This is a genomic window from Azospirillum brasilense, assembly GCF_007827815.1.
Taxonomy (GTDB): Bacteria; Pseudomonadota; Alphaproteobacteria; order Azospirillales; family Azospirillaceae; genus Azospirillum; species Azospirillum brasilense_C.
Map to the genome: position 1 here is coordinate 386,817 of NZ_VITH01000002.1, position 228,336 is coordinate 615,152.

At 69.7% G+C, this 228,336-nt stretch carries 191 protein-coding genes, 2 tRNA genes, 1 other RNA gene and 1 pseudogene (2 of these 195 running past the window's edge); 95 read left to right on the forward strand and 100 right to left on the reverse strand.

Features of this window, described 5'->3' with window-relative positions:
- From FBZ83_RS05760 to FBZ83_RS05775, 4 genes are all read right to left on the reverse strand, one after another.
- Positions 1-456 carry the 5' portion of a DNA-binding protein gene (locus FBZ83_RS05760; protein WP_145681468.1) on the reverse strand. It extends 72 nt beyond the left edge of the window, so only the first 456 of its 528 coding nucleotides appear in the window; the start codon lies at positions 454-456; its stop codon lies off the left edge, out of view.
- Positions 457-473: 17 nt separating this feature from the next.
- The gene (hrpB, locus tag FBZ83_RS05765; RefSeq protein WP_145681469.1) at positions 474-3,014 is read right to left on the reverse strand and encodes an ATP-dependent helicase HrpB; all 2,541 of its coding nucleotides are present in this window, start codon (positions 3,012-3,014) and stop codon (positions 474-476) included.
- Positions 3,015-3,102: 88 nt separating this feature from the next.
- Positions 3,103-4,422, reverse strand: a complete 1,320-nt coding sequence (locus FBZ83_RS05770) for an ABC transporter ATP-binding protein (protein ID WP_145681470.1) — start codon at positions 4,420-4,422, stop codon at positions 3,103-3,105.
- Between the two features lie 13 nt (positions 4,423-4,435).
- Positions 4,436-6,202: an ABC transporter permease gene (locus tag FBZ83_RS05775; protein ID WP_145681471.1), complete on the reverse strand. Its 1,767-nt coding sequence runs from the start codon at positions 6,200-6,202 to the stop codon at positions 4,436-4,438.
- 608 nt (positions 6,203-6,810) lie between these two features.
- Here FBZ83_RS05775 and FBZ83_RS05780 point away from each other — a divergent pair.
- Positions 6,811-7,281: a ferritin-like domain-containing protein gene (locus FBZ83_RS05780; RefSeq protein WP_014241291.1), complete on the forward strand. Its 471-nt coding sequence runs from the start codon at positions 6,811-6,813 to the stop codon at positions 7,279-7,281.
- 59 nt (positions 7,282-7,340) lie between these two features.
- Here FBZ83_RS05780 and FBZ83_RS05785 read toward each other — a convergent pair whose 3' ends face one another.
- The 4 genes from FBZ83_RS05785 to FBZ83_RS05800 form a co-directional block, all read right to left on the reverse strand.
- Positions 7,341-7,553 carry a hypothetical protein gene (locus FBZ83_RS05785; RefSeq protein ID WP_014241290.1) on the reverse strand — a complete coding sequence of 71 codons (213 nt, stop codon included), beginning with the start codon at positions 7,551-7,553 and terminating at the stop codon, positions 7,341-7,343.
- 93 nt (positions 7,554-7,646) lie between these two features.
- Positions 7,647-8,906, reverse strand: coding sequence for a PP2C family protein-serine/threonine phosphatase (locus FBZ83_RS05790; protein ID WP_145681472.1), 1,260 nt, complete (start codon positions 8,904-8,906; stop codon positions 7,647-7,649).
- A 19-nt stretch (positions 8,907-8,925) separates the two neighbouring features.
- On the reverse strand, positions 8,926-9,243 hold the full coding sequence (locus FBZ83_RS05795) for an STAS domain-containing protein (RefSeq protein ID WP_236778167.1): 318 nt from the start codon (positions 9,241-9,243) through the stop codon (positions 8,926-8,928).
- A 155-nt stretch (positions 9,244-9,398) separates the two neighbouring features.
- The gene (locus FBZ83_RS05800; protein WP_145681473.1) at positions 9,399-10,385 is read right to left on the reverse strand and encodes a hypothetical protein; all 987 of its coding nucleotides are present in this window, start codon (positions 10,383-10,385) and stop codon (positions 9,399-9,401) included.
- 266 nt (positions 10,386-10,651) lie between these two features.
- Here FBZ83_RS05800 and FBZ83_RS05805 point away from each other — a divergent pair, with 266 nt between their 5' ends.
- Complete coding sequence (locus tag FBZ83_RS05805; protein ID WP_145681474.1) at positions 10,652-11,068, forward strand: HRDC domain-containing protein; 417 nt, start codon at positions 10,652-10,654, stop codon at positions 11,066-11,068.
- Positions 11,069-11,432: 364 nt separating this feature from the next.
- Here the strand turns inward: FBZ83_RS05805 and FBZ83_RS05810 are convergent, their stop codons facing one another.
- Genes FBZ83_RS05810 through FBZ83_RS05820 form a run of 3 tightly spaced genes read right to left on the reverse strand, consistent with a single transcriptional unit; the run spans position 11,433 to position 14,155 of the window.
- Positions 11,433-11,861 carry an NfeD family protein gene (locus tag FBZ83_RS05810; protein ID WP_145681475.1) on the reverse strand — a complete coding sequence of 143 codons (429 nt, stop codon included), beginning with the start codon at positions 11,859-11,861 and terminating at the stop codon, positions 11,433-11,435.
- Between the two features lie 44 nt (positions 11,862-11,905).
- Positions 11,906-12,982 carry an SPFH domain-containing protein gene (locus FBZ83_RS05815; RefSeq protein WP_145681476.1) on the reverse strand — a complete coding sequence of 359 codons (1,077 nt, stop codon included), beginning with the start codon at positions 12,980-12,982 and terminating at the stop codon, positions 11,906-11,908.
- Between the two features lie 60 nt (positions 12,983-13,042).
- Positions 13,043-14,155, reverse strand: a complete 1,113-nt coding sequence (locus tag FBZ83_RS05820; protein WP_145681477.1) for an AI-2E family transporter — start codon at positions 14,153-14,155, stop codon at positions 13,043-13,045.
- 187 nt (positions 14,156-14,342) lie between these two features.
- Between FBZ83_RS05820 and FBZ83_RS05825 the strand changes: the two genes are divergently transcribed.
- A complete protein-coding gene (locus FBZ83_RS05825; RefSeq protein ID WP_247888157.1) occupies positions 14,343-14,816 on the forward strand; it encodes a CreA family protein in 474 nt (157 codons plus the stop codon).
- 320 nt (positions 14,817-15,136) lie between these two features.
- Here the strand turns inward: FBZ83_RS05825 and FBZ83_RS05830 are convergent, their stop codons facing one another.
- A complete protein-coding gene (locus FBZ83_RS05830; RefSeq protein ID WP_145681479.1) occupies positions 15,137-16,198 on the reverse strand; it encodes an AbrB family transcriptional regulator in 1,062 nt (353 codons plus the stop codon).
- A 19-nt stretch (positions 16,199-16,217) separates the two neighbouring features.
- The gene (locus FBZ83_RS05835) at positions 16,218-17,168 is read right to left on the reverse strand and encodes a succinylglutamate desuccinylase/aspartoacylase domain-containing protein (RefSeq protein ID WP_247888158.1); all 951 of its coding nucleotides are present in this window, start codon (positions 17,166-17,168) and stop codon (positions 16,218-16,220) included.
- Positions 17,169-17,424: 256 nt separating this feature from the next.
- Between FBZ83_RS05835 and FBZ83_RS05840 the strand changes: the two genes are divergently transcribed.
- The gene (locus FBZ83_RS05840) at positions 17,425-18,291 is read left to right on the forward strand and encodes an N-formylglutamate amidohydrolase (protein WP_145681481.1); all 867 of its coding nucleotides are present in this window, start codon (positions 17,425-17,427) and stop codon (positions 18,289-18,291) included.
- 24 nt (positions 18,292-18,315) lie between these two features.
- Here the strand turns inward: FBZ83_RS05840 and FBZ83_RS05845 are convergent, their stop codons facing one another.
- The 3 genes from FBZ83_RS05845 to FBZ83_RS05855 form a co-directional block, all read right to left on the reverse strand.
- A complete protein-coding gene (locus tag FBZ83_RS05845) occupies positions 18,316-19,164 on the reverse strand; it encodes an NAD kinase (protein ID WP_145681482.1) in 849 nt (282 codons plus the stop codon).
- 227 nt (positions 19,165-19,391) lie between these two features.
- Positions 19,392-20,417 carry a GTP 3',8-cyclase MoaA gene (gene moaA / locus FBZ83_RS05850; RefSeq protein ID WP_145681483.1) on the reverse strand — a complete coding sequence of 342 codons (1,026 nt, stop codon included), beginning with the start codon at positions 20,415-20,417 and terminating at the stop codon, positions 19,392-19,394.
- A 198-nt stretch (positions 20,418-20,615) separates the two neighbouring features.
- Positions 20,616-22,685: a 4Fe-4S binding protein gene (locus tag FBZ83_RS05855; RefSeq protein WP_145681484.1), complete on the reverse strand. Its 2,070-nt coding sequence runs from the start codon at positions 22,683-22,685 to the stop codon at positions 20,616-20,618.
- A 159-nt stretch (positions 22,686-22,844) separates the two neighbouring features.
- On the opposite strand from FBZ83_RS05855, the gene FBZ83_RS05860 reads away from it, so the two are divergent.
- Positions 22,845-23,408, forward strand: a complete 564-nt coding sequence (locus FBZ83_RS05860) for a GNAT family N-acetyltransferase (protein WP_145681485.1) — start codon at positions 22,845-22,847, stop codon at positions 23,406-23,408.
- On the opposite strand, the gene FBZ83_RS31810 is transcribed toward FBZ83_RS05860, so the two are convergent.
- The 3 genes from FBZ83_RS31810 to FBZ83_RS05875 form a co-directional block, all read right to left on the reverse strand.
- Positions 23,405-25,264: a response regulator gene (locus tag FBZ83_RS31810; protein ID WP_247888159.1), complete on the reverse strand. Its 1,860-nt coding sequence runs from the start codon at positions 25,262-25,264 to the stop codon at positions 23,405-23,407. The genes FBZ83_RS05860 and FBZ83_RS31810 overlap by 4 nt on opposite strands.
- Before the next feature lie 163 nt (positions 25,265-25,427).
- Positions 25,428-25,910, reverse strand: coding sequence for an MmcB family DNA repair protein (locus FBZ83_RS05870; RefSeq protein WP_145681486.1), 483 nt, complete (start codon positions 25,908-25,910; stop codon positions 25,428-25,430).
- A gap of 94 nt (positions 25,911-26,004) precedes the next feature.
- On the reverse strand, positions 26,005-27,207 hold the full coding sequence (locus FBZ83_RS05875) for a sensor histidine kinase (protein ID WP_247888160.1): 1,203 nt from the start codon (positions 27,205-27,207) through the stop codon (positions 26,005-26,007).
- Positions 27,208-27,592: 385 nt separating this feature from the next.
- Between FBZ83_RS05875 and FBZ83_RS05880 the strand changes: the two genes are divergently transcribed.
- The 4 genes from FBZ83_RS05880 to FBZ83_RS05895 all read left to right on the forward strand — a co-directional run bounded on the left by FBZ83_RS05880 (position 27,593) and on the right by FBZ83_RS05895 (position 34,805).
- On the forward strand, positions 27,593-29,068 hold the full coding sequence (locus FBZ83_RS05880) for a hybrid sensor histidine kinase/response regulator (protein ID WP_145681487.1): 1,476 nt from the start codon (positions 27,593-27,595) through the stop codon (positions 29,066-29,068).
- 242 nt (positions 29,069-29,310) lie between these two features.
- Positions 29,311-31,548: a sensor histidine kinase gene (locus FBZ83_RS05885; RefSeq protein WP_145681488.1), complete on the forward strand. Its 2,238-nt coding sequence runs from the start codon at positions 29,311-29,313 to the stop codon at positions 31,546-31,548.
- Between the two features lie 582 nt (positions 31,549-32,130).
- The gene (locus FBZ83_RS05890; RefSeq protein WP_374191459.1) at positions 32,131-33,582 is read left to right on the forward strand and encodes a bifunctional enoyl-CoA hydratase/phosphate acetyltransferase; all 1,452 of its coding nucleotides are present in this window, start codon (positions 32,131-32,133) and stop codon (positions 33,580-33,582) included.
- A 14-nt stretch (positions 33,583-33,596) separates the two neighbouring features.
- The gene (locus tag FBZ83_RS05895) at positions 33,597-34,805 is read left to right on the forward strand and encodes an acetate/propionate family kinase (RefSeq protein WP_145681489.1); all 1,209 of its coding nucleotides are present in this window, start codon (positions 33,597-33,599) and stop codon (positions 34,803-34,805) included.
- Positions 34,806-34,903: 98 nt separating this feature from the next.
- On the opposite strand, the gene FBZ83_RS05900 is transcribed toward FBZ83_RS05895, so the two are convergent.
- Positions 34,904-35,260, reverse strand: coding sequence for a hypothetical protein (locus tag FBZ83_RS05900; protein ID WP_145681490.1), 357 nt, complete (start codon positions 35,258-35,260; stop codon positions 34,904-34,906).
- A gap of 464 nt (positions 35,261-35,724) precedes the next feature.
- Here FBZ83_RS05900 and FBZ83_RS05905 point away from each other — a divergent pair, with 464 nt between their 5' ends.
- Positions 35,725-36,138 carry a CBS domain-containing protein gene (locus FBZ83_RS05905; RefSeq protein ID WP_247883089.1) on the forward strand — a complete coding sequence of 138 codons (414 nt, stop codon included), beginning with the start codon at positions 35,725-35,727 and terminating at the stop codon, positions 36,136-36,138.
- A 57-nt stretch (positions 36,139-36,195) separates the two neighbouring features.
- Here FBZ83_RS05905 and FBZ83_RS31355 read toward each other — a convergent pair whose 3' ends face one another.
- A complete protein-coding gene (locus FBZ83_RS31355; protein ID WP_186465985.1) occupies positions 36,196-37,473 on the reverse strand; it encodes a hypothetical protein in 1,278 nt (425 codons plus the stop codon).
- A gap of 178 nt (positions 37,474-37,651) precedes the next feature.
- On the opposite strand from FBZ83_RS31355, the gene FBZ83_RS05915 reads away from it, so the two are divergent.
- The gene (locus tag FBZ83_RS05915) at positions 37,652-38,809 is read left to right on the forward strand and encodes a DUF3095 family protein (RefSeq protein ID WP_145681491.1); all 1,158 of its coding nucleotides are present in this window, start codon (positions 37,652-37,654) and stop codon (positions 38,807-38,809) included.
- A gap of 10 nt (positions 38,810-38,819) precedes the next feature.
- Here the strand turns inward: FBZ83_RS05915 and FBZ83_RS05920 are convergent, their stop codons facing one another.
- Entirely contained in the window at positions 38,820-39,269 is a 450-nt protein-coding gene (locus FBZ83_RS05920) for a YccF domain-containing protein (protein WP_035675480.1), read from the reverse strand.
- Between the two features lie 232 nt (positions 39,270-39,501).
- Here FBZ83_RS05920 and FBZ83_RS05925 point away from each other — a divergent pair, with 232 nt between their 5' ends.
- Both FBZ83_RS05925 and FBZ83_RS05930 read left to right on the forward strand, forming a co-directional pair.
- Complete coding sequence (locus tag FBZ83_RS05925; protein WP_145681492.1) at positions 39,502-40,062, forward strand: hypothetical protein; 561 nt, start codon at positions 39,502-39,504, stop codon at positions 40,060-40,062.
- A 245-nt stretch (positions 40,063-40,307) separates the two neighbouring features.
- Complete coding sequence (locus tag FBZ83_RS05930) at positions 40,308-41,075, forward strand: alpha/beta fold hydrolase (protein WP_145681493.1); 768 nt, start codon at positions 40,308-40,310, stop codon at positions 41,073-41,075.
- Between the two features lie 28 nt (positions 41,076-41,103).
- Here the strand turns inward: FBZ83_RS05930 and FBZ83_RS05935 are convergent, their stop codons facing one another.
- Together FBZ83_RS05935 and FBZ83_RS05940 are read right to left on the reverse strand one after the other, a co-directional pair.
- Positions 41,104-41,766, reverse strand: coding sequence for a response regulator transcription factor (locus tag FBZ83_RS05935; protein ID WP_145681681.1), 663 nt, complete (start codon positions 41,764-41,766; stop codon positions 41,104-41,106).
- Between the two features lie 244 nt (positions 41,767-42,010).
- On the reverse strand, positions 42,011-42,700 hold the full coding sequence (locus FBZ83_RS05940; protein ID WP_145681494.1) for a LuxR C-terminal-related transcriptional regulator: 690 nt from the start codon (positions 42,698-42,700) through the stop codon (positions 42,011-42,013).
- Positions 42,701-43,262: 562 nt separating this feature from the next.
- Between FBZ83_RS05940 and FBZ83_RS05945 the strand changes: the two genes are divergently transcribed.
- Positions 43,263-45,617: an ATP-dependent helicase gene (locus FBZ83_RS05945; protein WP_145681495.1), complete on the forward strand. Its 2,355-nt coding sequence runs from the start codon at positions 43,263-43,265 to the stop codon at positions 45,615-45,617.
- Between the two features lie 149 nt (positions 45,618-45,766).
- Complete coding sequence (locus tag FBZ83_RS05950) at positions 45,767-46,963, forward strand: hypothetical protein (RefSeq protein WP_145681496.1); 1,197 nt, start codon at positions 45,767-45,769, stop codon at positions 46,961-46,963.
- 16 nt (positions 46,964-46,979) lie between these two features.
- On the opposite strand, the gene FBZ83_RS05955 is transcribed toward FBZ83_RS05950, so the two are convergent.
- Positions 46,980-48,119, reverse strand: coding sequence for a PDZ domain-containing protein (locus FBZ83_RS05955; protein ID WP_186465986.1), 1,140 nt, complete (start codon positions 48,117-48,119; stop codon positions 46,980-46,982).
- 292 nt (positions 48,120-48,411) lie between these two features.
- Between FBZ83_RS05955 and FBZ83_RS05960 the strand changes: the two genes are divergently transcribed.
- The 9 genes from FBZ83_RS05960 (at position 48,412) to FBZ83_RS31815 (ending at position 59,506) form a co-directional block, all read left to right on the forward strand.
- Positions 48,412-49,326, forward strand: a complete 915-nt coding sequence (locus FBZ83_RS05960; protein ID WP_145681498.1) for a 50S ribosomal protein L11 methyltransferase — start codon at positions 48,412-48,414, stop codon at positions 49,324-49,326.
- 67 nt (positions 49,327-49,393) lie between these two features.
- The gene (locus FBZ83_RS05965; protein ID WP_114859802.1) at positions 49,394-49,855 is read left to right on the forward strand and encodes a TerB family tellurite resistance protein; all 462 of its coding nucleotides are present in this window, start codon (positions 49,394-49,396) and stop codon (positions 49,853-49,855) included.
- Between the two features lie 109 nt (positions 49,856-49,964).
- Complete coding sequence (locus tag FBZ83_RS05970) at positions 49,965-51,995, forward strand: aminopeptidase P family protein (protein ID WP_145681499.1); 2,031 nt, start codon at positions 49,965-49,967, stop codon at positions 51,993-51,995.
- Between the two features lie 315 nt (positions 51,996-52,310).
- Positions 52,311-52,676 (forward strand): chemotaxis response regulator CheY, encoded by a 366-nt coding sequence (locus FBZ83_RS05975; RefSeq protein ID WP_014241240.1) that lies wholly within the window; start codon positions 52,311-52,313, stop codon positions 52,674-52,676.
- A gap of 3 nt (positions 52,677-52,679) precedes the next feature.
- Positions 52,680-53,789, forward strand: a complete 1,110-nt coding sequence (locus FBZ83_RS05980; RefSeq protein ID WP_145681500.1) for a protein phosphatase CheZ — start codon at positions 52,680-52,682, stop codon at positions 53,787-53,789.
- Between the two features lie 200 nt (positions 53,790-53,989).
- Positions 53,990-54,727, forward strand: coding sequence for a protein phosphatase CheZ (locus tag FBZ83_RS05985; protein WP_145681501.1), 738 nt, complete (start codon positions 53,990-53,992; stop codon positions 54,725-54,727).
- Between the two features lie 155 nt (positions 54,728-54,882).
- Positions 54,883-55,701, forward strand: a complete 819-nt coding sequence (locus tag FBZ83_RS05990) for an outer membrane protein assembly factor BamD (RefSeq protein WP_145681502.1) — start codon at positions 54,883-54,885, stop codon at positions 55,699-55,701.
- 8 nt (positions 55,702-55,709) lie between these two features.
- Entirely contained in the window at positions 55,710-57,380 is a 1,671-nt protein-coding gene (recN, locus tag FBZ83_RS05995; protein ID WP_145681503.1) for a DNA repair protein RecN, read from the forward strand.
- A 263-nt stretch (positions 57,381-57,643) separates the two neighbouring features.
- Complete coding sequence (locus FBZ83_RS31815) at positions 57,644-59,506, forward strand: carbohydrate-binding domain-containing protein (protein ID WP_247888162.1); 1,863 nt, start codon at positions 57,644-57,646, stop codon at positions 59,504-59,506.
- Positions 59,507-59,625: 119 nt separating this feature from the next.
- Here the strand turns inward: FBZ83_RS31815 and FBZ83_RS06005 are convergent, their stop codons facing one another.
- The gene (locus FBZ83_RS06005) at positions 59,626-60,972 is read right to left on the reverse strand and encodes a globin-coupled sensor protein (RefSeq protein ID WP_186465987.1); all 1,347 of its coding nucleotides are present in this window, start codon (positions 60,970-60,972) and stop codon (positions 59,626-59,628) included.
- 380 nt (positions 60,973-61,352) lie between these two features.
- The gene (locus tag FBZ83_RS06010; protein ID WP_145681505.1) at positions 61,353-61,895 is read right to left on the reverse strand and encodes a hypothetical protein; all 543 of its coding nucleotides are present in this window, start codon (positions 61,893-61,895) and stop codon (positions 61,353-61,355) included.
- Positions 61,896-62,126: 231 nt separating this feature from the next.
- On the opposite strand from FBZ83_RS06010, the gene ligA reads away from it, so the two are divergent.
- Together ligA and FBZ83_RS06020 are read left to right on the forward strand one after the other, a co-directional pair.
- Entirely contained in the window at positions 62,127-64,514 is a 2,388-nt protein-coding gene (gene ligA, locus FBZ83_RS06015) for an NAD-dependent DNA ligase LigA (protein ID WP_145681506.1), read from the forward strand.
- A gap of 123 nt (positions 64,515-64,637) precedes the next feature.
- Positions 64,638-65,036: a bacteriohemerythrin gene (locus FBZ83_RS06020; RefSeq protein ID WP_145681507.1), complete on the forward strand. Its 399-nt coding sequence runs from the start codon at positions 64,638-64,640 to the stop codon at positions 65,034-65,036.
- A 397-nt stretch (positions 65,037-65,433) separates the two neighbouring features.
- Here the strand turns inward: FBZ83_RS06020 and lpxC are convergent, their stop codons facing one another.
- From lpxC to FBZ83_RS06135, 23 genes are all read right to left on the reverse strand, one after another.
- The gene (gene lpxC / locus FBZ83_RS06025) at positions 65,434-66,378 is read right to left on the reverse strand and encodes a UDP-3-O-acyl-N-acetylglucosamine deacetylase (protein WP_145681508.1); all 945 of its coding nucleotides are present in this window, start codon (positions 66,376-66,378) and stop codon (positions 65,434-65,436) included.
- Positions 66,379-66,737: 359 nt separating this feature from the next.
- Complete coding sequence (ftsZ, locus tag FBZ83_RS06030; RefSeq protein WP_145681509.1) at positions 66,738-68,528, reverse strand: cell division protein FtsZ; 1,791 nt, start codon at positions 68,526-68,528, stop codon at positions 66,738-66,740.
- A 145-nt stretch (positions 68,529-68,673) separates the two neighbouring features.
- Positions 68,674-69,936, reverse strand: coding sequence for a cell division protein FtsA (ftsA, locus tag FBZ83_RS06035; protein ID WP_038530575.1), 1,263 nt, complete (start codon positions 69,934-69,936; stop codon positions 68,674-68,676).
- Between the two features lie 68 nt (positions 69,937-70,004).
- Positions 70,005-70,967, reverse strand: coding sequence for a cell division protein FtsQ/DivIB (locus tag FBZ83_RS06040; RefSeq protein ID WP_145674494.1), 963 nt, complete (start codon positions 70,965-70,967; stop codon positions 70,005-70,007).
- Complete coding sequence (locus FBZ83_RS06045) at positions 70,952-71,902, reverse strand: D-alanine--D-alanine ligase (protein ID WP_137139126.1); 951 nt, start codon at positions 71,900-71,902, stop codon at positions 70,952-70,954. Before FBZ83_RS06045 ends, FBZ83_RS06040 begins: the two co-directional genes overlap by 16 nt.
- The gene (murB, locus tag FBZ83_RS06050; protein ID WP_145681510.1) at positions 71,899-72,825 is read right to left on the reverse strand and encodes a UDP-N-acetylmuramate dehydrogenase; all 927 of its coding nucleotides are present in this window, start codon (positions 72,823-72,825) and stop codon (positions 71,899-71,901) included. The genes FBZ83_RS06045 and murB overlap by 4 nt, the downstream gene beginning before the upstream one ends.
- A gap of 13 nt (positions 72,826-72,838) precedes the next feature.
- Entirely contained in the window at positions 72,839-74,254 is a 1,416-nt protein-coding gene (gene murC / locus FBZ83_RS06055) for a UDP-N-acetylmuramate--L-alanine ligase (RefSeq protein ID WP_014241223.1), read from the reverse strand.
- A gap of 7 nt (positions 74,255-74,261) precedes the next feature.
- Complete coding sequence (locus FBZ83_RS06060) at positions 74,262-74,522, reverse strand: hypothetical protein (protein WP_145681511.1); 261 nt, start codon at positions 74,520-74,522, stop codon at positions 74,262-74,264.
- A complete protein-coding gene (gene murG, locus FBZ83_RS06065; RefSeq protein WP_145681512.1) occupies positions 74,519-75,670 on the reverse strand; it encodes an undecaprenyldiphospho-muramoylpentapeptide beta-N-acetylglucosaminyltransferase in 1,152 nt (383 codons plus the stop codon). Before murG ends, FBZ83_RS06060 begins: the two co-directional genes overlap by 4 nt.
- Positions 75,671-75,675: 5 nt before the next feature.
- On the reverse strand, positions 75,676-76,797 hold the full coding sequence (gene ftsW / locus FBZ83_RS06070) for a putative lipid II flippase FtsW (protein WP_186464788.1): 1,122 nt from the start codon (positions 76,795-76,797) through the stop codon (positions 75,676-75,678).
- On the reverse strand, positions 76,797-78,200 hold the full coding sequence (gene murD, locus FBZ83_RS06075; protein WP_145681513.1) for a UDP-N-acetylmuramoyl-L-alanine--D-glutamate ligase: 1,404 nt from the start codon (positions 78,198-78,200) through the stop codon (positions 76,797-76,799). The genes ftsW and murD overlap by 1 nt, the downstream gene beginning before the upstream one ends.
- A 13-nt stretch (positions 78,201-78,213) precedes the next feature.
- Entirely contained in the window at positions 78,214-79,299 is a 1,086-nt protein-coding gene (mraY, locus tag FBZ83_RS06080) for a phospho-N-acetylmuramoyl-pentapeptide-transferase (RefSeq protein WP_014241218.1), read from the reverse strand.
- A gap of 10 nt (positions 79,300-79,309) precedes the next feature.
- On the reverse strand, positions 79,310-80,806 hold the full coding sequence (locus FBZ83_RS06085; protein ID WP_145681514.1) for a UDP-N-acetylmuramoylalanyl-D-glutamyl-2,6-diaminopimelate--D-alanyl-D-alanine ligase: 1,497 nt from the start codon (positions 80,804-80,806) through the stop codon (positions 79,310-79,312).
- On the reverse strand, positions 80,803-82,272 hold the full coding sequence (locus tag FBZ83_RS06090; protein WP_247888163.1) for a UDP-N-acetylmuramoyl-L-alanyl-D-glutamate--2,6-diaminopimelate ligase: 1,470 nt from the start codon (positions 82,270-82,272) through the stop codon (positions 80,803-80,805). Before FBZ83_RS06090 ends, FBZ83_RS06085 begins: the two co-directional genes overlap by 4 nt.
- Positions 82,235-84,040, reverse strand: a complete 1,806-nt coding sequence (locus FBZ83_RS06095; protein WP_145681515.1) for a peptidoglycan D,D-transpeptidase FtsI family protein — start codon at positions 84,038-84,040, stop codon at positions 82,235-82,237. Before FBZ83_RS06095 ends, FBZ83_RS06090 begins: the two co-directional genes overlap by 38 nt.
- Complete coding sequence (gene ftsL / locus FBZ83_RS06100; protein ID WP_145681516.1) at positions 84,037-84,765, reverse strand: cell division protein FtsL; 729 nt, start codon at positions 84,763-84,765, stop codon at positions 84,037-84,039. The genes FBZ83_RS06095 and ftsL overlap by 4 nt, the downstream gene beginning before the upstream one ends.
- Positions 84,762-85,766 (reverse strand): 16S rRNA (cytosine(1402)-N(4))-methyltransferase RsmH, encoded by a 1,005-nt coding sequence (rsmH, locus tag FBZ83_RS06105; RefSeq protein WP_145681517.1) that lies wholly within the window; start codon positions 85,764-85,766, stop codon positions 84,762-84,764. The genes ftsL and rsmH overlap by 4 nt, the downstream gene beginning before the upstream one ends.
- Complete coding sequence (locus FBZ83_RS06110) at positions 85,763-86,260, reverse strand: division/cell wall cluster transcriptional repressor MraZ (RefSeq protein WP_014241212.1); 498 nt, start codon at positions 86,258-86,260, stop codon at positions 85,763-85,765. The genes rsmH and FBZ83_RS06110 overlap by 4 nt, the downstream gene beginning before the upstream one ends.
- 553 nt (positions 86,261-86,813) lie before the next feature.
- An RNA gene (gene rnpB / locus FBZ83_RS06115) (RNase P RNA component class A) lies at positions 86,814-87,231 on the reverse strand.
- Between the two features lie 75 nt (positions 87,232-87,306).
- On the reverse strand, positions 87,307-88,029 hold the full coding sequence (locus FBZ83_RS06120; protein WP_145681518.1) for an N-acetylmuramoyl-L-alanine amidase: 723 nt from the start codon (positions 88,027-88,029) through the stop codon (positions 87,307-87,309).
- Between the two features lie 22 nt (positions 88,030-88,051).
- Positions 88,052-88,930 carry a DMT family transporter gene (locus tag FBZ83_RS06125; RefSeq protein ID WP_145681519.1) on the reverse strand — a complete coding sequence of 293 codons (879 nt, stop codon included), beginning with the start codon at positions 88,928-88,930 and terminating at the stop codon, positions 88,052-88,054.
- Entirely contained in the window at positions 88,927-90,753 is a 1,827-nt protein-coding gene (locus FBZ83_RS06130) for an ATP-binding cassette domain-containing protein (RefSeq protein WP_145681520.1), read from the reverse strand. The genes FBZ83_RS06125 and FBZ83_RS06130 overlap by 4 nt, the downstream gene beginning before the upstream one ends.
- Before the next feature lie 119 nt (positions 90,754-90,872).
- Positions 90,873-91,610, reverse strand: coding sequence for a TerB family tellurite resistance protein (locus FBZ83_RS06135; protein ID WP_145681521.1), 738 nt, complete (start codon positions 91,608-91,610; stop codon positions 90,873-90,875).
- Between the two features lie 321 nt (positions 91,611-91,931).
- Here FBZ83_RS06135 and FBZ83_RS06140 point away from each other — a divergent pair, with 321 nt between their 5' ends.
- Complete coding sequence (locus FBZ83_RS06140) at positions 91,932-92,489, forward strand: GNAT family N-acetyltransferase (RefSeq protein ID WP_145681522.1); 558 nt, start codon at positions 91,932-91,934, stop codon at positions 92,487-92,489.
- 51 nt (positions 92,490-92,540) lie between these two features.
- Here FBZ83_RS06140 and FBZ83_RS06145 read toward each other — a convergent pair whose 3' ends face one another.
- Positions 92,541-93,092, reverse strand: coding sequence for a hypothetical protein (locus tag FBZ83_RS06145; protein WP_145681523.1), 552 nt, complete (start codon positions 93,090-93,092; stop codon positions 92,541-92,543).
- A gap of 169 nt (positions 93,093-93,261) precedes the next feature.
- Here FBZ83_RS06145 and FBZ83_RS06150 point away from each other — a divergent pair, with 169 nt between their 5' ends.
- Complete coding sequence (locus FBZ83_RS06150) at positions 93,262-96,870, forward strand: hydantoinase B/oxoprolinase family protein (RefSeq protein ID WP_145681524.1); 3,609 nt, start codon at positions 93,262-93,264, stop codon at positions 96,868-96,870.
- A 181-nt stretch (positions 96,871-97,051) separates the two neighbouring features.
- A complete protein-coding gene (locus FBZ83_RS06155; RefSeq protein ID WP_145681525.1) occupies positions 97,052-98,455 on the forward strand; it encodes an FAD-linked oxidase C-terminal domain-containing protein in 1,404 nt (467 codons plus the stop codon).
- Positions 98,456-98,518: 63 nt separating this feature from the next.
- Here the strand turns inward: FBZ83_RS06155 and FBZ83_RS06160 are convergent, their stop codons facing one another.
- Positions 98,519-99,400 carry an NAD(P)-dependent oxidoreductase gene (locus FBZ83_RS06160; protein ID WP_145681526.1) on the reverse strand — a complete coding sequence of 294 codons (882 nt, stop codon included), beginning with the start codon at positions 99,398-99,400 and terminating at the stop codon, positions 98,519-98,521.
- Between the two features lie 381 nt (positions 99,401-99,781).
- On the opposite strand from FBZ83_RS06160, the gene FBZ83_RS06165 reads away from it, so the two are divergent.
- Positions 99,782-100,012, forward strand: coding sequence for an SMc00767 family acetate metabolism repressor (locus FBZ83_RS06165; RefSeq protein ID WP_014241201.1), 231 nt, complete (start codon positions 99,782-99,784; stop codon positions 100,010-100,012).
- 163 nt (positions 100,013-100,175) lie between these two features.
- Positions 100,176-100,376: a hypothetical protein gene (locus FBZ83_RS06170; RefSeq protein ID WP_145681527.1), complete on the forward strand. Its 201-nt coding sequence runs from the start codon at positions 100,176-100,178 to the stop codon at positions 100,374-100,376.
- A 12-nt stretch (positions 100,377-100,388) separates the two neighbouring features.
- Here the strand turns inward: FBZ83_RS06170 and FBZ83_RS06175 are convergent, their stop codons facing one another.
- Entirely contained in the window at positions 100,389-102,479 is a 2,091-nt protein-coding gene (locus FBZ83_RS06175) for a hybrid sensor histidine kinase/response regulator (protein ID WP_247888164.1), read from the reverse strand.
- A 302-nt stretch (positions 102,480-102,781) separates the two neighbouring features.
- Here FBZ83_RS06175 and FBZ83_RS06180 point away from each other — a divergent pair, with 302 nt between their 5' ends.
- Positions 102,782-103,171, forward strand: coding sequence for a carboxymuconolactone decarboxylase family protein (locus FBZ83_RS06180; RefSeq protein ID WP_145681529.1), 390 nt, complete (start codon positions 102,782-102,784; stop codon positions 103,169-103,171).
- Positions 103,172-103,175: 4 nt separating this feature from the next.
- Here FBZ83_RS06180 and FBZ83_RS06185 read toward each other — a convergent pair whose 3' ends face one another.
- The 4 genes from FBZ83_RS06185 to FBZ83_RS06200 form a co-directional block, all read right to left on the reverse strand.
- On the reverse strand, positions 103,176-103,589 hold the full coding sequence (locus tag FBZ83_RS06185) for a hypothetical protein (RefSeq protein WP_119509879.1): 414 nt from the start codon (positions 103,587-103,589) through the stop codon (positions 103,176-103,178).
- A gap of 136 nt (positions 103,590-103,725) precedes the next feature.
- Positions 103,726-103,802: transfer RNA gene (locus FBZ83_RS06190), tRNA-Pro, on the reverse strand.
- Between the two features lie 218 nt (positions 103,803-104,020).
- Positions 104,021-104,097: transfer RNA gene (locus tag FBZ83_RS06195), tRNA-Pro, on the reverse strand.
- 109 nt (positions 104,098-104,206) lie between these two features.
- On the reverse strand, positions 104,207-105,223 hold the full coding sequence (locus tag FBZ83_RS06200; RefSeq protein WP_145681530.1) for a polyprenyl synthetase family protein: 1,017 nt from the start codon (positions 105,221-105,223) through the stop codon (positions 104,207-104,209).
- Positions 105,224-105,333: 110 nt separating this feature from the next.
- On the opposite strand from FBZ83_RS06200, the gene FBZ83_RS06205 reads away from it, so the two are divergent.
- From FBZ83_RS06205 to FBZ83_RS06215, 3 genes are read left to right on the forward strand one after another with little or no spacing between them, the layout of a single operon-like run.
- A complete protein-coding gene (locus FBZ83_RS06205) occupies positions 105,334-105,549 on the forward strand; it encodes a DUF2007 domain-containing protein (RefSeq protein ID WP_014241194.1) in 216 nt (71 codons plus the stop codon).
- Positions 105,550-105,551: 2 nt separating this feature from the next.
- Positions 105,552-106,295 (forward strand): tRNA1(Val) (adenine(37)-N6)-methyltransferase, encoded by a 744-nt coding sequence (locus tag FBZ83_RS06210; RefSeq protein ID WP_186465993.1) that lies wholly within the window; start codon positions 105,552-105,554, stop codon positions 106,293-106,295.
- Between the two features lie 51 nt (positions 106,296-106,346).
- On the forward strand, positions 106,347-107,219 hold the full coding sequence (locus tag FBZ83_RS06215; RefSeq protein WP_307833716.1) for a S49 family peptidase: 873 nt from the start codon (positions 106,347-106,349) through the stop codon (positions 107,217-107,219).
- A gap of 40 nt (positions 107,220-107,259) precedes the next feature.
- Here the strand turns inward: FBZ83_RS06215 and FBZ83_RS06220 are convergent, their stop codons facing one another.
- A complete protein-coding gene (locus tag FBZ83_RS06220) occupies positions 107,260-107,499 on the reverse strand; it encodes a type II toxin-antitoxin system HicB family antitoxin (protein ID WP_145681533.1) in 240 nt (79 codons plus the stop codon).
- 478 nt (positions 107,500-107,977) lie between these two features.
- On the opposite strand from FBZ83_RS06220, the gene FBZ83_RS06225 reads away from it, so the two are divergent.
- The 4 genes from FBZ83_RS06225 (at position 107,978) to glyS (ending at position 113,445) form a co-directional block, all read left to right on the forward strand.
- Entirely contained in the window at positions 107,978-110,002 is a 2,025-nt protein-coding gene (locus tag FBZ83_RS06225; protein ID WP_247888165.1) for a methyl-accepting chemotaxis protein, read from the forward strand.
- A 95-nt stretch (positions 110,003-110,097) separates the two neighbouring features.
- Positions 110,098-110,367, forward strand: a complete 270-nt coding sequence (locus tag FBZ83_RS06230; protein WP_145681535.1) for a hypothetical protein — start codon at positions 110,098-110,100, stop codon at positions 110,365-110,367.
- A gap of 89 nt (positions 110,368-110,456) precedes the next feature.
- A complete protein-coding gene (locus tag FBZ83_RS06235; RefSeq protein ID WP_145626780.1) occupies positions 110,457-111,344 on the forward strand; it encodes a glycine--tRNA ligase subunit alpha in 888 nt (295 codons plus the stop codon).
- A 13-nt stretch (positions 111,345-111,357) separates the two neighbouring features.
- On the forward strand, positions 111,358-113,445 hold the full coding sequence (gene glyS, locus FBZ83_RS06240; RefSeq protein ID WP_145681686.1) for a glycine--tRNA ligase subunit beta: 2,088 nt from the start codon (positions 111,358-111,360) through the stop codon (positions 113,443-113,445).
- 219 nt (positions 113,446-113,664) lie between these two features.
- Here the strand turns inward: glyS and leuA are convergent, their stop codons facing one another.
- The 4 genes from leuA to FBZ83_RS06260 all read right to left on the reverse strand — a co-directional run bounded on the left by leuA (position 113,665) and on the right by FBZ83_RS06260 (position 117,599).
- Positions 113,665-115,374 (reverse strand): 2-isopropylmalate synthase, encoded by a 1,710-nt coding sequence (gene leuA / locus FBZ83_RS06245; protein WP_145681536.1) that lies wholly within the window; start codon positions 115,372-115,374, stop codon positions 113,665-113,667.
- Between the two features lie 390 nt (positions 115,375-115,764).
- Positions 115,765-116,487, reverse strand: a complete 723-nt coding sequence (locus FBZ83_RS06250; protein ID WP_145681537.1) for an LrgB family protein — start codon at positions 116,485-116,487, stop codon at positions 115,765-115,767.
- Positions 116,484-116,864, reverse strand: coding sequence for a CidA/LrgA family protein (locus tag FBZ83_RS06255; protein ID WP_145681538.1), 381 nt, complete (start codon positions 116,862-116,864; stop codon positions 116,484-116,486). The genes FBZ83_RS06250 and FBZ83_RS06255 overlap by 4 nt, the downstream gene beginning before the upstream one ends.
- Positions 116,865-116,939: 75 nt before the next feature.
- Positions 116,940-117,599: an alpha/beta hydrolase gene (locus FBZ83_RS06260; protein WP_145681539.1), complete on the reverse strand. Its 660-nt coding sequence runs from the start codon at positions 117,597-117,599 to the stop codon at positions 116,940-116,942.
- Between the two features lie 218 nt (positions 117,600-117,817).
- Between FBZ83_RS06260 and FBZ83_RS06265 the strand changes: the two genes are divergently transcribed.
- Genes FBZ83_RS06265 through FBZ83_RS06280 form a run of 4 tightly spaced genes read left to right on the forward strand, consistent with a single transcriptional unit; the run spans position 117,818 to position 120,433 of the window.
- Entirely contained in the window at positions 117,818-118,252 is a 435-nt protein-coding gene (locus FBZ83_RS06265; RefSeq protein WP_145674442.1) for a DUF3775 domain-containing protein, read from the forward strand.
- A complete protein-coding gene (locus FBZ83_RS06270) occupies positions 118,249-118,977 on the forward strand; it encodes an SRPBCC family protein (protein ID WP_145681540.1) in 729 nt (242 codons plus the stop codon). Before FBZ83_RS06265 ends, FBZ83_RS06270 begins: the two co-directional genes overlap by 4 nt.
- Entirely contained in the window at positions 118,974-120,164 is a 1,191-nt protein-coding gene (locus FBZ83_RS06275; protein WP_145681541.1) for a zinc-dependent alcohol dehydrogenase, read from the forward strand. The genes FBZ83_RS06270 and FBZ83_RS06275 overlap by 4 nt, the downstream gene beginning before the upstream one ends.
- Positions 120,165-120,178: 14 nt before the next feature.
- Positions 120,179-120,433, forward strand: coding sequence for a hypothetical protein (locus tag FBZ83_RS06280; RefSeq protein WP_145681542.1), 255 nt, complete (start codon positions 120,179-120,181; stop codon positions 120,431-120,433).
- A gap of 19 nt (positions 120,434-120,452) precedes the next feature.
- On the opposite strand, the gene FBZ83_RS06285 is transcribed toward FBZ83_RS06280, so the two are convergent.
- Positions 120,453-121,199 (reverse strand): ThuA domain-containing protein, encoded by a 747-nt coding sequence (locus FBZ83_RS06285; RefSeq protein WP_145681543.1) that lies wholly within the window; start codon positions 121,197-121,199, stop codon positions 120,453-120,455.
- A 113-nt stretch (positions 121,200-121,312) separates the two neighbouring features.
- Between FBZ83_RS06285 and treZ the strand changes: the two genes are divergently transcribed.
- From treZ to FBZ83_RS06310, 5 genes are all read left to right on the forward strand, one after another.
- On the forward strand, positions 121,313-123,286 hold the full coding sequence (treZ, locus tag FBZ83_RS06290; RefSeq protein ID WP_247888166.1) for a malto-oligosyltrehalose trehalohydrolase: 1,974 nt from the start codon (positions 121,313-121,315) through the stop codon (positions 123,284-123,286).
- Positions 123,279-125,339, forward strand: a complete 2,061-nt coding sequence (locus FBZ83_RS06295; protein WP_145681545.1) for an amylo-alpha-1,6-glucosidase — start codon at positions 123,279-123,281, stop codon at positions 125,337-125,339. The genes treZ and FBZ83_RS06295 overlap by 8 nt, the downstream gene beginning before the upstream one ends.
- 260 nt (positions 125,340-125,599) lie before the next feature.
- Entirely contained in the window at positions 125,600-126,796 is a 1,197-nt protein-coding gene (locus FBZ83_RS06300) for a PAS domain-containing sensor histidine kinase (RefSeq protein WP_186465988.1), read from the forward strand.
- Between the two features lie 601 nt (positions 126,797-127,397).
- On the forward strand, positions 127,398-127,637 hold the full coding sequence (locus FBZ83_RS06305; RefSeq protein ID WP_145681547.1) for a hypothetical protein: 240 nt from the start codon (positions 127,398-127,400) through the stop codon (positions 127,635-127,637).
- Between the two features lie 116 nt (positions 127,638-127,753).
- Positions 127,754-128,119: a hypothetical protein gene (locus tag FBZ83_RS06310; RefSeq protein ID WP_145681548.1), complete on the forward strand. Its 366-nt coding sequence runs from the start codon at positions 127,754-127,756 to the stop codon at positions 128,117-128,119.
- Positions 128,120-128,151: 32 nt separating this feature from the next.
- Here FBZ83_RS06310 and FBZ83_RS06315 read toward each other — a convergent pair whose 3' ends face one another.
- Complete coding sequence (locus FBZ83_RS06315) at positions 128,152-129,501, reverse strand: polysaccharide deacetylase family protein (RefSeq protein ID WP_247888167.1); 1,350 nt, start codon at positions 129,499-129,501, stop codon at positions 128,152-128,154.
- A gap of 214 nt (positions 129,502-129,715) precedes the next feature.
- Between FBZ83_RS06315 and FBZ83_RS06320 the strand changes: the two genes are divergently transcribed.
- Both FBZ83_RS06320 and FBZ83_RS06325 read left to right on the forward strand, forming a co-directional pair.
- Positions 129,716-130,009 (forward strand): DUF2934 domain-containing protein, encoded by a 294-nt coding sequence (locus FBZ83_RS06320; protein ID WP_145674429.1) that lies wholly within the window; start codon positions 129,716-129,718, stop codon positions 130,007-130,009.
- Between the two features lie 52 nt (positions 130,010-130,061).
- A complete protein-coding gene (locus tag FBZ83_RS06325) occupies positions 130,062-130,646 on the forward strand; it encodes an HPF/RaiA family ribosome-associated protein (RefSeq protein ID WP_145681549.1) in 585 nt (194 codons plus the stop codon).
- A gap of 61 nt (positions 130,647-130,707) precedes the next feature.
- Here FBZ83_RS06325 and FBZ83_RS06330 read toward each other — a convergent pair whose 3' ends face one another.
- Complete coding sequence (locus FBZ83_RS06330; protein ID WP_145681550.1) at positions 130,708-131,940, reverse strand: L,D-transpeptidase family protein; 1,233 nt, start codon at positions 131,938-131,940, stop codon at positions 130,708-130,710.
- Between the two features lie 332 nt (positions 131,941-132,272).
- Between FBZ83_RS06330 and FBZ83_RS06335 the strand changes: the two genes are divergently transcribed.
- The gene (locus tag FBZ83_RS06335; RefSeq protein WP_145674427.1) at positions 132,273-132,869 is read left to right on the forward strand and encodes a DUF882 domain-containing protein; all 597 of its coding nucleotides are present in this window, start codon (positions 132,273-132,275) and stop codon (positions 132,867-132,869) included.
- A 188-nt stretch (positions 132,870-133,057) separates the two neighbouring features.
- The gene (locus FBZ83_RS06340) at positions 133,058-134,233 is read left to right on the forward strand and encodes a hypothetical protein (protein ID WP_145681551.1); all 1,176 of its coding nucleotides are present in this window, start codon (positions 133,058-133,060) and stop codon (positions 134,231-134,233) included.
- 679 nt (positions 134,234-134,912) lie between these two features.
- Here the strand turns inward: FBZ83_RS06340 and FBZ83_RS06345 are convergent.
- A pseudogene (locus FBZ83_RS06345) lies at positions 134,913-135,176 on the reverse strand (helix-turn-helix domain-containing protein); the annotation flags it as partial.
- A 488-nt stretch (positions 135,177-135,664) separates the two neighbouring features.
- On the opposite strand from FBZ83_RS06345, the gene FBZ83_RS06350 reads away from it, so the two are divergent.
- Entirely contained in the window at positions 135,665-138,103 is a 2,439-nt protein-coding gene (locus FBZ83_RS06350; RefSeq protein ID WP_145681552.1) for a methyl-accepting chemotaxis protein, read from the forward strand.
- A gap of 117 nt (positions 138,104-138,220) precedes the next feature.
- Positions 138,221-138,559 carry a hypothetical protein gene (locus FBZ83_RS06355; RefSeq protein ID WP_145681553.1) on the forward strand — a complete coding sequence of 113 codons (339 nt, stop codon included), beginning with the start codon at positions 138,221-138,223 and terminating at the stop codon, positions 138,557-138,559.
- A 206-nt stretch (positions 138,560-138,765) separates the two neighbouring features.
- Here FBZ83_RS06355 and FBZ83_RS06360 read toward each other — a convergent pair whose 3' ends face one another.
- Together FBZ83_RS06360 and FBZ83_RS06365 are read right to left on the reverse strand one after the other, a co-directional pair.
- A complete protein-coding gene (locus FBZ83_RS06360) occupies positions 138,766-139,317 on the reverse strand; it encodes a hypothetical protein (RefSeq protein ID WP_145681554.1) in 552 nt (183 codons plus the stop codon).
- Positions 139,318-139,384: 67 nt separating this feature from the next.
- Complete coding sequence (locus tag FBZ83_RS06365; RefSeq protein ID WP_145681555.1) at positions 139,385-140,398, reverse strand: cation diffusion facilitator family transporter; 1,014 nt, start codon at positions 140,396-140,398, stop codon at positions 139,385-139,387.
- A gap of 187 nt (positions 140,399-140,585) precedes the next feature.
- Here FBZ83_RS06365 and FBZ83_RS06370 point away from each other — a divergent pair, with 187 nt between their 5' ends.
- From FBZ83_RS06370 to accC, 5 genes are all read left to right on the forward strand, one after another.
- Positions 140,586-142,049, forward strand: a complete 1,464-nt coding sequence (locus FBZ83_RS06370) for a dynamin family protein (protein WP_145681556.1) — start codon at positions 140,586-140,588, stop codon at positions 142,047-142,049.
- Positions 142,050-142,105: 56 nt separating this feature from the next.
- Entirely contained in the window at positions 142,106-142,873 is a 768-nt protein-coding gene (locus FBZ83_RS06375; protein WP_247888168.1) for a substrate-binding periplasmic protein, read from the forward strand.
- A 125-nt stretch (positions 142,874-142,998) separates the two neighbouring features.
- The gene (gene aroQ / locus FBZ83_RS06380; protein WP_014241158.1) at positions 142,999-143,448 is read left to right on the forward strand and encodes a type II 3-dehydroquinate dehydratase; all 450 of its coding nucleotides are present in this window, start codon (positions 142,999-143,001) and stop codon (positions 143,446-143,448) included.
- A gap of 23 nt (positions 143,449-143,471) precedes the next feature.
- Positions 143,472-143,921, forward strand: coding sequence for an acetyl-CoA carboxylase biotin carboxyl carrier protein (gene accB, locus FBZ83_RS06385; protein WP_114859007.1), 450 nt, complete (start codon positions 143,472-143,474; stop codon positions 143,919-143,921).
- Positions 143,922-143,941: 20 nt separating this feature from the next.
- Complete coding sequence (accC, locus tag FBZ83_RS06390; RefSeq protein WP_014241156.1) at positions 143,942-145,285, forward strand: acetyl-CoA carboxylase biotin carboxylase subunit; 1,344 nt, start codon at positions 143,942-143,944, stop codon at positions 145,283-145,285.
- Positions 145,286-145,564: 279 nt separating this feature from the next.
- On the opposite strand, the gene FBZ83_RS06395 is transcribed toward accC, so the two are convergent.
- Positions 145,565-146,218, reverse strand: coding sequence for a ribonuclease T2 family protein (locus tag FBZ83_RS06395; RefSeq protein ID WP_145681558.1), 654 nt, complete (start codon positions 146,216-146,218; stop codon positions 145,565-145,567).
- Positions 146,219-146,343: 125 nt separating this feature from the next.
- Here FBZ83_RS06395 and aat point away from each other — a divergent pair, with 125 nt between their 5' ends.
- The gene (gene aat / locus FBZ83_RS06400) at positions 146,344-146,985 is read left to right on the forward strand and encodes a leucyl/phenylalanyl-tRNA--protein transferase (RefSeq protein ID WP_145681559.1); all 642 of its coding nucleotides are present in this window, start codon (positions 146,344-146,346) and stop codon (positions 146,983-146,985) included.
- Positions 146,986-147,006: 21 nt separating this feature from the next.
- Here the strand turns inward: aat and FBZ83_RS06405 are convergent, their stop codons facing one another.
- The 8 genes from FBZ83_RS06405 to FBZ83_RS06440 form a co-directional block, all read right to left on the reverse strand.
- Complete coding sequence (locus FBZ83_RS06405) at positions 147,007-147,450, reverse strand: DUF2155 domain-containing protein (protein ID WP_247888169.1); 444 nt, start codon at positions 147,448-147,450, stop codon at positions 147,007-147,009.
- A 105-nt stretch (positions 147,451-147,555) separates the two neighbouring features.
- A complete protein-coding gene (locus FBZ83_RS06410) occupies positions 147,556-147,825 on the reverse strand; it encodes a hypothetical protein (RefSeq protein ID WP_137114903.1) in 270 nt (89 codons plus the stop codon).
- Between the two features lie 154 nt (positions 147,826-147,979).
- Positions 147,980-148,465, reverse strand: a complete 486-nt coding sequence (mlaD, locus tag FBZ83_RS06415) for an outer membrane lipid asymmetry maintenance protein MlaD (RefSeq protein ID WP_014241151.1) — start codon at positions 148,463-148,465, stop codon at positions 147,980-147,982.
- A 30-nt stretch (positions 148,466-148,495) separates the two neighbouring features.
- Entirely contained in the window at positions 148,496-148,888 is a 393-nt protein-coding gene (locus tag FBZ83_RS06420; protein ID WP_038526645.1) for an NADH:ubiquinone oxidoreductase subunit NDUFA12, read from the reverse strand.
- A gap of 129 nt (positions 148,889-149,017) precedes the next feature.
- On the reverse strand, positions 149,018-149,689 hold the full coding sequence (locus tag FBZ83_RS06425) for a LysE family translocator (RefSeq protein ID WP_145681560.1): 672 nt from the start codon (positions 149,687-149,689) through the stop codon (positions 149,018-149,020).
- A 13-nt stretch (positions 149,690-149,702) separates the two neighbouring features.
- Positions 149,703-150,611, reverse strand: coding sequence for a lipid A biosynthesis lauroyl acyltransferase (locus FBZ83_RS06430; RefSeq protein ID WP_145681561.1), 909 nt, complete (start codon positions 150,609-150,611; stop codon positions 149,703-149,705).
- A complete protein-coding gene (gene lpxK / locus FBZ83_RS06435) occupies positions 150,604-151,614 on the reverse strand; it encodes a tetraacyldisaccharide 4'-kinase (protein WP_145681562.1) in 1,011 nt (336 codons plus the stop codon). The genes FBZ83_RS06430 and lpxK overlap by 8 nt, the downstream gene beginning before the upstream one ends.
- Positions 151,611-152,894, reverse strand: a complete 1,284-nt coding sequence (locus FBZ83_RS06440) for a 3-deoxy-D-manno-octulosonic acid transferase (protein WP_145681563.1) — start codon at positions 152,892-152,894, stop codon at positions 151,611-151,613. Before FBZ83_RS06440 ends, lpxK begins: the two co-directional genes overlap by 4 nt.
- A 286-nt stretch (positions 152,895-153,180) precedes the next feature.
- Here FBZ83_RS06440 and FBZ83_RS32285 point away from each other — a divergent pair, with 286 nt between their 5' ends.
- Positions 153,181-154,536: a globin-coupled sensor protein gene (locus tag FBZ83_RS32285; RefSeq protein ID WP_145681564.1), complete on the forward strand. Its 1,356-nt coding sequence runs from the start codon at positions 153,181-153,183 to the stop codon at positions 154,534-154,536.
- Positions 154,537-154,584: 48 nt separating this feature from the next.
- On the opposite strand, the gene FBZ83_RS06450 is transcribed toward FBZ83_RS32285, so the two are convergent.
- Complete coding sequence (locus tag FBZ83_RS06450) at positions 154,585-155,583, reverse strand: glycosyltransferase family 4 protein (RefSeq protein ID WP_145681565.1); 999 nt, start codon at positions 155,581-155,583, stop codon at positions 154,585-154,587.
- On the reverse strand, positions 155,580-156,407 hold the full coding sequence (locus tag FBZ83_RS06455; protein WP_145681566.1) for a UDP-2,3-diacylglucosamine diphosphatase: 828 nt from the start codon (positions 156,405-156,407) through the stop codon (positions 155,580-155,582). The genes FBZ83_RS06450 and FBZ83_RS06455 overlap by 4 nt, the downstream gene beginning before the upstream one ends.
- A gap of 195 nt (positions 156,408-156,602) precedes the next feature.
- Here FBZ83_RS06455 and FBZ83_RS06460 point away from each other — a divergent pair, with 195 nt between their 5' ends.
- The 3 genes from FBZ83_RS06460 (at position 156,603) to FBZ83_RS06470 (ending at position 159,890) form a co-directional block, all read left to right on the forward strand.
- Positions 156,603-157,544 carry a diacylglycerol/lipid kinase family protein gene (locus FBZ83_RS06460; RefSeq protein ID WP_247888170.1) on the forward strand — a complete coding sequence of 314 codons (942 nt, stop codon included), beginning with the start codon at positions 156,603-156,605 and terminating at the stop codon, positions 157,542-157,544.
- A 148-nt stretch (positions 157,545-157,692) separates the two neighbouring features.
- Positions 157,693-159,303, forward strand: a complete 1,611-nt coding sequence (locus FBZ83_RS31360; RefSeq protein WP_186465990.1) for a hypothetical protein — start codon at positions 157,693-157,695, stop codon at positions 159,301-159,303.
- A 128-nt stretch (positions 159,304-159,431) separates the two neighbouring features.
- Entirely contained in the window at positions 159,432-159,890 is a 459-nt protein-coding gene (locus FBZ83_RS06470; protein ID WP_200477551.1) for an anti-virulence regulator CigR family protein, read from the forward strand.
- A 55-nt stretch (positions 159,891-159,945) separates the two neighbouring features.
- Here FBZ83_RS06470 and FBZ83_RS06475 read toward each other — a convergent pair whose 3' ends face one another.
- The 6 genes from FBZ83_RS06475 to FBZ83_RS06500 form a co-directional block, all read right to left on the reverse strand.
- On the reverse strand, positions 159,946-161,301 hold the full coding sequence (locus tag FBZ83_RS06475) for a TldD/PmbA family protein (protein ID WP_145681568.1): 1,356 nt from the start codon (positions 161,299-161,301) through the stop codon (positions 159,946-159,948).
- A gap of 161 nt (positions 161,302-161,462) precedes the next feature.
- Entirely contained in the window at positions 161,463-161,912 is a 450-nt protein-coding gene (locus FBZ83_RS06480) for a DoxX family protein (RefSeq protein ID WP_145681569.1), read from the reverse strand.
- 133 nt (positions 161,913-162,045) lie between these two features.
- Complete coding sequence (locus FBZ83_RS06485) at positions 162,046-163,170, reverse strand: DUF3616 domain-containing protein (RefSeq protein ID WP_145681570.1); 1,125 nt, start codon at positions 163,168-163,170, stop codon at positions 162,046-162,048.
- 39 nt (positions 163,171-163,209) lie between these two features.
- A complete protein-coding gene (locus FBZ83_RS06490; protein ID WP_114859023.1) occupies positions 163,210-164,721 on the reverse strand; it encodes a UbiD family decarboxylase in 1,512 nt (503 codons plus the stop codon).
- Positions 164,722-164,815: 94 nt separating this feature from the next.
- Positions 164,816-165,598, reverse strand: coding sequence for a HEAT repeat domain-containing protein (locus tag FBZ83_RS06495; protein WP_145681571.1), 783 nt, complete (start codon positions 165,596-165,598; stop codon positions 164,816-164,818).
- A 3-nt stretch (positions 165,599-165,601) separates the two neighbouring features.
- Positions 165,602-166,261: a class I SAM-dependent methyltransferase gene (locus FBZ83_RS06500; protein ID WP_137103333.1), complete on the reverse strand. Its 660-nt coding sequence runs from the start codon at positions 166,259-166,261 to the stop codon at positions 165,602-165,604.
- Positions 166,262-166,403: 142 nt separating this feature from the next.
- On the opposite strand from FBZ83_RS06500, the gene FBZ83_RS06505 reads away from it, so the two are divergent.
- Positions 166,404-167,237: a CHAP domain-containing protein gene (locus FBZ83_RS06505; RefSeq protein WP_145681572.1), complete on the forward strand. Its 834-nt coding sequence runs from the start codon at positions 166,404-166,406 to the stop codon at positions 167,235-167,237.
- A 13-nt stretch (positions 167,238-167,250) separates the two neighbouring features.
- On the opposite strand, the gene ubiA is transcribed toward FBZ83_RS06505, so the two are convergent.
- A complete protein-coding gene (ubiA, locus tag FBZ83_RS06510; RefSeq protein ID WP_145681573.1) occupies positions 167,251-168,177 on the reverse strand; it encodes a 4-hydroxybenzoate octaprenyltransferase in 927 nt (308 codons plus the stop codon).
- A gap of 133 nt (positions 168,178-168,310) precedes the next feature.
- On the opposite strand from ubiA, the gene FBZ83_RS06515 reads away from it, so the two are divergent.
- Both FBZ83_RS06515 and FBZ83_RS06520 read left to right on the forward strand, forming a co-directional pair.
- Positions 168,311-169,105 (forward strand): 16S rRNA (uracil(1498)-N(3))-methyltransferase, encoded by a 795-nt coding sequence (locus tag FBZ83_RS06515; protein ID WP_145681574.1) that lies wholly within the window; start codon positions 168,311-168,313, stop codon positions 169,103-169,105.
- Between the two features lie 81 nt (positions 169,106-169,186).
- Complete coding sequence (locus FBZ83_RS06520) at positions 169,187-170,551, forward strand: glutamate--cysteine ligase (RefSeq protein ID WP_145681575.1); 1,365 nt, start codon at positions 169,187-169,189, stop codon at positions 170,549-170,551.
- A 93-nt stretch (positions 170,552-170,644) separates the two neighbouring features.
- On the opposite strand, the gene FBZ83_RS06525 is transcribed toward FBZ83_RS06520, so the two are convergent.
- The 3 genes from FBZ83_RS06525 to FBZ83_RS06535 all read right to left on the reverse strand — a co-directional run bounded on the left by FBZ83_RS06525 (position 170,645) and on the right by FBZ83_RS06535 (position 173,662).
- Positions 170,645-170,875, reverse strand: coding sequence for a hypothetical protein (locus FBZ83_RS06525; protein WP_145681576.1), 231 nt, complete (start codon positions 170,873-170,875; stop codon positions 170,645-170,647).
- 203 nt (positions 170,876-171,078) lie between these two features.
- A complete protein-coding gene (locus FBZ83_RS06530; protein WP_145681577.1) occupies positions 171,079-172,233 on the reverse strand; it encodes a pyridoxal phosphate-dependent aminotransferase in 1,155 nt (384 codons plus the stop codon).
- 19 nt (positions 172,234-172,252) lie between these two features.
- A complete protein-coding gene (locus tag FBZ83_RS06535; protein ID WP_247888171.1) occupies positions 172,253-173,662 on the reverse strand; it encodes a gamma-glutamyltransferase in 1,410 nt (469 codons plus the stop codon).
- Here FBZ83_RS06535 and FBZ83_RS06540 point away from each other — a divergent pair.
- The 3 genes from FBZ83_RS06540 (at position 173,631) to FBZ83_RS06550 (ending at position 176,478) form a co-directional block, all read left to right on the forward strand.
- Positions 173,631-174,983, forward strand: coding sequence for a M48 family metalloprotease (locus tag FBZ83_RS06540; protein WP_247883079.1), 1,353 nt, complete (start codon positions 173,631-173,633; stop codon positions 174,981-174,983). The genes FBZ83_RS06535 and FBZ83_RS06540 overlap by 32 nt on opposite strands.
- 107 nt (positions 174,984-175,090) lie before the next feature.
- Positions 175,091-175,846, forward strand: coding sequence for a DsbA family protein (locus tag FBZ83_RS06545; RefSeq protein ID WP_137139051.1), 756 nt, complete (start codon positions 175,091-175,093; stop codon positions 175,844-175,846).
- A 20-nt stretch (positions 175,847-175,866) separates the two neighbouring features.
- Positions 175,867-176,478 (forward strand): HAD family hydrolase, encoded by a 612-nt coding sequence (locus tag FBZ83_RS06550; RefSeq protein ID WP_145681578.1) that lies wholly within the window; start codon positions 175,867-175,869, stop codon positions 176,476-176,478.
- Between the two features lie 12 nt (positions 176,479-176,490).
- On the opposite strand, the gene greB is transcribed toward FBZ83_RS06550, so the two are convergent.
- Together greB and FBZ83_RS06560 are read right to left on the reverse strand one after the other, a co-directional pair.
- Positions 176,491-177,054, reverse strand: coding sequence for a transcription elongation factor GreB (gene greB / locus FBZ83_RS06555; protein WP_145681579.1), 564 nt, complete (start codon positions 177,052-177,054; stop codon positions 176,491-176,493).
- Positions 177,055-177,138: 84 nt separating this feature from the next.
- The gene (locus tag FBZ83_RS06560) at positions 177,139-180,261 is read right to left on the reverse strand and encodes an Rne/Rng family ribonuclease (protein WP_145681580.1); all 3,123 of its coding nucleotides are present in this window, start codon (positions 180,259-180,261) and stop codon (positions 177,139-177,141) included.
- A 590-nt stretch (positions 180,262-180,851) separates the two neighbouring features.
- Between FBZ83_RS06560 and FBZ83_RS06565 the strand changes: the two genes are divergently transcribed.
- Positions 180,852-182,159, forward strand: coding sequence for an N-acetylmuramoyl-L-alanine amidase (locus FBZ83_RS06565; protein ID WP_247888172.1), 1,308 nt, complete (start codon positions 180,852-180,854; stop codon positions 182,157-182,159).
- A 332-nt stretch (positions 182,160-182,491) separates the two neighbouring features.
- Entirely contained in the window at positions 182,492-185,002 is a 2,511-nt protein-coding gene (locus tag FBZ83_RS06570; RefSeq protein WP_145681582.1) for a penicillin-binding protein 1A, read from the forward strand.
- A gap of 72 nt (positions 185,003-185,074) precedes the next feature.
- On the opposite strand, the gene FBZ83_RS06575 is transcribed toward FBZ83_RS06570, so the two are convergent.
- Together FBZ83_RS06575 and FBZ83_RS06580 are read right to left on the reverse strand one after the other, a co-directional pair.
- On the reverse strand, positions 185,075-186,031 hold the full coding sequence (locus FBZ83_RS06575) for a hypothetical protein (protein ID WP_145681583.1): 957 nt from the start codon (positions 186,029-186,031) through the stop codon (positions 185,075-185,077).
- Between the two features lie 13 nt (positions 186,032-186,044).
- Positions 186,045-187,484 carry an MBOAT family O-acyltransferase gene (locus FBZ83_RS06580; protein WP_145681584.1) on the reverse strand — a complete coding sequence of 480 codons (1,440 nt, stop codon included), beginning with the start codon at positions 187,482-187,484 and terminating at the stop codon, positions 186,045-186,047.
- Positions 187,485-187,815: 331 nt separating this feature from the next.
- On the opposite strand from FBZ83_RS06580, the gene prfB reads away from it, so the two are divergent.
- Positions 187,816-188,938 (forward strand): peptide chain release factor 2 gene (prfB, locus tag FBZ83_RS06585; protein WP_104675338.1). Its coding sequence is split into 2 segments (ribosomal slippage): positions 187,816-187,884 and positions 187,886-188,938, totalling 1,122 coding nucleotides; the frame shifts between segments, so codons are not numbered across the junction.
- Between the two features lie 182 nt (positions 188,939-189,120).
- Positions 189,121-189,429, forward strand: a complete 309-nt coding sequence (locus tag FBZ83_RS06590; protein ID WP_038526709.1) for a peptidoglycan-binding domain-containing protein — start codon at positions 189,121-189,123, stop codon at positions 189,427-189,429.
- A gap of 26 nt (positions 189,430-189,455) precedes the next feature.
- On the opposite strand, the gene FBZ83_RS06595 is transcribed toward FBZ83_RS06590, so the two are convergent.
- The 4 genes from FBZ83_RS06595 to FBZ83_RS06610 are packed head-to-tail and all read right to left on the reverse strand — an operon-like array spanning position 189,456 to position 197,518.
- Positions 189,456-190,478, reverse strand: coding sequence for an ABC transporter substrate-binding protein (locus FBZ83_RS06595; RefSeq protein ID WP_114861540.1), 1,023 nt, complete (start codon positions 190,476-190,478; stop codon positions 189,456-189,458).
- Between the two features lie 32 nt (positions 190,479-190,510).
- Positions 190,511-191,344: an ABC transporter permease gene (locus FBZ83_RS06600; RefSeq protein ID WP_145681585.1), complete on the reverse strand. Its 834-nt coding sequence runs from the start codon at positions 191,342-191,344 to the stop codon at positions 190,511-190,513.
- A complete protein-coding gene (locus FBZ83_RS06605) occupies positions 191,337-192,110 on the reverse strand; it encodes an ABC transporter ATP-binding protein (RefSeq protein ID WP_145681586.1) in 774 nt (257 codons plus the stop codon). Before FBZ83_RS06605 ends, FBZ83_RS06600 begins: the two co-directional genes overlap by 8 nt.
- Positions 192,107-197,518, reverse strand: coding sequence for an AMP-binding protein (locus FBZ83_RS06610; RefSeq protein ID WP_145681587.1), 5,412 nt, complete (start codon positions 197,516-197,518; stop codon positions 192,107-192,109). Before FBZ83_RS06610 ends, FBZ83_RS06605 begins: the two co-directional genes overlap by 4 nt.
- A 174-nt stretch (positions 197,519-197,692) precedes the next feature.
- Here FBZ83_RS06610 and FBZ83_RS06615 point away from each other — a divergent pair, with 174 nt between their 5' ends.
- Positions 197,693-198,112: a cupin domain-containing protein gene (locus FBZ83_RS06615; protein WP_145681588.1), complete on the forward strand. Its 420-nt coding sequence runs from the start codon at positions 197,693-197,695 to the stop codon at positions 198,110-198,112.
- Between the two features lie 321 nt (positions 198,113-198,433).
- Entirely contained in the window at positions 198,434-199,048 is a 615-nt protein-coding gene (locus FBZ83_RS06620) for a hypothetical protein (protein WP_145681589.1), read from the forward strand.
- 82 nt (positions 199,049-199,130) lie between these two features.
- On the opposite strand, the gene FBZ83_RS06625 is transcribed toward FBZ83_RS06620, so the two are convergent.
- Complete coding sequence (locus tag FBZ83_RS06625; protein WP_145674365.1) at positions 199,131-199,391, reverse strand: DUF3126 family protein; 261 nt, start codon at positions 199,389-199,391, stop codon at positions 199,131-199,133.
- Positions 199,392-199,651: 260 nt separating this feature from the next.
- Between FBZ83_RS06625 and FBZ83_RS06630 the strand changes: the two genes are divergently transcribed.
- The 17 genes from FBZ83_RS06630 (at position 199,652) to FBZ83_RS06710 (ending at position 223,450) form a co-directional block, all read left to right on the forward strand.
- A complete protein-coding gene (locus FBZ83_RS06630; protein ID WP_145681590.1) occupies positions 199,652-202,411 on the forward strand; it encodes an SUMF1/EgtB/PvdO family nonheme iron enzyme in 2,760 nt (919 codons plus the stop codon).
- 227 nt (positions 202,412-202,638) lie between these two features.
- Positions 202,639-204,960, forward strand: a complete 2,322-nt coding sequence (locus tag FBZ83_RS06635) for an SH3 domain-containing protein (protein ID WP_145681591.1) — start codon at positions 202,639-202,641, stop codon at positions 204,958-204,960.
- A 92-nt stretch (positions 204,961-205,052) separates the two neighbouring features.
- Positions 205,053-205,760: a TetR/AcrR family transcriptional regulator gene (locus tag FBZ83_RS06640; RefSeq protein WP_145681592.1), complete on the forward strand. Its 708-nt coding sequence runs from the start codon at positions 205,053-205,055 to the stop codon at positions 205,758-205,760.
- Positions 205,761-205,917: 157 nt separating this feature from the next.
- Positions 205,918-206,790 carry an ABC transporter permease gene (locus FBZ83_RS06645; protein ID WP_211101626.1) on the forward strand — a complete coding sequence of 291 codons (873 nt, stop codon included), beginning with the start codon at positions 205,918-205,920 and terminating at the stop codon, positions 206,788-206,790.
- A 52-nt stretch (positions 206,791-206,842) separates the two neighbouring features.
- Entirely contained in the window at positions 206,843-207,841 is a 999-nt protein-coding gene (locus FBZ83_RS06650; protein WP_035675146.1) for an ABC transporter substrate-binding protein, read from the forward strand.
- Between the two features lie 26 nt (positions 207,842-207,867).
- Complete coding sequence (locus FBZ83_RS06655) at positions 207,868-208,692, forward strand: ABC transporter ATP-binding protein (RefSeq protein ID WP_035675144.1); 825 nt, start codon at positions 207,868-207,870, stop codon at positions 208,690-208,692.
- Positions 208,693-208,889: 197 nt separating this feature from the next.
- Positions 208,890-210,182 (forward strand): hypothetical protein, encoded by a 1,293-nt coding sequence (locus FBZ83_RS06660; protein WP_145681593.1) that lies wholly within the window; start codon positions 208,890-208,892, stop codon positions 210,180-210,182.
- Between the two features lie 20 nt (positions 210,183-210,202).
- Positions 210,203-211,354, forward strand: coding sequence for a Gfo/Idh/MocA family protein (locus tag FBZ83_RS06665; protein ID WP_145681594.1), 1,152 nt, complete (start codon positions 210,203-210,205; stop codon positions 211,352-211,354).
- Between the two features lie 16 nt (positions 211,355-211,370).
- The gene (locus tag FBZ83_RS06670; protein ID WP_145681595.1) at positions 211,371-212,543 is read left to right on the forward strand and encodes a dihydrodipicolinate synthase family protein; all 1,173 of its coding nucleotides are present in this window, start codon (positions 211,371-211,373) and stop codon (positions 212,541-212,543) included.
- A gap of 156 nt (positions 212,544-212,699) precedes the next feature.
- Positions 212,700-213,563, forward strand: a complete 864-nt coding sequence (locus FBZ83_RS06675; RefSeq protein WP_145681596.1) for a sugar phosphate isomerase/epimerase family protein — start codon at positions 212,700-212,702, stop codon at positions 213,561-213,563.
- A 214-nt stretch (positions 213,564-213,777) separates the two neighbouring features.
- Complete coding sequence (urtA, locus tag FBZ83_RS06680; RefSeq protein ID WP_145681597.1) at positions 213,778-215,097, forward strand: urea ABC transporter substrate-binding protein; 1,320 nt, start codon at positions 213,778-213,780, stop codon at positions 215,095-215,097.
- Positions 215,098-215,285: 188 nt separating this feature from the next.
- A complete protein-coding gene (gene urtB / locus FBZ83_RS06685) occupies positions 215,286-216,890 on the forward strand; it encodes an urea ABC transporter permease subunit UrtB (RefSeq protein WP_145681598.1) in 1,605 nt (534 codons plus the stop codon).
- 4 nt (positions 216,891-216,894) lie between these two features.
- A complete protein-coding gene (gene urtC / locus FBZ83_RS06690) occupies positions 216,895-218,034 on the forward strand; it encodes an urea ABC transporter permease subunit UrtC (RefSeq protein WP_145681600.1) in 1,140 nt (379 codons plus the stop codon).
- A gap of 5 nt (positions 218,035-218,039) precedes the next feature.
- Entirely contained in the window at positions 218,040-218,786 is a 747-nt protein-coding gene (gene urtD, locus FBZ83_RS06695) for an urea ABC transporter ATP-binding protein UrtD (RefSeq protein ID WP_035675131.1), read from the forward strand.
- Positions 218,787-218,947: 161 nt separating this feature from the next.
- Positions 218,948-219,643: an urea ABC transporter ATP-binding subunit UrtE gene (urtE, locus tag FBZ83_RS06700; RefSeq protein ID WP_094306347.1), complete on the forward strand. Its 696-nt coding sequence runs from the start codon at positions 218,948-218,950 to the stop codon at positions 219,641-219,643.
- 195 nt (positions 219,644-219,838) lie between these two features.
- Positions 219,839-221,251, forward strand: a complete 1,413-nt coding sequence (locus FBZ83_RS06705) for a M20/M25/M40 family metallo-hydrolase (RefSeq protein WP_145681602.1) — start codon at positions 219,839-219,841, stop codon at positions 221,249-221,251.
- A 507-nt stretch (positions 221,252-221,758) separates the two neighbouring features.
- On the forward strand, positions 221,759-223,450 hold the full coding sequence (locus tag FBZ83_RS06710; RefSeq protein WP_145681604.1) for a methyl-accepting chemotaxis protein: 1,692 nt from the start codon (positions 221,759-221,761) through the stop codon (positions 223,448-223,450).
- A 98-nt stretch (positions 223,451-223,548) separates the two neighbouring features.
- Here the strand turns inward: FBZ83_RS06710 and FBZ83_RS06715 are convergent, their stop codons facing one another.
- Entirely contained in the window at positions 223,549-225,996 is a 2,448-nt protein-coding gene (locus FBZ83_RS06715) for an ankyrin repeat domain-containing protein (RefSeq protein WP_145681606.1), read from the reverse strand.
- 204 nt (positions 225,997-226,200) lie between these two features.
- On the opposite strand from FBZ83_RS06715, the gene FBZ83_RS06720 reads away from it, so the two are divergent.
- On the forward strand, positions 226,201-227,115 hold the full coding sequence (locus FBZ83_RS06720) for an ROK family protein (protein ID WP_145681608.1): 915 nt from the start codon (positions 226,201-226,203) through the stop codon (positions 227,113-227,115).
- Between the two features lie 93 nt (positions 227,116-227,208).
- A complete protein-coding gene (locus tag FBZ83_RS06725; RefSeq protein ID WP_145681611.1) occupies positions 227,209-227,538 on the forward strand; it encodes a hypothetical protein in 330 nt (109 codons plus the stop codon).
- Between the two features lie 233 nt (positions 227,539-227,771).
- Here FBZ83_RS06725 and nagA read toward each other — a convergent pair whose 3' ends face one another.
- Positions 227,772-228,336: the end of an N-acetylglucosamine-6-phosphate deacetylase gene (nagA, locus tag FBZ83_RS06730; protein WP_145681613.1), read on the reverse strand. The gene runs 623 nt beyond the window's last position; only the last 565 of its 1,188 coding nucleotides appear in the window; the start codon falls outside the window, past its right edge; it ends in the stop codon at positions 227,772-227,774.

Genomic DNA, 228,336 nt, shown 5'->3' on the forward strand with positions numbered 1-228,336 from the left:
GGGCATGGCCTGAAAGTCAAGCTCCGGTCCGAAACCGATCATAGGCTTTCCGAAGCGCAGGGCCAGCCGCACCTCGTCCAGGGTGCCGTGGCGGCCCGGCAGGACGACGATCACGTCGCTGGTCAGAATGTTGACGTGGTTGCGGCTCAGCTCCGTCGGCGGCGCGCCGGCCGGCTTGCGCGCGAAGGGCGTCAGGATCGGCAGGTCGATGTAGGGGTTGGGGTAGCCGGGCAGGGGCGCATGGCCGCGGACCGGATCGGGCTCGGACGGCAGGATGCCGATGGAGCGTCCCCGGCGCCCCGGCGTGCCGTGGAAGGCCCGCGCGGCCGACCGCATCACCCCGCCGCCGCCGCCGGTCAGCAGGTCGTGCCCGGCCCCGGCGATCCACGCGCCGAGCGGCTCGGCGTAATCCGCCCATTCCTCCTGCCCCGACCCCATCACCCCGATGATCGCCATGCTCTTCCGCCTCCCTGTTACCGTCCGCGTGGTTTTGTCCGCGCCGTGGGTTCGGCCTCCAGCGGGTTGTCGGGCCAATAATGCTTGGGATACTGCCCCTTGAGGTCGGCCTTCACCGCCTTGTAGGCGTTGGCCCAGAAGCTGGCGAGGTCGCGCGTCACCTGCACCGGGCGGCGGGCCGGGGACAGCAGGTGCAGCAGCAGCGGCACCCGCCCGCCGGCGATGCGCGGCGTCTCGGCCAGCCCAAACATTTCCTGCAGCCGGACGGCCAGCACCGGTTCCTCCCCGCTGTAATCGATGGGAACGCGAGAGCCGCTGGGTACCTCGACATGGGTTGGCGCCTCCTTGTCCAGCCGCTGCTGCATCGCCCAGGGCAGCAACCCGCGCAGCGCGTTGCCCAGCTCCACCCGGTCGAGATGGGCGCGGCGCGAGGCGCCGTTCAGGAAGGGGGCCAGCCACTCCTCCATCGTCTCCAGCAGGGCGGCGTCGGAGACGTCCGGCCACTCCTCGCCCTCCATGCGGCGCAGGAACAGGACGCGCGTCTGCCACTTGCGCAGCTCGTCGGTCCAGGGCAGGGCGGTCAGCCCCATCTCCCGGACGCCCTCCCGCATGGCGGCGGCGATGGCCTCGGCGGGCGGGTTGGGCAGGCGCTTGTCCTCCAGCGCCAGGGCGAACAGCATGCGGCGGCGGCGGGCCAGCACCGTCTGCTCCCGCCCGTCCCAGGCGACCACGGTCTCGCTGCGGATGTGCTCGGCGAAGGCCTCCTCCAGCTCGGCCAGGGTGAGCGGGGCGGCGAGGAAGATGCGCGACTCGCGGGCGGCTCCGTCGAGGTCGGCGACGGCCAGCCAGTCTTCGGCGCTCAGCGGCTCGGCGTCCTGGAAATAGGCGCCGCGCCCGTTGGACAGCCGGTACTGCGCGGCCGCCCCGCCCGCGCTGCCGCCGGGGCGGCGCTGGCCGATGCGGTCGGGATAGGCGAGGGCGACCAGCAGGCCGGTGGCGCCGAGGTCGCCGCCATTGCCCTTCACGCCCAACTGCCGCTTCCAGTTCCGGGCCTGCTTCAGCGCCTGCTGGGCGCCGCCGCGCTCCACGGTCAGGCCGCGCCCGGCGCCGCGCACCCGGCCCTCATCGTCCAGTCCGCGCAGCAGCTCCACGCGCAGCCGCAGGTCGGCGTCGCGGAAGCCGGGCTGGGCGCGGACGATGTCGCGCTCGCCGAGCAGGGCGGCGACCTCGCAGGCCAGCGCCCCCAGCCCCATCGCCTTGCCCTTCAGCATCATGTGGGCCAGCCGCGGATGCACGCCGAAGCCGGCCATGCGGCGGCCGTGGGCGGTGATGCCGCCATTGGCGTCCAGCGCCCCCAGCTCGCGCAGCAGCTCCCGCGCCTGGGTCATGGCGGCGGCGGGCGGCGGGTCGAGCCAGGCCAGCGACGCCGGGTCCGACACGCCCCACACCGCCAGCTCCAGCGCCAGCGGGGCGAGGTCGGCGTCCATGATCTCCGGCGGGGTGAAAGCGGCCAGCGCCTTGTGCGACGGCTCCGGCCACAGGCGGTAGCAGACGCCGGGCTCCAGCCGGCCGGCGCGGCCCCGCCGCTGCTCCGCCGACGCTTGCGACACCTTGGCGGTGACCAGCCGGGTCATGCCGCTGCGCGGGTCGAAGCGGGGGACGCGCATCAGCCCGCCGTCCACGACGATGCGGATGCCCTCGATGGTCAGGCTCGTCTCGGCGATGGGGGTGGCGAGGACGATCTTGCGCGTGCCCGGCGGGCTGGGCGCGATGGCGCGGTCCTGGGCGTCGGCCGTCAGATCGCCGTAGAGCGGGGCGATCACCGTGCCGGGGCCGAGGTCCGCCGTCTCCAGAAGACTCTGCACCCGCCGGATCTCCCCGGCGCCGGGCAGGAAGACCAGCGCGTTGCCGCTCTCCTCGCGCAGGGCGCGGCGGACGGCGGCGGCCACGGCATCCTCGACGCGGGTACCGGTGCCGGGAGCGTCGAGGTGGCGAGTTTCCACCGGGAAGGCGCGGCCCTGGCTGGTCACCATCGGGGCGTCGCCGAGCAGGGCGGCGACGGGGCCGCCGTCCAGCGTCGCCGACATCACCACCAGCCGCAGGTCGTCGCGCAGCGCGCCGCGCGCCTCCTGCACCAGGGCCAGCGCCAGATCGCTGTCGATGCCGCGCTCGTGGAACTCGTCGAACAGCACGGCACCGACCGCCGGCAGTTCGGGGTCCTCCTGAAGCTGGCGCAGGAACAGGCCGTCGGTGACCACCTCGATCCGGGTCTTCGGCCCGACCTTGGTGTCCAGCCGCACGCGGTAACCGACCGTCTCGCCGACGCTTTCCCCCAGCATCGCGGCCATGCGGCGGGCGGCGGCGCGGGCGGCCAAGCGCCGCGGCTCCAGCACGATCACCTTGCGCCCGGCCAGCCAGGGCCGGTCGAGCAGGGCCAGCGGCACGCGGGTGGTCTTGCCCGCCCCCGGCGGCGCCTGGAGCACCGCCACGCCGCGCCCGTCCAGCGCGGCCAGCAGCTCGGGAAGCACGGGATCGATGGGAAGGGGCGGGATGCTCATGGACACTGCGGGATGGTGGAGAGGGGCGCCGCCCGTGTTCCTGGCAGCGGCGGGCGCGCCGGTCAAGCCTTCCGCCGGGTCCTGGCGGCTATTCGGCCTCCCCCCGGCAGAAGACCCCGGCCTCGCGGTCGTGGGTGAACAGCTCGGCGTAGCGCGCCCAGCCGGTCACCGCGTTGAGCGTCTCCTCGGCGTAGGCCTCGCTCATGAAGGCTTCCAGCTCACGGGCGAACGGGGCGTAGGGAACGCGGTGGTCGGTGCGTTCCGCCAGGGCGGCGTCGATGTGCGCGGCGAGCGGCACGAAATGGACGAGATGCTCGGCGAACAGCGCCTTGCGGTCGTCCATCCCGGCCTCGGCGAACAGGCGGCCCGGCTCGGTCAGCCGGATGTCGCCCTCCGCCACCTCGGCGAACCCGAGCATCTGGAGCGTCTCGGCGATGGGGAAGAGGTCGTCGATCTCGTGCCGCAGCGCCGCCGCGAGGTGCGGCAGGTCCGCCTTGCCCTGGTAGGGCGGGGCGGCCAGCGTCTCCATAAGGCCGGACAGCAGGTTCGTCGAGACCTGCTGGAGCGGTTCGGCGTAGACCGGCCGCGGGCGCCCGGTTGTCCCCACCGGTGTTGTTGGCGGAGCGCTCAGCGGCTTGCGCGCGGTCATCCGGCCGTAGATGTCGTCGACCAGTTCGCGGAAGTCCGGGGCCAGCCGGTTGCGCGGGTGCGGGATGTCCACCCGGATCTCCGCCGCCACGCGGCCCGGGTTGGAGGCGAAGACCAGGATGCGGTCGCACATCAGCACCGCCTCCTCGATGTTGTGGGTCACCATCAGGATCGACCGGGTCGGCAACTTGCGCTCCATCCACAGGTCGAGCAGGTCGGTGCGCAGAGTCTCTGCCGTCAGCACGTCGAGCGCCGAGAAGGGCTCGTCCATCAGCAGGATTTCCGGATGGACGACCAGCGCGCGGGCGAAGCCGACGCGCTGGCGCATCCCGCCGGACAGTTCCTTGGGGTAGGCGCTCTCGAAGCCCGACAGGCCGATCAGATCGATGGCCTCTTCGGCGCGCGCCGCCGCCTCGTTCGCGGGAACGCGCAGCGCCTTCAGCCCGGCCAGCACATTCTCCTCGACGGTCAGCCAGGGGAACAGCGCGAAGGACTGGAACACCATCGCCACCCCGTCGGTCGGCCCGGCCACCGGCGCGCCGTGGTGCAGGACTTGGCCGGAGGTCGGCTGGGCCAGCCCGGCGACGATGCGCAGCAGCGTCGACTTGCCCGAGCCGGAGCGCCCGAGCAGCCCGACGATCTCGCCGTCGCGCAGCGTCAGGTCCACGCCGTCGAGCACGACATACGGCGGGCCGGACGGCTTGCGGTAGGCCTGCCGGACGCCGTGGAGTTCAAAGAGGGGCGAGTTCTGCATCATCATGGTACGGCCTCCGTCAGGCAAGGCGCAGGCGGCGTTCGGCGTAGCCGTAGAGCGGACGCCAGAGCAGCCGGTTGAGCAGGGTGACGAACAGGGACATCACGGCGATGCCGAGCACGATGCGCGGGTAGTCCCCGGCGGCGGTCGCCTGGGCGATGTAGCTGCCCAGCCCGTGCGCGGTGACCTCGGCATCGCCCCAGCGCACCGCCTCGGCGACGATGCTGGCGTTCCACGAACCGCCGGCCGCGGTCACCGCGCCGGTCAGGTAGTAGGGGAAGACGCCGGGCAGCATGACGTCGCGCCACCATTGCCAGCCGCGGATGCGGAAGCTGGAGGCCGCCTCCTTGAGGTCGCCGGGGAAGGCGGACGTCCCGGCGATGACGTTGAACAGGATGTACCACTGCGTGCCCAGGATCATCAGCGGGCTGAGCCAGACGTCCGGGTTCAGGTCGAAGCGCAGGATGGTGACGACGGCGACCGGGAACAGCAGGTTGGCCGGAAAGGCCGCCAGGAACTGCGCCAGCGGTTGGACCATCTCGGCGAGGCGCGGGCGCAGCCCGATCAGCACGCCGAGCGGCACCCAGACGAGCGAGGCGATGGCGATCAACACCATGACGCGCAGCAGCGTCGCCGCCCCGAGCAGCAGCACGGTCCCGACATCGCCCCAGCCGGCGCCGCCGGCAATGAACCGCAACATGGTCCAGCCCAGGGCGAGCGCCGCCGCCGCGACGACCGCGTACCACACCCGGTCGAGCGTGCGTTCGAGCGCGGGGGAGGGCGGGCCGGCAACCCGGCGCTGCAAAGCCGGGGGCAGGGCGGCGGCGAGAGAGGAAAGCGGCGACAGGCGCAGCCACGCCAGCCGGCCGAGCAGGACCTCGACCGGCGCCAGCAGCGCGCGGCAGACGCGGGTGCGCTGGAACAGCCGCAGCACCCAGGACTCGGGCGCCTCCTGCGCGCCGGTCTGCTCGACGCGGAACTTGTCGGCCCAGGCGACCAGCGGGCGGAACAGGAACTGGTCGTAGAGCAGGATGACCGCCAGCATCGCCAGCACCGCCCAGCCGACGGCGCCGAGGTTTTTCTGCGCGATGGCCTCGGCCAGATAGGAGCCGATGCCGGGCAGCGTGACGGTGCGGTCGCCGACGGTGATCGCCTCCGACGCGACGACGAAGAACCAGCCTCCGGACATCGACATCATCATGTTCCAGACCAGCCCCGGCATGGCGAAGGGCGCCTCCAGCCGCCAGAAGCGCTGCCAGCCGGAAAAGCGGAAGCTGGTCGCCGCCTCGTCCAGGTCGCGCGGCACCGAGCGCAGCGACTGGTAGACGCTGAAGGTCATGTTCCAGGCCTGGCTGGTGAAGATGGCGAAGATCGCCGCGCATTCGGCGCCCAGCACGCTGCCGGGGAACAGCGACAGGAAGAAGACCACGGTGAAGGAGATGTAGCCGAGCACCGGCACCGACTGCAGCACGTCCAGCACGGGGATCAGCACCATGCCGGCCCGGCGGCTCTTGGCTGCCAGCGTGGCGTAGGTGAAGGTGAAAAGCAGCGAGGCCGCCATCGCCGCCAGCATGCGCAGCGTCGAGCGCAGCGCGTAGTCCGGCAGGTTCCACGGGTCGAGCGAGACGGCCGGCGCGTCGAGGCTCGCCAGGGGTGCCGCCATCTGGTGACCGCCGACGGCGGCCAGGGCGAGCAGGCCGACGACCAGCGGCAGGGCCACGAGGTCCCAGCGGTTGGGCGTGGCGGCCGCCGTTTTCACGGAAACGCTTGTCTGGGTCCAGACCATGGCCCCTCCATCCTGCGGCCGGATCGGAGTCCGGCCGCGTTCGGCATGCGCAATCGGCGTGTGCAGGCACCCGACCCCGTGTGGCGTCGGGTGGGCGTCAAAGGGGGAGGATGGCGGTCAGCCCGGCGCTGGAGGCGGCAAGGGCGCGCGGAACGGAATCGGAATGGTGAAGGAAGACGTCACCATGGTTCACCTGTGCGGCTGTCGGCATCGTGGCCGGCCGTGGCGAACCTGCGAAAGGTCAACCCAGGATCGGCAGAGTACCGAAGATTGGTCGGGGTCGACGACTGTGGCTGTCCATCTCTTGCTTTCTCGGCGCGGGACCGGACCGCGCGTCCGGACGCCCGCCAATCATGCGGTGACGTTGGTGCTGATCTATTCCTGGAAGTGAAGCCGGTCAAGCGTGTGGCGGCGTTCCTTGGCGATCATTGCAGAGGTTTCATCTTTCCCGTCCCGCGAAGCTGGCGGGGAAGGAGCGCAGCTCCTTGTGGGCGTGTCAAAGTGTCGCAGAGGCCCGCAACCGGCCAGCGATCCGAGAAGCTTTCGCAACAAGGCGTTATGGTTCAAATAACCACAAACCATTTGTTACTTAACGATCCCGGGACCCGATGGCCAACATTCACGACCCCGCCCTGTTCCTCGCCCACGCCTGCGCGCTGGAGGAGGACGCCGCCAACCGTTTCGCCGACCTGTCGGAGGCCATGAAGACCTACGGCAACGCGGACGTCGCGGCCTTCTTCGCCAAGATGGCCGAGTTCTCGCGCCTGCATCTGGCGGACGCCCGCAAGCGCTCCGCCTTCCGCGACGTGCCGGTGCTCGCCCCGGAAGACTTCCAGTGGCCGGACGACGAGAGCCCGGAAGCGGCCTCCATGGAAGGCTCGCACTATCTGATGACGGTGGATTACGCGCTGGAACTGGCGCTCGACAGCGAAAAGCGCGGGCACGCCTTCTACGCCGACGTGGCGGCTTCCACCACGGACCCGGAGGTCCGCATGATGGCCGAGGAATTCGCCTCGGAAGAGGCGGAGCATGTGGCGGAACTGGAGCGCTGGATCGAGCGCTTCCCCAAGAAGGGATAAAGGCCGTTTCCCGCGGTTCCCGCCCTTGCGGGGACCGCGGGAAGGGCGAAGAACGCGCCTTACTTGGACAGGTCGGCGTAGTCGTACTCGTACTTCTTGTCCGCCGGCTTGAAGGTCTTGAAGGCGGCGATGACGTCGTCCACCGACACGCCCGCCGGCACGTTGAGAATCTCGTAGACGACCGAGCTGCCGCTGGTCGGGCCAACGTCGGCGTTGCGGTGAGCCTGGGAAATCAGGCCCTCGCCGGCCTTCTTGATCATGATCGAAGCCATATCCGTTCCGTCTCCTGTTACACGTCGCCCGACGCAGCAATATCCATAACGCGAATAAGGGTATGGGGCCAATGGATAAATTGCTGCGGCGCGTCAGCGGCGGGTGATCCAGAGCGCGGTCACGTCGTCGTTCAAATGCTCGCCATGGATCGCGGCGTGGCGGGCCATCAGGGTGGGCAGGGGGCGGTCGGGGACCTCCGCCGCCGCCCGCTCGGCCAGACGGAGCAGACCGTCCTCGCCCAGCATGGCGCCGCCAGCGTCCCGGGCTTCGCTCAGCCCGTCGGAATAGAGGAACAGGCTGTCGCCGCGCCGCAGCGGAACGCGCCGGTTCGTGTAGGCCGAGTCCGGGAAGGCGCCGAGGAGCGGGCCGGAGGCGTCCAGCGGCTGGATGCCGAAGTTGGTCATCAGGAGGGGGCTGGGCGACGCGGCGGCGGCGTAGAGCAGCGTGTCGTCGGCGCGGTCGATTACCCCGTAGAAGGCGGTGGCGAACTGGCCCAGCGGCAGGATCTCGCACAGCCGCCCGTTCAGTTGGCGCAACAGGCGGGCGGGGTCGCGCAACTCCTCCGGCGGGGTGCGGGTGAGCAGCGTGTGCAGGCGGAAGGCGTTGATCGCCGCGGCGATGCCGTGGCCCGACAGGTCGGCGGCGAAGATCCCGACGCGGCTTCCATCGAACGCGAAGGCCGTCCAGAAGTCGCCGCCGATCTCGTCCGACGCGCGGAAGACCGACTCCACGGCCAGCCCGTTCCGCTCGGCGAGGGCGGCCAGCTCCGCCGCCTCCGGGACCAGGGCGAGCTGCATGGCGCGGGCCTGCCGCAGGTCGCGCTCCACCCGCTCGTGGAAGGCGCGCAGTTCCTGCACCATCGACCGGCGCTCCAGGTGATAGCGCACGCGGGCGATGCATTCGCCGGGGTTGATCGGCTTGGCGATCAGGTCGGTCGCCCCGGCGCTGAAGCAGACCGTCCTCATCTGGTCGGAATGCAGCGCGCTCTGCATCAGGATCGGCAGGTCGCGCCAGCGCGGGTCGCCGCGCAGGCTTCGGCAGACGCCGATCCCGTCCATCCGCGGCATGGCCGCGTCGAGCAGCAGCAGGTCGGGGGCGAAGCTCTCCAGCCGCTCCATCACCTCGTCCGCCGAGGCGGCGAAGGCAACCTGGGTGATGCCGGCCCATTGCAGGAAGCGGCTCAGCGTCCGGCGGTTGAAGGCGCTGTCGTCGGCGATCAGCACCCGGCAGCCGCCGAGCGGGATGCCAAGCTCCATCCCGTAGACCGACGCTCCGGCGCCGGGGCGGGTGGCGGGCGGCGGGAGATCCCCGTCGGCGCCGGAGGGCGCCGCCATGGCGCGGGCGTGGCCCATCGCGTCCGTTCCCGCCGCGTCAGTCGGCGATGTTGAACATGGTGTGGAACTTGGCGATCGTGATCAGGCGCCGCACCTCGTCGCGGGCGCCGCGGATCGCGAAGTCCAGGTTGCGCCGCTGCGCGGTGTCGCGGGCGATGATGAACATGCCGAGGCCGGAGGAATCGACGAAGTCGAGCCGCGACAGGTCGAAGACCACCCGGTGCCCCGCCGGGCGCTCGAAGGTGGCGATGACGTCGCGGAAGGTGTCGTGATCGGCAAAGGTCATGCGCCCGCTCAGCACGATCTCGGTGCTGGCCGGGGCCTCGCGGACGGAGAAATCCATGGCGGCGCTCATCTGTGGTTCACCCGTGGCCGAAGAGAGGCGCAATCCCCTGCCGGCCCGGTGGGCTGGGTCCGGCGGGGACGCGGGCGCATTCTAAGGCCCTGGGAATTGCACTTTGATGACGCTGCCGTGTCGGCACCGGGTCATCCGGCCGGAATGAGCGGACTTTATTGCAGCGCGGCCTCTTCCACCCTTGGATGCGACAGGCGTTCGGCGATTCCGCCGGCCAGCCATGCCGAATAGGCATCGCGGCCCTCGGGCCCCAGCATGCCGTTGCGGCAGAAGGCTGACGCCTTGGCCGGTTTGAGGCGGGCCGAGTCGGGGAAGCGCCACAGCGGCAGGTCGGCCTGCCCGCGCAGCCGGTCGAGCGCCGCCGGCCGGTAGGCGTTGCCGGCGCCGTACAGCCGCTCCTCTACCGCCGCCGGGCGGGGCGGAAGCAGCAGGGCGATCCCGACCCCGGCGGCGCGCGCCTGGTCGGCGAAGCGGCGCACCCGTTCGAAGGCCGGCGAGTCGTCGTTCATGCGGACGGCGGCCTCGTGGACCTCCACCCAGCGGTCGGCGGCGGTGGCGGTCCAGCCCTGCGGGCCGACGGCGTGGCACGGCTTGGCGTATTGCAGGGCGCTCTGGTCGGGCAGGTAGGAGCGGCCGAGCATCGCCACCTCGGTCAGGTGCGCGCCGTAGCGGCGCAGGCCGGCGATGTCGCTGCGCTCCGCGAAGAAAAGGTCGGCGTCCAGCAGGACCAGCGCCGGTTTCAGCTTCAGCACGTCGCCGAGCAGCGGCTCGAAATCCTCGATGCGGGCGTGGTCGTGGACGATGCGCAGGAAATGCAGGCTCTCCACCCCATGCTTCGCCGCCAGCGCGGCCATGCCCGGCTCGTCCAGGGTGGCGTGGCGCAGCGCCGAGTCGCCCAGCGCCACCACCACGGTCGGGGACAGGTCCCGCGCCGCCCGCTCCGCCGTGGCGGCGATGCGGTTGCTGTTGTACCAGGCGAAGGGCCGGTCGTGGAGGCTGTAGCCGGTCCAGAAGGCCCCCGCCGTCCCGGCCGCGAACAGGGCGGGGATCACCGCCAGCAGGGTGATCCACAACCGCCGCGGCTTGGCTTGCGGCCCGGTCCGGTCCGTCCGGTGCTTTTGCGGTTCAACAGGCCCGGTCATGGTCCCTCTGCTCCCTCCCAGCGGTGCGCCCAGCGATGCGCCCAGCGATGCGCCCAGCGATGCGCGGTGTCCGGTGACTCCAACACTTCGGGAGGGGGCTGGGTCCCGCGCGCCGCGCCGCTTTCCACTGTGTTTCCCACTGGCGTGTTTTCCGCTGGCACCTCCTATGACGAAGGGCGCAGCGCTCGGGATCGTGCCGGAGTAGCCGGGTGGCGGCTCTTTCGTGTAGTCTTGCGCAAAAGACGAGGCACGCATCGAGGACTGGGATGAGCACTGAAATCCGCACCTTCATGATCCCCGACGCGAACGCGGACGAGGCGCAGGGGCACCTGTCCTCCTTCCTGCGCACGGTCGAGGTGCAGCGCATCGACACGGCCTACGCCGACGGCGCCTGGCGTGTCCTCGTGCTTTACAAGGACCTGAAGCGCAAGGAGGAATCCCTCCAGATCGAGGCCGCGATCAACGCCGCCCTCAACGGTTGGCGGGACCGCAGGGCGGCCGGCGAAGGGCTGCCGCGCGACGCCATCCTGGCGGACGAGCTGGTGCCGGAAATTGCCCGCTTCGCCCCCACGACGGAGCGCGAGCTGTCCATCATCGTCGGCGCCCGCGACCTCGACGTCAGCCATTACGGCGGAGAGATCGTGCAGGTCGTCCGGGCGACCTTGGACGAGCTGATCGACTGATTCGTCCACTCTGCTGAAGAGCATAGGCGGAGGGACCTAAGGACCGATTCCGCTGTGCCGAAAGAGAAGCCGGACCCGCCGTAAGCCCGATTTCAGACGCGCCCACGCTGTGCCAGCATACCGGTGTAATTTGCGGCAATGCAGCATGGCGGGGGCCATGGACGGGACATCCGGATCGAGAGGCGGCGCTCCCGATTACCGCGCGATGGCGCGGGAACTGGAAGCTTTCAGCCGTCAAGCGGCGGAGCGCGCCGCGGCCACCGGCGACGGCAGCATGGACGCTCTGGCGCGGCGCCTGGAGCGCCACGCCGAGCAAATCCAGCATGATCTGGCCGAAGCCCCGACTCGCCGCTTCGGTTGGCGCCTAGGCCTTCTCCACCTTCAGCAGAGTGCCCTCGGCGCCGACGATGCGGACACGGGTTCCGGCGGGGAGGTCGGGCCCCTCGACGGTCCAAAGCCCGTCGCCGATCTGCGCCCGGCCCCGTCCGTTGACGATGGGCCCGTCCAGCGTGTGCAGCGTCCCGATGTATTGCGCCGTCCGGCGGTTCAGATGCGGCGTGTGCGTCGTATGCGCTGACCCGCGGGACAGGAAGCGGGTGCCCGCCAGCGCGGCGATGGCGAGCAGGGCGAACAGCAGCCCCTGATGCTCCCACGGCAAAGACGGCCAGACCAGAAGCACGAAGCCGACCAGCGCGGCGGCCCCGCCCAGCCAGAGGAAAGCCGCCCCCGGCGCCACCGTCTCCAGCGCACCCAGCAGCACGGCCAGAACCCACCAGTGCCAGAACTCGATCATCGCGGCTCCGCCCTTGGAGTTGCGCCCAATTCCACGACCCCGTCCTACGACCCCGGCGGCACCGGCGCATCGCCCCTGTTGGGCTCGTCCCGATTCCGGTCATCACGATTCCGGTCATCACGATTCCAGGGGCTGCGCGGCGCCGACGCCGACGGCGGTGCGGAAACCGTTCCGGAAGTCTGCGGTCGGTTCGGGAAGGCTTCGCGGGCGATCTCCGCGATGCCGCCGATGGCGCCGATCACGTTGGCGGCCTCCAGCGGCATGAACAGCACCTTCTGGTTCGGGGCGGCGGCCACCGCGGTCAGGGCGTCGACGTAGCGCTGGGCGACGAAGTAGTTGATGGCCTGGACGTTGCCCCCGGCGATGGCGTCGGAAACCAGCCGGGTCGCCTCCGCCTCGGCCTGGGCGGAGCGCTCGCGGGCCTCGGCGTCGCGGAAGGCGGCCTCGCGCCGGCCCTCGGCCTGGAGGATGGCGGCCTGCTTGGCGCCCTCCGCCCGCAGGATGGCCGCCTGGCGCTGGCCCTCCGCCTCCAGGATGGAGGCGCGGCGGTCGCGCTCCGCCTTCATCTGGCGGGCCATGCTGTCCACAAGGTCGCGCGGCGGCTGGATGTCGCGGATCTCGATGCGCGTCACCTTGACGCCCCACGGGCTCGTCGCCTCGTCCACCACGCCGAGCAGGCGGGCGTTGATCTGGTCGCGCTGCGACAACAGCTCGTCCAGGTCCATCGAGCCCATGACCGTGCGGGTGTTGGTCATGGTCAGGTTGAGGATCGCCAGTTCCAGGTTGTTGACCTCGTAGGACGCCTTGGCGGCGTCGATCACCTGGAAGAAGACGACGCCGTCCGCCGTGACCATGGCGTTGTCGCGGGTGATGACCTCCTGCGAGGGCACGTCGAGCACCGTCTCCATCATGCTCTGCTTGCGCCCGATGCGGTCGACCAGCGGCAGCAGCAGGTGCAGGCCGGGCTGGAGCGTGCGGGTGTAGCGGCCGAACCGCTCCACCGTCCATTCCTGGCCCTGCGGCACGGTCCGCACGCCCAGCAGAACCAGCGCCAGAGCGAAGATCAAGAGCGCGATGACGAAGAGCGTCAGGCCGCTGACCACCATCACCCCATCTCCCATCCGGTCGTTTCCTCCTTCCGACCATGCCACGGCCGCGCCGTCCCGGCCAGAGCCGCAGCGTCAGCCCAGCAGGGCGCCGACAGGTTTCAGCGGCTCGTGCGCGTCGAACAGGATCTTCAGAATCGCCAGGATCGGCACCGCCAGCAGGGCGCCGGGGATGCCCCACATCCAGCCCCAGAACAGGATGGACACGAACACCGCGATGGGGTTCAGCGCCAGCCGCCGCCCGACGATCATCGGGGTCAGGAAGTTGCCCTCCATCATCGTCAGCGCCACGAAGGTCAGCGGCGGCCCGAAGATGTGCAGCCCCCCGTCGAAGGTGAGCGCCGAGACCAGGAACAGAACCGCCGTCATCACCGCCGGCCCGATGAAGGGGACGTAGTTGATGAGGCCGGCGAGCGTTCCCCACAGCGCCGCGTTGGGCACCCCCCACAGCCACATCGCCAGCGCCGTCGCCAGGCCGAGCCCGATGTTGATGACCGTGATGGTCGCCAGATAGGCGGCGATGTTCTGCTGCACCGTGGCGGCGACCATGGCGTAATGCACGCGGTCGTCGACGTCGCGCATCGTGCCGATCAGCGCCTCCAGGCTCTGCCGGCCGCGGGCCAGGAAGAAATAGAGAAGCACCAGAAGGATCACCACGTTGGCGATCACCGCCTCCGCCTGGTGCAGCACCTGCTCGGCCAGCGACGGGCCGCGCACCACCACTTCCCGCGCCGCGCCGTTGCGGTCGGAGGCCATCTGCTCGATCTGGCGGGAGGCCTCCCGGGCGCGGTCGATCCCCTCGCGAATGTCGCCCAGCTTGAATTCCAGTTCATGGACCACGCGGGGCATCCGGTTGACCCATTCGGTGGCCGGGGTTGTCAGCGTGTAGATGGCCCCCAGCCCGGCGGACATCACCAGGAGCACCACCACCGCCGCGCCCAGCGCCTCCGGCAGGCCGAGCCGATAGAGGCCGCGCACGCAGGGCCGCAGCAGCAGGCTGAGGATCAACGCCAGCATGATCGGCAGCAGCACGTCGCGCCCGAAATACAGCGTGAACAGCAGCGCGATGACGAACAGACCCACCACGGCCACCCGCACCGGGTCGCGGGGATTCCGGGCCGGGGGCAGGGGCTCGGTCACCGGCTCCGGCGGCGGGGTGAGGGGCGGATCGATCGTGCGGTCGCTCATCGGGGGCAGGCACTCCGGGAGTAGCGGGCCGGGGGACGCTTGACGGCGCCGGACCCCCGCCCGATTTAGGGGTATTCCAGGACCGCGCCCACGCGGCCCCGCTTCGCGATGACCGGAGTTCCACGAGATGCGCAGCCCGTTCCCTTCGATAAACGTTCGCCGCGGCCTGATGGTCCTGGCGCTATCCGTGCTGCCACCGATGGCCGCCTCCACCGCTGCTTTGGCCGAGGACGCCGTCGTCGGGCGTTTCTCCAACGACTGGACCGGCAACGGGCTTCAGGTGCAGGCGATCGAGGATCCGAAGGTAAAGGGAATCACCTGCCATCTGGTGGATTTCGACCGCAGCGTGCTCGACCGGCTGACCAAGGGGAACTGGTTCGAGGACCCGTCCAACGCTTCCATCGCCTGTCGGCGCACCGGGCCGCTGGTGATCGGCGACATCGAGCTGTCGCAGAAGGGCGAGGAGGTCTTTTCCGAGCGCAAGAGCCTGGTCTTCAAGTCCATCGCCATCCGCCGCATCTACGATCGGGTGAACGACACGCTGATCTACGTCGTCTACAGCCGGCAGGTGAAGGACGCCTCGGCGAAGATGGCCATCTCCAGCGTGCCGCTGATCGACACGAACCCCCAGTGGGAAAAGGGTAAACCTCCCGTGAAATGATCGGATGGCTTGCAATCGGGCGGGCGCGGCGCCATCATCAGGCTTGGGAGGCAGGGGCCGTAATCCCCCGCCTCCCGGCCCGATCACTGCCGGTTCAGAAGATCAAGGATCGCCTTGACGATCTGGAGCAGCAGGATCAGGAGACCGAGGATTTCCTTCATCCTCCGAGCCTCCTCGTTGAGCGGCGGGGTGATGGCCACCCATCACCCGTCCGCGCCTCCACCTCGCACGGGGCGCGGGATGGGCACAATGGAAACTCCACACATGCGCGTGCGGCGGATTGGCCGGCCGGGATTGATCGCCGGTTCGGCAGCGACTCGTCAGGCTTGGCCGCGGCGGGACCGCCACTTGCGCCACAGCAGGTAGACACCGGGCGCCAGCGTCACGATCAGGATGATGCGCACCATGTGGTGGGTGGCGACCAGCGCCACGTCGATGTTCAGCGCCAGCGCGACCAGCGTCATCTCGGCCAGCCCGCCCGGCGCGAAGGCGAGGATCAGCGCGGCCAGCCCCAGCCCCGTCGCCTCGTCGACCATCCAGGCCGCCGCCGTGGTGACCAGCAGCATCAGCCCGGTGAGGCCCAGCGCGGTCAGCCCGTCGCGCCCGATGCGGCGGATGTTCAGCCCGGTGAAGCGGCACCCCAGCGACGCGCCGATCACCACCTGGGCGGCGGCGACCAGCACACCCGGCGGCTTGCCCTCGGTCAGGCCGGCGAGGTGGATCGCGGCGGACAGCAGCATTGGCCCGACGATCTGGGCGGCGGGAATCCGCAGCAGCTTCGCCAGGGGGTAGCCCAGCGCGCAGGCGGACAGCAGCGCCACGTCCAGCGGGGCGAGCGACAGCAGGGGCGGGCCGAGCGTGCCGCGCCGCGACGGGTCGTAGAGGCCCAGCGCCTGGAAGGCGAAGGGGATCACCAGGACCACCAGCATCACCCGCAGCGCGTGGGACAGCGCCATGGTCCGGCTGTCGCCGCCCATCTGGGTGCCGACCATCACCATCTCGTTCAGCCCGCCGGGGGTAGCGGTGAAGAAGGATGTGGGCGGGTCCAGCCGGGCCGCGCGGCGCAGGTACTGTACGCCCAGCGTGGTCGCCAGCACGAGATAGACGGCCAGCGCGCTCAGCGACAGGCTCCATTCGCCGAGCCGCCCCAGGATGTCCGGGGTGAAGCCGCTGCCCAGCATCACGCCGAGGATCATGATCATGGCGTTGCGCAGCGGCTTCGGCACATGCAGCGCGACGCCGGCCATGGCGGCGACCGTGGTGGCGGTCATGGCGCCGATCATCCAGGCCAGCGGCAGGTGGAAATAGCTGAACAGCGCGCCCCCCGCCGTTCCCAGCGCGAGGGCGAGCGCGACGGGCCGGAGCCCCGGTCCGATGGTCATGCCGCCCGCTGTGTCCGGTTCACGGAACGATCCGACCCAGCCGGACGGCGGTCTGCCCGGTTTTGGGGCGCCGGGCCGGCATGATCAGCACGCAGTCGTCGTAGGGCGTCACGACCGGACGGTCGCCGTCGCGGCCGAGGACCGTTCCGGCGCGGGGAATGATCTCCATCCCCACATAGGGCTGGTCGAAGAAGAACTCGTCGGTTTCCGCGGTCACCGCTTCGGTCACCTCGACGGTGCGCAGCGGATCGGGGTGGCGGCGGATGTGGCGGTCGGCCAGCGACGGGGCGATCATCTCCTGGGCGAGCAGGAAACGCATGGCGCTTTCCAGGGCCACCAGCGCCGTCTCGTTCCGCCAGTGCTGGCCGCATTCGACCAGGATGGCGGTGCGCCGCCCGTCCGCTGCGGCGAAGTCCGCGTAATCGATCACCCGCCGCCCCGCCGCGTGCCCCTCGTCCGCGACGATCCAGGCCGGATAGCCGAGCCGGAGGGCCAGGGCGCGGGCGCGGTCGGTCCGCCCGCACAGCGTCAGGGGCGGCGTGTCCGCCGTCATGGAATGCAGATCGAGGATGACGTCCGCGGCGTCGAACACCGGGCGGAGCTGCCGGGCGCGGCGCAGTTCCGCGCTGTCGCGTGGGCCGTCCAGAACCTCCGGCGACCAGACGCGGTTCATGTCCTCATCGACGAAGCGGGAAGCGTAGGGGCGCTCGGCGTCGAAGCCTTGGTAGGCGGCGGTGTTGGCGAAGGCCAGGGTCAGCCGTCCGCGGGTGGGGCGGACGCCCAGCCGGAACAGCCGGTCCATCGCCACCGCCCCGCCGATCTCGTTGCCGTGGATCAGCGACACGATGACGGCGTGGGGGCCGGGACGACCGGACTCCAGCGTCGTGACGTGGTCGATGCCGGTGTTGCCGCGGCGGTAGGGGCCGATGTCCGGCGGCGTCAATTCAATCGGTGGCAGGGATTCGGTCAAGCGGATATCGCCTTTGCGGGTCTGGCCGGTGCCGGGCGCTGTCGCTGAATGGTCAGTATGGCGGAGAGTCCGGCGCCGCGCCAGCCCCACCATTTCCCCGGCCGATCATGTCCTTTGCCTTACCGGTGTATGACGGTTTTTGGTCGACGGGCACCCGGCCATCGTCTATACCCGAATCCATCCGCCGCAGCGCCCTGCTATGCCATCCGGGCAGGCACCCTGGCGCGTCGGAGCCGTTGGTACACCGGGGTCAGCCATGAGTTTCGTGATCGAGGACGTGCTCGTCCGCAACGATCCGATCGTCCCGCGCCTGCCGGTGTTCTTCGATTCACCGCACAGCGGCACCGTCTACCCGCGCGATTTCGCCTTCGTCTGCCCGCTGTCCACCCTGCGGCAGGCCGAGGACACCCATGTGGACGAGCTGTTCGCCCACGCGCCGGAGCATGGCGCGACCCTGCTCTGCGCCCTGTTCCCGCGCACCTACATCGACGCGAACCGGGCCATCGACGACATCGACCCGGGGCTTCTCGACGGGCGCTGGCCGGAGCCGTTGCGCCCGACGGAGAAGAGCGCCGCGGGCATGGGGCTGATCCGCACGCTGTGCCGTCCGGGGATGCCGCTCTACGACGGGCGGCTGTCGGTGGCCGAGGTGGCGGAGCGCATCGACCGTTACTACCGGCCCTATCATTTCCAGGTCGCCAGCGTGATGAACGATCTGGCCGCGCGCTTCGGCGCCGTCTGGCACGTCGACTGCCATTCCATGCCCTCAGCGGTCGGGCCGGCGGCGGCGCACAAGCTGGGCATGGATTTCGTACTGGGCGACCGCGACGGCACCACCTGCGAGCCGGGCTTCACCGCCCTGGTGGAGAAGGTTCTGATCGGGCTTGGCTACAAGGTCGCGCGGAACCATCCCTTCAAGGGCGTCGAGCTGGTGTCGCGCCATTCCAATCCGGCGCGGGGCCGCCATTCCCTCCAGCTCGAAATCAACCGGCGTCTCTACATGAACGAGGAGACCTTGGAGCGGAACGAGGGTTTCGCCCAGCTCCAGGCCGACCTGACCACGCTGACCCGGCGCATCTGCGCCCACGCGCAGGCCAGCACCGCTCGCCGCGCTGCCGAGTAACGTCCCAGCCGGGAACGGGCGCGGTTACGGCGAGAACTGCTCCTTGAGGATCCGCTCCTCGAAGTTCAGTTCCGGGTCGAACAGCAGGGTCAGCGCGACATCGCGCGCTTCTTCCACATCGACGCGGATGACCTCGCGCACCTCGGTCGAATCGGCCACGGCGCTGACCGGGCGCTTGACCTCTTCCAGGATGTCCACGGTGATCTTGGAGCTGTGCGGCAGCAGCGCACCGCGCCAGCGCCGCGGCCGGAAGGAGCTGATGGGCGTCAGCGCCAGCACCCCGGCGCCCAGCGGGATGATCGGCCCGTGGGCCGACAGGTTGTATGCGGTGCTTCCGGCGGGGGTGGCGACCAGCACGCCGTCGCAGATCAGCTCCGGCAGGCGGACGACGCCGTCCACGGTGATGCGCAGCTTCGAGGCCTGCCGCGTCTCGCGCAGCATCGACACCTCGTTGATGCCCAGCGCCTCCACCTGATCGCCGTTGCAGCGGGTGGCCCTCATGCGCAGGGGGTGCAGCGTGACGCTCTGGGCGCTGGCCAGCCGCTCGGCCAGCTCGTCCTCGCGGAAGACGTTCAGCAGGAAGCCGACCGAACCGCGGTTCATGCCGTAGACCGGCGGCGGGTTGTGCCCGTCGCGCTTCAGCGCGCGGTGCAGCGTCTCCAACAGGAAGCCGTCGCCGCCCAGCGCCACCACGACGTCGGCGTCCTCCAGCGGCGCGTTGCCGTAGCGGTGGACCAGCCGGGTGCGCGCCCGCATCGCCTCTTCCGTGTTCGCCGCGCAGAAGGCGATGCGGAGGTCGGCGGGCTTGCGGGGATCGGGCGCCAGCGGGTCCAGGGTCGGATCGGCGGGCAGCTTGGCGGCGGTTTCGGTCATGTCACGGGGACCATAGCGCAGAGTGCCCGGTTGCAGAAGGCCGCTTCGGTCGACGGGCGGGGCCGTCGCACTTCATGTCCCTCTCCCGCCCCGGGAGAAGGTCAGGGTGAAGGGGGTGAGCTTTTGCCGAACGCACCACCACGTGCAACCCCTTCACCCACCCCACGCCTGCGGCGTGGGTCCCCTCCCTCTCCCCAGAGGGGCGAGGGCGCTCGGCTGCGGGCGGATCATCCGCCGGTCACGCTCATGTGGCGGGGGACCGCCGGGCCCTGGTGGCGGCGGTCGATGATGAAGTCGTGGCCCTTGGGCTTGCGGGCGATGGCGTCGCGCACCGTCTGGACCAGCAGCCCGTCGTCGTCGCTGAGGCGAAGCGGGGTGCGCAGGTCGGCGGCGTCCTCCTGGCCCAGGCACATGTAGAGGGTGCCGGTGCAGGTCAGCCGCACGCGGTTGCAGCTTTCGCAGAAATTGTGGGTCAGCGGCGTGATGAAGCCGATGCGCCCGCCGGTCTCCGCCACCCGCACATAGCGGGCCGGGCCGCCGGTGCGGTAGTCGATCTCGTCCAGGGTCCAGCGCTTGGCCAGCTCCGCCCGGACGAGGCTGAGCGGCAGATACTGGTCGAGCCGCGCCTCGTCGCCGATCTCGCCCATCGGCATGACCTCGATGAAGGTCAGATCGAAGCCCTGCTCGCCACACCAGCCGACCAGCCGGTGAAACTCGTCGTCATTCACGCCCTTCAGCGCGACCGTGTTGATCTTGACCTGGAGCCCCGCCTCCTTGGCGGCCTGGAGCCCGCCCAGAACCTTGTCCAGCCGGCCCCAGCGGGTGATCGCCTGGAACTTGTGGGGGTCCAGCGTGTCGAGCGACACGTTGATCCGGCGCACGCCGGCCTCCGCCAGATCCCCGGCGTACTTGAACAGCATGTTGCCGTTGGTGGTCAGCGTCAGCTCGTCCAGGTCGCCGGCCTTCACGTGGCGGCCCAGGCTGTGGATCAGCTCGTGGATGCCCTTGCGGACCAGCGGCTCGCCGCCGGTCAGCCGCAGCTTGCGGGTGCCCAGCTTGACGAAGGCCGAGCAGACGCGGTCGATCTCCTCCAGCGTCAGCACCTCCGCCTTGGGCAGGAAGCTCATGTCCTCCGCCATGCAGTAGACGCAGCGGAGGTCGCAGCGGTCGGTGACGGACACGCGCAGATAGCTGACGGTGCGCCCGAACGGATCGACGAGCGGGGCGGCGGCGGTCGGCGGAACGGTCGTCATCGTCAGGCTTCTCCCCAGGGGGGTCCGTGTCATGCGGTCCGGATCGCGATTATGACCCCGAATCCGGTTCTGATATATAGGTTTGCGTTGCGGCTTTTTCGCCACCTGGAATTTCGGGGGCAGGAAACCACGCCACGCGACGCCGGAGCTTGACGGGGATCAAGTCGCGGCGCCGCTCGGTGCGAGGCGTCCGGCCGGTCAGTGGACGCTGCCGCCATCCGGGCCGCCGCCCTTGCCGTTCTGGGCCTGCTCGCGCTCGCGCAGATAGTCCTCGGTGGTGCGCGGCGCCCGGGGCGCGCCCAGGGCGAAGGGCGAGTCGCCCCGCTCGAACTGGTCGACGACGCGACAGTCACCGCACATGCGCATGCGGTCGGCGGCCTCCGGCGTGGCGAACATGGCGTGCCGCCCGGCCAGCACCGCGACGATCTTGTCGATCGAGGACTTGGTGGCGAAGGGCTTGCCGCACTTGACGCAGCAGAAGGGCTCCTCCTCCTTCAGCACCTTGGCGCCGCGGGCGCTGTCGCGGAAGTCGATCTCCGGGACCAGAGCGATGACCTTCTCCGGACAGGTCGTCTTGCACAGGCCGCACTGCACGCAGGCGTCCTGCGAGAAGGACAGCATCGGTTTGTCGGCGTTGTCGAGCAGCGCCCCGGTCGGGCAGGCGCCGACGCAGGACAGGCAGAGCGTGCAGCCCTCCGTCATCACCTGCACCCGCCCAAAGGGCGCGCCCGGCGGCAGCGGCAGCACCTCGATCGGCTCCGGCGCGACCTTGTGCAGATGGCGCAGCGCCAGCATGGTGACGGTGCGCTTGCCGCCCATCGGCAGGAAGGTGCCGGGAGCCGGAGCGCCCTGGCGCGGCAGGTCCCACAGCTCGGCGGCGACCGCGTCGGGGTCCTGGGCGTCGATGATCGACACCCGGCCCGAGCCGTAGCCCAGGCCCGCGATCGCCGTCTCGGCCAGACCGATCTGGCTGGCCAGCCCGGCGGTCTCGCCGGCGTTGCCCGGCCCGACCAGAACGCGCACCCGCGCAGCACCATAGGCCAGCGCCGCCGCGAACACGTCGAAGCCGAGCTGCGTCACCTCGTTCACCGCGAAGGGCAGCACGCGCGCCGGCAGGCCGCGCCCGTGGCGCGCGATCAGCGAGATCATCTCATCGCCGTGCCGTGGGTCGTGGACGAGCAGGACCGGCTCCGTCCCGCCGGCCTTGGCGTAGGAGGAGAGCAGCGTGCGCAGCCGCTCGTAGACCGTCTGGAGCGGCGGCAGGGCGTAGGTGCTGGCCCCGGTCGGGCAGACCGAGGCGCAGGAGCCGCAGCCGGCGCAGATGTGCGGGTCGATCGCCACATGGTCGCCGTTCGGCGTGATGGCGCCGGTCGGGCAGACCTCCAGGCAGCGGGTGCAGCCGGTCTTGCGGCTGCGCGAATGGGCGCAGAGGTCGGCCTTGAAGTCGATGTAGCGCGGCTTCTCAAACTCGCCGATCAGATCGGCGGCCTCGAACACCGCCTTGGCGACGGCGGCCGGGCTGTCCGGGTCGGGGCGCAGGTAGCCGTCGCGCTTGCCGTGCGCGGGGAACAGCGGCGCACCGCCGGTCAGGTCCACGATGACGTCGCAGCGCGAGGCGGCGCCGTGCCGCGGCTGTTCGAAGCCCAGCACGGCGCGCGAGGCCGGAAGAGCCGGGGCGTAGTCGTCCACCACGATCTCGAAATTGCCGAGCCAGCCCTTGGCGGCGCGGATGGTGCCCTTGAAGACCGGCACGTCCATGACGCGCGGCGGGGCGACGTCCTTGGGGGATTTCAGCAGAACGGTGACGTCCAGGCTGCCGGAGAGCTGCCGGGCGACCTCGATGGCGCGCTCGTCGGTGCCGTAGACCAGCGCGGTGCCTTCCGACGCCAGGGTGATGGTGCCGGTCGGCGGGATGTCCATGGCCGCCTCGGCCAGCAGGGCGGCGATCTTCGGTCCCGCCAGCGCGCCCTCGTCCGACCAGCCGGCGCGCTCGCGGATGTTGGTGAAGGCCAAGGTGGCGTCAGGATTGTCCTGGGCGGCGATCTCCGCGAACAGCGGGGCCTCCTGGTTGCAGGCGACGAGCAGCGGGGCGCCCTCCGCCACGCGCGCCTCGAAGCGGTCGAGCTGGGTGCGGCAGAGCTGGGTGGCGACCGACAGCTCGCCCTCCGCCCCCGCCGCGGCCCCGCAGGCCCTGGCCAACGCCTTGCCGTCGAGCGCCATGCTGTGGGCGCAATCGCAGACGAGCACCGTCCGGCCGTTGATCTTCATCGCTTCCAATCCCTTGCCCTGAAAAAACCTGCCCTGAAAAGCCCTGTTGCACACAGCGCGTTCCAGTTCTGTACATATCGGCTGGGTGGCACGGTTGCGACAGCAAAATGCGTGCGGCAGGATGGCCGTCCACCCCTTACCCGTCGGACCCGTCCCGCCATGACCAGCGCCCCCACCGTCCGCGACGCCCGCATCGAGGATGTCCCCGCTTTCCAGCGGATCTACGAGCACCATGTCCTCTATGGCGTCGGCACCTTCGAGGAGGAGCCGCCCGACGCGGCCGAACTGGAGACGCGCTTCCGCGCCATCACCGGCGCCGGGTTGCCTTGGCTGGTCGCCGAGCGCGACGGGGTGGTTCTGGGCTACGCCTACGGCAGCGCCTACCACGTCCGCTCCGCCTACCGCTTCACCATCCAGGATTCCGTCTACATCGCCGAGGAGGCGCGCGGCCGGGGCCTCGGGCGCCTGCTGCTGCAGGCGTTGATCGACCGCTGCGTGGCGCAGGGCTACCGGCAGATGGTGGCGCTGGTCGGCGGATCGGAGAACACCGGCTCCATCGGGCTGCACGCCGCTCTGGGCTTCCGCACCTGCGGCGTCGTCGAGGCCGTGGGGCTGAAGTTCGGGCGCTGGCTGGACGTGGTCATGATGCAGAAGGATCTGGGAGCCGGGCGGTCGGACATTCCGCAGGGCCAGGGGCCGGGCCAGCCGGTGGCGGTGCGTTAGCCGCCGTCGCTCCACCGCTCCAGCGCGGCGAGCGCCGGCGGGACGGCGTCGTCCAGCGCGCGGCGCCGGGCGTCGGGGTCGTCTTCGCCCTCGCGCCCGCCCCCGCCAGCGTCCAGCGTGGCTTCGAGCGCCCTTGCGGCGCTCCGCAGGGCCACGCAGCCGTAAATTCCGGCCACCCCGGCGATCTTGTGGGCCATGGCCCCGGCGGTCGCCCGGTCCCCGGCGTTCCAGGCCTGCTCCAGCGCGGCGTGGTAGCCGCGCAGCGTGACGAGGGTGTTGGCCACCAGCGTGGCCACCCGTTCCGCCGGCAGATGCTCGCGCATCTGGCGGATGGCCTCGTCATCGAACACCGGCGGGCCGGAGTCATGCTCCGACGGCGGGTGTTCGATGACGGTGGGGGGCGTGCCGGTGGCGCCGGACAAGCGGTCCAGCAGGGCCGTCAGGGCGGGCAGGCGCAGCGGCTTCTCCAGGACGGCGTCGGCCCCCGCCGCCCGGCAGCGCTCCGCCGCGCCGGGGACGGCGGAGGCGGTCAAGGCGACGATGCGCAGCCCCGCCGCCCCGGTTCCGGCGCCTTGGGGAAGGGCGCGGATGCGGCGGGTCGCCTCGACCCCGTCCATTTCCGGCATCTGCATGTCCATCAGGACGAGGTCGTAGCGCTCCCGCTCCACCGCCGCCACGGCGGCCCGCCCGTCGCCCGCCAGCGTCACCGCGTGGCCGGCGCGGCGCAGCAGCATGGCCGCGGCCTGCTGGCTGACCGGCTCGTCCTCCGCCAGCAGGATGCGCAGCGTCCGCTTGCCGGGCGACTCGCCGGTCCGTTCCGCCGGGGGATGGGGCGCGCGGGGGGCGCGGGTCCGCGCCACGCCCAGGCCGGTCGCGAGGATCGCCAGTCCGGTGAGCAGCCCGACCCCGACCGGGGCGGCGGCCGACAGCTCCGCCTCCACCCGGCGTGGGGATGCGTTCACTCCCTCCCGCGTTCCGTCCCGCAACCCGTCACGCAGGGCCAGCGCGCCGTGCCCGGTCCGCTGGACGAGGTCCGCGGCGGTGCCGCGCAACAGCGCGGCGATCCCCGCCGCCTTGGCGGTCAGCGCCTCCTGCTCCTGCCGCAGGTCGAAGAGGTTCTGCTCGTCCATGCCCAGCGCAACGAGCTGGCGCGCCGCATCGGCGCGGCGTGGGCTCGCGCCGTCGATCGGCAGATTGGCCAGTGCGTCGAACAGAGCCCCGGCGGCTTTGCGGAAATCGTCCCGCGCGGCCGAGGCCGGAGCCGTCGCCGTCCCAGCGGCGAGCAGCCGGAGGGCCACCGCCTGCCGTGAATCGTCGATCCGGCGCAGGGGGGCGCCGTCCGGCGGCGCGTGCGCGGCGGCGAGCGCCGCGGCCAGAGCCTCGCTGCGCGCCGTCACCTGCTCGGTGAGGTCCTGAAGGTCGCGCTGCACGGTCAGGCGGCGCTCGACGGCGGCGTTCAGCTCGTCCGCTTCGGCGCGGATGGACTGGGTGGCGAAGCGCAGCTCGGCGCGCCACTCCCGCGGCAGGGTGTCCAGCGTGGCGCCGAGCTGCTGGGTGCGCTGGCGCAAGGCGTTGTGGGCGGTCAGCCGGTGCTGGGCGGTGCGCGCCGATTCCAGCTCGGCCGCGTTGGAGGACAGGCCGGCGGCCAACTCCGCGACGCGCATCAGGTCGAGCGCCTCGTCCAGGCTGCGGGTGGCCTGGCCGCGGGCGCGCGCGTCCATCTCGGCCAGGGCGAGCCAGACGGAGCCGCCGGCACCGGCGCCGGCCAGCAGAGCGGCCAGGACGAGCGCGCCGATCCCGCCGGCGCCGATTCCGAAGCCGCTTGCCCAGGCGGTGCCGGTTTTGGGGGATTCCATGCGCGGGCCGCCGTCCCGATGGTGCGTTCGCGCCGCGGCGGCTGGCCCGGCGTCCTGTGCGTGCATGTCCGGCCGCCCGTTCCCGTTCATGGCGCAGAGTACACCGGCTTGGCGAGGCTTTGCCATGGCGCTTCGGTTGGGTGGGGCGGCCGGGCCGGGGGCGTCACACCGGCGAGGTGTCCTGGGTCCAGGACGGGTCCTCGATCCGGTGCAGGCGCCCGGCCCCGGTCAGCGCGGCGCGCAGGGTCAGCGCCTTGCGCCGCGCCGGGGCGAGCCGGTGCTCCGGCGCCGCGCGCAGGATCTCCGCGCCGTAGGCATCGGCGACCATCAGGCCGCAGTCGTCGGGAATCAGCTCGGATGGGAAGGCATCGTCCACGGCGAAGTAGAAGGCGTCGCACCAGTCCCGGTACTCCGGCCATTTCTGGTCGGCCCGGAAATCGGCCACGCAGCTCTTCACCTCGACGATGACGACGGTGCCGGCGCCATCCATCGCCAGGACGTCGGCGCGGCGCCCGCTGGCCAGCCGGAACTCCGCCATGCTGACGAAGCCGCGCGCGGCCAGCGCCCGGCGCACCCCGCGGAAGATCGGGACGGCGCCGCCCGCCGGCATCGGCGGCTCGTCGCCCTGCAACAGGATATCGACCATTTGAAACGGAACAGTTCAGGAACGAAGGGGCACAATGACCCGGCTTGGCGGCTTTGCCAAGGGACTTCTGCCGAACGTGGGCCGCGCGAAAGGGTCAGGCGCGGGCGCCGGTGTGGGTGTGCGGCAGGCTGCGCCGCGGCGGGAACATCAGGATGGCCGTCGTGCCGGCGCCGGGCTCGCTGTAGAGGTCGAGCCGCCCGCCGTGCATCTCCATCAGCCGCTTGACCACGGGCAGGCCGATGCCCGCCCCGGCGGCGCCGCGCGGCACGGCCATGTCGGCGCGGCCGAAGGGTTCCAGGACGCGGGCCAACTCGTCCTCGGCGATGCCGGCGCCGGTGTCGGCCACCATCAGCCCGATCCCGCCGTCCGGCATGGGGCTGGCCGACACCATCACCTGCCCGCCCGAGGGGGTGAACTTCACCGCGTTCGACAGCAGGTTGGTCAGCATCCGCTGAAGCGCCCGCGCGTCGCCGTAGAGCAGGGGCAGCTCGGCGGACAGATCCTCGCCGATGTCGACGCCGCGGGCCGCCGCCTTGTCGCCCATCTGGGCGAGCGCCTGACGGGCGGCGTCGGCCACGTTGATGGCCTCCTCCTGCATGTCCGTCCGGGCGGTCTCGCTCTGCGAGAGGTCCAGGATGCCGTCGATCAGCGACAGGAGATGCGTGCCGCTGGCGTGGATGTCCGCGGCGTAGCTGCGGTAGCGGGGGGAGCCGAGCGGGCCGAAGGTCTCGGCCAGCAGCACCTCGGAGAAGCCCAGCACCGCGTTCAGCGGGGTGCGCAGCTCATGACTCATGTGCGCCAGGAATTCCGCCTTGGCCCGGTGGGCGCGGTGCGATTCCGGAACGACGGGAACCTCGGCGCCAAGCTCCACGAGGGACACGCAGACGGTCGGCGCCGCGCGGCCGGAGCCGACGGAAGCAGGGTCGAGCGGGGTGGCGGCGATCCGCCAGCGCGCGCCGCCGGGGGCGATCACCAGGCGGCGCACGGTCTGCTTTTCCGTCAGGCAATCGGTGAGACCGGCGAACAGGCCGGCCCCTTCGCCGTCCTGGAGATCATCGGCGCGCAGCCGGCGCCCGGCCAGAGGATGCCCGAACAGCCGCTCCGCGGCGCGGTTGGCCGTCAGCCACTCGAAATCACGGATGGCGCCGGTGTCGTCACGGACCGCGGCCAGAACGCCGATGCCGTCGGCGAGCGCCGCCATCGCCGCGCCCAGCAGGGCATCGTCGCCCCGTGCATCGTTCCCCTGTGCACGGTTGGCCGAACCGTTCCCGTCGGGATCGCCGCCGTCCAACAGCACAGCAGAATCCGCGCCAGCCGGCGTTGCCGCCTCCGGTTGTCGGTCGCGGAAAGGGGTTTCGATCACGGCATCCATTGGTCGCATAGTCGAAAAATTTTGAGAAGCATGCAACCGACAAATTGCGACAGATCCCGTCGTTACTACGGTGCCCGGAGTGATGCTCATGGCCTTTTCTTGACTTTTATATAAAAGCACGTTGAATTGTTCGCATGGCCAGCGGCCGCTGAGGCTGTGCCGGGCGCCGTGCCCGAAGCCGGGCCGAATAGTCCTGTCGGTGATCGGACGAACGGTGGGCTTGATCCTTGGCGCCGCATCCGTAGCCTGTTCGCACGGGACCACTTCCGGTCGCCGGCAATCCGCGTGCACGCAGTGGGGGACGCCGCCCGTGACGAGCGATGGAGCTTATCCGCATGGGGCGGGACGGCACGGCGCGGTCCTGGTCTTCGACGCCGACGACCGGCTGACCGGCTGGAACGAGGCGGCGGAGGCGCTGGCCGATGCCGACCGCCTTCTGGTCCAGGGAGCGCTGCCGGAGGCGCTGGCGCCGCTGTTCCGCGGATTGCCCCCCGGCCACACCGTCACCGACTGGCCGCTCAGCGGCGGCGGGTTCGTCCGCCGCGCCACCGGCGACGAAACCGCGGGCGGCGGACCCTCCGGCGGCGGGACCGCGGCGGGCGCCGACCTGTCGGGCCGCCTGTTCGCCGCGGCCAGCCACGACCTGCGCCAGCCGCTGGCCGCCCTGTCGCTGTTGCTGGGGGCCTTGGAGGGGCGGCTCGACGGGGCCGGGGCTCACGGCGGCAAGGGCGCCACGGGACGCGCCGGCGCCCTCAACGATCCGGCGGCGCGCGACCTGCTGAACGCCATGGGCAACGCCGTCCAGTCGCTGCGCGGCATGGTCGACGGGCATTTCGATCTGGTGCGGCTGGAGGCCGGTCTGGTGCAGCCGGACATCGGCGCCCCCGTGGTCAACGGCATCCTGACGCGGATGGCGCTGGACGCAGCACCCCGCCTCGACGGGCGGGGTCTGCGCTTCTCGGTGCTGCCCTGCTCGGTGCGGGTGGCCACCGACGCCTCGCTTCTGGAGCGGATTCTCCAGGGATTCGTCGCCAGCACCCTGCGCCACACGGAGCGGGGGAGGGTGGTGCTCGGCTGCCGGCGCCGGGGGCCGGATCTGCGGATCGAGCTGTGGTCCACCGGCCGCGGCCTGCAGCCGGACCAGCTTCTCGCCCTGCGGGAGGAGATCCGGCGCCCGGACGGGGCGGGAGACCCGTCGGTGATCGACCTCGGGTTGCGTCTTGCCTGCGGTCTGGCGCGGCGGCTGGGGCACCGGATCGAGGTGGACTCGGCGCCCAGCCGCGGCACCATGCTGGCGGTGCTGGTGCCGCGGGCGGCGGACGGCGCGGACGACCCGCCGGCCGCCGCGGAGCCCCCCGGCCCGGCCGGGGTCATCGTCACGGAGCCCGGCGAGGATGTTAGCCGCGCCCGCGTGCTGGTCATCGAGGACGATCCGATGGTGCTGGAGGCGCTGGGCGCGCTGCTCGGCCAATGGGGCTGCGCGGTCGTCGCCGCGGACTCGGTGGATGCCGCGCTGGAGCGGCTGGGCCCCGGCCCGCAGCCGCCCGACCTCGTCATCTCCGACCTGCGGTTGAAGGGGGCGATGAACGGGATCGTCGCCATCCGTCAGATCGGCAAGGCGCTCGACGCCACGCTGCCCGGCCTGATCCTGACCGGCGACACCGACCCGATGCGCCTGCGCGAGGCGCGGCTGTCCGGCTATCCGCTGCTGCACAAGCCGGTGGCGCCGATGGCCCTGCGGGGGGCGGTCGCCCGGCTTCTCGGACGCGAGCGGCTGAAATCCTGAAAAGGTTTCGGGTCGCTCTCAAGCGGCGATCCCCAGCGTGCGTCCTGTATTGCAAGATTGACATCGAAATGAGCGCGCAATGACCTTGCAAACGACAATCAATAGTCGGCCGCCCGCATGTTCTCGTCGGAACATACTATCCATTTGGGAGGATAATGGCTTTTCCATTATCGAGGCGTGGGGCCGCTTGCTATAGTCGAACGATCCGACGATTTCGGTGATAGCCGTTGGGAACGGGTGGCATGCCGCTGTTGGACAAAAGGAGACGGGTCTCGTTTGCGGTCCCGGTGCTGGTCGCCGCGGGCCTGACGCTGACTCTGGGCGCCTTTTTCCAGATGCGCGCGGCGAACCGCGAGGCGGAGCGCGCGCAGCACGAGCGGCAGTTCACCCAATTCCACGACGCCCTGACGGAGCGGATCGGCAGCCACGCGCTGCTTCTGCGCACGCTGCGCTCGGCCTTCTCGGACGCCCGCCCGGCCACCCGCGACGCCTTCGCGGCGGCGGTCCGGCCGATGATGCCCCTCTATCCCGGCCTGTGGTCGGTCACCTGGGTGCGGCGGGTTCCGCCGGCCGAGGTTCCGGCGCTGGAGGCGGACATGAGGGCCGCCGGACGGAAGGACTTCGTCGTTCAGGATGGGGACGACGGGGGGGAGACCCCGGCGGCGGCCCCGGGCTCGTCCCAGGGGGATCTGTTCGTCAACACGCTGGTGGAGCCGGAGCGCGGCGGGGCCTTCACGCAGGGGGTCAACATCCTGTCGCTGCCCAACCGGGCGGAGGTGCTGGCGCGGGCCTGCGCGTCGGGCGAACTGACGGCGACGGAGGCCCTGCCGCCGCGCCAGCAGGGAGAGACCGGGCGCAGCATCGGCCTGTATCTTCCCGTCTACCGCTATCCCGTGGACGAGATGGACGGCGCCGACCGCTGCGCGGAGGTCGCCGGCTACGTCTCCTCGGTCTTCGGCATCGCCCGCCTGCTGGAGGAGGCGGGCAACCGCGTGAACGGTCTGCACGGCGCCGTGCATTTGCTCGACGGGCCGGCCGGGGACGGCGGGCGGGTCCTGGCGTCCCGCGACCTCGACGCCCTGTCGGCGAGCCGGGAGGGCGTGCCCTTCGGCGAGATCCGCAAAGAGGGCGAGACGGTGGTCGAGCGCGATCTGGCGATCGGCGGGCGGCGCTGGACCCTGGCCCTGGCGATTCCGCCCGAGCCGCGGCTGACGCCGGCCGATTATCCGGCCTGGATCGTCCTGGTGATGGGGCTTCTGCTGACCGGCGCCCTGGCCGGCTACACCCGGCGCGAGGCGCAGGCCAAGCGTTTCCTGGTGACCGAGGCCCGCGCCCGCGCCGCCATGGCCCGCGCGCTGCGCGAGAGCGAGGAGCGCTTCCGGATGGCGCTGCGCCACTCGCGCGTCGCCGTCTTCAGCCTGGACCGCAACCTGCGCTACATGTGGATGTACAACCCGCAGACCGGCCGGGCGGCGGAAAACTTCATCGGGCGGACCAACGCCGGACTCCACGCGCCGGACGACGCGGCCCGGCTGGACGCGGTCAAGCGGGGCGTGCTGGAGAGCGGCACCGGCGCCCGGCAGGAGGTCCGCATCGGGATGGCGCCCGGCCCGGAGCAGGTCTTCGACCTGATCGTCGAACCGCTGCGGGACGAGGCCGGGGCGGTGTCGGGCGTGATCTGCGCCGCCATCGACATTTCCGACGGCGTGCGCATCCGCGAGGCGCTGGCCGAAGCCCACGCCGAGGCGGAGCGGGCCAACCGCGCCAAATCGCGCTTCCTGGCCGCCGCCAGCCACGACCTGCGCCAGCCCTTCCAGGCGATGAGCCTGTTCCACCACATCCTGTCCGCCCGCCTGTCCGACGCCAAGCAGCGGGAGGTGGCGGACAAGCTGGGCGAGGCGATCGCCGCCGGCAACACGCTGCTCAACACGCTGCTCGACACCTCCGCGCTGGAGGCCGGCAACGTCAAGCCGCGCCCCACCGTCTTCCCCTTCCAGGACATCGCCGACCGGCTGAACAGGGAGTTCGCCGAGCAGGCGGCGAGCAAGGGGATGGTGCTGCGGATGGTCCCGACCTCCGCCTATGTGCTCAGCGATCCGGTGCTGCTGGAGCGCATGGTGCGCAACCTGCTGGTCAACGCGCTGCGCTACGCCGGAACCGGGACGATCCTTCTCGGCTGCCGGCGCCGCGACGGGCAGGCGGTGGTCGAGGTGTGGGACACCGGGCCGGGCATTCCCACCGACCAGCTCAAGCTGATCTTCGACGATTTCTACCGCTGCGGCACCGACCAACGGGACAGCGGGCGCGGGCTGGGGCTGGGGCTTTCGATCGTCCGGCGCACCGCGAACATCCTCGGCCATCAGGTCGATGTCCGGTCGCGCGTCGGCAAAGGCACGGTCTTCTCCATCGCCGTCCTGATGGTCGGCGACCGCCATCACCCGTTGCCCGAGGAACCGTCCACCTCGGTGGCGAGCGCCTGAGCCCGCCTGGCGCCACCATGCGCGCGATGGGTGTGTGCGCTGCGAAATCGGCAGGGATGGGCTGATATTTTCGTCACCTTTTCACGAAAACCCCAACGAACCGTCAATCCTGCCCCTCCGCGCGCAAGGTCTTGCCATGCTGCGCCCGCTCAGTGATACAATGCTGCGCGAGCGGTTTGTCGTGCTGGGAAGTAACCGGAATCCGTCGTCCAACCGCTTGACATAGGTCATGGGGTGAGACCTTGGGCCGTCGTAAGACCGTGACGGAACGAGACTTCCGCCAGCCGGCAACGACGGGCGGCGCGGGGTGCGGCGGGGCCGGCGGAACCGGCGGCGACCGGGGGGTGCGACATTGTTGCACCGCAACGGAACCGCGAAATGCGCCACCCTGTCACATCTCTTTCACGGTGCCACGCTATTCAGGGCACCCCGAACCGGCCCTTGCCGGTCGGCCCTTGCCGGGCCGGCCGATCCAGGGGCCCAACAAAAAGGCCGCGGACGACAGGGCGATCCGCAGGCCGGGAGGATTCGGCCCGGGGATCATGCGTTTCCGAGCCGCTATCCGATTGAGGAGCTTCTCCAATGGACCGTGTTACCGCGCCCGCCACCCCCGACTTCGGCAAGAACGGCTCAGCCATGATCGAGAACGTCACCTTCGAGGAAATCCAGATCGGCCAGCAGGCGAGCCTGTCGCGGCGTCTGACCATGTCCGACATCGAGCTGTTCGCCACGGTGTCCGGTGACATCAACCCGGCGCACCTCGACGAGGAGTATGCCGCGGACAGCCAGTTCCACAAGGTGATCGGCCACGGCATGTGGTCGGGCTCGCTGATCTCCGCCGTGCTCGGCACGCTGCTGCCGGGGCCGGGAACGATCTACATGGGCCAGGACCTGCGCTTCAAGCGCCCGGTGGGCTTGGGCGACGTCATCACCGTGACGGTCACCGCCAAGGAGAAGCACGGCGAGAAGAACATCGTCGTCTTCGATTGCGTGGCGCGCAACCAGGACGGCAAGGAGGTCGTCTCCGGCCTCGCCGAGGTGATCGCGCCGACCCGCAAGGTCCGCCGCGCCGCGCACGAGCTGCCGCAGGTCCAGGTCATCCGCCACGACGGCCATGACGAGCTGCTGGGCAAGACGGAGACGCTGCCCCCGGTGCCGACCGCCGTCGTCCATCCCTGCGACGAAAGCTCGCTGAAGGGCGCGGTCGAGGCCGCCGAGGCCAACCTGATCGACCCGGTGCTGATCGGCCCGGCCTCCAAGATCAAGTCGGTCGCCGAGGCCCATGGGCTGGACATCAGCCGCTACCGCATCGTCGACGTGGCGCATTCCCACGCCTCGGCCGAGACCGGCGTCCGGCTGGCCCGCTCCGGCGAGTGCGAGGCGGTGATGAAGGGCAGCCTGCACACCGACGAGCTGATGGCCGAGGTCGTCCGCAAGGAGACCGGCCTGCGCACCGGCCGGCGCCTCAGCCACGTCTTCGTGATGAACGTGCCGACCTACCCGCGCACGCTTCTCATCACCGACGCGGCGATCAACATCTACCCGACGCTGGAAGACAAGGTCGACATCGTCCAGAACGCCATCGACCTCGCCAAGGTCCTGGGCGTCGAGACGCCGCGCGTCGCCATCCTGTCGGCGGTCGAGACGGTGAACCCGAAGATCGCCTCGACGCTGGAGGCGGCGGCGCTGTGCAAGATGGCCGACCGCGGCCAGATCAAGGGCGGCATCCTCGACGGCCCGCTGGCCTTCGACAACGCCATCAGTCTGGAGGCCGCCCGCACCAAGGGCATCGTCTCCGAGGTCGCCGGCCAGGCCGACATCCTGCTGGTTCCCGACCTGGAGGCCGGCAACATGCTGGCCAAGCAGCTCTCCTTCCTGGCGAACTCCGACGCCGCCGGCATCGTGCTCGGCGCCCGGGTGCCGATCATCCTGACCAGCCGCGCCGACAACGTGCGCACCCGTCTGGCGTCCTGCGCCGTGGCCGTCCTGGCCGCCGCCGCCCGCCGCCGTGGCGCCGCCGCCGCGGCCGAGTGAGAGGGGCGACCGTCATGACCAGCCAGAACGCGGGTGGCGGCAACGCCATCCTGGTCATCAACGCCGGTTCCTCCAGCCTGAAATTCTCGGTCTTCCGGGAAAGTGGGGCGGGGGGGCTGCGGGTCACGATCAACGGCCAGATCTCCGGCATCGGCACCGAGCCGAAGTTCGAGGCCAAGGACGCCGCCAAGACTCCGCTGGCCGAGCGGGTCTGGACGGCGGGCGAGCCGTCCGACCGCACCGCCCTTCTGGCCTTCCTGCTGGAATGGATCGAGGGGCGGCTGGACGGGGCGAAGCTGCTGGCCGCCGGCCACCGCGTCGTGCACGGCGGCACCCGCCACGCCGCCCCGGTGCTGCTGACCCCGGCGGTGATGGAGGAGCTGGAGGGCTTCATCCCACTGGCGCCGCTGCACCAGCCGCACAACCTCGCCGCCATCCGCGCGCTGGCCGAGGCCCATCCCGAGCTGCCGCAGGTCGCCTGCTTCGACACCGCCTTCCACCGCGGCCAGCCCTGGCAGGCCCAGATGTTCGCCATCCCGCGGGAGCTGACCGACGAGGGCGTGCGCCGCTACGGCTTCCACGGCCTGTCCTACGAGTACATCGCCCGCCGCCTGCCGGAGCTGGCTCCGGAACTGGCCGATGGCCGGGTGGTGGTCGCCCATCTCGGCAGCGGCGCCAGCATGTGCGCCATCCACGCCGGGCGCAGCGTGGACAGCACCATGGGCTTCACGGCGCTGGACGGGCTGCCCATGGGCACCCGCTGCGGCAACATCGACCCCGGCGTGCTGATCTACCTGATGCGCCAGAAGGGCATGGGCGCCGACGCCATCGAGAAGCTGCTCTACAACAAGTCGGGTCTGCTCGGCGTGTCGGGCCTGTCCAACGACATGCGCGCCCTGCTGGACAGCGAGGACCCGCACGCCGAGGAGGCGGTGGAGCTGTTCTGCTTCCGCATCGCCAAGGAGACGGGCGCGCTCGCCGCCTCCATGGGCGGCATCGACGCGCTGGTCTTCACGGCCGGCATCGGCGAGCGTTCCGCCCCGGTGCGGGCGCGGGTGGGCGACAAGCTGGCCTGGCTCGGCGTGGTCCTCGACCCGGCGGCCAACGAGGCCAACGGCCCGCTGATCTCCGCCCCGACCAGCCGCATCCCCGTCTACGTCATCCCGACCGACGAGGAACAGATGATCGCCCTGCACAGCCGCAAGGCGCTGGAGACCGCCTGATCGGCGGTCCGTCCGGTGCCGTCGCATGACGGCTGAATGAAGAAGGCCCGCCGTCGCAACGGCGGGCCTTCCTTCTGCGGGGGGAACGGTCCGTTTTTTTACAGACCTTTCCAGAGTTTCAGGTACTCGATCAACTTGCGCGTGTGGGCCGGCGGCGGTTGGTGGAAACGGGCGACGAGGCCGGCCTGCTCGTCCATCTTCACGACGACGCCCCGGCAGGCGAAATCCGAATGTTCCTCGCCAAGCCGGAAGAGGATGCGGAAGTCGAACTGCTGCTTGGCGATCAGGTCGCCGTCATAAGGGCGGATGCGGAAAGACCCGAGGACGAACTCCTCCGGCACATATTCGTGGCTGTCGATCCGGATGGTTGGAGGATCGGTAGGGCGTTCCTTGGCGGACGCCGTGGAAGCGGCGGTGGATTTGCCTCGTCCGCTCAATTTCGACAACCACGACATGGCGGCCCAGGCCCCTTCCAGACAACATCGTGACAGAACTGCAATTGTCCGGAGTTTCGGACCTATTTCCTTTAATAATGGTTAAGCTTGATCCGCCAGCGAAAATGGTCTGATTTTCCATGCCACAACCACCGCCGCCAGCCAATGGTGAGTGGTTTTGTCGCATGTTGCGCCGTCATGGCAACCATGACGTTGCTTTGCGGTGGCTTTGCTCGTCAAGGGACGGGAAAGTGATTACCTTTTTCAACACTTGATAAAAAGGTCAGTGGACAGAATTCGCCCGTTTCGGCATTTCGCAGATGCGGTATTCTCTTCGCATCCGCAAATGAACAGCGAAAGGAGGCGGGAGCCGACGACGAGGCGCGGGCGCGGCGGTCCGACCAACGAAAACAGCCGCCGTGGTCTTCCAAAACATCCGCACTTGGAGGAGGAAAGCCATGATGCATCGCAACATCGGAGATCTTATGAATCGCCGCCGCGTGGTCAGCCTTCCGGCGGGCGCGACGGTGCGGGACGCCGCGCGGCAGATGAAGGCCGCCCATGTGGCGTCCGTCGTGGTCACCGCCTCCATCAACGAGCAGATCGAAGGCATCTTCACCGAGCGCGACCTGACCGACCGCGTGGTGGCCGATGGGCTGGACCCGGATCAGACCCCACTGTCGGAGGTGATGACCCCGTGCCCGGTCACCGCACCCCACGACATCACGGTGGGCGAGGCGTTGCGCCGGATGGTCGACCATGGCCTGCGGCATCTGCCGGTCGTCCGTGACGGCCGCGTCATCGGCGTGGTGTCCATGCGCGACTTCCTGGGCGAGGAGCTGACACTGATCGAGCATGAGCGGGAAGTGATGGACAGCCTGACCGAAGTCATGATGTGACGGCGCGCCAGGCCTCCCCCGCCCTCCGGGTGGCGGGGAAGGCCTGGCGCGGCCCTATTACCCCAGCTTCTTCAGGGCGGTCTCGACCTTGTCGATCTTGGTCTCGGCCTTGGTCAGGGCGGCGTGCGATTCCTTCAGCCCGTCCAGGGACACCTTCGCCCCGGCGAGCAGCGGGCCGAAGTCGGGGTCCTTGTCGGAGACCATGGCCGGGAAGGACTTGCGGGTGCCGGTGATCTCGTTGGCGGCGGCGAGGATCTCCTTCTTCGCCTGGGCGGCCTGCTGGCGCACCTGGGTGATGTAGAAGGTCGCCGTCTTGATCGACGCGGCCCTCTTGTCGTCCTCCGTCGCTTCGGCGGCGACCATCTGCTCCTGCTGCGCGCGGTCGGCCTGCCCGCCGACGTCGCGGGCGACGGTGTCGTAGAGGGAGTCGGCGTCCTGCGCCCGCTTGGCCAGCTTGCGGCAGCTCGCCAGATAGGTGGCGCGCAGGTCGAGGGCGCCCTTCAGCGCCTGGGCGGCCTCCTTGACGATGCCGGCGGCCTCGACGGCAGCCTCGGCCGCCTCATCCTTCATCTGGTCCAGCTTCATGACGATGCCGTCGGCCCGGTCGAAAGCCCCCTGGGCCGGGTCGCGCCCGCCATGCTGCTTGGGGTCGAGCTTCATCTTGGCGACGGCGGCCTTGCCCTGGGAGAACAGCTTGGCGGCCTGCGTGGCGGTGGCGGCGATCTTCTTGGCCTGGGTGTCCACCGCCTTGGCGGCGGTCTGGACCGCGGCGGCCTGGGCCTTCGCCTCCTTGGCGTTGCCCGCCCCCTGCGCCTCCAGCACGTTGCGCAGCGCGAGGTCGGCGTTGGCGGCGGCCTGATCGAGCAGCTTGACGTCGGCGTTGGCGGTCTTCAGCAGCCCGTCGATCTGCACCGCGGTCTTGTCGGCGATGGCGCGGGCGGCCTTGCCCTGCTCCTCGACCTCCTTGGCCTTCCCGGCCTCGGCGTCCTCGCGCATTTCGGCGATGCGCTCGTTGACGGCCACGCCGGCGCGGCGCCCGATGTCGTCCAGAGCCTGCCCGAGCTTCTTCAGTTCCGCCGCGATGGTCGCGACGCCCTCGGCCTTGGCCGACTTCTCCAGGGTCGTCTGGTAGGCGGTGGCGCTCTTCACATAGTCGAGCAGCGCCTTCTCCAGCGCCTTGGCGTCGCTCTTGCCCAGCGCGGTGTCGAGCGCCTTGGTCACGTCCTCCAGCCCGGACTTGTGGAAGACGCCCATGAACTTGGCGCTCGGCTTCTTCTTGCCGGTGGCCGTCTCAAACGTCGTCTTGGCGGATTTCCAGTCGCTTGCGAATCCCATGGCGTTCCTCCCCGGATTGGACGGCGGAACGATGGAGCGGACGGGGTGGACCGACAATCCGGGATGGGTCCATTGCGGATGGGTTCGGGGAACGATTCACGGGGGTGATTCACAGGGCGCGGGCCGGGGCGTAGACTGGGGAGGTCCGTCCCCGGAACCTCCTGGCGCGAGGAAGGCGATGTTTCTGCCGTCCATCCACGATTTCACCATCGAAGCCGCCGATCCCGCCCATTACGCGGCGCTGGACGGCGACTGGGCGCTCGCCGTCGCCGACGTGGTGGCGAGCACCCGCCTGGCGGCGGAGGGGCGGCACCGCGACGTGAATTTCGTGGCCGCCGCGGTGGTCGCCGTGCTGTCCGAGGCGGTGCGCGAACCGGATCAGGCCCCCGCCTGCCAGTTCGGCGGCGACGGCGCCATCGCCGCGGTTCCGCCGGGCCGCCGGGCGGCGGCGGAGCAGGCGCTGGCGGCGCTGGCCCATTGGGCGGCGACCGAGATGGACGTGCCGCTGCGCGTCGGTCTCGTGCCGGTGCGGGCGCTTCTCGACGAGGGGTTGGAGGTGCTGGTCGCCCTGCAGGATTTCGGCAACGGCGACGCCTTCGGCCTGTTCCTCGGGCGCGGGGTCGCCGCGGCGGACGCCTGGGTGAAGGCCGACCCGCGCTGGCGGCTGGAGCCGCAGCCCGGCCCGCTGACCGGGCTGGAGGGCGTGTCCTGCCGCTGGAGCCCGGTGAACAGCGCGCGCGGGGTGATCCTGTGCGTGATCGTCGACCCGCTGCCCGGCGGCGGGCCGGGCCTGTCGGTGCTGTCCCGCGTCCAGGCCGACATCGAGCGGATCGTGCCGACCGCTACGGCGGCGCCGCTCGGCATGGGCGAGCGGCTGGCGGTGCGCTGGCCGCCCTCCTGGCGGTCGCTGTGGCTGGAGGCGCGCACCCGCCCGCGCGGGCGGCGTCTGGCCTGCGCCCTGTCGGCGCTCGGGAAATCGGCCCTGCTCGCCGTGATGCTGGGGGGCGGCTGGCGGCTGGCCGGCTTCGATCCGGACCGCTACCGCCGCGGCATGGCCGAACGGTCGGACTTCCGCAAATCGGCCGGCGGGCCGCGCCTCGTCCTCGACGTCACGGAGGAGGAGGCCGGCGCCATCGAGGCCATGCTGGCCGCTCACGCGGCGGCCGGGCGCATCCGCTACGGAACGGCGCGGGCGACGGCGGCCTCCATGACCTGCCTGGTCGGCGACCTCGCCGCCGACCGGCACGTCCATTTCGTGGATGGAGCGGAACTCGGCTTCTGGCGGGCCTCGGTCATGTTGAAGCGGATGGCCGAGCGGGAGCCGTCCGCTCCGTAGGCCGCGCGGCTCAGTAGGCCCCGCGGCCGAGCAGACGGCGGCGGGACTCCGCCTCGTCCACCGTCACGATCTCGGTGCCGACCGGCCACAGGGCCAGCAGGGCGAGCTTCAGATGCGCCCAGGCGAAGGGCAAGCCGATGATGGTGATGGCGAGGCCGACCGCGGCCACCAGATGGCCGAGCGCCAGCCACCAGCCGGCCAGCACGAACCACAGGATGTTGCCCAGCGTGCCGAGCAGGCCGGTGCCGATGTCCTCGCGGCCACGGAACTCATCCCGGCGGACCGCGGTTTGTCCAAAGGGCAACAGGGTGTACCAAGCGATCGTGAAGGCCGACCGCGCCCACGGGATGCCGACGATGGTGATGACCATCAGAATGGCCGCGAAGAGCCATCCGGCGGCCATCCAGATGCCGCCGGTCACCACCCACAGGATGTTGAGAAGAAGGCTGAGGAAGGGCATCGGGTGTTTCTCCTTTTGCCCGCACATGTGGGGATGGTGGGTGGCTTCGCCCAGAGGAGGGGTCGGCGAAAGTGGCGCATCGAAAGATTCACCCCCTCCCGGCTTCCGGTGGCTTGAATGCCCTCCGGAAAGGCCACAGATCGAAAGAGGGACCTTTGAGCAAAAAGCGGTTCCGCAGGGAACCGGGGTCCGCGCCGCACGCCATCCAGGGTATCACCGGATCGGAGGCCGCATGAACGAGGTCCAGAACCACGAAGACACCACCGACGCCGCCGTCATGGGCGACGACGCCGAGAGCATGGCACCGGTGGTCACCGCCATCCTTGGCACCGCCATCGCCGCGGCTCTCAAGCGCGCCGGCACGGCCGACGTCGCCCACGGGGTGATCGCGGGGTTGCGCCTGCTGCGCTCCGCCGCGGAGTCGGAGGCCGGCTACACCATGGGGGCGGCGATCGACACCGCCATCCGCACGCGCCTGCTGGTGGAGAACCTGTCGGCCCTGCGCACCACCGGGTCCGCCCCGGCGCCGGTGCCTCTGCCCGAGCCGGGGCCGGGGGTGGCCATCGCGTCGGCCATCTTCGTCAGCGCCGCCGAATCCTGCCTGACCGTCAACGCCCACGCCGAGGACAACGGGCCGCTGGAGATGGCCGTCTTCGCCTTCTCCACGCAGTTGATCCAGCAGCTCGGCGGGTCGCCGGACTGGCGGGATCTGATGCGCGAACTGCACCGTCCGTCCGAACCGCGCGACGACCGTCCGGTCGAGGCGCTCCCCGACGGCAACACCATCCACTGACCTTCCGGGCCCGCGGAACCTTCCAAGGCCTCGATAGTCCCAATTCTTGTGCGGATTCCGCCGATGTTGGCGGGACTGCACAACAATTGGGGTAAAAACCTGCGATTTTCGGGATTTGTGGCCACCGTTCGCGCCATTTCGGGCCTTTTTATGGTACGGGACAAGGCCGCGAACCCTCCATTACGCTCCCTGGCAATCGGCGGAGACGATCTCCGCACCATGTTCGGGAATCGGGGAGCGGAGCCTTGACCATACACAGCAGCGCCGGGCGGCCCGCGGGAGCCGCGTTCGGCATCGTGCCGTCGTCGCCCGGCGAGGCGCCGACCGCACGCTGCGGCGCATCGCGGGAGGTGGGGTCGGGCTGCCTCGTCGCCGGCGATCCCGCCGGACGGCGGATCATCCTGGTCCACGCGGCGTCGAGCGAGTCCCGGGCCTGGACCCGGTTGCTGCGCGCGGTGCCGGCGGGGCAGGAATGGGTGGCGGTGCCGCGGCCCGATCCGGCGCCGGTCAACAGCGCCTCCCTCCTGCGCGGCGATCCCGGCGTGCCGGCGGCGGCGCTGCGTCCGCTTCTGACGCTTCGCCGTTCGCGCAAGCCGCTGCTGATCGGCTGCGGCAGCGGCGTGCCGGTGGCCTTGCGCGCCGTCGTGGATTTCCCGGAGCTGGTCGGCGGTCTTCTGTTGATCGACCCGATGGCCGAAGAGACGGCCCGGCCCGGCGTGCTGCGCCGGATCGCCGCCCGCATCCTGCCCCCGGTCGCCCGCGACAGCGCGGCGGAGCTTCGCGCCATGGCGCCGGCACTCGACGCGGTCCGCGTGCCGGTCACGCTGGTTCAGGGAAAGGATGTGCCGGACGGCCTTCCGGGCGCGTCCTTTCTGGAGCAGCGCCTGACCGGCTGCCGCACCCTGACCGTGGTCACCGTCCCCGGCCAGCAGGTTCTGCCCGCCAAGCACGAGGCGGCCATCCGCGGCGCGCTGGCCGCGCTGGTCGCCTCGGTGGAGCGGGGAGGGGCCTGAACGGAGCAGGCCCGGAAAGGGCGTCCGGTCAGAAACCGTTTGCGGTGATCGCCGCCTGGGTGCGGTTGCGCACGCCGAGCTGGCGCAGGATCGCCGTCACATGCACCTTCACCGTGCCTTCGGTCAGGCCCAGCTCGTGCGCGATCTGCTTGTTGGACTTGCCGTCGCGCAGGCGGTTCAGCACGTCGCGCTGGCGCGGCGTCAGCTGGTCGCCCGCCCCGTCGGCCAGGGTGCCGAGGGCGTCGGGGTCCGCCGCGCCGTTGCCGGCGTGCGGGGTGCTTTCGGCCATCCGGTCGCCGCGGATCGCCTGTTCCGGCAGATAGACGCCGCCGGCCAGCACCAGCTGCAAGGCACCCATCAGCACCTTGGCGCTGCTCGACTTCGGGATGAAGCCGGCGGCGCCGTTCTCCAGCGCGGCCAGCAGGTCCGACCGCTTCTCCGACCCCGACACCACGACCAGCAAGGCCTTGGGAAGCCGTTGGTGGATGTCGCCGAGCAGGGAAAAGCCATTCCATCCCGGCATCCCCAGATCCAGGAGGATCAGGTCGAAGGCGATGGCGCCGTCGCACAGGCGGCGGACGTCGTCGAACGTCCCGGCCTCGTGGAACACCATGCTGTCATCCGACTGGGCGAGCAGACGCCGCAGCCCGTCCCGGAACAGCAGGTGATCGTCGGCAAGCAGAACGTTCAGGGTCGGCTTTTCCGCGCTGGCTTCCATGGTGCTCATCGTGTCGGGGCTGCGATCCAAACAAATTCGGAGCGTATTGCCGAAATAGCCATCATCATTTCGAGGCGGAAGAGGGCCTTTGGTCCTATGGCGCACCACCTATGGCATGCCGTCGCACCCAAAACGGGTGCCCCGAACGCCGGAACGCCGGCCGCGGGATGGCGCGGCCGGCGTTTCGGGTGCCGGGAAGCAGAACCGCAGGAAGGCGTCAGACCGCGCCGGCGCTGACCCCGGCGGCTTCCGCCGCCTGATCGCCGATGCCGTTGTTGAGCGCCCAGATGGCCGCCTGGGTGCGGTTGGAGGCGTTGATCTTGCGCAGCAGGCTCTTCAGATGGACCTTCACCGTGGCCTCCGTGATGTGGAGGTGGTTGGCGATCATCTTGTTGGAGTTGCCGTTCAGCAGGCAGCGCAGGATCTGGATCTCGCGCTGGGACAGGCCCTTGCGGCGCGCCGGGACCTCGGTCGCCAGCTCTTCGCTGCGGCCGTTGATCAGCAACTCGGCGAGGTGGGTGGGGAACACTTTCTCGCCCATCATCACCAGCTTCAGCGACTGCATCAGCGCTTCGCAGGCGATGTCCTTCATCAGGTAGCCGTGGGCGCCGGCGCCGAGCGCGCCCGACAGGCGGCGGGTGCACAGGTCGGTGGTCAGGATGACGACGCGGATGCCGGGGTGGCCATCGCGCAGGGCGCGGAGCTGGTCGGCCTCGTCCTCGCCGCCGTTGATGAGGTCGATGAGGACCAGGTCGGGCTGGGTGCCCGCCGCCTCGACCGCGGGGACGCCCTCGCGCAGGGTGCCGGCCTCGCCCATCACCTTGAAGGGCGTGTTCTCGAACAGACGCTTCATGCCTTCGCGGAAGAGCTTGTTCGCGTCGATCAGGAAAACGTTCACGGGGTCCATTGTTCCTACCCGCCCTCTGTTTGTTTCAATTCGGTCGTTCGTCTGGCGCCTCCGTGGACATCCGGTCCGGGGGGAGGGCTGCTCTCCGCGGCTGTCCGTTTGGTTCCGGGGTGCCACGATCTGATTGGACATTACCTCGGATTTGCGGAACAGAAAATTTCCCCAAAGGAAAAATTATGTCTCGCAATGGGCATATGCCCTAAGCCGAAATAAGACAAACCGTCCAAGGAACCGTTCATGAATGTTCCAGGTGGAATAATCAATCGGTCCTGAATTCGGTCAAGCCTGTGATTTGTCTGTGACTGCGGGTGATTCTTGGGCTCCTATGGCCGATGTGACTTCGGGCGATTGTGATAAGACAGGCGCTATGGTGTCGGACATAGGGCGGGTCGCCTCTGTCTCGGTCCATGGGCCTAGTCCCATGCCGATCGGCGGAGCCCCCCGGCCGTTCCGTCGAGGGAAGGGGTTCGATGCGCCGGGGGGCGTGCTATATACGGTGTCCTCTTTCGATGAAGGGCGTCTCCCGACCGCGGGGGAGCCCGCCCAGGAACTCCGGTGCCGCATGTCCGATCCCTACGCCTACGACGATCCGCTGGGCCATGATCCCCTCAGCCACGCGGGCGCCCCGGCCCCCGCTCCGGCGCAGCGTTTCGCCTATCTGGACGGGCTGAACCCCGTGCAGCGCGAGGCGGTCGAGGCCATGGACGGTCCGGTTCTGGTGCTGGCCGGCGCCGGCACCGGCAAGACTCGCGTTCTCACCACCCGGCTGGCCCATCTGCTGATGACGCGCCGCGCCGCCGCCTTCCAGATCCTGGCGGTGACCTTCACCAACAAGGCCGCCCGCGAGATGCGCGAGCGCGTCGCCCATCTGGTGGGGATCGAGCCGGAGGGCTGGTGGCTGGGCACCTTTCACGCCCTGGCCGCGCGCATCCTGCGCCGCCACGCCGAGCTGGTGGGGTTGAAGTCCAACTTCACCATCCTCGACACCGACGACCAGATCCGCCTGATCAAGCAGCTTCTGGAGGCGGCGAACGTCGATTCCAAGAAGTGGCCGGCGCGGCAGGTGCTGGGCGTGATCGAGCGCTGGAAGGACCGCGGGCTGACCCCGGACCGACTGAACGAGGGCGACGGCGGCGACGTGGCCGGCGGGCGCGTGGTGGCGCTCTACCGCGCCTACCAGGAGCGGCTGCGCACGCTGAACGCCTGCGACTTCGGCGATCTGCTGCTGCACAACATCACGCTGTTCCAGAAGCACCCCGACGTGCTGGCGGAATACCACCGCAAGTTCAAGTACATCCTGGTCGATGAGTATCAGGACACCAACGTCGCCCAGTATCTATGGCTGCGCATCCTCTCGCAGGCCCACAAGAACATCTGCTGCGTCGGCGACGAGGACCAGTCGATCTACGCCTGGCGCGGCGCCGAGATCGGCAACATCCTGCGCTTCGAGGCGGACTTCCCGGGTGCCACCGTCATCAAGCTGGAGCAGAACTACCGCTCCACCGGGCACATCCTGTCCGCGGCCTCCGGCCTGATCGCCAACAACAAGGGGCGGCTGGGCAAGACGCTGTGGACCCAGGCGGACGGCGGCGAGCCGGTGCGCGTGCGCGGCGTCTGGGACGGCGAAGAGGAGGCCCGCTGGGTCGGCGACGAGATCGAGGCGCTGCAGCGCCAGGGCGTCTCGCTCGCCCAGATCGCCGTGCTGGTCCGCGCCGGCTTCCAGACCCGCGAGTTCGAAGAGCGCTTCATCACGCTGGGCCTGCCCTACCGGGTGATCGGCGGCCCGCGCTTCTACGAGCGGCAGGAGATTCGCGACGCGATGGCCTATCTGCGCGTCGTCAACTCGCCCGACGACGATCTGGCCTTCGAGCGCATCGTCAACGTGCCCAAGCGCGGCGTCGGGCCGGCGGCCCTGCAATGCCTCTATCAGGCGGCGCGCTCGCGCGGGATGCCGCTGACCGAGGCCGGCTGGGCGCTGACCGAGACGGACGAGCTGAAGCCCAAGGTGCGCGGCGTGATGCGCAACCTGCTGCAGGACTTCTTCCGCTGGCGCACCCTGTCGGCGACCATGCCGCACACCGAACTGGCCCGGATGATCCTGGACGAGTCGGGCTACACCCGCATGTGGCAGGAGGACAAGACGCCCGAGGCGCCGGGCCGGCTGGAGAACCTGAAGGAACTCATCACCGCCATGGCGGAGTTCGAGAACCTGCCCGGCTTCCTGGAGCATGTCGCCCTGGTCATGGAGAACGCCGAGGCCGCGGGCGTCGATCAGGTCACGGTGATGACCCTGCACGGCGCCAAGGGGCTGGAGTTCGACATGGTCTTCCTGCCCGGCTGGGAGGAGGGGGTGTTCCCCAACCAGCGCGCGCTGGACGAGACCGGCATCGCCGGGCTGGAGGAGGAGCGCCGCCTCGCCTATGTCGGGCTGACCCGGGCGCGCAAGCGGGCCTACATCAGCCACGCCGCCAACCGGCGCCTCTACGGCAGCTGGGTCAGCGCCATCCCCTCCCGCTTCGTCGAGGAGATTCCCGGCGGCGACGTCGAGGCGGAGGCGGCGAGCGGCCTTTATCCGGGCGGCAATGCTGGGGGCGGTTTCGGTGGGGGCGGTTTCGGTGGGGGCGGGAGCTTCCGTGATTCGTCGAGCTACGCCGCCTTCCGCGCCGGCCAGCAGGCGGCGGGTCGGCAGCAGCCCCCGTCGCCGCGCACCATCACGCTCGACAGCGGGTCCTATCAGGTCGCTCCGCGCGCCCGCCCGAACGCGCCCTTCCCGAAGGGCGCGCGGGTGTTCCACCAGAAATTCGGCTACGGCACCGTCACGGCGGTCGACCAGGACAAGCTGGAGATCGACTTCGACCAAGCCGGCAGCAAGAAGGTGATGGACAGCTTCGTGGTGCCGGCGGAGAAGGCGGGCTGAGGATCAAGGGGGCGCTGAAGGCAGGGTGACCGATTGCCGCAGCGCTCCGCCGCGGTGACGATCGTCACAGGTCGGGCGTCCGGGTTCGGCTACTGGTTGTGCACAGACATCGTGCCCACAGCCGCCCCAACAGCCACGGAACCCGCCCAGTGTTCGGCAAGAGCAGCACCGCGTTCGAGGTCCAGATCCGCCGCGAGGGGCGCTGGACCATCGAAGGGACCTACGACGACGAGCGCCGGGCCTTGGCCTCCGCCCGCAGTTGGCTGGCGGTCAGCGGGGTTGAGGAGGTCAAGGCCATCAAGTTCCGCTCGCTGGCCGGGCTGTCGCTGGAGACGGTGATCTTCCAGAAGGCCGTTCCGGTGGTGAAGGACAAGCCGATGACGCTGGGCGGCACGGCGGAGGGCGCGCCCTACTGCACGGCCCCCGGCGATCTCTACGGTTTCGAGGCTCGGGTGGTCACCGGCCGGCTGCTGCGCGCCTTCCTCGACAAGTTCCGCATCACCCCGACCGAGCTTCTCCATTCCTGGACCTACCTGCGCAAGCTCGACGAGCAGGGCCTGCTGCTGGGCGCGGCGATCCAGGCGGTGGCCCGCCACCACGCGGACCGCCATGGCGTCGCGGTGCCGGCGCGGGCGCGCGAGCTGCGGGGCTTCGCCGACGCGGTGATGGCGCGTGTCCGGGACTTCCAGGCGGAGCGCAAGGCCCTGCCGGCCTTCGACCCCGCCGACCTGTCCCGCTCCAGCCGCGCCCTGGTCATGGCGGTGGGGGAGGAGGGGCACGATTTCGCCTTCCTCAGCCAGCTCACCGTCCATCTGGCCGACCGCAATTCGCTGGCCGGCAAGCTGGAGATGCTGCTCGACCTGATCGGGCCGGAGGTGGAGCCGCGCCATCTCGCCCTGCTCGACGGGGTGATGGCCGACGCGCTGGGCTCCGCCGAGCTGGTGAAGGAGCTTCTCGGTGCGCAGCCGAACCTCGCCCTGGGTCTGTGCGCGCTGGCCGACCTGATCCTGGGCCGCGACCCGCAGCCGAAGAGCGAGCCGGTCAGCCCGCTGCTCGCCCATATCGGGGCGCTGATCGTCCAGGGGCGCGCGCCGTGCTGCCGCGCCGTCCTGCTGGAGCGCATCCAGCACTCGCTGAACGGCACCCAGCCGCTCGACCGCCGCGACCCGAGGAAGGAGGCGCTGCTGGCCGACCACCTCGCCACCCACCTGCGCGATCCGCAGGGGCGCCTGCTCGGCGGCGCCGAGGTGGAGAAGGCGCTGGCCCGCCGCCTCATCCGCCACCGTCAGGCGATCCTGCGCGAGCAGGGGATGCACGACATCGCGGACCGGCTGTCGGGGCGGTGACCCCGCCGGCTTCGCCTCACGACTCCGGCGGCGACCAGGGCAGTTCGGTCCGCGGCCTGTCCCGCCGCAGCGCCTCGTAGATCTCCACGCCCTTCTCGCGGTCCGTCTCGCACAGCATCATCAGCACGTCGGAGTCGGCGCTGGCCGAGGTGCAGATCTTCGAATCCCGGGTGCAGGTCGGCCGCGGGGGCGGCGCCAGCCAGTATCCGGGTTGAGCCTTCCGCGCCGCCTCCCAAAAGGCCGTCGTCAGCTTGGTGCTTTCCGCCTCGCTGCCGTCGTTGCGCACCGTGAACAGCGGCGAGTGCACGCTGCTCGAGAACAGGCCCGAACCGGTCATCTGGGCCACGCAGAAGCGTTCGCGCACCGGCGCGGCCGGCAGGACCGGCGCATCGGCGTACACGGCACCCGGCGGCAGGGCCGGGGTCGTGCTGATGATCGGGCCGACGATCAGCTCGCGCGGCTCGCGGGCGCGCCACAGCTTGACCAGCACGCTCTGCCCGCTGGGCACCACGCCCAGAACGCGGCGCATCTGCATCACATCATCCACCGCGACGCCGCGCACCTCCAGGATCACGTCGCCACCGCGGATGCCCGACAGCTCGGCCGCCTTGCCCGGGACCAGCGCCGTCACCACCAGGCCGCGCGGCGACTCCAGCCCCAAGGCCTGCGTCAGATGGGGTGTCAACGGACCCACAGCCGCTCCCATCGCCCCCTGCGGTTCGCTCGCCGGTGCCGCGGCGGGAGCGACCGTGCCGGCCACCGCTCCGCTGATGCCATTGGGGCCGGTGGTGACGGTCGTCGCCGGTGCGGAGCCCGCACCCGCCACCGTGCCGCCACCCTCCGCGCAACTCTGTTCCGCCATGACCTGACGCACCGCCTTGATGTTGACCACCACAGCCTCGCGGTACACCGGGTCCACCGTGGGCAGTTGGTCAATGTAGCCTTTCTGGAGCGACGCCAGGGCTTGGCAGCCCGTGCCCCGGTAGGAGGGGACCATATCGGCCACCAGCGACGCCTCCGACCGCATGCTCGCCGCGTTCATCGCTCCGATCGCCAGCCCGGCCGGATCGAGCGCGCAGCCCGACACCATCGCCGCCCCGGAAACCGCCACCAGCGCGGGCATCCATGCCCTGGCCGCTTTGCTAACGCGCTGCATCAAGCCCGTCTCCCCCGTGTCGCTCTTGCGGAACCCTCGATCCGCTGATCTCCGGGTGCAGTGTGCCCGCTCAAAAGTGGTAAGAAAAGCGGCGGCAAGCCTGTGCCGTGCTTTCGTCGGCCAAAACGTCGCACCTTGCGGTCGATCCAGCCCGGCGGACCCTTTTCCGGATGCGGCGGCCCTGTGCGGCGATGGAGCCGTGCGTCCGGCCGCAGGAAATCTTTGTGTCGCCGCGTCTCTGTGGTTAAGTCTCCCACCAGACAACGACCACCCCATCATCGGCGACCCTCCCATGTCCTCCTCCAAGCTCTGGCGCATCGCGCTCGTCATTCCCGAAGCCCACGCCCCCGCGTTCGCCGAGGCGATTGGCGATCACGCCGACGCGGTGTCCACCTTCGAGTTGGAGGAGCACGGCGACTGGCTGGTCGAGGCGACGGTCTACGGGCAGCCGGACGAGCCGCGGCTGAACGCCCGCGTCGCCGTGCTGGCCGAGGCCGTGGGCATCCCCGAGCCGAAGCTGATCGTCGAGGAGCTGCCGCTCATCGACTGGGTGTCGCACAGCTACCAGGGCTTCCCGCCGATCCAGGCCGGGCGCTTCTTCGTCCACGGCTCCCACCATGAGGGCATCGTCCCGGCGGGCAGCATCCCGCTGCTGGTCGACGCCGCCACCGCCTTCGGCACGGGCGAGCACGGCTCGACCAAGGGCTGCCTGATGGCGCTGGACCGGCTGGCCCGCCGCATGAGCCTGCCGCACGCCGGTCGGGGCGGGGCGCTCGACATGGGCTGCGGTTCGGGCATCCTGGCGCTGGCGGTGACCAAGCGCTGGCGGGTGCCGGTCACCGCCGTGGACATCGACCCGGAGGCGGTGCGCGTCACCCGCGTCAACGCCGCGCTCAACGGGGTGAAGGCCCGCATCCGCTCGCAGGGCGGCGACGGTTACCACACCGCCATCGTGGGCAAGCACAAGCCCTACCGCCTGATCACCGCCAACATCCTGGCCCGTCCGCTGGCCCGCATGGCGCCGAAGCTCAAGCGCCATCTGCAGCGCGGCGGCGTCGCCATCCTGGCCGGCCTGCTGAACCGGCAGGAGCGCCACGTCATCCAGGCGCACCGCACCCAGGGCCTGCATCTGGTCGCGCGCATCCCGGTCGGCGAATGGACCACCCTTGTGGTGAAGCGCCCGAAGCGGACGGCCGTAAAGGGCTGATGCCCCTGGATTTCGGTCCTCCCGTCGCCATTTCCTTCCGGACGTATGGACGACCCGCGGAGGACCGATGCTGAACCGGATCAGGGCGCTGTTCCAGGAGAACGACCCCGGCGACGACCGCCACAGGCTGGAGGCCGCCGCCGCCGCCCTTCTGGTCGAGGCCGCACGCACCGACAACACCATTTCCCAGGCGGAGCGCGAGCGCATCCTCGACGTCACCCGCCGCCACTTCAAGCTGAGCGAGGAGGAGGCGCAGGACCTGCTGTCCGCCGCCGTGTTCGACACGGAGGGCGCCTCGCCCTACTACCGCTACGTCACGGTGATCAACGACCACTGCCCGCCGGACAAGCGGCTGTGGATCATCGAGATGCTGTGGGAGGTCGCCTACGCCGACGGCGAGCTGAACGACCTGGAATCAAACCTGCTGCGCCGCATCGGCGGCCTGTTGCATGTGCCCGACGTCGACCGCGGTCTCGCGCGCAAGCGCGTGCTGGAACGGCTGGGCCTGCCCGACGATTCGGGGCTGTAAGGCGTCCCGCCGGGGGCTTCGCGCGGCTATGCCCTTTCCCGCGCTTGCGCGGTGGGGCGTCCCTGCCTAGCCTGTCGCGGACGGCTTCACCGGATGAGGATCAGCCCCCGTGTCCAGCGCTTACCGCGGCGACGAAACCCTGGCGCAGCTCTTGGCCCAGGCGGGCCTGCCCCACACCCCCGCGGACATCCGCAGCCTCGTCGCCGGGGTGCTCGCCGCGCCGGAGGGGGAGGACCCCGACGGCTGGATGGTCCTGGTCGGAGCGCGGCTTCCGGAGGACCTCGCCGGGCAGCTCCGCGCCCTGAAGGCCGACCTTGCTGACGGTCGCGTCGCAAGCGCGCCGGATTACGCCGCCCGCATCGCCGCCCTGCGCGGCGTCCTGGCGCGCGCCGACATCGACGGCTTCATCGTGCCGCGCGGCGACGAGCATCAGGGCGAGTATGTGCCGCCGCGCGCCCAGCGCCTCGCCTGGCTGACCGGCTTCACCGGATCGGCCGGCCACGCCGTCGTCGGGCGCCAGCGCGCCGCCGTCTTCGTGGACGGGCGCTACACCCTCCAGGTCCAGACGGAGGTGTCGGGCGATCTCTACGAATACCGGCATCTGGTCGACGACCCGCTGACCGAGTGGGTGGGAGAGGCGCTGCCGCAGGGCGGGCGCCTCGGCTACGACCCGTGGCTGCACACCGCCGGCTGGGTGGAGCGCACCCGCCAGCAGCTGGAGCGCATCGGCCTGTCGCTGGTGCCCTGCCCGGGCAACCCGGTGGACCGCGTGTGGACCGACCAGCCGCCGCCCCCGCTGGCCCCGGTGGTCGCCCAGGACCTCGTCTTCGCCGGGGACAGCGCCGCCGACAAGCGCGCCCGCCTCGCCGGCGACCTGGCGCGCAACGGCATCGGCGCCGTGGTGCTGACCCAGCCCGATTCCATCGCGTGGCTGCTCAACCTGCGCGGCGCGGACGTGCCCTGCACGCCGCTGCCGCTGTCCTTCGCGATCCTGAAGGACGACGCGCAGGTGGACCTGTTCATCGACCGCCGCAAGCTGGCGCCGGGCGTCGAGGCCCATCTCGGCAACCAGGTCGCCGTGCGCGCCCCGGACGAGCTGGGGACCGCGCTCGACGGGCTGGGTCGCGAGGGGCGCAAGGTGATGGCCGACCCGGCCAGCACCTCGGCCTGGATCTTCGACCGGCTGCACATGGCCGGCGCCAAGCTGGAGCGCGACCCCGATCCCTGCGCCCTGCCCAAGGCCTGCAAGAACGAGGCGGAGCTGGCCGGCACCCGCGCCGCCCACGCCCGCGACGGCGCGGCGCTCGTCCGCTTCCTGCACTGGCTGTCGCAGGAGGCGCCGTCGGGCGCGGTGACGGAGATCGCGGCGGCGGACCGGCTGCTGGCCTTCCGCCGCGCCAACGACCGCTTCCGCGGCCTCAGCTTCGACACGATCTCCGGGGCGGGGCCGAACGGCGCCATCGTCCATTACCGGGTGTCGGAGGCGACCGACCGCCGGCTGGAGCCGGGCAGCCTGTTCCTGCTGGACAGCGGGGCCCAGTATCAGGACGGCACCACCGACGTGACGCGCACCATCGCCATCGGTGCGCCGACCCCGGAGATGCGCGAGCGCTTCACGCTGGTCCTCAAGGGCCACATCGCCGTCAGCACGGCGCGATTCCCGCGCGGCACCACCGGGTCGCAGCTCGACACGCTGGCGCGCCTGCCACTGTGGTCGCTGGGACTCGACTACGACCACGGCACCGGCCACGGGGTGGGCAGCTACCTGTCGGTGCACGAGGGGCCGCAGCGGATCTCCAAGGTGCCGAACAGCGTCGCGCTGCAGCCCGGCATGATCCTGTCCAACGAGCCCGGCTACTACAAGACCGGCGCCTACGGCATCCGCATCGAGAACCTGATCGTCGTCCAGCCGCTCGACCTGCCGATGGCGGAGCGGCCCATGCTGGGGTTCGAGGTGCTGACCCTGGCCCCCATCGACCGCAATCTGGTCGAGCCGGCGCTGCTGACCCAGGCGGAGATCGCCTGGCTGAACGCCTACCACAACCAGGTGCGCGAGGCGCTGGAGCCGCGGCTCGCGGGTGAGGGGGATGCCGCCGTGATGCAATGGTTGAGGCAGGCGACGTCCCCGATCATCGTCTGATGGAAATGGCCCGGAGTGGACCATTGGACGCGGGTGGACGGCGTGAAAGGCGAGAATCAGCCCGTGCGTTCGCCTGTGAATTCTGGCAAGGTCCCCACCCGGCGCAGGGGCATGCCTGTTCGGACCGCCGCGAAATTCGGCGGACTTGGTAACCCGATATTTACGGGCGTAGGTCACTGTGGCCGTGAGGGATGACTTTTCGGCAGACTTAAGGCATCACAGTCGGACCAGATCGACCCCGGCGCACGCCATGCCGCGCCGGGCGGCTGAACGCCGGGCCGGTGCCCAGCAACGGAAGAATGCGGAGACGCGTAGATGAAGATCCTTGTCGTCGATGACTACGCCACCATGCGGCGCATCGTGCGGAACCTCCTGACCCAGATCGGCTACACGGACATCGACGAGGCCGGCGACGGCGTCTCGGCCCTGCAGAAGCTGCGCGAGAGCAAGTTCGGCCTCATCATTTCCGACTGGAACATGGAGCCGATGACCGGTCTGCAGCTCCTCAAGGAGATCCGCGCCGACGCCAAGCTCGCTTCGACCCCGTTCATCATGGTCACCGCCGAGAGCAAGACCGAGAACGTGATCGCCGCCAAGCAGGCCGGTGTGAACAACTACATCGTGAAGCCTTTCAACGCCGATACCCTGAAGCAGAAGATCCAGGCCGTCATCGGCGGGTAAGGAGTGGTTGGGTTGGATCAGCTTCCGCAGCTTTCCGAGGAAGAGTTCGACCAGATCGAGGAAGCGATCGCCCGCACGACCAAGGGGCGAGCCTTCCTGCGCCGCTTCCACCGCCGAGCCCATGGGGCCGCGGCGGAGGAGGTGCGCAAGATGCTGCTGGAGTTCCGCAGCTCCTGGCATCAGCAGAGCGAGGTGGTGGAAGCCTCCAAGCACGTCGAGGTGCTGCGGCGCGAGCTGATGGAGATGGCTGCCTCCATCGAGCAGGCGCGGCGCGAGGTCGCGGCCCTGCGTCCGCCCGACGCCGGCGGCGACAAGATCATATCGGCGACCAACGAGCTGGACGCCATCGTCATCTCCACCGAACGCGCGTCCTTCGAGATCCTGAACGCCGCCGAGCGGCTGATGGACCTGTCGGGCAAGCTGAAGGCGGAGGGCGCCGACCCCGGCCTGTGCTCCGAGATCGAGGGGGAGGTGACCAACATCTTCACCGCCTGCTCGTTCCAGGACCTGACCGGCCAGCGCACCAGCAAGGTGGTCAACGCGCTGCGCTACATCGAGCAGCGCGTCAACGCGATGATCAACATCTGGGGCGTCGAGAAGCTCGCCGGCCTCCAGGTCGCGCCCGAGAACACGGACACCCGGCCGGACGCCCATCTGCTGAACGGTCCCCAGCTCGACGGCCTCGGCGTCAGCCAAGCCGACGTGGACAGCATGTTCGACAGCCCGGCGATGGCGGCACCGCCCCCGCCGCCGGCTCCCGAACCGCCGCCCGCTCCGTCTCCTGCCGACGCCCCGGCGGCGGCCCAGGCCGGAGCCAAGGCGAGTCAGGCCGACATCGACAGCCTGTTCGACAGCCCGGCTCCGGCTCCGGCAAAGGCCAGCCAGGCCGACATCGACAGCCTGTTCGACAGTCCGGCCCCCGCTCCGGCCGCGGCTCCGCCGCCACCCGCTCCGGCTGCGGCCCCCGCCGCGAAGAAGCCGGTGCCGAAGCCCGCCTCGGCGGCCAAGCCCGCTCCGAAGCCGGCCGCCAAGCCTGCGGCCGCCCCGCCGCCCGCGGCGGACGAGCCTCCGGCGCCGCTGGATCAGGCGGCCATCGACGCGCTGTTCGGCTGACCTCCCGGTCAACAAGACGGTTCGGCGTCGGATTTGTGAAGAGTTGCCGCCGCGCCAGACGGCCGGCGCATTGGGACCTGAAGTTTGCTATGACAATCGTCGCCCGCCGGGTCGATGCCGGCCTTGGCGGGCAGTCCTGACCAGACGGGCCGGCGTGCGCGGATGCCCCGGACGTCCCTTCGGAAAGAGGCGCAGCCCGCATGAGGAATCTCTCGAAACCCTTCATGGCGGAGCTTCAGAAGGCCCGCCGGACCGGCAACCCCTACCAGGGGGTGGTGGATGACACCGCCGCCCTGGCGCCGGCGCTGGCCTCGCTGCCGTCCGGCCCGGTCACCGTGGACAACAGCGACGTCATCCGCGCCATCAGCGATCTCGGCGCGAAGCTCGACCGCTTCCTGACCATGGACGCCCAGCAGATCGACCAGATCCAGGTCGAGATCGCCGACATCTCGGGCCGCATCAAGGCCACCAAGGTGGAGATGGCGGCGATCCGCCACCCGCTGGCCGGCGACGACAAGTTCGTGCAGGCGTCGCAGGAACTGAACGCCGTCGTCTCGGCGACGGAGGCCGCCACCAACACGATCATGGCCTGCGCCGAGGAGCTGGAGGAGGTCGTTCACGAGCTGAAATCGTCGCTGCCGGAGGGCTACCACGCCGACCGCGTCAACGACATGAACGACGTGATCGTCCGCATCTACGAGGCCTGCAACTTCCAGGACCTGACCGGCCAGCGCATCACCAAGGTCGTCCGCGCCCTGTCCTTCATCGAGGAGCGCGTCGACGCCATGATGAGCCACTGGAACAAGCGCGAGTTCGAGGCGATGCCGTTGCCGCCCACCGTCACCAAGATGGACGAGACGCTGGAGCTGCACGGCCCGGCCGACCATCAGGAGATGGGCAACATCAGCCAGGCCGATATTGACGCCCTGTTCGGCTGATCGGTTCGGCTGACCGGACCCCGCTTCCCGCCTTTCAATCCGGGCGCCCGGCCGCGTCATGGCGGCGAGGTTCGAAATTTGTTCGCCGAAGCGGCTTGCCGCCCCCGCGCCCCGGCGTGCTATATAGGGCCAACTTCGAAAGCATCGCGACGACCATGCCCCGCCGTTTTTCCCGTCTGCCGCTTGCGGCCCTCCTCCTGGCTTCCGCCCTGACCGCCTGCTCCTCGACCAAACCCGAGGACCAGTATGTCGAGCGACCGGCCGAGCAGATCTACCAAGAGGCCGACGCCGCCATGCGGGAGGAGCGGTTCAAGGTGGCCGCCAAGCTCTATGACGAGGTGGAGCGCCAGCACCCCTATTCCGAATGGGCGGGCAAGGCGCAGATCATGGCGGCCTACGCCCATTACCAGGATCTGAAGTACGACGACGCGATCCTGGCGCTCGACCGCTACATCCAGCTCCATCCGGGCAGCCCGGACGTCGCCTACGCCTACTACATGCGGGCGCTGTCCTATTACGAGCAGATCACCGACGTCCGCCGCGACCAGCGCATGACCCGTCTGGCGCTCGATGCGCTGTCGGAGGTCGTGCGCCGCTTCCCGGACAGCCAGTACGCCCGCGACGCCAAGATCAAGATCGACCTGACCAACGACCATCTCGCCGGCAAGGAGATGGAGGTCGGGCGCTTCTATCTGAAGCAGCGCCAGTACACCGCCGCCATCGGCCGGTTCCGCATGGTGATTGAAAACTACCAGACCACCTCCCACGTCCCTGAGGCGCTGCACCGGCTGGTGGAGTGCTATCTGGCGCTGGGAATCACGGACGAGGCGAAGACCGCCGCCGCCGTGCTCGGCCACAACTTCCCCGGCAGCGAATGGTACACGGACAGCTACGCACTGCTGGTGGACGCCAACGTGCGTCCGGAGCGAAACGAGAAGTCCTGGATCAGCAGAGCCTGGAGCTCCCTGTTCTAGGACGATCCATGCTGGCGTCGCTGACGATCCGGGACGTCGTCCTGATCGAACGGCTGGGGCTGGGCTTCCGCAAGGGGCTGTGCGTCCTCACCGGCGAGACCGGCGCGGGCAAGTCGATCCTGCTCGACGCGCTGGGTCTGGCGCTGGGCGCACGGGCCGATTCGGGCCTCGTCCGTCACGGCGCCGATCAGGCGTCGGTGACGGCGGAGTTCGATCTGTCCGGCGACCATCCGGCACTGGCCATCCTCAAGGAGCAGGGACTCGACCCCGAGGAGCGGCTGGTCGTCCGCCGCACCGTCAGCGCCGACGGACGCAGCCGCGCCTGGGTCAACGACCAGGCGGTCGGCGTCGGCCTGCTCAAGCGGCTGGGCGAGGAGCTGGTCGAGGTCCATGGCCAGTTCGACACCCACGGCCTGCTGAATCCGCAGACCCATCGCGGCGTGCTGGACGCCTACGCCGGGCTGGCCGCCGAGGCCGCGCAGGTCGCCGCCACCCACCGCGCCTGGAGGCAGGTCGAGGACGCGCGCGCCAACGCCGCCGCCGAGATCGCCCGCGCCCGCTCGGAAGAGGAATATCTTCGCCACGCCGTGGCCGAGCTGGACGCTCTGGCCCCCAAGGCCGGCGAGGAGGAGGAACTGGCCGAGACCCGGGCCGTGCTGATGCACCGGGAGAAGCTGGTCGACGCCCTCAACGCCGCCTATGCGGAGCTGTCGGGCGACCGTGGGGTGGAGCGCGCCCTGTCCTCGGCCATCCGCACGCTGAGCCGCATCGCCGACAAGGCCGCCGGCAAGCTCGATCCGGTCATCGCCGCCCTGGACCGCGCCGCGACCGAGGCGGGGGAGGCCATCGCCGGTCTCCAGGCCGTGTCCTCCGACGTGGACATGGACCCGCAGGCCTTGGAGAAGCTGGAGGAGCGGCTGTTCGCCCTGCGCGCCGCCGCCCGCAAGCACGGGGTGGACGTGGACGCGCTGGCCCCGCTGCGCAAGGACATGGCCGACCGGCTGCTGCTGATCGAGGACCAGGGCGACCTGCTGGCCCGCCTCGCCCGCGAGGCCGAGGTCGCCCGCGACGCCTACCGCAAGGCCGCCGAGTCGCTGAGCCGGGAGCGCCAGCAGGCCGCCGGCCGTCTGGACGCCGCCGTCGCCACGGAACTCGCCCCGCTGAAGCTGGAAAAGGCGAAGTTCCGCACTCTGGTCGAGCCGCTGGCCGACGAATCGAACTGGACCGCCGCCGGCATGGACCGCGTGGCCTTCCAGGTCGCCACCAACCCCGGCTCGCCGCCGGGCGCGCTGAACAAGATCGCGTCGGGCGGCGAGCTGGCGCGCTTCATGCTGGCGCTGAAGGTGGTGCTGGCCCAGACCTCGACCGTCGGCACGCTGGTGTTCGACGAGGTGGACACCGGCATCGGCGGCGCCGTCGCCGCCGCCGTGGGCGAGCGGCTGAAGACGCTCGGGCAGGGGCTCCAGGTCCTGGTGGTCACCCACAGCCCGCAGGTCGCCGCGCGCGGCTCCATCCACCTCAAGGTCCAGAAGTCGGTGAAGGGCGAGCAGGTGACGACCGGCGTGGTCGAGCTGGACGGCGACGACCGCCGCGAAGAGATCGCCCGCATGCTGTCCGGCGCCACCGTCACCGCCGAAGCCCGCGCCGCCGCCGACAGCCTGATCGCCGGGCGGGGGTAGCGGAACGCCTCTATCCCCTCTCCCCTCTGGGGAGAGGGTTAGGGTGAGGGGGTTGCGCTTTTGCCGGACGAACCGCTGTGCGCACCCCCCTCACCGGCCCTTCGGGCCACCCTCTCCCCTGAGGGTAGAGGGCTAAATCCTCCATCCAGGTCACAGCAATCGCCCGCAGCGGTCATACGGCGGCCACAGCAAAACACGCATAGTCCAGCCTTGCGCGCCCGGCGACGGGCGCCGTTCGCCCAAGAACGAACAAGGTTGGCAAGATGTCGAACAGCTCCGCTTCCGCCGGCAACGTCGTCGTGATCGACAGCGGCCTGTCCTCCGCCTGGAACACGGGCCGGCTGGTCTATCAGTATGACTTCTACGGAAACGACAACGACGTCATGGTCGCCAACGCGAACACGCACGGCGCCCTGGTCACCGCGGAAATCCTGGAGAACGCGCCGGACGTCGGCATCATCGCGCTGAAGGTCATGCCCGACGACGGCAGCGGCGCCAGCGAGGCCAACATCGAGAAGGCCCTGCAGTGGGTCGTCGCCAACGCCGACGCCTACAACATCACGGCGGTGAACCTGTCGCTGGGCGGCGGCGCGCAGACGACCGCGGCCACCACCTCGATTTCCGACGAGCTGGCCGCTCTGGCCGCCAAGCGCGTGCTGACGGTGGCCGCCGCCGGCAACAGCGGCGACGGCGGGGTGTCGCAGAGCGTGTCCAGCTACTCCGCCGACGTGAACCAGATCTGCGTCTCGGCCTCCACCGGCGACGGCGCCTTCCCGTCCTGGGCGCAGCGCAGCCCGACCCTGACCGACGTCTGCGCCGACGGCACCGACGTGCGGATCACCAACCTGTCGGGCGTCACCTACACGGCCAACGGCTCCTCCTTCGCCGCCCCGGCGGTCACCGCGGCGGTGGCGCGGGCGCAGCAGGCCTGGGTGGAGCAGACCGGCACCCGGCTGACCCAGGACGAGTTCCTCGACCTCGCCCGCAGCACCGGCAAGGCCATGGGCACCGCCGGCTATTTCGAGCTGGACACCGACGCCCTGCTGGCCAAGATCGCCCAGTCCGCCCCGGTGGCGACGGCGCAGAGCGCCACGACGATCACCGTCAACGCCTCCGGCGCCCCGGCCGGCGGGGTGAACGCCCATTTCAAGCTGCTGGTCGACGGCAAGACGGTGGGGCAGGCCACGGTGGATTCGGCGGCGAAGGATTTCAGCTTCACCACCAACCTGACCGCCGAGCAGGCGCACAAGGTTCAGGTCCAGTACGACAACGACGGCTTCGTGAACGGCCAGGACCGCAACCTGTTCGTCCACAAGGTCACCATCAACGGCACGGCGCACAGCCCGACCGCCGCCAACGTCACCTATGACAAGGGCGCGCTCGACGGCAAGGACGTGGTCAAAGGCCAGTCGTCCATGTGGTGGGGCGGCACGCTGGTCGTCGATGCCCCGGCGAAGGACTTCCCGGCCCAGAATGTCCCGGTTGGGGCGGCGCCCGCCAACACGACCATCACGGTCAACGCCTCCGGCGCGCCGGCCGGCGGGGTGAACGCCCATTTCAACCTGCTGGTGGATGGCCAGAAGGTCGGCGAGGGCATGGCCGGCACCGCGGCCAAGGATTTCACCTTCGCCACCAACCTGACCGCCGACCACGCCCACAAGGTCCAGGTGCAGTACGACAACGACGCCGTGGTGAACGGGCAGGACCGCTCGCTGTTCGTCAATAAGGTCACCATCAACGGCCACGCCGTCGCCCCCACGGCGTCGAACGTCACCTACGACAAGGGCGCGCTCGACGGGAAGGACGTGGTGAAGGGGCAGGCCGGACTGTGGTGGAACGGCACGCTGGTCGTCGATGCCGACAAGTCCTGGTTCCCCTCCACCATCGGGACGGGCGCCACCGGGACGGGCGCCGTGGCGTCGGCCCTTTCCACCGACCATTCCGCGGCCGGCCAGGACACCGTGTGGCAGCATCTCGTCGCCCAGGGTCTGGAGGCGGCGGCCCCGTCGCACGGGGACCACACGACGGCGCTGTACGAGGCCGTCCCGTCGATGGACGCCTACACCCACGCCGCGGCCCTGGCGGAGCACCATTCCGACCCGCTGCATCCGTTCGACGCGGTTTGAGGGCGGGGCCGGTCTGAGGGCGGCCCCCCGTCACGAAGGACCGTTCCGCCTCGTCCTGTGTGGGGTGCTGTCCGGCCGGTGCGCGGTCTTCGCGCGTGCCGGCCGCCCGCCGGCGCCGGTCACGCCGCCACGCGCAGGGACATCATGTGCGACAGGAACTTGTCGAGCGCGGCGCGCAGTTCCTCCGCCGTCCCGGTCAGCCGCGCGGTGGTGTGGAAGGCGTCCTCGACCGACACCATGACCGACCGCGCGCCGTCGGCGAGGTGTCCGGCCTCCTCGGACATGCGCTCGGCGGAACGGCTGGCCTCATGGATGTTCTCGGCGATCTCCCGGGTCGCGTCGTTCTGCTGGCCCATGATGGACAGCACGTCCTGCGAATGGGTGCGCAGCGCGCCGACCACCGTGCCGATGCTGGCGATCTCGTCGCGGGTCCGGCCCGTTGCGCCGTCGATCTCCTGAAGCAGGCGGGTGATGTCCTCCGTCGCTCCGGCGGTCTGCTTGGCGAGCACCTTCACCTCCGCCGCGACCACGGAGAAGCCGCGCCCGGCCTCGCCGGCGCGGGCCGCCTCGATGGTGGCGTTCAGCGCCAGCAGGTTGGTCTGGTTGGCGATGGCGTTGATCAGCTTCAGCGTCCCGCCGATCCGCCCGGCGATCCCGGCCAGCGCGGTGACCGCCTCGGTCGAGCGCTGGGTGGCGGCCTGCGCGTCGTCGACGATGGAGAAGGCGCTTTCCATGCGCGACACCACGCTGTGGTTGGTGGCGGTCAGCTCCTCGGCGGCGGCGGCGATGGCGCGGGCGTTGCTGGCCGTGCCGGACACCGCGCCGGTCAGATGCTCCGTGCGCACGCCGGTGTCCTGGGCGATGCCGCGCACCGCGCCGGTCGCCGCGTTGACCGCCGCCGCCGAATGGCCGACGGTCTCGATGGCGCCCTGCACCGTGTCCCGGAAATTCTCCGCCAGTTCCACCAGCATCCGGTTGGTCATGGTCATCACGGCGGTGCTGTAGGCGTCGAAGGACAGGTCGAGGTCGAGAAAGATCGCGGTTTCCACCGCCCCCATGATCCTCATGGCGCGCGGCGCGTCGCGGCGGTGGCGCTCGCCGACCAGCGCGCCCAGTCGCCCGAGGACGAGCCGGTAAGCCCCGAAATACCAGCGCGGGTGCAGGCCGATGCGGTAATGCGCCTGGCCCACCGCCTTCACGCGCGTCAGATAGACATCGTCAAAGCTGCCGGAGAACAGGTGCCGCCAGTGGTTGACCTGCGCGTCCTTCAACCGCTCCAGCGACTTCCCGTCCAGGATCTTTCTGAGGTCGGGAATGGCGAGGAGGTGATCGTAGAAGTCCTTGAGGATCACCGGCAGCTGAGGCTCGGCGATGCTCCAGGCTTCCTTCAGAAGCGTCGCCGTTTCACCGCCGATCCGCAGAAAGGAGAGGCGGTCCTGAATGCCGCCTTGAATGCCGCTGTCCATGGTCTTCGTCTCGTTGTTCTTGGTTGGCGTGCGTTGAGCCGCGGCACGTCCGGGGCTCCTCCCGGCGGATCGCCGCTGGGTCATCACCATGAAGAGAGTATGGGCATGACAGTTTTACCAATTGGTTTCGCGCTCTGTTGCAGCATTGAAAAATGCTGGAGCTATCGAACTGCTTGCTGTCATAAGTGAAAAACAAGGAAATAAGATCATTTCCCGTTATCACTCCTTGCCGTGGTCATAGGAAATACGACCAGTTCTCAAGGCGCTGAAAATCTTTGAAAAGATGGTGCGGAGCGCAGGTGTTCCGTCGTCCGGGGATTTGCCGACGGAACGTTCTAATACTCCTGTATGCGACAAGCGGGCGCAGGCTTATGCCGGTCTCAGGCAGCGCGCTTCCAGGGCTGCCAGCCGCCCAGGCGAAGTCCGATGGCGATGCCGGTGAAGGGAATGCGCAACTCCAGATCGCGGGGCTGGAAGAAGGTCAGGCGTTCCGGCGCGCCGGTGGGGCCGTATTCCAGGCGGGCGCCCTTCGGCTCCTCCGCGAACTCGTCGCTCATCACCTGCCAGATCTCCAGATCGTCCCCGTGGTTGGTGATCTTGTACTGGCCGCAGCGCCAGACCGGGGCCTCGCCCACGCCGCCCTCGACCACCTTCTTGTCGCCGTCCATCTTCACGTCGCCCACCCCGGCGGCGCGGCCCGACATGGACGGCCCCTGGCTTTCCGCACGGAAGCCCAGCCGCAGCCAGGCGGAACGGGTGCGCGGGATCATCCGGCGCAGCAGGCGCGCATCCTCCGTCGCGAATTGGTCGGGATCGTCGTACAGGATGCGGTCAAGCGCCGCGGCGATGACGAATCGATCGTCGATGGTCAGGCTGCCGGCGGTCAGGTTGCCGGGGGTCGCACGGCTGGTCGGCTCGGTCATACAGCACATCCGTTCACGGGCGCCGGCTCATCATACACGCAACCTCAGCACCCCCGCAGCTTTCTAGGTCTGCCCGATGGCGGCGGTTTCAAGGGTGGTGCGCGCGGGATCGAATGCCAGTCCGGCTCAAGGCCGGACTCCACGGCGCGTCCCTGCGGCGCTATGCTGCGCCCCCGGCGGCGCCCGCCGATCCAGCGCCGTCCACACGAGAAGGCACCGAAGAGACCCGCCATGAACGACCTGTTCGACACCCCCGCCGCGCTCCGCAGCATCCCCGTGGAGGAGCTGACGGTGGAGCAGGCGCAGGCGGAACTGGCCGCGCTGGCCCAGGAGATCGCCCACCACGACCGGCTTTACCACCAGCAGGACAAGCCGGAGATTTCCGACGCCGACTATGACGCGCTGGTCCGCCGCAACAACGGGATCGAGGCGCGCTACCCGGAGCTGCGCCGGGCCGACTCGCCGTCGCTGCGCGTCGGCGCCGCCCCGTCGGCGGCCTTCCGCAAGGTGCGGCACGCGCTGCCCATGCTGTCGCTCGGCAACGCCTTCGAGCCGGAGGAGGCGCACGAGTTCGTCGCCCGCGTCCGCCGCTTCCTCGGCCTGTCCGACGACGCGCCGCTGGAGTTCGTGGCCGAGCCGAAGATCGACGGGCTGTCCTGCTCGCTGCGCTACGAGAACGGCCGGCTGGTCCTGGCCGCCACCCGCGGCGACGGGACGGAGGGCGAGGACGTGACCGCCAACGTCCGGACCATCAAGGATGTGCCGCAGACCCTGGAGGCGCCGTTCCCCGCCGTCCTGGAGGTGCGCGGCGAGGTCTACATGAACCGCGACGACTTCCTGGCCATGAACCGCGCCTACGCGGAGCGGGGGGAGGACCTGTTCGCCAACCCGCGCAACGCCGCCGCCGGATCGCTGCGCCAGAAGGATTCGACGGTCACCGCGTCGCGGCCGCTCTGCTTCTTCGGCTATGCGTTGGGCGAGCTGTCGGAGCCGATCGCCGACACCCAGTGGGGCATCCGCGAGCGGCTGCGCCATTGGGGCTTCTCGCTGAACCGCCCGGCCAACCTGTGCAACGGCGCCGAGGCGCTGCTGACCCATTACCGCAAGATCGGGGAGGAGCGCTCGGCGCTGCCCTTCGACATCGACGGGGTGGTCTACAAGGTCAACAGCCTGGAGCTTCAGCAGCGGCTGGGCTTCGTCAGCCGGGCGCCGCGCTGGGCCATTGCCCACAAGTTCCCGGCCGAGCAGGCGCAGACCCGGCTGAAGGGCATCACCATCCAGGTCGGCCGCACCGGCGCCCTGACCCCGGTGGCCGAACTGGAGGACATCACCGTCGGCGGCGTGGTGGTCAGCCGCGCCACCCTGCACAACGAGGACGAGATCGCCCGCAAGGACGTCCGCATCGGCGATCTGGTGACCGTCCAGCGGGCCGGCGACGTGATCCCGCAGATCGTCGGGGTGGTGGAGGGGCAGCGCCCCGACGACGCCGTGCCCTACGTCTTCCCCGACCATTGCCCGGTCTGCGGCAGCCTCGCCGTGCGCGAGCCGGACGAGGCGGTGCGCCGCTGCACCGGCGGGCTGATCTGCGCCGCCCAGGCCAAGGAGCGGCTGCGCCATTTCGTGTCGCGCAACGCCTTCGACATCGAAGGGCTGGGCGAGAAGACCATCGAGGAGTTCTGGGAGGACGGGCTGATCCGCTCCCCCGTGGACATCTTCACGCTGGAGCGCCGGGTGGCGGCGGGCGAGATCGCCATCCTCGGCCGTCCCGGCTGGAAGGAGAAGTCGGTCGAGAACCTGTTCGCCGCGATCAACCAGCGGCGCGAGCGCATCGACCTGCACCGCTTCATCTTCGCGCTGGGCATCCGCCACATCGGCGAGGTGACCGCCAAATCGCTGGCCCGCCATTACGGCTCCATCGACGGCTGGCTGGAGGGGATGGAGCGCGCCGTCGCCACCATGCCGGGCGAGGCGTGGCGCGACCTGCACGCGCTGAACGGGCTCGGCCCGGTGAAGGCCGACGCTCTGCTGGCCTGGTTCGCCGATCCGGAGAACCTGCCGAAGCTGGACTTCTACGCCGGTCAGGAGGCGCTGCGGCTGGACAGCGTCATCAAGCTGCTGGGCATCAAGAAGGTGGACAGCCGGGCCGCCCAGGCGCTGGCCGGGCGCTACGGCGCCCTGGCGGAGTGGAAGGCGGCGATGCTCGCCGCGGTCGGCGCGCAGCCCGGTCCCGGCTGGGGCGAACTGGTCGCCATCCCCGACGTGGGCGAGGTCGCCGCGGAGGAGCTGGCCGGCTTCTTCCAGGAGGAGCGCAACCGCGCCATCATCGACGACCTGCGGGCCACCGGCGTGCGGGTGGCCGACGCCGAGCGCCCGAAGGCGGCCAGCGGCTCCCCCGTCGCCGGCAAGACGGTGGTCTTCACCGGCACGCTGGAGACGATGACCCGCACCGAGGCGAAGACCCGCGCCGAGTCGCTGGGGGCCAAGGTCGCCGGCTCGGTTTCGGCCAAGACCGACTACGTCGTCTGCGGGGCGGACGCGGGCAGCAAGGCCGCCAAGGCGCGCGACCTGGGCGTGACCATCCTCAGCGAACAGGAGTGGGCGGAGCTGATCGCCGGCTGAACGCCGTTTGGCCTTGGGGGCGGAAGGGGAGGGTCGGCGCGGCTGAGTGCCGCGTTGACGCTCCTCACCGCTGGTCCCATAAAGGGTCGAAGCCCTAAAAGAAAAACGAGGCGGAGGATCGCTATGGACTCCATTCAATGGTCGCGCTGGATGAGCGTCGGCATCGAAGAACTCGATGAGGATCATCGCGTTCTCGTGGACATCGTCAACAAGCTGGGCACGGACGAGAACCGCGCCTCTCCTGACGTCGTCGAAGCGATCCTCGACGAGCTGATCCATTACACCAAGGATCACTTCGCACGCGAAGAAGCGCACATGGCCCAGGCCAACTACCCGACCTTCGCCGCGCACAAGGCTCTGCACGACAGCCTGACGCGCAATGTCGAATCCTACCGCGAGCGCTTCCACGCCCATCGCGACACCATCACGGGCGACGCGGTGTTCGAGTTCTGCGCCGACTGGCTGGGCCAGCACATCCTGAAGGAAGACACCCGCTTCGGCGCCTACGCCGCGGAGCAGTGAGTGGTCTCATGTCCCCTCTCCCGTCCCGGGAGAGGGAAGGGGCCCACGCTGGTGGCGTGGGACGGGTGAGGGTGGTGGCAAGGATCAGCCCTTGATCCTCGCACGACCCTCGTCCGCCCGTTGCGTGGGCGTCCTCTCCGAAAGCGGGAGAGAGGATTTTGGCGGCGTCAACTCAGGTGAAGTCTTAAAAACACCACATAAAATATTGATATAATTCAATACTTCTACGATTTTGGGAGAGCGGCGCGGACATGAAGTCCTTCCACTCCCGGAAGGGGAGGGGAGTACGCGCGGGACCCCTCAGGCGCGAGCGCGGAAGGGGAGGGGGGTTGAGAAAAACGAAAATGCCCTCCCCGGAAGGGGAGGGCAGGGGCAATCCCGGCGTGTGAGGTGCGTCTTAGGCGACGGCGAGCCGCTCGGTCGCGTGCCAGACGGCGCCCGGCAGAGCCGTGCTCGGCGGGGTCTCGTAGCACCAGGCGCTGGTGTCGGCGAACAGAGCGCGCAGCAGCAGGTTGTTCAGGGCGTGGCCGGAGCGCACGCCGTGGAAATGGCCGACGAACATCGCGCCGGCCAGATAGAGGTCGCCAACCGCGTCCAGGATCTTGTGGCGCACGAACTCGTCGTCGAAGCGCAGGCCGCCCTCGTTCATCACCTCGTCGCCGGAGATGACCACCGCGTTGTCCAGCGAGCCGCCGCGGGCGAGGCCCATCTTGCGCAGGCCCTCGACCTCGTGCAGGAAGCCGAAGGTGCGGGCGGCGCTGATCTCGTCGCGGAAGGTCTCGGCGTCCAGCTCGACCTCGTGGCTCTGCTGGGCGATCGCCTTGCTAGCGAAGTCGATCTCGAAGCTGAAGCCCGTGGTGTGGTCCGGCGTGAAGGTGGCGCTCTTGTTGCCCTCGGTCACGGTGACCGGCTTCAGGATGCGGATGGCGCGGCGCGGCGCGTTCTGCGACACGGTGCCGACGCGCTCGATGGCCTCCACGAAGGGGGCGGCGCTGCCGTCCATGATCGGCACCTCGATGTTGTCCAGCGCGACCACGGCGTTGTCCACGCCGCAGCCGGCCAGCGCCGACATCAGATGCTCGATGGTGCCGATGGTGGTGCCGTGGGCGTTGCCGATGACCGTGCACAGCTTGGTGTCGACCACATGGTCCCAGCGCGCCGGGATCACCGCGGCGGGGCCGCTGAGATCGGTGCGCCGGAAGACGATGCCGCTGTTCGGCTCGGCCGGGGAAATCGTCAGGGTGACCGTCGCGCCCGTATGCAGCCCGACGCCCGAGCAACGCACCGGCTTCGCCAGGGTACGCTGCAGCATGCCTTCGGTCTTGATGCGATTCTGAGCCACGGTGTCTGTCCCGCTACAATCTTGGTCTTTGTGCGATCGGTCCGCGACTTGCCGCCGGTCTCCCTTGGGAGGGGCGGGTCAGCGCTTATGACCACATATGCTAGGTATCACTGCCCCCTGTGGACGACAAATCACTCTTTGTTACCGTTTGTTGCAGGGCGGTAGAGCGTCGTCGCCGGGCGCGAACCGGGGCGCTCCCCAGACACGAAAAGACCGCCCCCGGAGCGTTCTTGCGAAGCTCTGGAGGCGGTTGAAGTCTAACAGGTTGTGGATACCCGCCGATGCCACTTCGAAAGAGGCGGCGGCGACCGGCGGGTTGCTGTTGCCCTCAGATCAATTGGGCCAGCTTCGGTGACGCGTCAGTTGGCCTGACGGCGCAGGAAGGCGGGGATGTCCAGCGCTTCCTCGTCGATCCTCTGGGTGGTGCCGTCGACGCCCGTCGCCTGCGGGCGCGGGGCCTGCATCGGCGGCTGCTGCGCGGCCATCGGCGGCTGCGGCATCACCGGCTGCTGGTGCTGCGGCTGGTGCTGCTGGGGCTGATGGTGGTGCGGCTGATGCTGGGGCTGATGCTGCGGCTGGGGGGCCGGCTGCGGCGCCGGATCAGCCTTGCGGCCGGCCAGACCGGTGACCAGGCCGAACAGGAAGTTCGGCTTGCGGGCCGGCGGCTCCGCCTGGGCGGCGGCGGCGAGCTGGCTCGACATCGGGACCGAGGACTGGCGCGGGCCGGGATCGGCGGCCTTCGGGGCGATGAAGTGGCCGTCGCGGCGCTCGCTGTGCAGCGGACCGGTGGCGACGTTGCGGGCCGGGGCGTTCTCCACCGGCTGCATGCCGTCATGCCCCATCGGCATGTGCGGGTGGGGCGCATGCTGCGGGGCGTGCTGAACCATCGGGTCCATGGGCTGCTGGACCGGCTGCGGCGCCGGCTGCTGCACCGGAACGTGCTGCTGGAACTCCGACGGATGCGGCTGCTGGACCTGGGGCTGCGCGACTCCGCCCATCGGGCGCGGAGCCAGACCGGCGCCGGGGATCGCCGGGGCGACCTGACCGGGGGAGGCGAGCGGGGCCGGGGCGGCCTGGGTCAGGCCGGCGGCACCGGCGGGCTTCTTGGCGCCGCCGTTGCCGCCGTTGCGGTCGGAGACCAGCGACAGGTTGACCGGGTGCAGGGTGCGCGGGTTGGACATGGCCGCGGCGTCGATGCCGGTGGCGACCACCGACACGCGCATCACGCCGTCCAGCGAGCTGTCGAAGGTCGAGCCGAAGATGATGTTGGCGTCCGGATCGACCTCGTCGCGGACGCGGTTCGCCGCCTCGTCGACCTCGAACAGGGTCATGTCGTAGCCGCCGGTGATGTTGATGAGGACGCCGCGGGCACCCTTCATCGACACGTCGTCGAGCAACGGGTTGGAGATGGCGGCCTCGGCGGCCTCGATGGCGCGGCGCTCGCCGCCGGCTTCGCCGGTGCCCATCATCGCCTTGCCCATCTCGGTCATGACCGAGCGGATGTCGGCGAAGTCCAGGTTGATGAGGCCGGGCATCACCATCAGGTCGGTGACGCCGCGCACGCCGGAATGCAGAACGTCGTCGGCCATCTTGAAGGCGTCCGCGAAGGTCGTCTTCTCGTTGGCGATGCGGAACAGGTTCTGGTTCGGGATGATGATCAGCGTGTCGACGTACTGCTGCAGCTCGGCGATGCCCGATTCGGCCAGCCGCATGCGGTGCGCGCCCTCGAAGTGGAAGGGCTTGGTCACCACGCCGACGGTCAGCAGGCCGCGCTCGCGGGCGGCGCGGGCGATGACCGGAGCCGCACCCGTGCCGGTGCCGCCGCCCATGCCGGCGGTGATGAACACCATGTTGGCGCCTTCGAGGTGACCGATGATCTCCTCGAGCTGCTCCTCGGCGGAGGCGCGGCCGACGTCCGGCTTGGAGCCGGCGCCCAGGCCGCGGGTCATGGTGGTGCCGAGCTGGACGCGCTTCTCGCAGAGCGAGCCCTTGAGGGCCTGCGCGTCGGTGTTGCCGACCACGAAGTCAACGCCTTCGAGGTTGGACTTGATCATGTTGTTCACGGCGTTGCCGCCGGCGCCGCCGACACCGAAGACGGTGATGCGGGGCTTCAGCTCGGGTTCGATGCTGGGGATGGTCACGTTGATCATGTTATGGCCTCCACAACCTTTTGATTGGTTCGATGCTTTGCGTCGCGGGTTCTTTGCCCGGTTGGGTCCGGGTGGTGTTTTTAGGCAGGAATGCCGTGGCGCGGCGGGAGCCTTTTTGGGGCCGGGAACCTTTGCCGGTGGATCGTCATAGGTTCTCCCGCAGCCACAGGCCGACGCGCCCGAAGAACCCCGTGCCGGCGCCAGCCTCATGGCCCGCCACGGGAAGTTCCGCCGGATTGCGCACGGCGTGGAGAAGGAGGCCCGCGGCGGTCGAGTAGGACGGACCGCCTTGCGCCTCGTTCAGACCGGTGATCCGCGTCGGTCGCCCGATGCGGACCTGTTTGTCCAGGATCAGCTGCGCCAACTCGCGCATGCCCGGCAACTGGCTGGCGCCGCCCGTCAGGACGACGCGCCGGCCGACCAGCTTCGCGTAGCCGGAATGCTCCAGCCGCGAGCGGACATGCTCGAAGATCTCCTCCAGCCGCGGCTGGATGATGCGCACCAGATAGGATTTCGGCAGGTTGTTGGCGCCGAGGCGCTCCTCCTCGCCGACCTGGGGGACGTCGATCATCTCGCGCTCGTCGGCGGGGCTGGTGATGGCGCTGCCGTGCAGCGTCTTCATGCGCTCCGCATGGACGACCGGCGTGGTCAGCCCGCGCGCGATGTCGTTGGTGACGTGGTTGCCGCCCAGCCGGATGCAGTCCGACCAGACCAGCGTGCCTTCGGAGAAGACCGAGATCGTCGTGGTGCCGCCGCCCATGTCGATGCAGGCGGAGCCCATCTCCATCTCGTCGTCGACCAGACAGGCGAGGCCGGACGCGTAGGGGCTGGCGACCAGACCCTCGATGTCGAGATGGCAGCGGGCCACGCAGGTCTGCAGGTTGCGCACCGCCCCGGCGGGCGAGGTGATGACGTGGGCCTGGACGCCCAGCCGCTCGCCGTACATCCCCTTGGGGTCGCGGATGCCGCGGCTGCCGTCGAGCGCGAAGCCGACGGGGATCGCGTGGACCAGCGCCTGGTCCGGGCCGACCTGAAGGCTGCGGGCGTGGGCAAGCGCGCGGCGGACGTCGCTCTCCGTCACCTCCTGGCCGGAGACGGGGACCTCGGCGTTGAAGCCGTGGGAAATCGGGGAGGACACGTTGACGATCACGTCGCGGATCGTCTCGTTGGCCATCTGCTCGGCGGCGTGGACGGCGGCGCCGATGGACGTCTCCGCCGCCTCCATGTCGATGATGGCGCCGGCGCGCACCCCCGTGGCGATCTGGTGGCCGATCCCCACGATGCGCACGGCCCCCGCATCCTCGACGCGGGCGATGAGGCAGCAGACCTTGGTCGAGCCGACGTCCAGCGCGGCGATGATCCCGCCGCGCGTGGCTCGTTTTGGCTTTTTCGCCCCGTTGAAGCCCATGTTCAGCACAACCCTATGGCCTCGATGCGTCCGGTCGTTCGTGAGTCAGGAAAAGCGGTGAGGAAGGATCACGTCTTCTTGCCCGGCTTCTTCTTGTTCTCCTCCTCCGTCCAGGGCAGGACGGCGGTGGCGGAGGTCTGCAGCACGGCGCGGTCGTTCTGGCGCAGGTCGATGGCCACGATGTCGCGGTCGAGGACCTGACCCGTCGCGTCCATCTCCGCCAACTGGCGCAGCGCGGACGGCATGCGGGCTTCCGGCAGTTTCACCACGACACCGTTCTTCAGCTTGAGATCCCAGCGGCGGTCGCCGACCCAGGAGGCGGCGCTCACCTTTTCGCGCAGCGCCGGCACGTTGTCGAGGGCCGCGAGCAGCTTCGGCACTTGCATCGGCGCGTTGGCGCCGACGACCTGCGGCAGCGTCTCGATCCGCCGGTTGCCGCGCCGCGCCAGCTCGGTGGCGTCGGCCAGCGGGCGGCCTTCACGGTCGATGACGGTGAACTTGCGGTCGTGCTGCCAGATCGCCATCGGCTGCCGTTCCGTCAGGCGGACGAACAGGATGTCGGGCAGGTGCCGCTCGATGGAAGCCGAGGCCACCCAGGGCAGGCTCTCCAGCTTCTCCTTGGCGTCGGCCAGCGTCACGGCGAGGATCGGGTCGCCGCGCTGCACGCCGAGCACGCGCAGGATCGAGGACGGCTCGGTCTCCGTCCGGCCCTCGACCAGCACGTCGGCGATGGCGAATCCGGCCGACGCGCTGGCCTGGATCAGGCTTTCGTGAAGCGCCGCGGTGGTCTCGGCGAAGGTGCCGCGCTGCCACGCCGACGCGGCCATGCCGGCGACGACCAGGACCGGCGTCAGCAGGATCGCCGCCTTGACCGCGGGACGGGTCCAGCGCGGCCAGGCGCGGCGGCGGTTGCCTTTCTGCGCCGACTTCGCCATGGCGCGCGGCGGCACCGGCATGTCGTCGCGGCCCCGGTTCGCAGAGCCCCCGAAACCGGCGCGGAACTGCGGATCGATGCTCAGTCGAGTTGACATGCGGCGTTCTCCACCATCCAAGCGACGAGAGCCCCGTAGGAGAGCCCCACGGCAGCGGCCTGTTCAGGAACCAGCGACAGCGGCGTCATGCCCGGCTGGTTGTTGATTTCCAGGAAAAAGAGTCCGTCGGTCCCACTTTTACGATCATCCCAGCGGAAGTCGCTGCGCGAAACGCCGCGGCATCCCAGGGTCCGGTGGGCCAGGACCGCCAACCTCTTGGCTTCTTCCGCGACATGCTCGGGAATCTGCGCGGGCACAGTATGAACGGCATGACCGGCGCTGTATTTAGCCGTGTAGTCATACACCTGTGCTTCGAAGCGGATCTCCGTCACGGTCAGGGGGCGGCACTCGCCGTCCAGCCCGCCCATAACGCCGACGGTCAGCTCGCGGCCCGGGATGAATTCCTCGACCAGGGCGCGCTCGCCGAAGGTCCAGGCGTCGCCGACCGGGCTGTTCTGCCCCTCGCGCACCAGCGTGACCCCGACGGTCGAACCCTCGTCCACCGGCTTGACGATGTAGGGGGCGGGCATCGGGTGGGCGCCGCCGGTCAGCTCGCCCTTGGTGAGGACGAGGCCCTTGGGCGAGCGCACGCCGACCGGGGCGAGCAGCGCCTTGGTCATCGCCTTGTCCATGGCGACCGCGGCGGCGCGCACGCCGGAATGGGTGTAGGGGATGCCGAGGAATTCCAGCACGCCCTGGATCGTCCCGTCCTCGCCGCCGCGCCCGTGCAGGGCGTTGAACACCGCGTCGGGACGCGGGTCGGTCAGCGCGCGCAGCAACCCCTCCAGGTCGCGCTGCACGTCCACCGCGGTGACGCGGTAGCCTTCCTCCTCCAGCGCCTTGGCGACGCCGGCGCCGCTGACCAGCGACACCTCGCGCTCCGCCGACCAGCCGCCCATCAGGACGGCGACATGCTTCTTGTGGGGGGTGGTCATGCGGACGCTCCTTCGCGGGCCACGCCGACCCGCTTGATTTCCCACTCCAGCGTGACGCCGGAGGCCTCGAACACGCGGCGCCGGACCTCTTCGCCCAGCGCCTCCAGCTCCGCCGCGGTGGCGGCGCCCTGGTTGATGAGGAAGTTGCAGTGCTTCTCCGACACCTGCGCGCCGCCGATGGTCAGCCCGCGGCAGCCGGCCTTGTCGATCAGCTCCCACGCCTTGTGGCCGGGCGGGTTCTTGAAGGTCGAGCCGCCGGTGCGCGAGCGGACCGGCTGGGTGTCGGCGCGCTTGCCGGAAATCTCCGCCATGCGCTGGGCGATCTCCGCCGGGTCGCCGGCCGTGCCGCGCAGGGTGGCGCCGGTGAAGATCACGTCCTCCGGCACCCCTGCGTGGCGGTAGGTGAAGCCCATGCCGGCGTTGTCGTAGGACACGCGTTCGCCGCGGCGGGTCACGCCCTGGGCGGAGACCAGCACGTCCTTGATCTCGTGGCCGTAGGCGCCGCCGTTCATGCGCAGCGCGCCGCCGATGGTGCCGGGGATGCCCGAGAGGAACTCCAGCCCGGCGACGCCGGCGTCGCGCGCCACGGCGGCGACGTTCAGGTCGAGCGCCGCGGCGCCGGCCTCCAGGGTCAGCCCGTCCGCCGCGATGCCGGCGAAGCCACGGCCCAGCCGGATCACCACGCCGGGAACGCCGCCGTCGCGGATCAGCAGGTTGGAGGCGACGCCCAGCACCGTCACCGGCACGTCGTCCGGCAGTCCGGCCAGGAAGCCCGCCAGATCGTCGGCGTCCTCCGGCCGGAACATGACCTCAGCCGGACCGCCGACGCGGAACCACGTCACGTTGGACAGCGGCGCCGCGGCGGTCAGCCGTCCGCGGCAGGCGGGCATCCGGTCGATGAGGGAGACGGTGGTGGTTGTCATCGGAGAAAACCCGTCACGCCTTGCCCGACAGCTTGTCCAGCTCACCCGGCAGGGCGTTGGCCCACTGGGTGATGTTGCCGGCGCCCAGGCAGACCACGAGGTCGCCCGACCGCGCGATCTCGCGGACCAGCTGCGGCAGCTCGTCCGGGCCGTGCAGAGCGAGCACCTGACGGTGGCCGTGCATGCGCAACCCCTCGACGAGGCTGTCGCGGTTGACGTTCTCGATCGGCTGCTCCCCGGCGGCGTAGACGTCGGCCACGATCACCGCGTCGGCGTCGTTGAAGCAGGTGCAGAACTCCTCGAACAGGTTGGCGAGGCGCGAGTAGCGGTGCGGCTGGACGACGGCGATGGTCCGGCCGGTGCCGGCGGTGCGCGCGGCCTTCAGCACGGCGGCGATCTCCACCGGATGGTGGCCGTAATCGTCGATGACGGTGATGCCGTTCGACTCGCCGGTCTTGGTGAAGCGGCGCTTGACGCCCTGGAACTTCGCCATGCTGTCGCGCATCACCACGTCGGGCAGGCCCATCTCGTTGCCCACCGCGAAGCAGGCCAGCGAGTTCTGGACGTTGTGCGGCCCGTACATCGGCAGGCGGACGCCGATGATGGTCCGGCTCTCCCCGGTGTGGCGGTCGTCGATCACCACGTCGTACTCGGCCCCCTCGGTGCCCAGCCGCATGTTCACGGCGCGCACGTCGGCCTGCGGGCTGAAGCCGTAGGTGATGATGCGGCGGTCCGACACGCGCGGGATCATCGCCTGCACCTCGGGATGGTCGATGCAGAGCGCCGCGAAGCCGTAGAAGGGGATGTTCTGGACGAAGCTGTCGAAGGCGGCCCGCATGTTGTCGAAGGTGCCGTAATAGTCGAGATGCTCGGGGTCCATGTTGGTGACCACGGCGATGCAGGCCGGCAGCTTGATGAAGGTGCCGTCGCTCTCATCCGCCTCGACGACCATCCAGTCGCCTGAGCCGAGCCGCGTGTTGGTGCCGTAGGCGTTGATGATGCCGCCGTTGATGACCGTGGGGTCGAGGTTGGCGTGCTCCAGCATGTTGCCGACCATCGAGGTCGTCGTGGTCTTGCCGTGGGTGCCGCCGATGGCGATGGCCCATTTCAGGCGCATCAGCTCGCCCAGCATCTCGGCGCGGCGGACGACCGGGACCAGGGCGGCGCGGGCGGCGACGACCTCAGGGTTGTCGCGCTTGACGGCCGAGGAGACGACGACGACCGCGGCCCCGGCGATGTTCTCCGCGCGGTGGCCGATGCTGATCTGGATGCCCAGCCCGCGCAGCCGCTTGACGTTGGCGCTCTCCGCCAGGTCGGAACCCTGGACGGTGTAGCCGAGGTTGCGCAGCACTTCGGCGATGCCGCTCATGCCGATGCCGCCGATGCCGACGAAATGGATGGTGCCGATCGAGAGGGGGAGGGCGCGCATGTCTGGATTACTTTCCGCGGCGGAGCATCAGGCTGAGGGTGGCGTCCACGGCCATGTCGGACAGGCCGTAGGGAAGGGGCTGGGAACCGATCGTGACGTGCAGGCGGTCGCGCAGGAAACCAGCGCCGGCGCGCGGCAGCAGCGGGCATTCCGGCCGGTTGCTCCAGGCGCCTTCGGTCCGCGTCATGTCCGCCGGCCAGTCGCCCAGGGACCGGGACGGCCGGGACGAGCGGGGGCGTGCGATGGTGCTGCGCGTTGCCTTGATCATTCCGCGGCTTCCTTGGTTCGGGCGTGGTTCGGGTTGGCGATCATGTCGAGCACGGCGTCGGCCAGCCGGCGCGCGGCGTCGGCCATGCCCCAGCCGTGGGCGGCCTGCGCCGCGGCGGTCAGGGCGTCCGGCGATTCCAGCAGGTCCTTCAGGCGGGCCGCGAGCGCGTCGGCGGTGAAGTCCGGCTGCGCCATTACCCAGGCGGCCCCGGCGGCGGCGAGCTGCCGCGCGTTGGCCGTCTGGTGGTCGTCCATGGCATGGGGATATGGCACAAGAATGGCGGGGCGCCCGACGCAGGTCAGTTCGGCGATGGTCGAGGCGCCGGCCCGCGTGACGGCGAGATGGCAGGCGGCCAGCCGGTCCGGCACGTCCCGGAAGAAGCTCTCCAGCTCCAGCCCGCCGAGGCCCATGCCGGCGTAGGCGGCGCGCGCGGCCTCCAGGTCCTCGGGCCGGCACTGCTGCGCCAGATGGATGCGGGCGCGCAACTCGGCGGGCAGCCGGCCCAGCGCCTCGGGGATGACTTCGGAGAAGACGCGCGCCCCCTGGCTGCCGCCCATCACCAGGATGCGGACGGGGCCCCCAGGGGCGGAGGCGGGGGCGGGGACGGCGTAGGCGGCGTCGCGCTGGGCAGCGATGGCGGGGCGGACCGGGTTGCCGGTGCGGACGAGGCGCGGACGGTGCTCCTCCTTCACCGAGGCGACCTCGGGGAAGGCGACGGCGATGCGCCGCGCCGCGGCGGCGAGCATCCGGTTGGCGCGGCCCAGCACGGCGTTCTGCTCGTGCAGCATCACCGGCACGCGCGCTTGCGCGGCGGCGTAGACCGTGGGGACGGAGGGGTAGCCGCCGAAGCCGACGACCGCCGCCGGCTTCAGGTGGCGCATCAGCGCGTTGGCGCCGAGCAGGCCGAGGCCCATCTGCCACGCCGCGTTCATCTTGGCCAGCAGGTTGCCGCCGGGGGCGGCGGAGCGGATGCGGTGGACCGTCACCTCCGGCAGGCTGTCGCCGAAGGCCTGGCCGCGCTTGTCGGTGACCAGCGCCACCGCCTCGCCGCGGGCCAGCAGCTCGCGCGCCAGCGCTTCCGCCGGGAAGAAGTGCCCGCCGGTGCCGCCGGCGGCGAGGATGATGGGGCGTTGGGTGGTGTCGGCCATCGTCGTCACTCCGCCGGGCCGAAGCGCTTGCGGGTCAGCGCCAGCACCATGCCCATGCCGAAGCCCAGCGCCAGCAGCGAGGAGCCGCCGTAGGAGATGAAGGGCAGCGTCATGCCCTTGGTCGGCATCAGATGCAGGGCGGAGCCCATGTTGATCGCCGCCTGGAGGCCGAACTGGATCAGCAGGCCGCTCGCCGCCAGCAGCACGAAGTAGTTGGTGTCGTTGAACACCCGCGCGAAGCCGCGCAGCACGATGAAGGCAAACAGGATGATGATGATCAGGCAGAAGATCAGCCCCATCTCCTCGCCGGCGACGGCGAAGATGAAGTCGGCGTGGCTGTCCGGCAGCGAATACTTCACCGTTCCCTGGCCGGGGCCGGTGCCCATCAGCCCACCGTTGGCGAAGGCCTCCAGCGAACGGCTGACCTGATAGGTGTCGCCGCTCGACGGGTCGAGGAAGCGGTTGATGCGGCTGTGGACGTGCGGCAGCGTGAAGTAGGCGCCGACGAGACCGGCGACGCCCAGCACGCCCAGGCCGCCGACCAGCATGATGTTCAGACCGGCCAGGAAGAACTGCGAGAACCACACCGCCGACACCACCACCGTCATGCCCAGGTCGGGCTGGAGCAGCAGGCCGCCGACGGTGAGGCCGTAGAGCAGGATCGACAGGATCGTGCCGGGAAATCCGGGGTTGGTGCGCGACAGCGAGAACAGCCACGCCCCGACCACCGCGAAGGCCGGCTTCACGAACTCCGACGGCTGGATCGACAGGCCGGGGATATGGATCCAGCGCCGCGCGCCCTTGATCTCCACGCCGACGACCAGCGTCGCGTAGACCATCGCCACCGCGATCAGGAAGACCACCAGCGCCGCCCGCCGTACGCCGCGCGGGCTGAGCAGCGAGACGCCGCACATGATGGCGACGCTGGGGATCAGCATCATCAGGTGGCGTTCGACGAAGTAGAAGGTGTCCTGGATGCCGATGCGCTCCGCCACCGGCGGGCTGGCCGCGGTGATCAGGACCGTGCCGAGCGCCATCAGCACCGCCAGCGCGGCGAGCTGCCAGCGGTCGACCGTCCACCACCAGCGGCCGAAGATGGATTGGTCGGTGCGGTCGAAGGTCATCATCAGGCGCGGTCCCCCGGAACGGCGTTGCCTTCGAGGCGGTTCACGGCGTCGGCGAAGGCCTCGCCGCGCTTCTCGAAATTCGCGAACTGGTCCCAAGAGGCGCAGGCCGGCGACAACAGCACGCAGGCGCCGGGCAGCGCCTCGGCCAGCGCCAGCTCCGCCGCGGCGTTGACCGCCACGTCCAGCGTGCCGCAGCGGGTGTGCGGGACTTTGTTGGCCTCCAGCCACACCGCGAAGCGGTCCGACGCCTCGCCGATCAGGAAGGCGTGGCGGACGCGCGGCGCGTAGGCCTCCAGCCCGTCGAGCCCGGTCTCCTTCGCCTGACCGCCGAGGATCCAGTAGATCGGGTCGAAGGTCGCCAGCGCCTTTTCCGTCGCGTCGGCGTTGGTCGCCTTGCTGTCGTTGACGAAGCGCACGCCGTCGATGGTCCGCACCAGCTGCTGGCGGTGGGCGAGGCCGGGGAAGGTGGTCATGGCGGCGACGATGGCCGGGGCCGGCACGCCCGCCGCCTTGCAGGCGGCATAGGCCGCGGCGGCGTTCTGCCAGTTGTGCGTGCCGAGCAGCGCCGGGAAGGCGGCCAGCTCGGCCACGCGCTCCGCGGCGCCGAAGGTGTCGTCGACCAGCCAGCCGTCCGCGGCGTAGACGCCGCCGGCCACCGGTCCCAGGGCGGAGACCGGCCAGATCACCTGGTCGCCCTTGGCCTTCAGCTCCTCCCAGATCGCCCGGCAGGTCGGGTCATCCACGCCGATCACCGCGGTGCGCGGCTTGGTCTGGCGGTGGAAGATCAGTTTCTTCGCGGCGACGTAGCCGTCCATGCCGCCGTGCCGGGCCAGATGGTCCGGCGTGATGTTGAGCAGCACCGCCACATCGAAGGTGATCGAGTAGGTCAGCTCGAGTTGGTAGCTCGACATCTCCAGCACATAGCTGCCGCCGGCCCCCACGGAGGGGAAGGTCAGCGCCGGGGTGCCCAGGTTGCCGCCGACCGCGATGCGCCGCCCGGCGGCCTCCATCACATGGCCGATCAGGGTGGTGGTGGTGGACTTCCCGTTGGTGCCGGTGATGCCGATGTAGGCCGAATCACGCTCCGACCGGGCCAGCAACTCGATGTCGCAGACCAGCTCGATGTTCGCCGCGCGGGCGCGCAGGGCCACCGGGTGGGGCTTCGGGTGGGTGTGCGGGATGCCCGGCGACCAGACGATGGTGGTCAGCTCGGTCAGGTCCGCCTTGGTCAGGTCCACGACCTTGTAGCCCTTGGCCAGCGCCGCGGCGCGGCTGGACTCGTTGTCGTCCCACACCCACACGTCGGCGCCGCTCTGGACGAGCGCCTCCGCCGTGGCGAGGCCCGACTTGCCCAGCCCCATGACCGCCACCGGCAGTCCTTCCATATAGAACAGGTTGATCATCGGGCGGCGACCCTTACCGGAGCTTCAGCGTGGACAGGCCGACCAGGGCCAGGATGGAGGCGATGATCCAGAAGCGGATGACCACGGTGGACTCCGCCCATCCCTTCTTCTCGAAGTGATGGTGCAGGGGCGCCATGCGGAACACGCGCTTTCCGGTCAGCTTGAACGAGGCGACCTGGACGATCACCGACACGGTCTCCAGCACGAACAGGCCGCCGATGATCGCCAGCACGATCTCGTGCTTGGTGACCACGCTGACGGCTCCCAGCGCGCCGCCGAGGGCCAGCGAGCCGGTGTCGCCCATGAAGACCATGGCGGGGGGCGCGTTGTACCAGAGGAATCCGATCCCCGCACCGACCAGAGCCCCGCAGAAAACGGCAAGCTCACCAGCACCGGGCACATGGTGGATCTGGAGATAGTTGGCGAAGATCGCGTTGCCGGTGAGGTAGGCGATCAGGCCGAAGCAGCCCGCCGCGATCATCGTCGGCACGATGGCCAGCCCATCCAGCCCGTCGGTCAGGTTCACCGCGTTCGAGGCGCCGACCATGACGAAGGCGCCGACGGGGATGAAGAACCAGGAGAGCTGGATCAGGAAATCCTTCACGAAGGGCACGGCCAGACCGCCGGACAGCGGCGGCGCCGACACATACATGATGGCGGCGGCGGCGGAGACCCCGATGATGATCTCCCAGGTCAGGCGGAAGCGGCCCGACAGGCCCTTGGTGTTGCGCTTGGTCAGCTTCAGGTAGTCGTCGCCGAAGCCGATCAGCCCGTAGCCGATCGTCACCAGCAGCACGATCCAGGTGTAGGCGTTGGTCAGGTCGACCCACAGCAGCGTGCTGATCGACACGGCGATCAGGATCATCAGGCCGCCCATGGTGGGCGTGCCCTTCTTCTTCATATGGCTTTCCGGCCCGTCGGAGCGGATCGGCTGGCCCTCGCCCTGCTTGCGCTTCAGCCACGCGATCAGGCGCGGAAAGAACACGAAGCTGATGACGAGCGCCGTCAGCACCGCGCCTCCCGTCCGGAAGGTCAGATACCGGAACAGGTTGAACGGCGTGAAGACGTCCGCCAGGGGAAAGAGCAGGTTGTAGAGCATCGTGGAGCGGTCAGCCTTTGTGGCCCTGCGCCGCGGTCTGATCCGTGTCAGCCGCGGGCGAGGAGCCGTTGTTGTTCTTTTCGGTTTGCTTGCTGTCTTTGGTGTCCAGGGCGGACAGGGCATCCACCACCGTCGCCATGCGGCTGCCAAGGGACCCCTTGATGAGCACCACGTCGCCGCCGCGCACCGCACCGGCCAGGAGGGGGGCCAATTCGGCGCTGGTCTCCGTCCAGGCGCCGCGCATGGCGGCGGGCAGACGGTCGAACAGGGCGCGCATGTGCGGGCCGCAGGCGTAGACCGCGTCCACATGGGCGGCGCGCAGCGGCTCGGCCAGCGCGGCGTGCAGGGCGTCGGCGCGGTCGCCCAGCTCCCGCATGTCGCCCAGCACGGCGAGGCGCCGGCCGCCGGCGCCGGGGTCGATCTTGCCGAGCACCGCAAAGGTTGCGGTCATGGCGGCGGGGCTGGCGTTGTAGCTCTCGTCGATCAGGGTGAAGGCGCCCCGCGCGGCCTGGACGCGCTTGCGCGTGCCGCGGCCCTTGACCGGCGCGATGGTCGACAGGGCGCGGGCCGCCGCGGCGACGTCGGCGCCCAGCGCCTTCACCGCCAGCAGCACGGCGAGGCTGTTCATCACCCAATGCCGGCCGGGCAGGGCCAGGCAGTACTGGATGCGCTCGCCCCGGATGATCGCGGTCACGGCGCTGCAAGTGGCGTGCAGCGAGCACTCCACCAGACGCGCGTCGGCGTCGGCGTGGGAGCCGAAGCTCCAGATGCGGCTCAACCCCTGGGTGCGCGCGGCGGCGAGCAGGCGGGCGAAATGCGGGTTGTCGCGGTTGAGGACGGCGACCCCGTTGGGGTTCATGCCCTCGAAGATCTCGGCCTTGGCGTCGGCGATCGCCTCGACGGACTCGAAGAACTCCAGGTGGGCCGCCTCGACCGTCGTGATGACCGCGACGTCGGGCATCACCTGCCGCGACAGCGGGCCAAGCTCGCCGGCGTGGTTCATGCCCAGCTCGAACACGCCGAACTCGCTGTCCTCCGGCATGCGGGCCAGCGACAGGGGGACGCCCCAATGGTTGTTCAGGCTGCCTTCGGTGGCGAAGGTGCGGCCCTGCGCCGACAGGACGTGGCGCAGCGCCTCCTTGGTGCTGGTCTTGCCGACCGAGCCGGTGACGCCCACCACCCTGGCCTGGGTGCGCAGCCGCGCGACGTGGCCGAGATCGCCCAGCGCGGCCAGCGTGTCCTGCTCCACCGCCAGAAGGGAGGCGTCGCCCGGCACGCCGGGCGGCACGGTGCTGACCAGCGCCGCGGCGGCGCCGGCCTCCAGCGCCTTGGCGACGAAGTCATGCCCGTCGAAGTTCGGCCCCTTGATGGCGACGAACAGGTCGCCCGGAGCCACCTTGCGGCTGTCGATGCTGACCCCGGTCGCCTCCCAGGAGCGCGTCGCCTGACCGCTGGTGGCGGCGGCGGCGTCCTCGGCGGTCCACAGGACGGTCTTGGCCTCGCTCATGCTGCTCCAACCTCTGCCACGGCGGCTCGTGCCTCGGTCGCGTCGTCGAAGGGAAGGACCTCCGTCCCGACGATCTGACCATGCTCATGTCCCTTGCCGGCGATGACCAGGACGTCACCGGGCCGAAGGCTGCGGACGGCTGCGCGGATGGCCTCGCGCCGGTCGCCGATCTCCTCCAGGGCCGGATGGCCCGCCAGGACCTCCTTGCGGATGGCCGCCGGCACCTCGGTGCGCGGGTTGTCGTCGGTGACGATGGCGCGGTCGGCCAAACGGCCGGCCAACTCCCCCATCACCGGCCGCTTCCCGCGGTCGCGGTCGCCGCCGCACCCGAAGACCGCGATCAGGCGGTTCCGGGCGTGCTGCTTCAGCGCCAGCAGCACCGTTTCCAGCGCGTCGGGCGTGTGGGCGAAATCGACATAGACCGCCGCCCCGCAGGGGTGGGTGGCGACGTGCTGCAGGCGTCCCGGCACGCCTTCAAGGCGGGTCAGGGTGGCCAGAGCCTCGTCACGGTCCGCGCCGGAGCCGATCACCAGGCCGAGCGCGCACAGCACGTTCCACGCCTGGAAGCGGCCCGCCAGCGGCAGGTCCACGGTGATGCCGCGGCCCAGGACCGTCAGGTTCAGGCGCTGGCCGTGGGCCAGCGGCTCGACCCCGTTCACCCGGATCTCGCGGCCGGCCAGACCGTATCCGAAGACGCGGTGACCGCGCTGTGAACAAATCCCGGCAAGCTCGGCAAAAGTGCCGCTGTCGGCGTTCAGGACGGCGGTTCCCCCATCGGGCAACACCCGTCCGAACAGCATCGCCTTGGCCTGGAGGTAGGCCTCCATCGTGCCGTGGTAGTCCAGATGGTCGCGGGTCAGGTTGGTGAAGCCCGCGGCCTTGAGGGCCACGCCGTCGAGACGGAACTGCTCCAGCCCGTGGCTGGACGCCTCCATGGCCAGATGCTCGATCCCCTTGTCCTTGACGGCGGCGAGGTCGCGGTGGAGCGACACCGGGTCCGGCGTGGTCATCCCGCCGTAATCGTCCAGCCCCGGCCCGATCAGCCCGAGCGTGCCCAGGCTGGCCGCCTTCAGGCCCATCAGCTCCCACATCTGGCGGGCGAACTGCACGGTGGAGGTCTTGCCGTTGGTCCCCGTCACGGCGACCACGGTGTCCGGCTGCCGCCCGTGGAAGGCGGCGGCGAGGCGCGCGAAGAGGCGGCGCGGCTGCTCGTCGGCGACCAGAGCGGCGGCGCTGCCGGCGGGCAGGGCGGTCCCGACGGGCGCCACCACCGCGACGGCGCCCTTGGCGAGCGCGTCGGCGATGAAGGCGCGCCCGTCCGCCTTCGCGCCCGGCAGGGCGGCAAAGACGAAACCGGGCCTGACCGCGCGGCTGTCCGCGGTCAGCCCGGTCACTTCGACGGCGGGTGCCTCGGTGGCGGACGCCGTGTCAGCGCGGCTTGTTGCCAGCAGGTGGGACAGAAGCAACGGTGCTGCCTTTCGGTTGCGCGGGCGGAGGCGGCGGTGCGGGCGGGGTGGTCTGACCGGCGGTGTTGATGTAGGTGGCGTTGATGACGTCGGGCGACGCCTCATCCACCGGCTGGACGCCCAGCAGCGGTCCGATCTGCTTCACGATCCGACCGACCGCGGGGGCGGCGACCCAGCCGCCGGTGGCGAAGCCGTAGGTCTTCTTGGTGCCCTTCGGCTCGTCGATCAGGACATAGACGATGTAGCGGGGGTCGTGCATCGGGAAGGCGCCGAGGAACGACGACATGCGGGAGTTCCGGGCGTAGCTCCGGCCCTTCTGCTTGTCCGCCGTGCCGGTCTTGCCGCCGACGACGTAGCCCTTGGCGTTGGCCGACTTCGCCGTGCCGTCGGTGACCACGAAGCGGAAGAGGCGACGCATCATCGCCGAGGTCTTCGGGCTGATGACCTGCTCGCCGGGCACCTCGACCGTGGGGTCGCGCTTCAGCAGGGTCGGCGGGTGCAGCACGCCGCCGTTGATGATCGAGGCCGCGGCGTTGACCGTGTGCATCGGGCTGACCGACATGCCGTGGCCGAAGGAGATGGTCATGGTGTTGACCTCCCGCCACGGATTCGGCACCAGCGGCCAGCCGTTCTCCGGCAGTTCCAGCGAAGTCGGGCGGGTCATGCCCAGCTTGGTCAGGAAGGACTTCTGGTGTTGCACGCCGAGCGTCAGCGCCATGCGCACCGACCCGAGGTTCGACGATTCCTGGAACACCTCCGCCACGGTCAGGTTGTGTTTGAACGCGTGGAATTCGCGGATCGTGAAGCGGCCGACCTTGATGTTGTTGATGGTGTCGAAGGTGTCGGACACGCGAATCTTGCCCGAATCCAGCGACATCGCGGTGTTGAAGATCTTGAAGGTGGAGCCCATTTCGTACACGCCGAGCGTCGCGCGGTTGAACAGCGTGTCCGCGTCAAGTCCTGTCGGGTTGTGCGGATCGAAGTCGGGCAGCGAAACCATCGACATGACTTCGCCGTTGCGGACATCGTAAATGATGCCGGCGGCGCCGATGGCGCTGAACTCTTCGATCGTCGCCTGCAATTCCTTCTTCATAATATGCTGAAGGCGCAGGTCGATCGACAGCTGCAGCGGCTTCGGGTCGGTGGTCAGCCGCTTGTTGAACTGCTGCTCCAGCCCGGCGAGGCCGTTGTTGTCCACGCCGGTGAAGCCGACCAGATGCGAGGTCAGGTTGGAGGCCGGGTAGAAGCGGCGCTCCTCCCGTTCGAAATAGACGCCGGGCAGGCCGAGCCGGAACACCGCCGCCTGCTGCTTGGGCGTCAGGTTGCGCTTGATCCAGACGAACCGCTTGTCGCCGCTGAGCTTGGCCAGCAGGTCCTTGTAGTCCAGCTCGGGCAGCGCGGTGGTCAGCTTGCGCGCCACCTCGTCCGGGCGGCTGATCAGCTTCGGGTCGGCGTAGAGCGACTGCGTGGCGAGCGAGGTCGCCAGCAGGTTGCCGTTGCGGTCCACAATGTCGGCGCGGTTGACCGGCGGGGCGTCGACCTCCGCGGCCATGCGCGGGCGCGGTTCCGCCGCGTGGTTGAACAGCGTCGCGTCCACCAGCTTCACGCCGATGGCGGAAAAGACCACGGCGACCATGGCCGCGGTCACCATCAACCGGTTCCGGCTCTGCTCCAGCGCGACCGACAGCGACGTCCGCGGCTTGGAGGCCGGGGGCGGAACGCTGTAGGCGCCGTGCGCGGGATCGATGCCGGGCGGCGGAACGCTCATCGGTTGGCTCCGAGACGGGCGACGAGAAGACCGATGCTGTCATGCTGGGCCGGGGCGGCCGGCGGCGGGGCGGCCTGGAAGCCGGCCTGCTGCGGCTGCGGACGGGCTGCGGGCGGCGGCGCCAGCGTCCGCGCGGTGACCGGCGGCTTGGTGGCGACCTCCGTCGGCCCGGTCGTCACCATGCGCGCCGGGGCCGACTTGGCGGCGGAGGGCAGGGGCGGCGCCTTGGCCGAGGCGGGCACGATGGCCGAGGGCTTGATCGGGGCCGGCTTGATCGGCGAGGCCGAGGCCGGAATGATCACGCCGCCCTGAACGCCACCCTGTACGATGGCGCCGCCGCCCACGACGCTGTCCCCGGTGGAGGCGGTCGCCACGTTCGGCGCCTTGCCCGGCGTCTGGTTGCGGACCATCGGCGGCAGCGGGGCCTCCTCCGGCGCGACGGTCGGCGAGGGGCGCATCGGGACGATGTTCATCGCCACGAACTGGCGCGCCTCGGTCGGCTGCAGCGCCAGATGCTCGCGCGACAGATTCTCGAGACGGGTCGGGTCGTTGAGGAAGCTCCACTCGGCCTTGAGGACCTGGATGGCCTCCTGCTCCACCATGATCTTGCGGTTGAGCGAGCCCAGCTTTTCTTCCAGCTCCTGAACCTCGTAGCTGGTCTCGAACAGGACGAAGCCGGCGGCGGCGATCAGCCCACCCCAGAAAAGTGCGGATTTGTATTTCATGCCGCCTCCTTGCCGGGCGCCGGATAGGCCGGCGCCGCCGTGCGTTCAGCCGCGCGCAGCCGGGCAGAGCGCGCGCGTGGGTTGCTGTGGGCTTCCTGGTCCGTCGGCACGATGGGCTTGCGCGACAGAAGCCGGAAGGATGGGGAGCGCGCGTCTGCCGCAAGGCTCGGCGCGTGTCGGGACGGGGAGGGCGGGGGCGAGGAGCGTTCCTTCAGGAACGTCTTCACTTCCCGGTCCTCCAGCGAATGGAAGGAGACGACGGCGAGACGGCCGCCGGGCTTCAGCAGCGATTCGGCGGCGGCGAGGCCGCGGCGCAGCTCGCCCAGCTCGTCGTTCACATGGATGCGCAGCGCCTGGAAGGTGCGGGTCGCCGGGTCGATGGCGTCGCCCTTCCCCTTCGGCACCACCGACCGTACCACGTCGGCCAGCTGCTTGGTGCGCGCGAACGGGGTGTCCAGACGCGCGGCGACGATGGCGCGGGCCACGCGGCGGGCCATGCGCTCCTCGCCGTAATGGAAGACGATGTCGGCCAGCTCGTCCTGGGTGGCGGTGTTCACCACGTCGGCGGCGGTCGGCCCATCGCGTCCCATCCGCATGTCGAGCGGGCCGTCGAATCGGAAGGAGAAGCCGCGCTCCGGCTCGTCGATCTGCGGGGAGGAGACGCCGATGTCCAGCGCCACGCCGTCCACCGATTCGACGCCGTGCTCGGCGAGCAGCCGGCCCATGTCGCCGAATCGGCCTTCGACGATCGCCAGCCGGCCCGGGTAGGCGAGGGCGAGCTGGCGGCCGCGCTCGATGGCTTCGGGATCGCGGTCGATTCCCCAGACCCGGCAGTCGGCGCGGTCGAGAATCGCGCGGGCATAGCCGCCGGCGCCGAAGGTGCCGTCCACATAGACGCCGCCGTCGCGCGGGGAGAGCGCGTCCACGACCTCGTTCAGCAGGACGGAGATGTGCGGCGAATCCGGAGCGGAGGAGACGGGGGCAGGAGGCTTCACGGTCATGCGCCCTCCCCTGCCCGGCCGGCGGCGGCGCGGGACGCCTTGGCGACGATCTGGCTCAGCGAAATGTCCTTGCGCACGACCTGGTCGCGCAGCGTCTGTTCATGGGCCTTCAGGGCGCCGGGCTCCCAGATCTGGAAGGTCTTGCGGCGGCCGATGAAGGCGGCTTCCTCGTCGATTCCGGCGAATTCGGCGAGTTCCTTGGGCAGGACGATTCGGCCTTCGGTGTCCAGCGAGACGGGGATCAGCTTGCCGAAGATGAAGGTCTCGATCATGTCGCGCTCGTCCGAATCCAGATCGGGGGATTCCAGGCTTTCGGACAGCACGTCGAGATAATCCTGATCGGCGCCTTCCAGCGCCTGATGATTCAGCGAAGGCCAGAGGTAAACGGTGCCGGGAGCCGACGTCTTGGCAAGCGACTGCCGGAACTGCGCCGGGATGGAGCAGCGGCCTTTCCTGTCAACTTTGTTGACGTATGTGGACAGGAAAATGGCCATCGGCCTGACGAACGCCCCCCTTATCCCGTTGCCGGTCTTCGCCGTCGCGAAGCCCTATCCGCTCTTGCCGCTGAACGCGCCCGGTTTGGCTACCTTGGTTGGGTAGTTCCCCCTCCAAACTGGGCTTTCATGGGATAGCATGGGACAGTTTGGGCGTCAACGCCCCCTCCAGTATTCATATGGTGCTGTCAAGACTTTTGGCCCGATGTGTTGCCGGCGTGCAAATAGGTGAGGCGAATCGGCGAGAATCGGCAATATATCAGGGCCGGGATGAGCGATTACGCGGGATTGCGCCACAGAGTTCGCAGGATGTTCCGTGAGTCCCGCGAATGGTTCCCAACATGTGGCTTTCCATAAAGGCGAATCGCATCCTACGAATGGTATAGCCTGCTGGGGTAACCTGCCGTGGTTGGGCATGGGACGGCATGGGAATTTGCCCCACAGTTATCCACCGCCTGTGGATGAAGCTGGGGACATCTGTGGACAAGGGGGCGCCATCCCAGGCCCGCGCTGCGGGAAAGGGGTGCTCCGGTGTCCGGTGGTGGTGGGGATAAACGCCAGATGGCCTGTAAGCCGGGTTTTGTCCTCAGGTTACCCTGATGGATGGCCATTCATCTGGGACGCCGGTTGCCCGGCGCCTCACGCAACCAACCCGGGCGGCGGCGCGGAAACGCGCTTGGCCCCAGACCATCCCGACCGATCAAGGATCAGCGGAGATGGCGGGCCGTGCCGCCCCTATTCGGTCTTGCTCCCGGTGGGGTTTACCATGCCGCCCCTGTTGCCAGGCGCGCGGTGCGCTCTTACCGCACCCTTTCACCCTTACCGCCGGCACGAGGCCGGTGGCGGTTTGCTCTCTGTGGCACTTTCCCTAGGGTCGCCCCCGCCGGCCGTTAGCCGGCACCGTGTTCCCGTGGAGCCCGGACTTTCCTCCCCCGATCCAAAAGGTCGAAGGCGGCCATCCGGCCATCTGGCGCGGCACTGTGTATAGGGTCGCCATTCGATTCGCAACTTCGATTCGCAACGGTGTTCGGGAGCGATCCGGATTCTCAGCGCCCGGTCATCCGCAGCAGCGCGCGCAGCCGGCGCAGCGTCTCCGGGTCGGGCTCCCCGGTCAGGCGCTCGGGGTGGAAATGGCGCTGGAAGGACAGCAGAACCCGCGATTCGGCGGTGTCATACCCATAGCGTCCCAGAAGCGCCGCCACATCCTCCGCGGATTCCGCCAAGTCGACCGCCAAGTCGATCGGCGAGTCGTCCGCCGCGATGGGCTGGGGCCACAGCCCGATTCCGCGCGCGGCCAGCCCCGGCCAGTCGAACAGCTCGCCGGGGTCCTCCTTGCGGGCCGGGGCGATGTCGCTGTGGCCCAGCACATCGGCCGGCGCGATTCCATGACGCCCCATGATGTCGAGGCAGAGATCGGCCACGGCGGCCATCTGGACGGCGGGGAAGGGGCGGTAGCCGAACTCGTGCCCTGGATTGACGATCTCGATTCCGATGGAGCGGCTGTTGACGTCGGCCCGTCCCCGCCAGGAGGACAGGCCGGCGTGCCAGGCGCGCCGGTCCTCCGGCACATGGGCGTGGACGGCGCCGTCCTCGTCCACCGTGTAGTGGGCGCTGACCTGGGCGGCGGGGTCGCACAGCCGGCTCAGCGCCGACTCGGCGGTCGGCATCCCCGTGTAATGGAGAATCAGCAGCTCCACCCCCACGCCCTCGGGCCGCGGCCCGTGGTTGGGAGAGGGGCGGTCGATGCATCCGGTGCCCGTGCGCATCATGGTGTCCTCAGGTCGGGCTTCCTCAGGTCGGATTCGTCACCTTCTCCGCCAGCGCCGTCGGGCGCCGCTTCACGATGACGGCCATGCCGCCCACGGTCAACAGCCCGCCCAGGACCAGCCGGAGCGTGAAGGGATCGTCCATCAGCAGAACGCCGGCCAGCACGCCGAAGACCGGCACGGTCAGCAGGAAGGGCATGGTCTGGTTGACCGAGTATTTGCGCAGCAGCGGGTACCACATCCCATAGGCGCCCATGGTCACGCCCACCGCCATGTAGGCGACGGAGCCCCAGCCCCACAGGGTCGCGTCGGTGAGCGCGGCCATCTGGCCCTCCTCGAACAGGAAGGAGAGCAGCAGGAGCTGCGGGGCGGCGAACAGCGCCATCCAGCCGTTCAGCGCGAAGCCGTCCACCCCGACGATCATCTTCATCTGGATGCTGGCGACGGCGAAGGCGAAGCTGGCGCCCAGGATCATGAACAGCGGCACCAGCGACCCGGACAGCCGCGGCTCGCCGGCGATCACCGCGACGCCGGCGAAGGCCGCGGCCATGCCGATGGCCCGGCGCCAGCCCAGCTTGTCCTTGAAGATCAACGCGGCCAGGAGGGAGGAGAAGGGCACCTGCGCCTGTGCCGCCAGCGAGGCGGTGGCCGCGTCGATGCCGTTCAGCCCGGTGAACATCAGCGGGAAATGCACGGTCCCCAGCGTCACCGACAGGATCGCGATGGGCCGCACCGCGCTCCAGGGGATCCGCTTGAAAGGCAGGATCAGCGCCGCCACCGCGAGGAAGCGCAGGGCCATGATGAAGAGGGGCGGGAACTCGGCCAGCCCCCATTTGGCGACAACGAAGTTCAGGCCCCAGATCGCCATGACCAGGAGCGCCAGCAGCGAGTCGCGCAGACTCATCCGCGGCCGCCTTCCAACTCCTCGCGCAGGGCCTCCAGTTCCAGCCAGCGCTCCTCGGCGGCAGCCAGCTCGTTTTGTTTCGCCTGCAACTGATCGGACGTCTTCTGGAATTTGGCGGCGTCGCGGGCGAACAGGTCGGGATCGGCGAGCGCCGCTTCGAGCTTCGCCACCTCGGCGGTCAGCTTGTCCATGCGGGCGGGCAGGTCGTCCAGCTCCCGCTGGTCCTTGTAGCTGAGCTTGCCCTTCGGCTTGGCGGCCGCCGGGGCGGCGGCGGGCTTCGCCTTGGCCGGGGCGGCGGCCTTCTCCTTGGGCGGCGGGCGCTGCACCAGATAGTCGGAATAGCCGCCGGGATACTCGGCGATCACGCCGTCCCCCTCCACCGCGATGGTGCTGGTGACCAGCCGGTCGAGGAAGTCGCGGTCGTGGCTGACCAGCAGCAGCGTGCCCTGATAGTCGCCGAGCACGTCCTCCAGCAGGTCCAGCGTGTCCATGTCGAGGTCGTTGGTCGGCTCGTCGAGGATCATCATGTTGCTGGGCCGCGCGAACAGCCGGGCGAGCAGCAGCCGGTTGCGCTCACCGCCGGACAGCGCCTTGACCGGGCTGTCGAGCTGGCGCGTGTCGAACAGGAAGTCGCGCATGTAGCCGGCGACGTGGCGCGGCTGGCCGTTGACCATCACGCTGTCGCCGCCGAACGGGCAGAGCACCTTGCGGATGGTGTCCTCCGGGTCCAGCCCGTCGCGCCGCTGGTCGAAATAGGCGGTTTCCATGTTGGTGCCCAGCCGGACCGTGCCTTCGTCGGGCTCCATCTGGCCGGTCAGCATCTTCAGCAGCGTGGTCTTGCCGGCGCCGTTCGGCCCGATCAGCCCGACCCGGTCGCCGCGCAGGATGCGGGTGGAGAAGTCGTTGACGACGGTCTTGCGGCCGTCCGCCGTGTCGAAGCCCTTCGAGATGCGCTCCGCCTCGATGACCAAGCGCCCGCCGCGCTCGGCCTCGGCGACGGCGAGCTTGGCCTGCTGGCCGCCCTTGATGCGCTCGGCGCGGTCGGTGCGGAGCTGGAGCAGGGCGCGCACGCGGCCCATGTTGCGGGTGCGCCGGGCCGAGATGCCCTCGCGCAGCCACTTCATCTCGCCTTCGATCTTGCGGTCGAGCTTCTGGGCGGCGATCTCCTCCGATTCGAAGACCTCGGCCTGCCAGGTCTCGAACTCGGCGAAGCCGCGGTCGGTGGCGCGCACCGTGCCGCGGTCCAGCCACAGCGTCCGCCTGGCCAGCCGGTTGAGGAAGCTGCGGTCGTGCGAGATCAGCAGCAGGCCGCCGCGGTAGGCCAGCAACTCCTCCTCCAGCCACTCGATGGTGGGGAGGTCGAGGTGGTTGGTCGGCTCGTCGAGCAGCATCACGTCGGGGGCACCGACCAGCGTGCGGGCCAGCGCCGTGCGCCGCGCCTCGCCGCCCGACAGAGTGTTGGGGTCGAGATGGCCCGGCACCTGGAGCCGGTCCAGCACGGCGTCCACCCGGTGCGTCTCGTCCCGCTCGTCGGCGGGCAGGCCGGCGGCGACGTAGTCGTGCACGGTGGCGCAGCCGGTGAAGTCCGGCTCCTGCGGCAGATAGGCGATGCGGGCGCCCGGCTGGGTGAAGACGGTTCCGCCGTCCGGCTGGATCATGCCGGCCAGAACCTTCATCAGCGTCGATTTGCCGGACCCGTTCCGCCCGACCAGACAGGCCTTGTCGCCCCGTCCGATGGACAGGTCGATGGTTTCGAACAGCGGACGGCCACCGAAGGTGACGGACACGCCCTGGAGCGCGGTGATCGGAGCGGGAGGAGCCATGACCCAACGATACGGTGTGCGGAGGTGTGCTTATATAGCGTGCGGTCCGCAGGCCCGCGACACCCGATTGCGCCGGGGCGGGGATGCACGGGGAGGGACGGGGGCGCAATGGCGGGACCTTACCCCCGCCCGCGCTCCTTCTCGATCCGGTCGTAGGCGGCGTTGATGGCGGCGATTTTCTGCGTCGCCAGATCGACGAACTCCTGCGGCATGCCCTGGGCGATCAGCAGGTCGGGGTGATGCTCGCGCACCAAGCGGCGGTGCGCGGCCTTGACCGCCTCGTCGCTGGCCCGGCGGGAGACGCCGAGCACGCCGTAGGGATCGGTCTCGTTCGGCGTGCCGGCGATGTGGTGGCCGGCGACGATGCGCTCGAACTCATCGTCGGTGAAGCCGAAGATGTGGGCGACGGTGCGCAGATATTCGACTTCCGTCTCGTGCAGCTCGTCGTCGGCCTCGGCGATGGCCAGCAGGCTGTCGAGCAGTTCCTCCAGAACGGCGCGGCGGTCCTCGAACAGGCCGGCGATCTGCTGGGCGTAGTCCTCGAAGCCGTGGGTGTCCTTGCGGGCGAGATCGAAGACGTGGCCCACCGTGTCCAGCTCCTCCGGCGGGACGCGGAACAGGCGCTTGAAGGTGTCCACCTCCACCCGCTTCACCACGCCATCGGCGCGGGCCATCTTCGCCGACAGGGCGATCACGCCGATGGTGAAGGCGATGGACTTGGTGGCGTCCGCCGGGCCGCACAGGCCGCGGATGCCGCGCCCCACCGCGTAGCCAGCGGCCAGACCGATCAGGCCCCCGATCGGTCCGCCGATGGTAAAACCGGCCGCCCCGCCCAGGACGCTGCCCCAGATGCTCATTTTTATCCGCCTTTCGACCGCCGGAGCAGCATACCGGCAGTCCGGCGCCGCGCCAACCGGCCCATACTTTTTCGTTGTTTCCCAAAATCTTCGCGCGCCGCGCCCTTTTCATCCGTTGGGGGTACGGGATTTTCCGATGGAGCGAAATGTTGCTGCGCTGCAACAGAGCCTTGTCGTCGTCGCCAGGGGCCTTGCCCTTCGGCTGCTCCTTCGCCATGTTGCGCCGCAACAAAAGAGGGCGGCCGGTCCAGGCCGCCGATGGGGAAGCGGACGACGCGAAGCGGTGCGATGTCCCGAATCACCAGCGCCACGAGTCTCCCCATGTCCGCCATCCGCAAGCTTCTCCCCACCGAGAGCGGCCAATACCGCGCGCATCTGCTGCGGCTGGACAAGGCGGACCGCTACGCCCGCTTCACCGGCACCGTCTCCGGCGAGGTCATCGCCCAGCATTGCGAGTCGCTCGACTGGACGCGGACCACGCTGCTCGGCCTGTTCGACCGCGGCGAGCTGCGCGGCGCGGTGGAGCTGTGCTTCGACCGGCTGCTGTGGCCGGGTGCCGCGGAACTGGCGATCAGCGTCGAGACGGGGTTTCAGGGGCGGGGCGTCGGCTCCACCCTGGTCCGCCGCTCGCTGTCCATCTCTGCGAACCGGGGCATCCGGCAGGTCCATATGATGTGCCTGTCCGACAACACCCGCATGCGCGCCCTGTCGCGCCGCTTCGGCGGAACGATGGAACGCGACGGCGGGGAGTTCGCCATCACCTTCGATCTGCCGCGTCCTTCGCAGTTCTCGCTGGCGCTGGAGGCGTTCGAGGATGGGGCAGGGGCTGTGAACGCCGTGCTGGACAGCCTCCCGGCCGTTCTGAGGGTTGCCGCTTAGGTCGGTTCTGCAATTGGGCGGAGTTCATGAATAATTCTGAATATTTAAAATTTATTTTATGTTGCACCAATAATAATGGTCGCGGTATGGTGTTATTGTACATTCTCGAATAATGTCTCTTCCGGCCTCATTCATCTCGTAAAAGGGTTTTAACAATTCGTCGCTTTCATCGTAGATAAGCAGTGTTGTGCTTCCTGCAAAGCCATCCCACGCAAACGTGGCAAAGCGTTTTCCATTGTTTGGAAGCTTTGCGATTTCCAATTCATAACTGGGTAAGTTCGCTTGAAATCGAGCCCATTGGCCAAGGTGAAGCAGTGAACTGCCAAGGGTCTGCGGTACTACGATTGTTGCGGCAACGGACGCCGGAAGGAGGCCAAAGGAAATTGCCCTGCGCCATTGACGTTTCAAAACGTGTACAATGAAAAATGGAAGTGAAAATACCGTAGCAAAAAATAAAGGTATGGCAAAAACAGCAAGCAAGGCGAGCATGAAAAACGACGCCCCGCTCGCGACGACGGTGGCGGTGGTGAGGGCTGCTGCGAAAACTGGCCATAAGACGAATTTATCAATCTCATGCATTTTTACAGAGGGTGACGCGGTCATCTGGGCGGGCTTCTGCGGTGGCGCGATATGTAAATGTATCGCATGATTGTATATTTTGCGACAAATTCTCGTCTCTTCGTTGCGGCCCCCCGCATTTGCACTCTCCGGCTTGACCTGCGGCGGCGTATCGTCACACTCCCCGGAAATCGGAAACATCAGGGAGTGGGGTATGGCGTCCCAAGCGCAGGGCCGGTGGCAGTTCTGGATCGACCGCGGCGGCACCTTCACCGACATCGTGGCGAAGCGCCCCGACGGGTCGGTGGTCACGCACAAGCTGCTGTCGGAGAATCCGGAACGCTACCGCGACGCCGCCATCCAGGGCATCCGCGACCTGCTGGGCCTCGCCGCTGGCCAGCCGATCCCGGCGGAAGCGGTCGAGGCGGTGAAGATGGGCACCACCGTCGCCACCAACGCGCTTCTGGAGCGCAAGGGCGAGCGCACGCTGCTGCTGATCACCGAGGGGCTGGGCGACCAGCTCCGCATCGGCTACCAGGCCCGCCCGAAAATCTTCGCCCGCCACATCGTCCTGCCCGAACTGCTGTACGAGCGGGTGGCCGAGGTGCCGGAGCGGGTCAAGGCCGACGGCACGGTGCTGAAGGCCGTGGACCTGCGCGCCGTGCGGGTCCAGCTGGAGCAGGCCTACCAGGACGGCTTCCGCGCCGCCGCGGTGGTGCTGATGCACGGCTACCGCTTTCCGGACCATGAGAAGCAGGTGGCGGCGCTGGCCCGCTCCATCGGCTTCACCCAGGTGTCGGTCAGCCATCAGGTCAGCCCGCTGATGAAGATCGTCGGGCGCGGCGACACCACGGTGGTCGACGCCTACCTGTCGCCGATCCTGCGCCGCTATGTCGAGCAGGTGGCCGGCGACCTCTCCGGCGTGCGGCTGATGTTCATGCAGTCGAACGGCGGCCTGACCGACGCGCGCTGGTTCCAGGGCAAGGACGCCATCCTCTCCGGCCCGGCGGGCGGCATCGTCGGGGCGGTGCGCACCGCGCGCATGGCCGGCTTCGACCGGGTCATCGGCTTCGACATGGGCGGCACCTCCACCGACGTGTCGCACTACGCCGGGGAGTATGAGCGCGCCTTCGACACGGTGGTGGCCGGGGTGCGGATGCGCGCCCCGATGATGCACATCCACACCGTGGCGGCGGGCGGCGGCTCGGTCTGCTTCTTCGACGGGGCGCGCTTCCGCGTCGGGCCGGAGAGCGCCGGCGCCAACCCCGGTCCGGCCTGCTACCGCCGCGGCGGGCCGCTGACCGTGACCGACTGCAACGTGATGGTCGGCAAGCTGCACCCCGATTTCTTCCCCCACGTCTTCGGGCCGGAGGCCGACCAGCCGCTCGACGCCGCCATCGTGCGCGAGAAGTTCGCCGAGCTGGCCGAGGAGGTGAACGAGGCGCTGGGCACCGAGATGACCCCGCATCAGGTGGCCGAGGGCTTCCTGAAGATCGCCGTGGACAACATGGCGAACGCCATCAAGAAGATCTCGGTCCAGCGCGGCTACGACGTCACCCAATACACGCTGAACGGCTTCGGCGGGGCGGCGGGACAGCATGTCTGCCTGGTCGCCGACGCGCTGGGCATGCGCAAGGTCTTCCTGCACCCGCACGCCGGCGTGCTGTCGGCCTACGGCATCGGCCTCGCCGACACGGTGGCGATCCGCGAACGCGCGGTGGAGGCCCGGCTCGACGCCGCGCTGGTCGAGGAGCTGACCGCCACGCTCGCCGCGCTGGAGGCCGAGGGGCGCATGGAGCTGCTCCGTCAAGGCGTTCCGGAGGGACGGCTGGCCGTGCTGCGCAAGGCGCACATCAAGGTGGAGGGCTCCGACAGCCCGCTGGTCGTCGATTTCGGGCCGCTCGACGCCATGGCCGCCGCCTTCGAGGCGGCGCACCGCCAGCGCTACGGCTTCATGATGGAGGGCAAGGCCCTGGTGGTCGAGGCCGTCTCGGTGGAGGCGGTGGGCCGCACCGAGAGCGCCGACGACCAGGACTTGCCCAGCGTCACCGGCGCCCTGCCGCGCCGCCTCGCCACCGTCACCCTGCACACCGGCGGCGCCGACCGCGAGGCCCCGGTCTACGACCGCGACCAGCTCCAGCCCGGCAACCGCGTGACCGGCCCCGCCGTCATCCGGGAGAAGATCGCCACCACGGTGGTCGAGCCCGGCTGGATCGCCGAGGTGACCCGCAAGAACCACCTCGTCCTGACCCGCTTCGAGGAGCTGCCGCAGCGCCTCGCCATCGGCACCAAGGCCGACCCGGTGATGCTGGAGGTCTTCAACAACCTGTTCATGTCCATCGCCGAGCAGATGGGCTTCACGTTGGAAAAGACCGCCTATTCGGTGAACATCAAGGAGCGTCTGGATTTCTCCTGCGCCCTGTTCGACGCGGACGGCGGTCTGATCGCCAACGCCCCGCACATGCCGGTGCATCTCGGCTCGATGGGCGAGAGCGTGCGCGCCATCGTCGAGCGGCGCCAGGGGGAAATGAACCCAGGCGACGTCTATATGCTGAACGACCCCTATCATGGGGGCACGCATCTGCCGGACATCACCGTCATCACCCCGGTCTTCGACGAGGCCGGCGAGCGGGTGCTGTTCTACGTCGCCTCGCGCGGGCATCACGCGGACGTCGGCGGGATCACCCCCGGCTCCATGCCGCCGGACAGCACGACCATCGACCAGGAGGGCGTCCTTCTCGACAACATCCAGCTCGTCGAGCGCGGCCGCTTCCTGGAGGAGGAGGTCGTCGCCCTCTTCACCGCCGGGCCGCAGCCGGCGCGCAACGTGGCGCAGAACCTGGGCGACCTGAAGGCCCAGATCGCCGCCAATGAGCAGGGCGTGCGCGAGCTGCGCCGCATCGTCGCCCAGTTCGGGCTGGAGACGGTCAACGCCTACATGAAGCTGGTCCAGGACAACGCTGAGGAGCAGGTCCGCCGCGTCATCGACGTGCTGACCGACGGCGAGTTCGTGCAGGAGCTGGACAACGGCGCGGTCATCAAGGTCCGCATCACCATCGACAAGGACGAGCGGTCGGCGCGGGTGGACTTCACCGGCACCAGCCCGCAGCTCACCAGCAACTTCAACGCCCCGACGGCGGTGTGCCGGGCGGCGGTGCTCTATGTCTTCCGCACCCTGGTGGACGACGAGATCCCGATGAACGAGGGCTGCCTGAAGCCCATCGAGATCGTCATCCCGCCGGGCACCATGCTGTCGCCCAGCTACCCCGCCGCGGTGGTGGCCGGCAACGTGGAGACCAGCCAGTGCGTCACCGACGCGCTGTACGGCGCGCTCGGCGTTCTGGCCTCGGCCCAGGGGACGATGAACAACACGACCTTCGGCAACGAGCGCTACCAGTATTACGAGACGGTCTGCGGCGGCTCCGGCGCCGGTCCCGGCTTCGACGGGACGGACGCGGTGCACACCCATATGACCAACTCGCGCCTGACCGACCCGGAGGTGCTGGAATGGCGCTTCCCGGTGCTGCTGGACAGCTTCCGCATCCGCCGCGAATCGGGCGGGGCGGGGCGTTGGCGCGGCGGCGACGGGGTGGTGCGGCGCCTGAAGTTCCTGGAACCGATGACCGCCGCCATCCTGTCCAACCACCGCCGGGTTCCGCCCTTCGGCCTGAAGGGCGGCGCCCCCGGCCAGATCGGCCGAACCTGGGTCCAGCGCACCGACGGCTCGGTGGAGGAACTCGGCCCCCAGGACAAGACCGCCATGGGGGAGGGCGACGTGCTGGTCGTCGAGACGCCAGGCGGCGGCGGCTACGAGGAGGCGTGACGGCGCCAATCCCCTCTCCCCTCCGGGGAGAGGGTTAGGGTGAGGGGCGAGGGGCTTCCAAAAGCTCAAGCCCCCCACCCATGCGCGCGAGTCGCTTGTCTGCGCGGGCGGGGGGGCTTAGCTTCTCCGGTCCTACCACCGCACGGATTCGTGCCAAAAGGACCCCCGGGGAGATTCGTCCATGACCGCCGTACCCGCCGCCCAGCCTCGCGTCGCCTTCACCGACGAGATGAAGGCCGAGTTCAAGGCCCTGCTTGGGGACCGCTTCACCACCGCCGCGGCGGTGCGCGAGCATCACGGCAAGGACGAGTCCTACCACCCCAACTTCCCGCCCGACGGCGTCGCCTTCGCCACCTCCACCGAGGAGGTCAGCGCCATCGTCACGCTCTGCGCCAAGCACAAGCTGCCGATCATCCCCTTCGGCACCGGCACCTCGCTGGAGGGCGGCGTCGCGGCGTTGGCCGGCGGCGTCTGCATCGACGTGTCGACCATGAAGGAGGTCCTGCGCGTCAGCCCGGAGGACCTCGACGTCACCGTCCAGGCCGGCGTGACCCGCAAGCAGCTCAACGAGCATCTGCGCGACACCGGCCTGTTCTTCCCCATCGATCCCGGCGCCGACGCCTCGCTGGGCGGCATGGCCTCCACCCGCGCCAGCGGCACCAACGCCGTGCGCTACGGCACCATGCGCGAGAACGTGCTGGGGCTGACCGTGGTGCTGGCCGACGGCCGGATCATCAAGACCGGCGGGCGCGCCCGCAAGTCGGCCGCCGGCTACGACCTGACCCGCCTGTTCGTCGGGGCGGAGGGCACGCTCGGCATCATCACCGAGGTGACTCTGCGCCTCTACGGCATCCCGGAGGCGATCTCGTCGGCGGTCTGCCCGTTCAACGACATCCGCGGCGCCGTGGACACGGTGATCCAGACCATCCAGTCCGGCATCCCGGTCGCCCGCATCGAGCTGCTGGACGAGGTCCAGATGGACGCGGTGAACAAGTATTCCAAGCTGGACTACAAGGTCGCCCCGACCCTGTTCTTCGAGTTCCACGGCACCGCCGCCGGGGTGAAGGAGCAGGCGGAGATGGTCGCGGCCATCGCCGCGGAGTTCGGCGGCAGCGAGTTCACCTGGGCGACCCGTCCGGAGGACCGCTCCAAGCTCTGGCAGGCCCGCCACGACGGCTATTACGCGGCGCTGGCGCTGCGCCCCGGCTCCAAGGGCTGGCCGACCGACGTCTGCGTGCCGATCTCGCGGCTGGCCGACTGCATCCTGGAGACCAAGAAGGACATCGCCGAATCCTCGATGCTGGCCCCGCTGGTCGGCCATGTCGGCGACGGCAACTTCCACCTCGTCTACGTCATCGACCCCGACAAGCCGGAGGAGCTGGCCGAGGCCAAGCGCCTGAACGACCGTATGGTCGACCGGGCGCTCGCCATGGGCGGCACCTGCACCGGCGAGCACGGCATCGGCTACGGCAAGATGGAGTTCCTGGAGAAGGAGGCCGGCGACGCCTTTGCCGTGATGGGCGAGCTGAAGCGCGCCTTCGACCCGGAGAACCGGATGAACCCCGGCAAGGTCGTCCGCTTCTGAGGATAGGACAGGGGGAGCGTCGTTGCGCTCCCCGCTTCCTTCCGTCCGGTCAGCGCGTTTTGTTCAGCGCGTCAGCCGCGTCATCAGGCTGGAGGTGTCCAGCCGGTTGCCGCCCATCCCCTGTACCTCGGCGTAGAACTGGTCGACCAGGGCGGTGACGGGCAGGCTGGCGCCGTTGTTGCGGGCCTCGTCCAGCACGATGCCCAGGTCCTTGCGCATCCAGTCCACGGCGAAGCCGAAGTCGAATTTGCCGTCCAGCATCGTCTTGGCGCGGTTGTCCATCTGCCAGGACTGGGCAGCCCCCTTTCCGATCACATCCACGACCCTGTGCCCGTCCAGCCCGGCCTTCTGCGCGAAGGCCATGCCCTCGGCCAGCCCCTGCAGCAGGCCGGCGATGCAGATCTGGTTGACCATCTTGGTCAGCTGGCCGGCACCCGCCGGGCCCATATGGGTGACGGAGCGGCCGTAGCAGGCCATCAGCGGCTGGGCGCGGGCGAAGGCGTCGGCGTCGCCGCCCACCATCACCGTCAGCACCCCGTTCTCCGCCCCGGCTTGCCCGCCGGACACCGGCGCGTCGAGGAAGAACAACCCGCGCTCCCGGGCCAGTTCGGCCATCTCGCGCGAGACGGTGGCGGAGACGGTGGAATGGTCGGCGACGATGGTGCCGGGCTTCATGGCGCCCATGGCCTCGCCGGCCACCGCCCGCACGTCGTCGTCGCCGCCCACGCAGAGGAAGACCACCTCGGCCTCGCGGGCTGCGTCAGCGGGGGTCGGGGCGCTGGCCCCGCCGAAGCGGGCGGTCCAGGCCTCGGCCTTGGCGGCGGTGCGGTTGAAGACGGTCACCGGGTGGCCGCCCCGGACGGCCAGATGGCCGGCCATGGGAAAGCCCATGGTGCCAAGCCCCAGAAAGGCGACGGAGCGGGAAACGGTCGCGGTGTCGGCCATGGTCCTGTCTTTCTCTGCTGTATCGGCTGCGGATCGTTTCTTGTCGGCGATCGCCTTCGGACGGCGTCTGCCCTTGGACCGCCAAGCTAGGCCGGGAGCGCGCCCCGATCAAACGCCGTCCGCCGCGTGCCGCGCGATTGAAGAGCGCGGCGGTCCTTCCCCCGTCCGGCATCACCGGGCAGCGGCACTCTGCCGCGGGAGGCATGACTCTTTCGAACGAGGTTGTCTTGCCGCGCCCTTGCTACCGGCGCGTGATGTGTTAAGACGTAAATGCCGGGTTTGCAGCGCAGCACCCGGCCATGCCGGCGCAACGGCGCCGGTGAACCAGGGCAGAGCCGGGGCCGCAAGACCCGGGCCGGAGAACAAGGGAAGGATAGCCGCATGACGAATCAGTCGGGTTTCCAGGATGCGCCGCCGGACGAGCGTTCGAACCTCACGGACGAGCAGGAGAGCGCCATCCGCGTCCTCGCCAACAGCCTGCACCGCCTGAACGACGCCGTCGTCAAGGCCGTGGAGGCCGGCGTGACGGTCGAGCTGATGCGCACCGCCCGCTATCACAACGCGACGGGCAACTGGGGCGACCAGCTCACCCCGATGATCCGCACCAAGTAAGCGGCTCATCCCGTCCGACCGGAAGGCCTCCCGCCCGAAAGGGCAGGGAGGCCTTTCCTTTTTGGCGGTGCCTCTCCCGTCCCATCATTGTTCCCGTTGCGGTGCGGAACCGCGGCGCCCTTCGCCGGTTCCTTCCCATTTGGGCCCCAGCGAGGATACGGCCATGAAGGACGCTCAGAACCACACCCCGCAGCCTCAGGGGCAGCGTCAGGGGCAGCGTCAGGGCATGAACGACCGCGAAGCGTTCTGGCGGATGCACTGCCTGTCGGAGCCGACCTTCACCGACCTCACCCACGGCATCTTCCTGGGGCTGATCTGGTCGGCGGTGCTGTGGGCGCCGATGTTCATCAGCGTTCTGCTCTGACCCTTCGAGCCGTCAGGCGGTCTTCGCGGTGCGGAGCAGGGCGCGGACGCGGGCGGCGAGCTGGTCCGGGGTGAAGGGCTTGGGCAGGACGGCGGCGTCGGCCTTGAGCCCGCTCAGCGATTCGGGGCTGTAGCCGGAAATCAGCAGGACCCGGATGCCGGGCCAGCGCTCCTGGACCCGCCGCGCCAGATCGATTCCCGACACGCCGTAGGGCATCACCACGTCGGTCACGATCACGTCGAAGGCGGAATCCTGCTCCAGGATCTCCAGCGCGGCGGCGCCGTGGTCGGCGGTGACCACCTCGAAGCCCTCCTGGGTCAGGCCCTCCACGGTGGCCATCAGGACCAGCGCGTTGTCCTCGACCACCAGCAGGCGGATCGGGCCGCTCGGCGCCGCGTCCGCGGCCTCCGGGGCCGTCTCCGGCTCGGGCGGCCGGCCGGACACCGGCAGGGTGACGCGGACGACCGTGCCGCGGCGCGGGGCGCTGGAGATGGTGGCGTTGCCGCCGGACTGCCGGGCGAAGCCGTAGACCATCGACAGGCCCAGGCCCGTGCCCCTGCCGTGCGGCTTGGTGGTGAAGAAAGGCTCGAAGGCGCGGGCGGCGACCTCCGGCGGCATGCCGTCGCCGGTGTCGGTGATCTCCAGAACAGCAAGCGGGCCGTCGGGCGTCTCCTCCTGTCGGACGGCGATGCGGATGCGCCCGCCCGCCGGCATCGCGTCGCGGGCGTTCACCACGAGGTTCAGCACCGCCAGCTCCAGCTGGACCGGGTCGACCTCCACCCGCAGCGGGGCGCTGGGAAGCGCCCAATCCAACGCGATGTCGGCGCGGATGGAGCGTTCCAGCAGATCGGCCATGGCGCGCAGGCCATCCCCCAGATCGACCAGCTTGGGGTCCACCGCCTCCTGGCGCGAGAAGGCGAGGAGCTGCCCGGTCAGCGTCCGGGCGCGCTCCAACGCGGTGCGGGTGCCGTCCAGATAATGCGCGCCTTCCGCCGGCAGGTGCCGCTTCATCAGATGCAGGTTGGCCAGGGCGGCGGTCAGCAGGTTGTTGAAGTCGTGGGCGACGCCGCCGGTGAGCTGGCCCAGCGCCTCCAGCTTCTGCGACTGGCGCAGCGCGGTCTCCAGGGACTCGCGGGCGCGGGCCTCCTCGGTCCAGCGGCGGACCGCCCGGGTCTCGCTCTGCGCGCGGCGCAGCGCCAGCAGGGTGATGCCGACCAGGGCCAGCATCGCCGGCACCGTGAAGGCGGCGTATTGCAGGACGTTGCGCGCCCAGTTGGCCCGGATGTCGGCGATCGGGATGCCGTAGGTGACGTAGAGCGGGTAGGGCGCGACGTGCTTGAAGCCGTTGAGCCTCGCCACGCCGTCCAGGCGGCCCCGGGTGCGGAACACCCCCTCGGTCCGCCCGCCCGCCATGGCGCCGAGCAGGAAGCTGTCCGTGGCGTGACGGGACTGGCGGTCGCCCATCGAGGGGAAGCGGACCAGGACCGAGCCGTCGCGGCGGACGAGGGAGATCGCCTCCTTCGGTTCGGCGACGACGAGCTGGTAGAAATCGGCCAGGTAGTCGGTCAGCACCGCGGTCAGCAGCAGGCCGTTGAACGGCCCTTCCGGCCCGCCCGCGGCGGCGCGGCGGCGCGTGACGTTGAACTGCCGCTTGCCCGACCCGCGCCCGGTGATCGCCTCGCTGACGAGGATGCCGGCGTCGCCGGCCGCCTGGGTGCGGAAATACTCGCGGTCGCCGACGTTGATCGACGGGACCGGGAACTGGCGGTTGTCGTTGCGCACCGCACCGTTGGGGTCGATCAGCCCGACGACGCCGATCTGCGGCACCTCCTCGACCAGCGTCCGCAGGTAGCCGTGCAGATCGTCGGAGCGCCCGATCTCGTCCCAGCTCATGCCGGCGGTCCGTTCGTCCAGCCGGTCCAGGACCTGCTCCACCGTGTCGAAGACCTTCTGCATGTGCTCGTGCAGGATCAGAACGGTCTTGCGGATGTTGCGCTCCGCCTGCGCCTCTTCCTCGTGAAAGTCGCGCCAGGCGATGGCGGCAAGCAGCAGGGTGGGGACCAGGACGGAGGCCACCAGCAGCAGGCGGAGAAGGCGCACCATGCCTGCCGATTCGTTTGCCAGGGCGTCGAGGTGGCGGAGGGGCATGGGCTGCGGGAATGACGGCCGGGTGGTGGGGAGACGGGAGGCGATGGGGCGGGGGGCGAAGCGCGGGTCATCGCGGCGAGGAAGCTATGCCGGTCTATGGCATCCGGGGCAACCTCAACTTTCCGGCGGCCCTATGACTTTCAGGAGGGCGCGCGGCGATGCGGCGCGCCTTCCCCTTGGTTCCGCGGGGCGGAAGGGGCGACACTGGAGGGCGCCGGTGCCCCGCACCGCTGCCAACCCCGCGGAGACCATCAGCCATGCCCCTGAAGCCCATCGAGCACGCCGACGCCGCTCCCGAGGTGCGCGCCGTCTACGACGACATCAAGGCCGCCCGCAACGTGCCCGACGTCAACAATTTCTGGAAGATGGCCGCCCATCACCCGCCCACCCTGAAGCGCACCTGGGAGAGCCTGAAGGAGGTGATGGCCCCCGGCGCGCTGGACCCGATGGTCAAGGAGATGATCTTCGTCGCGGTCAGCGTGACCAACGGCTGCGACTACTGCATCCGCTCGCACGAGGCGGCGGCGCGGCGCGCCGGCATGACCGACGCCCAGTTCGGCGAACTGATGGCCGTGATCGGCATGGCCAACGAGACCAACCGCCTCGCCAAGGGCTATCAGGTGGAGATCGACGAGGCGCTGAAATAGCCCGTCACGCGATGTCGTCGAGGGCGTCCTCCAGCGACGGGTAGATGCCCTCGGCCAGCGAACCGTCCACCCGCACCGGCCGCGGCAGGACCGCCACGGCGTCCAGCGCGCCGCGCAGCGTCAGGCCGGTGACCTCGACGAAGCCGCCGCGGTTGCCGTAGCGCCCGGCGGTCCATTCCGCCCGCTCGGGGTCGCCGGACAGCCTTCCGTTGCAGGTGATCATCTCGTGGGTGTCGTCGCCGCCGCGCCGGTTCCAGGCCATGCCGCCGCCCAGGCCGCTGCCGATGTCGCGGGGGCGGAAGCCGTGGGGCTGGAGCAGGTCGCGCACCGCGCGCGACACCACGACGGCCTTGGGGTCGATCTCCGTCCCCACCGGGCCGCCCGCCGCCTGGGGTTCCTGTCCGATCGCCTGTTCCATTGGGTCCGCTCCCCGTCTTGTGTCGCTTACCAGGGACAACAGGCGGGAGCGCGGCCTGTGCCGCGGCGGCGGGCCGGAAAAGCGAAAGGGCAAAAGCGAAAGGGCCGATGCGTCGCCGCATCGGCCCTTTTCGTGTTGGTCGGAGAGAGAGGATTCGAACCTCCGGCCCCTGCCTCCCGAAAGCAGTGCTCTACCAGGCTGAGCTACTCTCCGGTCCAGTCGGTTCCGCCGTTGCCAGCGTCGCCGTGGAGCGGGTGTATAGACCCATTGCCCGCGGGCTGCAATGGGAATAAGCGGCATTTGCGGAATGTTTTTTTTGCCGGGCCGCGAAAGCCGGCGGGAAGGCCGCCGCAACGGCTGGTTGCCGGGCCGGAAAAGCGAAAGGGCAAAAGCGAAAGGGCCGATGCGTCGCCGCATCGGCCCTTTCATGCTGGTCGGAGAGAGAGGATTCGAACCTCCGGCCCCTGCCTCCCGAAAGCAGTGCTCTACCAGGCTGAGCTACTCTCCGGTCCGTCGGTGGCGCCGTGGCCGGCGTCACCGTGGGCCGCGTATATAGCCGCTTGAGTGGGGGGCTGCAACGTGAAAATCACCCCCCGCAGCGAAAAAGTTCCCGAGGCTTAGAAATCGCGCTCGATCACGAAATCCAGCACTTCCAGCAGGGCGGCCTTCACCGGGGTGTCCGGGAAGAGGCCCAGCGCGTCGCGCGCGATGGAGCCGTAATGGCGCGCGCGTTCCACGGTGTCCTTCAGCGCGTTGTGCCTGGCCATCAGCTCCTGGGCGCGCTCCAGGTCGCCCTCCTGCTGGTCCAGCTCCTCCATGGTGCGGCGCCAGAAGGTCCGCTCCTCGTCGTTGCCGCGGCGGAAGGCCAGCACGACCGGCAGGGTGATCTTGCCCTCGCGGAAGTCGTCGCCGACCGTCTTGCCCAGCTTCGCCTGCTTGGCCGAATAGTCGAGCACGTCGTCGACGAGCTGGAAAGCGATGCCCAGGTTCATGCCGTAGTCGTAGAGCGCCAGCTCCTCCGCCTGCGGGCGGTCGGCCACCACGGCGCCGACGCGGCAGGCGGCGGCGAACAGCTCCGCCGTCTTGGCCTTGATGACCTCCAAGTAGGCCTGCTCGCTGGTCTCGGTGTCGTTGGTGGTGCGCAACTGCAGCACCTCGCCCTCGGCGATCACCGCGGACGCCTTGGACAGGATGCGCAGCACGTCGAGCGACCCGACCTCCACCATCAGCTCGAAGCTGCGGGAGAACAGGAAGTCGCCGACCAGCACGCTGGCCTTGTTGCCGAACACCGCGTTGGCCGAGGCGAGCCCGCGGCGCAGGTCGCTCTCGTCCACGACGTCGTCGTGCAGCAGGGTGGCGGTGTGGATGAACTCCACCACCGCGGCCAGCATCTTGTGGTCCTCGCCCTTGTAGCCGCACAGCTCGGCGGCGGCGAGGGTGAGGACGGGGCGCAGGCGCTTGCCGCCGGCGGCGATGAGATAGCCGGCAAGCTGCGGGATCATATCGACGGACGAATGCATCCGCTGGACGATGATCTCGTTCACCGCGCTCAGGTCATCGGCCACCAGGGCGGTCAGATCGTCGAGCGGGGTGGACTTCCGCCGTTTCGGCTCGAGGTTGGTCACGACCGCCAAGGTCGACTCCAATGATGATTGACGTGACGAATTCCGGCAGGGAGCATAACGGCATAGCCTCTTCGGTCAAGTCCGCAAGGCGAATAAGGGCACAGAACAGCCGGGATTTCATGAAGGAACTTCTGCGCACCACCGATCCGGTCCGTCTGAGCTGGCTTCTCGCCCTGCTGACCGACGCGGGAATCGAGGGGATCGTGCTGGACACCCACACCAGCATCCTGGAGGGCTCCATCGGCGCCATCCCCCGCCGCCTGATGGTGGCCGAGGAGGATCACGCCGCCGCCTGCCGCCTGCTGCGCGACGCCGGGGAGGAACTGGGGGCGTGACGATGGAAAGCGACGCGGCGTTCGACACGCTTCTCGACGGGCGCGTCCGCCTGCACCAGCCAGAGGCCGGCTACCGCGCCGCCATCGACCCGGTGCTGCTCGCCGCCGTCACCGCCGCCGCGGCGGGGGAGCGGGTGCTGGACGTCGGCACCGGCACCGGGGCGGCGGCACTGTGCCTCGCCGCCCGCGTGCCGGGCGTCATGGTCGTCGGGCTGGAGAAGCGGTCAGAGGCGGCGGACTTTGCCCGGCGCAACGCCGCCCTCAACGGGCTGGAGGGCCGGGTGGGCGTCCTTGAGGGCGATTTGCTGGCTCCGCCGCCGGAACTGGTCGCGGCAAGCTTCGACCGGGTGATGATGAACCCGCCCTATCTGCGCGCCGGCGCGGCCAGCGCTCCGCCCGACCCCTGGAAGGCCGCCGCCAACGTGGAGGGGGAGGCGGGGCTGGCCGACTGGGTGCGCTTCGCCGCCGCGATGCTGAAGCCGCGCGGCACGCTGACCATGGTCCACCGGGCCGACCGGGTGGACGAGATCCTGGCCGCCCTGCGCGCCGCCCGATTCGGCTCCCTGACGCTCGTCCCGCTCTGGCCGAAGGCGGGGGAGGAGGCGCGGCGCCTCCTGCTGGCGGCGCGGAAGGGGGGGCGCTCGCCCGCGCGGTTCACCGCCGGGCTTGTGCTGCACGGCCCCGACGGCGCCTACGGCGGGCAGGCGCAACGGATTCTGCGCGACATGGAACCGCTGATCCCTTAAGTCGGCGCTTTCAATCCAGCCTCAGCGGCACCATTTCAACCGGCGATGAACATGACGAAGCTGCTCGCCAAACTCCCGTTCGGCCCCTGGCGCGACGCCGGGCCGATCGTGTCCGTCCTCCGCCTGTCCGGTGTCATCGGCCAGGCCGGAGCCTTCCGTCAGGGACTGACCATGTCCAGCATGGCCGGGCTGATCGAACGCGCCTTCGCGCCGAAAAAGCAGGCGGCGGTGGCGCTGGTCGTCAATTCACCGGGCGGGTCGCCGGTGCAGTCGGCGCTGATCGCCAAGCGCATCCGCGACCTCGCCACCGAGAAGAAGGTGCCGGTCTTCGCCTTCTGCGAGGACGCGGCGGCGTCCGGCGGCTACTGGCTGGCCTGCGCGGCGGATGAGATCTGGGCGGACGAGAGCAGCATCCTGGGCTCCATCGGCGTGGTGTCGTCGGGCTTCGGCGCGCATGACTTCATCCAGCGCTACGGCATCGAGCGGCGGCTCTACACCGCGGGCGACAAGAAGGTGATTCTCGACCCCTTCTCGCCGGAGCGGGAGGACGGGGTGGCCCATCTGAAGGCGATCCAGGCGGAGATCCACGACGCCTTCAAGGCGATGGTGCGCGACCGCCGCGGCGCCCGCCTGTCCGGGGCGGAGGAGGAGCTGTTCTCCGGTGCCTTCTGGGCCGGGCGGCGCGCGCTGGAACTCGGGCTGATCGACGGCATCGGCGATCTGCGCAGCGTGCTGCGCGGCCGTTTCGGCGAGAAGCTGCGGCTGCGGGTGGTGCAGGAGGACCGGCGCTGGTTCCGTCGCATGGGCTTCCGCGTGGACGCGCCGGCCGGCACGGCCGCGCTCGACCGGATGGCGGCCGACCTCCCGGCGGCGGCGCTGGCCGCCGTGGAGGAGCGCACGCTCTGGTCGCGCTACGGCCTGTGAGGATCGGGGAGCTGTCCGCTCCCCCTATGCCCCGTCGACCTTACTGGGTCACCTCGCGCAGGCGCTCCGATGGGGGCGGCACGGGCTGACCGGTGCGGCGGGCTTCTTCGATCCACAGGATGATGGCGTCGCGCGCGGCGGCGGTGGCTTCGGCCGGGGTGTTTCCGGACGCGGTGCAGCCGGGAAGGTCGGGCACCTCCGCCGCGTAACCGGTCCCCTGTTCGGGCGGGACCGTGCGGACGATGACCGGGTAGGCGCTGGGGTCCCTGCTCGCACTCATCGGATTGCGTCTCCATTTCCGCGGTTTTCTTTCATTAAATGCCTGTTATCTCGCGTGGGACAAGAAGGCATCTGCGCGGGAAGGCGATTTTTCGGCGCCGCCCGGCCTCGCGGCCGGCCGCGTGATCTTTGACGCGCCGAGCAAACGCCATGGGAAACGGCTGGCGGGAAAGCGGCGGCCAAACAAACCCATTGTCGATGTCCGGGATTTTCATCTTTCACGCCATCTTTGATGATGAACACGGCAGACTTTTTCCTAAAAGTCGCATCGGATCACCACCAGTACCGTTATCCGGAACAAGATTGAAGACTCGCCTTAAAGAAACAATCTTAGGCATCAGAAAGAAATCATCGGTCTTATCAAAGGTTTAATATTGCAATGCTCGTCTGAAAGGGAACTCGAGGCAGTGTCATATCCCTTCCAGTTTTAGGGCATCGTGATGAAGATTATTGGAAAGATTGTTACTGCAAACGCCGTGATGGCGGTGATTCCGCTCTGCTTGGCCGCTTACGTCGCTTATGACGCGGCGTCCGACGTGCACACGCAGATCATCGCGCAGCGCAACTTGGCCGCCTATGAAGCGGCCATCGCGATCGGGTCCAAGCTGCCCGCCGAGCGGTCGGCCTGGGGGTTCGCGTTCGGCAACGCCGACCCGCTCAACGCCGAGGCGGGCAAAAGGCTCGAGGCGACGGGGAGCGCGCTCGACGAGACCATCTCCCTGTCGCGGGAGCGTTTTGCCGCCGCCGGCCTGCCGCTGGAAACCATTGACCGCGTGGCCGCGGGGTTGAAGACGGTGCGGGCGACCGCCCGGAGCGCGGTGGCGCAGCCGCAGTCGGGCCGTCCCGCCGACGCCTACGGCACGCTGGTCGACGGCTTGGCCGCGGTCAACGAGTTGGGCGGCAAAGCCACCGACGAGTCCTTCCGGGCGACGATCAACACCGATCATTCCCTGTTCGCGGCCGCCACGCTCGCCCGCACGGCGCAGTCCCTGCGCGACGTCGACGGCGCGCGCGCCGCCTATCTCGGGGTCTTCGTCAACGGCGCGGCACCGACGCCGGAGCGTGTCGTCGCCCTCACCGAGCTGAACGGCAAGATCGCCATCCTGTGGCAGCAGATCGGCAAGACGGTCGAGAACCTGGGCAGCCCGCCCGACCTCGTGAAGGCGCTGGACCATATGCAGGCGACCATCATGTCCGAGGGTGAGGCGCGCTTCCAGGCGGTGGTCGCGGCGGCCCGCAACGGCACGGCCTCGCCGGTTCCCTTCGCCGAATGGAACAAGTGGGCCGGTCCGATGCTGAACAACATCCTGGTGATGCGCGACGCGGCGCTGCTCAACGCCAAGGAGCAGAACGCCGGCGCCTTGAGCCAGGCGTGGTGGCAACTCGGAATTTCCCTGACGATCATCGCGGCCATCCTGGCGGCCTTCGGCGTGGCGCTGCTGCTGATGTTCCGGCAGGTCATCCGCCGCCTGCACCGGCTGACCGCGGCGATCTTGCGGCTGGCGGAGAACGATCTCACGGTCGAGATTCCGCAGCCCACCGCCGCCGACGAGATCGGCGACATGGCCCGCGCGCTGCAGATCCTGAAGGATGGCGCCGGGGAGCGCGTTCGCCTATCCGCCGCCAGCGAGGCGGAAGCCTTGGCCAAGGAGGCGCGGACGCGGGCGCTGGAGGAGTTGATCCGCGGCTTCGACCGCAAGTCCGCCGACATCCTGAACAAGCTCGGCGCCTCCACCGCCGGGATGAGCCGGTCGGCGACCCTGATGGCGTCGCTGGCCGACCAGACCCATCGGCAGTCCACCGCGACCGCCGCCGCCGCCGAGCAGACGGCCTCCAACGTCCAGACCGTCGCGGCGGCCAGCGAGGAGATGACCGCGGCCATCCAGGAGATCGGCCGGCAGGTCACGCGCTCGAACGAGATCGCCGGGAAGGCCGTCGCCGAGGCCGGCCAGACCAGCGACAGCGTGCGCAGCCTGGCCAGCGCGGCCGGGCGCATCGACGACGTCGTCAAGCTGATCCAGGGCATCGCCGCCCAGACCAACCTTCTGGCGCTGAACGCGACCATCGAGGCGGCCCGCGCCGGCGAGGCCGGCAAGGGCTTCGCCGTGGTGGCGGGGGAGGTCAAGAGCCTCGCCAACCAGACCGCCAAGGCCACCGAGGACATCTCGGCGCAGATCGCCGGCGTGCAGGCGGCGACCCAGGGCACGGTGGCGGCCATCGAGGGGATCGGCGCCACGATCGCCTCGATCAACGAAATCTCCGCCACGATCGCCGCCGCCACCGAGGAGCAGAACGCCACCGCCAGCGAAATCTCGCGCAACATCGTCGAAGCCGCGCGCGGCACCCAGGAGGTCAGCGGCAACATCGCCGACGTGAACGGGGCCGCCACCCAGGCCGGCACCGCCGCCGCCGAGGTTCTGGACTCCGCCAGGACGCTGTCGGAGTGGGCCGACGCGCTGCATCGGGAGGTCACGTCCTTCCTGTCGGCCATCCGGGCGGCGTGACGGCGCCGGCCATGGGACGTCCATCGGACGGCCATGGCGCGGGGGGCGAAGGCCGCTCTTGACCGGGCGGCCCCGCACCCCCTAATGCTGCTTCCATGTTCAGCTTATCCAAGATCCTGTTCCTGGCGCTGGTGATCGGCGCGGTGTGGTTCGGCTGGCGCTGGTACAACCGCGTCGGCGCGGTCGGCCGCGAGCGGCTGCGCGAACGCGAGCGGCGCGGCGGCTCCGGGCCGTCCTCCGCCACCGGCGGCGGCTCGCCCCGGGTGACCGCCGAGGACATGGAGAAGTGCCCGGAATGCGGCGCCTACGTCGCCCCGCGCTCCGCCGTGGCCTGCGGCCGCCCGGCCTGCCCCTACGGACGCTGAACCTGCAACCCTTGGCGGGCGCTTGATTCCGGGAATACCGCCGCGTATCGTGCGGCGCGTTTTTCCACACCAATCATAAGTGACCGCCGATGGCCTCCCCGAGCGGGTCTTCCCAAGACAGCCGCGGCCTGTCCTTTCAGGCCCTGATCCTCAAGCTCCACCAGTTCTGGTCGGAGCAGGGCTGCGTGATCCTCCAGCCCTACGACATGGAGGTGGGTGCGGGCACCTTCCACCCGGCGACGACGCTGCGCGCGCTTGGCCCGCAGCCGTGGAAGGCGGCCTACGTGCAGCCCTCGCGCCGCCCGAAGGATGGCCGCTACGGCGAGAACCCGAACCGGCTCCAGCACTACTACCAGTATCAGGTGATCCTGAAGCCCTCGCCGGCCAACCCGCAGGAGCTGTATCTGGAAAGCCTGAAGGTGCTGGGCATCGACCCCGGCTTGCACGACATCCGCTTCGTCGAGGACGACTGGGAAAGCCCGACGTTGGGCGCCTGGGGCCTCGGCTGGGAGGTCTGGTGCGACGGCATGGAGGTCACCCAGTACACCTACTTCCAGCAGGTCGGCGGCATCGAGTGCGACCCCGTCGCGGTCGAGCTGACCTACGGGCTGGAGCGTCTGGCGATGTATGTGCAGGGCGTGGAGAACGTCTACGACCTGGACTTCAACGGGCAGGGCGTCAAATACGGCGACGTGTTCAAGCGCGCCGAGGTCGAGTATTCGGCCCACAACTTCGAGCACGCCAACACCGACATGCTGCTCCAGCATTTCAAGGACGCCGAGGCGGAGTGCCAGTCGCTGATCGCCAAGGGCGTCGCGCTGCCGGCCTACGACCAGTGCATCAAGGCGTCGCACCTCTTCAACCTGCTGGACGCGCGCGGCGTCATCAGCGTCGTGGAGCGCGCCGCCTACATCGGCCGCGTGCGCGCGCTGGCGAAAGCCTGCTGCGAGGCGTGGACCGCCGGGGGGGCCAAGTAACATGTCGGTCAACATGCCCGAACTTCTGATCGAGTTCTTTTCCGAGGAAATCCCCGCCCGCATGCAGGCGCGCGCGGCGGACGACCTCAAGCGCCTCGTCACCGAGAAGCTGGCCGCCAACGGCCTGACCTTCGCGTCGGCCGAGGCCCATTCCACCCCCCGCCGCCTCGCGCTGGTGATCGACGGCCTGCCCGAGCGCACCGCCGACGTCCGCGAGGAGAAGAAGGGGCCGCGCGTCGGCTCGCCCGAGCAGGCGGTCGCCGGCTTCCTGAAGTCCGCCGGCCTGACCAGCCTTGACCAGTGCGAGCAGCGCGACACCGGCAAGGGCGTCTTCTACTTCGCCGTGGCGGAGAAGAAGGGCCGCGCCACCGCCGAGGTGCTGGCCGAGATCATCCCGGCGGTCATGGGCGACTTCCCCTGGCCGAAGTCGATGCGTTGGGGCACCGGCACGGTGCGCTGGGTGCGCCCGCTGCACTCGATCATCGCGCTGTTCGGCGGCGCGGTGCTGGAGGGTTCGTTCGACCTGGGCGGCGCGCAGGGCAAGCTGGTGTTCGGCAACAGCACCCGCGGCCACCGCTTCCTGTCGCCGGACGCCTTCACGGTCACCGACTTCGCCGACTACAAGGCCAAGCTGCGCGCCGCCCACGTCGTGCTCGACCGCGCGGAGCGCAAGGCCAAGATCAAGGCCGACGCCGAGGCGCTCGCCGCGCAGGAGGGGCTGACCCTCTCCCCCGACGACGGGCTGCTGGAGGAGGTCGCCGGCCTCGTCGAATGGCCGGTCGCCCTGGTCGGCACCATCGACGAGAAGTTCATGGACGTGCCGTCGGAGGTCCTCATCACCTCCATGCGCACGCACCAGAAGTATTTCGCCCTGCTGGACAAGGCCGGCAAGATGGCGCCGCGCTTCGTCGTGGTCGCCAACACGGTGACGGCGGACGGGGGCAAGGCCATCGTCGCCGGCAACGAGCGCGTCCTGCGCGCCCGCCTGTCCGACGCCAAGTTCTTCTGGGACCAGGACCGCAAGACGAAGCTGGAAGACCGCGTGTCCAAGCTGGGCGCCATCACCTTCCACGCCAAGCTCGGCACGGTGGCGGAGAAGGTCACCCGCGTCCAGGTTCTGGCCGCCGAGATCGCCCGCGCCATCGGCGCCGACGCGGACGCGGCGACCCGCGCCGCTCTGCTGTCCAAGGCGGACCTCGTGACCGAGGTGGTCGGCGAGTTCCCCGAGGTCCAGGGCATCATGGGCCGCTACTACGCGCTGGGCGAGGGCGAGAACCCGGCGGTGGCCGAGGCGATCGCCGAGCATTACAAGCCGCTCGGCCCGTCGGATTCCTGCCCGACGGCGCCGGTGTCGGTCGCCGTGGCGCTGGCCGACAAGCTCGACACGCTGGTCGGCTTCTTCGCCATCGACGAGAAGCCCACGGGCTCGAAGGACCCGTATGCCCTGCGGCGTGCGGCGCTGGGCATCATCCGGCTGATCCTGGAGAACGGGCTGCGGGTGAACCTGACGCAGCTCTTCAAGGCGGCACACGGCGCCTACACGGTCGGCGGTTTCGCCGCCGCCGACGGCGTCGCCACCGACCTGATGGCCTTCTTCGCCGACCGCCTGAAGGTCACGCTGCGCGACCAGGGCGTGCGGCACGACCTCGTGGACGCGGTGTTCGCGCTGGGCGGCGAGGACGACCTCGTCCGCCTGCTGGCCCGTGTGAAGGCGCTCCAGACCTTCGTCGGGTCGGAGGAGGGGGCGAACCTGCTCGCCGCTTACAAGCGCGCCAGCAACATCGTCCGCATCGAGGAGAAGAAGGACGGCAAGGCCTACGACCAGCTGGTCGATCCGGCCCTGCTGACGCTCGCCGAGGAAAAGGACCTCTACGGCGCCCTGTCCGCCGCCGGCGAGACGGCCCGGCCACTGCTGGCGCAGGAGGACTTCACCGGCACCATGGCGGCGCTGGCCCGCCTGCGCGGCCCGGTGGACGCCTTCTTCGACAAGGTGACGGTGAACGCCGAGCAGGCCGACCTGCGCGCCAACCGCCTGCGGCTGCTCAGCCAGATCCGGGCGACGCTGAACGCGGTGGCGGACTTCTCGCGCATCGAGGGGTGATGGGGGAGGGGGTGCCGTTGCGGTGCCCCCACCCTCCCACGCTTGCGCGTGGGTCCCTCCCTCCCCCGCTGCGGGGGAGAGGGGCTGAATTCCAAGTCCCCTCCCTCGCCGTAGGCGGGGGAGGGTTAGGGAGGGGGGGGCCAGTGCAACCACTCCCCACCCACCCAACAAAAAAGGGGCGCCCCACCGGGCGCCCCTTTTCCTTGTCCCCAAAACCCCTTACCGCGAGGCGCGGTTCGCGGCGCTGACCAGGGCGCGCAGCGAGGCGGTCACGATGTCCGCGTCCATGCCGACGCCGAACAGCGTGCGCTCGTCCTTGGTCTTCACCTCGACATAGGCGCAGGCCTGGGCGTCCTCGCCCTCGCCGACGGCGTGCTCGCGGTAGTCCACCACATGCAGGTCGATGCCGGTGCCCTGGCGCAGCGCGTCCAGGAAGGCGTCGATCGGACCCTTGCCCGAGCCTTTCAGCGTGCTGACCACGCCGTCGCGCGACACCACCACGTTCAGCACGCGGGCGCCGGAGTTCGGGCCGCGCGGCTCGGTCGAATGCTCGATCAGGGCCAGCGGGGCGTCGATGTCCAGATACTCGGCCTTGAAGGCGTTGTGGATGTCGGCGGGGGCCAGTTCCTTGCCGGTCTCGTCAGCGATGCGCTGCACCGTCTTGGAGAACTCGATCTGCAGGCGGCGCGGGATCTGGATGCCGTAATCCTTCTCCAGCACATAGGCGATGCCGCCCTTGCCCGACTGGCTGTTGATGCGGATCACCGCCTCGTAGCTGCGGCCCAGGTCCTGCGGGTCGATGGGCAGGTACGGAACTTCCCAGGTGCCGTGGTTGGACTTGGCCAGCGCCTTCAGGCCCTTGTTGATGGCGTCCTGGTGCGAGCCGGAGAAGGCCGTGAAAACCAGCTCGCCGGCGTAGGGGTGGCGCGGATGGACGGGCAGCTGCGTGCAGTATTCGGCAACGCGGACGATCTCGTTGATGTCGTCGATGCGCAGCTCCGGATCGACGCCCTGGGTCAGCAGGTTCAGCGCCAGGGTGATCACGTCCACGTTGCCGGTGCGCTCGCCGTTGCCGAACAGCGTGCCTTCCACGCGGTCGGCGCCGGCCAGCATGCCCAGCTCCGCCGCCGCGACGCCGGTGCCGCGGTCGTTGTGCGGGTGCAGGGAGATGATCGCCGCGTCGCGGTTCTTCATGTTGCGGCAGAACCACTCGATCTGGTCGGCGTGGATGTTCGGGGTGGACATCTCCACCGTCGCCGGCAGGTTCAGGATGACCTTGTTGGCGGCGTCGGCGCCCCAGGTCTCCATCACCGCCTCGCAGATCTCCAGGGCGAACTCCAGCTCGGTCCCGGTGAAGCTCTCCGGCGAGTACTGCAGGACGATTTCGGTCTCCGGATGCTCGGCGGCCAGCTGCTTGATCAGCTTGGTGCCGGCGACGGCGATGTCGACGATGCCCTGGCGGTCCAGCCCGAAGACGACGCGGCGCTGCAGCTCCGAGGTCGAGTTGTACAGGTGGACGATGGCGCGCTTGGCGCCCTTGATGCCCTCGAAGGTGCGGCGGATCAGCTCCTCACGGGCCTGGGTCAGGACCTGGATGGTCACGCCGTCGGGGATCTTGCCGCCCTCGATGATCTCGCGGCAGAAGTCGAAATCGGTCTGCGAGGCGGCGGGGAAGCCGATTTCGATCTCCTCGAAGCCCATCTTCAACAGCGCGTCGAACATCGCGCGCTTGCGGTCCGGACCCATCGGCTCGATCAGCGCCTGGTTGCCGTCGCGCAGGTCCACCGAGCACCAGACCGGCGCCTTCTCAATGGTCCGGTTCGGCCACTGGCGGTCGGTCAGCTTCACCGGGGCGAAGGGGACGTACTTCTCGTGCTTGGCGGCAGAGGTCGCAGACGTGGTGGCGGCGGGGGTGGCGATGTGGTTCATGACGCTTCGTGATCCCTTGGGAGCCCCGGTTTGTGCGGCGGGGCGTTGTCTCGTGTGGTGTGGGGACCGGCGGGACTACGGTCGCCGAGCTGCCGGACGGCTCAGCGACCGTTCCTAAGTCGCAGCCCCGGCCCCAGCCGGGAGACACGCTTGACCCCGCAAGGGCGCGTGCCGAAAGGACGCGTGCAACAGGTGCTCATGGGAAAACAGACACTTCGACCAGGGAACAGGGCAGACGAACGCAGACGACCCGGACGCTCAAAGCGCCGGGGTGATAAGTCGCAGAAGGGCGTTCGTGTGGTCGATGCGAGTCATGGGGCACACTCTGCGCAGGCAGGCTTGCTCTGTCAAGCCACGATTCCATGAAATCTTCTTTCGCGGAACGCGGCTTCACGTGAAGAACAGCCGGTAGAGCAGCGGCAGCAGGATCGCCGTCGCCAGCCCGTTCAGCCCCATCCCCAGCCCGGCGAAGGCCCCCGCCACCTCGTTGACTTGGAGCGCGCGGGCAGTGCCGATGCCGTGGGCGGCCACCCCCAGGCCGAAGCCGCGCGCCCGCCAGTCCGTCACCCGGACGAGGTTCAGCACCCAGGTGCCGAAGGACGCGGCGATGATCCCGGTCAGGATCACGAAGACGGCGGTGAGGGAAGGCAGCCCGCCGATCTGTTCCGACACGCCCATGGCGATGGGGGAGGTCACCGATTTCGGCGCCAGCGACAGCAGCGTGCGCTCCGACGCGCCCAGCGCCCAGGCGATGGCGACGGCGCTCAGCGCCGACGCGGCCGACCCGGTCAGCAGGGCGACCAGCAGCGCCACGGCGGAGCGGCGAACCTGCTGGAACTGGCGGTAGAGAGGAACCGCCAGCGCCACCGTGGCCGGGCCGAGCAGGAAATGCACAAACTGCGCGCCGTCGAAATAGGTGCGGTAATCGATCCCCGCCACCATCAGCGCCGCGGCGATCAGCAGCACCGCGATCATCACCGGGTTCAGCGCGGGCCGCCGCCCGAACCGCTCGAACACCCACATCCCCACTTGATAGGCGGCCAGCGTCAGGGTCAGGCCGGCGAGCGGGCTGGCCGAGAGATAGACCCAGATCTCGTGGAAATCGGGGCTCATGGCGCGTCCTCCGCGCCGTCGGATTCGGTTTCGGCGTCGGGGCCTTGGCGACTCAGAACGCTCATCACCCAGGCGGTCAGCGCGACGCCGATCAGCGTGCTGCCCAGCAGGGCGGCGGCGATGGGCAGCGCCTCCGCCTCCAGCCGGTTGAGATGGGCCATCACCCCGACGCCCGCCGGAACGAAGAGAAGGGAGAGGTGGCGCAGGATGCCGCCCGCCGTCTCCTGCAACGGCTCCGGCACGCCGCCGCGGACCAGCAGGCCGACGAACAGCAGGACCATGCCCAGCACCGGCCCCGGCACGGGCAGATGCAACAGGCGGGCGGTCACTTCCCCCACCAGCTGGCAGGAGAGAAGAAGGGTCAGGGTGCCGAGCATCGGCGGGCTCCAGGCTTTTCAGGGAAGTGGCCGCAGCCTAATCCCGGAGCCCGCCGCGGGGGGAGAGGATATGCCCTACCGCTCCAGCAGTTGAGCCTTGAGCCAGTCGCGCAGCTCGCGGCAGACGGCCTCGGCGGTCTCGTCCAGGCAGTGGCCGGCGCCGGGCATCAGGACCAGCTTCTTCGGCTCGCGCGCCATGCGGTGGACGTGGATGGAGCACATCGGCGTCAGCACCTCGTCGGCCTCGCCATGGACCAGCAGCACCGGGCAGCGGAGGTCCGCCACCGCGTCGGTGCCCAGCCCCTGTGTCGCCAGCGTCACCACCGTGCAGACCGCGCCGCGGTTGGAGGCCGCGGCCTGGATCGCCACCGCCCCGCCGAAGGAATGGCCGACCAGCGCCACATGGTGGATGCCCATGCGGCCGAGGAAGGTCAGACCGCACAGCGCGTCGTAGACCGCCTCGTCCAGCGCGCGCGGGTTGCGGTAGCGGACGCGCAGCGAGGCGATGCCGTCGGGCTTGAGTTCGTCCGCCAGCCGCGGATAGAGCCCGCGGGCCGGCGAGTCGAAGCCGCCGCCGACACCGCCCAGCCAGATGACCCCCAGCGTTCCCGCCGCCTTGTGCCCGTCAGGGGCGGGATAAAGGCGGGCGTCCACGGTGCCGCGGTCGGTGTCCAGGCGGACGGGGGCGAATCCCTCGTCCATGGTGTCACCGATCTGCGCCGACAGGAGCGGCATGGGTGTTCTCCGGCTTGCCAGGGTCTTGCGGGCGTTAACAGGCCAGCGGGTGCCGGTGTTGCTTCGGCCTGTTGCTTCGGAACCTCGCCGCACCGTCTCCGGTTGTGCCGGGAGGCGGTTCGTGACGCGGGCCGCTTTCCGACGAACCAGCAGCCCCGGCCCGCAGCCCCGGCTGTCGGCGTCGGGCAAAGCCGTGCAACTGAAAAGAAGTGCGACACATGCTCAAGCAGATTTCGGTCGACACCGTGAAGCAGGCCGCCGACCTCGCGTACGAGGCCGGGGCCGACCGCCAGCGTTTCCTCGCCGGAATGCGCAACATCGACCTCGGGGAACAGACCAGCGAACGCGGTTCGCGGAACCCGACCGATCTCGACGCCCTCAGCATTCTGTCCTCCGACGCCAGCGGCGCGCTGAACCAGCTCCAGAAGATGCTGGAGGACCTGACGCCCGAGCAGCGGATGGAGTTGCGCGCGGTCATGTTCGTGGGGCGCGGCGACTTCGCCGGGAACCAGTGGGACCGCGCGTTGGACGAGGCCGGGCGGGCGCCGGATGCGACCCATTACACCGACATCGCGGAGCGCATCGACCTGCACGACGACCTGATGAAGGGGCTGTACGAGCTGGACCTGCTGAAGAAGAAGGACGGGCAATGAGCCGGGGCCGGGACGGCGGCTGGCGCCCGGAGGGTTCCGCCGGGACGCTCGAACGCTGGGCCGCCATCCTCGGCGGCACGGCGCTGGGTTTCGCCGGGGCGCGGCGGGGAAGCTGGGCGCTGGCCGCGCTCGGCGGCGGGCTGTTCCTCGCCGGGGCGGCGGGGGTTCCGCTGTCCAGCCCGCTGCGGCCGATCGCGCTTCCGGCGATGCGCCGCGAACCGACGACCACCCAGGCGAACGTCACCATCGCCGTCCCGGCCGAAAAACTGTTCCGCCATTGGCGCAACGTCCGCCATCTGTCGGCGCTGTTCCCCCACCTCGACGCCGTGGAGATCCTGTCCGACACGGAAAGCCGCTGGAAGGCCCATGGCCCCGGCGGCGTTCCGGTGGTCTGGAACAGCCGGATCGACAAGGTCCGGGAGAACGAACTGATCACCTGGCACACGCTGGAGGGGGCGGACCTGCCGCACCGCGGCACCGTCCTGTTCCGCCCGGCGCCGGGCGGGCGCGGGACGGAGGTCAGCCTGACCCTGGCCTACCACCCACCGGGCGGTGCGGGGGGCGACGCCGTGTCCCGCCTGTTCGGCGTGGCGCCGGAGCGGCAGGCGCGCGAGGCGCTGCGCCGCCTGAAGCGGCTCATGGAGGTCGGGGCGCTGCCCACCATCGACGGCCAGCCGAGCGGGCGGGGCGAGTCGCGGTCGCAAATTCAGGAGGTGACGGGATGAGGGCGCTCTGCTGGAACGGCGTGAACGACCTGCGGGTGGAGCGGGTGCCGGACCCCACGATCCTCGGCCCGCAGGACGCGATCATCAAGGTCGGCCTGTCCTCGGTCTGCGGGTCGGACCTGCATCTGATCGGTGGCTACGTCCCCACCATGCGGGCCGGCGACATCATCGGCCATGAGTTCCTGGGCGAGGTGGTGGAGAAGGGGCCCGAGGTGACGCGGCTGAACCGCGGCGACCGGGTGATCACCGTGTCGATCATCGGCTGCGGCAAGTGCTGGCACTGCGAGCACGAGGAGTTCTCGCTGTGCGACAACTCCAACCCCCAACCGGCCTTCGAGGAGGCGGCCTACGGCCATTGCACCGCCGGCATCTTCGGCTACAGCCACGCCTTCGGCGGCTACGCCGGCAGCCACGCCGAATACATCCGCGTCCCCTTCGCCGACACCAACTGCTTCCGCGTGCCGGAGGGTGTGACGGACGAGCAGGCGGTCTTCGTCTCCGACGCCGTGCCGACCGGCTACATGGCCGCCGACATGGGCAACATCAAGCCGGGCGACGTGGTGGCCGTCTGGGGCTGCGGCGGCGTCGGCCAGATGGCGATGAAGAGCGCCTATCTGATGGGGGCGGAGCGGGTGATCGGCATCGACCGCATTCCCGACCGGCTGCGCGCCGCCCAGATGAAGGCGGGGGCGGAGACGCTGGATTACAGCCGCGTCGACGTCTACGACGCCCTGCTGGCGATGACCGGTGGACGCGGTCCGGACGTCTGCATCGACGCGGTGGGCATGGAGGCGGACAGCGGCGCCTCGTCCATCAAAGGGCTGGCGATGGAAGACCTTTACGACCGCGGCAAGCAGGTCCTTCGGCTGGAGAGCGACCGGCCCGCCGTGCTGCGCCAGATGATCCAGTGCTGCCGCAAGGGCGGCACCCTGTCCATCGTCGGCGTCTATGGCGGCCTCATCGACAAATTTCCCATGGGGGCGGCGATGAACAAGGCGCTGACCTTCCGCATGGGCCAGCAACACGGCCAGCGTTACGTCAAGCGCCTGTTCGAGCACATCGAGAAGGGCGAGCTCGATCCCGCCTACCTGCTGACCCACAAATGGGCGCTCGACGACGCGCCGCAGGGCTACCGCATGTTCAAGGAGAAGGCCGACGACTGCATGCGGGTCGTCTTCGCGCCGTGATGGGGAAAAAGGCCATGAGGATCGTCTACGCCTACCCGGCGGAAAAAGGGCGCGGCGTCGAGGCGGAGATCGTCGGCGGCTTGCGCGACCGCTGCGGCCATGTCGTCCAGACGGGACGGGAGGAACGCGACGCGGAGCGCGGCGGCGCCGTCGACGTCATCGTCACCCTGGAACTGGACGACTCCCAGTGCGACACCGCCCTCAACCGGCTGCGCGCCCACCCCGCCGTGATCGACGCCGCCGCCGGAAGCTTCGGGGAGCGGGTCTGACGTCTTTATGAACGCGGCCTTATGAACGCGGCGGGATCGGTTCCAGCGGAGTAGGCCGCCGTCCCCGGACCGGCGCCTCCAGCCCCTCCGGCTTGGCCGCCCAGCGGACGGCGTTCAGGATGACGCGCTGGATCTGCGGGTGATGATAGGTGGGGTAGGTCTCGTGGCCGGGCCGGAAGTAGAAGACCCGGCCCAGCCCGCGCCGCCAGCCGCAGCCGCTGCGGAACACCTCGCCGCCCTGGAACCAGCTCACGAAGACCAGATCGTCCGGCGGCGGGACGTCGAAGGGTTCGCCGTACATCTCCTCATGCTCCAGCTCGATGACGTCGGAGATGCCCGCCGCCACGGGGTGGCCGGGATCGACGACCCACAACCGCTCCTTCTCCGCCGCCACACGGTATTTCAGAAAGCAGCCGGTGCCCATCAAGGCCAGGAAGGGCTTGGAGAAATGGCTGGAATGGAGGGCCACCAGACCCATGCCATGTTCGGTCACCCGCCGCTTCACCCGCTCCACCACCGAGTCCGACACCTCGGCATGGGCGCGGTGGCCCCACCAGACCAGCGTGTCGGCGGCGTTCAGCCGCTCCTCGGTGAGACCGTGCTCCGGCTCGTCCAGGGTGGCGGTCTCCACCGTCAGTCCGGCGGCGCGCAGGGGTGCGGCCAACGCCTCGTGGATGCCCAGGGGATAATGGCCCCGCACCGTCTCGTCCCGGCGTTCGTGGAGGAACTCGTTCCAGATCAGGACGCGCGGCGAGGGGTGCGGCATGGCGGGAGGCTCTTTCGGAGGGAGGACGCCGTCCCCGATGGACTCGCCCGTGGGACGAAGGAAGCCGGCGCCTGTTGGGGGCGATGATCGAAACATTGCGGTGGGAGCGTTCCGTGTCGAGTCCTCCCGATGCAGCGCAGGCCGGCGGCCCGGCCTTCTCCCTCCGCCGTTGTCCCATCGGTGTGGAACCGGCGCCCGGCGATCGGGTGCTGGCCCGGGTCTGGGCGCCGGCCTGCCGCGGCGTCGACCTGCTGGTCGGGCCGGAGGAGCGTGCGGTGGCGCTGGACGCCGAAGGCGGCGGCTACTTCGCCGCGATGGTGGAGGGGGTGCCGGTCGGCAGCCTCTACCGGTTCCGGCTCGACGACGGCCCGGCCTTCCCCGACCCCGCCTCGCGCTTCCAGCCCGACGGGCCGGAGGGACCGTCGCAGGTGGTGGACCCGTCCACCTTCGCCTGGACCGACGCCGGCTGGGCGGGCTGCGGCCTGCGCGGTCAGGTGGTCTATGAGATGCACGTCGGCACCTTCACGCCGGAGGGCAACTGGGCGGCGGCGGCGCGCGAACTGCCGGCCCTTGCCGATCTGGGGGTGACGGTCATCGAGCTGATGCCGGTGGCGGAGTTTCCCGGGCGCTTCGGCTGGGGCTACGACGGGGTGGACTTGTTCGCCCCGACCCGGCTCTACGGCGAGCCGGACGACATGCGGCGCTTCGTGGACCGCGCCCACGCGCTGGGCCTCGCCGTGATCCTCGACGTGGTCTACAACCACTTCGGCCCCAGCGGGAATTTCCTGTCGCATTTCGCCCCGGACTATTTCACCACCCGCTACAAGAACGAGTGGGGGGACGCGCTCAACTTCGACGGCCCGAACTGCGGCCCGGTGCGGGAGTTCTTCCGGGCGAACGCCGCTTTCTGGATCGACGAGTATCATCTGGACGGTCTGCGGCTGGACGCCACCCAGCAGATCTTCGACCGCTCCACCCCGCACATCATCCAGGAGATCGGGCAGGCCGTCCGCCGCGCGGCGCGCGGGCGCGGCACCCTGCTGATCGGGGAGAACGAACCTCAGCACGCGGCCATGGCGACTCCGGTGGAGCGGGGCGGCTGCGGGCTGGACGGGCTGTGGAACGACGATTTCCACCACGCGGCCATGGTCGCGCTGACCGGCCGGAACGAGGCCTACTACAGCGACTACCGTGGCTCGCCGCAGGAGTTGCTGTCGGCCGTCAAGCACGGCTTCCTCTACCAGGGACAATGGTACCGCTGGCAGGGCAAGCGGCGGGGCGCTCCGGCTCATGGATTGCCGCGCCCGGCCTTCGTCACCTTCCTGCAGAACCACGACCAGATCGCCAATTCGGGCCGCGGCCAGCGAATCCACGCCCTGACCACGCCGGGGCGCTTCCGGGCGCTGACCGCGCTGACCCTGCTGGGGCCCGGCACGCCGATGCTGTTCCAGGGGCAGGAGTTCGCGGCCAGCGCCCCCTTCTACTACTTCGCCGACCACGACCCCGATCTGGCCGCCAAGGTGGAGGCGGGACGGGCGGAGTTCCTGGCCCAGTTCCCCAGCCTCGCCACCCCCGCCATGCGCGCCCATCTGACGCGCCCGCAGGACGACGAGACCTTCCGCCGTTGCACCCTCGACCACGCGGAGCGGGAGACCCACGCCGAAGCCTGGGCGCTGCACCGCGACCTTCTGCGCCTGCGCCGCGAAGATCCGGTGTTCCGCACCCAGGGCGACGGCGGGCTGGATGGCGCCGTGCTGGGCGAGGAGGCGTTCGTCCTGCGCTTCTTCGGACCGAAGGACGGCGACGACGGCGACGACCGGCTGCTGCTGGTCAATCTCGGCCGCGACCTGCGGCTGGACATCCTGCCGGAACCGCTGCTGGCGCCGCCGGTTGGCAGGGACTGGACGCCCCTGTGGTCCAGCGAGGACACCCGTTACGGCGGCTGCGGCATCGCCCCGCTGGAGGCGGCGGACGGCGGCTGGCGGCTTCCCGGCCATGCGGCGGTGGTTCTGACCGTCACGGACGCCGGTCCGGACGAGGAACGGGGCGAAGGCAACGGTGCGAGCGCTCAGGAGACCCATGGCTGATTTCATCCGCAAGATCACCCGCGACGTCCTGCGGTCCGCGCCGGACGCCGCGCTGTCCCGCGAATGGCTGGTCGCCAACGGGCTGGGCGGCTACGCCTCCTCCTCCCTGTCGGGGGCAGTGACGCGGCGCTACCACGGGCTGCTGGTGGCGGCCCTGCCGGCGCCGCTGGGCCGGGTGGTGATGCTGAGCCAGCTCAACGACGTGCTGATCCAGCCGGACGGCACCGAGCGGCGGCTGACCGGCCACAACCCGCAGGCCGACCACTGGCCCGACCCGAACTACCCGTCGGACGCCGCCCCCTCCGGCCTCGTCGAGTTCCGCATGGAAGCCGGCCTGCCGGTCTGGCGCTACGAGTTCGGCGACGTGGTGATCGAGAAGCAGATCGTGCTGCCGCACCTGCAGAACATCGTCCACGTCACCTACCGGGTGGTGAAGGCGCCGCAGCCGATCTGCCTGCGGCTCCGTCCGGTGATGGCCTTCCGCAAGCTGGAGTCGGCGGTGGACGAGCCGCTGGCCCGCGACTACCGCGTCACCGCCCGCGGCCATGAATACGAGGTCTGGGCCGGGCCGGAACTGCCGGTGCTGCGCATGACCATCGAGGGGGCGGAGCTTCCCCTTACCCTGGACGGCGGGGCGCGGCGCGACATCGTCTATCCGGTGGAGGCCGAGCGCGGCTACGAATCGCGCGGCTCGCTGTGGACGCCCGGCTATTTCAGCGGCCCGCTCAGCCAGGGCCAGACGCTGAGCTTCGTCGCGGCGACCGAGCCGTGGCAGCGGCTGTGGGCGCTGCCGCCCGCCGACGTCCTGCGCTTCGAGAAGGAGCGCCGCCGCCGCATCGTCGGGACGGCGCACCGCTCGCTGCGCGAGGGGGCGATGGCCGAGTTGGTGCTGTCGGCGGACAGCTTCCTGTTCGTGCCGGCGGGCCGCGTCGCCGACCAGATGCGCGCCCGCGCCGAGGGCGACGAGGTGCGCACGGTGATCGCCGGCTACCACTGGTTCACCGACTGGGGCCGCGACACAATGATCAGCCTGGAGGGGTTGACCCTGACCACCGGGCGCCACCTGGAGGCCGGCTGGATCCTGCGCACCTTCGCGCACTACATCCGCGACGGGCTGATCCCCAACATGTTCCCCGACGGCAAGGACGAGGGGCTGTACCACACCGCCGACGCCACCCTGTGGTTCTTCCACGCGCTGAACCGCTACGTTCGGGCGACCGGGGACCGGCACACGCTGCAACTGCTGCTGCCCCGGCTGGTCGAGGTGATCGACCACCACCGGCGCGGCACCCGTTTCGGCATCGCCGTGGACCCCGGCGACGGGCTGCTGCGCCAGGGCCGGGAGGGCTACCAGCTCACCTGGATGGACGCGAAGGTCGAGGACTGGGTGGTCACGCCGCGCCGGGGCAAGGCGGTGGAGATCAACGCGCTCTGGTACAACGCGCTGTGCCTGACCGCCGGCTGGCTGACCGAGGAAGGCGACGCCCAGGCGGCCCGCCCGCTGGAGGAACTGGCCGAACGGGCCCGCGCTTCCTTCAACGCGCGCTTCTGGTGCGACCACGCCGGGCATCTCTACGACGTGGTGGATGGTGAGCGGGGGGACGACGACGCCTGCCGGCCCAACCAGATCTTCGCCGTCTCGCTCGACAACCCGGTGCTGGATCGCGCCCGCTGGGAACCGGTGGTGGAGACGGTGCGGCAGCGGCTGCTGACCCCGGTCGGGCTGCGCTCGCTGGCGCCGGGGCAGCGCGACTACAAGCCGAAATACTTCGGCGATCTGCGCGCCCGCGACGCCGCCTATCACCAGGGCACGGTGTGGGGGTGGCTGATCGGACCCTATGTCGACGCCTGGCTGAAGCTGCATCCGGAGGACAAGGCGGGGGCGCGGGAGCTGCTCCAGGGCTTCCTGCCGCACCTCGATCAGGCGGGGATCGGCACCATTTCCGAGATCTTCGACGCCGAGCCGCCCTTCAGCCCGCGCGGCTGCATCTCGCAGGCCTGGAGCGTGGCGGAGGTCCTGCGCTGCTGGGCGGCGACGGAAGAGGACCGGTGAGCCTGGCCGTCTTGCCAGAAAGCCTATGAAGAGCGTCATAAGAACTTAAGGAGAGAGGGCGCCAAATCCGCTCGGTTACTGAACAGAAAGCGACGGTGCGGAAAAAGCGCGAATCGATGACGGCCTGATAACATCGAAGAAACCCACATTTTGTTGAAGGTTTCTGTCGCCCGTGCCTATCATTGGTGGCGGGTCGAAAACAAAAAGTATCGACACACGACCGTGTGACCGGCCCGCACAGGATGATGACGGGAGGGGTCATGCTGGCACTGCTGTCGAAGCCCACAAGTCCAGCGGTTGATTGGCCGGCGGTCGATTCGCCGGCGGTCGATTGGGACCGCCTGAGCCGGCGGATTCTGGACCAGGGTGCGCAGGCCTGCTGGGTGGTGGACAACGACCTGGTCATCGTCGGAGTCAACCCGGCGCTGTGCGCGCTGCTCGGCCGCCGGACCGTCGAGCTGGTCGGCACCCGCCTGCTGGCCCATGTGGCCGAGGACAGCCGGAGCGTCCTGGAACGGCAGGCGGCCATCCGCGGCCTCACCCCGCACCGCAGCTACGACGTCACGCTGATCCGCGCCGACGGGACGCCGCTTCGCACAATCTTCAACGATTCGCGGCTGGACGGCGAGGACGGCGGGGCGCCGCCGGGCTTCTGCATCTTCGTCACCGACATCACCCGCCACGTCGAGGAGGAGGCGCAGCGCGCCCGGCGGGTGGACCAGCTGGCGGACGCGGTCGCGCGCATGAACCGCTTTCTGGGGCAGATCTGCCAGGAGCTGAAGGACCCGTTGAGCGCCATCCTCGGCGCCACGCAGATGATCTCCTCCGACGTCGCCTCCCCCGGTCCGGCGGACGGCGCATCCGGCCAGGGAACCGCGCATCTCGGCGCCTACGCGGCGCTGTGCAGCGACGCCGGTCGGCAGATGATGCGGACCATCGAGAATTTGTCGCTGTGGTCGCGCCTGCAACTGAATCAGGTGCCGCTCGATCTGCGGAGCTATGAGCTGGGCGGCCTGCTCCAGGACGTGCTGGAGGAGCTGGCGCCGCGCGCCCGCGCCCGTGACATCCTGATCGTCAACCGCATCGTCGCCACCCCGGTGCTGGGAGACCTGTCGGCGCTGAGCACCGTGCTGAAGCATCTGGTCGAGAACGCCGTGCGCTTCTCGCCCGCGGGAAGCATGGTCATGCTGTCGGCCGCGCCGGTGGACGGGCGGGTGGCCGTGCGGGTCCAGGACAACGGCCTGGGCATTCCGGAAGACCAGCAGCCCCATCTGTTCCGCATCGACCCGCACCACGCAGCACCCGGCGCCGATGGCGAGGTGGGGAGCGGCCTCGGCCTGCTGATCTGCAAGGCGCTGGTCGATCGCATGGGGGGCGGCATCCGCGTGTTCAGCAAGCCGGGCGGCGGAACCGCCGTCACCGTGACCCTGAATCAGGGGCAACGCACCGGATTGTAACACCGGCGAACGGATGGGATGGCGAACAATTCCCGCCGGTGGGGGGAGGCGTCGCGGGATCGGGGTGCCCCGAGCGGAGAATCCGGACCTTCAGTTGTCAACAGGGCACAGGCCCGCGCGAAATCGCCGCGTGGGTTGTCGAGCCGCAGAATCCAATTGACAGGCGTGAGCGCTGCAACACCCTCCGAAATCGGGAAAGGCAATGCATTTCAATGGTTTGTGTGACATGCCCAAAATATGGGCAAATCGCGCTATGGCCTTGTCCCGCTTGACTCGAATCGGCGAAAGCGGGGCCTTGTCAACACAGTTATCCACAGACTCTGTGGAGAGCCTACGCGGGAGGTGAGGGAGGCCTTTCCCGGCCCCTAACCTTTGGCGGGAGGCCCGGCCAATCAGAATAAGTACTTCAGATTTTAGGCGCCGCGCATTTTTGCCGCTATAGTGGTCGCGCCTCATCCCACCGTGTTGCTCCAATCCAACCGGCGCCGGGTGGGCAATGACGGGAGGAGTGCCCATGCTGGATGTCTATGGGACGTCTTGCCCGGCGGCGCGTCCGCGGTGGTCATGGCGCGCGACGACCGGTGAAACAGGCGGCCGGCGCGTGCCGGGATTTGTCGCTCCGGCTTTGGCGGCGGCGACGCTGTCCGCATTGATCCTTCATCTGCTGCTGACCCTGGGTGCCCATTTGGGTGGGGCCGACATGGCGGGGGCGCTGACGGTGGCGGCGGGGATGGCCGCGGTCCTGACGATCCTGCTGCCCTTCGCCCTGTTGAGCATCCGGCGGGCGCTGGACGCTCTGTCCGCCGGGCGGGAGCGGGGGATGGGCTCGCCTCACGGTTGAAGCGCCGCACTCCGGGGAAATCCGTTCAGGGAAATCCCGGTTGCCCCCATTTGTAAGTCCGCGCATAAAGTGATGACGCCGTGGCGATGGACGGCGCTGTTCGGCGGGGGCTGTGCATGGGGTTGTTCGATTTTCTGAAGGTGACCGTCAAGGATGAGAAGAAGGCGGCGCCGCGCCGGCCCAACGCGTCCGCCGGCCCGTCCAATGTCATCGAGTTCGACGGCAAGAGTTTTCCCTTGGCGGCGGTCAGCCACAAGGGCTTCGTGGCGACCGGCTTCGACGGGTCCCTGATCCCCAGCCAGACCGCAAGGATCACCGTGCGGATCGACGACGCCTGCGGCAAGTTCACCTTCGCCGCCCCCGTGACCATCGAGGAGGTCAAGGGTGGCTCGGTGTCCGGCGCCTGGAACATGCTGCCGCCGGAGGTCGAGGCGACCATCCGCAAATACCTGCAGATCCGCAAGCAGAAGACCGGAAAGTAAGCGGTCGGCCCGGCGCCGGCCGTGGGCCCCGCTCAGTTGGCGGTGCGCAGCGGTGCGCCGCCGGCCTTTTCCCCAGCCTTCGCCCCGGCATTGACCCCAGCATTGACCCCAGCATTGACCAGGGTCGGCGCCATGGCCGTGGCCGGCGTGGCGATCCGGTGCATCCGCTCGATCCATTCCGACAGGGTGACGAACTCGCAGCCCTTGGCGCGCATCGCGGCGATCACGCGGGGCAGGGCGTTGAGGGTGGACGGGTAGGTGGAGTGCAGCAGCAGGACGCTGCCGGTTCCCGCCTCGGTCTTCACATGCTGCACGATGCGGTCCGGGTCACGGACCTGCCAGTCGCGGGTGTCCACCGTCCACAGCACCGGGCTCATGCTCTCCTCGCGGGCGATGGCCAGCAAATCCGGCGTGTAACGCCCGTAGGGCGGGCGGAACAGCACCGGGTTGGCGCCGAACCCGCGCAGGATGCGGTTGGCCTCGGCGATCTCGTGGCGCTGCGCCTCGGGGTCCATGGCGCGCAGGTCGGCGTGGGTCAGGCTGTGGTTGCCGATCTCGTGGCCGGCGGCGATGAAGTCGCGGATCACCTCGCCCTGGTTCTCGGCGACGCTGGCGACCGGGAAGTAGGTCGCGGGGATCTTCTCACGGTTCAGGACGTCCAGGATTTGCCGGGTGACCACCCGGTGCGGCCCGTCGTCGAAGGTGAGGGCGCAGAGATTCCAGCCCTCCTCCTTGAGCGTCGCCGGCATGACGTCGAGCGCCGTGTCGGGGATCACCGCGCCCAGCCGGCCCTTGCGGCGCCCGGTCTTCTCGATGGCGGCCATGGTCCGGGCGGCTTCCGGCGGGTAGGTGATCGCGACGTCGGCCTTGCCGTCCCCGGCGGGTCCATCCCCGGCGGGGCGCGGCGTGGCGAGCGGCGCGCCGTCGGCGGGCGGCGCGGTCTCCGGGCCCCGGGAGGCTGTCGGCGGCGCCGTCTGGGGCGGCACCGGCGCAGGGGCCGCGTCGAGCACGAGGCAGCCGAACCCGGCACCGAGCATGCGGCGGCACAGCGCCGTCACGTCCAGCCCCAGGGGTGCGGTGGCCCGCAGAGCGACGCCCTCGCCCTGGCGCCGCGCGTCGAGCGGAACGACCGCCGGGCTGAGCCCGTCCGCCAGATCGGGGGAGCGGCGGCGCAGGCTGTCCCACGCCCACCAGGCATCCCCCTCCCGCTGAAAAAGGCCGAGCTGCAGCAGCGATGGCCCCTCCGCGGCGCGGGCCGCGCCATCCGGGAGGGCGAACAGCATTCCTGCGGCCAGCGGCAGCGCGAACAGGGAGGAGCGGAAGCGGCGCAGGCCCGTGAGGGGGAAGGACGTGAGGGGGCGTCCGTGTTCAGGCCGGTTCACGCGTTTGTCCTCCGGATCGTCGCCTTCGTCGAATAGCACCCCTTCGGGATTAATTCAAACGGCGTGGTTTCCAATGGTTTCCCGGTTTCGCCCCTCCGTTGGGGGAGGAACCTTCCGTGTTCCGGCGCGGTTGTCCGGAAGCGCCCCGGTCGAAAGCCCCTCCCATGGAAGGGCACGGGAGGCGCGGAACGAGAACCGAAAGGAGGCAGCCCGGATGGCGGATGATTTGGAAAGCCGGATCAGAGCGCGCGCTCACCAGATCTGGGAGCGCGAAGGCCGTCCGGAGGATCGCGCCGCGGATCATTGGACGCTGGCCCGAGAGGAAATCGCCATCGAGGACAATTACCGGGACACCCTGCGCCCGAACCCGGCCCGCGGCCCCGACGACATCGCCGAGCGGACCGAGCCGGTGGAACCGGTGCTCAGCATGGAAAGCCAGGGCGAGATGCCGGGCATCGCCGATCAGGGCGAGGAGTTCCGCATCCCCGGCCAAGCCCGCGATTCCTGAACGCGGTCGGCGCCACGCCGCTTTCCTCACGTCGTGCTTGAAGAGGACCCCCATGGACACGAACCTGGAAATCGCCTTCCACAACATGGACTCCCAGCCGGAGCTGGAGGCCTACATCCGCGAACGGGCGGAGAAGACGGAGAAGCTGTTCGACCGGCTGGTCGGCATGCGCGTCGCCGTGGAAGCCCAGCACCGCCAGCACAAGACCGGCAACGTCTTCGACGTCCACATTGAGCTGATGGTCCCGGGCCAGGACATCGTGGTCAGCCGCAAGCCGAACAAGGCGAAGGAGCGCTACGCCAACCCCGACGCCCGGACCTCGATCCGCGACGCCTTCGAAGCCGCGGAGCGGCAGTTGAAGGAATACAAGGAGAAGATGCGCCGCGACGTGAAGGTCCATGATCCGGAGCAGCCGGGCCGCGTCTCGCAGCTCAACCCGACCGAGGACCACGGTTTCATCACAACCAACACCGGAACGCAGCTCTACTTCCACCGGAACAGCTGCCTGAACGTGGACATGGACCAGCTCAGGACCGGCGATCCCGTGAAGTATGTGGAGGCCACCGGCGACACCGGCCCGACCGCCTCGAAGGTCTGGCGGGCATCCGGGTCCGACACGGAATTGCGGGCCACCTGACGAAGAAGCCCCCGCCAATCGACGGGGGCTTTTTTTCTCAGGGGCGCTGTCTCTGTTTGGATCAGGCGCCCTGGGCCGGGGGCATCGGCGTGGCCGAGCCGGGGCCGGTGGGGTCCGGTGCCGCGGCCGGAGCCGTGTCCTCGTTCAGGTCGTAGATGTCCGGATGCAGGCGGACGGCGTCGCGGTCGTCCACCGTCGCGGTCCAGTAGACGAAGCGCACCGGCACCGGCTGGGACAGCTTGATCCATTGCGGCTCCTGCCGGTCCAGCATGCGGTCGAGCCGCGCCGTCGAGACATGCTCGGTCGCCAGAAGCGCCTCGGCCATGCCGCGCGCGTCTTCAAGGCGCACGCAGCCGGAACTGACGGTGCGGATCTCGCGGTCGAACAGCCGAGGCTCGTTGGTGCCGTGCAGATAGATGTTGTAGGGGTTGGTCATGTTGAACCGGTAGCGGCCCAGCGCGTTGTGGTCGCCCGGCTGCTGGACGATCCGCACGCGGCGCGGCGAGACGTTGCTCCAGTCCACGACGGCGGGCTCCACCGGGGCACCGTCCAGATAGACCACCGCGTTGGCGATGCCCGGCGTGCCCTTCGCCCGCAGAAGGGGCAGCTTGTCCTCCTTCAGGACGGTGGGCGGCACCGTCCAGGTCGGGTTGACGATCACATGCGTGATCTGGTCCTGGAGCAGCGGCGTCTCGCGCGACGGGCGACCGACGATGGAGCGCATGGTCAGCGCCTCCTCGCCGTCGCGGACCAGCGTGGTGGTCTGGCTGGGCAGGTTGACCAGGATCACGGTGTCCGGGGCGGTGTCGCGGAAGGCCCGCATGGACAGCGCGCTGCGCCGCATCTGGGCGGCGGCCTCCTGCGGGCTGCGGTCCAGCGCCACCCGTGTGCCGCCGCCGACCAGCCCGTCCACCTTCATGCGCTGGCTGAACTGGAAGGCTCGCACCGCGGTGTCCACCTCCTCGTCGAACAGGTCGCCGCGCCGCGCCGCATCGAGGAATCCCAACTCCGCCAGCCTCTGGGTCAGCCGTTCCACCCGTTCGCCGCTGCCGCCCCTCTTCAGGAGCGGCCCGGAGCCGATGCGGGTGATGGGGCGCTCCGGTTCGGTCTCCAGCACCGTCGCGGCGGCGTCGAGCCGGTCGGCCCAGCCGGTCAGCGTGTCGCGGTAGGGAGCCGCCTCCGCGCCGGCCCCTGTGGCGGCCGTTCCGGCGATCACGGACAGCGCCAGCGTCAGCGCGGCCAGGACCGGCGTCGGCCGGCGTCGTTGGTCGGTAAGCGTCTGGGGTGTGTGCATGATGCGTCCTCGGCTGGCAGGAGGTCCGATCCCCTGTCCTTTCTATCGAATGTAGTACGTGAAGCGCCATCCGGCGAGGCGGGGGCGGGCGTTCCGGGGGTCGGGAAATCGGCGTACGGCCTCCGGCCAGGGAGCAACCAATGCGGGTGAGAGCGCCGGAGGCGGATTTGTGACCGATTCGGGCCATTTTCGGGTTGATCCCGGTCAAGCCCTAGCCTATAGGGAATAGTCGTTCGCTATGACCACAATATTTTGGTCCTATTCGAACAATCCCTAGGGGGCCGTCCGGCGCTGGAACGGTGCGGCCTGATCACCAAAATGCATAGGGAGTGATGCTTTTGGGGAGTGACGACCGTGCCGCGCCGATGAATGGGCGCGAGACTGGCCGCCGTGGGTTTCTGACCTTCGCCGCCGCGACCCTGACCGCCCTGGCCGTTCCGGTCCTGGTGCCCGCCGCGCCGGCCCTTGCGGCCCCCCTGGCCGGCGGCGTCCGCCGACTGGCCCTGCACAACATCAACACCAACGAACAATTCAGCGGCGTCTATTGGGCCGACGGCGTCTATCGACCCGACGCGCTGAAGAAGCTGGACGTGCTGCTGCGCGACCACCGGGCCAAGCAGGTCGGCCGCTACGACCCCCGCCTGTTCGACGTGCTGGCCCGCCTGCACCAGACCCTGGACAGCGACGAGCCCTTCCGGGTCATCTGCGGCTACCGGTCGCGCCGCACCAACGCCATGGCCCGCCGCCGCTCGCGCGGGGTGGCGAAGGAAAGCTACCACACCCGCGGCATGGCCATCGACGTGATGCTGCCCGATGTCGAACTGAAGGCCATCGCCACCGCGGCCCGCGGCATGGAGGCCGGCGGCGTCGGCTATTACCCGCGCAGCGGCTTCGTGCACATCGACACCGGGCCGGTCCGCACCTGGTGAGGTCAGCGTTTGGCGATGCCGGCCCCGTCCCGGGCCGGGAGCCTCGCCGCCGGCGTCATAGGCGGACTTGCCGTACGCCCCGTTCCGGGCGCCTGCCCAGTCGGTAGGCTCCCCGGAACCATGGCCCGACGCGCCGGTTGCTCCCTTCGGAATTCCCCGAACGAGCAACACGGAGGGCGACGAAGGCGATGTTCTGCAAACACGATCTGGAACGGCTCCTGAGCGTCGATGCCGCCCCGGCGGTGTCCATCTTCCTGCCCACCCACATCGCCGGGCGCGACATCCGCCAAGACGTGATCCGGCTGCGCAACCTGCTCGCCAAGGCCCAGGACCAGCTGTGCGAGAAGCACGGCCTGCGCCGGCCCGACGCCGAGGCCTTCCTCAAACCGGCCTCCGACCTGCTGGAGCAGGGCGAGTTCTGGCGCCACATGGACCGTGGGCTGGCGATCTTCCTGGCCAAGGGCATTTCGGCCATCCACCGCGTGCCGGTCGAATTGCCGGAGGAGGTGGTCGTCAACTCCCGCTTCACGCTGCGGCCCCTGCTGCCGCTGCTGGCCGACGACGGGGCCTTCATGATCCTGGCGGTGACCGCCGGCCGGTCCCGCCTGTTCTGCGCGACGCGCCACGGCATCGCGGAGGAGGACGCCGGCCTGCCGCAGGGCGTGGCGGAAATCCACGCCGAGAGCAATTACGAGAACAACCTGCATTCGGCCCCGCCGGCCCGCCACGCCGACCGCACGGACCGCGGCGGCGTGTCGATGGTGAAGACGCACAATTTCGGCGAGGACCCCGAGGAACTGCGCAAGGCCCATCTCATCGAGTATCTCGGGCGGGTCGCCAGCCGTGTGCGCGATCATCTGAAGCCCTTCCGCGGCCCGCTCGTCCTGGTCGCCGACGAGGAGATCCAGGGGCACCTGCGCAAGGACGCCCACCTTCAGGGGCTTCAGGAGCCGGGAGTCGTGACCAACCCCGACGCCCTTGAGGTCGACGAGCTGCACCGCCGCGCCTACGCGGTGGTGCGGTCGATGTTCGAGGCGACGCGGCGGACAGCGGTGGAGCGGTTCAACGCGCTCTACGGCGACCGCAGCACCGCGGAGCGGACGACGACGCGGGCCGAGGACGTGATGGTGGCGGCGCGCGAGGGGCGGGTCGGCGTCCTCCTGGTGGCCGAGAACGACAAGGTCTGGGGCCATTTTCGGGAGGACTATCACCGGGCCTTTCCGCTTCACCGCGAGACGGACGGCGCCATTGACCTCGTCGAGGAGGCCGCCACCGAGACGCTGCTGCGCGGCGGCGAGGTGCATGTGGTGACCAAGGAGGAATTGCCGAGCGGCGCCTCGACGGCGGCGATCCTGCGCTTCTGATTGTTCAGCGCCGCCGACGTCGAATGTCCGAACCTGGAATGTCCGAACCTGTCCGTGAGACGGGGCGGTGCCCGATGGCGCCGCCTCGCCAGCGTTTCTTTGCCGGCGTTTCTTCCGGTGTTTTGCGGCCGGGGCCGGCGCTCCCCCGTCAGGTGGTTGCTTTGCCGGGTTTGCCGTTGGGTGCCTTTCCGGCGCGGTAGATGTCCGCCGGGTCCCAAACCGCACCGTGACGCCGCCGCTTCCCGCCGGCCGCCGCATCGGCCTTGATGCGGGGGGGAGCCCCGGTCTTCAGCGCCAACTTGCCGCCGGTCACCAATGGTCCGGCCTTCGCGGATGACGGGACCGTCAGCACGAGCCCGTCCCTGGCGAGGCGCTGCCGCGGCGGGCCCCCCGGTGATGCGGTGTGTGCCGGCCCCCCGTCCTCGTCCTTCCGAGCCCCGTCCTCACGCCCCCCGTCCTCACGCCCCCCGTCCTCACGCCCCCCGTCCTCACGCCCCTCGTCCTCCCGCGCGTCGCGCAGATGGGGCGACAGGGACCCCAGAAGCAAGAGAAGTTCGTCGCCCACGCTGTCCGGCGCGGCGCGCCACAGGCGCAGCATGCGCGCTTCGCGGCGGCTGATCGAACTGTCGCTGATCCGGGAATCGTCCGCTGTGGCCGGCTTTCCGGCGGGGACCTGTGTGTCGGCGTAGCAATCGAAGAAGAAGCTGACCGGAACGTCAAGAACCAAGCCAAGGCGATACAGCGTTCCGGCCGAAATGCGGTTGGAGCCGCGCTCGTATTTCTGAACCTGTTGAAAGGTCAGGCCAATGGCCTCGCCCAATTTTTCTTGGCTCATGCCCAGCATGGTCCGGCGCATGCGCACGCGCTGCCCGACATGTGCATCGACCGACCAGGATTCGGGCGATCCGCGCCGCCCCCTTTTGCGCACCGCAGGTTCGCTCATGGACCCGGAACTCCAATGCTTGCGAATAAATATGCAGGATTTGAGAATGTTGACAGGATTGTTCACACAGGCCTTTTCAGTGCGCAAGCGGAATCTCTGAAATTACTGCGCGATGAACATGATTTGTGCAGATATGGAGGCGTGTGGACTCTCCCGCTCCCTTGCCGGCCAATCTGTTAAAGGCACTGATTGCGGCGTCTCGCCGGTGTCGCGCGTGGGGGTTGCGCTTCCTCCACCCGCGCCAAGGTGGAAATGATTGAACATTTTTAATGCCTTGATTGAAATCATATCTCAAATTGTGGGGATTTTGACCGCTCGGCGTGGTGTGGAAACATTTTGCTAATCAAATTCGGATAGGTCGGAGAGGATAGAGTTCGCGCCATGGTCTGTGCTGTGTCCGAAGTGTCGGGCCGGCATGGACGGACGGCGGCCAAGGTCGGTGGTGACGCCTGCCGGCGCCGCCGGGTCGCAATCAAAGGATCAGGTCGATGCAGACAAGCAGTCTGGCGGGGCGCTTCAAGGTCGGGACCCGCATTTACTTTGGTTTCCTTGTGGTGTTGCTGCTGCTGGCGGTGGTGGTCGCCATCGGCGTGCGGGGCCTCGGGGTGGCGCGGGACGGCTTCGAATCCTACGCGGCGGTGAGCAACCACTCGATCCAGGTCAGCTCCATCGACGCGCAGGTCGCCCAGATGCGTCGCCTCGCGCTGACCTTCAACACGTTCGGCGACCCCAAGGTGGCGGATCAGGTGCGCGCCGTCCAGGCGACCCTCGTCAAGGACCTCCGCGGCGCGCTTGACGGCACGACCGGCGAGCGCCGCGCCCTGCTGGAGCGGATGAACCAGGTCTTCGCCAATTACGTGACCGACTTCAACACGCTGGCGGAGCTTCGCCTGCGCCGCGACCGCCTCTACGCCGAGCAGCTTGTCCCGGCGGGCGAGAAGGCGCGCGAAACCGTGTCGCAGCTCGTCTCCACCCTGATTGCCGATGGCGAGCACGAGGCGGCGGCCAACGCCGCCCTCGCGCAGGAGCAGCTTCTGCTGGCCCGGCTGGCCGCGTCGCGCTTCTTCACCAGCCCGAACGAGTCGATCATCGCGGAAGTGTCGGCCCGTGACGACGCCTTTGGTGAGGCCATCCGCCGGGCGACCGAGCGGCTGAGCAACCCGGCGCGGCGGGCTGCGGCGCTGGCCGCCGACCAGCTCTCCGACCGCTACGTCTCGCTGTTCCGCGAAACCGCCGCCGTCATGCTGGAGAACACCCGGCTGGTCGACGTGATGGGCGCCCGTGGCGTCGAGTTCGCGGACCTCTCCGACCGCACCGTCGCGATCGAGGGCAAGGACCGCGAGGGGGTGCTGGCCGAAACCACCGGCGGCATGGACCGCACCCTGTCGGCCAACATGACGATCGCGGCCGGCGCCTTCCTGTTCGGCCTGCTGCTGGCCTGGGCGGTGGCGCGGTCCATCGTGAAGCCGGTCGTGTCGATGACCGAGACGATGACCAACCTCGCCGGCGGCGACCTAACGGTGACCATCCCGGCGCTGGCCAACCGTGACGAGATCGGGCGGATGGCCCAGGCGGTTCAGGTGTTCAAGGACAACGCCATCCAGAAGAAGGCGATGGACGAGGCGGAGCGCGAGCGGCTGGAGGCCGAGCGCCGCGCCGACGAGGCGCAGCGCGCCCGTGAGACGGCCATCGGCGAGGAGATCGCCGCGCTGATCGACGGCGTGTCGCAGGGTGACCTGTCGCGCCGCCTCGACCTTTCCGGCAAGGACGGCTTCTACCGGACCATGTCGGAGGGCATCAACCGCCTGACCGACACGGTGGAGGCGGTCATCGCCGACCTCGGCGCGGTGCTCAGCGCGCTCGCCCAGGGCGACCTCAACAAGCGGGTCGAGCGCGACTACCAGGGCGCCTTCCAGACGCTGAAGACCGACGTCAACACGACCTCCGCCAAGCTCGGCGAGATCGTCGGCCAGATCCTGCGCGCCACCGACGCGATTTCCGGTGCGGCCTCCGAAGTCTCGCTGGGGTCGAGCGACCTCGCGGAGCGGACGGAGCAGCAGGCCTCCTCGCTGGAGGAAACGGCGGCGAGCATGGAGGAGCTTGGGGCGACCGTGCGCTCCAACGCCGACAACGCCCAGCGCGCCAACGGCATGGCCGCCGACGCCCGCACCGCCGCGGAGTCCGGCGGGACGGTGGCGGATTCGGCGATCGACGCGATGAAGCGCATCGAGGCGTCGAGCCGCAAGATCACCGACATCATCGGGGTGATCGACGAGATCGCCTTCCAGACCAATCTGCTGGCGCTGAACGCGGCGGTCGAGGCGGCGCGGGCCGGCGACGCCGGCCGCGGCTTCGCCGTGGTGGCGCAGGAGGTGCGCAACCTCGCCCAGCGCTCCGCCCAGGCGTCCAAGGAGATCAAGGGCCTGATCCTCGACAGCGACAGCCAGGTGAAGGACGGGGTGGAACTGGTCAAGAAGGCCGGCGACGCGCTGGAGGGCATCGTGTCGGGCGTCCAGCAGGTCGCCGGGCTGATCGCCGAGATGGCCTCGGCGTCTTCGGAGCAGGCGGCGGCGCTCGACGAGATCAACGCCACCGTCTCGCAGATGGACGAGATGACCCAGAAGAACGCCGCGCTCGTCGAGGAAACCACCGCCGCCGCGCAGTCGCTCGCCAACCAGGCGACGGACCTGCGCTCCCTGGTCAGCTTCTTCAAGCTGGACGCCGCGGCCTTCGCGGCGGCGCCGGCCGGCCATCACGGCGCGGGGGCTCCGGCCCTGCGGCGGAGCATCGCCCCGACCAAGCCGGCCCCGGCCAAGACCGCGGTGCGCAAGGTGGCGGCGGCCCCGGCCCGTCCGGCGGCGGGCAAGGCGGCCGCGGCGACCCTGCAGCGCGCCTCCGCCGACGAGGACGACTGGAAGGAGTTCTGATCGGAAGGTCCGATCGGACGCACGCTGAAAAAAGCGTGCGATGGAATGGGCGGCGCGGACGTTTGTCAGGGTAGGCCATCACACCGGCCTCATCCACCAACCGGGAGTGACGAACCCATGACCGCGCGCCGCCTCATCCCCCTGAGTCCCGTGCTGCCTCTGCTTCTTGCCGGTGCCCTATGGGCGGTTCCGGCGGGCGCCGCCGACACACCGCCGCCCGGCGCCCCCGCCACGCCGGGCGAACAGGCCCGCCAGGGGGTGGAATTGCTGATGAAGGCGCTGGAGGGGTGGGTTCGGCAGGTGCCGATGTTCGCGCCGCCCGAGGTCACGCCGGAGGGCGACATCGTCATCCGCCGTCTTGACCGGTCCCGCCCGGTGCCCCCCAATCCGTCGCCGGCCGAACCCGCGCCGCCGAAGTCCGAACCGCCGATGCCGAACGCCCCGACCGACCTGTAGGACGACGGTGTCCGACGACGGCGAAGCCCGATACAGTCGGTCACGCAGCGCTCCCGCACGGTTTCTCGGACGCGGCGGAGCGCCCGAACAGCCTTAACGCTTCCTTAATTCATAGTTAATAGCGCGTTAACGACCGTTTGTGCTCCGAACAGTGGCCGTAGGGCCGGGCTGCGTGACGCGCTGTATCGGCCTTCGCGGGCCGCCGCTCAGCCGGCGTGCCAGGGACCGCCCGGACGGGCGAATCCCTCGACCTGATCGCGCAATTTCTGGATTTGCGATGGGGTGAGGGCCACGCCGAGCCGCGCGGCGAAGGCGGCGGCCAGCGCGCCGCGCGTCGGGCGCTCCCCGCGCTCCGACAGGCTGCGGTACAGCTCGAACGCCGCGGCGTAGCGCCGCAACGCCTCCGGGCGGCGGCGGAGTTGGGCCGCCTGCGGGGTGGCGGCGGACTCCAGATGGGCTTCCAGCCGATGCAGGGCGTCCGCCGCCGACAGGGCGGGCAGGGGAACCGGCGGTTCCGGTTCCGGCTCGGGCCGGCCGATGGCGGCCTTGGCGCGGTGCCGCCGCTGGCGCAGCCGATCCTCGTTGCGCAGCCGCTCCGCGTAGGCGGGGTCGCTGCGCCGCCGCTCGGTGCGGGCCCGGTTGGCGCGGGCGTTGCGTTCCTCCCGGTCCGCGTGGCTCTGCGGATCGCTGAGCAGGAAGGCCAGCTCCTCCGCGGTCAGGCGCAGGGAATCGGTGTCGGGGTCGTTTTCGGCAGTCATGCCGAAAGCAACGCTTCAGGCCCCTGTTCCGATCCCTGCCACCAAAGAAGGTCACAGAAGAGGCGAGTCAGGCCGCGTGGTGCATCTCCCGGCCGTCCGGGCAGGGGCCGGTTTCGACCTGGACCGTGGCGTGGCCGATGCCGAAGCGTCCGCGCAGGGTGTCGACCAGATCGCGCAGCACCGCGTCCCGGTCGGTTCCCGGCGGCACCACGGCGTGCATGGTCAGCAGCGGCCGTTCCGCCGTCAGGGACCAGACATGGACGTGGTGGATGTCGGTGACCGCCGGAACCGCCTCGTGCAGGGCGCTGCGCAGCTCGTCCACGTCGATGCCGACCGGCGTGCCCTCCACCAGGATGTGGGCGCTCTGCCGCACCACCTCCCAGGCGCCGCGCAGGATCAGCAGGGCGACCAGCACCGACAGGATGGGATCGATGGGCGTCCAGCCGGTCGCCAGGATGATGCCCGCCGCCGCGACCGCCGCCACCGAGCCGAGCAGATCGCCCAGCACATGCAGGGCAGCACCGCGGACGTTCAGGTTCCCGCGGTCGCCGCGGTGCAAAATCCAGAAGCCGACGAGATTGCCCAGACCGCCCAGCACCGCCACCGCCATCATGGTGCCGCCGAGCACCGGCTGGGGCTCCATCAGCCGCTGCGCCGCCTCCCACAGGATCCAGGCGGAGAGCAGGAACAGGCTGAGACCGTTGACGAAGGCGGCGAGGACCTGGAGCCGGTGGTAGCCGAAGCTGCGCCGCCGGTCGGACGGGCGCCGCCCCAGCCGGAAGGCCAGCCAGGCGAGCGCCAGCGCCGCCGCGTCGGTCAGCATGTGCCCGGCGTCGGCCAGCAGGGCGAGCGACCCGGACAGCACGCCGCCCACCACCTCCACCACCATCAGGCTGGCGGTCATCAGCAGGACCAGCAGGATCCGCCGCTCACTGTCCGCCGTCACCGTCGCGGTGTGGGAATGCCCGTGGCCGTGATCGTGCCCGCGGTCATGCCCACGCCCGTCTCCGTGCCCATGATCGTGATCATGATGCCTGTGGTCGTGGCGATGGGCGCCGTTGCCCCGCGGTCCCTGAGTCACTGGCCTGCCCCTTCGCGGTCATGCTTGGATTAGGACGACGGCGCCAGGATAGGACCGATGCTGCACCGCCGTCACGGCGTTTCCAGCCATGGCGATTTCGCTGCCCATCGCACCGGCGCCTCGTGCTAGAGAATGCCTCCGACACGACACGTCACCCCACTTCACAGCAGACGGGACCCGGCCGGCCATGACCCCCAGGCAAGCCCTCCAGCAGCGCCTCGCCGCCCTGGACGCGCATCTCCGCGCGGAAAACCCGAACCTTCTCCCGGTCATTCCGACCTTCCGCAATTTCGACCGGGTGCTGGTCCGGCTGGGCCTGCTGGGGCCGCACGAGTCGTTGACCACGCGCATTCCCTGGTGGCCGATGATCGCGGTGCTGGGGACCTTCTCTGCGGGCAAGTCCACCTTCCTCAACGGCTATCTCGGCGCGCCGCTGCAGAACACCGGCAACCAGGCGGTGGACGACAAGTTCACGGTGATCTGCCACGGTCAGGAGACCCGGCGCGAGGCCCTGCCGGGCACCGCGCTGAACGCCGACCCGCGCTTTCCCTTCTACCGGATCGCCGACGAGATCGAGAAGGTCGCGGCGGGTGAGGGCAAGCGCATCGACAACTACCTGCAGCTCAAGACGCTGTCCGGCGACCGGGCGCGCGGCAAGATCTTCATCGACTCGCCGGGCTTCGACGCCGACGACCAGCGCCGCTCGGTGCTGCGGCTGGTCGACCACATCGTCGAGCTGTCCGACCTCGTGCTGGTCTTCTTCGACGGGCGTCACCCGGAGCCGGGGGCGATGCAGGACACGCTGAAGCATCTGGTGGCCAAGACGGTGGACCGCGCCGACGCGCGCAAGGTCTGCTACATCCTGAACCAGATCGACACCACGGCGAAGGAAGACAATCTGGAGGCGGTGTTCGGCGCCTGGCAGCGCGCCATCGCCCAGGCCGGGCTGGTGTCGGGCCGTTTTTACGCGCTCTACGACAGCAAGTCGGCGGTCGCCATCGCCGACGACGCGGTGCGCGCCCGCTACGAGGCGCGGCGCGACTCCGACCTCGCCGAACTCCAGGTGCGCATCAACGAGGTGGAGGTCGCCCGCGCCTACCGCATCGTCGGCATGATCGACAGCCTCGTGAAGGAGCTGAAGGGCGAGATCGTTCCGCAGCTCGCCGCGGCGATGAAGCGCTGGCGCAAGCTGGTGCTGATCGGCGACGCGGTGTGGCTGGCCCTGCTCGCCCTGCTGTTCGGCGGGATCGCCAGCCTCGCCGGCGGCGACACGGTGTCTGCGTTCCTGACTTGGCTGACCCAGTCGCAGCCGGCCTGGGCCGGCGGCCTGCCGGTCGGGGTTCTGGCGGCGCTGGTGGTGCTGGGCGGCCTGTTCGGCGCGGGGCATTTCTGGCTGCGCTCCTTCATGGCCAAGCGGGTCGCCCGCAGCCTGCCGGAGCGCTACGGCGACGTCGACCTGAACCTCCAGCAGGGCTTCCTGCGCAACACCCGCTTCTTCCGCTCGATCTTCCGCAAGAAGCCGGCGGGCTGGAGCGGCGGCGCCGAGAAGCGCATCTTCTCCATCCGCGAGGCGGTGGCGGAGCATGTCCAGCGCATCAACGACCTGTTCACCGACCCCGCCGGGCGGCGCAACCGCGCCCCGGCGGAGTGAGCGGGCGGCCGCGGAAGAGGGGCGGGGCGATGGCGGGGCGGCGGTGTCTCCTGGCCATGCTCCTGCTGCTGGCGGCGGCCGGTCCCGTCCGGGCGGCCCCGCTCGATTCGGCGCCCCTCGGCCCGGCCCCCCTTGGCCCGGCCCTGGATCTGGTCACCGGCAACGACTTCGCCCCTTTCACCGGGGAGGACCTGCCGGAGGGCGGCCTGCTGACCGACATCGTGCGCCGCGCTTTCGGCGAGGTCGGGCTGCGCTACGAGGTGCGCTTCATGCCCTGGCGCCGCGGCTACGACGGCGTGCTGGCGGGCAAGTTCCTCGGCACTTTCCCCTATGTGCGCACGCCGGACCGCGCCATGGAGATGCTGTTCTCCGACCCGCTGCTGGAAGTGCGCCAACTCGTCTACCTGTCCGCCCACAGCGGCATGGACTTCCGTGAGCCGGGGGACTTCCGGGGCCGCACGGTCTGCGCGCCGGTCGGCTACGCCCTGCCGCCGGAACTGGCGGAACTGGCCGCGGCGGGCGCGCTGGCGCGGGAAAGCCCGGCGGACCTGCCGGCCTGCGTGCGGATGGTCGCCTCCGGCCGGGTGGACGCCTTCGTCATCGACGAGTTCACTGGGCGCAGCGCGGTGGCGAAGGCGGCGGCCGGGGAGGAGATCCGCATCGCCCCCTTGCCCTATGCCCGCGCCGGGCAGCATCTGATTCTCTCCCGTTCGTTGCCGGAAGCGGCGGCGATCCTGGCCGCCTTCAACGCCGGATTGAAGAAGCTGAAGGACGGCGGCGCCTTCGAGGAGATTCTGCGCCGTCATCTGTCCGCCGCGCCGTGAGGCGTTTGGCGCCGAAGGGGGCAGAACACGCCGAATGGCCGTGACGTTTGCGCCATGCGGCATTGCCAGCGCGACGCAAAGTGCTATAAACGCGCGGACTCGATCTTGGAAAAGGGGCGTGGCCCGTGGCCATCGACGCTTCCGTTCTGGTCCTGAACGGACCGAACCTGAACATGCTGGGCGTGCGCGAACCGCACATTTATGGCTCCATGACTCTCGATGATCTGGAAGGCGCGTGCCAGGAACGCGCCGAACAGCTCGGGCTGGCCATCGACTTCCGGCAGTCGAACCACGAGGGCGAACTCGTTTCCTGGATTCAGCAGGCGCGGACGGAGCATGACGGCATCGTCATCAACGCCGGCGCCTACAGCCACACCTCCGTCGCCATCATGGACGCGCTGATCCTGTCCGAGCTGCCGATCGTCGAGGTGCATCTCTCCAACATCTACAAGCGTGAGGCCATCCGCCACCACTCGCACATTTCCGCGGTGGCCAAGGGGATGATCTGCGGCTTCGGCCCTCACGGGTATCTGCTGGCGCTGGACGCCATGGCGAATATCCTCGAGCGCGACTAAGGAACACGGGAAAAACGAACACCATGGCAAGCTTCGACATCGACGGCGATCTGGTCCGCAAGCTGGCGGATCTCCTGCGTGAGACGGGCTTGAGCGAGATCGAGTTTGCCGAGGGCGAGAAGCGGATCCGCGTCACCCGCCCGACGGCCGCCCAGGCGGTGGCCGTGCACGCTCCGGTCGCCGCTCCCGCTCCGGTCGCCGCTGCGGCCGCCGCCCCGGCGGGCAAGCCCGCCAGCCATCCCGGCGCCGTCACCTCGCCGATGGTCGGCACGGCCTACGCCGCCGCCGAGCCGGGCGGCACGCCCTTCGTGCGCGTCGGCGACACGGTGAAGGCCGGCCAGACCGTCCTCATCATCGAGGCGATGAAGGTCATGAACCCCATCAAGGCCCCGCGGGGCGGCACGGTTGTCGAGATCCTGATCTCCGACAGCCAGCCGGTGGAGTTCGGCGAAGTCCTTATGATCATCGAGTGAGCGGGGATCATCCCTTGGCGATGTTCGAGAAGGTCCTGATCGCGAACCGCGGTGAGATTGCTCTGCGCATCCACCGCGCCTGCCGCGAGATGGGAATCCAGACCGTGGCGGTGCATTCCACCGCCGACGCCGACGCCATGCACGTCCGCCTCGCGGACGAGAGCGTGTGCATCGGCCCTGCGTCGGCCCGCGAAAGCTACCTGAACATTCCGGCGATCCTGTCGGCGGCGTCGATCACCGGGGCGGACGCGATCCATCCCGGCATCGGTTTCCTGTCGGAGAACGCCCAGTTCGCGGAGATGGTGGAGGAGCACGGCTTCACCTTCATCGGCCCGACCGCGGAGCACATCCGCATCATGGGCGACAAGGTCACCGCCAAGAAGACGGTGATGGAGCAGGGGCTGCCCGTGGTCCCCGGTTCCGACGGCCCGGTGCCGACGCTGGAAGAGGCGGAGAAGATCGGCCGCGAGACCGGCTATCCGATCCTCATCAAGGCGGCGGCGGGCGGCGGCGGCAAGGGCATGAAGGTCGCCCGCAACCCCGACCAGCTCAAGGAAGCCTACCAACTCGCCCGTGGCGAGGCGCGCGCCGCCTTCGGCAACGACGAGGTCTACATCGAGAAGTATCTCGGCAAGCCCCGGCACATCGAGATCCAGCTTCTCGGCGACGAGCACGGCAACTGCGTGCATTTCGGCGAGCGCGACTGCTCCGTCCAGCGCCGTCACCAGAAGGTCATCGAGGAGGCCCCGTCGCCGGCCCTGAACGCCGAGCAGCGCGCCTTCATCGGCGATCTGGCGGCCAAGACGGCGGCGGCCATCGGCTATCGCGGCGTCGGCACGATGGAGTTCCTGTTCGAGGACGGGCAGTTCTACTTCATCGAGATGAACACCCGCCTGCAGGTCGAGCACACGATCACCGAGATGATCACCGGCATCGATCTGGTGCGCGAGCAGATCCGCGTGGCGACCGGCGCCCCGCTCGGCTACGGCCAGGCGGACATCCGCTTCCAGGGCCATTCGATCGAGTGCCGCGTGAACGCGGAGCATCCGGAGACCTTCATCCCGTCGCCGGGGAAGATTGACGGCTATCACGCGCCGGGCGGCCTGGGCGTGCGCGTCGACTCGGCGCTCTACGACGGCTACCGCATCCCGCCGCATTACGACAGCCTGATCGCCAAGCTGGTCGTCCACGGCACCACCCGCAACGAGTGCCTGATGCGGCTGCGCCGGACGATCGAGGAGTATGTGATCGGCGGCGTCGACACCACGCTGCCCCTGCACCAGCGCATCATCGCGCAGCAGGCCTTCATCGACGGCAACTACGACATCCACTGGCTCGAACAGCTGATGGGCATGAAGAAGTAAGGTCCGCCGAGCGGGTCGCCGAGCGAGTCAATGAAAAGAGCCCTTCCTCCCAATGGGGGAAGGGCTCTTTTCGTTCGTGTGAGTGTGGGCTTCCCGGGAGACAAGGTCTTCACGGATTTCACGGACGTCGGCACGGATTTCACGGATTTTTGTATCCGTGCCCAGTGTGGGCCTGTTCGATCAGCGCGCGCTGAGCAAGCCCAAAGAAATCCGTGAAATCCGTGCCTTAATCCGCGCAATCCGTGAAGCCCCTGTTGTCCGCGAGAATCCGACACCCCGTCACGGCGCCGCGGTCAGCAGCGCGTCGCGGCGGCAGCGGTCGACCACCTTGGCGCCGCAGGGCATGAAGGACAGGTCCTTGTTCAGGCACAGCCGCACTTCCGCCACGTCGCGCTTGGAGCAGACCAGCGCCACCGACTCCGGCTCCAGCCCGGGATTGGCCTGGACGAACAGGCGTTCCACCTGGGTCGCCGGGATCGACAGGTCGGGCTTCGGGGCCTGGAGCGCCTCCGGAATCTTCACCTTGGCGAAGGCCTTGCGGACCTGCGCGAAATAGTCAGTGACGGGAAGGCCACTGCAGGTGCCATGCTTCGTCCATTGGTGCACGATCAGCCCGACGCTGGGCATCACCGGCATGGTGGCGTCGACCACGGCGCGAGGGACCGTGCGGTCGCGGGTGCAGGTGGCCGGGTAGCCGCCGTTGCTGTATTGCGGCCACAGGCCGTGGACGACGAAGCCGAACTTGCGCTCCACCCCGCACTGGTCGGGATCGGCGTCGCCCTGATTCTTGGCGCAGTGGGTGGGCGACCAGGACAGGCTGAGCACATAATAATCGAAGGTGCCGGGCTCCGCCTTGCGCTGCGCCCATGACGCGCCGGTCATTGAGAGAAACGCAACCACCGCGACGGTGATGGCCGACAGAACCGTCTTCATGCTGGAATTCCTTCCAAGGGAACGCTCACACGTTGCATACCATGGTGGGAGCCACCTGTCGCGCGGAAGTGGTGCGCTGAGATAACGTTGCGGGGGTGAGGGGGCGAGCGGCTATAGTGTCGGCGATGATCGAACTGTCCGCATCGCTGCTTCTGCGCGCCTACGCCGCCGGCATTTTCCCGATGGCGGAGAACGCCGACTCCGAGGAGCTGTACTGGTTCGATCCGGAACGGCGCGGCGTCCTGCCGCTGGAGGGTTTCCACGTCCCGCGAAAACTGCGCAAGACCGTGCGGCGCGGCCCGTTCGACCTGCGCTTCGACACGGCCTTCCGCGCGGTGATCGAAGCCTGCGCGGAGCCGACGGCGGACCGCCCCAAGACCTGGATCAACGGCGACATCCTGCGGCTCTACACCGAACTGCACGAGCGCGGCTGCGCCCACAGCGTGGAGTGCTGGAGCGGGGGCCAGCTCGTCGGCGGTCTGTACGGCGTCGCGCTGGGCGGCGCCTTCTTCGGGGAAAGCATGTTCAGCCGCGTCACCGACGCCAGCAAGGTGGCGCTGGTGCATCTGGTCGCCCGGCTGCGGGCGGCGGGCTACACGCTTCTGGACGCGCAGTTCGTGACGGAGCATCTGAGCCAGTTCGGCGCCGTGGAAATCCCGCGTTCCGAGTACCGCCGCCGGCTGGCCGCCGCCCTGGCGGTGCCGACGGACTTCGGCGGCGTCGATCAGGAGGCGGCCGTCACGGCGCTGTTCGGCGCGGAGGTCTGAGGGCGGGGCGCTGCGCTTGCGTCAGTCCCCCTCGCAGGACAGCACCCAGACGTCGTAGATCGGGTGCTCCATCGCCGACAGGGCGGGGCTGGAGGAGAACATCCAGCCGCTGAACACCGGCTCCGCCTGCTCACCGGGCTTGTTCTCGATCACTTCCAGGAAGGCCGCGGTCTCCGGCGTCTCGATCGGCGGGTTCTCCTTGCAGGCGCGCAGGGTGATGCGCAGGCTGCCGAGCGCCTTGGTCTCGCCGACCGCGATGGTGAAGGTGGAGGTGCGGGCGGTGATCTTGTCCAGCCCCTGCAGCTTGGCGGCGGGGCGGCTGACCATCTCCTCCGGCACCGGGGCGGCGCTGGCCGGGCCACTGGTCAGGCCAGGCAGACTCAAGCCCGGAAGGCAGAGCAGCGCGGCCGCCAGGGCCGCGCCGCGAAGGCTTTTCGGAGTCGTCGTCACTGGGATCGTCGTCACTGGGGATCGCTTCCGTGATGTCGAACGGCGTGGGCCGAAACCCGACAGCCTTCTAGCCCGGAAGCGTCTCCCCGTCTACTCCGTGAACCGCTTTGCCGGGTTCGCTTACTGGGTGATGCTGCCGCTGGGGCGGGTGCCGCCGTAGGGAGCGTTGGGAGTCGACGGACCGGCGGTGCCCTCCTTCTCCTCGACCTTCTGGGTGGCGGTGCCGCCCGCAGCGCCCGCGGCGCCGCCGACCACCGCGCCGACCGGCCCACCGACCACGGCGCCCGCCGCAGCCCCGCCCAGAGCGCCGCTGGCGGCCTTCTCCTCGGTGTTCACGCCGCAGGCGGCGGCGAGCAGGGCGAGGCCGAGAACCAGGAAACGGGCTTTCATCGCTGATCTCCTTTGATGAGTGTGCCGTGGTGGGTCTGCGGAGGGAAACGCCAGCCTGGCCGCGGCTGTTCCGAAGGAGGCCGGGGAAAAGTGGGTGGGCAAACGAAAAAAGGGGCCGCGAGGCCCCTTTTTTCGTCGTTTCCGTGTGCGGCGCCTACAGCTTGGGCGGCTCGCCGCCCTCCTGGCCGGGCTTGCTCATGTTCTGCAGCGAGAAGATGACCTGGCCCAGGAGCTGCTCGATGCCGGGGGTGCTCTGCGTGTATTCGACGCGGCCGTCCGGCTTCAGCATGTCCTCCTCGCCGCCCGGCTCCAGCGACAGGAACTTGCCGCCCAGCAGGCTTTCCGAGGCGATGACCGCGGCGGTGTCCTTGGGCAGCTTGATGTCCGGGTGGATCGACATGTGCACGACCGCCTGATAGCTCTTCGGGTCGAGCGTCAGTTCGGTGACCGATCCCACCTTCACGCCGCTGATCCGCACGTCCGCCCCGCTCTGCAGGCCGGAGATGCTGGTGAAATTGGCGGTGAGGGCGTAGCCGTTCACCTTGCGCAAATCGGCGCTGGTGTAGGCGAAAGCCAGAAAAAAGCCGGCCACGGCGAGGACGACCCCGCCGAGCACGGTTTCAATCACATTGCGGCGCATGAGAAATTCCTAAGGGACCGCTCGGGCGTCTCAGCCCGGAGTCCAGGGTTCGTAATCGCCGGTGGCGCGCACGCGCTGCCCGCCCGCATACTGGTGCCCAGGCGGCCGGTAGGCCTGCAGCGAGCCGGACAGGTTCGGCAGATGCTCCTTCTGCCACGGCTTGTGGAAGGCGCTGTTGCCTTCCGGCAGCGGCTCCTTCGTGGTGTGGTGGAGCCAGGAATGCCATTCCGGCGGCACCTTGGAGGCATCCGGCTCGCCGGCATAGATCACCCAGCGGCGTTCCTTGACGCCGGCGATCGCGCTCGGGGAGCGGTAATAGGTGTTGCCGAAGCGGTCGGTGCCGACCTTGTTGCCCCGGCGCCAGGTGACAAACCGGATGTGGATGTTCGCCATCCAGGTGATCAGGGAGATCTTCTCGCTCATCGTCGCTCGCGGTCGGTAAGCCATTCGGCCGGACGGGCTGGCCGGTTAAACGCGGGCGGCACTATGACACCCCCGGCCACGCGCGTCCACTGACTCCGCAACGTCTTTTCCCGCCTGACGGATTTGCCGTCAGGCGATGCGCCGGTCGGTCAGCAGCAGGCGCAGGGCGAAGCCCAGGAACAGCACCCCCGCGACACCGTCCAACACCGCCCGCACCCGCGCGCTCGACAGGGCGCGGCGCGCGGCACCGGCGCTGAGCGCCGCCACCCCCAGCAGGTAGAGACCGCCGATGACGCCGAGGATCGCGCCGAGCAGGAAGATCTGCAACGCGACGTGGCCGAGCGCCGGTGCGACGAATTGCGGCACGAAGGCGAGATAGAAGAGGATGACCTTCGGATTCAGCAGGTTGGTCAGCAGGGCCTGGAGGAAGACGCGGTGCGCCGGAGCCGACTCGGGCTTGGCGGTAATGTCCTCCGCATCGCCGCGGCGGCCGAAGCCGGCCCGCAGGGCGCTCCACAGCGCCCGCCCGCCGATCCAGCCCAGATAGGCGCCGCCGGCGTAGCGCAGCACGTCGAACAGGGCCGGCGAGGCGGCGACCAGCGCCGAGATGCCGGCGGCGGCGAGCAGCGCGTGGATCAGGTTGCCCAGCGTGATGCCGGCGGTGGCGACCACCCCGGCGTTGCGCCCCTCCATCACGCTGCGCGACAGGACCAGCAGCGAATCCGGTCCCGGCGCCAGCGTCAGGACCAGCGCCGCGACGAGGTAGAGCTGAAGCAGATGCGGGTCGAGCGGCAGGGCCATGGGACTTTCTCCGTCAGTCGGGCCAGCGCCGGTGCAGCCAGAGCCATTCGGCGGGGCGCTCGCGAATCCATTGCTCCAACAGGGCGTTCAGGCGCTCCATCAAAATCCGCACATCAGCGTTGCGGTCGCCGCTGTTCGGCGGCTCCACCGGCGGCAGGACGGTGATGCGGAAGCGCGCGCCGTCCAGCCGCTCGGTCCGCGCCGGCACCAGCGGGATGCCCAGCCGCAGGGCGAGCTGCGCCGCCGCCGGTGCGGTCATGGCGTCGCGCCCGAAGAAGGGGACCGGCATGCCGTCGTTCAGCTTCTGGTCGATCAGCATGCCGACATGGCCGCCCTTGGTCAGCACGCGGATCAGCGTGCGGGCGCCCTCCGAGCCCTTGGGAATCTGCGTGCCGGAGGCGGCGCCGCGCAGCTTGGTCAGCAGGGCGTCGACATAGGGGTTGTTGGGCGCGCGGTAGACCAGACCCAGCTCCACGCCCATCTTGCGCGCGGTCACGGACTGGACCTCCCAGTTGGCGAAATGGCCCGAGACGAGGATGCCGGCCTTGCCGTCCTCGCGCAGGGCGTCGATGCGCTCCGCCCCGATCACCTCGGTCCGCCCGCCGGGGCCGTAGGCGCCGATGGCGTCGAGGTGCGGGTACTCGGCGATGACGCGGCCCAGATTGTCCCACATGCCGAGGATGATCGCGTCGATCTCCGCGGGGGATTTCTCGGGGAAGGCGCGCTCCAGGTTGCGGCGGGCGGTGCGGGTGCCGCGCAGGCGTGGGCCGACGGTCCGCCCGATCCAGCCGCCGAGCGCCGAGGCGCGGTCGAGGGGAAGGGCGCGGAACAGCCCGCAGAAGCCGTGGACAAGGACGGCCTCCAGCGGGTAGGCGACCCGGCGGGTCAGCCAGGACGCCAGGGGGCCGCGCGGCTTAGCCATGGGAAACTCCAGTCGGAAGCGCCGTCAGAAGAGGGGCGAGCAGGCGGTCGAGGGCGGCGGGCTCCTGCCAGACGGCGCGCACCGGCACCGCCCGGACCAGGGCGCGCAGAGGCTCCGGCAGGCGGACGATGTCCTTCACCGTGGTGACCGGCAGGGCGCCCAGCGCGTTGGCGCGGTCGACCAGGGCCATCACCTCCTCGGGGCGGTAGGGGTGGTGATCGGCGAAGGCGGCTCGCTCCACCACGTGGGCGCCCAGCGCCTCCAGCGTCGCGAAGAATTTTTCGGGACGCCCGATGCCGGCGAAGGCGAGGACCGTCCGTCCGGCCAGGGCGCGCGCCTCCCCGACCGGTTCCAGCCGGGCGTGCAGGACGGGCAGGGCACCGGCGATGCGGCGCTCCACCCCGGCGCGGTCCTCGCCCAACACCACGACCGCCCCGGCGCGCGACAGGCCGCGCTCGACCGGCTCGCGCAGGGGGCCGGCGGGGATGAGATGGCCGTTGCCGAACCCCACCGCACCGTCCACCACGATCAGCGACAGGTCCTTGGCGAGGCCGGGATTCTGGAAGCCGTCGTCCATCACCAGGACGGCGGCGCCGGCGGCGGCCGCCGCCCGCGCCCCGGCGGCGCGGTCGCGCGCCACCCAGCAGGGGCCGTGGGCGGCCAGCAGCAGCGCCTCGTCGCCCACCGCGGCGGAGTCATGGCTGCCGAGGTCGACGGTCAGCGGGCCGCGCTCCCGCCCGCCATGACCGCGCGTGAGGAAGGCGGGGGCGAGGCCGCGGGCGCGCAGGGCCTCGGCGAGCGCGATGCAGACCGGCGTCTTGCCAGCCCCGCCCGCCACCAGATTGCCGACGCAGACCACCGGGGCGGCGGCGCGTTCCGGCTGTCCCGCCGCCATGCGCAGCCGTCCGGCCAGCCCGTAGAGCGCGCCCAGCGGGGCGAGCGCCCAGCCCAACGCCGCTCCGGCGGCTCCGCCGGACCCGTACCAGAATCGGGGCGTCCTCATGCCGCGGGCCGGACGCGTCCGGCGCCGAGGACGGGGGCGAGTGCCACCAGCGCGCGGTCGACGATCCGCCGGTTGCCTTCGGTCACCGCGGCGGCGCCGGCGGCGACGCGGGCGCGGGCGTCCTCGTCGGCCAGCAGGCGCCCGACCGTGTCGGGCAGCGCCTCCGCATCGGCGACCGGCAGGGCGCCTCCGGCGGCTTCGAGCTGGGCGGTGATCTCGGCGAAATTCCACATGTGCGGGCCGTACAGCACGGCGCAGCCGAGCAGCGCCGGCTCCACCGGGTTCTGGCCGCCGTGCGGCACGAAGGAACCGCCCATGCAGACCACCGGGGCCAGCCGGTAGAACAGCCCCATCTCGCCCATCGTGTCGGCGATGTGCACGGCGTCGGCGGCGGCGGGCAGGGCGTCCTCGCTGCGCCGCGAGACGGTCAGGCCGCGCCCGCGCAGCAGCGCCGCGATGTCGGAGCCGCGGTGGGCGTGGCGGGGGATCAACAGGGTCAGCAGGCCGGGCAGGCGCTCGGCCAGCGCGTCATGCACCGCGGCGGCCAACTCGTCCTCGCCGGGATGGGTGCTGGCGAGCAGCCAGACCGGGCGTCCGGCGCAGGCCGCGCGCAGGGCCGCCAGGGCCGTGGGGTCGGCGGGCGGCGGCTCGGCGGAGAATTTCAGGTTGCCGACGCTGACGACGCCCCGGGCGCCGAGACGGCGCAGCCGGTCGGCGTCCTCCTCCGACTGGGCCAGCGTGACCTGGAAGGTGGAGAGCAGCGGCGTGATCAGGCCCGACGCGCAGCGCCAGCGGTTGAAGGAGCGCTCCGACATGCGCGCGTTGACCAGCGCCGCCGGGATGCCGCGCGCCCGCACGGCGCCGAGCAGGTTGGGCCAGATCTCCGATTCCGTCCACAGCACCAGGTCGGGGCGCCAATGGTCGAGAAAACGGTCCACCGCGCCCGGCAGGTCCACCGGCACATACTGGTGAAAGGCGCGCTCCGGCAGGCGGCGGGCCATCAGCTCCGCCGAGGTGACCGTGCCGGTGGTCATCAGGACCGTCAGGTCCGGCGCCGCGTCGAGCAGGCGGTCGATGAGGACGAGGACCGAGTTGGCTTCCCCCACGCTGGCCGCGTGAATCCAGGCGAGCCGTCCGGGCGGGCGCGGCCGCGCGGCCGTGCCGAAGCGTTCCTCCCGGCGGGCGGAGTCCTCCTTGCCGGCGGCCAGCCGCCGGTCGAGATACAGACGAACCGCCGGCCCGGCGAGGGTCGTCAGGCCGCGGTAGAGTGACTGAAGCATGCGGGTCGAAACGCCATCCGACAAAACCAACGCGGCCAAGTTTCCCGGCCGCGGTCCCCACCACTTTAGCACGGGGGGCTGTGGCAGAGGTAAGCCTTTGCGCTCGTGCCTGCCGGAAGGCTGACGGCCGTATGGGGCTCGCTCGCATACTAGGGTATGACGATTTTGCGACCCCTTATGATAATTTTGAAGCAATCCGCTGCTATCCTGATGGCGTAGAAACGTTGGCAGTTTCGAGGAAGGCGGGCAACGCGCCGGCCTCCAACATTTCAGGATGATAACGATCATGGCGGGCGTACAGGAACGTGACGGCCAGGAAAACCGGCTCCGGGCCTTCAGCATCACCGAAGCGGACATCGCGCGTCTGCGCGCCAACAGGGACTTCGCCCAGCACCGCCTCCCCCGGCTGCTGGAGCAGTGGCACGGCGCCTTCGCGGCCTGGCCGGAGATCCGCGACGCCCTGACCCTGCCGGACGTGCACGCCGCGCGCGTTGCCCACTGGAGCCGCGTGGTCGCGGGCGACCTGGGGCCGGGCTTCCTGGAATCCGCCCACCGGCTGGCCAAGGCCTTCTATGACCACGGTGTGCCGGGCTATGCGGTGGCCATCTGCCATCACACGGTGTCCAGCGGCATCGTCCGCGAGTTGGGGCTCGACGCGGCGGCCGGTCAGCGGTCGCTGTTCGGAGCGAAGAAGGCGGCGGAGGCGGCGGCGCTGCGCGACACGCTGGGACGCGTCGCCTGGCTCGACCTCGAAGTGCTGCTGGAGACCTACGCGGCGGCCGAGCAGGAGAGCAAGCGCGCCATCCTGAGCCAGGTCGCCGACAGCCTGGAGGGCAGCGTCCGCGGCATCGCCGACAACACGGTGGCCGCGTCGGACGAGATGAAGGGCAACGCCCAGCGGATGGCGCAGATCGCCGCCACCACCAACCGCCAGTCGCTCGCCGTCGCCGCCGCCGCCGAGCAGGCGTCCGCCAATGTGCAGACGGTCGCCGCCGCGTCGGAGCAGCTCTCCAGCTCGATCGCCGAGATCAGCCGTCAGGTCGCCCAGTCCTCGCAGATCGCCCGCGGCGCCGTGGCCGAGGCGGAGCGGACCAACGCCACGGTGAACGGGCTGGTCGACGCCGCGCAGAGGATCGGCGCGGTCCTCCAGCTCATCAACAGCATCGCCGGACAGACCAACCTGCTGGCGCTCAACGCGACCATCGAGGCGGCCCGCGCCGGCGAGGCCGGCAAGGGTTTCGCGGTCGTGGCGCAGGAGGTCAAGAACCTCGCCAACCAGACGGCCAAGGCGACGGAGGACATCTCCGCCCAGATCGTCAGCATCCAGGAGGTGGCGCGCGGTTCCGCCGAGGCGCTGAGCGGCATCGGCGCGACCATCGGCAGCATCAACGACATCGTCATCACCGTCTCCGCCGCGGTGGACCAGCAGACCGCCGCCACCCAGGAGATCGCCCGCAACGTCCAGGAGGCCGCCCGCGGCACCCGCAGCGTGACCGACACCATCGGGGCGGTGACCAGCGGGGCGGCCGAGACCGGCAGCCTCGCCGAGGAGGTGCTGGGCGCCGCCGGCAACCTGCACCGCGAGTCCGACCGCCTGCGCGAGAGCGTCAACCTGTTCATGCAGCGCATCCGCGCCGCGTGACCGGATGGAACCGGGCCGTCCGCGCGCCGGTCCGGCCCGGTTCCGGTCTCAGGTGAAGGGGCGCAGGTTCGCCAGGAACTGCTCGGCGGAGCGCCGCCAGGAGAAGTTCAGGGCGTAATCCCGGCACTGCTCCGGCGGGATGCTCAGGGCGCGCTCGATCGCTCCCTTCAGGTCCTCGTCGAGACAGCCGGCACCGGAGCCGTCGACCACGTCCAGGGGGCCGGGCACCGGATATGCGGCCACCGGCACGCCCGAGGCCAGCGCCTCCAGCAGCACCAGACCGAAAGTGTCGGTGCGCGACGGAAAGACGAAGACGTCCGCCGCCGCGTAATGCTCGGCCAGCTCCTCGCCGTGGCGGGCGCCGGCCCAATGGACCTCCGGGTACTTTTGCTGAAGCTCCGCGCGGGCCGGGCCGTCGCCGACCACCACCTTGCTCCCCGGCAGGTCGAGCCGGAGGAAATCCTCCAGGTTCTTTTCCACCGCCACGCGCCCGACATAGAGGGCGATGGGGCGGGGCAGCGCCAGGAAGCCCTTGGCGCGGGGGCGGAACAGCGCGGTGTCGACGCCGCGCGTCCAGCGCCGGATGTTGGTGAAGCCGCGGGCGGCGAGGTCGCTCTCGATGGACGGGGTCGCCACCATCACCGCCGAGGACGGCCTGTGGAAGCGGCGCACCACCGCATAGCTGAGGGCCAGCGGCACCGGCGCCCGGTCGCGCACATATTCGGGAAAGCGCGTGTGGTAGGCGGTGGTGAAGGGCCGGCCGTGGTGGAGGCAGTAGCGCCGGGCGGCGAAGCCCAGCGGCCCTTCGGTGGCGATGTGGATGCAGTCGGGGCGCAGCGCGTCGATCATCGCCGCCAGCCGCCGCCCCGCGCCCAGCGCCAGCCGGATCTCCGGGTAGGTGGGCATGGGCACCGTGCGGAAGCGGTCGGGGCCGATCACCTCCACCCGGTGGCCCATGGCCTCCAATTCCGAACGGACGGTGCCGATGGTGCGCACCACGCCGTTGACCTGGGGCAGCCAGGCGTCGGAGACGATCAGGATGTTCACGCCGCCTTCACAGTCTCCGGCTTCTCCTTGGCCGGGATGCGGGCGGGCAGCGTCGTGGCGGCGCGCCGGCGGATGTCCGCCGCCCAATCGATGATCTCCAGCCGGCCGCAGGGGTGCTCGACCAAGGCGGTGCAGGACTCGACCCAGTCGCCGTCGTTGCAATAGAGGATTCCTTCCATGTCGCGGATTTCCGCGGTGTGGATGTGGCCGCAGACGACCCCGTCCACCTTGCGGCGCCGGGCCTCGTCGCCCAGCGCGGTCTCGTAGTTGCCGATGAACTCGACCGCCGTCTTCGTCTTGTGCTTCAGGAAGGCGGACAGCGACCAGTAGGGGAAGCCCAGCTTGCGGCGGACCCAGTTGAACAGCGTGTTGACCTGGAGCAGGACCACGTAGGCGTTGTCGCCGATGAAGGCCAGCCAGCGCGCGTACTTCACCACCACGTCGAAGCGGTCGCCATGGGTGACCAGAAGCTGCCTGCCGTCGGCGGTGACGTGGATCATCTCCTCGACGACCTGGACGCCGCCGAACTGCAGGCCGGCGTAGTCGCGGGCGGCCTCGTCGTGGTTGCCGGGGATGTAATAGACCTGCACGCCCTTGCGCGCCCGGCGCAGGATCTTCTGCACCACGTCGTTGTGCGCCTGCGGCCAGTACCAGGTCTTGCGCAGCCGCCAGCCGTCCACGATGTCGCCGACGAGATAGAGATGGTCGGACTCGTTGTGCTTCAGGAAATCGAGAAGATACTCCGCCTTGCATCCCCGCGTGCCCAGATGGACGTCGGAGATCCAGATGCTGCGGTACTGCTTGACGTCGCGTGATGCGCTCATACCCCGCTCCATCGCCATGCCGGCAAGGGTTCGTTGAAACGTTTCCCGTATATCGGCGGGGCATTGTCTTGACAATGATTTCGAGTGTCCGCATCTGTTGGGGAGTATAATTTCGATAAGACTTCTTGTTGGCGTAACAAAGGCGCAAGATGACTTTATCAAAACTGAAACGTGATGGTCATATTAGGGGCTGGCGTGGCTGACGGGGCCGAATCGATGCCCGAGGCGTCCGGGCCGGCCGCGGCGCCCCGGCGGCGTCTTCTGGTCATCCACAACCCGGTGGCCGGCGCCCGGCGGGCGCGCCGTCTGGGTGCGGTGCTGGAACTGCTGGAGCAGCGCCACGGGGCGGCGGTGACGCTTCGGGCCACCGGCGGGCGGGGCGACGCGGAGGCGATGGCCCGCGCGGTGGCGCCCGGCGCCTTCGACGCGGTTATCGCGGCGGGTGGCGACGGCACCATCAACGAGGTGGTCAACGGGCTGGGCGCGCGCGGCGGTGGGGGCCCGGCGATTCCCTTGGGCATCGTGCCGCTGGGCACCGCCAACGTGCTCGCCCATGAGCTGGCCCTGCCGCTGGACGCGGAGGGCGCGGCGCGGGTGCTGGCGGAAGGGCGGCCGTTGCCGGTGCATCTGGGTGTGGCGAATGGCCGCACCTTTGCCATGATGGCCGGCGCCGGCCTCGACGCCCGCGTCGTCGAGCGGGTGGACCCGCGGCTGAAGCGGCTGATCGGCAAGGGCGCCTACGCGGTGGAAACGCTGGCCCGGATCGCCGCGGGCGGCGGCGGTCCCTATCGGGTGGCGGTGGACGGCGGGGAGCCGGTGGAGGTCGCCTCGGTGATCGTCGCCAAGGGGCACTTCTACGGAGGACGCTTCGTCTGCGCCCCCGACGCCCGGCTGGCCGACCCGTGGCTGCACGTCTGCCTGTTCCCGCGGTCGGGTCGGGGCAACGCCTTGCGCTACCTCTGGGGCGTCACCGCCGGCCGGCTGCCGCGATTCCCCGACTACCGCATCCTGCCGGCCCGGCGGGTGGTTGTCGAAGGTCCGGTGGGGGAGCCGGTGCAGGGCGACGGCGACGTGATCGCCCGCCTGCCGGTGGAGATCGCGCTGGCTCCCCGGATCTTGCCGGTGCTGGCGCTCTGAATGGTGTTTTAAGAGTCCGTTAAGGCGTCTCTTGGGAAAATTACTTGGGAACATTCAATAATTACTTCGGTCTCTAAGGATTAAGGCCGGGCAGGCCGGGCAGGCCGGGCAGGCCGGGCAGGCCGGGCGGGACCGCAAGGGGGAAGTCATGTCCACGTCGATCAACGCCCTGTTTTCGGCCACCACGGCCAGCGCCACCGCGACCGCCACCAAATGGAAGCCCGCCGGCTCCGCCGCCGAGGCGGAGGGAAGCTGGAAATCGGCCTCCGACGCCGGTTCCTCCGCGGGTTCCGCGGCCTTGGCCGCCCTGAAGGGCGAGGACAGCGTGGAACTCAGCGGGCTGGCCAAGTCGCTGACCGGCGTGGCGGGCAAGGTCTTCGCGTCCATCGGCTCCAAGGGCCGCGCGATGCTGGAGGACTTCGTCAAGTCCGGCAAGATGACCGAGAAGGACGTGGCGCTGGGGCTGCGTCAGATGGCGACCAACGCCGTGAAGGACCGCTACGTGAACGAGCGGCCCCAGGACGAGGAGGACAAGGCCTGGGCGGAAAAGTCGGCGTTGGCCAGCAAGGCCTTCAACACCAAGACGGAGCGCATGGACAAGGCCATGTCGGCCTTCAACGAGGCGCGGACTGCGGCCTACGCCGCCTTCGAGAAGGATCAGGACGCCGCGGCGTTCCAGGCGGCGATGGCTCCGGCCAATGACCGCTTCAAGGCGGAGACGGCGGACATCGAGCGGGAGTTGCAGGAGGCCACCGGCGGCGACCTGTTGAAAGTCGATGGCAAGACCTTTGTGAACATGCGGGACAAGGGGGAGGACGAGTTCGAAAAACTCGATTTCGCGGGTGAAGTGGAAGGCGGGGAAGGCGGGCTGCTGGGGCCGGACAATGAGAAGGGAAAGGCCGCCGCCAAGCTCATGTATGATCTGGGCTTCAAGGCGACGCTCTACGCCAATGGCCTCGCGGAGTACGCTGCGGACGTGAACATCCCCGGCGTCGGGCGCGGCAAGGTCGACAAGAGCCAGCCGCTTCCCGAAGAGTATGAGCCATCCGCCAAGGCGGAGGCGGAGGCCGCCGGTCTGCCGCCGCCGCCCGCCACGGTGCTGACCACCGGCCAGACCCCGGGGCTCCAGGGATTCGCGAAGGTCATCCAGGACGCCCGCGACTCGCTGGACGCCACCTACACGGCCATGGCGAAGGAAGGCAAGGGGGTGAACTACGCGGACCCGTCCGGAAAGGACGTGGAACGTCTGTTCGGCGGCTTCGAGCGGCGCAGCCTCTACGCCATCGCCAGCAACAAGGACGGGACCTTCTCCAAGAACGAGCAGGAGGCGGCTCAGTCGATCATGGCCCGCCAGCAGAAGCAGGCGATGGACGGCGCCGACCTTCTCGGCACCGACAAGGCCGCCGCCTACCGCGCCGGGGTGAAGTTCCTCGACGAGGCCAGCCAGGAGGAGAAGGAGTCGGTCAACTGGTCGGTCCAGCGCGCCGCGCTGCAGTACAGCTACGAGAAGACGACGAAGGAGACCGGCGCGCCGATGGAGCGTCTGGGCAACGGCGGCGCGCTTGCTTCCGTGTTGAAGGACGCGCTGGAGGCCCAGGACGCGAAGGCCGCCGACGTGATGAAGAGCGTCGGTGGAAAGGCGATGGGCGGGGAGGGCACCGGCTATGTGTCCGATCTGAAGAGCCTGTCGCTGTTCCGCGACTTCCTGGCCAACCTGTCGGTGCGCGGCGCCGGTGGTCCGATGAGCGTGACGGTCTGATATCCCGTTCTTGCCACAGGCCGGCGGCGGCGCCAGCGGCTAATCCGATGGAGGTAGGGCCGCGGGCGGGATACGCTTGCGGCTCACCGTCGGCCGGCAAGGGAATGCGGATCATGAATGGGGATGGGATGCGGCTCCGGAGCGGGCGCGCCGCGCTGGCGCTTCTGGCGATGCTGTCCGTTGCAAGCCCGGCGCTGGCGGACAAGCCCGACTGGGCCGGCGGTCCCGGTGCAGGCCACGGTGGGGGCCATGGCGGCGGTCCTGGTGGAGGGCACGGCAAGGCGCAGGGCGAGACGCCGCGTGGTTCCCGCGGCGCGGTGTCGCGCGGCGAGGCGACGATCATCCGCGACTATTTCGTCGCCCATCCGGTCGGAACGACGGCCCTGCCGCCGGGGATCGCGAAGAAGCTGGCGCGCGGCCAGCCGCTGCCGCCGGGCATCGCCAAGAAAATGGCGCCGGTCGAGCTGCGCCAGCGGGTGCCGGTGTGCATGAACGGCTGGGAATGCATCCTGGCCGGCGCGGACATGCTGATCCTCGACGCCGTGCACGGCACCATCGCCGACATCGTCCGCGGCGTGGTTCGTTAACAGGGGGGGCCGCTGACAGGAACGGAGGCGCCCTGCGGCGCCTCGCCCGTCGCGGTCAGAGGCCGGCGATGGTCAGCCCGTCGATGCGGATGGTCGGGGCGTCCATGCCGAAGCGCAGTTCCAGGTCGCTGGCCGGCTCCAGGTTCAGGAACATCTCCTTCAGGTTGCCGGCGATGGTCAGTTCGGTGACCGGATAGGCGATCTGGCCGTTCTCGATCCAGTAACCAGCGGCACCCCGGCTGTAGTCGCCGGTCACCCCGTTGACGCCCGTCCCCATCAGCTCCGTCACGTAGAAGCCGTTGGGAATTTCGGCCAGCAGCTCCTCGCGGCTCTTGGCGCCCGGGGCCATGTAAACGTTGGCCGGGGCCGGACCCGGCGGGCCGGAGGTGCCGCGCGCCGCGTGACCGGTCGTCGACAGGCCGAGCTGCCGGGCCGAGCGCAGGTCGAGCAGCCAGGTGGTCAGGTGCCCGTCCTCGATCAGGTTGCGGCGGGTGGTGGCGACGCCCTCCGCGTCGAAGGGGCGGGAGCGCAGGCCGCGCTTCACATGCGGGTCGTCGACGATGGTGATGCCGGCGGCGAAGATGCGCTGGCCCATCTTGTCCTTGAGGAAGCTGGTGCCCCGCGCGATGCTCGGCCCGCTGATCGAGCCAGTCAGATGGCCGAGCAGCCCGCGGGAGACGCGTGGGTCGAACACCACCGGCACCTTGCAGCTTTTGACCCGGCGCGGGTTCAGGCGGCGGATGGCCCGCTCGCCGGCCTCGCGCCCGATCGACGCCGGGTCGCGCAGGTCGGAACCGTAGACCTTGCTGTCGTAATCGTAGTCGCGCTCCATCCCCGTGCCCGTCCCGGCGAGCACCGAGGCCGACAGCGACTGCCGCGACACCCCGTAACTGCCGGTGAAGCCGTTGGACGCGGCGATGGCAATGGTGGAGCGGCTCCACCCGGCGTCGGCGCCTTCGGAGTTGGTGACGCCCTCGACCGCCAGCGCGGCCTCCTCGGCGATGCGGGCGCGTTCGATCAGCAGTTCCGCCGACGGCTCCGACGGGTCGCACACGTCGAGGTCGGGCAGCGTGGTGTAGATCTGCTCCGGATCGGCGAGGCCGCAGAAGGGGTCCTCCGGCACCACGCGGGCCATGGCGACGGCGCGCTCCACCAGCTCGTCCAGCGCCTTGGCGCTGCGGTCGGTGGAGGAGACAATGGCCTGCCGCTTGCCGATGAAGACGCGCAGCCCCAGGTCGCCCGACTCGGACCGCTCCAGCTTTTCCGTCTTGCCGAAACGCTGGCTCAGCGACAGGGAGGCGCTGTCGAACAGCACGGCGTCGGCGGAGTCGGCCCCGGCGCCCTTCGCCTTGCGGATCAGATCGTCCAGCAGGTTCAGAACGTCGGGCTGCGAGGTGGTCGAAACGGGCATTACGGTCTCCGCTAGGTCTCCGGCTTGTCTAGCAAATGGGAGCCCGGAGAAGAAGAAGAAGGGGCATATCGCCTCAGGTCCGGATTGCCCGCCGCGCAAAAGCGGCGGCGCGCGGGGGGCTGGTGCCCGCCCGCGCGCCGCTCGTCATGCTCACTTCAGGGTCAGGCCAGCCGGCTCTGAAGGGTGTCGCGGCCGGCGGTCGGCAGCTTCAGGGCGAAGGCGCCGTCGCCCAGCAGGGCCTGCACGCCGAGCAGCACCGTCCAGAACACCGGGAACTCCCAGCCGCCGCCCTGGGCCGAGAAGACCCAGCCGTTGCCGGTGTGCTGGAGCGTCGCGCCGATCAGGATCGGCAGCAGGGCCAGCGAAATCCAACGGGTGAAGACGCCGGCCACCAGCAGCAGGCCGCCGCCGATCTCGCCGAGGATGACCAGATAGGCGAAGAGGCCGGGGTAGCCGAGGCTCTCGAAGTAGCCGACCGTGCCGGCGATGCCGAAGGTGAAGACCTTCAGGATCAGGCCGTGGGCGATGAACAGAAGGCCCAGGCTGACGCGCAGCAGGAAGGCGGCGTAGGGGGCGGTGCGGGTGTCGATGGCGGCGGTGTCGGCGTTCATGGCGTGGTCTCCTTGTCTCAGCGTGGTGCCCCGCGTCGGGGCCGTTGTCGTCTGAGGACAAGAATAGCGACGTCCGGGATCGGGATAATCCGCTTAATCATGTACTGATTGTTGCTTCAGAAAGAACGATCTCTCACGCCCGGAAGGCGTTGGCCGGATCGTAGCGGGAGGGCAGGGCGAACAGGTCGGCGGTGGTGCCGGCACCGTGCCGGCGCGCCTTGGACGGGCTGTCATAGACCACCAGAAGGGCGGGCGGGGCGCCGTCGCGGCGGACGCAGGCGATGCCCTCCGCGTGGTCGTCGCCCTTGCCGTAGGGGAGGTTCAGCAGAGGAACCAGCCGGTCGCGCGGGATGACGGTCTCGTGGGTGATCGACAGGGCGTCGGTCCAGCGCCACACGGCGACGGGACCGTCGAGGTCCATGGTCGGCCCGGCCAGGATGACCAGATCCTCGCCGTCGAGGGTCAGTTCGCGGATGCCCAGCCCGTCCAGATCGACGAAATGCTTGCGGTACTTCTCGCCGTTCGGCCCGATGGGGCGCAGCCGCAGGCGCTCCTCGACGTCCGGGTGATCCTCCACCGCCAGTTCCAGGATGCAGGCCCAGCCACGCAGCACCGGACCGCGCAGCCCCAGCCAGACCCGGTCGCCGTGGGCGGCCATGCCCTCCACGTCGAAGCCGTTCTCCTTGGCGGGCACCGCGATGAAGCGGGCCAGATGCTCGTCCTCCGCCAGCGCCTTGGTCAGCGCGTTGCCGCCCTTGCGGAACTTCAGGCAGCCGGCCACCCGCGTGCCGTCGCGGCGCACCGGGGTGAGGCGCCCGTCCGCCTCGCTGACCAGCGGGATGCGGCCGAGCAGGAAGCGGTTGGGGTCGCAGCGCACCTCGGTCAGCCGTTCCAGCGCCATCTCGGTGCCGTTCTCGTCGCGCTCCGGCTTCTTGCGGGCCAGCGCGTGCGAGCCGGTGACCCACAGCCAGCCGCCGGCGATGGCCATGCCTTCGATGTCCGCCTCGTCCTCGCCCGGCTCCGTCACCGGCAGGGTGAAGACGTCCGCCAGGGGAAAGACGGCGTCCTCACGGTAGAGGGTGCCGCCCTCCTCGGCCATCATGCGGACGACCCGCGCCCCCTCGTCCGACGCCACGAACAGGGTGTCTCCCACCCGCTCCGCCACCGACAGGTCTCCGGCGGTCTCGCCGCCGTCGCGGAAGACCAGACGCACGGTGGCGATGGGTTGGGCGATGGGGCGGGCGATCTCGCTGGGCATGGCGGACTCCTTGGAAGGCGCGGGACGTCCCTTAACGCCTCACTTCCAGATCGGGGTCCCGCTGCCCGGAAGACCGTAGGACGCCCATTTGCGCGACACCTCGTCGACCACGCCCTGGTCCATGCGGATCTTCTGGCCCCATTCGCGCTTGGTCTCCGGCGGCCACTTGTTGGTGGCGTCCAGGCCGACCTTGCCGCCCAGGCCCGACTCGGGGCTGGCGAAGTCCAGATAGTCGATGGGGGTGCCCTCGATCACGGTGATGTCGCGGGCGGGGTCCATGCGGGTGCTCATCGCCCACATCACGTCCTTCCAGTTCCGCGCGTCGATGTCGTCGTCCACGACGATCACCCATTTCGTGTACATGAACTGGCGCAGGAAGGACCAGACGCCCATCATCACGCGCTTGGCGTGGCCGGGATAGGCCTTCTTCATGCTGACCACGGCGATCCGGTAGGAGCAGCCCTCGGGCGGCAGCCAGAAATCCACGATTTCCGGGAATTGCTGGGTCAGCAGGGGGATGAAGACCTCGTTCAGCGCCTCGCCCAGCACCGACGGTTCGTCGGGCGGGCGGCCGGTGAAGGTGGAGAGGTAGATCGGGTTGCGCCGCATGGTCATCGCCGTGACGGTGAAGACCGGGAAGGGCTCGACCGAGTTGTAATAGCCGGTGTGGTCGCCGTAGGGCCCCTCGTCGGCGTATTCGTCCAGGCTGACATGGCCTTCCAGGATGATCTCGGCCTGGGCGGGCACCTTCAGCGGCACGGTCTTGCAATCCACCAGCTCGACCTTCTTGCCGCGCAGCAGCCCGGCGAACTGGTATTCCGACAGCGTGTCCGGCACCGGCGTGACGGCGGCCAGGATGGTGCCGGGATCGGCGCCGAGGACCACCGCGCAGGGCAGCGGCTCGCGCTTTCCGCTGGCCTGCCAGCGGTGATGGTGCTGCGCGCCGCCGCGGTGCTTCAGCCAGCGCATGATCGTCTTGTTCTTCCCCAGCACCTGCATCCGGTAGATGCCGAGGTTGAAGTCGTCCTCGCGCTTACCCGTAGGCCCCTTGGTGACGACCAGCGGCCAAGTGATGAGGGGGGCCGGCTCGCCCGGCCAGCAGCTCTGCACCGGCAGGCGGCCGAGGTCGATCTGGTCGCCGGTCAGCACCACCTCCTGGCAGGGGGCGGAGCCGACCGTCTTCGGCTTCATCGACAGCACGGTCTTGGCGAGCGGGATCAGCTCCATCGCCTCGCGGAAGCCGCCCGGCGGCTCCGGCTGCTTCAGGAAGGCCAGCGTCTCGCCGACGCCGCGCAGCTCGTGCGGCTCACGGTCCATGCCCCAGGCGACGCGCTCCACCGTGCCGAACAGGTTGACCAGCACCGGCATTTCCGAGCGGGTGCCGTCGGCCTTGATGACGTTCTCGAACAGCACCGCCGGGCCGCCTTCGGCGAGCAGGCGGGTCTGGATCTCGGTCATCTCCAGCGCCGTGGACACCGGCTCCCGGACCACCACCAGCCGCCCGGCCTTCTCCAGCCGGTCGATGAAGTCGCGCAACGAGGTGTAGGGCATGGTCGAGGGTCCGTTCGGATGCGATGGGGGCGGATCGGGAGAGGGCGCCTAGCATCGGCCTGGAGGGCGCCGCGTCAAGGGGGGAGGTGCCGCCTCACGCGGGTTCCTTCACACGGCGCAGGGCGCGGCGGACGATGCGGCGGGTGGCGTCCGGGTCGGGGCTGTCCGTTTCCCAGCGGGCGCACAGCGCCTGCACCCAGCCGGGCTGGCTCTTGGCCGCGTCGTTCAGCCAGTTGGCGACCGAATCCTGGACGTAGCGCGCGTCGTCCGCCCGCAGCGGGTCGAGCACCGGCAACCCGCGCGCCGGGTCGGTCTTCAGCGCGCCGATGTGGGCGCACCAGACGCCGCGCGGGCGGGTGGCCTCGCTGGCGAAGCGGCGCAGCCGCTCCGACGGTTCGGCGGTCCACGGCGTGAGGAGGGCCAGCGCCTCGTCGATGGCGGCGGCGATGTGGGGGCGCAGGGCCAGCCACGCCCATTCGCGCACGCCGAAATGCGGGTCGTCGGCGAGCGGGCGGACGCGCTCCAGCCGCTCCGCCAGAGTCAGGCCGGGGGCCGCCGCCAGCGCGTAGCAGGCCCAGCCGCGCACCGTGTCGGAGGGGTGGGTGGCCAGCCGCTCCACGGCCCCGATGCCCAGGCACTCGACGGCCGCGCTCCCCGCCGCCGCCATGCGGCGGGTCACGCCCTCCTTCGGGTTGAAGGACACGGCGCCCGCGGCCTCCGGCACGGCGGCGATGAGCAGGGCGGCGAAGTCGATGGCCAGCGACTCGGCCAGCGTGGCGGTCTCGCGCCGGCCGGCGTTCAGGTCGGCGAGCACCTCCGGCGGGATGTCGGCCATCCGGGTTGCGCCCTTGCGCGGCGCGGTCGCGGTGACGGTCATGCGTCAGGCCTCCGGCAGCAGCCGCCAGATCACCGTTTCGCGCATCTCGCGGTCCTCCAACTCCAGGGAGGTCGGAACGCTGTACTGCGCGACCCGCTCGATTCCGCTGAGCGGGACATAGGCGCGGCCCGGATCGCCCAGCAGGACCAGCGTGCCGGTTGCGGCGATTGCGCGCAGCCAAGCGGTCACCCGGTCGGCCATCGGCTTCTCGTAGCAGACGTCGCCGGCCAGAACGACGTCGATGCCGGGCAGGGGGCGGTCCACCAGATCGGCGCTGACCGCCTTCACGTCGACCCCGTTGGACTCGGCGTTCAGGGCGATGGCGGACAGGGCGAAGCGGTCGATGTCGCAGGACTGCACGCGGGCCGCCCCGGCCATCTTCGCGGCGATGCCGACCAGCCCGGTGCCGGCGGCGAAATCCAGCACCGACTTGCCCGCCACCAGCTCCGGCCGGTCGAGGACGAGCCGCGCCACCGCCTGACCGCCCGGCCAAGCAAAGGCCCAATAGGGCGGCGGTACATTGGACTCTTTCAAAGAATCCTCGGTAGCTTCCCACAGCGGCGTGATTTCCGTCGCCAGATGCAGGGCGATCTCAGGCAGCAAAGGAGTCCGTGTTACGACCGTGTTGGAACGGATGAAGTCGATTTGAGAAAAGTTGTTCATAACTGGACTCCCGGCGGGGGCTGCGCGGGCGTGGATGATCTATCCACAACCGGTTTTGGTTACATAATTCAAACGGAGTAGACACACCTGCTGTCCCGTGTTACCCGTTCGAAAGGAGAAAAACAAAGGGCATGGGGCTGATATGAGGTCGAAAGGGATTGCACTCTGCGCATCGTTCGCGGCGTTCATCGCTCTCAGCCCGTTCACCATATCCAAAGCCCAGGCCCAGGACGGCGATTGCGTCCGCACGCTGCGTTCCATATCGGATTTCGAGATCCGGGGCGATGCCTGGACGTGGTGGAGCACCGCCGCCGAGCAATATGAGCGCGACAAGCGCCCGGCGCTCGGCTCCGTCCTCGTCTTCAAGCGGTCGCAGCGGCTCGGCCGCGGCCACGTCTCCCTGGTCAGCCACATCATCGACCGCCGCACCATCGAGGTCGATCACTCCTGGCTCGACGGCCGCGGCCTGCGCCGCAACATGCGCGTGGTCGACGTGTCGCCGCGCAACGACTGGACGGCCGTCCGCGTCTGGCACGAGCCGTCGGACCAGCTCGGCCTGCGTGTCTACACGACCTACGGCTTCATCCTGCCCGACGGCGAGGAGGCGGAAATCCGTCAGGCCGACTCCCGCGGCGCCGGCATCGGCAGCACCTTCGCCGTCGCCCCGCAGGGCCGCGCCGCGCCCAAGCCCGCCGCCGGGCCGCGCCTGATGGAAGCCTCCCTCAAGGGCCGCGCCGTTGCCGTTCCGGGCCGCAAGCCGCAGGTTCTGACCGCGTCGCTCTCCCTCTCCGGCAAGGGCACGGCCGCCAAGATGGCTCAGCCGGTGGTGACCGCCGTGCTGCCGGCCCGTAAGCCGACCCAGCCGGCCGAGCAGAAGGGCGTCGAGATGGTGGCCTCCATCGACGGCATCCGCGCGGTCCTGCCGCCGCGCAAGCCGGGTTCCGTCGACAGCACCGTCGCCGAACTGACGCGTTAACGTCTCCCCCGCCTCAGAGTTTCCCGGCCAGGAAGGCCGCCAGCACCAGCCAGCCGAACCAGCGGTTCGACTTGAACTTCGTCAGGCAGTCCGTCTGATCGTCGGGGTTCCAGGTCGCCACCTGCCAGGACAGCTGCAGCGCGGCCAGCGAGAGCAGCGGCAGGAACAGCCCGCCCAGGCCGGCCAGACGCCCGGCGATGCCGATCCCCACGAAGGTCAGCGTGTAGAAGCCGTAGATCCAGATCTTGCTCTGGTCGCCCAGCCGCAGGGCGGTGGACTTCACGCCGATTCGCGCGTCGTCCTCCTTGTCCTGGTGGGCGTAGATGGTGTCGTAGCCCAGCGTCCAGACGATGCCCGCGGCGTACAGCGCCAGCGCCGGCCATTCCAGCTCGCCGCGCACCGCGGTCCAGCCCATCAGGGCGCCCCAGTTGAAGGTCAGCCCCAGGAAGGCCTGCGGCCACCAAGTGATGCGCTTCATCAGGGGGTAGGTGAAGACCAGCACCAGCGACAGCACGCCCAGCCCGATGGTGAGCGGGTTGAATTGCACCAGCACCGCCAGCCCGATCAGGAGCTGGACGGCGAGGAAGGCCAGTGCCTGCTTCACCGACACCTGCCCGGAGGGGATCGGCCGGGTCCGCGTGCGCTCCACCATCGCGTCGAAGTCGCGGTCGAGGATGTCGTTCACCGTGCAGCCGGCCCCGCGCATCACCACGGCGCCGACCGCGAACAAAGCCATCAGCCAGAGGTCGGGCAGCGGTCCGGCACCGGCCAGCGCGATGCTCCACCAGCCGGGAAACAGCAAAAGCCACGTGCCGATGGGCCGGTCCAGCCGCGCCAGCCGCAGATAGGGCCGGACCGCCGCCGGGGCGAAGCGGTCGATCCAGTCGCCGCGCCGGATGTCGGTGAACTCGCCGGGAGCGGGGGAGGCGGGGCTGGTCATGGCGGACTCGGGAAAAGAAGTGGAGGAAGCCGGGGGCAAGGTAGCGGCGGGGGTGGGTCCCCGCAAGGCTGGGCCGTTTCCGCCCCGGAGCGTTATCGCTATAGTCGGCGCCGCAGACCGGAGACCTCGCGCCATGGCAAACCAACCGAAGACCCGCCTCTATGTGGACAGCCCCCTCGGCGAGGGGCAGGCGGTGGGGCTCGACCCCGAGCGGGCGCATTTCCTGCGTCATGTCCTGCGCCTCGACAAGGGCGACGTCGTGGCCGTCTTCAACGGGCGCGACGGCGAATGGCTGGCCGCCATCGACGGTTTCGGGAAGGGCTGGTGCTCGCTCACCGTGACGGTGCAGCGGCGTCTCCAGGCGGCCGGGCCGGACCTCTGGCTGCTGTTCGCCCCGATCAAGCGCGGGCGCATCGATTTCGTTGCGGAGAAGGCCAGCGAACTGGGCGTGTCGCGCCTGTGGCCGGTCTTCACCCGCCGCACCGACCCCAACCGCGTCAACACCGACCGGCTGCGCGCCAACGCCATCGAGGCCGCCGAGCAGTCGGAGCGGCTGACCGTGCCGGAGATGGCCGACCCGCTGCCGCTGGACAAGGCGCTGGCCGGCTGGCCGGTGGAACGTACGCTGTACCTGTGCGCCGAAGCCGGGAACGTACGCCCCATCGCGGAGGCCGTCCGCGACCGCCCGCGCGGCCCCGCCGCCTTCCTGATCGGGCCGGAGGGCGGCTTTGCGCAGTCCGAACTTGACGAAATTTGCAAACTCCCCTTTGTTGTTCCCGTTGGCCTGGGGCCCCGCATTCTCCGGGCCGACACGGCGGTGGTCGCGGCGCTCGCCTGCTGGCAGGCCCTTGCGGGGGACTGGACGGCGGATGGCGGCGACACCCGACCGCCCTTCCGCGCGCCGGCCGACCCCACCGTCGGGGAGTAAGGGCCGCTCGACGCGCCGCTGTTCCGAGGCGGGCCGTTTGACTCGTTGGCCAATTCAGACTTTTTGAAAGCGGGAGCTTCCATGTCCGCACCTCCGCAGACGCGTGGTGAACCGATCACCGACCGCCGCCAACTGGCGGCCTATCTGGAATCCGGCAACAAGCCCGCCGACCAGTGGCGCATCGGGACCGAACACGAGAAATTCGCCTACCGCGTCTCCGACCACCGGCCGCTGCCCTACGAGGGGCCGGACGGGATCGGCGAACTGCTGACCCGCCTGCAGCGTTTCGGCTGGGACCCGGTGGAGGAGAAGGGCAATCTGATCGCCCTGACCCAGGGCATGGCGAACATCACGCTGGAGCCGGGCGGGCAGGTGGAACTGTCCGGCGCCCCGCTGGAGACCCTGCATCAGACCTGCGCCGAGGTGCACCGCCACCTCGATCAGGTGAAGGAGATCGGGGGCGAACTGGGCATCGCCATGATGGGCCTCGGCTTCCAGCCGAAATGGCGGCGCGACGAGATCCCCTGGATGCCCAAGGGCCGCTACAAGATCATGGGCGACTACATGCCCAAGCGCGGCACTCTCGGCCTGGACATGATGATGCGCACCTGCACCGTGCAGGTGAACCTGGACTTCGCGTCGGAAGCCGACATGGTGAAGAAGTTCCGGGTCAGCCTGGCGCTTCAGCCCATCGCCACGGCGCTGTTCGCCAACTCGCCCTTCACCGAGGGCAGGCCGAACGGCTTCCAGAGCTTCCGCAGCCACATCTGGACCGACACCGACCCCGACCGCACCGGCGACCTGCCCTTCGTGTTCGAGGACGGCTTCGGGTTCGAGCGGTACGTGGACTACCTGCTCGACGTGCCGATGTACTTCGTCTATCGCGACGGCACGTACATCGACGCCTCCGGCCAGTCCTTCCGCGACTTCATGCAGGGTCGGCTGCCGGCGCTGCCGGGCGAGGTGCCGCTGATCACCGACTGGGCCGACCACATGACCACCTCCTTCCCCGAGGTGCGTCTGAAGAAGTATCTGGAGATGCGCGGCGCCGACGGCGGCCCGTGGCGCCGCCTGTGCGCCCTGCCGGCCCTGTGGGTCGGGCTGCTCTACGACGGCCAGGCGCTGGACGCCGCCTGGGATCTGGTGAAGGACTGGACGACGGAGGAGCGCGCCCACCTGCGCGCCGAGGTGCCGCGCCACGCCCTGCGCACGCCCTTCCGCGGTCGCACGGTGCGGGAGGTCGCTCTGGAGGTTCTGGAGATCGCCCGCGGCGGCCTGTCCCGCCGCGCCCGCAACGACAACTGGGGCGACGACGAGGCGCATTTCCTGAACACGCTGCTCGACATCGCCGAGTCCGGCCAGACGCCCGCCGACGAGCTTCTGGCGAAGTTCAACGGCCCCTGGGGCGGCAGTGTGGACCCGGTGTTCAAAGAGTACGCCTACTGAGGCCGATGGGGTGGAGACCGGACGTGTTGGTTCACGCCCGGCCTCCACGACGCTGTCAAGAAAGCCGCTTGGCAGTTTCCTCGGCCGCGTCTCTTACTTCTTTGTCGCCTCTTTGATTTTTTCCAGGACGACGTTCACGCCGGCCTTGATGGCCGCCTCGAGCACGGGCGAACCGGCGTTGTTCAGCTCGTCGCCATGCGACCATTCGCGGTCGAGCTCCATCTGACGGAGGAACTCCGAGGAAAGCTGGTTGCTGAGCTGCTGGTTGGTGGACTTGCTGTCGCCCTGGGTCTTCGAGGTCGATTGATTGAGCTTGTCCGACATGGCTGATCCTTCGTCCCGTCGTTGCACGATGTTCGTTCCGGGATGGGAAACGCACGCGCCACGATGCTTCTGGATCGGCCGGTCGGCGTTTGTCGCACCCCTTGAACACCCGAAGGACGTTGCTCAGAGAGCCGGTGTGAAGGGGAAGGGCGGTCGGGTGGGGCCCGGCCAGGACGGCAGCGGGCCCCGTGCGTTCCGCGATCTCAGGAGCGCCACGCGATCAGCCGCCGTGCCGCCTCGGCGATGGTCTCCTCCGAGCCGGCGAAGCTGAAGCGCACGAAGCGGAGGCCGCGGGCCGGGTCGAAGTCGACGCCGGGGGTGCAGGCGATGCCCGTCTCGGCCAGGATGCGCTTGCAGAAGGCCTCGCTGTCGTCGGTCATCTCCGTCACGTCGGCGTAGATGTAGAAGGCGCCGTCGGCCGGAGCCAGCTTGTCGAAGCCGGCCTTCGGCAGCTCCCTCAGCAGAAGCTCGCGGTTGCGGGCGTAGCGGGCGACGTGGCCGTCCAGCTCTTCCGTGCAGCTGAAGGCGGCGACCGCGGCGGCCTGCGACAGGCTGGGGGCCGAGATGAATAGGTTCTGGGCGAGGCATTCGACCGAGCGGATCAGGTCGTCCGGAACGATCATCCAGCCGAGTCGCCAGCCGGTCATCGAGAAGTATTTGGAGAAGCTGTTCACCACCAGCGCGCTCTCGCTGACCTCGGCGGCGGTGACGGCCTCCGGCCCGTAGGTCAGGCCGTGGTAGATCTCGTCGGAGACAAGGCGCACGCCCTTGGCGTCGCACCAGGCGGCAAGCGCGGTCAGCTCCTCGCGGCTCAGCATCGTGCCGGTCGGGTTGGCCGGGCTGGCGACGATCAACCCCTGGATGGGCGGGTCGAGCTGTTCCAGAAGCTCGATGGTCGGCTGGAAGCGGTGCTCCGGCCCGGTCGGCAGTTCCACCGGCTCGACCCCGATGGCGGTCAGGGTGTGGCGGTAGGCCGGGTAGCTGGGCGAGGCCATGGCCACCCGGTCGCCCGGATCGAAGGCCGCCAGGAAGCCGAGCTGGAAGGCGCCCGAGGAGCCGGTGGTGACCACCACGCGCCGCTCCGGAACGTCGATCCCGTAACGGTCGCGGTACCAGCCGGCGATGGCGGCGCGCAGCGCCGGGATGCCCAGCGCCCCGGTGTAGCCCAGCACGTCGGCGTCGAGCATGCGGTGGGCGGCCTCCAGCACGCCCTTCGGCGCGCCGGTCGAGGGCTGCCCGACCTCCATGTGCAGGACCTCAAGGCCGGCGGCTTCGCGCTCGGCGGCGGCGCGCATCACTTCCATGACGAAGAAGGGCGGGATGGCGCCCCGTTTGGAGACTTTGGGTGCTTTGTTCATGATTCCAGACTTTTGAACATCAACGCTCGGTTTCGACCAGGATGCCCAGGGCGTGGGCGCGCGGGTCGGCGGCGATCTGGCATTCCTTCCAGCCACTCTCCATCGAGGTCTGGCAGGTGACGAAGGTGGCCCGGCCCGGCCCGGTCGCGGCGCGGCTGACGCGGATGGCGGCGCCCGGCTCCTTGTCGAGCGCGGCGGGCAGGGCGGCGGTCAGCAGAGCGGCGGACGCGGCGGCGGGGCCATCGTTGCCGGCGGCGCTGGCCGCCCCGGCGAATTGGGTGCGGCCGACGATGGCGTTGGTGAGCAGGCCGGGCGCCCCGAAGCCGGCACCGTCCACCCCGCGGGCGGCCAGCAGGCCGGTGCCCGGCACCATGCGGCCGTTGCCGAAGGGCGCCCCCATGGTGAAGGAGCAGGCGACCCCGTTTTCCTCATGGTCGATCACCACGAGGCCGGCGCCGGGTGCTGAGGCGCCGCTGCCGGTGGCGCCCAGCGCCTGGGCGACGCGGGCGGCGCGCTGGTCTGAGGGCAGGTTGGCGGCGGCGTTCCAGGCGGCGGTCAGGGTGTTGCCGTTGTTGGTCTCGGGCAACTGGGCGAAATGCATCGACACGATGCCCAGCGGGATCGCCGCGGTGCCGGTCCAGCGCGGCTGGAAGCCGCGGACCGCGGCGGGATCGATGGCGGCGGTCTGCGCCACCGCACCGCCCAGCGGCCCGCCGTACATCGCGGCGATGCCGCTGCGCCGCACCTGCGACAGAGTGGCGGCCAGCTCCGGCTGGCTCAGCGCCGCGCCCTCGGCCAGCGGCGCGCCGGTCGGCAGGAAGACCCGGCGGGCCTCCGGGTCGGCGGACAGGCGGGACGCGGAGTCGGCGAGGTCGCGCGCCAGAGCCCGGCTGACCGGGGTCGAGCGGGCGAGCTGCTCGGCCGGGACCACCGCCTGCTCCCAGCGCATCGCCCCGGTGGAGGCCTGGAGCGCGTAGACGCCGCGCAGGAAGCCGGGCAGGGCGCCGCCGCCGGCGCCAGCGGGCCGGGGCAGGAAGTCGAGCGTGCGGGTTTCCTTCTTCGCCGCGTCGAACACCACGCAGACGCCGCCGCCGGTCATTCCGACGCGCGAGGGCAGGGTGACGGCCATCGCCATCGCCATGGCGGTGGCGGCGTCGCCGGCCTTGCCACCCAGGGCGATGATGTCGCGCCCGATCTCCGCCGCGCGTGGCTCGTCGGCCGCGACGAAGCTCTGGGCCGGGGCGCCCGTGCGGTATTTCGTGTTGACGCATCCCCCGACCAGCGATGCGGCTATGGCAATCGTGCCCAACCCTTGCCAGATTCGGCGGGTGGAATGGGGCGCCCGGACCGGCATCTTGACCGGCTGCCCGGTGCCCCGGTGTGCGGAGGAAGTAACGGTGCGCAAGCCCAGCAGGCTGGTTTCGGTCATCGCCATGTTTGCCGTGATGGTTCTGTCGTGGTCGCCGCCCGCGGGCGCGCAGCGGCGCCAGGAGATGCAATTCCTGAGCGACGCCGAGACGGAACATATCATCCGCGACATGGCGCGGCCAATCTTCCAGGCCGCCGGCATCGATCCGGACGCCGTGAACATCGTTCTGGTCAACGACAACACGATGAACGCCTTCGTCGCCGGCGGGCAGAACATCTTCCTGCACACCGGCCTGCTGCTGGGGCTGGAGGACGCCGGGCAGCTCATCGGGGTGATCGCCCACGAGACCGGCCACATCGCCGGCGGCCATCTGGTCCGCGGGTCGGAGGCGATGGAGAACGCCTTCCTGTCCTCGCTGATCGGCATGGGCATCGGCATCGTCGGCGGCATCGCCGCGGGCAACGCCGGGGCCGGTGCGGCGGGCGTCATGCTGGGCCAGCATCTGGCGGAGCGCAACTTCCTGTCCTTCTCGCGCAGCCAGGAGTCCTCGGCCGACCAGGCGGGCCTGTCCTACATGGAGCAGTCCGGCATCTCGGCGGAGGGGCTGGTCACTTTCCTGGAGAAGCTGGGCGCCGCCGACGACCCGCTGCTGGTCGACCGCGACGCCGGCTACCGCCGCACCCACCCGCTGACCCGCGAGCGCATCGAGACGGTGCGCAATTTCGTGGAGCGGTCGCGCGTGGGCAGGAAGCCAGTGCCGGCGCAATGGAACGAGGAGTTCCACCGCATCCAGGCCAAGCTCTACGCCTATCTCGACCCCAACGGGGCGCTGCGCCGCTACAAGGCGGACGATCCGTCCTTCGTGGCGCGCTACGGCCGGGCCTACGCCTATTTCCGGCGCGGCGAGATCCGGCAGGCCCTGCCGCTGGTCGACGGTCTGATCGCGCAGGAACCGAAGAACGCCTTCCTCTACGAGATGAAGGGCGACCTGATGCTGCAGAATGGGCGGGCGGTGGACGCCGCCGCCCCCTACCGCAAGGCGATCGAGCTGGAGCCGGACGCCGGCAGCATCCGCGTCTCGCTGGCCCACTCCCTGATGGAACAGAACGACAGCCGGCTGGCCGACGAGGCGTTGCGCAACCTTCAGTTGGCGTCCAAGACGCAGGCCCAGTCCGCCTTCCTGTGGCGGCTGACGGCCCAGGCCTGGAGCATGAAGGGCAACGCCGGCATGGTCGCCTACGCCACCGCCGAGGAGGCCTTCGCCCGCGGCGACAAGCCGATGGCCCGCTTCCAGGCGGAGCGGGCGGAGAAGCTGCTGCCCGCCGGCTCTCCCGGCTGGCTGCGTGCCCAGGACATCCGCGGGCAGGCGGGCGGCAAGTGAGTTTCCTCCCTTCGGGTGGCGCACAGCCGTCTTGCCTGACCCCGCCATCCCGGTTCACAGTATCGCCCCGATTCGCGCCGTTTTGGCTCCCCACGAGAGAGTTCGACATGACCCGCTTCCGCCCCGCCGCCCTGGCGCTCGCCGCCGCGCTGGCCCTTCCGACGGGGCTGCTGGCCCCCGCCCTCCAGGCGCAGAGCCCGATGGACGACGCGCAGCGCAAGGCCGTCGAGGAGGTCGTGCGCGACTACATCCTGAAGAACCCGGAGATCATCCTGGAGGCTGTGGACTCGCTCCAGAAGCGCCAGAAGATGGCCGAGGAGCAGAAGGCCAAGACGGCGCTGGCCGAAAACAAGGCGGCGCTGTTCCAGAACCCCGCCGATCCGGTCGCCGGCAACCCGAAGGGCGACGTGACGGTGGTCGAGTTCTTCGACTACCAGTGCGGCTACTGCAAGGCCGTGCAGGCCGACACCGAGCGCCTGATCAAGGACGACGGCAAGCTGCGCTTCGTCTTCAAGGAGTTCCCGATCCTCAGCCCGGCCTCGCTGACCGCGGCCAAGGCGGCCTTGGCGTCGCGCGGGCAGGGCAAGTATCTGGAATTCCACAACGCCCTGATGGCCCATCGCGGCCAGCTCGACGACGACGTGATCCAGCGGCTGGCCAAGTCGGTCGGGCTGGACACCGATAAGCTGAAGAAGGACATGAACAGCCCCGAGGTGCTGAAGGTCATCGCCGCCAACCAGGCGCTGGCCGAGGAGCTGGGCATCCGCGGCACCCCGGCCTTCGTCATCGGCGACGAGCTGGTCCCCGGCGCGATCAAGCTGGACCAGATGAAGGACCTCGTCGCCGCGGCCCGCAAGGGCTGAGGCCGGGACGGGAATTGACGATGACCAAGCCGACCACCGTCGTCTTCGACATTGGGCAGGTGCTCATCGAATGGGACCCGCGGCATCTCTACCGCGAACTGTTCGACGGGTACGAGGACCTGATGGAGGACTTCCTCGACACCGTCTGCACCCCCGCCTGGAACCTGGAGCAGGACCGTGGCCGCCCGTGGGACGAGGCGGTCGCCACGCTGGCCGCCGAGTTCCCCGACTGCCGGGAATTGATCCGCGCCTACCACGAGCGGTGGGAGGAGATGGTGCCCGGCCCCATGGCCGGGACGCCGGAGATCCTGATGGAGCTGAAGCAGCGCGGGACGCCGCTCTACTCCATCACCAACTTCTCGTCGGAGAAGCTGGCACTGACCCGCAAGCGCTTCGATTTCCTGAACGTCTTCGACGGGATCATCGTGTCCGGCGACGAGAGGCTGGTGAAGCCGGATCCGGCGATCTTCCAGCTCCTGCTGGACCGCTACGGTCTGCGAGCTGCGGATTGTTGTTTCATCGACGACAGCCCGGCCAACGTCGAGGCCGCCCGCACCATCGGCATGACGGCGCACCGTTTCTCCGGCGCCGCCGGCCTGCGCGCCGAACTGGAGGAACTGGGGCTTCTGTAGCCCCAGCCTTCCTTACGCCGCGTCGCCCGGATAGCGGATGGCGACGACCTCGATCTGCTCAAGCCCGGCGGGGGTGCGCAGGTCGACCACGTCGCCCTCCTGTGCCTTCAGCAGGGCGCGGGCAATGGGCGAAATCCAGCTCACACGGGCGCGGTCCATGTCCACCTCGTCGGCGCCGACGATGGTGATGGTGTTCTCCGTCCCGTCCTCCCGCGCGTAGGTGACGGCGGCGCCGAAGAAGACGCGGTCGCGGTTCTTCTGAAGGGTGGGGTCGACCACCTCCGCCGATTCCAGGCGCTTGGTCAGGAAGCGGATGCGCCGGTCGATCTCGCGCAGGCGCTTTTTCCCGTAGATGTAGTCGCCGTTTTCCGAGCGGTCGCCGTTGCCGGCCGCCCAGGACACCACCTCGACCACCTTCGGGCGCTCGACGCGCAGCAGCGAGCGCAGTTCCTCCTGCATGCGCTGGAAGCCTTCGGGCGTCATGTAGTTCTTCACGCCCTTGGGCAAGGGTTTGGGATCGTCGGCCTCGTCGTCGTCGCCGGCGGAGTCGTTCTCCCGGGTGAAGGCCTTGCTCATGGTCGGGACCCTTCGCGGTTCTCAGGAAAAGGAAAAGGCGCCGCGAGGCGCCTTTTCCAGTCTTTACGGCGATGAAGCGCGCGCTTAGCGGTTCCACCAGCCCCGGCGCGGCTTGGCCTCCGGAGCGGGGGTCGCGCTGGCCGGCTCTTCGGCCGGGGCGGTGGTCGCCTCGCTGACCGCCGGAGCGGGCGCGGCCTCGGCGGGAGCGTCCGCCGCGGTCTTGCGCTTGCGCGCCGGGCGCTTCTTCGGTTCCTCGACGACCGGGGCCGCAACCGGGACCGGAGCGGGCGCGGCCTCGGCGGGAGCGTCCGCTGCGGCCTTGCGCTTGCGCGCCGGACGCTTCTTCGGCTCCTCGGCGACCGGAGCCGCAACCGGGGCCGGAGCGGGCGCCGCCTCGGCGGCCACGGACTTCGCCTTGCGGCTGCGCGACGGCTTGGCCGGCGGCGGAGCGGCTTCCTCCGGAGCGGCAACCTTCGCGGCGGCCTTGGCGCCCTTCGCGGCGCGCTTCGGCTTGGCGGGGGCCGCGTCCGGCTTTGCCGTCACCGCTTCGGCGGCCTCGGCGGCGGTCGCCTTGGCGCGGCCACGGCGCGGCTTGCGGGCCGGAGCCTCCTCGGCCACCGGGGTGGCGTCCTCGGCGGTGTCCACCGTGGTTTCCGGAACGTCCTCGGCGACCTTCTCCTCGGCCACCGCGCTGGTCAGGACCCAGTCGAACTCGACCGGCTCCATGTCCGCCGGCAGTTCCGGCGGGTTGACGGCGCGGCCGGCCTCGACGGCGGTCGGGAAGGACTCGGCGTCCGCCTCGCCCTCGGTGCCGTCGGAGGGCATGCCCTCGCCGGCCTCCAGGCCCTCGCGCTGGCGGGACCGCCGGCGACCACCGCGCTTGCCGCGGCGGCGCTTCTTGCGCTCTCCGTTGCCCTCGCCATCGCCGTTCGGCTCGAACGCGTCGGCACCGTCGTCCGCCTCGGAGGCGGCCAGATCGGCGTCCTCGTCCTCGTCATCCTCGATGTGGGCGGGGCCGACATCGACGTCGCTGATGACGAACTCCGGAGCCTCGATCTGGGCGCGCTCGATCGCCTCCTCGTCGACCGCCGTCTCGTCGGCGTCGGCAGCATCGGCCTCGGCGTCACCCTCGTCGCCTTCGGACGCTTCGGCGGACTCGCCGAACGGCGCGCGGCCGTCCTCGCGGTCACGCCCGCGGCCACGGCGGCGGCGGCGGCGGCGGCGGCGGTCGCCCTCGCTCTCCCCGGCGGCGTCGGCGCGCTCCGTCACCTCGGCCCCGGCGACCTCGGCGGCCTCGACGACGGTCGCCTCCTCCTCGGCTTCCTCGGCCTCGGCGGCCAGGATGCGGTCGGTCTCGGCCAGGACGCGCTCGGCGCTGACCAGGGGCACGTCGTCCTCCGGCGTGCGGGCCTTCACGCGCTCAAGCCGCAGGTCCGGCGCGATCAGCGTGTCGTCGGCTTGGACCATGACGCGGAACCGGTAGCGGTCCTCGATCTTGGTCAGCTCGCCGCGCTTCTGGTTGAGGATGTAGAGCGCGATGCGGGTCGGCACGAAGACGGTGATCTCCGACGACCGCTTGCGGATGCCCTCCTCCTCGATGGCGCGCAGAACGTGCAGCGAGGCGGACTCCACCGAGCGGATGACGCCGGTGCCGGAGCAGTGCGGGCAGCGCTCGAAGTTGGTCTCCAGCAGCGACGGGCGCAGGCGCTGGCGCGACAGCTCCAGCAGGCCGAAGGCGGAGATGCGGCCGAGCTGGATGCGCGCCCGGTCGTTCTTCATCGCCTCCTTCAGGCGGCGCTCCACCGCGGCGTTGTTGCGTGGCTCCTCCATGTCGATGAAATCGATCACGATGAGGCCCGCGAGGTCGCGCAGGCGGAGCTGGCGCGCCACCTCGTCGGCGGCTTCGAGGTTGGTCTTGTAGGCCGTTTCCTCGATGTTGCGCTCGCGCGTCGACTTGCCCGAGTTGACGTCGATGGAAACCAGCGCCTCGGTCGGGTTGATGACGATGTAGCCGCCGGAGCGGAGCTGCACGACCGGGCTGTGGATCGCGTCGATCTGCGTTTCCACCTGATAGCGGTGGAACAGCGGGATCGTGTCGTCCTGGTACTGCATGACGCGCTTGCTGTGGCTCGGCATCATCATGCGCATGAAGTCGCGCGCGGTGTTGAAGCCGGCGCTGCCCTCCACCCAGATCTCGTCGATGTCGTCGGTGTAGAGATCGCGGATCGAGCGCTTGATGAGGTTCGCCTCCTCATAGATGAGGCACGGCGCGGAGGACTTCAGCGTCTGGACGCGGATGTCGTCCCACAGGCGCAGCAGATATTCGAGGTCGCGCTTGATTTCCTGCTTGGAGCGCTCGAGCCCCGCGGTGCGCAGGATGACCGCCATGCCTTCCGGAATGTCGAGATCGGACAGGATCTCCTTCAGGCGCTTGCGGTCGGCGGGATTGGTGATCTTGCGGGAAATCCCGCCGCCGCGTCCCGTGTTGGGCATCAGCACGCAGTAGCGGCCCGGCAGCGACAGGTAGGTGGTCAGCGCCGCGCCCTTGTTGCCGCGCTCCTCCTTGGTCACCTGGACCAGCATGACCTGCCGGCGCTTGATGACTTCCTGGATCTTGTAGCTGCGCAGCGGGCGGGCGCGGCGGCGGTGGGCCTCCTCGACCTCGTCCCCGCCGATGACGTCAGGGCTCTCGGCCGGAGCGGCGCCTTCCGGAGCCTCGTCCGAATCCGCGGCCTCGTCCGAACCGCCATCCGAGCCGGCGTCCGTGGCGAAGGCCGGGATGTCGCCCTCGAACCCGTCGCCGTCGGCGTAGGAGCCGGGCATCGGGGAGTTTTCCTCGACCACCACATCCGGGCGGATCGGCTCGGCCATCACCGCGCCGTCGGCGGCTGCCTCGGCGCGGGCCTCGGCCTGCTCTTCAAGCCGGCGCTCCTCGGCCAGCAGGGCCTCACGGTCGGCGATCGGGATGCGGTAATAGTCGGGGTGGATTTCCGAGAAGGCGAGGAAGCCGTGGCGGTTCCCGCCATATTCCACGAAGGCCGCCTGGAGCGAGGGCTCGACCCGGGTCACCTTGGCAAGGTAGATGTTGCCCTTGAGTTGCTTCCGGGAGGCAATCTCGAAGTCGAGGTCTTCGAGTCTGTTTCCATTGACCACGGCGACCCGGGTTTCCTCCGGGTGCGTGGCGTCCACCAGCATGCGCTTGGCCATACAAGATCCCCATGACGCCCCAGGCCGCCCGCGCGACGGACAAGCCGCCAGGGCGCGTCATCGTTGTGAGCGAAGCCTGCGGAACCGGCCCCTAACCCGTCGAACGGCGCTGACGAAGCAGCCAGGACGGGTCGGGCTTCGGCCTCCGGGTTACGGCCTTGCGGCCGGCACCAGCTTCGAGGTTTCGTCCCAATCCACCGGCAACCCATAAGCGTCACGCCCCGGACCGCGCCCGATGATGTAAATTTCGGCCGTGGGGGTCCGCGGGCGACGCCCACAGCCACTCCAAAGAGAAACCTCTCGGAAAAGTGGGCTGGTGGGTCGCGGTATGTCGCAGAGCTACCATAGACAAGCACGAAACCATGCACAACGTGGAATTCGGCGAAAGTTGCGGTCCACTGCATCCGGTTCGGCGGCATTCCGCCGGGATGGGGGCGAAGCAGGGCACTGTTGCATGAACGGCACCCTCGCCGACAATTCCGCCACGCCCCCGGAAACCACCGTTGAGCGCCTTGATTTCGCTGCGCTATAGCTGACCACTGGCTGCCGGCTTGTGATTTTGGGCCGGTTTGTGGTTTCTGGTGGAACGGATGCCCCGATTGCTCGCGATTGTCGCTGCGCTGGGCGCCCTTCTGGGGGCGGTCGCCCTGCCGTGCGCCCCGGCGCAGGCCCAGACCACCGCGGCGCTGCCCTTTCCGCCGCCGGTGCAGGAGCGGGTGTCCGTTCTGAACGCGCGGCTCGGCCTGCATCCCGACAAGACGCGGCTGGTTCTGGAACTCACCGACTCGGTGCCCTTCACCGTGTCGGTGCACGGCTCGCCCTACCGCGTCGTCGTCGATCTGCCGGACGTGAGCTGGCCGGGCGGCAACACGGTGATGGCGGGCAAGGGCGTGGTCGCCCGCTACCGCTTCGAGGGGCGCGACGGCGGCGCCTCCCGCCTCGTGGTGGAGACCGACGGCCCGGCGCGCGTGGTCGAGTCCTACCTCATCCCGTCGCGCGACGGCTTCAAGCCGCGCTTCGTCCTCGACATCGCCCGCACCACCCCGGCGCAGTTCGCCGCCTCCGCCCCGGTCGCCGCGACCACCAGCACCGCGTCGGTGAGCCGCGAGGCGGCGCGCCCGCCGGCGAAGCGGGACCCCATCGTGCCGGTCGCCGCGGCCCTGCCGCCGCCGGTCCCGCCGCGGGCGGCGCCGGTGCCGGAAAAGCCGATGGTCGTGGTCGATCCCGGCCATGGCGGCGTCGATCCCGGCGCGGTCGGGGTCGGCGGGGTCTACGAGAAGGACATCACGCTGGCGATGGCGCGGGAGCTGAAGCGCCAGCTGGAGGGCAGCGGCCGCTACCGGGTGCGGCTGACCCGCGACAAGGACGTGTTCATCCGCCTGCGCGACCGCGTCGCCATCGCGCGGGAGGCCAACGCCGACCTGTTCCTGTCGCTGCACGCCGACAGCATCGGCTCCGCCAACATGCGCGGCCTGTCCATCTACACCCTGTCCGATCGGGCGTCCGACCGCGAGGCGGAGATGCTGGCCGCCAAGGAGAACCGGGCCGACGCGCTGGCCGGCATGGACCTGTCGTCCGAGAACGATCTGGTGGCCTCGATCCTGATCGACCTCGCCCAGCGCGACACGATGAACCACTCCAAGCGCTTCGCCAACATGGCGCTGGAGCATCTCGGCCGCGAGGTCAAGCTGATCCCCAACAAGCCGCACCGTCAGGCCGGCTTCGCCGTGCTGACCGCGCCGGACATGCCGTCCGCGCTGGTCGAGATGGGCTATCTGTCGAGCCCGCAGGACGTCAGCCTGCTGAGCAAGTCGGCCCACCGCGAGAAGCTGGGCCGCGGCATGGTCCGCACCATCGACGCCTACTTCAAATGGCTGACCGGGGCGCAGAAGAGCTGAGATCCGCAGAGCGAAGAGATGCCGCGCCATGCACCGCCGGCAATCTTGAGCCATGCGGGCGGAGGCGGGCGGGCATACGCGTCTTCCGGTCACCACTTTCTTGCATGCGCCTTGTGGCCGTCACATTTTCCTGACATGGCTGCGAGGGAGTCGGACTGCCGCCCCTCGCGGTGTAGGATGCCGCCCCTCGCGGTGTAGGATGCCGCCCCTCGCGGTGTAGGATGCCGCCCCTCGCGGTGTAGGATGCCGCCCATCGGATGGTTCCGCGTCTTCCCGGTCTCTGTCCCGGACGAAGGCGGCGGGACCGCCGCCATGCCTGTCTGGGAACCGTCATGCGCTTTATTCTGTCCGCCCTGATGGCCGTCGTGATCCTCGCCCTGGCCGGGGTGGGGGGGCTGGTCTACATGCTGGACCATTACGATCACGAACTGCCGGACTACACCAAGCTCGCCAACTACGAACCGCCGGTGACCACCCGCGTCCATGCGGGCGACGGACGCCTGCTGGCGGAGTTCGCGTCGGAAAAGCGCGTGTTCGTCCCCATCGACGCCATGCCGAAGCGCGTGACCAACGCCTTCCTGTCCGCCGAGGACAAGAACTTCTACGACCACAAGGGCATCGACCCGGTCGGTATCGCCCGCGCCATCCTGACCAACGTGGAGAATCTCGGCCGCGACCGCCGGCCGATGGGCGCCTCGACGATCACGCAGCAGGTCGCCAAGAACATGCTGCTGACCAACGAGGTGTCCTTCTCGCGCAAGATCAAGGAGGCGATCCTGGCGGTCCGCATCGAGCGGGCCTTCAGCAAGGACCGCATCCTCGAGCTGTACCTGAACGAGATCTTCCTGGGATACCGCTCCTACGGCGTGGCGGCGGCGGCGCTGAACTACTTCAACAAGGCGCTGGACGAGCTGGACATCGAGGAGGCGGCCTATCTGGCGGCCCTGCCCAAGGCGCCCAGCAACTACCATCCGGAGCGCCAGCGCGATGCCGCCATCGCGCGGCGCAACTGGGTGATCGGGCGCATGGCCGAGGACGGGCACATCACCCCCGAGGAAGCCAAGATCGCCCAGTCCAAGCCCCTGGTCGTGCGCAAGCGCGACGAGCAGGAGTATGTGACGTCGGAGTATTTCGCCGAGGAGGTCCGGCGCGAGCTGGTCAAGCTCTACGGCGAGCAGGCGCTCTACGAGGGCGGCCTGTCGGTCCGCGCCTCGATGGACCCGGTGCTCCAGCAGGCGGCGACCAAGGCGCTGCGCACCGGGCTGGTGCAGTATGACCGCCGCCACGGCTACCGCGGGCCGGTCGGCAAGATGGAGAATTTCGACAACTGGGCGAAGAAGCTCGCCTCCATGGCGCCGCCTCCCGGCTCCGAGGGCTGGCATCTGGCGGTGGTGCTGAAGGACGACGAGGCGGCGGCGCTCGACATCGGCCTGCCGGACGGCTCGCGCGGCCGCGTGCCGCTGGCCGAGCTGCGCTGGGCGCGGGCGCAGCGCGACGACAACCGGCTCGGCCCGGAGATCCGCCGCCCCTCCGACGTCGCCAAGCTGGGCGATCTGATCCTGGTCGAGGCCGCCGGCAAGGACGAGAAGGGCAAGGAGCCGCCCGCCGGCACCTACGCGCTGCGGCAGGTCCCGGCGGTGCAGGGCGGTCTGGTGGCGCTCGACCCGCACACCGGCCGCGTGCTTGCCATGGTCGGCGGCTTCTCGCCGCACATGAGTTCCTTCAACCGCGCCACCCAGGCGATGCGGCAGCCGGGCTCCTCCTTCAAGCCCTTCGTCTATCTGACGGCGCTGAACCAGGGCTTCACCCCGTCCTCGCTGGTGATGGACGCGCCGTTCGAGTACGACCCCGGCCACGGCCAGCCGATCTGGCGGCCGGAGAACTTCAGCCACGAGTTCTACGGCCCGACGCCGCTGCGCGCCGGCATCGAGAAGTCGCGGAACGTCATGACCGTCCGTCTGGCTCAGGCCGTCGGCATGGACAAGGTGAAGGCGGTGGCCGAGAATTTCGGCATCACCGACAACCTCCAGCCCTACCTGCCGATGTCGCTCGGCGCGGGTGAGACGACGGTGTTGCGCCTCGCCACCGCCTACGCCATGCTGGCCAACGGCGGCAAGCGGGTCGGCCCGACCTTCATCGACCGGGTGCAGGACCGCAACGGCAAGACCATCTTCCGCCACGACACGCGTCCCTGCGCCGCCTGCAACCAGGTGGCCTGGAGCGACGGGCTGACCGTTCCCGCTGTCGCCGACACGCGGGAGCAGGTGAACGACCCGCGCACCGTCTACCAGATGGTCTCCATGCTGGAGGGCGTGGTGCAGCGCGGAACGGCGACGAAGCTGCTGTCGCTGGGCAAGCCGCTGGCCGGCAAGACCGGCACGACCAACGACAGCCACGACGCGTGGTTCATGGGCTTCTCGCCCGACCTCGTCGTCGGCACCTATATCGGCTTCGACCAGCCGCGCTCGCTGGGCGCCCGCGAAACCGGCGGCTCGGCGGCGGTGCCGGTGTTCAAGGACGTGATGGAGGTGGCGCTGAAGGACCAGCCGGCGACGCCGTTCCGCGTGCCGCGCGGCCTGCGCCTTGTCCGCGTCAACCCGGAAAACGGGCGCCTCGCCCAGCCGGGCGAGCGCAAGGCGATCTGGGAGGCCTTCATCCCCGGCACCGAGCCGAACCCCGACCAGCCCCAGATGGTGCTGGACGGTTCGGCCCACGGCGCGGACGGCGGCTGGACCGGCGGGGTGCCCGGCGGCGACCCGGCGGCCCAACAGCAGCCGGGCGGTTGGGGCGCTCCGGCGGCCCCGCCCTCGGCGGCGACGGTGGGGACCGGCGGCCTGTACTGACCGCGTTTCCCCGGCAAGAAAAAAGCCCCGCTTCCCGGTTTGGGAGGCGGGGCTTTTCCTTTGTGCGAAGCCTCAGGGCCGGGCGGCGGTGTGGGTGTCCGGGCGGAGCTGGGCGATGGCGTCGGCGGGGGCCGTGTCGGTGGGGCAGTCGGCCAGCGGGCGCAGCCGGTCCTCCATCCGCGCCAGCATCACGCGGACCCCCTCCTGGTTGATGTGCAGGGCGTCCACGAAATGGGCCTCGTCCTCGACCTCGCGGCGGGTGTCGATGACCGGCACGTCGGGCGGCAGGCGGGTCTTCAGGTCCTCGAAGAAGGCGTCGAAGTTGGTCACCTTCTCGATATAGCCGGGGAAGAAGGGCGTGATGACCACGGCGACCCGCGTGCCCTTCTCGCGCGCCGTGCCGATGATGCGGTCCAGCGCGTCCCAGTTCGGCTGGAAGCCCTCCATCCGCTCCGTCGGCGCCTTTTCGAGCTGGGCCTTGAGGAAGGGCGACATGGTGCCGCTCAGCGTCCGGTCGCCGGTCGGGTGCAGCCCGTCGAAGGCCAGCCGGATCGTCTGGTTGTTGTTGAAGATCAGCGTGTTGAACAGCTTGTTGGAGGCCCACATGGTGGCGTCGACCTGCCGGATGAAGCCGTCCACCCGCTCCGAGTAGTAGGCGAGCAGCGGCAGGTCGGCGAGCGCCTTGGGGTCGTCGACCACGCTCGTCGGCTCGACCAGCAGCAGGCGGGGGGCGCCGTGCCGGTCCAGATAATCCTCCCACAGCAGGTCGCCGACTGTCGTGGGGGCGCCGCCCATGCCCAGGTTCAGCACCCGGCCGCAGGTCAGCGCCTGGACCTCCTCCACCGGGAAGTGGTTGTCGGCGCGGGAATTGCCCAGGATCACCACGTCGGCGGGCGGCCCGTTGCGGTAGACGGTCATGAAGCGGTCCGACGACTGGAGGAGCGTGTCGCCCATCCAGGACGCCACCGCGCGGTCCATGGCGACCACCATGCCCAGGATCAGTCCGACGGCGGCCAAAAGGCGGATCATGGTTCGGGCTCCCTCAGAACTGGAAATAGATGAAGGATCGGTTGGCGAAATTGCCGAAGAGCAGGAGCATCAGGATCAGCGTGGCGCAGCCGGCGGAGCGGACCACGACGTTGACCCCGGCGTAGCGGCGTCCGGCGCCGAACTCGATCATCGCGTCGATCATCAGCACGACGAGGCCGAACAGGGCGACGCGGACCAGATAGCTCATCTGCTGCATGCCGCGCGGCAGGCTGAAATCGCCCTCGGCGATGATGCCCAGGATGGTCCGCACCGTGTGCATGTCGTCGGCGCGGAAGGGCAGCCAGGTCAGCGTGATGAGGAGGAAGACCAGCCCGACCGTCAGCAGCTTGCCGGCCATCAGCGGCGCGCCGCTCAGCCGCAGCGGGCTGCGCTTGGCCAGCCAGCGCACGCCGTCCTCCGCCGCCATCAGGGTGGCGTGCATGGCGCCCCACAGGATGAAGGTCCAGGCGGCGCCGTGCCACAGGCCGGACACCAGCATCACAATGGTCAGGTTGCGGATGCGCAGCCAATGGGTGCGCCCGCCACCCATCGGGATGTAAACGTAGTCGCGGAACCATGTGGACAGCGAGATGTGCCAGCGCCGCCAGAAGTCCTTCATGCCCATGGCGAAGTAGGGGCGGGCGAAGTTCTGGCAGAGCGTATAGCCGAAGATCTGCGCCAAGCCGATCGCGATCAGCGAGTAGCCGGCGAAGTCGCCGTAGATCTGCAACGAGAAGCAGATCAGCCCGATGACGTGGTTCAGCGCGTTGAAGAACTCCGGCTGGGCGAAGCGCGCGTCGACCACGGCGGCGGCGTTGTCGGCCAGACCGAGCTTGAGGAAATAGCCCCAGATGATCTTCTCCAGCCCGGCGAAGCGGAAGGCGAAGCTGACATCGTGGCGCGGGCCGTTCTGGATCTGGGGCAGCAGGTCGCGCGCCCGGACGATCGGACCGGCGACGAGCTGCGGGAAGAAGGCGACGAAGGTCGCGTAGCGCAGCAGCGACCGCTCCGGCTTCTCCAGATGGCCGAGATAGAGGTCCAGCGTGTAGCTGAGATTCTGGAAGGTGTAGAAGGAAATGCCGACCGGCAGGATGATGGACAGCGTGCGGTGCCCGACGTCGAGACCGAGCGAGGCCAGCGCCACCTGCGCGCTGTCGATGAAGAAGTTGAAGTATTTGAAAAAGAACAGGATCGCCAGATTGGTGGCGAGACTTATCTGCATGAAGATGCGGGCGGTGGCCCGGTTCGGCGCGTCGGCGATGCGCAGGCCGCAATAGAAGTCGAGCAGCGTCGTGCCGGCGAGCAGCAGGCAGAAGCGGTAATCCCAGAAGCCGTAGAAGATGTAGCTGGACACCAGCAGCAGCGGCGTGAACAGCCGCGTCCGGGCGAGCATCATGAAGCCCGCCGTGAAGGCCGTGATGAACAGCAGGAACCCCAGGCTGGTGAAGTTCATCGGGGGGCCACGCTTTTGTTGTTGGGGAAACGGGGGCGCCGACAGCCCGCGCCCATCGAATGACGGGCACGAACGTCGGTGACGCTATCACGGGGGGCTGCCACTTATTCGCGCCGCGAAAGTGGTTTTGCGGTGCGAAAACGGTTTCATCCGAGTGGGTTGGCCGGGCGCTCCGGTGACGGAGTGGTGCTCCGCCGGGTTACCGTTCCGGTCTGGTCCAGCGTCGCGGAAGCCGGAGCGCCTGTGGAATAAGAGGGTGCAACGCCGCTGCCAACCCGCTACATAAGGGCCAAGACACTGGTTCAACTCTGGCTGACGAGGAGGCACTGCGATGCGGGCCGAGATCGAAGCGGCCGCCGGCGAGATTAGAGAATCGCTGGCGCTGCTGAGGAGGCATCTTTGACTGGGATAACGCGCTGCGTCGTCTCGACGAACTGAACGCCCACGCCGAAGACCCCAAGCTGTGGGACGACCCGTCCCGCGCGCAGACCATCATGCGCGAGCGCACCCAGCTCGAAACCTCGGTGAACGGCTACCGCGCCCTTGAGCGCGACCTGTCCGACAGCCTGGAACTGATCGAGATGGGCGAGGCCGAGGGCGACGCGACCGTGGTCGCCGATGCCGAGGCCCAGCTCTACGCGCTGCGCGACCGCGCGGCCAAACTGCAGATCGAGAGCCTGCTCTCGGGCGAGGCGGACGCCAACGACTGCTTCATCGAGGTGAACGCCGGCGCCGGCGGCACGGAGGCCCAGGACTGGGCGCTGATGCTGATGCGCATGTACCTCCGCTGGGCGGAACAGCACGGCTACAAGACGCAGTGGCTTGAGGAAAGCCCCGGCGAAGAGGCCGGCATCAAGTCCGCCACCGCGCAGATCAGCGGCCACAACGCCTATGGCTGGCTGAAGACCGAGGCCGGCGTGCACCGTCTGGTGCGCATCAGCCCGTTCGACAGTCAGGCGCGCCGCCAGACCAGCTTCGCCGCCGTCTCGGTGTCTCCGGTGATCGACGACAAGATCAACATCGAGATCAACGAGAAGGACTGCCGCATCGACACCTTCCGGGCGTCGGGCGCCGGTGGCCAGCACGTCAACAAGACGGACTCGGCGATCCGCATCACCCACCTGCCCACCGGCATCGTGGTGGCCTGCCAGCAGGAGCGCTCGCAGCACAAGAACCGCGCCAAGGCGTGGGACATGCTGCGCGCCCGCCTGTACGAGCGGGAGCTGAAGATCCGCGAGGACGCCGCTGCCGCGCTGGAGGCGACCAAGAGCGACATCGGCTGGGGCCACCAGATCCGCTCCTATGTCCTGCACCCCTACCAGATGGTGAAGGACTTGCGGACCGAGGTGGAGACCTCGCAGAGCCAGGCGGTGCTGGACGGCGACCTGGACATGTTCCTGGAAGCGGCGCTGGCCGCGCGGCTCAAGGGGCAGAGCGACGACGCGGCTGCGTGAGGTTGCGTTTGCCCCCTCCCTAACCCTCCCCCGCCGTCAGCGAGGGAGGGAATCAATCTCCCTCTCCCGCGCCAGCGGGGGAGGGCCGGGGAGGGGGCAAACGCCTCCCCCTATTTTTATCCCTTGGGAAGAAACGCGGCCTCTGCGTTGTTGATCTCCGCAACAAGAAACGGAGAGAGACCATGAACCGCAGCCTGTTTGCCGCCTTCCTCGCCGCCACGGCCTTCGCGGCGCCGGCCTACGCCGCCTGTCCGACGGACTCGATGACGCCGGACATGTACTTCGCCTATGTCGAAGGCATCCAGAAGACCCTGACCGAGCAGGGCTTCCGTCCCGGCGTGATCGACGGGAAGATCGGGCCCAACACCCGCTCCGCCATCCGCGCCTACCAAAAGGCCGCGAAGCTCCCGGTGGACGGCTGTCCGACGCAGGAGCTTCTCGACCACATCAACTTCTCCCAGCCGAAGGTCTACGGACCGGGCAAGCGGTAAAAACCCGTCCTTACTTCACGCCAAACTCACTTAACGAAGGTCAGGTCCATGACGGACTTGGCGTCCAGCGCCTTGTCCACCTGACCCTCGGACTGCCAGAACTTCACCTGGTTGACAATGTCGTCGACCAGCAGCTTTCCCTTCGGCTCGACATAGGGCAGGCCGGCGGCGACGACCTCGGGCTTCTGCTTCGTTGCCTCGGCGATGATCGCCAGAAGCTCGTCGTAGCCGGGGCCCTTCACCACGGCGCCGGACGCGTCCTTGGCGTTGAAGGCGGCGTGGTACTCGGCCAGCCCGGTCAGATAGGCGCTGACGAACTTCTCGGCCAGCGGGCGGCGTTGGGCGACGGTCTTCGGGCTGGTGAAGAGGGCGCCGAGCTGCCACGGCGTCTCGTCGCCGACCCAGCCGAGGATGGTGCCGGAGCCTTCGGCGGCGAGCTGGCGGGCCACCGTCACCGGGGCGATCACCGCGTCGACCTGACCGCCCTTGAAGGCGGCGACCATCTTCGGCACGTCCTGCATCGCCACCATGGTCACGTCCTTGACCGTGAAGCCGTGCTTCTGGCCGAGCAGGCCGACCATGTAGTGGAAGGTCGAGCCGACCGTGGTGATGGCGATGCGCTTGCCCTTGAGGTCGGCCGGCTTGGTCAGCCCGGCGTCGTGCGCCGCCTTGGTCGCCACATAGGCGCTGAGCTGGAAGCCCGGCTCGTCGCGGCTCTGCGCCGCGATCATCGTGACGGCACCCTTGGATGCCAGGTTGTAGAAGCCCGCCGTCAGGCCGGTGACGCCGAAATCGACGTCGCCCGAGGCCACCGCGACCGGCACCTGCTGGGCCGAGGTGAACATCTTCAGATCGACGTCCAGCCCTTCCTTCTCGAAGTAGCCCTTGGACTTGGCGATGAAGATCGGGCCGGAGGAGGCCAGCGCCAGCACGCCGATGGAGGTTTTCTCCAGCCCCTGCGCCTCGGCGGCGGGCGTCCCGGCCAGCGCCAGGGCCGCAGCGCCCATCACACCCAGAACCGCCCGGCGGCCCCAACGCACGACAGTCATTCTCAGTCTCCCTTTCTCGATGTTCATTTTTCTCACCGCCATTTCAGCAGGCGGCGTTCCAGGATGGACAGCACGGTCCCGATGGTCAGGCCGAGCAGCGAGAGAACCAGCACGCCGGCCAGGAGCTGGTCGGTCAGCATCAGGTTGCCGGCGGTCAGGACGAAAGCGCCGATGCCGTATTCCGCCCCGATCATCTCCGCCGCGACCACCAGGATCAGCGCGATGGAGGCGGTGATGCGGAAGCCGGCGAGGATGCCGGGCAGGGCGCCGGGAAGCACGATCTTGCGCAGGATCGACGCCCAGGGCAGGCCGAAGCTCTGCGCCATGCGGATCAGGTTGCGCGGCACCGAATCGATGGCGCTATAGGTGGCGATCACGGTGGGGAAGAAGACGCCGAAGCCGATGGTGGCGAACTTCGACGGCTCGCCGATGCCGAACCACAGGATGAACAGCGGCAGCAGCGCGATCTTTGGGATCGGGAAGAAGGCCGAGACCAGCGGCACACCGACCGCCCGCGCCACCGACCCGATGCCCATGGCGAAGCCCACGGCCATGCCGGCCACCGTGCCCATGACCCAGCCGACGCCGATTCGCATCAGCGACGCCTTCAGGTGCTGCCACAGCGACCCGTCCTGCGCCATGGCGGCGAGCGCCGAGGCAACCGCGCTCGGCGGCGGCAGGAACAGCTCGCTGACGAGGCCGAAGCGGTTGGTGGACTCCCACACCGCGATCAGGACCACGAAGGCGAGCAGCGCCGCCCAGCGGTGCCCCTTGACCGTGAAGCCGCCGCCGCGGAAGCGGACGGGTTGCGACGGAGAGCGGTCCTGAAGCGGGAGGCTGGTGCCGGTCAAAGGGGTATCAGGCATCGGCGATCTCCCGGTCGGCCAGTTGGGCCTCGGCCCGGATCAGGTGCCACAGCCGGTCGCGCACCTCCGCCAGATGGGCCTGGGCGGAGGGCTCCAGCCGCTGGTCGCGCGGCTCCTCGATGGTCACGATCTCGCGCAGCCGGCCGGGGCGGCGGCTGAGCACGACGACCCGGTCGGCCAGCCGCAGCGCCTCGTCCAGATTGTGGGTGACGTAGAGGGCGGTCGTCCGCTCGCGCTGCCAGAGCGACAGGAAATCCTCCATCAGCAGCTCGCGCGTCTGGGCGTCGAGCGCCGACAGCGGCTCGTCCAGCAGCAGCATGGCCGGGCGCACGGCCAGTGCGCGGGCGATGCCGACGCGCTGGCGCATGCCGCCCGACAGCTGCTTGGGCAGCGCCTTGCGGAAGTCCCACAGCCCCATGCGGCGCAGGCCGGACTCGATGCGCTCCCGCCGTTCCGCCGCCGACAGCGGGTGGTGTTCGAGGACGAGCGACAGGTTGTCCTCGACGCTGCGCCAGGGCAGCAGGGCGAAGTCCTGGAAGATGAAGGTGATCGGGTTCAGGCAGCCGTCCGGCACCGCGCCGGCCACCGCGATGCTGCCGGAGGTGGGCGCCACGATGCCGCCGGCGATGCCGAGCAGGGTGGACTTGCCGCAGCCCGACGGGCCGATGACGGCCAGAACCTCTCCCTCCTGCACCGTCAGGTCGATGCCGTCCAGCACGACGAGGTCGTCGTAGCGGTGGCACAGGTCCTTGATGATAAGCCTCATTGTCCCTTTCCTGTTGCCGACCCCGCCCAGGCGATCAGCAGTTCATCGCGCGAGGTCAGGCCCGCTTCCGGCAGCGCGTGGTTCACGACGGCCTTGGCGGCGCCGCCGGTCGCTTCCGGCAGGCGGTTCTCCCACATGGCCTGATGGAGCGTGGGCAGTTCGTCCCAGTTCCCGAGGTATGTCGTTGGCACACGGACCGCCCCCGACGCAATGACGCGGTTCAGCCCTGCGATTTCCGCAGCGTTCGAAAGATGCGTACCGACGATGGACGCGGATGGCATCAGGATGCGGCGCTGGCGCATCCACACCTGCGGCGCGTAGAAGCTGTAGCGACGACCACTCATATCGCCGCAATAGACGACGCGGCCCGTGTGCGGCTTCACGAGCATGGTCGAGACGGCCAGCGTGTCGCGCCGCGCCCGCTCCACCACCACGTCGGGCATGCCGCGCGGGTTGTCGGCGGCGCGCAGGATGCGGCCCACCGCCTGGCCCAGCGGTTTGAAGGTGTCTTCGGTGAACAGGCGCACAGCCTCCTTGAAGGCGGCGGTCTCGCGCTGCGGGTCGGGCAGGTCCGGCATGGTGTCGGGCCAGTCGAAATGCGGGACGCGGCGCGCGATCTCGGCCAGCGACACGGCGCCGGCCAGCGCCTCCCCATAGCCGAGCGACAGCACGAAGTCGCGTTCGGAATCCCGATCGGTGACGACGCAGACGCGGGCGCCGCTCTCGCGCGCCGCCTCGATGGCCGACAGCGCCATGTCGTCGCGCAGCCCCACCGCCCCGGCGCCGTAGAAGACCAGCACGGCCTCGCCGGGGCGCAGGCGGGCGCGGCGCAGCATCTCGGCGGGTTCGGCGACGCCGGGCTTGCCGAGGAAGGTCATGTGGTAGCCGCTGGAGGCGCCGAAGAAGGTCAGCGCGCCGCCGTCCGCCAGCGACTGGAAGGTGCGGGGGAAGGTCGTCTCGCCGGCGTGGCTGACCGCGTAGTCGACGAGGTTGCCGTCATTGGCGGCGCGCAGCGCGTCGAGGTAAGGGCGCCCGGCCTCTTCCCACGCCGCCCACTGGTCGGGGGACGCGGGAATGCGGGTGAAGGCGGCCTCGGCGACGGAGCGGTCCACCGCCTCCGCTCCACGGGCGCGGATGGCGGCGGCGCGGCGGTCCGACGACACCATGCCGGTCACCTTCATGCGCCGGGCCAGCGCCAGCTCCACCGTCCAGGCGCCGGTGCCGCCCGCCGCGCCCTCGACCAGCAGGCTCTTGCCGGGCTGCACGTCGAGCGCCGTGAACAGCGCACGGTAGCCGGTTCCGGCGGCGAGCATGTAGCTGCCCGCCTCCTCCAGCGCGAGGCCGGGCGGCAGGGGGAAGAGCTGCGGCCCGTCGGCCAGCATGAATTGCTGGTGGCTGCCGTCCGGCGACTGGTAGCCCTGGATGTGGAAGTCGGTGAACATCGGGTCGGCCCCGGCCTCCGGGTCCAGCAGGTCGGAGACGCCGGAATAGACGGCGACCAGATCGCCGACCGCCAGCCGGCCCTGCGCCTGCAACGCCTCGCCCATCCGCACGACCATGCCGACGCCGCCGGAGCCGGTGACGTGCACGTCCTCATCATGCTCGTCGAACAGGGAGATGGGGATGCCGGTCAGCGCCCAGACGTCGTTGTAGTTGACCTCGGAGGCGAGGACGTAGACGAGCGCCTGGTTGGGGCCGGGCTCGGGGACGGGGATGACGACCTCGGCTTCGGCCTGCGCCGGGTCGCCGTGGGCGGCGGCTCCCGTCTCCAGATCGCGGACGACGGCCTGGGCGAGCTGCCAGCGGGGCAGGGGTGTGGCGCCGGGGACGAAGGGGCTGCCGATGGGCAGCACGCCGTCGCGGCTGTCGCGCCGCGGGCGGGCGGGCAGGGGCGGGGACTTCTTCTCCAGGAACAGGGCGATGCCCTTCTTGGCGCCGCGCTCGGAGTCGAGGAGGAAGCGGGCGAAGGCGGCGATCTCGGCGGCTGAGCCGGCGTCGAAGCCATCGCGCAGGCCGATGTCGACGAGCTGGACGATGGCGTCGGCCACCGGGCCGCGGCCGACGCCGTGGGCTTGGCGGAGGAGGCGCATCACCTCCGGCCCCCTCCCGCCCGCTTCGCGGGCACCCTCCCCCGCCTTTGGCGGTGGAGGGGAACAGGCCCCCTCTCCCGCGAAGCGGGGGAGGGCTGGGGAGGGGGCATGAGAAGTGGAGGGGGCCAGCGCCGCTTCCCTTGCCATCGCCTTCGCCAGCGTCAGCGCGTCGTCCGCCCCGCGCGCCACCACATCCACCAGCCCATACTCCAGCGCCGTCCCGGCGTCGACCTGGCGCCCGGACAGCAGGATCTCCAGCGCCCGCCCGTACCCCCGCTCCGGGTCCTTGCGCAGCAGCAGGCGTGGCAGGCGCTGCGTGCCGCCATAGCCGGGCGGCAGGAACAGGTTGATCTCCGGCTGGCCCAGCCGGGCGCGGGGATCGGCCACCCGGACGTGGCAGGCCATGGCCAGTTCGCAGCCACCGCCGAGCGCCACGCCGCGGATCGCGGCGAACACCGGCTTGTCCAGCGCGGCGAGGGCGCGGAAGACGGCGTGGGCCTTGGCGGGCAGGGCGCGGGCCTCGCTCTCGTCCCGCACCTCGTCGAGAAGCTGGCGGATGTCGGCGCCGGCCACGAAGTTGCGGCCCGTGCCGGTGATCACCACGGCGCGCACGTCCGCCCGCCGGGCGAGATGGGCGACCAGCGTGTCCAGCTCGTCGAGCAGACGGTCGGACAGGGCATTGACCGGCGGGTTGTCGATGGTGACGGTCGCCATCCGCACCCCGTCGGCCAAACGGTCGTACTGAACGGACAGGAAGCGCTGCCGCTCGATGAGTGTCTGTTCCTCCGCCCGCTGCTGGCCGCGCGTCCAGGCGGCGATGCGCGCCTCCAGGTCGGTCAGGCACTCCGGGTTGCGCAGGGTGGAGGTGTCGCCCAGCGGCTCCCCGTTCATCATCGCCGTCAGGAAGCGGCGCATGTATTTGCCGGAGCGCGTCTCGGGAAAGGCCGGAACAGACAAAATGTCGGAGGGGACGGCGACGGCGCCCTTCTCCTGCCGCACCAGATCCTTCAGCCGGCGCTCGTCGTCCGCCGTCAGGTCGCGGCCCTTGGCGGGCAGGACGAAGGCGACGGGGGTCAGGCCCTTCTCGCGGTGGGGGGCGCCGACCACGATGACGTTGCCGACCGGGCTGTCGGGGTTGATCTGCTTGTCGCGCAGGATCGCGCCCTCGATCTCCTCCGTTCCCATGCGGTGGCCGGACACGTTGATGACGTCGTCGGAGCGTCCGTGCAGGCTGAAGCTGCCATCCTCGTAGCGCCGCGCGAAGTCGCCCTGCAGATAGGCCCAGACCGGGCGGCCCTCGGCGTCGCGGAAGCGCCCGAAATAGGTCGTCACGAAGCGGTCGAAGTCACCCTTCCAGCCCGGCTTGCCGACATTCTCCGCGTCCCCCCAGATGGTGCGGGTCAGGTAGGGGTAGGGGGCGGTGACGACGATCTCGCCCTTTTCCTCCGGCTCGGTGGGGCGGAAGGCGACGCGGCCCGTGGCGTCCGGCTCGCTCTCGGGAACCCAGACGTCGCCGAGAACCCAGGGCAGCGGGTAGGTGTGGGCGTCGGCGCGCAGCGGCTGGTCGGGGTTGCCGTAGGGGTGGGTCCAGACGATGCCGCCATGCTCCGTCGCCCAATAGCTGTTGATGTATTGCGGCGTCATCACCGCCATGCCGAAGGCCTGGACGACGGGGCTGGTCGGCTCCGCGCAGAAGGTGGCGACCCGCAGGGACGAGCGGTCGTAGCGCTCGACGTCGGCGCGGTTCTCCGGGTGGGTCATGACCGTCTTCAGGAAGGTCACGCCCGCCTTGAAGATGGTCACCTTGTGCCGCTCGATGATCGAGGCGAAGCGCCCGGCGTTGGGGAAGACCGGCGCCCCCTCCGTCACGACGCCGGGGATGCGGGCGGCAAGGCTGGCGGTGATGAGGTAGCTCTGGCCGGTGATCCAGCCCGGATCGGCGACAACGTAGATCGCGTCGCGGCCCGGCAGGGCGTCGAAGCTGACCTTCATGGTGTGGGCGAGGCCGGCGACGTAGCCGCCATGGACATGCACCACGCCCTTCGGCTTCCCGGTGGAGCCGGAGGTGTAGATGATGAACAGCGGATAGTCGGCGTCCACCGGCACGCAGGGCACCGCCTTCGCCACGGCGGCGTAGAGCGCCCGGTCGTCCAGCGCGCGCAGCGCCTCCATGCCGGCCACGCCGGCGGCGGTGCACAGCTCCGCCTCGGCCTTCGCCAGCAGCTCGTGCGCCCAGACGTCGCGGCCCTCGGTCCAGGGAATGTCGGGAAGCCCGGCGTGGCGGACGACGATCACCGCCTCGACCCGCGGCGGGGCGGCGGTCAGAGCCTCGGCGACGCTGGCGCGCAGGTCGGCCACGGTGGCGGCGTCGAGCGTCCCGGCACGGTCCAGCGCCCGGCCCAGTTCCCGCATCACGTCGGCGGGGGCGACGGTGATCTCGCCCGCCAGCCCGTGGCGCACCGGCTCCATCAGGGCCATGTCCTCTAGGTTTGCGTCGCCCAGCTTGGCGCGCAAAACCTCCTCGGTGATGCGCAGCGCCGTGGGCAGGGCGACGAAGCGGTCGAGCGCCGGATCGCTGTAGGCTTCCTTGAACGGGGCCATCTCGGCGTTGCGGCTGGCGCCGTCGGCGGTGATGACGACGCGGGCGCCGGCGTTCTCGATGCGGTCGGACAGCGTCTTGTCGGAGAAGCCGCCGAAGACGGCGGTGTAGATGACGCCGATGCGCTTCGCCCCCTCCGTCCAGACGATCTGGTCGAGGATGTTGGGCATGTTCAGCGCGATGCGGTCGCCTTGCCTCAACCCCAGACCGCGCAGCGCCAGGGCGGCGAGCGCGGAGCGGACCAGCAACTCGCGCCGGGTCAGCGTGACGTGATGGACCGGGCCGCCGCGCCCGCCGTTGGCGGCGGCGTCCCAGCGGTCGCCCTCGTACCAGTAGGCGGTCTCCGCCCCATGGCCGGACAGGACGTGGCGGTCCACCTCGTTGAAGGCGGCGTTGGTCAGCCCGCCCGCGAACCAGCGGTAAAAGGGCGCCTCCGACCCGTCGAAGGCCTGGGTCCAAGGCGTCCAGTCCGCCCGCTCCGCCGCCTCGCCCGTCGCGGCGTTCCAGCCGCGCCAGACGCCGTCGGCATCGCGCATCAGCCAGTTATCGCCGTCGAACCAGTGGATCGTCTCCGCCGCGATGGTGCCGTGGAAGGCGCCCGGATCGGCCGCGCAGGCGTCACGCTGGCTCTGCCAGTCCGCGGCGGAGCGGATGGGGTTGACGGCGACGTCCTGCGGCAGCGGCGGCTGTCCGGCGGACTCCGCGACGGCGTGATCCATGCTTTCCTCCCGATCGGGCATTTCTTCCTTGGCGGCCACGTCTTGCGCGCGGCGGGCATCACTATAGCGCGGCGCCCTGCATGGGCCGCAATGGCGCTGTGCGCGGCGGGGGTATGCCGTATACGCGGCTTTCGGTCATACTCGGTGCAATCAATAGCGACGGGAGGAAACGGCATGTCCAAAGACGATGCGCCGGCGAACGATTCGGTGACCTTCGTGGTCAGCCACGCCGATCCGGCGGACTTCAAGCGCGACGGGCTGCGACCCTTCTTCGAATACCGCGACCTCGGCATCCGCGCCGCCACGGCGGGCAAGGCGAACGCCCACGTCATCCGCGCCCGCCCCGGCGAGCCGTCGCACGGCGGCTGGCACCGGCACGCGCTGGATTTCCAGATGGTCTATGTGCTGAAGGGCTGGGTGAAGTTCGCGTATGAGGGCGTGGGGGAGGTGCTGCTGCAGGCCGGCTCCTGCGTGCACCAGCCGCCGGGCATCCGGCATGTCGAGATCGCGCATTCCGACGATCTGGAGATGCTGGAGATCACGCTTCCCGCCGACTTCCCGACCGAAGGGGCCGAGCCGCCCGCCGGGACCTGAGTTCCTTCCAAAAAGTGCCGGTCGCACCCGTCGCGGAAACGACGGTGCGGCCGGCCAGATGCTTTGGAGGAATCGCCACCATGACCACAGGGAACGACGCGGCCACGGGACGCTTCGTTGCAAAGGAAAGCAATGCCCGTGCCAGAGCTTGGCCGGAGGCGAAGAGGCGATTTCCGTGGTTTTGCGGAGCCTCCCCGAGCCGCGGCTGTCCGGATGTCCGGACAGGTGCCTGGAATGCCGGACGCCGCCCCGCTGGCAAGTTGGGCCCGTCGAGGGTATTAGGGCGGTGTGCGGTGGCGCAGCGACGAGGATGCGGACGGGATGCCCGAGGTCGAGATTTCCCGCGAGGACACGGGGCAGGCGGCGGTGTTCGAGGCGTCGCCCTCCAGCGTGCCGCCGCAGCGCTTCGCCCATCTGCTCTACGCGGCAATTCTGCTGGCCGGCTTCGTCGTGGTCGCCGAACTGACGCTGGAGCCGGCGGCCTCCATGCTGCGCTGGTTGGGCATGCTGTGCGCGATCCCGCTTCTCCTTATGTGGGTGATCACCCTGCTGCGGGCCGCGAGGCGCAGCGCCGTGCGGCTGGTCGTGGCGCCGGACGGGTTGACCGTCCACGGGCAACTGATCCCGCACAACACCATCCGCGGCGTGGCGCTCTACCCGCCGCAAGGCAAGCGGCCGCTGTTCGTGGCGCGCATCCAGACGATGACCCCGCAGCAGCACGAGCGCGAACTGGCGCTGGCCGGCGGGGAGGTGGACGCGGAGGAGGATGGAAAAGCGGGGAAAGGGCGTCGCCGACGCGCCGGTTACCGGCTGCTTCTGCTGCGCCGGAACCATCTGCCGGCGCTGGTGCTGGTGCGTGGCCTTACCCTGTCGGGCGGCGAAACGCTGATGGCCGGGCTGGCCGCCGAACTGCGCCGCCACAGCCGGCCGGGCTGATCGTCGTCGAGGTCAAAATCGCCGATGCGCAAGCGCCCCTCCCGCCAGGGGGCGGGAGAGGACCGCGCTGGAAAAGGCAGGCTCAGCGACGGGTCGTCGGGGCGGCCGGCAGGTCTTCTTCCAGGATGACGACGTGCAGGGCGTAGGAGACCTCACCCTCGTCCACGTCGCGGTGCAGGGTGCCGACGAACTCGTCGCCCAGCATGACCTCCGCGGACTGGCCGGCCTTCTCGGGCGGCTGGATGATGATCTTGTCGTTGCCGAGAGTCTTGCGCAGATAGCTCTGCACACGGGCGATTTCGGTTTCGGTCATCTTGGCGACCGTCGGCTTGGCGGGCGGCATGGCATGATCCCTGTGTTGTCGAAGGGGTCATATAGAAACCTTTCGGGCAAAGGGAAAGCACAACATCGCCCCGGATCGCGCATTCGCCGGTCGCGCCCGCCGCACGTTCCGTCTTTCTTGCGGGGAGCCATGCCCCCGCCTGTGGAAAGCGCTTAGCCGGTTTTGTCCTCTTGTTCCGAGGGGTGCGGCCAAATACTGGACGGGTTGGACTGTGGGGACAGCCTCGCCCTCCCGTCCGGTGACCATGGCATGGGGTGACCATGGCTGCGCGCCTTCACCGTTTCGTCTCGTGCCGCATCCTTCTGGCGCTGACCGCCGGCCTTCTGCTGGCCGTGGCGGCGTGGGTGTCGCCCGCTCCGGCGGCCACCGCGCCGGAGCAGCGGATCGCGCTGGTCATCGGAGTCGGCGCCTACCGCCACGCCACCGAGCTGCCCAACCCGCGCAACGACGCCCACGCCATGTCGGCGGCCCTGCGCAAGCTGGGCTTTACGGTCGACGAGCGCTACGACCTCGACAACCGCGGCATGGCCGAGGCGTTGCGCGGCTTCGGCATCCAGGCGGCGCAGGCCGACGTGGCGCTGCTCTATTTCGCCGGCCACGGCATGCAGGTCGGCGGCACCAACTTCCTGATCCCCGCGGACGCCCGGCTGGAGCGCGAGCGCGATCTGGTCTACGAGGCGCTGCCGCTGAACCTGCCGATGGGCGAACTGGCCCAGGCGCGCAAGTTGGGCATCCTGATCCTGGACGCCTGCCGCAACAACCCCTTCGCCGACCGTCTGGTGCGGTCCGGCACCAAGAAGACGGAGGTCCATTCCGGCTTCGCCCGCGTCGACGACACGCCGACCGACACGCTGGTCGCCATGGCCACCCGCGCCGACGCGGTGGCCGAGGACGGGCAGGGCGACCACAGCCCCTACACCGCCTCGCTGCTGAAGAACTTCGACGTGCCGGGGCTGGAGCTGAGCCTGTTCTTCCGCCGCGTGCGCGACGACGTCATGCAGGTCACCCAGGGCCGGCAGGAGCCGTTCCTCTACGGATCGCTGGGGGCCGCCCCCTTCTACTTCAACCCGCTGCCCGAGAACCGGCCGCCGCAGCTCGCCGCCGTCAAGACGCTGGAGGTGTTCGACCGCGGCGGGACGGAGGGGTTGGGCATCGCGCGGCCCAGCGATCCCGACAACGACCAGCTCTTCGCCCAGGTGACCGGTCTGCCGCGCGGCGGCGGGGTGCGCATCGGCGACCGGGTGGTGCTGATCGGCGACTATCTGACGCTCGACCAGCTCACCGCGGCGACCTTCCGCGCCGACGCCACCCACCTCGGCGACGCCGGCAGCTTCGAGTTCGCGGTGATGGACGGGCGCGGCGGGGTGGCGCGGGGCGCCGTGCCGATCCTCATCAAGCCGAGCAACCGCCCGCCGGTCGCCGTCGCCGAGCGCAGCGTGCGCGCCGTCGTCAACAACCTGCGGCTGGAGGTGCCGACCGATCCGGACGGCGATCCGCTGACCTTCACCGTCAGCGCCGTGCCGGAACGCGGCAAGGTGCGCGACGGCACCACGTCGCTGAAGCCCGGCGACAAGCTGGCGCCGGAGCGGCTGACCGCGCTGACCTTCGACCCGGAACGCGCCCCCGCGGGACGCGCCGGGGTGTTCAGCGTGCTGGTCGAGGACGGGCGCGGCGGGCGCACGACGATGAGCGCGCTCCTGGAGGTCGAGGAGGCCGGCGCCGCCCCGCCCCAGGCGGATCTGGAGGAGTCGCTGTGGCGCCGCGTGCGCGACAGCCGCGACGCCGACGCGCTGGACGCCTTCCTGCGGTTGTTCGGCACCGGCCCCTTCGCCGCCCCGGCGCGCGACCGGCTGAACCGGCTGCGCGCCGAATCGGCCAAGGTCGCGGCGCTCTCCTCGGCGGGCGGGGCGGGGAGCAGCGGGCCCTCCGGCAATGGTGCCGGCAATGGCGCGGGCAACGGGGCGCCCGGCGGCAAGGCGTCGCCGCCCCCCGAACTCCAGCTCGACACCGCCGGGGAGGGGATGTACGTGGCCGTCGCCGACGCCGAGCTGCGCGCCGGACCGGACGCGCGGTCGGAACGGGTCGGCGCCCTTGCCAAGGACGGCGCGGTGCGGGTGCTGGGCCGGGTGGCCGACGCCGACTGGTACCGGGTGGCCATGGATGACGGCACCCAGGGCGGCGTGCAGGGCTTCGTCCGCGGCCCCGCGCTGCGCCCCGCCGGGCCGGAGGACCGCCAGCGGCTGGCGCTCGCCGCACCGGTCCAGCCGGGGGGCTCGCAGGGGCGGGCGCAGGGCAACGGCAGCAGCTTCCAGGATTGCCCGGCCTGTCCGCCGATGATGCGCATCCCCGCCGGCACCTTCGTCATGGGCAGCGAGCGCGGCGACGTCAGCCAGCGCCCGCCCCACCGCGTCACCTTCGCCAAGCCCTTCGCCATCGGGGTCTACGAGGTGACGGTCGCCAACTGGCGGGCCTGCGTGGAGGGCGGCGGCTGCGCCGCCATGCCGCGGATGCGCAACCCCTCCGACGACATGCCGGTCCACAACATCCATGTGGAGGACGCGCTGGCCTACACCGAGTGGCTCAGCCGCAAGACCGGCCAGCGCTACCGCCTGCCCAGCGAGGCCGAATGGGAATACGCGGCGCGCGGCGGCAGCGCGGCGCGCTTCGCCTGGGGGGACAGCCTGACGCCAGGGGCGCGGCTGGCCAACTGCCGCGACTGCGGCGGGGCTACCGACCGCTCTCTGCCGGCGCCGGTCGGCAGTTTCCAGCCCAACGCCTTCGGCCTCTACGACACCAGCGGCGGGGTGGCGGAGTGGGTCGCCGACTGCTGGAACCCCGGCTACAAGGGCGCCCCGGCGGACGGCGGCGCCTGGACGGAGGGCGACTGCCGCAAGCGGGTGCTGCGCGGCGGCTCCTGGCGGGACGGGCAGGACGCCATCGCCGTCACCGCCCGCATCGGCTACGACGCCGACGTGCGCTATTTCGCCGACGGGCTGCGGGTGGCCCGCGACCTGAACTGACTCCGCCCGCGTTCGTTGGTGGAACGCACCGTCTGCGGATGGGACTGCGGCGCCCTCGAAATTGCAGAAATCGGTGTTGGGCCAATGCGCTAGACTTGGCTGTTCAGGGCTTGGCGATCCGCGGACCGGACGGCCCGATAAAGTGAGGCCGCTGGCGGCTTCGACCAAATTCGTTACAGCCGCCGCAGCCCTCGACTCCCTAAAGGGGTGGTCAAAGAGACGATCAAGTGGAGGGTATCGACGTGCTGCGCTGGCCCCGGAGCGCCGTTTGGACTGTTGCGCTGGTCCTGGTGACGGCGAACACCGCCTTTGCCCCCCAGGCGTTCGCCGACGACAAGCGCGTCGCGCTGGTGATCGGCAACGCGCAGTACCAGGAGGGCGGCCCGGCCGCCGGGGTGGGCGCCAACGCGGCGGTCGTTGCCGACGCGCTGCGCCGCGCCGGCTTCACCGTCACCGCCGCCGAGAACCTCGACCACCGCGGCATGGTCGCGGCGCTGTCCCGCTTCCAGGACGCGCTGGGGCAGGCCGACCTGGGCTTCCTCTACTACTCCGGCGTGGCGCTGAGCCTGTCGGCCAAGGGCTTCCTGGTGCCGGTGGACGCCAAGCCCGGTTCCGAATACGACGTGATCTTCGACACCATCGAGCTGGACTATGCGCTGAAGGAGATCCAGCGCAGCGGGCGCAAGGCCGTCGCCGTGTTCGACCCGGTGCCCGCCCACCCGCTGGCCGACCGGCTGGCCTCGGCGATGGGCGAAGAGGGGCGGTCCGTCAAGCCGGCGCTGGCCGCTCCGGCGGCGCTCGACAACCTGTTCGTCGTCTACTCGCACCGGCCCGGCACCCCGCCCGCCACGGCGTCCGGCAAAGGGGCCGACGCCTTCTCGACCGCTCTGGCGCAGGAGATGGTCAAGCCGGGCGTGCCGCTGCGCGACGCGCTGGCCGAAGTCGCCCGCACCGTCGTCGGGCGCACCCGCGGGACACAGCACCCCTGGCTGCAGGACCGGCTGGGTTCCGATCTCGTGCTGGTGCCCGGCCCGCGCGCGCCGGTCGTTGCCCGAACGGAGGAGGCGCCGCCCGCTATGGTGGCGGCCCCCGAGGCGAAGCCGGCCGAACCCAAGCTGATCGAACCCAAGCCGCTGCCGCAGAAGGCGGAGGAGAAACCCGCCGCCCCGGCGGTCGCCGAGGTCGAGGTGGACCCGCTGAACGAGAAGCGGGTGGTGGCGCGCGACACCAACCTGCGCGCCGGTCCCGACACCAAGGCGGCGGTCGTCGGCACGTTGCGTCACGACAGCGAGGTCACGGTGACCGGGCGGACCCGGCGGAACGGCGGCTGGCTGCGCGTCGAGCAAGACGGGAAGACCGGCTTCGCCTTCTCCAGCAACCTCGCCAAGCCGGAGGAGGTGCCGGTGGCCGCCGCCCAGCCGCCGGCCCAGCCCCAGCCGCCGACGCAATCCCAGCCGGCCGTCCTGGCGCCCGGCGTCTACACGGTGGCGCGCGACGCCAACCTGTTCGCCCGCCCGGTGCTGGGCGCGCGCAGCCTGCGCGATCTGGAGCAGGGGCAGCGGGTGACGCTGCTTCAGGCGGCGCCCGACTCCGGCTGGGTGCTGGTGCGGGATTCGTCGGGGCAGGAGGGCTACGTCACCACCGGGACGCTGGCGGGCCGGTCGGGCGAGGCGGTGTCCATGGGTGGTGCTGCGGGCGGAGCGGCGCCCAGCGCCTATCCGCCGCCCACGGTGGTCCGCAACGATGTCGATCCGGTGGCCGGCGCGCTGTCCGGAACGACTGGTCCGACGCGGCTGGCCGCCCTTCCGGACAGCAGCGGGGAGAGCGCCGCGGGGCGCTCCGCCTCCGGGGCGGACCCGGTCCTTGCCGGGCTGGCCGAACCCTACCGCGACGCGGTGCAGGCGGGCCGCAACGCCGCCGCCCGCGCGTCGCGCTCCGCCACCGCCGGGCGTGGGGCCGAGGCGAAGGCGCGCGAGGCCCAGTCCGCCGCCCGCCGCGCCGCCGGTCAGGCCCGCGGTGGGGAGTCGGGCTATGGGGTGCACCGCTTCCCCAACGGCGACGTCTATGAGGGATCGTGGAACCGCGGGCTGGGGAACTTCTCCCTTCAGGGCACGATCAGCCGCAACGGCGTCGGCGTCTACCGCTTCGCCAACGGTCAGGTCTATGAGGGGGAGTGGAAGGACGACCAGATGTCCGGCTACGGCGTTCTGGGCTTTCCGTCCGGCGACCGCTTCGAAGGGACCTTCGTGAACGCCGTGCCGAACGGGCCGGGCGTCTACCGCTTCGCCAACGGCGATTCCTACACGGGCGAGGTCCGTCAGGGCCGGGTGGACGGTCATGGCGAGTTGGCCTTCACCAACGGAGATCGGTTCAACGGCGTGGTGGTGGACCGGCTTCCGGCGGGACCGGGCGAGCTGTCGATGCGCGGCGGCACCCGCCATGTCGGGCAGTTCCGCGGCGGCATCCAGGACGGTCCGGGGGCGGCCATCGACGCCACCGGCGCGATGCAGCCGGGCATCTGGCGCGGCGCGACGCTCTTGAGTCGGTAGCGCCGCTTCGTCTTTCCGTTTCGGCTGATATGCTCCACATTGGAACGCATTGCGGCTCGCCCTCCGGCCGCGCCATGCGAGGACCGGCCTGGATGGACACGCTGAGCGACCCGAAGAAGAGCCTTTCCGCAGCCAAGCCGGTCCCAATCAAGCCGGCCCCAATCAAGCCGGCCAAGCCCGCGAAGGTCACCCGCGACCCGGAGGGCACCCGCGCGCGCATCCTCGCCGCCGCGACGGAGGAGTTCGCGCGCCATGGGCTGGGCGGCGCCCGCGTGGAGCGGATCGCCGAGGTCGCCGGCACCAACAAGCGCATGCTCTACTACCATGTCGGCAACAAGGAGAGCCTGTATCTGGCGGTGCTGGAGGGCGCCTACGCGCACATCCGCGCCACCGAACGCACGCTGAGCCTGGAGACGCTGGACCCGCCCGCCGCCATCGCCCGGCTGATCCACTTCACTTGGCAGTATTTCCTCGACCATCCCGAGTTCATGGCGTTGCTGAACATCGAGAATCTGCATCGGGCGGAGCTGCTGAAGACTTCCGACAAGGTGCACGCCATGCATTCGCCCTTCGTGCAGATGATCGCCGATGTGCTGGCGCGCGGCGTCGCCACCGGGATCTTCCGGACGGGGGTGGACCCGGTGCAGCTCTACATCTCCATAGCCGGGCAGTCCTACTTCTACCTGTCCAACGTCCACACCCTGTCGGTCATCTTCGGCCGCGACCTGCTGGCCGAGGAGGCCAAGGCGGAGCGGCTGGACCATATGGTGGAGCTGATCCTGTCGTCGCTGCGGCTCTGAAGCCTCCAGTAGTTTCATCATGAATAATCCGCATACCTGACCATCCGTCCTACCTCTTTGGCAGGGTTGACCGCTTTGCCGTGCCGGGCTTACTTTTAACCAGCCGGTTAAAAGAGCGCCTCACGTCGGCGCCGCAACGACCGGGGGAGGAGGAGCGATGGCTGTCGATGCGGCGGCTCATGGGACGACGTCCCGTGGCGGTCCCGCTTCGGGAACGGCGGCGCGACGGGGCGGGGCGGGTGCCACGCTGCTGCGTCTGCTCAATTCCGGCTGGTTCCGGCCGGTGCTGTTCCTGGTGGTCCTGACCGTCCTGTGGGACCTGTCGGTGCGGATCTTCGCGATCCCGCCCTATCTGATACCGAAACCCGGCGACGTGGCCTTGGCCCTCGCCGCGGATTGGGACCAGCTTCTGGCGGCGTCCGTGCCGACCACGCTGGCGACCTTGGGCGGCTTCGCCCTGTCGGTGCTGTTCGGCATTCCCATCGCCATGCTGATCGCCGGGTCGAAGACGGTGGAATCCTACGTCTACCCGCTGCTGGTCTTCTCGCAGTCGATCCCGAAGGTCGCCATCGCGCCGCTGTTCGTGGTGTGGTTCGGCTTCGGGCTGCTGCCCAAGGTGATTTCCGCCTTCCTGCTGGCTTTCTTCCCCATCGTCGTGTCGGCGGTGCAGGGCTTCAAGTCGGTGGATGGCGACATGATGGACCTCGCCAAGTCCATGAAGGCGACGCGCCTTCAGACCTTCCGCATGGTCAGCCTGCCGCACGCCCTGCCGGCCATCTTCGCCGGCCTGAAGGTGTCGATCACGCTGGCCGTGGTGGGCGCCGTGGTGGGCGAGTTCGTCGGGGCGAATTCCGGCATCGGCTTCGTCCTGCAGCGCTCCATCGGCAATTTCGAACTTCCCCTGATGTTCGCGGCCCTGGTGGTGCTGGCGCTGATCGGGGTGGTGCTTTTCTGGGTCATCGACGTGATCGAGCGGCTCGCCATCCCCTGGCACGCGAGCCAACGCCACAACTACATCCCGACGTCGTAACGCCGACCACAAAACCAACAGCGACGCCGGACATACTTCGGGAGGAGACGAGATGAAACGGACGCTCTTCGCGGCGCTCTGCGCCCTCACCGCCACGACGCTTCCGGCCCAGGCCGCGGACAAGGTCGTGCTGATGCTGAACTGGTACGTGTATGGCGAGCACGCCCCCTTCTACTACGGCAAGGACAAGGGCCTGTACGAGGCCGAGGGCATCGACCTGGAAATCCAGGAGGGCCGCGGGTCCGCGGTGACGACCCAGGCGGTGGCCGCGAAGACCGTCGATTTCGGCTACGTCGACGTACCGACCATGATGAAGGCGGCGGTGAAGGGCGCTCCGGTCACCTCGCCCGGCGTGCTGCTCCAGACCAGCCCGATGTCGGCCATGGGCTTCACGGACAAGAACATCCGCAAGCCCGAGGACATCAAGGGAAAGACCGTCGCCATGACGCCGGGCGACAGCATGTCCCAGATCTGGCCGCTGTTCCTGAAGAAGACCGGCCTGAAGGACAGCGACTTCCGCGTCGTGTCGGGCGACGCCCAGACCAAGCTGAACGCCGTCATCAACGGGCAGGCGGACCTGCTGCTGGGTTACGTCATGGACCAGAGCATGAAGATCAAGGACGCCACCGGCAAGTCGGTGACGCCGATCCGCTTCGCCGACTACGGCGTCAACATGGTCTCCTCCGGCATCATCGCCCACACCGAGACGCTGAAGGACAAGCCCGACCTCGTGAAGCGCTTCATGGCCGCGACGACCAAGGCGGTCGAAGGGGCGGAGAAGAACCCCAAGGAGGCCGTGGCCGCCATCCTCAAGGCCAACCCCAAGGGCGGCCAGGAAGCCACCCTGCTGGAGGGCTTCGAGCTGACCACGCCGCTCTACCGTACGGCGGAGACCAAGGGGCAGCGGCCCTTCCGCGTCACCGACGCCAACATGGCCGAGACCGTGGACCTGCTGGTCGAGTACGGCGGTCTGGACGCCGCGGCGAAGAAGAACCCGAAGGCCTTCTACACCCGCGACTTCCTCCCCGATCCCGCCGCGGCGGGCCAGTGAGGCCGGACGGACAGGAGAGCAGGGACATGGCTCAGCCCCAGTTGAAAGTCGTCGGATCGGCCGAAACGGCCCGCCTGTCGCAAAAGACCTTGATCCAGATCGACGGCGTGACCAAGACCTACCGCAGCCGCGACGGGGAGGTGCCGTCCCTGCGCCCGATCACCTTCGACGTGCGGGACGGCGAGTTCCTGGTGGTCGTCGGCCCGTCCGGCTGCGGCAAGTCCACGCTGCTGAAGCTGGTCGCCGGGCTGCTGCCCGTCAGCGAGGGTGCCATCACCATCGAAGGCACCACGGTGACCGAGCCGCACGACGACGTGGGCATCGTGTTCCAGAGCCCGGTGCTGCTCGCCTGGCGGACGGTGCTGCGCAACATCATGATGCCGGTGGAGGTGCGCGGCTTGCCGCGCGACAAGTACCTGGAGCGCGCCCGCGCCCTGATCCGCATGACCGGGCTGGAGGGGTTCGAGAACAAGTACCCCTGGCAGCTCTCCGGCGGCATGCAGCAGCGCGCCTCGCTCTGCCGGGCGCTGGTCCATGACCCGAAGATCCTGCTGATGGACGAGCCGTTCGGCGCGCTCGACGCCATGACGCGGGAGAAGATGAACGTCGAGCTGCAGCGCATCCAGCACGAGACGGGCAAGACGGTTCTGCTGATCACCCACTCGATCCCCGAGGCGGTGTTCCTGGCCGACCGGGTGATGGTGATGTCGGAGCGTCCCGGCGCCATCGCCGCGACCTATGAGGTGCCGCTGCCCCGCCCGCGCTCGCTGGATGTCATGGGGCACCCCGTCTTCATCGAGCTGACCCAGCGCATCCGGGCGCATTTCAACGCCCAAGGGCATCTGGACTGAGGGGGGCGGTGATGGCGAAGGATTTCCCCCTCCCTGACCCTCCCCCGCCTTTGGCGAGGGAGGGGAATGACACCCTCTCCCGCGAAGCGGGGGAGGGAAGGGGCCCGCGAAGCGGGAAGGGTGGGGGCACCGCATCCGCACCCGCACCCCTCCTCACGATCCGCGCCATCCACCTCCATGAACGCCCCGTCCGCTTCGTGAAGCCCTTCCGCTTCGGCAGCGTGACGGTTGAGGCGGCTCCCCAGGCCTTCGTCCGCGCTCTGGTCCATGTGGAGGGCGTCGGCGAGGCGTGGGGCGGCACCGCCGAGATGATGATGCCGAAGTGGTTCGACAAGCGCCCGGACCGCAGCCCGGACGAGACGGTGGACGGCCTGCGCCGCTCCCTGCGCCTCGCCCGCGACGCCTACCGGACGGACCGCGCCGACACCGCCTTCGGCCAGCACGCGGCGGCCTACGAGACGCAGCGGGCGGCCTGCCGCGCCGCCGGGCTGCCCGACCTGACCGCCGCCTACGGGCCGGCGCTGATCGACAAGGCGGTGCTGGACGGGCTGTTGCGGGTCCTGGACACGGATTTCTTCACCGGTATGAAGGCGAACCGCGCCGGGATCGACGCGCGGCTGACGCCGGATCTGGCGGGCTTCGACCTGGACGGCTTCCTCGGCGGGCTGGAGCCGCGAACCTCCGTGGCGCTCCGCCACACGGTCGGGCTGCTCGACGAGCCGGAGTCCCTGCGCGACCTGCTGGCGCGGGAGCGGCTGGGCCGCTTCAAGATCAAGCTGGGCGGCGATCCGTCCGCCGACCTGGCGCGCTTGGCCGAGATCGCCGGCGTGCTGGACGCGGCGGCGGGCGACTACCGCGCCACGCTGGACGGCAACGAACAATACGCGGACTCCGCCGCCCTCGCCGCCTTCCTGGACGGGCTGGAGCGCCAGCCGGCGCTGGCCGGGTTGCGCGGACGCCTGCTCTACATCGAACAGCCGGTGGCGCGGGAGCGCGCGCTGGAGGCGCCGCTGGGCGCGGTGGCGGAGCGCATCCCCTTCATCATCGACGAGTCCGACGACGGCTACGACGCCTTCCCGCGCGCCCGCGCCGCCGGTTACCGCGGCGTGTCGTCGAAGTCTTGCAAGGGTCTCTACAAGGCCGTCCTCAACCGGGCGCGCTGCGCGGCCTGGGGCGCGCCGCACTTCATCGCCGCGGAGGACCTGACCTGTCAGGCCGGGTTGGCGGTGCAGCAGGACACGGCGCTGGTCGCGCTGCTTGGCATCGCCGACGCGGAGCGCAACGGCCACCAGTACGGCAACGGCTTCGACGGAGCGCCGGAGGCCGACGCCTTCCTCGACGCGCATCCCGGCTTCTACACCCGGCGGGACGGCACCGTCCGCCTCGCCACGGCGGGCGGCAGCCTGCCGACCGAAACCCTGGCCGTCCCCGGCTTCGCCAGCGCGGCGCAGCCCCGGTGGGACCGCCTGTCCCCTCTGCAGAACGAATAATCCCCTAGGGAGTCCCCGACATGAGCACGAAGCGCCTTGGTATCATCATGCATGGCGTGACCGGCCGCATGGGCATGAACCAGCACCTGATCCGGTCGATCCTCGCCATCCGGGCGCAAGGCGGCGTCACGCTGTCCGACGGGTCCCGCGTCATGCCGGACCCCATCCTGGTCGGGCGCAACGCTGAGAAGATCCGCGAGCTGGCCCAGCGCCACGGGGTGGAGCGCTGGACCGACAATCTGGACGCGGCCCTGGCGAACCCCGACGACACGATCTTCTTCGACGCCGGCACCACCCAGATGCGGCCGACGCTGCTGGAGGCGGCGATCCGCGCCGGCAAGCACGTCTATTGCGAGAAGCCCATCGCCACCAACCTGGAGGAGGCGCTGCGCGTCGTCCGGCTGGCCGAGGAGGCCGGGGTGAAGAACGGCACCGTGCAGGACAAGCTGTTCCTGCCCGGCCTGCAGAAGCTGAGGATGCTGCGCGACAGCGGCTTCTTCGGGAAGATTCTCTCGGTGCGCGGCGAGTTCGGCTATTGGGTGTTCGAGGGCGACTGGCAGCCGGCGCAGCGCCCCTCCTGGAACTACCGGGAGGAGGACGGCGGCGGCATCATCCTCGACATGGTCTGCCACTGGCGCTACGTGCTCGACAACCTGTTCGGGCAGGTCAAGAGCGTCTCCTGCCTCGGCGCCATCCACATCCCGGAGCGCTGGGACGAGCAGGGCAAGCGCTATCAGGCCACCGCCGACGACGCGGCCTACGCCACCTTCGAGCTGGAGGGCGGGGTCATCGCCCACATCAACTCCTCCTGGGCGACGCGGGTGTACCGCGACGATCTGGTGACCTTCCAGGTGGACGGCACCCACGGCTCGGCCGTCGCGGGCTTGAGCGACTGCGTGATCCAGCCGCGCCAGGGCACGCCGCGCCCGGTGTGGAACCCGGACCAGAAGCAGACCATGGACTTCTACGCGACGTGGCAGCCGGTGCCTGACAACCAGCCGACCGACAACGGCTTCAAGACGCAGTGGGAATCCTTCATCCGCCACGTCGTCGAGGACGCCCCCTTCGACCATGGCCTGATCGAGGGCGCCAAGGGCGTGCAGCTCGTCGAGGCCGCGCTGAAGAGCTGGAAGGAGCGCCGCTGGGTCGACGTTCCCTCGCTGACCGCCTGACCGGAGGGCCTTGTCCATGGCACTGACCATCAAGCTGCCGCGCGCCGACCGGTCGTTGGAGACCTACGAGGTCGCCCCGGCGCGCGGCTTCCCCGCCCGCACCGACCGGCCCTTGAACCGCGTGGCCTATGCCGCCGCCCACATGGTGGCGGACCCGCTGGCCGACAACGACCCCTGGCTGACCCCGGCCATCGACTGGGACCGGACCATCGCCTTCCGCGAGCATTTGTGGGACCTCGGCTTCGGCGTGGCCGAGGCGATGGACACCGCGCAGCGCGGCATGGGGCTGGACTGGAACGCCTCGCTGGAGCTGATCCGGCGCTCCCTGACCGCGGCGAAGGCGCGCGGCAACGCGCTGATCGCCTGCGGGGCCGGCACCGACCATCTGGCGCCGGAGGACGCCCGCTCCCTCGACGACGTGATCCGCGCCTACGAGACGCAGGTCGCCGCGGTCGAGGACCTTGGCGGGCGGGTGATCCTGATGGCGTCGCGTGCGCTCGCCCGCGTCGCCAAGGGGCCGGACGACTATGTCCGCGTCTACAGCCGCATCCTGTCCCAGGTGCGCCAGCCGGTGATCCTCCACTGGCTGGGCGACATGTTCGACCCGGCGCTGGCCGGCTACTGGGGGACCAACGACTTCCCGGTGGCGCTCGACACGGCGGTCGGCATCATCAACGACTTCGCGGCCAAGGTCGACGGGGTGAAGATCTCCCTGCTGGACAAGGACAAGGAGATCGTCATGCGCCGCCGTCTGGCTCCCGGCGTGCGCATGTACACCGGCGACGACTTCAATTACGCGGAGCTGATCGCCGGCGACGCGGAGGGCCATTCCGACGCTCTGCTGGGCATCTTCGACGCCATCGCCCCGGCGGCGGCGGCGGCCTTGGCCGAGCTGGCGGCGGGCGAGGAGGGGCGTTTCCACGACATCCTGGAGCCCACCGTCCCGCTGTCCCGCCACATCTTCAAGGCGCCGACCCGCTTCTACAAGACCGGGGTGGTCTTCATGGCCTACATGAACGGCCACCAGGACCATTTCACGATGATCGGCGGGCAGGAGGGCACGCGCTCCACCCTGCATCTGGCCGAGATTTTCCGGTTGGCCGACAAGGCCGGACTGCTGCGCGACCCGGAGGAGGCGGTGTGGCGCATGGCCGACGTCCTGGCCGTCCGCGGCATCGAGGCGGTGTGAGGGGATAAGCCCCTCTCCCCTCTGGGGAGAGGGGGGTGCCGAAGGCGCCGGGTGAGGGGGTTCTCGGGGGACCGTACGCTCAGGCATCGCGGGACCCCCTCACCCCAGCCCTCTCCCCAGAGGGGAGAGGGGGCGAGAACGGAAAGGACCACGATCATGCGCGACTTCTCCGGCGATCATCGCTGGCTGTCCATCAACACGGCCACGGTGCGCAAGCAGGGCGACCTGCTGCAGATCTTCGACGCCTGCGCCCGCCAGGGCATCCGCGCCGTCTCGCCCTGGCGGGATCAGGTGGCCGCGGTGGGGCTGGACCGCGCCGTGCGGGCCGTAAAGGAGCTGGGGCTGGAGCTGTCCGGCTACTGCCGCGGCGGCATGTTCCCCGCCGATCCCGACCGCCGCGCCGAGGTGCGCGACGACAACCGCCGCGCGGTGGACGAGGCGGTGGCGCTGGGCGCCCCCTGCCTCGTGCTGGTGGTCGGCGGGCTGCCGCAATTCTCGCGCCCCGGCTCCCCGCCGTCCAAGGACATCGCGCTGGCCCGCGCCCAGGTCGAGGATGGCATCGCCGAACTGCTGGAGCACGCCCGCGGCGCCGGGATGCCGCTCGCCATCGAGCCGCTGCACCCGATGTACGCCGCCGACCGCGCCTGCGTGAACACGATGGGCCAAGCGCTCGACCTTTGCGACCGGCTGGACCCGCAGGGGACCGGCGCGCTGGGTGTCGCGGCGGACGTCTACCACGTCTGGTGGGACCCGGAACTGGAGGCGCAGATCCGCCGGGCGGGCCGGAATCGCCTGTGTGCCTTCCATGTGTGCGATTGGCTGGTGCCGACCGCCGACCTGCTGGAGGACCGGGGCATGATGGGTGACGGAATGATTGATATACCAATGATCCGTGGTTGGGTGGAAGCCGTTGGATTCCAAGGCTATTCCGAGGTCGAAATATTCTCGCGCCGCTGGTGGGCACGACCTTTGGATGAGGTGCTGGCGGTCTGTGTCGAACGGCATCGGTCTTCGGTGTGAATGGCTGCCTAAAAATCAGCCATTTCGGCAGAAATGAGTAAAATTCGATCATAAAAAGGCGGGCATGCATAATTCGTAAGCGAATACTGGGCTGCAAATCGCTGCGGATTCCTTGAACGGCCCTCCTGCCGACCGGCCGTGGCATCACATTTGCGAAGGATACCCCCGTGACGCCTGAGGCGGGCGTCAGACCAAAGAACGGGGGGTATTCACAATGTTGAAGACGGGGTTCCAGTCGGGCTTCAAGACCGGTCGCACCCTTGCGGCGGCCGCCGGCCTTGCCGTCACGTTCGCCGCGGGCTTCGCCGCCCCGGCGTCGGCCCAGGACACCATCAAGGTCGGCATCCTCCATTCCCTGTCGGGCACCATGGCGATCAGCGAGACCACGCTGAAGGACGTCATGCTGATGCTCATCGAAGAGCAGAACAAGAAGGGCGGCGTTCTCGGCAAGAAGCTGGAGCCGGTCGTCGTCGATCCCGCCTCCAACTGGCCCCTGTTCGCCGAGAAGGCGCGCGAGCTGATCAGCAAGGACAAGGTGGCCGCGGTGTTCGGCTGCTGGACCTCGGTCAGCCGCAAGTCCGTCCTGCCGGTGTTCGAGGAGCTGAACAGCGTCCTGTTCTACCCGGTGCAGTATGAGGGCGAGGAGTCCTCGCGCAACGTCTTCTACACCGGCGCCGCCCCGAACCAGCAGGCGATCCCCGCCGTCGACTATCTGGCGGAAAAGGAAGGCGTGCAGCGCTGGGTGCTGGCCGGCACCGACTACGTCTACCCGCGCACGACCAACAAGATCCTGGAAACCTACCTGAAGTCCAAGGGCGTGAAGTCCGAGGACATCATGATCAACTACACCCCGTTCGGCCATTCCGACTGGCAGAACATCGTCGCCGACATCAAGAAGTTCGGCTCGGCCGGCAAGAAGACCGCCGTCGTCTCGACCATCAACGGCGACGCCAACGTCCCCTTCTACAAGGAGCTGGGCAACCAGGGCGTCAAGGCGCAGGACATCCCGGTCGTCGCCTTCTCCGTGGGTGAGGAGGAACTGGCCGGCATCGACACCAAGCCGCTGGTCGGGCATCTCGCCGCCTGGAACTACTTCATGTCGGTGGACACGCCGGAAAACAGCGACTTCATCAAGAAGTGGCAGGCCTTCACCAAGAACGACAAGCGCGTCACCAACGACCCGATGGAGGCCCACTACATCGGCTTCAACATGTGGGTGAAGGCGGTCGAGAAGGCCGGCACCACCGACAGCAACGCGGTGATCGACAGCCTCGTCGGCGTGTCCGTCCCCAACCTGACCGGCGGCTATTCGGCCATGCTGCCGAACCACCACATCACCAAGCCGGTGCTGATCGGCGAGGTGCAGGAGAACGGCCAGTTCGAGACCGTCTCCAAGACGCCCGGCCTCGTGGTCGGCGACGAGTGGTCGGACTTCCTGCCGGACAGCAAGGACCTGATCTCCGATTGGCGCGCCCCGATGTCCTGCGGCAACTTCAACGTGAAGACCGGCAAGTGCGGCGGCAAGGGGTCGTGAGGACCGTCTGAACGCTTCTTGGTGACTGGCTGCGTGGTGCCCCCTCCCTAACCCTCCCCCGCTCTCGCGGGGGAGGGGATTGCTCCCTCTCCCGCCCAGCGGGGGAGGGAAGGGGCCCGCGAAGCGGGAAGGGTGGGGGCAACGCCCTCTTTTAGAATAACGACTTCCGACACATCACAGGAACCGCGATGCACCGCGCATTCTGCTGGCTGCTGGCCGCGTTTCTGGCGCTGGCCGCTCCTGCCTCCTTCGCCGCCGATCTGGCACCGCTGGTCCGCGGTTTGGGCGCCGGCAGCTACGCCGAGACCGAAAAGGCCATCGCCGGGCTGGCCGAGACGGGCGATCCCGCCGTCGTGCCGGTGATCGAGGCCCTTCAGGCCGGCGACCTGCACATCCGCAAGGCGGACGGCGCCGTGGTCGTCGCCAAGCGCGCCGGCAACGGCTACGCCCTGACCGACCCGCTGACCGGCGCCGCGCTGGGCGAGGCGGACCGCAACGCGGTCGAGAAAATCCGCATCAACAACGCCCTGCGCCGCACGATCAGCGCGACGCTCGGCGCGCTCACCCTGATGAGCCCCGACGCCAACACGCGCCGGCAGGCCGCCGAGGCGGTGTTCAAAAGCCGCGACGCCAACGCGCTGGACGCGCTGAACACGGCGCTGGCCAAGGAAACCGACGAGCGCGTGCGCCGCGCGATGACCCAGGCGCGGGCCTCCGTCCTGCTGGCCGGGGACGCGCCCGACGCCGACAAGATCGCCGCCGTCGCGGTGCTTCAGGAGCGCGGCGACCAGGACGCGCGGGCCCTGCTGAACGGCGCTGCCAACACGGGAAGCGACGCGGTGAAGGACGCCGCGACGAAGGCCATCGCGTCCGTCGAGCAGCGGCTCGCCCTGTGGGGTGCCGCGCAAAACCTATGGTACGGCCTGTCGCTCGGCTCGGTGCTGCTGCTGGCGGCGATCGGGCTGGCCGTCACCTTCGGCGTCATGGGCGTCATCAACATGGCGCATGGCGAGATGGTGATGATCGGCGCCTACGCCACCTTCCTGGTGCAGGAGGCCTTCCGCCAGTGGGCGCCGGGCCTGTTCGATTTTTCCATCCTGGTGGCGCTGCCGGTCGCCTTCCTGGTGTCCGGCGCGGTCGGCGTCGCCATTGAGCGCAGCGTGATCCGCTGGCTCTACGGGCGCCCGCTGGAAACGCTGCTGGCGACCTGGGGCCTGTCGCTGGCGCTCCAGCAGGCGGTGCGCTCCATCTTCGGGCCGACGAACCGCGAGGTCGGCGCGCCCTCCTGGATGTCCGGCGCCTTCGAGCTGGGTGGGCTGACCATCACCTACGGACGGCTGTGGATCGTCGTCTTCGCCTTCCTCGTCTTCGGCGCGCTGCTGGTGGCGCTGCGCAAGACCTGGTTCGGGCTGAGCATCCGCGCCGTCACCCAGAACCGCAGCATGGCCAACGCCATGGGCATCCGCACCGCGCGGGTGGACGCGCTGACCTTCGGGCTCGGCTCCGGCATCGCCGGGCTGGCCGGGGTGGCGCTGAGCCAGATCGACAATGTCAGCCCCAACCTGGGCCAGGGCTACATCATCGACAGCTTCATGGTCGTGGTGTTCGGCGGTGTCGGCAACCTGTGGGGCACGCTGGTCGGCGCGCTGGCGCTCGGCGGCGTCAACAAGTTCCTGGAGCCCTACGCGGGCGCGGTGCTGGGCAAGATCCTGGTGCTGATCTTCATCATCCTGTTCATCCAACGGCGTCCGCGCGGCCTGTTCGCGCTGAAGGGCCGGGCGGTGGAGGCCTGATCCGATGCTGACCCGTTTCTTCCTGATGGGCCTCGACAAGAAGGCCGGCGTGCTGCTGACCGTCCTGGCGGTGCTGGCCGTGGCGGTGCCGGTGATGGCGCTGGGCACCGCCCCGGACTCGCCCTGGCACCTCTCCACCCACACGGTGGCGCTGCTCGGCAAGTATCTGTGCTTCGCCCTGCTGGCGCTGTCGCTCGACCTCGTCTGGGGCTTCGTCGGCATCCTGTCGCTGGGGCACGCCGCCTTCTTCACGCTCGGCGGCTACGCCATGGGCATGTACCTGATGCGGCAGATCGGCTCGCGCGGGGTCTACGGCAACGCCGACCTGCCGGACTTCATGGTCTTCCTGAACTGGACGGAGCTGCCCTGGTACTGGCACGGCTTCGACCAGTTCTGGTTCGCCGCGATCATGGTGATGCTGGTGCCGGGCCTGCTGGCCTTCGCCTTCGGCTGGTTCGCCTTCCGCTCGCGCGTCACCGGCGTCTATCTGTCGATCATCACGCAGGCGATGACCTTCGCGCTGATGCTGGCCTTCTTCCGCAACGACATGGGGCTCGGCGGCAACAACGGCCTGACCGACTTCAAGGAAATCCTGGGCTTCGACGTCCAGGCCGCCTCGACCCGCGTCGGGCTGTTCGTGGCGACGGTGGTGGCGCTGGCGGCCGGCTACATCCTGGCCTCGGCCGTGGTGGCGTCCAAGCTGGGCAAGGTGCTGATCGCCGTGCGCGACGCGGAGAGCCGGGTGCGCTTCCTGGGCTACGAGACCGACCGCTACAAGCTGTTCGCCTGGACGCTGTCGGCCTGCATGGCCGGCGTGGCGGGCGCGCTCTACGTGCCGCAGGTCGGCATCATCAACCCGTCGGAGTTCTCCCCCGCCAGCAGCATCGAGGCGGTGATCTGGGTCGCCGTCGGCGGGCGCGGCACGCTGGCCGGGCCGGTGCTGGGCGCGGTTCTGGTGAATTTCGGTAAGAGCTACTTCACGGCGGCGCTGCCGGAGCTGTGGCTGTTCGCGCTGGGCGGCCTGTTCGTTCTGGTCACCCTGTTCCTGCCCAGGGGCATCCTCGGTCTGGCGGCGCAGCTCCGCGACCGGCTGCCGGCGCGCGCCACGGTCACCGCCAAGCCGGCGGACCAGAAGGGAGTCTGAGAGACATGAGCACCGAAGACACCCTGCTGTATCTGGACGGCGTGTCGGTCAGCTTCGACGGGTTCCGGGCACTGAACAGCCTGTCTCTGGTCATCGAGCCGGGCGAGATGCGGGCGATCATCGGGCCGAACGGCGCCGGCAAGACGACCATGATGGACGTCATCACCGGCAAGACCCGGCCCGACACCGGCACCATCCTGTTCGAGGGCCGCACCGACCTGACCAGCCTGCGCGAGCCGGCCATCGCCAACCTGGGCATCGGCCGCAAGTTCCAGCGCCCCACCGTGTTCGAGATGCACACCGTCTGGGACAATCTGGAGCTGTCGCTGAAGGCACCGCGCCGCCCGCTGAAGACGCTGACCTATTCGGCCACGCGGGAGGACCGGGCGCGGATCGAGGAGATCCTCGACATCACCCGCCTGTCGCCGCGGCGCGACCGTCCGGCGGGCAGCCTGTCGCACGGCGAGAAGCAGTGGCTGGAGATCGGCATGCTGCTGGCCCAGGACCCGAAGCTGCTGCTGGTCGACGAGCCGGTGGCCGGCATGACCGACGCGGAGACGGAACAGACCGCCCACCTGCTGAAGGACATCGCCGGCAAGCATTCGGTGATCGTCGTGGAGCACGACATGGTCTTCGTCCGCGAACTGGGCGTGAAGGTCACGGTGCTTCACGAGGGCTCGGTGCTGGCCGAGGGCTCCCTCGACACGGTGAGCGCCAACAAGCAGGTCATCGACGTCTATCTGGGCCGGTGACGCAAATGTATTTCCCTCGCCCCTCTGGGGAGAGGGTCAGGGTGAGGGGGCGCCCGAAGGGCGGAAACGCAGCCTCATTGCAGAGCTTTTCCGGCCTGCAGCCGCCCCCTCATCCTTAACCTTCTCCCCGGAGGGGAGAAGGGATTCAGGAGAAAACAAGCATGCTCGACGTACGGTCTGTCGATCTCCATTACGGCGCGGCGCAGGCGCTGCGCGGCGTGTCGCTGACGGCGGAGGTGGGAAAGGTCACCTGCCTGCTGGGGCGCAACGGCGTCGGCAAGTCCTCGCTGCTGCGCGCCATCGTCGGGCTGAAGCCGGTGACCGGCGGCACCATCGCCTGGGACGGCGGCGACATCACCAAACTCGCCCCGTCGGAGCGGGCGCGGCGCGGCATCGCCTACGTCCCGCAGGGGCGCGAGATTTTTCCGTTGCTGACGGTGCGGGAAAATCTGCTGACCGGCTACGCGCCGCTGAAGCGCGCCGACCGCTCGATCCCCGACGAGGTGTTCGAGCTGTTTCCGGTGCTGAAGTCCATGCTGGACCGCCGCGGCGGCGACCTGTCGGGCGGGCAGCAGCAGCAGCTCGCCATCGGGCGGGCGCTGGTGACGCGGCCTCGGCTGCTGGTGCTGGACGAGCCGACCGAGGGCATTCAGCCCAGCATCATCAAGGACATCGGGCGGGCCATTTCCTACCTGCGCGACAAGGGCACCATGGCGATCCTGCTGGTCGAGCAGTATTTCGAGTTCGCCCGCGATCTGGCCGACGACTGGGCGGTGATGGAGCGCGGCGAGGTCATGCTGGCGGGCAGCCGCGACGGGCTGGAGGAGAGCGAGGTCCGGCGGTATCTCACCGTCTGATACGCCTCCGTCCGGGGCATCCTCGCGAAGGCGGAGCCGCGGTTCCGCCATCCTGTGCTTCCCCTGGCGGGCACCGGAAACCCCGCCGTCGCGAGGAGGGCACGCGAGGATGGCACCCCTGCGCTTTGTGGTGCTTGGCGCGCAAGCGCGATGCGCTACCATCGCTGCCATCATTCACACCGAAGGCAGTTCCGAATGTCGAGCGTCCTGTCAGCCGACCCCGTTCTCCAGCAGGTTGACCGCAGTTTCGAAGACTCCCTGGGCCGCCTCTGCGATCTGCTGCGCATCCCCAGCGTCAGCACCGACCCGGCCTACAAGGGCGACGTGCGCCGCGCCGCCGACTGGCTGGTCCGCGAACTGAGCGGGCTGGGCTTCGACGCCTCCGTGCGCGAGACGGCCGGCCATCCCGCGGTCGTCGCCCATCACCCGGGGCCGGGCGGCGCCTCCGACGATGGGGATGTGCCGCACATCCTCTATTACGGCCATTACGACGTGCAGCCGGCGGAGCCGCTGGAGCTGTGGAACAGCCCGCCCTTCGAGCCGGCCATCGTCGAGGCCGAGCATGGCCGCCGCATCGTCGCCCGCGGTGCCGTGGACGACAAGGGCCAGGTGATGACCTTCATCGAGGCGTTCCGCGCCTGGCACGCCGTGCACGGCACGCTGCCGATCCGCGTGACCGTCCTGCTGGAGGGCGAGGAGGAGACCGGCAGCCCGAACCTGCTGCCCTTCCTCAAGGCCAACGCGGAAGAGCTGAAGGCGGACGTCTGCGTCATCACCGACACCAACGCCTGGAACATCGACACCCCGGCCATCACCACGCGGCTGCGCGGCCTGCTCTACGTCGAGGCGACGCTGCATGGGCCGAGCCACGACCTGCATTCCGGCATGTTCGGCGGCGCGGTGCTGAATCCGATCAACGCGCTGACCCGCATCCTCGGTCAGATCCACGACGAGAACGGCCGCGTCCGCTTCCCCGGCTTCTACGACGACGTGGCCGAGCCCACGGACGAGGAAAAGGCGATGTGGCACGACCTCGGCTTCGACGAGGGGGCGTTCCTGGCCGGCGTCGGGCTGACGACCCCGGCGGGCGAGGCCGGGCGCAGCGCGCTGGAGCGGCTGTGGTCGCGCCCGACCTGCGACATCAACGGCATCTGGGGCGGCTACACCGGCGAGGGGTCCAAGACGGTCATCGCCTCCAAGGCGTCGGCCAAGCTGTCCTGCCGCCTCGTGCCCGCCCAGGACCCGGAGAAGATCCTGGCCGGGATCAAGAGCTTCCTGGAGGAGCGCACACCAGCTGACGGACGGTGGGAGATCAAGGTGTTCGGCCGCTCGCCGGGCGTCCAGGTGCCGACCGACAGCCCCTATCTGCGCGCCGCCATGGCGGGGCTGGGCGACGTCTTCGCCAACAAGCCGGCGCTGGTCGGCAGCGGCGGTTCAATCCCGGTCGGCGGCTACATCCGGCAGGCGCTGGGCTTCGACTCGATCTTCGTCGGCTTCGGGCTGGAGGATGACCGCATCCACTCGCCCAACGAGAAGTTCGAGGTGAAGTGCTTGCACAACGGCATCCGCTCGCACGCCGCCATGCTGGCGCGCTTCGCCGCTCTCTGATCCGTCCCAAACGGTACGTTTTTCTGGTTCGGCCCGCGGCTGCGCATCGCGCCCGCGGGCCTATTTTTTTGCCCGTTCGGCATCGGTTGGCGTCCTGTGACTCGGCGGCGAAATAAACGCTTCCCAAGCGAGAAACTTTAAAAAACCTGGGAGAAACAAATAAAAAGAAAAAAGATTAGAGCTTTCAAGGTGTTTTAACCGCTGATTTACTTGTTTCATGCGATAAAAAGCGGGTCAAGCGCAGTTCTTATTTGTATGTGCGTGCGGTGCCAAATATCAAAAAGGCCAAGGGCCTAGACAAAAGGCATCAACAGTCCGTCTTGAGATCAAGCGTGCGACCGCTGTTCCTGTGCGTTGGAGAAACTCCCACGTGATCCGCCATCCTGCCGGGATCGCGTGGTTCATCGCGGGTGGCACCCTTCGCGATGCGTGGAAGAATCAATAAAAACAGAAATTCGCACAGGACAGCGCGCTGATTTGCCCGTGAATTCGTGGAGGGAGTGTCGGATGTCTGTTTTCTCGAACGTTACGATTAAGACGAAGATCGTGTCTTCGTTTTCCATACTGGTTATGTTCATCATCGGCTTGGGTCTTTTCAGCATAGACCGCATTTCGACGGTGAATGACGCGGGGAAGGACATCCGCGACAACTGGCTGCCGAGCGTCGGCGAGATCGCCCGGCTGACCGACTATTTCGAGTTCTATCGAATCCTGGAGTCCGCCCACATCTTCGCCCCCGACACCGCCCAGAAGGCCGAGGAGGAGAAGACCTTGGCGACGGCGCTGGAGAACTTTCAGGACGCTGCCCGCAAGTACGAGGCGATGGTGACACCCGGCTATGAGAGAGAGACGTTTCAAAAACTCATGGGCTATTGGGAGCGCTACCAAAGCCTGAGCAAGGAGAAGGTGCTTCCGCTGTCCCGCGCCGATCGCTTCGACGAGGCCGCCGCGCTCTTCCGGGGTGAATCGCGGGTCGAGTTCCGCAAGGCTCAGGCGCTGATGCGCGACCTGAGCCAGTTCAACGTCCGCAACGGCCGCCTCGCGGCCGATCAGGGCGAGGCGACCTACGGGTCGAGCAAGACCCTGCTCATCATCGCCATCGGGGTGGCGGCGGTCCTTAGCGCTCTCATGGGGTTGGCGATCGTCGCCGGCGTCTCCAAGCCGATCCAGCAGCTCACTGCGGTGATGAATCGGCTGGCGGGGCGCGAGCTGACGGTCGCCGTGGACGGCGCGCAGCGCAAGGACGAGCTGGGCGCCATGGCCCGCGCTGTCCAGGTCTTCAAGGACGGGCTGATCGAGGCGGACCGGCTGACCACCGCCCAGGCGGCGGAGCAGGCGGCCAAGCAGCGGCGGGCGGAAGCCGTCGAGCGTCTGGTGAACCGGTTCGGGGACTCCTCCGCGGCCTCCCTGCGCACGGTGGCCGCCGCCGCCTCGGAGCTGGACGCCACCGCCCACAGCATGACCTCCATGGCCGAGCGGACCAACATCCAGGCGACCGCCGTCCAGGCGGCGGCGGAGCAGACCAGCGCCAATGTCCAGACCGTCGCCTCGGCCACCGAGGAGATGGCCAGCTCGATCCGCGAGATCGCGACGCAGGTGTCGCGTTCCTCGGAGATCGCCGGTCAGGCGGTGGCGCAGGCGAACCGCACCAACGAGACGGTGCGGGGTCTGGTCGAGGCCGCGCAGAAGATCGGCGAGGTGGTCAGCCTCATCACCAACATCGCCAGCCAGACCAACCTGCTGGCGCTGAACGCGACGATCGAGGCGGCGCGAGCGGGCGAGGCCGGCAAGGGCTTCGCCGTCGTCGCCGGCGAGGTGAAGCATCTCGCCTCCCAGACCGCCAAGGCGACCGACGAGATCGCCGCCCAGATCGCCGCCATCCAGGGCGCGACCGACGGCGCGGTGCGCGACATCTCGGCCATCGGCGGCATCATCGGGCAGATCAACGACATCTCCACCGCCATCGCCGCCGCCATCGAGGAGCAGGGCGCTGCGACCAACGAGATCTCCCGCAACGTTCAGGAGGCCGCGACGGGCACCCATCAGGTCTCCGGCAGCATCACCGAGGTCACGCTGGCCGCCGGCGAGACGGGGGCGGCCGCCGGTCAGGTGATGAGCGCGTCGGGCGAGCTGGCCCGCCAGTCAGAGACGCTGCGCAAGGAGATCGAAAGCTTCCTGGCGGAGATCAAAGCCGCCTGAACGGGCAACCGGTTCGGGGAGTGGGTCGACAGGGTCCACATGCAAGAACGGCGGGCGTCCCGGGGGCGCCCGCCGTTCTCATGTTTAAAGTGATGCTCTCAGCGCGGCTTCAGCGCCTCGACCACCTGCATGTGGCCCTGCAGCGCGCCGAGGGTGAGGGCGGAGTTGCCGGCGGTGTCCATGCGGAACGGGTTGGCACCGCGCTCCACCAGCATCCGGGCCACGCGGTCGTGGCCGTTGTTGGCCGCGTACATCAGGGCCGACCAGCCGTGGCTGGCCACCCGGTCCACCGACACGCCGCGGTCGACCAGGATCTTCACCACCCCTTCATGGCCACGGGCGGCGGCGGCCATCAGGGCGGTCTTGCCGTCGTCGTTGGTGGCGTCGAGTTCGGCCCCGGCGGCGGCCAGCGCGTGGATGACCGCCTCGTGCCCGCCCCAGGCGGCGTACATCACCGCGGTGGCGCCGTCGGCGGTGCGCAGCTCCGTCTTGGCGCGGCGGTCGATCAGCAGCCGCACCGCGTCGGTCAGCCCCTGTTCCGAGGCCAGCATCAGCAGGGTCTTGCCGTTGTCCACCCGCTTGTTCGGATCGGCGCCGCCGTCCAACGCTCGCTTCAGCTCGTCGGTGCGGTGCATCAGGGCGATGGCGCCGTCACGGCTGTCCAGGCCGGGGCGGACCTCCGCCTTGGCCGGGGGCGCCGACGGGGTGCCGGACGCGGCGGCACCCGCGGAGGCGGTGGCAGCGTTGGCGGCGGGAAGCACACGCCCTTCGCCGGCCGCCTTGATGCGGTCGCGCAGGTCGCCGGTGTTGGGGGCGACGATCAGGGCGCGCTCGTAGAAGCGCCGCGCCTCGTCCCAATTGCCGTCACGCTCCGCCAGCGAGGCCCAGCGGCGGTAAGTCTCCTCCATGGTGGTCAGGAGTTCCTGGATCTCCGGCGTCGCCGGGGCGATCTCGCGCAGCCGCGACACCGTCTCGTAGGCGTTGTTGTTCGGCGGTGTGGTCAGGAGCTTGGCGGCGATCTGCCGGCGGGCCTGATCGACCAGGGTGCGGACGCGCGGGTTCAGGCCGTTGTCGCTGGCCGAGAAGGGCGTGGACGCCGTGGGCGCCGCGGGCTGCGGCATCGCCGGGGCGGCCATCTGGGGCGCCGGCTCGTCGACCAGCGGCGGCAGGGTGGCGGAACCGGTCGGGCCTTCGCTCTGCTCCGTGCGGTATTCCGTCGCCCGCGGCTTGGGCGGCGTGGTGTTCTCCACCGCCAGCGGATCGGCCGCCGGCGGCTTCGGGGCCTGGGCCGCCGGCGTGGCGGGCGGCTGCTCCGGCTTCGCTGCCACGACCGGGGTCGGAGCCGGGGTCGGCGTCGTGGCCGGTGGGGCGGCCGGCGGGGCAGCCACACTGCGCGCGGCCGGCGGCGGAGCGTCCGTCCTGGTCGGGGCTGTCGGCGACGGGCCGGCGACCGGCACCCCCGCCTCGGCGGGGAGGGAGGCGAGATAGGGGTTCTGCGGCCGGGCGACCGCCAGCGTGTCGGGACCGCGGCTGCCCAGGCTGGGCTCGTCCGCGAACGGCCCGAACGGAAGGTTCACCCGCTCCGTCACGAAGCCGCGGAGGTCGTGCCAGCCCTGCCGGGCGTAGTCGAGCGCCCGCTCGGGGGTGGCTCCGGGAACGGTCAGGGCCACGCCGGCGCCGGCGGCGCCGAGCAGGATGAGCGTGGTGATCGCCGCGCCGGCCAGCGCGGCGCGGCGGCGCGGGCGCTTCACGGGCAGATCGGCGACCGGGGCGCCGGCCTCCGGGATCGTCCAGCCGTCCGGCGCGTCCCAGTCGTTGGCCGGCCAGTCGTTGGCGTCGCGCTCCGCCGCCCGGCGTGGCGGCGGGGGAGCGGCGCGCGGCGGCGCGGCCACCGGCCCGGCGACGGGGCTGGCGGACGGCCCGGCGGACGGTATGGCGACGGTGGGGGTGACGGACGGGCCGGCGCCGGGCGTCATGCGGTAGATCACGCCAAGCTCGCGCACCGCCTCGGCCAGCCCGGGGCGGGCCAGGGTCCGCTCCATCTCCGGCGTGCCGCAGAGCAGGACCTGGAGGAAACGCCCGCTCGGCGTCTCGGAGCGGGTGAGGTCGATCAGGTCGGCCAGCGTCGGGGCGGCCAGCACGCCGGCGTTCTCCACAGCCAGCAGGCCGGTGCCGGCGAGGTCCAGCCGCTCCTCCAGCTCCTCGATCAGCGTGTCGAAATCGCGGTCGCCGCTGTCCGACGGCAGGGCGGCGTCGCCGGCGGCGGACACCAGATCGTCCACCTGCGCCCCGGCGCTCGCGGCGACCGGAAGCACCAGCGCCCCGTCCGAGCCGACCTGCTCGACGAGCTGGTGGAAGACCGCTGCCCGTCCGGACCCGGCCTCGCCGACCAGCACCAGCAGCCGTTTGCGCGCCAGCAGAGCCAGGAGAAGGCCGTCGAAGACCTCCGTCTGGTCGGGGCGCAGGCCGGTGGCCTGGGGTTGGGGCTTCGCCTTCGCCGCAGAGCGATTCGAGGATGGCGTGGCTTTCGGAGCGGAACGGTCCATGGGGGCGCGCGCAATCCAATTGATGGGACGTGACACTCCTGACTCTAGTGGTCCGCCGCCGTCCTGCGACGGTGCAAAGGGACGGGACCGCCACCTCTTATGGAGGAGGCGCGCGTCGGGATGGCTGATTCGGGCGGAGCGCTGCGCTATAGGGGGGACTGCTTTTCCACCCCCTTCACTGTCCACCCGCGCTGGGAGTCCGTCATGGGCATGGGTCCGATGCGAATCGGCGTCGATCTGGGCGGCACCAAGATCGCCGCCACCCTCCTGGCTCCGGACGGGACGGAGCGGGCGCGGCATCGCGCCGCCACGCCGCGCGGCTATGCGGAGACGCTGCAGGCGCTGGCCGGCGCCGTAGCGGCGCTGGAGGAGCGGGCTGGGTGCGAGGACGCCACGGTCGGGCTGTGCCTGCCCGGCATCGTCGACGGCGCCGCCGGCACGGTGCGCGCGGTCAACCTGCCCTGGCTCGACGGGCGGCCCTTCGCCGCCGATCTGGCGCGGGCGCTGGGCCGTCCGGTGCGGATCGCCAACGACGCCAACGCCTTCGTCCTTTCGGAGGCGGTGGACGGGGCCGCCGCCGCGGCGCCGCTGGTCTTCGGGATCATCCTCGGCACCGGGGTCGGCGGCGGGATCGTCGCGGACCGGCGCATCCTGGCCGGCGCCAACGCCCTCGCCGGGGAATGGGGGCACAACCCGCTGCCCTGGCGGGTGGCGGAGGACGGCCCGCCTGTGCCCTGCGGCTGCGGGCGGGAGGGCTGCATCGAGACGCTGCTGTGCGGCGCCGGGCTGGCCCGCTTGCACCACTGGCGCACCGGGGAGGCGCTGGACCCTCCGGAGATCGCCGCCCGCGCCATGGCCGGCGACGCGCAGGCCCGGGCGACACTGGCCCGCCACGCCGACGCGCTGGCCCGCGCGCTGGCCGCCGTCATCAACCTGCTCGACCCCGACGCGGTGGTGGTCGGAGGCGGTCTGTCGGACCTGCCTGGGCTGTACGAGGCCGTGCCGGCCCTGTGGGGGCGCTGGGCGCTGAGCCCGGTGCCGCGCACCCGCTTCCTCCGGGCGCACCATGGCGCCGAAAGCGGTATGCGCGGCGCGGCGTGGCTTTGGCCCAAGGACTGATTCCGTCGGTCCGCGGCATGATGCCTAAGGGCAATGTCTCTAAATTGGCGCAGCTTTTGCTCTATACCCTCCGACACGGAAGGGAGAGGGCCCATGTTCGGCTTCATCACGGGGTTTCAGAAGGGGCAGCGCGGGTCTTCGCTGCAAACTGCAAATCAAAATGCCTATCGCAATATGCAGAAAGCGGCGGCGTCGCTTCCTGCGAACGGCGTACTGGCCAAACGTCAGTTGGAGGAAGCCTGCGTGCGCCTTCAGGACGCCGCCGACGACCTGGAATCGGTGCTGTCAGGGATGCCTATGCCGGCCGGCCGGGCCGACCTGAACGAGGCGATCGGCACGATCATGGAGACGTTGAGGCTCGTCGCCTCCGCCCATGCGCGGCTGGAACACCCGCAGATCCATGGCGGCGCGCTGGCCGACTGACGACGCCGGCGGGGCCTCCCATAACGCGAAAGGGCGGCTCCGCCGGGGAGCCGCCCTTTCGCGTGTCCGGAGACCCGGCCTCCGATCACTCGGAAACGGTCTGCCAGAAGAAGAACACGACGGCCAGAACCATCAGGGCGATGTCCATGGGTAACTCTCCTCGAAGCTGCGTATGAGGGTCGAAATTCTGGCGCCTCTATACGACAGTTTTGCGCGCGCGTGCAGGGGGTGTTTCACGAAAGCGCCATTTTGCCGCCGATCCAGGTCGCCCGCACCCGCAGCCGCTCGTCGAGATGCACGAGGTCGGCGGCCAGACCGGGCCGGATGCGGCCGCGCCGTCCCGCCATGCCCATGAAGTCGGCGGGATAGGCGGCGGCCATGCGCAGCGCCTCGTCCAGCGGGATGCCGACCCGCTCCACGGCGTTGCGCACCGCCGTCGCCATGTCCAGGGCCGACCCGGCCAGCGTGCCGTCGGCGGTGACACATCGCCCGTCCTCCACCCGGATGTCCTCGCCGTAGAGCTGGAAGCTGCCGGCCAAGTGAGGGGCGGGCGCACCGACCGGGGGCATCGCGTCGGTCACCAGGAACAGCCGGCCACGGGCCTTCGCCTTCCAGGCCAGCCGGACGGAGGCGTCGTGGACGTGGTGCCCGTCGACGATGATCCCGCACCAGACCGCGTCGTCCTCCAGCGCGGCCCCGACCATGCCGGGTTCGCGCGAGCCGAGCGGGCTCATGGCGTTGAACAGGTGGGTCACCCCGGTGATGCCGGCGGCGAAGCCGGCTTTGGCCTGCGTCCAG

Coding starts and splice junctions, on each gene's coding strand:
- FBZ83_RS05860 (WP_145681485.1), top strand. CDS start 22,845: ATGACCAGCGCCCCCACCGTCCGCGACGCCCGCATCGAGGATGTCCCC.
- FBZ83_RS06580 (WP_145681584.1), bottom strand. CDS start 187,484: ATGAACTTCACCAGCCTGGGGTTCCTGCTGTTCATCACGGCCTTCACG.
- murC (WP_014241223.1), bottom strand. CDS start 74,254: ATGCGCGCCCTCCCCCTCTCGATCGGCACCATCCATTTCGTCGGCATC.
- FBZ83_RS06520 (WP_145681575.1), top strand. CDS start 169,187: ATGTCCGCACCTCCGCAGACGCGTGGTGAACCGATCACCGACCGCCGC.
- FBZ83_RS06650 (WP_035675146.1), top strand. CDS start 206,843: ATGAAACGGACGCTCTTCGCGGCGCTCTGCGCCCTCACCGCCACGACG.
- FBZ83_RS06145 (WP_145681523.1), bottom strand. CDS start 93,092: ATGACCGCGTCACCCTCTGTAAAAATGCATGAGATTGATAAATTCGTC.
- FBZ83_RS05840 (WP_145681481.1), top strand. CDS start 17,425: ATGAGTTTCGTGATCGAGGACGTGCTCGTCCGCAACGATCCGATCGTC.
- FBZ83_RS06320 (WP_145674429.1), top strand. CDS start 129,716: ATGGCGGATGATTTGGAAAGCCGGATCAGAGCGCGCGCTCACCAGATC.
- FBZ83_RS05915 (WP_145681491.1), top strand. CDS start 37,652: ATGTTTCTGCCGTCCATCCACGATTTCACCATCGAAGCCGCCGATCCC.
- FBZ83_RS31360 (WP_186465990.1), top strand. CDS start 157,693: ATGTCCACGTCGATCAACGCCCTGTTTTCGGCCACCACGGCCAGCGCC.
- FBZ83_RS06350 (WP_145681552.1), top strand. CDS start 135,665: ATGCAGACAAGCAGTCTGGCGGGGCGCTTCAAGGTCGGGACCCGCATT.
- FBZ83_RS06565 (WP_247888172.1), top strand. CDS start 180,852: ATGCCCCGATTGCTCGCGATTGTCGCTGCGCTGGGCGCCCTTCTGGGG.
- greB (WP_145681579.1), bottom strand. CDS start 177,054: ATGAGCAAGGCCTTCACCCGGGAGAACGACTCCGCCGGCGACGACGAC.
- urtE (WP_094306347.1), top strand. CDS start 218,948: ATGCTCGACGTACGGTCTGTCGATCTCCATTACGGCGCGGCGCAGGCG.
- FBZ83_RS05940 (WP_145681494.1), bottom strand. CDS start 42,700: ATGGACCCCGTGAACGTTTTCCTGATCGACGCGAACAAGCTCTTCCGC.
- FBZ83_RS06020 (WP_145681507.1), top strand. CDS start 64,638: ATGGACTCCATTCAATGGTCGCGCTGGATGAGCGTCGGCATCGAAGAA.
- ftsL (WP_145681516.1), bottom strand. CDS start 84,765: ATGAAATACAAATCCGCACTTTTCTGGGGTGGGCTGATCGCCGCCGCC.
- FBZ83_RS06150 (WP_145681524.1), top strand. CDS start 93,262: ATGGCGTCCCAAGCGCAGGGCCGGTGGCAGTTCTGGATCGACCGCGGC.
- FBZ83_RS06675 (WP_145681596.1), top strand. CDS start 212,700: ATGCGCGACTTCTCCGGCGATCATCGCTGGCTGTCCATCAACACGGCC.
- FBZ83_RS06640 (WP_145681592.1), top strand. CDS start 205,053: ATGGACACGCTGAGCGACCCGAAGAAGAGCCTTTCCGCAGCCAAGCCG.
- FBZ83_RS06010 (WP_145681505.1), bottom strand. CDS start 61,895: ATGACCGAGCCGACCAGCCGTGCGACCCCCGGCAACCTGACCGCCGGC.
- FBZ83_RS06530 (WP_145681577.1), bottom strand. CDS start 172,233: ATGAACAAAGCACCCAAAGTCTCCAAACGGGGCGCCATCCCGCCCTTC.
- FBZ83_RS06705 (WP_145681602.1), top strand. CDS start 219,839: ATGTCGAGCGTCCTGTCAGCCGACCCCGTTCTCCAGCAGGTTGACCGC.
- FBZ83_RS06395 (WP_145681558.1), bottom strand. CDS start 146,218: ATGAAGACGGTTCTGTCGGCCATCACCGTCGCGGTGGTTGCGTTTCTC.
- murB (WP_145681510.1), bottom strand. CDS start 72,825: ATGACAACCACCACCGTCTCCCTCATCGACCGGATGCCCGCCTGCCGC.
- accC (WP_014241156.1), top strand. CDS start 143,942: ATGTTCGAGAAGGTCCTGATCGCGAACCGCGGTGAGATTGCTCTGCGC.
- FBZ83_RS06165 (WP_014241201.1), top strand. CDS start 99,782: ATGACGAATCAGTCGGGTTTCCAGGATGCGCCGCCGGACGAGCGTTCG.
- FBZ83_RS06170 (WP_145681527.1), top strand. CDS start 100,176: ATGAAGGACGCTCAGAACCACACCCCGCAGCCTCAGGGGCAGCGTCAG.
- FBZ83_RS06255 (WP_145681538.1), bottom strand. CDS start 116,864: ATGCTCGGCACCCTGACCCTTCTTCTCTCCTGCCAGCTGGTGGGGGAA.
- FBZ83_RS06665 (WP_145681594.1), top strand. CDS start 210,203: ATGAGCACGAAGCGCCTTGGTATCATCATGCATGGCGTGACCGGCCGC.
- FBZ83_RS06270 (WP_145681540.1), top strand. CDS start 118,249: ATGAGCCGGGGCCGGGACGGCGGCTGGCGCCCGGAGGGTTCCGCCGGG.
- FBZ83_RS05870 (WP_145681486.1), bottom strand. CDS start 25,910: ATGGTCGATATCCTGTTGCAGGGCGACGAGCCGCCGATGCCGGCGGGC.
- FBZ83_RS06260 (WP_145681539.1), bottom strand. CDS start 117,599: ATGCCGCTCCTGTCGGCGCAGATCGGTGACACCATGGACGAGGGATTC.
- FBZ83_RS06505 (WP_145681572.1), top strand. CDS start 166,404: ATGAGGTCGAAAGGGATTGCACTCTGCGCATCGTTCGCGGCGTTCATC.
- FBZ83_RS06125 (WP_145681519.1), bottom strand. CDS start 88,930: ATGAGTCTGCGCGACTCGCTGCTGGCGCTCCTGGTCATGGCGATCTGG.
- FBZ83_RS06560 (WP_145681580.1), bottom strand. CDS start 180,261: ATGGCCAAGCGCATGCTGGTGGACGCCACGCACCCGGAGGAAACCCGG.
- FBZ83_RS06615 (WP_145681588.1), top strand. CDS start 197,693: ATGTCCAAAGACGATGCGCCGGCGAACGATTCGGTGACCTTCGTGGTC.
- FBZ83_RS06725 (WP_145681611.1), top strand. CDS start 227,209: ATGTTCGGCTTCATCACGGGGTTTCAGAAGGGGCAGCGCGGGTCTTCG.
- FBZ83_RS06085 (WP_145681514.1), bottom strand. CDS start 80,806: ATGAGCGAGGCCAAGACCGTCCTGTGGACCGCCGAGGACGCCGCCGCC.
- FBZ83_RS05985 (WP_145681501.1), top strand. CDS start 53,990: ATGAGGAATCTCTCGAAACCCTTCATGGCGGAGCTTCAGAAGGCCCGC.
- murD (WP_145681513.1), bottom strand. CDS start 78,200: ATGATCAACCTGTTCTATATGGAAGGACTGCCGGTGGCGGTCATGGGG.
- FBZ83_RS05805 (WP_145681474.1), top strand. CDS start 10,652: ATGAGCACTGAAATCCGCACCTTCATGATCCCCGACGCGAACGCGGAC.
- FBZ83_RS05785 (WP_014241290.1), bottom strand. CDS start 7,553: ATGGCTTCGATCATGATCAAGAAGGCCGGCGAGGGCCTGATTTCCCAG.
- FBZ83_RS05855 (WP_145681484.1), bottom strand. CDS start 22,685: ATGAAGATCAACGGCCGGACGGTGCTCGTCTGCGATTGCGCCCACAGC.
- FBZ83_RS06375 (WP_247888168.1), top strand. CDS start 142,106: ATGCTCCTGCTGCTGGCGGCGGCCGGTCCCGTCCGGGCGGCCCCGCTC.
- FBZ83_RS06140 (WP_145681522.1), top strand. CDS start 91,932: ATGTCCGCCATCCGCAAGCTTCTCCCCACCGAGAGCGGCCAATACCGC.
- ubiA (WP_145681573.1), bottom strand. CDS start 168,177: ATGACCAGCCCCGCCTCCCCCGCTCCCGGCGAGTTCACCGACATCCGG.
- FBZ83_RS06135 (WP_145681521.1), bottom strand. CDS start 91,610: ATGAGCATCTGGGGCAGCGTCCTGGGCGGGGCGGCCGGTTTTACCATC.
- FBZ83_RS06225 (WP_247888165.1), top strand. CDS start 107,978: ATGGCGGTGATTCCGCTCTGCTTGGCCGCTTACGTCGCTTATGACGCG.
- FBZ83_RS06545 (WP_137139051.1), top strand. CDS start 175,091: ATGACCCGCTTCCGCCCCGCCGCCCTGGCGCTCGCCGCCGCGCTGGCC.
- FBZ83_RS05845 (WP_145681482.1), bottom strand. CDS start 19,164: ATGACCGAAACCGCCGCCAAGCTGCCCGCCGATCCGACCCTGGACCCG.
- FBZ83_RS06330 (WP_145681550.1), bottom strand. CDS start 131,940: ATGCACACACCCCAGACGCTTACCGACCAACGACGCCGGCCGACGCCG.
- FBZ83_RS06285 (WP_145681543.1), bottom strand. CDS start 121,199: ATGCCGCACCCCTCGCCGCGCGTCCTGATCTGGAACGAGTTCCTCCAC.
- FBZ83_RS06570 (WP_145681582.1), top strand. CDS start 182,492: ATGCGCTTTATTCTGTCCGCCCTGATGGCCGTCGTGATCCTCGCCCTG.
- ftsA (WP_038530575.1), bottom strand. CDS start 69,936: ATGGGCTTCAACGGGGCGAAAAAGCCAAAACGAGCCACGCGCGGCGGG.
- FBZ83_RS06500 (WP_137103333.1), bottom strand. CDS start 166,261: ATGAACAACTTTTCTCAAATCGACTTCATCCGTTCCAACACGGTCGTA.
- FBZ83_RS06495 (WP_145681571.1), bottom strand. CDS start 165,598: ATGACCGTCACCGCGACCGCGCCGCGCAAGGGCGCAACCCGGATGGCC.
- FBZ83_RS06230 (WP_145681535.1), top strand. CDS start 110,098: ATGTTCAGCTTATCCAAGATCCTGTTCCTGGCGCTGGTGATCGGCGCG.
- recN (WP_145681503.1), top strand. CDS start 55,710: ATGCTGGCGTCGCTGACGATCCGGGACGTCGTCCTGATCGAACGGCTG.
- FBZ83_RS06370 (WP_145681556.1), top strand. CDS start 140,586: ATGACCCCCAGGCAAGCCCTCCAGCAGCGCCTCGCCGCCCTGGACGCG.
- FBZ83_RS06295 (WP_145681545.1), top strand. CDS start 123,279: ATGGCTGATTTCATCCGCAAGATCACCCGCGACGTCCTGCGGTCCGCG.
- FBZ83_RS05925 (WP_145681492.1), top strand. CDS start 39,502: ATGAACGAGGTCCAGAACCACGAAGACACCACCGACGCCGCCGTCATG.
- FBZ83_RS06710 (WP_145681604.1), top strand. CDS start 221,759: ATGTCTGTTTTCTCGAACGTTACGATTAAGACGAAGATCGTGTCTTCG.
- FBZ83_RS06490 (WP_114859023.1), bottom strand. CDS start 164,721: ATGCCCTACACCTCGTTGCGCGACTTCATCGACCGGCTGGAGAAGGCC.
- moaA (WP_145681483.1), bottom strand. CDS start 20,417: ATGACGACCGTTCCGCCGACCGCCGCCGCCCCGCTCGTCGATCCGTTC.
- FBZ83_RS05820 (WP_145681477.1), bottom strand. CDS start 14,155: ATGAGCGACCGCACGATCGATCCGCCCCTCACCCCGCCGCCGGAGCCG.
- FBZ83_RS05920 (WP_035675480.1), bottom strand. CDS start 39,269: ATGCCCTTCCTCAGCCTTCTTCTCAACATCCTGTGGGTGGTGACCGGC.
- glyS (WP_145681686.1), top strand. CDS start 111,358: ATGCCCGAACTTCTGATCGAGTTCTTTTCCGAGGAAATCCCCGCCCGC.
- FBZ83_RS06120 (WP_145681518.1), bottom strand. CDS start 88,029: ATGATGCGCACGGGCACCGGATGCATCGACCGCCCCTCTCCCAACCAC.
- leuA (WP_145681536.1), bottom strand. CDS start 115,374: ATGAACCACATCGCCACCCCCGCCGCCACCACGTCTGCGACCTCTGCC.
- FBZ83_RS31815 (WP_247888162.1), top strand. CDS start 57,644: ATGTCGAACAGCTCCGCTTCCGCCGGCAACGTCGTCGTGATCGACAGC.
- FBZ83_RS06210 (WP_186465993.1), top strand. CDS start 105,552: ATGGAAAGCGACGCGGCGTTCGACACGCTTCTCGACGGGCGCGTCCGC.
- FBZ83_RS06155 (WP_145681525.1), top strand. CDS start 97,052: ATGACCGCCGTACCCGCCGCCCAGCCTCGCGTCGCCTTCACCGACGAG.
- FBZ83_RS05790 (WP_145681472.1), bottom strand. CDS start 8,906: ATGGGCCACGCCCGCGCCATGGCGGCGCCCTCCGGCGCCGACGGGGAT.
- FBZ83_RS05990 (WP_145681502.1), top strand. CDS start 54,883: ATGCCCCGCCGTTTTTCCCGTCTGCCGCTTGCGGCCCTCCTCCTGGCT.
- FBZ83_RS31355 (WP_186465985.1), bottom strand. CDS start 37,473: ATGGGATTCGCAAGCGACTGGAAATCCGCCAAGACGACGTTTGAGACG.
- FBZ83_RS06235 (WP_145626780.1), top strand. CDS start 110,457: ATGGCCTCCCCGAGCGGGTCTTCCCAAGACAGCCGCGGCCTGTCCTTT.
- hrpB (WP_145681469.1), bottom strand. CDS start 3,014: ATGAGCATCCCGCCCCTTCCCATCGATCCCGTGCTTCCCGAGCTGCTG.
- FBZ83_RS06130 (WP_145681520.1), bottom strand. CDS start 90,753: ATGGCTCCTCCCGCTCCGATCACCGCGCTCCAGGGCGTGTCCGTCACC.
- urtB (WP_145681598.1), top strand. CDS start 215,286: ATGCACCGCGCATTCTGCTGGCTGCTGGCCGCGTTTCTGGCGCTGGCC.
- FBZ83_RS06215 (WP_307833716.1), top strand. CDS start 106,347: ATGACGAAGCTGCTCGCCAAACTCCCGTTCGGCCCCTGGCGCGACGCC.
- urtC (WP_145681600.1), top strand. CDS start 216,895: ATGCTGACCCGTTTCTTCCTGATGGGCCTCGACAAGAAGGCCGGCGTG.
- FBZ83_RS06525 (WP_145681576.1), bottom strand. CDS start 170,875: ATGTCGGACAAGCTCAATCAATCGACCTCGAAGACCCAGGGCGACAGC.
- FBZ83_RS06605 (WP_145681586.1), bottom strand. CDS start 192,110: ATGAGGCTTATCATCAAGGACCTGTGCCACCGCTACGACGACCTCGTC.
- FBZ83_RS06625 (WP_145674365.1), bottom strand. CDS start 199,391: ATGCCGCCCGCCAAGCCGACGGTCGCCAAGATGACCGAAACCGAAATC.
- FBZ83_RS06045 (WP_137139126.1), bottom strand. CDS start 71,902: ATGACCACCCCCCACAAGAAGCATGTCGCCGTCCTGATGGGCGGCTGG.
- FBZ83_RS06475 (WP_145681568.1), bottom strand. CDS start 161,301: ATGCCCGTTTCGACCACCTCGCAGCCCGACGTTCTGAACCTGCTGGAC.
- FBZ83_RS06250 (WP_145681537.1), bottom strand. CDS start 116,487: ATGAGCCCCGATTTCCACGAGATCTGGGTCTATCTCTCGGCCAGCCCG.
- FBZ83_RS06095 (WP_145681515.1), bottom strand. CDS start 84,040: ATGAGCGTTCCGCCGCCCGGCATCGATCCCGCGCACGGCGCCTACAGC.
- FBZ83_RS06300 (WP_186465988.1), top strand. CDS start 125,600: ATGCTGGCACTGCTGTCGAAGCCCACAAGTCCAGCGGTTGATTGGCCG.
- FBZ83_RS06455 (WP_145681566.1), bottom strand. CDS start 156,407: ATGAGCGCATCACGCGACGTCAAGCAGTACCGCAGCATCTGGATCTCC.
- mraY (WP_014241218.1), bottom strand. CDS start 79,299: ATGCTCTACAACCTGCTCTTTCCCCTGGCGGACGTCTTCACGCCGTTC.
- mlaD (WP_014241151.1), bottom strand. CDS start 148,465: ATGCGCCGCAATGTGATTGAAACCGTGCTCGGCGGGGTCGTCCTCGCC.
- FBZ83_RS06185 (WP_119509879.1), bottom strand. CDS start 103,589: ATGGAACAGGCGATCGGACAGGAACCCCAGGCGGCGGGCGGCCCGGTG.
- FBZ83_RS05975 (WP_014241240.1), top strand. CDS start 52,311: ATGAAGATCCTTGTCGTCGATGACTACGCCACCATGCGGCGCATCGTG.
- FBZ83_RS06720 (WP_145681608.1), top strand. CDS start 226,201: ATGGGCATGGGTCCGATGCGAATCGGCGTCGATCTGGGCGGCACCAAG.
- FBZ83_RS06410 (WP_137114903.1), bottom strand. CDS start 147,825: ATGAAAGCCCGTTTCCTGGTTCTCGGCCTCGCCCTGCTCGCCGCCGCC.
- FBZ83_RS06425 (WP_145681560.1), bottom strand. CDS start 149,689: ATGGCCCTGCCGCTCGACCCGCATCTGCTTCAGCTCTACCTCGTCGCG.
- FBZ83_RS05780 (WP_014241291.1), top strand. CDS start 6,811: ATGGCCAACATTCACGACCCCGCCCTGTTCCTCGCCCACGCCTGCGCG.
- lpxK (WP_145681562.1), bottom strand. CDS start 151,614: ATGAGGACGCCCCGATTCTGGTACGGGTCCGGCGGAGCCGCCGGAGCG.
- FBZ83_RS06645 (WP_211101626.1), top strand. CDS start 205,918: ATGGCTGTCGATGCGGCGGCTCATGGGACGACGTCCCGTGGCGGTCCC.
- FBZ83_RS06480 (WP_145681569.1), bottom strand. CDS start 161,912: ATGAACGCCGACACCGCCGCCATCGACACCCGCACCGCCCCCTACGCC.
- FBZ83_RS05810 (WP_145681475.1), bottom strand. CDS start 11,861: ATGATCGAGTTCTGGCACTGGTGGGTTCTGGCCGTGCTGCTGGGTGCG.
- FBZ83_RS06590 (WP_038526709.1), top strand. CDS start 189,121: ATGAACCGCAGCCTGTTTGCCGCCTTCCTCGCCGCCACGGCCTTCGCG.
- FBZ83_RS06265 (WP_145674442.1), top strand. CDS start 117,818: ATGCTCAAGCAGATTTCGGTCGACACCGTGAAGCAGGCCGCCGACCTC.
- FBZ83_RS06670 (WP_145681595.1), top strand. CDS start 211,371: ATGGCACTGACCATCAAGCTGCCGCGCGCCGACCGGTCGTTGGAGACC.
- accB (WP_114859007.1), top strand. CDS start 143,472: ATGGCAAGCTTCGACATCGACGGCGATCTGGTCCGCAAGCTGGCGGAT.
- FBZ83_RS06630 (WP_145681590.1), top strand. CDS start 199,652: ATGGCTGCGCGCCTTCACCGTTTCGTCTCGTGCCGCATCCTTCTGGCG.
- FBZ83_RS05795 (WP_236778167.1), bottom strand. CDS start 9,243: ATGAGCGCCGCCATGGATTTCTCCGTCCGCGAGGCCCCGGCCAGCACC.
- FBZ83_RS06340 (WP_145681551.1), top strand. CDS start 133,058: ATGTTCTGCAAACACGATCTGGAACGGCTCCTGAGCGTCGATGCCGCC.
- FBZ83_RS06550 (WP_145681578.1), top strand. CDS start 175,867: ATGACCAAGCCGACCACCGTCGTCTTCGACATTGGGCAGGTGCTCATC.
- FBZ83_RS06310 (WP_145681548.1), top strand. CDS start 127,754: ATGGGGTTGTTCGATTTTCTGAAGGTGACCGTCAAGGATGAGAAGAAG.
- FBZ83_RS06205 (WP_014241194.1), top strand. CDS start 105,334: ATGAAGGAACTTCTGCGCACCACCGATCCGGTCCGTCTGAGCTGGCTT.
- FBZ83_RS05960 (WP_145681498.1), top strand. CDS start 48,412: ATGTCCTCCTCCAAGCTCTGGCGCATCGCGCTCGTCATTCCCGAAGCC.
- FBZ83_RS05815 (WP_145681476.1), bottom strand. CDS start 12,982: ATGGGAGATGGGGTGATGGTGGTCAGCGGCCTGACGCTCTTCGTCATC.
- FBZ83_RS06160 (WP_145681526.1), bottom strand. CDS start 99,400: ATGGCCGACACCGCGACCGTTTCCCGCTCCGTCGCCTTTCTGGGGCTT.
- FBZ83_RS05965 (WP_114859802.1), top strand. CDS start 49,394: ATGCTGAACCGGATCAGGGCGCTGTTCCAGGAGAACGACCCCGGCGAC.
- FBZ83_RS06005 (WP_186465987.1), bottom strand. CDS start 60,972: ATGGACAGCGGCATTCAAGGCGGCATTCAGGACCGCCTCTCCTTTCTG.
- FBZ83_RS05895 (WP_145681489.1), top strand. CDS start 33,597: ATGACCAGCCAGAACGCGGGTGGCGGCAACGCCATCCTGGTCATCAAC.
- FBZ83_RS06355 (WP_145681553.1), top strand. CDS start 138,221: ATGACCGCGCGCCGCCTCATCCCCCTGAGTCCCGTGCTGCCTCTGCTT.
- urtD (WP_035675131.1), top strand. CDS start 218,040: ATGAGCACCGAAGACACCCTGCTGTATCTGGACGGCGTGTCGGTCAGC.
- FBZ83_RS06360 (WP_145681554.1), bottom strand. CDS start 139,317: ATGACTGCCGAAAACGACCCCGACACCGATTCCCTGCGCCTGACCGCG.
- FBZ83_RS06175 (WP_247888164.1), bottom strand. CDS start 102,479: ATGGTGCGCCTTCTCCGCCTGCTGCTGGTGGCCTCCGTCCTGGTCCCC.
- FBZ83_RS06110 (WP_014241212.1), bottom strand. CDS start 86,260: ATGGCCATTTTCCTGTCCACATACGTCAACAAAGTTGACAGGAAAGGC.
- FBZ83_RS06220 (WP_145681533.1), bottom strand. CDS start 107,499: ATGAGTGCGAGCAGGGACCCCAGCGCCTACCCGGTCATCGTCCGCACG.
- FBZ83_RS06620 (WP_145681589.1), top strand. CDS start 198,434: ATGCCCGAGGTCGAGATTTCCCGCGAGGACACGGGGCAGGCGGCGGTG.
- FBZ83_RS06440 (WP_145681563.1), bottom strand. CDS start 152,894: ATGCTTCAGTCACTCTACCGCGGCCTGACGACCCTCGCCGGGCCGGCG.
- FBZ83_RS06595 (WP_114861540.1), bottom strand. CDS start 190,478: ATGACTGTCGTGCGTTGGGGCCGCCGGGCGGTTCTGGGTGTGATGGGC.
- FBZ83_RS06420 (WP_038526645.1), bottom strand. CDS start 148,888: ATGAGCGAGAAGATCTCCCTGATCACCTGGATGGCGAACATCCACATC.
- FBZ83_RS05905 (WP_247883089.1), top strand. CDS start 35,725: ATGAATCGCCGCCGCGTGGTCAGCCTTCCGGCGGGCGCGACGGTGCGG.
- FBZ83_RS05830 (WP_145681479.1), bottom strand. CDS start 16,198: ATGACCATCGGACCGGGGCTCCGGCCCGTCGCGCTCGCCCTCGCGCTG.
- FBZ83_RS05955 (WP_186465986.1), bottom strand. CDS start 48,119: ATGCAGCGCGTTAGCAAAGCGGCCAGGGCATGGATGCCCGCGCTGGTG.
- FBZ83_RS05775 (WP_145681471.1), bottom strand. CDS start 6,202: ATGGTCTGGACCCAGACAAGCGTTTCCGTGAAAACGGCGGCCGCCACG.
- rsmH (WP_145681517.1), bottom strand. CDS start 85,766: ATGACCGTGAAGCCTCCTGCCCCCGTCTCCTCCGCTCCGGATTCGCCG.
- FBZ83_RS06575 (WP_145681583.1), bottom strand. CDS start 186,031: ATGATCCGCCTTTTGGCCGCCGTCGGACTGATCCTGGGCATGGTGGTC.
- FBZ83_RS05945 (WP_145681495.1), top strand. CDS start 43,263: ATGTCCGATCCCTACGCCTACGACGATCCGCTGGGCCATGATCCCCTC.
- FBZ83_RS06470 (WP_200477551.1), top strand. CDS start 159,432: ATGCGGCTCCGGAGCGGGCGCGCCGCGCTGGCGCTTCTGGCGATGCTG.
- FBZ83_RS06335 (WP_145674427.1), top strand. CDS start 132,273: ATGCTTTTGGGGAGTGACGACCGTGCCGCGCCGATGAATGGGCGCGAG.
- FBZ83_RS05770 (WP_145681470.1), bottom strand. CDS start 4,422: ATGATGATGCAGAACTCGCCCCTCTTTGAACTCCACGGCGTCCGGCAG.
- FBZ83_RS06275 (WP_145681541.1), top strand. CDS start 118,974: ATGAGGGCGCTCTGCTGGAACGGCGTGAACGACCTGCGGGTGGAGCGG.
- FBZ83_RS06485 (WP_145681570.1), bottom strand. CDS start 163,170: ATGCCCAGCGAGATCGCCCGCCCCATCGCCCAACCCATCGCCACCGTG.
- FBZ83_RS06535 (WP_247888171.1), bottom strand. CDS start 173,662: ATGACCGAAACCAGCCTGCTGGGCTTGCGCACCGTTACTTCCTCCGCA.
- FBZ83_RS06280 (WP_145681542.1), top strand. CDS start 120,179: ATGAGGATCGTCTACGCCTACCCGGCGGAAAAAGGGCGCGGCGTCGAG.
- murG (WP_145681512.1), bottom strand. CDS start 75,670: ATGGCCGACACCACCCAACGCCCCATCATCCTCGCCGCCGGCGGCACC.
- FBZ83_RS32285 (WP_145681564.1), top strand. CDS start 153,181: ATGGCGGGCGTACAGGAACGTGACGGCCAGGAAAACCGGCTCCGGGCC.
- FBZ83_RS06040 (WP_145674494.1), bottom strand. CDS start 70,967: ATGTCAACTCGACTGAGCATCGATCCGCAGTTCCGCGCCGGTTTCGGG.
- FBZ83_RS06715 (WP_145681606.1), bottom strand. CDS start 225,996: ATGGACCGTTCCGCTCCGAAAGCCACGCCATCCTCGAATCGCTCTGCG.
- FBZ83_RS31810 (WP_247888159.1), bottom strand. CDS start 25,264: ATGGAATCCCCCAAAACCGGCACCGCCTGGGCAAGCGGCTTCGGAATC.
- FBZ83_RS06600 (WP_145681585.1), bottom strand. CDS start 191,344: ATGCCTGATACCCCTTTGACCGGCACCAGCCTCCCGCTTCAGGACCGC.
- FBZ83_RS06430 (WP_145681561.1), bottom strand. CDS start 150,611: ATGGCTAAGCCGCGCGGCCCCCTGGCGTCCTGGCTGACCCGCCGGGTC.
- FBZ83_RS05900 (WP_145681490.1), bottom strand. CDS start 35,260: ATGTCGTGGTTGTCGAAATTGAGCGGACGAGGCAAATCCACCGCCGCT.
- FBZ83_RS06325 (WP_145681549.1), top strand. CDS start 130,062: ATGGACACGAACCTGGAAATCGCCTTCCACAACATGGACTCCCAGCCG.
- FBZ83_RS06060 (WP_145681511.1), bottom strand. CDS start 74,522: ATGATCAAGGCAACGCGCAGCACCATCGCACGCCCCCGCTCGTCCCGG.
- FBZ83_RS06610 (WP_145681587.1), bottom strand. CDS start 197,518: ATGGATCACGCCGTCGCGGAGTCCGCCGGACAGCCGCCGCTGCCGCAG.
- urtA (WP_145681597.1), top strand. CDS start 213,778: ATGTTGAAGACGGGGTTCCAGTCGGGCTTCAAGACCGGTCGCACCCTT.
- FBZ83_RS06180 (WP_145681529.1), top strand. CDS start 102,782: ATGCCCCTGAAGCCCATCGAGCACGCCGACGCCGCTCCCGAGGTGCGC.
- ftsW (WP_186464788.1), bottom strand. CDS start 76,797: ATGATGACCTTCGACCGCACCGACCAATCCATCTTCGGCCGCTGGTGG.
- FBZ83_RS05890 (WP_374191459.1), top strand. CDS start 32,131: ATGGACCGTGTTACCGCGCCCGCCACCCCCGACTTCGGCAAGAACGGC.
- FBZ83_RS06655 (WP_035675144.1), top strand. CDS start 207,868: ATGGCTCAGCCCCAGTTGAAAGTCGTCGGATCGGCCGAAACGGCCCGC.
- FBZ83_RS05885 (WP_145681488.1), top strand. CDS start 29,311: ATGCCGCTGTTGGACAAAAGGAGACGGGTCTCGTTTGCGGTCCCGGTG.
- aat (WP_145681559.1), top strand. CDS start 146,344: ATGATCGAACTGTCCGCATCGCTGCTTCTGCGCGCCTACGCCGCCGGC.
- ftsZ (WP_145681509.1), bottom strand. CDS start 68,528: ATGATCAACGTGACCATCCCCAGCATCGAACCCGAGCTGAAGCCCCGC.
- FBZ83_RS06515 (WP_145681574.1), top strand. CDS start 168,311: ATGGCAAACCAACCGAAGACCCGCCTCTATGTGGACAGCCCCCTCGGC.
- FBZ83_RS05800 (WP_145681473.1), bottom strand. CDS start 10,385: ATGACCGGGCCTGTTGAACCGCAAAAGCACCGGACGGACCGGACCGGG.
- ligA (WP_145681506.1), top strand. CDS start 62,127: ATGAACGACCTGTTCGACACCCCCGCCGCGCTCCGCAGCATCCCCGTG.